The sequence below is a fragment of the Streptomyces sp. NPDC093261 genome (assembly GCF_044753645.1).
Lineage (GTDB): Bacteria > Actinomycetota > Actinomycetes > Streptomycetales > Streptomycetaceae > Streptomyces.
On sequence record NZ_JBIVNO010000003.1, the window covers coordinates 170,888 to 399,828 of the forward strand.

General features: G+C 71.9%; 193 protein-coding genes, 1 tRNA gene and 9 pseudogenes (2 of these 203 running past the window's edge). 87 read left to right on the forward strand and 116 right to left on the reverse strand.

What is annotated here, in order from left to right; all coding sequences use genetic code 11:
* Together ACIP94_RS09895 and ACIP94_RS09900 are read right to left on the reverse strand one after the other, a co-directional pair.
* Positions 1-32, reverse strand: partial view of an amidohydrolase family protein gene (locus tag ACIP94_RS09895; protein ID WP_402422123.1) — the 5' end (the start) only. 1,180 nt of this gene lie to the left of the window's left edge; 32 of the gene's 1,212 nt are visible here — the first part of the coding sequence; its start codon is at positions 30-32; the stop codon falls past the left edge of the window.
* A gap of 95 nt (positions 33-127) precedes the next feature.
* Positions 128-1,075 carry an MIP/aquaporin family protein gene (locus tag ACIP94_RS09900; RefSeq protein ID WP_402422125.1) on the reverse strand — a complete coding sequence of 316 codons (948 nt, stop codon included), beginning with the start codon at positions 1,073-1,075 and terminating at the stop codon, positions 128-130.
* Between the two features lie 513 nt (positions 1,076-1,588).
* On the opposite strand from ACIP94_RS09900, the gene ACIP94_RS09905 reads away from it, so the two are divergent.
* From ACIP94_RS09905 to ACIP94_RS09915, 3 genes are all read left to right on the forward strand, one after another.
* Positions 1,589-3,514, forward strand: a complete 1,926-nt coding sequence (locus ACIP94_RS09905; protein ID WP_402423040.1) for an NAD-binding protein — start codon at positions 1,589-1,591, stop codon at positions 3,512-3,514.
* A 353-nt stretch (positions 3,515-3,867) separates the two neighbouring features.
* Entirely contained in the window at positions 3,868-5,706 is a 1,839-nt protein-coding gene (locus ACIP94_RS09910; RefSeq protein ID WP_402422128.1) for a prolyl oligopeptidase family serine peptidase, read from the forward strand.
* Positions 5,707-5,798: 92 nt separating this feature from the next.
* Entirely contained in the window at positions 5,799-6,668 is an 870-nt protein-coding gene (locus ACIP94_RS09915) for an SURF1 family protein (RefSeq protein WP_402422131.1), read from the forward strand.
* A 94-nt stretch (positions 6,669-6,762) separates the two neighbouring features.
* On the opposite strand, the gene ACIP94_RS09920 is transcribed toward ACIP94_RS09915, so the two are convergent.
* The 7 genes from ACIP94_RS09920 to ACIP94_RS09950 form a co-directional block, all read right to left on the reverse strand.
* Complete coding sequence (locus tag ACIP94_RS09920; RefSeq protein WP_402422133.1) at positions 6,763-8,046, reverse strand: hypothetical protein; 1,284 nt, start codon at positions 8,044-8,046, stop codon at positions 6,763-6,765.
* The gene (locus ACIP94_RS09925) at positions 8,043-8,711 is read right to left on the reverse strand and encodes a SigE family RNA polymerase sigma factor (protein ID WP_402422136.1); all 669 of its coding nucleotides are present in this window, start codon (positions 8,709-8,711) and stop codon (positions 8,043-8,045) included. Before ACIP94_RS09925 ends, ACIP94_RS09920 begins: the two co-directional genes overlap by 4 nt.
* Before the next feature lie 411 nt (positions 8,712-9,122).
* Positions 9,123-10,190, reverse strand: coding sequence for an aspartate-semialdehyde dehydrogenase (locus tag ACIP94_RS09930; RefSeq protein ID WP_402422139.1), 1,068 nt, complete (start codon positions 10,188-10,190; stop codon positions 9,123-9,125).
* A 226-nt stretch (positions 10,191-10,416) separates the two neighbouring features.
* Positions 10,417-11,694 carry an aspartate kinase gene (locus tag ACIP94_RS09935; RefSeq protein WP_402422141.1) on the reverse strand — a complete coding sequence of 426 codons (1,278 nt, stop codon included), beginning with the start codon at positions 11,692-11,694 and terminating at the stop codon, positions 10,417-10,419.
* 302 nt (positions 11,695-11,996) lie between these two features.
* Entirely contained in the window at positions 11,997-12,656 is a 660-nt protein-coding gene (locus tag ACIP94_RS09940) for a DUF5063 domain-containing protein (RefSeq protein WP_402422144.1), read from the reverse strand.
* Entirely contained in the window at positions 12,649-13,248 is a 600-nt protein-coding gene (gene recR / locus ACIP94_RS09945; protein ID WP_071367631.1) for a recombination mediator RecR, read from the reverse strand. The genes ACIP94_RS09940 and recR overlap by 8 nt, the downstream gene beginning before the upstream one ends.
* 108 nt (positions 13,249-13,356) lie before the next feature.
* On the reverse strand, positions 13,357-13,695 hold the full coding sequence (locus ACIP94_RS09950; RefSeq protein WP_402422147.1) for a YbaB/EbfC family nucleoid-associated protein: 339 nt from the start codon (positions 13,693-13,695) through the stop codon (positions 13,357-13,359).
* A 370-nt stretch (positions 13,696-14,065) separates the two neighbouring features.
* Between ACIP94_RS09950 and ACIP94_RS09955 the strand changes: the two genes are divergently transcribed.
* Positions 14,066-14,806: an SLATT domain-containing protein gene (locus ACIP94_RS09955; RefSeq protein ID WP_402422150.1), complete on the forward strand. Its 741-nt coding sequence runs from the start codon at positions 14,066-14,068 to the stop codon at positions 14,804-14,806.
* Positions 14,807-14,858: 52 nt separating this feature from the next.
* On the opposite strand, the gene ACIP94_RS09960 is transcribed toward ACIP94_RS09955, so the two are convergent.
* Entirely contained in the window at positions 14,859-16,409 is a 1,551-nt protein-coding gene (locus tag ACIP94_RS09960) for a PstS family phosphate ABC transporter substrate-binding protein (protein WP_402422153.1), read from the reverse strand.
* 124 nt (positions 16,410-16,533) lie between these two features.
* Complete coding sequence (locus ACIP94_RS09965) at positions 16,534-18,660, reverse strand: protein kinase (RefSeq protein WP_402422155.1); 2,127 nt, start codon at positions 18,658-18,660, stop codon at positions 16,534-16,536.
* A gap of 307 nt (positions 18,661-18,967) precedes the next feature.
* Between ACIP94_RS09965 and ACIP94_RS09970 the strand changes: the two genes are divergently transcribed.
* From ACIP94_RS09970 to ACIP94_RS09985, 4 genes are all read left to right on the forward strand, one after another.
* On the forward strand, positions 18,968-20,323 hold the full coding sequence (locus ACIP94_RS09970) for an aspartate aminotransferase family protein (protein ID WP_402422158.1): 1,356 nt from the start codon (positions 18,968-18,970) through the stop codon (positions 20,321-20,323).
* Between the two features lie 93 nt (positions 20,324-20,416).
* Positions 20,417-21,115, forward strand: coding sequence for a GntR family transcriptional regulator (locus tag ACIP94_RS09975; RefSeq protein WP_402422160.1), 699 nt, complete (start codon positions 20,417-20,419; stop codon positions 21,113-21,115).
* Between the two features lie 32 nt (positions 21,116-21,147).
* Positions 21,148-23,616 (forward strand): dolichyl-phosphate beta-glucosyltransferase, encoded by a 2,469-nt coding sequence (locus ACIP94_RS09980; protein ID WP_402422163.1) that lies wholly within the window; start codon positions 21,148-21,150, stop codon positions 23,614-23,616.
* Positions 23,617-23,632: 16 nt separating this feature from the next.
* Entirely contained in the window at positions 23,633-24,283 is a 651-nt protein-coding gene (locus ACIP94_RS09985; RefSeq protein WP_402422166.1) for a hypothetical protein, read from the forward strand.
* Positions 24,284-24,638: 355 nt separating this feature from the next.
* On the opposite strand, the pseudogene ACIP94_RS09990 reads toward ACIP94_RS09985, so the two are convergent.
* Positions 24,639-25,033: pseudogene (locus tag ACIP94_RS09990) on the reverse strand (hypothetical protein).
* On the opposite strand from ACIP94_RS09990, the gene ACIP94_RS09995 reads away from it, so the two are divergent.
* The 3 genes from ACIP94_RS09995 to ACIP94_RS10005 all read left to right on the forward strand — a co-directional run bounded on the left by ACIP94_RS09995 (position 24,990) and on the right by ACIP94_RS10005 (position 26,681).
* On the forward strand, positions 24,990-25,754 hold the full coding sequence (locus ACIP94_RS09995; protein WP_402422169.1) for a DUF5753 domain-containing protein: 765 nt from the start codon (positions 24,990-24,992) through the stop codon (positions 25,752-25,754). The pseudogene ACIP94_RS09990 and the gene ACIP94_RS09995 overlap by 44 nt on opposite strands.
* Positions 25,751-25,975 (forward strand): DUF397 domain-containing protein, encoded by a 225-nt coding sequence (locus tag ACIP94_RS10000; protein ID WP_402422172.1) that lies wholly within the window; start codon positions 25,751-25,753, stop codon positions 25,973-25,975. The genes ACIP94_RS09995 and ACIP94_RS10000 overlap by 4 nt, the downstream gene beginning before the upstream one ends.
* 82 nt (positions 25,976-26,057) lie before the next feature.
* Entirely contained in the window at positions 26,058-26,681 is a 624-nt protein-coding gene (locus ACIP94_RS10005; RefSeq protein WP_402422175.1) for a TetR/AcrR family transcriptional regulator, read from the forward strand.
* Here ACIP94_RS10005 and ACIP94_RS10010 read toward each other — a convergent pair.
* Both ACIP94_RS10010 and ACIP94_RS10015 read right to left on the reverse strand, forming a co-directional pair.
* Complete coding sequence (locus ACIP94_RS10010) at positions 26,678-28,501, reverse strand: bifunctional metallophosphatase/5'-nucleotidase (protein WP_402422178.1); 1,824 nt, start codon at positions 28,499-28,501, stop codon at positions 26,678-26,680. The genes ACIP94_RS10005 and ACIP94_RS10010 overlap by 4 nt on opposite strands.
* A gap of 217 nt (positions 28,502-28,718) precedes the next feature.
* Positions 28,719-30,002 carry an adenylosuccinate synthase gene (locus ACIP94_RS10015; RefSeq protein ID WP_402422181.1) on the reverse strand — a complete coding sequence of 428 codons (1,284 nt, stop codon included), beginning with the start codon at positions 30,000-30,002 and terminating at the stop codon, positions 28,719-28,721.
* A gap of 195 nt (positions 30,003-30,197) precedes the next feature.
* Between ACIP94_RS10015 and ACIP94_RS10020 the strand changes: the two genes are divergently transcribed.
* Positions 30,198-31,094 carry a diacylglycerol kinase family protein gene (locus ACIP94_RS10020; protein ID WP_402422183.1) on the forward strand — a complete coding sequence of 299 codons (897 nt, stop codon included), beginning with the start codon at positions 30,198-30,200 and terminating at the stop codon, positions 31,092-31,094.
* 10 nt (positions 31,095-31,104) lie between these two features.
* Here ACIP94_RS10020 and ACIP94_RS10025 read toward each other — a convergent pair whose 3' ends face one another.
* Positions 31,105-31,602, reverse strand: a complete 498-nt coding sequence (locus ACIP94_RS10025; protein WP_402422186.1) for a GbsR/MarR family transcriptional regulator — start codon at positions 31,600-31,602, stop codon at positions 31,105-31,107.
* A 102-nt stretch (positions 31,603-31,704) separates the two neighbouring features.
* On the opposite strand from ACIP94_RS10025, the gene ACIP94_RS10030 reads away from it, so the two are divergent.
* Together ACIP94_RS10030 and ACIP94_RS10035 are read left to right on the forward strand one after the other, a co-directional pair.
* Positions 31,705-32,670 (forward strand): ATP-binding cassette domain-containing protein, encoded by a 966-nt coding sequence (locus tag ACIP94_RS10030; protein WP_402422189.1) that lies wholly within the window; start codon positions 31,705-31,707, stop codon positions 32,668-32,670.
* Positions 32,667-34,277, forward strand: coding sequence for an ABC transporter permease (locus tag ACIP94_RS10035; RefSeq protein WP_402422191.1), 1,611 nt, complete (start codon positions 32,667-32,669; stop codon positions 34,275-34,277). The genes ACIP94_RS10030 and ACIP94_RS10035 overlap by 4 nt, the downstream gene beginning before the upstream one ends.
* Positions 34,278-34,329: 52 nt before the next feature.
* Here ACIP94_RS10035 and ACIP94_RS10040 read toward each other — a convergent pair whose 3' ends face one another.
* The 15 genes from ACIP94_RS10040 to ACIP94_RS10110 form a co-directional block, all read right to left on the reverse strand.
* Complete coding sequence (locus ACIP94_RS10040) at positions 34,330-34,464, reverse strand: hypothetical protein (protein ID WP_402422194.1); 135 nt, start codon at positions 34,462-34,464, stop codon at positions 34,330-34,332.
* A gap of 87 nt (positions 34,465-34,551) precedes the next feature.
* On the reverse strand, positions 34,552-35,772 hold the full coding sequence (locus ACIP94_RS10045) for a cytochrome P450 (RefSeq protein ID WP_402422196.1): 1,221 nt from the start codon (positions 35,770-35,772) through the stop codon (positions 34,552-34,554).
* 68 nt (positions 35,773-35,840) lie between these two features.
* On the reverse strand, positions 35,841-36,515 hold the full coding sequence (locus ACIP94_RS10050; protein WP_402422199.1) for a response regulator: 675 nt from the start codon (positions 36,513-36,515) through the stop codon (positions 35,841-35,843).
* Complete coding sequence (locus ACIP94_RS10055) at positions 36,512-37,858, reverse strand: sensor histidine kinase (protein ID WP_402422202.1); 1,347 nt, start codon at positions 37,856-37,858, stop codon at positions 36,512-36,514. Before ACIP94_RS10055 ends, ACIP94_RS10050 begins: the two co-directional genes overlap by 4 nt.
* 225 nt (positions 37,859-38,083) lie before the next feature.
* On the reverse strand, positions 38,084-39,025 hold the full coding sequence (locus ACIP94_RS10060) for an alpha/beta hydrolase family protein (RefSeq protein WP_402422205.1): 942 nt from the start codon (positions 39,023-39,025) through the stop codon (positions 38,084-38,086).
* Between the two features lie 187 nt (positions 39,026-39,212).
* Positions 39,213-40,406 carry a kynureninase gene (kynU, locus tag ACIP94_RS10065; RefSeq protein WP_402422207.1) on the reverse strand — a complete coding sequence of 398 codons (1,194 nt, stop codon included), beginning with the start codon at positions 40,404-40,406 and terminating at the stop codon, positions 39,213-39,215.
* Entirely contained in the window at positions 40,399-41,247 is an 849-nt protein-coding gene (locus ACIP94_RS10070; protein WP_402422210.1) for a tryptophan 2,3-dioxygenase family protein, read from the reverse strand. The genes kynU and ACIP94_RS10070 overlap by 8 nt, the downstream gene beginning before the upstream one ends.
* A 190-nt stretch (positions 41,248-41,437) precedes the next feature.
* Entirely contained in the window at positions 41,438-41,851 is a 414-nt protein-coding gene (locus ACIP94_RS10075; RefSeq protein ID WP_402422213.1) for a DUF3151 domain-containing protein, read from the reverse strand.
* A gap of 285 nt (positions 41,852-42,136) precedes the next feature.
* Complete coding sequence (locus tag ACIP94_RS10080; protein ID WP_402422216.1) at positions 42,137-43,639, reverse strand: MFS transporter; 1,503 nt, start codon at positions 43,637-43,639, stop codon at positions 42,137-42,139.
* A 103-nt stretch (positions 43,640-43,742) separates the two neighbouring features.
* Positions 43,743-44,774 carry a class II fructose-bisphosphate aldolase gene (gene fbaA, locus ACIP94_RS10085; protein ID WP_402422218.1) on the reverse strand — a complete coding sequence of 344 codons (1,032 nt, stop codon included), beginning with the start codon at positions 44,772-44,774 and terminating at the stop codon, positions 43,743-43,745.
* 139 nt (positions 44,775-44,913) lie between these two features.
* Entirely contained in the window at positions 44,914-45,462 is a 549-nt protein-coding gene (pyrE, locus tag ACIP94_RS10090) for an orotate phosphoribosyltransferase (protein WP_402422221.1), read from the reverse strand.
* A gap of 10 nt (positions 45,463-45,472) precedes the next feature.
* On the reverse strand, positions 45,473-46,261 hold the full coding sequence (locus tag ACIP94_RS10095; RefSeq protein WP_402422224.1) for an aldose 1-epimerase: 789 nt from the start codon (positions 46,259-46,261) through the stop codon (positions 45,473-45,475).
* Between the two features lie 45 nt (positions 46,262-46,306).
* Positions 46,307-47,284: an SRPBCC family protein gene (locus tag ACIP94_RS10100; RefSeq protein ID WP_402422227.1), complete on the reverse strand. Its 978-nt coding sequence runs from the start codon at positions 47,282-47,284 to the stop codon at positions 46,307-46,309.
* Between the two features lie 78 nt (positions 47,285-47,362).
* A complete protein-coding gene (locus ACIP94_RS10105; RefSeq protein WP_402422230.1) occupies positions 47,363-49,024 on the reverse strand; it encodes a polyamine aminopropyltransferase in 1,662 nt (553 codons plus the stop codon).
* Positions 49,025-49,088: 64 nt separating this feature from the next.
* On the reverse strand, positions 49,089-49,646 hold the full coding sequence (locus ACIP94_RS10110) for a DUF2617 family protein (RefSeq protein WP_402422233.1): 558 nt from the start codon (positions 49,644-49,646) through the stop codon (positions 49,089-49,091).
* 1,009 nt (positions 49,647-50,655) lie between these two features.
* Here ACIP94_RS10110 and ACIP94_RS10115 point away from each other — a divergent pair.
* A complete protein-coding gene (locus tag ACIP94_RS10115) occupies positions 50,656-51,855 on the forward strand; it encodes a pyridoxal phosphate-dependent aminotransferase (RefSeq protein ID WP_402422236.1) in 1,200 nt (399 codons plus the stop codon).
* A gap of 183 nt (positions 51,856-52,038) precedes the next feature.
* Positions 52,039-53,241, forward strand: coding sequence for a mannosyltransferase family protein (locus ACIP94_RS10120; RefSeq protein WP_402422239.1), 1,203 nt, complete (start codon positions 52,039-52,041; stop codon positions 53,239-53,241).
* A gap of 6 nt (positions 53,242-53,247) precedes the next feature.
* On the opposite strand, the gene ACIP94_RS10125 is transcribed toward ACIP94_RS10120, so the two are convergent.
* The 3 genes from ACIP94_RS10125 to ACIP94_RS10135 all read right to left on the reverse strand — a co-directional run bounded on the left by ACIP94_RS10125 (position 53,248) and on the right by ACIP94_RS10135 (position 57,688).
* Positions 53,248-53,772 (reverse strand): YbjN domain-containing protein, encoded by a 525-nt coding sequence (locus ACIP94_RS10125; protein ID WP_402422242.1) that lies wholly within the window; start codon positions 53,770-53,772, stop codon positions 53,248-53,250.
* 386 nt (positions 53,773-54,158) lie between these two features.
* Positions 54,159-56,756 carry an ATP-dependent chaperone ClpB gene (gene clpB / locus ACIP94_RS10130; protein WP_402423043.1) on the reverse strand — a complete coding sequence of 866 codons (2,598 nt, stop codon included), beginning with the start codon at positions 56,754-56,756 and terminating at the stop codon, positions 54,159-54,161.
* Between the two features lie 596 nt (positions 56,757-57,352).
* Entirely contained in the window at positions 57,353-57,688 is a 336-nt protein-coding gene (locus ACIP94_RS10135) for a hypothetical protein (protein WP_402422245.1), read from the reverse strand.
* Positions 57,689-57,985: 297 nt separating this feature from the next.
* Here ACIP94_RS10135 and ACIP94_RS10140 point away from each other — a divergent pair, with 297 nt between their 5' ends.
* Positions 57,986-59,041 (forward strand): helix-turn-helix transcriptional regulator, encoded by a 1,056-nt coding sequence (locus ACIP94_RS10140; protein ID WP_402422248.1) that lies wholly within the window; start codon positions 57,986-57,988, stop codon positions 59,039-59,041.
* A 460-nt stretch (positions 59,042-59,501) separates the two neighbouring features.
* On the opposite strand, the gene ACIP94_RS10145 is transcribed toward ACIP94_RS10140, so the two are convergent.
* From ACIP94_RS10145 to ACIP94_RS10180, 8 genes are all read right to left on the reverse strand, one after another.
* Positions 59,502-60,539 (reverse strand): LuxR C-terminal-related transcriptional regulator, encoded by a 1,038-nt coding sequence (locus ACIP94_RS10145; RefSeq protein ID WP_402422251.1) that lies wholly within the window; start codon positions 60,537-60,539, stop codon positions 59,502-59,504.
* Between the two features lie 314 nt (positions 60,540-60,853).
* Positions 60,854-61,960, reverse strand: a complete 1,107-nt coding sequence (locus ACIP94_RS10150; RefSeq protein WP_402422254.1) for a sugar ABC transporter substrate-binding protein — start codon at positions 61,958-61,960, stop codon at positions 60,854-60,856.
* A gap of 788 nt (positions 61,961-62,748) precedes the next feature.
* Positions 62,749-63,201, reverse strand: coding sequence for a heat shock protein transcriptional repressor HspR (locus tag ACIP94_RS10155; RefSeq protein ID WP_402422257.1), 453 nt, complete (start codon positions 63,199-63,201; stop codon positions 62,749-62,751).
* A gap of 4 nt (positions 63,202-63,205) precedes the next feature.
* A complete protein-coding gene (gene dnaJ / locus ACIP94_RS10160) occupies positions 63,206-64,372 on the reverse strand; it encodes a molecular chaperone DnaJ (RefSeq protein ID WP_402422260.1) in 1,167 nt (388 codons plus the stop codon).
* Between the two features lie 39 nt (positions 64,373-64,411).
* On the reverse strand, positions 64,412-65,068 hold the full coding sequence (gene grpE, locus ACIP94_RS10165) for a nucleotide exchange factor GrpE (RefSeq protein WP_402422263.1): 657 nt from the start codon (positions 65,066-65,068) through the stop codon (positions 64,412-64,414).
* Positions 65,065-66,900: a molecular chaperone DnaK gene (gene dnaK, locus ACIP94_RS10170; RefSeq protein ID WP_402422266.1), complete on the reverse strand. Its 1,836-nt coding sequence runs from the start codon at positions 66,898-66,900 to the stop codon at positions 65,065-65,067. The genes grpE and dnaK overlap by 4 nt, the downstream gene beginning before the upstream one ends.
* 165 nt (positions 66,901-67,065) lie before the next feature.
* The gene (locus ACIP94_RS10175; RefSeq protein ID WP_402422269.1) at positions 67,066-67,623 is read right to left on the reverse strand and encodes a low molecular weight phosphatase family protein; all 558 of its coding nucleotides are present in this window, start codon (positions 67,621-67,623) and stop codon (positions 67,066-67,068) included.
* A gap of 16 nt (positions 67,624-67,639) precedes the next feature.
* A complete protein-coding gene (locus ACIP94_RS10180) occupies positions 67,640-69,106 on the reverse strand; it encodes a polysaccharide biosynthesis tyrosine autokinase (protein WP_402422272.1) in 1,467 nt (488 codons plus the stop codon).
* 331 nt (positions 69,107-69,437) lie between these two features.
* Between ACIP94_RS10180 and ACIP94_RS10185 the strand changes: the two genes are divergently transcribed.
* From ACIP94_RS10185 to ACIP94_RS10210, 6 genes are all read left to right on the forward strand, one after another.
* On the forward strand, positions 69,438-70,010 hold the full coding sequence (locus ACIP94_RS10185; protein ID WP_402422275.1) for a hypothetical protein: 573 nt from the start codon (positions 69,438-69,440) through the stop codon (positions 70,008-70,010).
* 110 nt (positions 70,011-70,120) lie between these two features.
* Positions 70,121-71,893, forward strand: coding sequence for a DUF4012 domain-containing protein (locus tag ACIP94_RS10190; protein ID WP_402422278.1), 1,773 nt, complete (start codon positions 70,121-70,123; stop codon positions 71,891-71,893).
* A complete protein-coding gene (locus ACIP94_RS10195) occupies positions 71,886-72,743 on the forward strand; it encodes a glutaminyl-peptide cyclotransferase (RefSeq protein ID WP_402422281.1) in 858 nt (285 codons plus the stop codon). The genes ACIP94_RS10190 and ACIP94_RS10195 overlap by 8 nt, the downstream gene beginning before the upstream one ends.
* A gap of 171 nt (positions 72,744-72,914) precedes the next feature.
* Entirely contained in the window at positions 72,915-75,197 is a 2,283-nt protein-coding gene (locus tag ACIP94_RS10200; protein WP_402422283.1) for a (Fe-S)-binding protein, read from the forward strand.
* Positions 75,198-75,439: 242 nt separating this feature from the next.
* The gene (locus tag ACIP94_RS10205; protein WP_402422286.1) at positions 75,440-76,912 is read left to right on the forward strand and encodes a sugar transferase; all 1,473 of its coding nucleotides are present in this window, start codon (positions 75,440-75,442) and stop codon (positions 76,910-76,912) included.
* A 57-nt stretch (positions 76,913-76,969) separates the two neighbouring features.
* Positions 76,970-78,220 carry a hypothetical protein gene (locus tag ACIP94_RS10210; protein ID WP_402422289.1) on the forward strand — a complete coding sequence of 417 codons (1,251 nt, stop codon included), beginning with the start codon at positions 76,970-76,972 and terminating at the stop codon, positions 78,218-78,220.
* 33 nt (positions 78,221-78,253) lie between these two features.
* Here ACIP94_RS10210 and ACIP94_RS10215 read toward each other — a convergent pair whose 3' ends face one another.
* Positions 78,254-80,161, reverse strand: coding sequence for an asparagine synthetase B family protein (locus ACIP94_RS10215; RefSeq protein ID WP_402422292.1), 1,908 nt, complete (start codon positions 80,159-80,161; stop codon positions 78,254-78,256).
* A complete protein-coding gene (locus tag ACIP94_RS10220; RefSeq protein ID WP_402422295.1) occupies positions 80,161-82,443 on the reverse strand; it encodes a bi-domain-containing oxidoreductase in 2,283 nt (760 codons plus the stop codon). Before ACIP94_RS10220 ends, ACIP94_RS10215 begins: the two co-directional genes overlap by 1 nt.
* 289 nt (positions 82,444-82,732) lie before the next feature.
* On the opposite strand from ACIP94_RS10220, the gene wecB reads away from it, so the two are divergent.
* Positions 82,733-84,118, forward strand: coding sequence for a non-hydrolyzing UDP-N-acetylglucosamine 2-epimerase (gene wecB / locus ACIP94_RS10225; protein ID WP_402422298.1), 1,386 nt, complete (start codon positions 82,733-82,735; stop codon positions 84,116-84,118).
* Here the strand turns inward: wecB and wecC are convergent.
* Positions 84,020-85,270, reverse strand: a pseudogene (gene wecC, locus ACIP94_RS10230) (UDP-N-acetyl-D-mannosamine dehydrogenase); the annotation flags it as partial. The gene wecB and the pseudogene wecC overlap by 99 nt on opposite strands.
* A gap of 185 nt (positions 85,271-85,455) precedes the next feature.
* Between wecC and ACIP94_RS10235 the strand changes: the two are divergent.
* On the forward strand, positions 85,456-86,229 hold the full coding sequence (locus ACIP94_RS10235) for a glycosyltransferase (RefSeq protein ID WP_402422301.1): 774 nt from the start codon (positions 85,456-85,458) through the stop codon (positions 86,227-86,229).
* A 41-nt stretch (positions 86,230-86,270) separates the two neighbouring features.
* On the opposite strand, the gene ACIP94_RS10240 is transcribed toward ACIP94_RS10235, so the two are convergent.
* The 5 genes from ACIP94_RS10240 to ACIP94_RS10260 all read right to left on the reverse strand — a co-directional run bounded on the left by ACIP94_RS10240 (position 86,271) and on the right by ACIP94_RS10260 (position 92,523).
* Complete coding sequence (locus tag ACIP94_RS10240; protein ID WP_402422303.1) at positions 86,271-87,218, reverse strand: GDP-L-fucose synthase family protein; 948 nt, start codon at positions 87,216-87,218, stop codon at positions 86,271-86,273.
* A gap of 8 nt (positions 87,219-87,226) precedes the next feature.
* Entirely contained in the window at positions 87,227-88,390 is a 1,164-nt protein-coding gene (locus ACIP94_RS10245) for a DegT/DnrJ/EryC1/StrS family aminotransferase (RefSeq protein WP_402422306.1), read from the reverse strand.
* Entirely contained in the window at positions 88,387-89,832 is a 1,446-nt protein-coding gene (locus ACIP94_RS10250) for a lipopolysaccharide biosynthesis protein (protein WP_402422308.1), read from the reverse strand. Before ACIP94_RS10250 ends, ACIP94_RS10245 begins: the two co-directional genes overlap by 4 nt.
* A gap of 11 nt (positions 89,833-89,843) precedes the next feature.
* On the reverse strand, positions 89,844-90,890 hold the full coding sequence (gene gmd / locus ACIP94_RS10255; protein ID WP_402422311.1) for a GDP-mannose 4,6-dehydratase: 1,047 nt from the start codon (positions 90,888-90,890) through the stop codon (positions 89,844-89,846).
* 208 nt (positions 90,891-91,098) lie between these two features.
* Complete coding sequence (locus ACIP94_RS10260; protein ID WP_402422314.1) at positions 91,099-92,523, reverse strand: O-antigen ligase family protein; 1,425 nt, start codon at positions 92,521-92,523, stop codon at positions 91,099-91,101.
* Between the two features lie 310 nt (positions 92,524-92,833).
* Between ACIP94_RS10260 and ACIP94_RS10265 the strand changes: the two genes are divergently transcribed.
* From ACIP94_RS10265 to ACIP94_RS10280, 4 genes are all read left to right on the forward strand, one after another.
* Positions 92,834-94,030 (forward strand): glycosyltransferase family 4 protein, encoded by a 1,197-nt coding sequence (locus tag ACIP94_RS10265; RefSeq protein ID WP_402422317.1) that lies wholly within the window; start codon positions 92,834-92,836, stop codon positions 94,028-94,030.
* Positions 94,031-94,047: 17 nt separating this feature from the next.
* Positions 94,048-94,863 carry a WecB/TagA/CpsF family glycosyltransferase gene (locus tag ACIP94_RS10270; RefSeq protein ID WP_402422319.1) on the forward strand — a complete coding sequence of 272 codons (816 nt, stop codon included), beginning with the start codon at positions 94,048-94,050 and terminating at the stop codon, positions 94,861-94,863.
* Between the two features lie 38 nt (positions 94,864-94,901).
* On the forward strand, positions 94,902-95,876 hold the full coding sequence (locus ACIP94_RS10275) for a YIP1 family protein (RefSeq protein WP_402422321.1): 975 nt from the start codon (positions 94,902-94,904) through the stop codon (positions 95,874-95,876).
* A 244-nt stretch (positions 95,877-96,120) separates the two neighbouring features.
* Complete coding sequence (locus ACIP94_RS10280) at positions 96,121-97,305, forward strand: PP2C family protein-serine/threonine phosphatase (protein ID WP_402422324.1); 1,185 nt, start codon at positions 96,121-96,123, stop codon at positions 97,303-97,305.
* 182 nt (positions 97,306-97,487) lie between these two features.
* Here the strand turns inward: ACIP94_RS10280 and ACIP94_RS10285 are convergent, their stop codons facing one another.
* Together ACIP94_RS10285 and dcd are read right to left on the reverse strand one after the other, a co-directional pair.
* Positions 97,488-97,997 (reverse strand): phosphoribosyltransferase, encoded by a 510-nt coding sequence (locus ACIP94_RS10285; protein ID WP_402422327.1) that lies wholly within the window; start codon positions 97,995-97,997, stop codon positions 97,488-97,490.
* Positions 97,998-98,004: 7 nt separating this feature from the next.
* Complete coding sequence (gene dcd, locus ACIP94_RS10290) at positions 98,005-98,580, reverse strand: dCTP deaminase (RefSeq protein ID WP_402422330.1); 576 nt, start codon at positions 98,578-98,580, stop codon at positions 98,005-98,007.
* Positions 98,581-99,083: 503 nt separating this feature from the next.
* Between dcd and ACIP94_RS10295 the strand changes: the two genes are divergently transcribed.
* Positions 99,084-99,157, forward strand: a tRNA-Gly gene (locus ACIP94_RS10295).
* A 280-nt stretch (positions 99,158-99,437) separates the two neighbouring features.
* On the opposite strand, the gene ACIP94_RS10300 is transcribed toward ACIP94_RS10295, so the two are convergent.
* Positions 99,438-99,572: a hypothetical protein gene (locus ACIP94_RS10300; protein ID WP_402422333.1), complete on the reverse strand. Its 135-nt coding sequence runs from the start codon at positions 99,570-99,572 to the stop codon at positions 99,438-99,440.
* 183 nt (positions 99,573-99,755) lie between these two features.
* Between ACIP94_RS10300 and ACIP94_RS10305 the strand changes: the two genes are divergently transcribed.
* The 5 genes from ACIP94_RS10305 to ACIP94_RS10325 all read left to right on the forward strand — a co-directional run bounded on the left by ACIP94_RS10305 (position 99,756) and on the right by ACIP94_RS10325 (position 103,549).
* Positions 99,756-100,676 carry an undecaprenyl-diphosphate phosphatase gene (locus tag ACIP94_RS10305; RefSeq protein WP_402422336.1) on the forward strand — a complete coding sequence of 307 codons (921 nt, stop codon included), beginning with the start codon at positions 99,756-99,758 and terminating at the stop codon, positions 100,674-100,676.
* A 119-nt stretch (positions 100,677-100,795) separates the two neighbouring features.
* Positions 100,796-101,209: a Chromate resistance protein ChrB gene (locus ACIP94_RS10310; protein ID WP_402422339.1), complete on the forward strand. Its 414-nt coding sequence runs from the start codon at positions 100,796-100,798 to the stop codon at positions 101,207-101,209.
* Positions 101,210-101,247: 38 nt separating this feature from the next.
* On the forward strand, positions 101,248-102,384 hold the full coding sequence (locus tag ACIP94_RS10315) for an MFS transporter (RefSeq protein WP_402423046.1): 1,137 nt from the start codon (positions 101,248-101,250) through the stop codon (positions 102,382-102,384).
* Between the two features lie 143 nt (positions 102,385-102,527).
* Entirely contained in the window at positions 102,528-102,695 is a 168-nt protein-coding gene (locus tag ACIP94_RS10320) for a hypothetical protein (protein ID WP_402422342.1), read from the forward strand.
* A gap of 200 nt (positions 102,696-102,895) precedes the next feature.
* Positions 102,896-103,549, forward strand: a complete 654-nt coding sequence (locus ACIP94_RS10325) for a phosphatase PAP2 family protein (protein ID WP_402422345.1) — start codon at positions 102,896-102,898, stop codon at positions 103,547-103,549.
* Between the two features lie 9 nt (positions 103,550-103,558).
* On the opposite strand, the gene ACIP94_RS10330 is transcribed toward ACIP94_RS10325, so the two are convergent.
* The 5 genes from ACIP94_RS10330 to ACIP94_RS10350 all read right to left on the reverse strand — a co-directional run bounded on the left by ACIP94_RS10330 (position 103,559) and on the right by ACIP94_RS10350 (position 107,346).
* On the reverse strand, positions 103,559-103,786 hold the full coding sequence (locus tag ACIP94_RS10330; RefSeq protein ID WP_402422348.1) for a hypothetical protein: 228 nt from the start codon (positions 103,784-103,786) through the stop codon (positions 103,559-103,561).
* A gap of 150 nt (positions 103,787-103,936) precedes the next feature.
* Positions 103,937-104,872: a M56 family metallopeptidase gene (locus tag ACIP94_RS10335; RefSeq protein WP_402422351.1), complete on the reverse strand. Its 936-nt coding sequence runs from the start codon at positions 104,870-104,872 to the stop codon at positions 103,937-103,939.
* A gap of 3 nt (positions 104,873-104,875) precedes the next feature.
* A complete protein-coding gene (locus tag ACIP94_RS10340) occupies positions 104,876-105,274 on the reverse strand; it encodes a BlaI/MecI/CopY family transcriptional regulator (protein ID WP_402422354.1) in 399 nt (132 codons plus the stop codon).
* A gap of 324 nt (positions 105,275-105,598) precedes the next feature.
* The gene (locus ACIP94_RS10345) at positions 105,599-105,877 is read right to left on the reverse strand and encodes an SHOCT domain-containing protein (RefSeq protein ID WP_402422357.1); all 279 of its coding nucleotides are present in this window, start codon (positions 105,875-105,877) and stop codon (positions 105,599-105,601) included.
* 560 nt (positions 105,878-106,437) lie between these two features.
* On the reverse strand, positions 106,438-107,346 hold the full coding sequence (locus ACIP94_RS10350) for a serine/threonine-protein kinase (protein ID WP_402422360.1): 909 nt from the start codon (positions 107,344-107,346) through the stop codon (positions 106,438-106,440).
* Between the two features lie 108 nt (positions 107,347-107,454).
* Here ACIP94_RS10350 and ACIP94_RS10355 point away from each other — a divergent pair, with 108 nt between their 5' ends.
* The 4 genes from ACIP94_RS10355 to ACIP94_RS10370 all read left to right on the forward strand — a co-directional run bounded on the left by ACIP94_RS10355 (position 107,455) and on the right by ACIP94_RS10370 (position 109,908).
* Positions 107,455-108,000, forward strand: coding sequence for an RNA polymerase sigma factor (locus ACIP94_RS10355; protein ID WP_402422363.1), 546 nt, complete (start codon positions 107,455-107,457; stop codon positions 107,998-108,000).
* Positions 108,001-108,230: 230 nt separating this feature from the next.
* Entirely contained in the window at positions 108,231-108,803 is a 573-nt protein-coding gene (locus ACIP94_RS10360; RefSeq protein ID WP_402422365.1) for a hypothetical protein, read from the forward strand.
* A gap of 137 nt (positions 108,804-108,940) precedes the next feature.
* Positions 108,941-109,636, forward strand: a complete 696-nt coding sequence (locus tag ACIP94_RS10365; RefSeq protein ID WP_402422368.1) for a hypothetical protein — start codon at positions 108,941-108,943, stop codon at positions 109,634-109,636.
* 149 nt (positions 109,637-109,785) lie between these two features.
* Complete coding sequence (locus ACIP94_RS10370) at positions 109,786-109,908, forward strand: hypothetical protein (protein WP_402423097.1); 123 nt, start codon at positions 109,786-109,788, stop codon at positions 109,906-109,908.
* 3 nt (positions 109,909-109,911) lie between these two features.
* On the opposite strand, the pseudogene ACIP94_RS10375 reads toward ACIP94_RS10370, so the two are convergent.
* Positions 109,912-110,124 (reverse strand): annotated as a pseudogene (locus tag ACIP94_RS10375) (site-specific integrase); the annotation flags it as partial.
* Between the two features lie 164 nt (positions 110,125-110,288).
* Here ACIP94_RS10375 and ACIP94_RS10380 point away from each other — a divergent pair.
* Positions 110,289-110,831 carry a DUF4142 domain-containing protein gene (locus tag ACIP94_RS10380; protein WP_402422371.1) on the forward strand — a complete coding sequence of 181 codons (543 nt, stop codon included), beginning with the start codon at positions 110,289-110,291 and terminating at the stop codon, positions 110,829-110,831.
* 605 nt (positions 110,832-111,436) lie between these two features.
* The gene (locus ACIP94_RS10385; RefSeq protein WP_402422374.1) at positions 111,437-112,411 is read left to right on the forward strand and encodes a TolB family protein; all 975 of its coding nucleotides are present in this window, start codon (positions 111,437-111,439) and stop codon (positions 112,409-112,411) included.
* Here ACIP94_RS10385 and ACIP94_RS10390 read toward each other — a convergent pair.
* Positions 112,399-112,986, reverse strand: a complete 588-nt coding sequence (locus ACIP94_RS10390) for a hypothetical protein (RefSeq protein ID WP_402422377.1) — start codon at positions 112,984-112,986, stop codon at positions 112,399-112,401. The genes ACIP94_RS10385 and ACIP94_RS10390 overlap by 13 nt on opposite strands.
* A 397-nt stretch (positions 112,987-113,383) precedes the next feature.
* Here ACIP94_RS10390 and ACIP94_RS10395 point away from each other — a divergent pair.
* The 10 genes and pseudogenes from ACIP94_RS10395 to ACIP94_RS10440 form a co-directional block, all read left to right on the forward strand.
* Positions 113,384-113,730 (forward strand): annotated as a pseudogene (locus ACIP94_RS10395) (MerR family transcriptional regulator); the annotation flags it as partial.
* 387 nt (positions 113,731-114,117) lie between these two features.
* Positions 114,118-114,378: a hypothetical protein gene (locus tag ACIP94_RS10400; RefSeq protein WP_402423049.1), complete on the forward strand. Its 261-nt coding sequence runs from the start codon at positions 114,118-114,120 to the stop codon at positions 114,376-114,378.
* Positions 114,379-114,457: 79 nt separating this feature from the next.
* Positions 114,458-114,784: a hypothetical protein gene (locus ACIP94_RS10405; protein ID WP_402422380.1), complete on the forward strand. Its 327-nt coding sequence runs from the start codon at positions 114,458-114,460 to the stop codon at positions 114,782-114,784.
* 133 nt (positions 114,785-114,917) lie between these two features.
* Positions 114,918-115,409, forward strand: a complete 492-nt coding sequence (locus ACIP94_RS10410; RefSeq protein WP_402422383.1) for a DUF5994 family protein — start codon at positions 114,918-114,920, stop codon at positions 115,407-115,409.
* Between the two features lie 59 nt (positions 115,410-115,468).
* Positions 115,469-115,870 (forward strand): STAS domain-containing protein, encoded by a 402-nt coding sequence (locus tag ACIP94_RS10415; RefSeq protein WP_402422386.1) that lies wholly within the window; start codon positions 115,469-115,471, stop codon positions 115,868-115,870.
* 448 nt (positions 115,871-116,318) lie between these two features.
* Positions 116,319-116,657 (forward strand): MerR family transcriptional regulator, encoded by a 339-nt coding sequence (locus ACIP94_RS10420; protein WP_402422389.1) that lies wholly within the window; start codon positions 116,319-116,321, stop codon positions 116,655-116,657.
* A gap of 230 nt (positions 116,658-116,887) precedes the next feature.
* Positions 116,888-117,091, forward strand: coding sequence for a cold-shock protein (locus ACIP94_RS10425; protein ID WP_399103981.1), 204 nt, complete (start codon positions 116,888-116,890; stop codon positions 117,089-117,091).
* A gap of 180 nt (positions 117,092-117,271) precedes the next feature.
* The gene (locus ACIP94_RS10430) at positions 117,272-118,780 is read left to right on the forward strand and encodes a DEAD/DEAH box helicase (protein ID WP_402422393.1); all 1,509 of its coding nucleotides are present in this window, start codon (positions 117,272-117,274) and stop codon (positions 118,778-118,780) included.
* A 79-nt stretch (positions 118,781-118,859) separates the two neighbouring features.
* A complete protein-coding gene (locus ACIP94_RS10435; protein ID WP_402422396.1) occupies positions 118,860-119,267 on the forward strand; it encodes a hypothetical protein in 408 nt (135 codons plus the stop codon).
* 73 nt (positions 119,268-119,340) lie between these two features.
* The gene (locus tag ACIP94_RS10440) at positions 119,341-119,628 is read left to right on the forward strand and encodes an SCO5918 family protein (protein WP_402422399.1); all 288 of its coding nucleotides are present in this window, start codon (positions 119,341-119,343) and stop codon (positions 119,626-119,628) included.
* A gap of 539 nt (positions 119,629-120,167) precedes the next feature.
* Here the strand turns inward: ACIP94_RS10440 and ACIP94_RS10445 are convergent.
* From ACIP94_RS10445 to ACIP94_RS10455, 3 genes are all read right to left on the reverse strand, one after another.
* Entirely contained in the window at positions 120,168-121,361 is a 1,194-nt protein-coding gene (locus ACIP94_RS10445; RefSeq protein WP_402422402.1) for an NAD(P)/FAD-dependent oxidoreductase, read from the reverse strand.
* A 92-nt stretch (positions 121,362-121,453) separates the two neighbouring features.
* Positions 121,454-122,398 carry an RNA polymerase sigma factor SigJ gene (gene sigJ, locus ACIP94_RS10450; RefSeq protein WP_402422407.1) on the reverse strand — a complete coding sequence of 315 codons (945 nt, stop codon included), beginning with the start codon at positions 122,396-122,398 and terminating at the stop codon, positions 121,454-121,456.
* 217 nt (positions 122,399-122,615) lie between these two features.
* Complete coding sequence (locus tag ACIP94_RS10455; protein ID WP_402422410.1) at positions 122,616-124,112, reverse strand: FAD-binding oxidoreductase; 1,497 nt, start codon at positions 124,110-124,112, stop codon at positions 122,616-122,618.
* Positions 124,113-124,816: 704 nt separating this feature from the next.
* Here ACIP94_RS10455 and ACIP94_RS10460 point away from each other — a divergent pair.
* Positions 124,817-125,689: a hypothetical protein gene (locus ACIP94_RS10460; RefSeq protein ID WP_402422413.1), complete on the forward strand. Its 873-nt coding sequence runs from the start codon at positions 124,817-124,819 to the stop codon at positions 125,687-125,689.
* 226 nt (positions 125,690-125,915) lie between these two features.
* On the opposite strand, the gene ACIP94_RS10465 is transcribed toward ACIP94_RS10460, so the two are convergent.
* The 3 genes from ACIP94_RS10465 to ACIP94_RS10475 form a co-directional block, all read right to left on the reverse strand.
* Complete coding sequence (locus ACIP94_RS10465; protein ID WP_402422416.1) at positions 125,916-128,477, reverse strand: hypothetical protein; 2,562 nt, start codon at positions 128,475-128,477, stop codon at positions 125,916-125,918.
* A 215-nt stretch (positions 128,478-128,692) separates the two neighbouring features.
* Positions 128,693-129,781: a sensor histidine kinase gene (locus ACIP94_RS10470; protein WP_402423052.1), complete on the reverse strand. Its 1,089-nt coding sequence runs from the start codon at positions 129,779-129,781 to the stop codon at positions 128,693-128,695.
* Between the two features lie 302 nt (positions 129,782-130,083).
* Entirely contained in the window at positions 130,084-130,749 is a 666-nt protein-coding gene (locus tag ACIP94_RS10475) for a response regulator (RefSeq protein WP_402422419.1), read from the reverse strand.
* Between the two features lie 265 nt (positions 130,750-131,014).
* On the opposite strand from ACIP94_RS10475, the gene ACIP94_RS10480 reads away from it, so the two are divergent.
* The 3 genes from ACIP94_RS10480 to ACIP94_RS10490 all read left to right on the forward strand — a co-directional run bounded on the left by ACIP94_RS10480 (position 131,015) and on the right by ACIP94_RS10490 (position 133,298).
* Positions 131,015-132,229, forward strand: a complete 1,215-nt coding sequence (locus ACIP94_RS10480) for a DUF418 domain-containing protein (RefSeq protein ID WP_402422422.1) — start codon at positions 131,015-131,017, stop codon at positions 132,227-132,229.
* A 334-nt stretch (positions 132,230-132,563) separates the two neighbouring features.
* Positions 132,564-133,112: a hypothetical protein gene (locus ACIP94_RS10485; RefSeq protein ID WP_402422425.1), complete on the forward strand. Its 549-nt coding sequence runs from the start codon at positions 132,564-132,566 to the stop codon at positions 133,110-133,112.
* Positions 133,113-133,175: 63 nt separating this feature from the next.
* Positions 133,176-133,298: a hypothetical protein gene (locus tag ACIP94_RS10490; protein WP_402422428.1), complete on the forward strand. Its 123-nt coding sequence runs from the start codon at positions 133,176-133,178 to the stop codon at positions 133,296-133,298.
* Positions 133,299-133,360: 62 nt separating this feature from the next.
* On the opposite strand, the gene ACIP94_RS10495 is transcribed toward ACIP94_RS10490, so the two are convergent.
* The 3 genes from ACIP94_RS10495 to ACIP94_RS10505 all read right to left on the reverse strand — a co-directional run bounded on the left by ACIP94_RS10495 (position 133,361) and on the right by ACIP94_RS10505 (position 135,789).
* Positions 133,361-134,179, reverse strand: a complete 819-nt coding sequence (locus ACIP94_RS10495) for a class I SAM-dependent methyltransferase (protein ID WP_402422431.1) — start codon at positions 134,177-134,179, stop codon at positions 133,361-133,363.
* A 123-nt stretch (positions 134,180-134,302) separates the two neighbouring features.
* Entirely contained in the window at positions 134,303-134,503 is a 201-nt protein-coding gene (locus ACIP94_RS10500; RefSeq protein ID WP_402422434.1) for a ferredoxin, read from the reverse strand.
* Positions 134,504-134,568: 65 nt separating this feature from the next.
* Positions 134,569-135,789 carry a cytochrome P450 gene (locus ACIP94_RS10505; protein ID WP_402422437.1) on the reverse strand — a complete coding sequence of 407 codons (1,221 nt, stop codon included), beginning with the start codon at positions 135,787-135,789 and terminating at the stop codon, positions 134,569-134,571.
* Positions 135,790-136,210: 421 nt separating this feature from the next.
* Here ACIP94_RS10505 and ACIP94_RS10510 point away from each other — a divergent pair, with 421 nt between their 5' ends.
* Both ACIP94_RS10510 and ACIP94_RS10515 read left to right on the forward strand, forming a co-directional pair.
* Positions 136,211-137,542 carry a protein kinase gene (locus ACIP94_RS10510; RefSeq protein WP_402422440.1) on the forward strand — a complete coding sequence of 444 codons (1,332 nt, stop codon included), beginning with the start codon at positions 136,211-136,213 and terminating at the stop codon, positions 137,540-137,542.
* 106 nt (positions 137,543-137,648) lie between these two features.
* Entirely contained in the window at positions 137,649-138,326 is a 678-nt protein-coding gene (locus ACIP94_RS10515) for a DUF6445 family protein (protein ID WP_402422443.1), read from the forward strand.
* Between the two features lie 189 nt (positions 138,327-138,515).
* Here ACIP94_RS10515 and ACIP94_RS10520 read toward each other — a convergent pair whose 3' ends face one another.
* Positions 138,516-139,469 carry a TIGR03943 family putative permease subunit gene (locus tag ACIP94_RS10520; protein ID WP_402422446.1) on the reverse strand — a complete coding sequence of 318 codons (954 nt, stop codon included), beginning with the start codon at positions 139,467-139,469 and terminating at the stop codon, positions 138,516-138,518.
* Positions 139,466-140,533, reverse strand: coding sequence for a permease (locus ACIP94_RS10525; protein ID WP_402422449.1), 1,068 nt, complete (start codon positions 140,531-140,533; stop codon positions 139,466-139,468). Before ACIP94_RS10525 ends, ACIP94_RS10520 begins: the two co-directional genes overlap by 4 nt.
* Before the next feature lie 269 nt (positions 140,534-140,802).
* Here ACIP94_RS10525 and ACIP94_RS10530 point away from each other — a divergent pair, with 269 nt between their 5' ends.
* A complete protein-coding gene (locus ACIP94_RS10530; protein ID WP_402422453.1) occupies positions 140,803-141,546 on the forward strand; it encodes a DUF4142 domain-containing protein in 744 nt (247 codons plus the stop codon).
* A 275-nt stretch (positions 141,547-141,821) separates the two neighbouring features.
* Here the strand turns inward: ACIP94_RS10530 and ACIP94_RS10535 are convergent, their stop codons facing one another.
* The 3 genes from ACIP94_RS10535 to ACIP94_RS10545 form a co-directional block, all read right to left on the reverse strand.
* Positions 141,822-142,001, reverse strand: coding sequence for a hypothetical protein (locus ACIP94_RS10535; RefSeq protein ID WP_402422456.1), 180 nt, complete (start codon positions 141,999-142,001; stop codon positions 141,822-141,824).
* 367 nt (positions 142,002-142,368) lie between these two features.
* A complete protein-coding gene (locus ACIP94_RS10540) occupies positions 142,369-143,478 on the reverse strand; it encodes a HoxN/HupN/NixA family nickel/cobalt transporter (protein WP_402422459.1) in 1,110 nt (369 codons plus the stop codon).
* 469 nt (positions 143,479-143,947) lie between these two features.
* Positions 143,948-144,721 (reverse strand): alpha/beta fold hydrolase, encoded by a 774-nt coding sequence (locus tag ACIP94_RS10545; protein WP_402422462.1) that lies wholly within the window; start codon positions 144,719-144,721, stop codon positions 143,948-143,950.
* A 62-nt stretch (positions 144,722-144,783) separates the two neighbouring features.
* On the opposite strand from ACIP94_RS10545, the gene ACIP94_RS10550 reads away from it, so the two are divergent.
* Entirely contained in the window at positions 144,784-145,209 is a 426-nt protein-coding gene (locus ACIP94_RS10550; RefSeq protein ID WP_402422465.1) for a MarR family winged helix-turn-helix transcriptional regulator, read from the forward strand.
* A 289-nt stretch (positions 145,210-145,498) separates the two neighbouring features.
* On the forward strand, positions 145,499-147,343 hold the full coding sequence (locus ACIP94_RS10555) for an alkyl/aryl-sulfatase (protein ID WP_402422468.1): 1,845 nt from the start codon (positions 145,499-145,501) through the stop codon (positions 147,341-147,343).
* A gap of 56 nt (positions 147,344-147,399) precedes the next feature.
* Here ACIP94_RS10555 and ACIP94_RS10560 read toward each other — a convergent pair.
* Positions 147,400-148,595: pseudogene (locus ACIP94_RS10560) on the reverse strand (helix-turn-helix domain-containing protein).
* Between the two features lie 436 nt (positions 148,596-149,031).
* On the opposite strand from ACIP94_RS10560, the gene ACIP94_RS10565 reads away from it, so the two are divergent.
* A complete protein-coding gene (locus ACIP94_RS10565; RefSeq protein ID WP_402422471.1) occupies positions 149,032-150,273 on the forward strand; it encodes an amidohydrolase in 1,242 nt (413 codons plus the stop codon).
* Between the two features lie 37 nt (positions 150,274-150,310).
* Here the strand turns inward: ACIP94_RS10565 and ACIP94_RS10570 are convergent, their stop codons facing one another.
* The 3 genes from ACIP94_RS10570 to ACIP94_RS10580 form a co-directional block, all read right to left on the reverse strand.
* Positions 150,311-151,984: a hypothetical protein gene (locus tag ACIP94_RS10570; RefSeq protein ID WP_402422474.1), complete on the reverse strand. Its 1,674-nt coding sequence runs from the start codon at positions 151,982-151,984 to the stop codon at positions 150,311-150,313.
* Positions 151,985-152,108: 124 nt separating this feature from the next.
* Positions 152,109-153,212: a PP2C family protein-serine/threonine phosphatase gene (locus ACIP94_RS10575; protein ID WP_402423055.1), complete on the reverse strand. Its 1,104-nt coding sequence runs from the start codon at positions 153,210-153,212 to the stop codon at positions 152,109-152,111.
* Positions 153,213-153,434: 222 nt separating this feature from the next.
* Entirely contained in the window at positions 153,435-153,650 is a 216-nt protein-coding gene (locus tag ACIP94_RS10580; RefSeq protein ID WP_402422477.1) for a hypothetical protein, read from the reverse strand.
* Between the two features lie 114 nt (positions 153,651-153,764).
* Here ACIP94_RS10580 and ACIP94_RS10585 point away from each other — a divergent pair, with 114 nt between their 5' ends.
* Positions 153,765-154,235, forward strand: coding sequence for a hypothetical protein (locus ACIP94_RS10585; protein WP_402422480.1), 471 nt, complete (start codon positions 153,765-153,767; stop codon positions 154,233-154,235).
* Positions 154,236-154,688: 453 nt separating this feature from the next.
* Positions 154,689-155,588, forward strand: a complete 900-nt coding sequence (locus ACIP94_RS10590; protein WP_402422483.1) for a hypothetical protein — start codon at positions 154,689-154,691, stop codon at positions 155,586-155,588.
* Positions 155,589-155,642: 54 nt separating this feature from the next.
* Here ACIP94_RS10590 and ACIP94_RS10595 read toward each other — a convergent pair.
* A pseudogene (locus ACIP94_RS10595) lies at positions 155,643-155,780 on the reverse strand (PLP-dependent aminotransferase family protein); the annotation flags it as partial.
* Positions 155,781-156,084: 304 nt separating this feature from the next.
* Between ACIP94_RS10595 and ACIP94_RS10600 the strand changes: the two are divergent.
* The 3 genes from ACIP94_RS10600 (at position 156,085) to ACIP94_RS10610 (ending at position 159,681) form a co-directional block, all read left to right on the forward strand.
* Positions 156,085-156,540, forward strand: coding sequence for a hypothetical protein (locus tag ACIP94_RS10600; protein ID WP_402422486.1), 456 nt, complete (start codon positions 156,085-156,087; stop codon positions 156,538-156,540).
* A gap of 102 nt (positions 156,541-156,642) precedes the next feature.
* The gene (locus tag ACIP94_RS10605) at positions 156,643-157,659 is read left to right on the forward strand and encodes an endonuclease/exonuclease/phosphatase family protein (RefSeq protein WP_402422489.1); all 1,017 of its coding nucleotides are present in this window, start codon (positions 156,643-156,645) and stop codon (positions 157,657-157,659) included.
* A 90-nt stretch (positions 157,660-157,749) separates the two neighbouring features.
* Positions 157,750-159,681, forward strand: a complete 1,932-nt coding sequence (locus tag ACIP94_RS10610; protein ID WP_402422492.1) for an FUSC family protein — start codon at positions 157,750-157,752, stop codon at positions 159,679-159,681.
* A 51-nt stretch (positions 159,682-159,732) separates the two neighbouring features.
* Here ACIP94_RS10610 and ACIP94_RS10615 read toward each other — a convergent pair.
* Positions 159,733-160,230: pseudogene (locus tag ACIP94_RS10615) on the reverse strand (alkaline phosphatase PhoX); the annotation flags it as partial.
* A 583-nt stretch (positions 160,231-160,813) separates the two neighbouring features.
* On the opposite strand from ACIP94_RS10615, the gene ACIP94_RS10620 reads away from it, so the two are divergent.
* Together ACIP94_RS10620 and metG are read left to right on the forward strand one after the other, a co-directional pair.
* Positions 160,814-162,679, forward strand: coding sequence for a VWA domain-containing protein (locus ACIP94_RS10620; protein WP_402422495.1), 1,866 nt, complete (start codon positions 160,814-160,816; stop codon positions 162,677-162,679).
* 181 nt (positions 162,680-162,860) lie between these two features.
* Complete coding sequence (gene metG, locus ACIP94_RS10625) at positions 162,861-164,576, forward strand: methionine--tRNA ligase (RefSeq protein ID WP_402422498.1); 1,716 nt, start codon at positions 162,861-162,863, stop codon at positions 164,574-164,576.
* A 356-nt stretch (positions 164,577-164,932) separates the two neighbouring features.
* Here the strand turns inward: metG and aspS are convergent, their stop codons facing one another.
* Positions 164,933-166,696: an aspartate--tRNA ligase gene (aspS, locus tag ACIP94_RS10630; RefSeq protein WP_402422501.1), complete on the reverse strand. Its 1,764-nt coding sequence runs from the start codon at positions 166,694-166,696 to the stop codon at positions 164,933-164,935.
* Between the two features lie 275 nt (positions 166,697-166,971).
* Here aspS and ACIP94_RS10635 point away from each other — a divergent pair, with 275 nt between their 5' ends.
* Positions 166,972-169,131, forward strand: a complete 2,160-nt coding sequence (locus ACIP94_RS10635; protein WP_402422504.1) for a SpoIIE family protein phosphatase — start codon at positions 166,972-166,974, stop codon at positions 169,129-169,131.
* A gap of 51 nt (positions 169,132-169,182) precedes the next feature.
* Here the strand turns inward: ACIP94_RS10635 and ACIP94_RS10640 are convergent, their stop codons facing one another.
* The 4 genes from ACIP94_RS10640 to ACIP94_RS10655 form a co-directional block, all read right to left on the reverse strand.
* A complete protein-coding gene (locus ACIP94_RS10640) occupies positions 169,183-170,289 on the reverse strand; it encodes an AI-2E family transporter (RefSeq protein WP_402422507.1) in 1,107 nt (368 codons plus the stop codon).
* Positions 170,290-170,386: 97 nt separating this feature from the next.
* Entirely contained in the window at positions 170,387-171,367 is a 981-nt protein-coding gene (locus ACIP94_RS10645) for a pirin family protein (protein ID WP_402422510.1), read from the reverse strand.
* Positions 171,368-171,523: 156 nt separating this feature from the next.
* Complete coding sequence (locus tag ACIP94_RS10650; RefSeq protein WP_402422513.1) at positions 171,524-173,464, reverse strand: YncE family protein; 1,941 nt, start codon at positions 173,462-173,464, stop codon at positions 171,524-171,526.
* A gap of 259 nt (positions 173,465-173,723) precedes the next feature.
* Positions 173,724-174,215 (reverse strand): SseB family protein, encoded by a 492-nt coding sequence (locus tag ACIP94_RS10655; protein ID WP_402422516.1) that lies wholly within the window; start codon positions 174,213-174,215, stop codon positions 173,724-173,726.
* A 143-nt stretch (positions 174,216-174,358) separates the two neighbouring features.
* On the opposite strand from ACIP94_RS10655, the gene ACIP94_RS10660 reads away from it, so the two are divergent.
* The 3 genes from ACIP94_RS10660 (at position 174,359) to ACIP94_RS10670 (ending at position 178,004) form a co-directional block, all read left to right on the forward strand.
* Complete coding sequence (locus tag ACIP94_RS10660; protein WP_402423058.1) at positions 174,359-176,185, forward strand: acyl-CoA dehydrogenase; 1,827 nt, start codon at positions 174,359-174,361, stop codon at positions 176,183-176,185.
* A 121-nt stretch (positions 176,186-176,306) separates the two neighbouring features.
* The gene (locus tag ACIP94_RS10665; RefSeq protein ID WP_402422519.1) at positions 176,307-177,605 is read left to right on the forward strand and encodes a M18 family aminopeptidase; all 1,299 of its coding nucleotides are present in this window, start codon (positions 176,307-176,309) and stop codon (positions 177,603-177,605) included.
* A gap of 156 nt (positions 177,606-177,761) precedes the next feature.
* Positions 177,762-178,004: a DUF6458 family protein gene (locus tag ACIP94_RS10670; RefSeq protein ID WP_402422522.1), complete on the forward strand. Its 243-nt coding sequence runs from the start codon at positions 177,762-177,764 to the stop codon at positions 178,002-178,004.
* A gap of 25 nt (positions 178,005-178,029) precedes the next feature.
* Here ACIP94_RS10670 and ACIP94_RS10675 read toward each other — a convergent pair whose 3' ends face one another.
* A complete protein-coding gene (locus ACIP94_RS10675; protein ID WP_402422525.1) occupies positions 178,030-179,856 on the reverse strand; it encodes an NHL domain-containing thioredoxin family protein in 1,827 nt (608 codons plus the stop codon).
* Between the two features lie 143 nt (positions 179,857-179,999).
* On the opposite strand from ACIP94_RS10675, the gene ACIP94_RS10680 reads away from it, so the two are divergent.
* On the forward strand, positions 180,000-180,242 hold the full coding sequence (locus ACIP94_RS10680) for a hypothetical protein (protein ID WP_402422528.1): 243 nt from the start codon (positions 180,000-180,002) through the stop codon (positions 180,240-180,242).
* A gap of 96 nt (positions 180,243-180,338) precedes the next feature.
* Here ACIP94_RS10680 and ACIP94_RS10685 read toward each other — a convergent pair.
* Positions 180,339-180,449: pseudogene (locus ACIP94_RS10685) on the reverse strand (cupin); the annotation flags it as partial.
* 24 nt (positions 180,450-180,473) lie between these two features.
* Between ACIP94_RS10685 and ACIP94_RS10690 the strand changes: the two are divergent.
* Together ACIP94_RS10690 and ACIP94_RS10695 are read left to right on the forward strand one after the other, a co-directional pair.
* Positions 180,474-180,668, forward strand: a pseudogene (locus ACIP94_RS10690) (AraC family transcriptional regulator); the annotation flags it as partial.
* A complete protein-coding gene (locus tag ACIP94_RS10695) occupies positions 180,665-181,159 on the forward strand; it encodes an LURP-one-related/scramblase family protein (RefSeq protein ID WP_402422531.1) in 495 nt (164 codons plus the stop codon). The pseudogene ACIP94_RS10690 and the gene ACIP94_RS10695, both read left to right, overlap by 4 nt.
* Before the next feature lie 427 nt (positions 181,160-181,586).
* On the opposite strand, the gene ACIP94_RS10700 is transcribed toward ACIP94_RS10695, so the two are convergent.
* Positions 181,587-182,411 (reverse strand): maleylpyruvate isomerase family mycothiol-dependent enzyme, encoded by an 825-nt coding sequence (locus ACIP94_RS10700; protein WP_402422534.1) that lies wholly within the window; start codon positions 182,409-182,411, stop codon positions 181,587-181,589.
* Positions 182,412-182,588: 177 nt separating this feature from the next.
* On the opposite strand from ACIP94_RS10700, the gene ACIP94_RS10705 reads away from it, so the two are divergent.
* The gene (locus ACIP94_RS10705) at positions 182,589-183,383 is read left to right on the forward strand and encodes a carbon-nitrogen family hydrolase (protein WP_402422537.1); all 795 of its coding nucleotides are present in this window, start codon (positions 182,589-182,591) and stop codon (positions 183,381-183,383) included.
* 74 nt (positions 183,384-183,457) lie between these two features.
* On the opposite strand, the gene ACIP94_RS10710 is transcribed toward ACIP94_RS10705, so the two are convergent.
* Both ACIP94_RS10710 and ACIP94_RS10715 read right to left on the reverse strand, forming a co-directional pair.
* Entirely contained in the window at positions 183,458-184,774 is a 1,317-nt protein-coding gene (locus ACIP94_RS10710; protein ID WP_402422540.1) for a nitrate/nitrite transporter, read from the reverse strand.
* Positions 184,771-185,454 carry a GntR family transcriptional regulator gene (locus tag ACIP94_RS10715; protein WP_402422542.1) on the reverse strand — a complete coding sequence of 228 codons (684 nt, stop codon included), beginning with the start codon at positions 185,452-185,454 and terminating at the stop codon, positions 184,771-184,773. Before ACIP94_RS10715 ends, ACIP94_RS10710 begins: the two co-directional genes overlap by 4 nt.
* 189 nt (positions 185,455-185,643) lie before the next feature.
* Here ACIP94_RS10715 and ACIP94_RS10720 point away from each other — a divergent pair, with 189 nt between their 5' ends.
* Positions 185,644-186,564, forward strand: coding sequence for a D-alanyl-D-alanine carboxypeptidase family protein (locus tag ACIP94_RS10720; protein ID WP_402422545.1), 921 nt, complete (start codon positions 185,644-185,646; stop codon positions 186,562-186,564).
* 75 nt (positions 186,565-186,639) lie between these two features.
* Here the strand turns inward: ACIP94_RS10720 and ACIP94_RS10725 are convergent, their stop codons facing one another.
* The 6 genes from ACIP94_RS10725 to ACIP94_RS10750 all read right to left on the reverse strand — a co-directional run bounded on the left by ACIP94_RS10725 (position 186,640) and on the right by ACIP94_RS10750 (position 194,565).
* A complete protein-coding gene (locus ACIP94_RS10725; RefSeq protein WP_402422548.1) occupies positions 186,640-188,055 on the reverse strand; it encodes a dihydrolipoamide acetyltransferase family protein in 1,416 nt (471 codons plus the stop codon).
* Between the two features lie 10 nt (positions 188,056-188,065).
* Positions 188,066-189,043, reverse strand: coding sequence for an alpha-ketoacid dehydrogenase subunit beta (locus ACIP94_RS10730; protein ID WP_402422551.1), 978 nt, complete (start codon positions 189,041-189,043; stop codon positions 188,066-188,068).
* Between the two features lies 1 nt (position 189,044).
* Complete coding sequence (gene pdhA, locus ACIP94_RS10735; RefSeq protein ID WP_402422554.1) at positions 189,045-190,226, reverse strand: pyruvate dehydrogenase (acetyl-transferring) E1 component subunit alpha; 1,182 nt, start codon at positions 190,224-190,226, stop codon at positions 189,045-189,047.
* Positions 190,227-190,937: 711 nt separating this feature from the next.
* Positions 190,938-192,512 (reverse strand): protein kinase, encoded by a 1,575-nt coding sequence (locus ACIP94_RS10740; protein WP_402422557.1) that lies wholly within the window; start codon positions 192,510-192,512, stop codon positions 190,938-190,940.
* A gap of 850 nt (positions 192,513-193,362) precedes the next feature.
* Entirely contained in the window at positions 193,363-193,908 is a 546-nt protein-coding gene (locus ACIP94_RS10745; RefSeq protein ID WP_402422560.1) for a bacterial proteasome activator family protein, read from the reverse strand.
* 30 nt (positions 193,909-193,938) lie between these two features.
* Positions 193,939-194,565, reverse strand: coding sequence for a PadR family transcriptional regulator (locus ACIP94_RS10750; protein WP_402422563.1), 627 nt, complete (start codon positions 194,563-194,565; stop codon positions 193,939-193,941).
* A 936-nt stretch (positions 194,566-195,501) separates the two neighbouring features.
* Here ACIP94_RS10750 and ACIP94_RS10755 point away from each other — a divergent pair.
* Positions 195,502-195,876, forward strand: coding sequence for a hypothetical protein (locus tag ACIP94_RS10755; RefSeq protein ID WP_402422566.1), 375 nt, complete (start codon positions 195,502-195,504; stop codon positions 195,874-195,876).
* 130 nt (positions 195,877-196,006) lie between these two features.
* Here ACIP94_RS10755 and ACIP94_RS10760 read toward each other — a convergent pair whose 3' ends face one another.
* From ACIP94_RS10760 to pdhA (ACIP94_RS10785), 6 genes are all read right to left on the reverse strand, one after another.
* On the reverse strand, positions 196,007-196,987 hold the full coding sequence (locus ACIP94_RS10760) for an NAD(P)H-quinone oxidoreductase (RefSeq protein ID WP_402422568.1): 981 nt from the start codon (positions 196,985-196,987) through the stop codon (positions 196,007-196,009).
* Between the two features lie 161 nt (positions 196,988-197,148).
* Positions 197,149-198,726: a molybdopterin molybdotransferase MoeA gene (locus tag ACIP94_RS10765; protein WP_402422571.1), complete on the reverse strand. Its 1,578-nt coding sequence runs from the start codon at positions 198,724-198,726 to the stop codon at positions 197,149-197,151.
* Positions 198,723-199,688: an NTP transferase domain-containing protein gene (locus ACIP94_RS10770; protein ID WP_402422574.1), complete on the reverse strand. Its 966-nt coding sequence runs from the start codon at positions 199,686-199,688 to the stop codon at positions 198,723-198,725. The genes ACIP94_RS10765 and ACIP94_RS10770 overlap by 4 nt, the downstream gene beginning before the upstream one ends.
* Positions 199,689-199,791: 103 nt before the next feature.
* Complete coding sequence (locus ACIP94_RS10775; protein ID WP_402422577.1) at positions 199,792-201,279, reverse strand: dihydrolipoamide acetyltransferase family protein; 1,488 nt, start codon at positions 201,277-201,279, stop codon at positions 199,792-199,794.
* Positions 201,279-202,283 (reverse strand): alpha-ketoacid dehydrogenase subunit beta, encoded by a 1,005-nt coding sequence (locus tag ACIP94_RS10780; RefSeq protein WP_402422580.1) that lies wholly within the window; start codon positions 202,281-202,283, stop codon positions 201,279-201,281. Before ACIP94_RS10780 ends, ACIP94_RS10775 begins: the two co-directional genes overlap by 1 nt.
* On the reverse strand, positions 202,280-203,425 hold the full coding sequence (gene pdhA / locus ACIP94_RS10785; protein WP_402422583.1) for a pyruvate dehydrogenase (acetyl-transferring) E1 component subunit alpha: 1,146 nt from the start codon (positions 203,423-203,425) through the stop codon (positions 202,280-202,282). Before pdhA (ACIP94_RS10785) ends, ACIP94_RS10780 begins: the two co-directional genes overlap by 4 nt.
* A 189-nt stretch (positions 203,426-203,614) precedes the next feature.
* On the opposite strand from pdhA (ACIP94_RS10785), the gene ACIP94_RS10790 reads away from it, so the two are divergent.
* Positions 203,615-204,100, forward strand: coding sequence for an Lrp/AsnC family transcriptional regulator (locus tag ACIP94_RS10790; protein ID WP_402423061.1), 486 nt, complete (start codon positions 203,615-203,617; stop codon positions 204,098-204,100).
* A 148-nt stretch (positions 204,101-204,248) separates the two neighbouring features.
* On the opposite strand, the gene ACIP94_RS10795 is transcribed toward ACIP94_RS10790, so the two are convergent.
* Positions 204,249-204,839 carry a TetR/AcrR family transcriptional regulator gene (locus ACIP94_RS10795; RefSeq protein WP_402422586.1) on the reverse strand — a complete coding sequence of 197 codons (591 nt, stop codon included), beginning with the start codon at positions 204,837-204,839 and terminating at the stop codon, positions 204,249-204,251.
* Positions 204,836-206,350: a 3-hydroxyacyl-CoA dehydrogenase gene (locus tag ACIP94_RS10800; protein WP_402422589.1), complete on the reverse strand. Its 1,515-nt coding sequence runs from the start codon at positions 206,348-206,350 to the stop codon at positions 204,836-204,838. The genes ACIP94_RS10795 and ACIP94_RS10800 overlap by 4 nt, the downstream gene beginning before the upstream one ends.
* 148 nt (positions 206,351-206,498) lie before the next feature.
* On the opposite strand from ACIP94_RS10800, the gene paaN reads away from it, so the two are divergent.
* A complete protein-coding gene (gene paaN / locus ACIP94_RS10805) occupies positions 206,499-208,190 on the forward strand; it encodes a phenylacetic acid degradation protein PaaN (RefSeq protein ID WP_402422592.1) in 1,692 nt (563 codons plus the stop codon).
* A gap of 7 nt (positions 208,191-208,197) precedes the next feature.
* Here the strand turns inward: paaN and ACIP94_RS10810 are convergent, their stop codons facing one another.
* From ACIP94_RS10810 to ACIP94_RS10820, 3 genes are all read right to left on the reverse strand, one after another.
* On the reverse strand, positions 208,198-208,968 hold the full coding sequence (locus tag ACIP94_RS10810; RefSeq protein WP_402422595.1) for a TrmH family RNA methyltransferase: 771 nt from the start codon (positions 208,966-208,968) through the stop codon (positions 208,198-208,200).
* Positions 208,969-209,076: 108 nt separating this feature from the next.
* Complete coding sequence (locus ACIP94_RS10815) at positions 209,077-210,300, reverse strand: HTTM domain-containing protein (RefSeq protein WP_402422598.1); 1,224 nt, start codon at positions 210,298-210,300, stop codon at positions 209,077-209,079.
* Complete coding sequence (locus ACIP94_RS10820) at positions 210,297-211,184, reverse strand: DUF5819 family protein (RefSeq protein WP_402422601.1); 888 nt, start codon at positions 211,182-211,184, stop codon at positions 210,297-210,299. Before ACIP94_RS10820 ends, ACIP94_RS10815 begins: the two co-directional genes overlap by 4 nt.
* A 294-nt stretch (positions 211,185-211,478) precedes the next feature.
* On the opposite strand from ACIP94_RS10820, the gene paaA reads away from it, so the two are divergent.
* From paaA to ACIP94_RS10850, 6 genes are all read left to right on the forward strand, one after another.
* Complete coding sequence (paaA, locus tag ACIP94_RS10825; RefSeq protein ID WP_402422604.1) at positions 211,479-212,531, forward strand: 1,2-phenylacetyl-CoA epoxidase subunit PaaA; 1,053 nt, start codon at positions 211,479-211,481, stop codon at positions 212,529-212,531.
* 2 nt (positions 212,532-212,533) lie between these two features.
* Positions 212,534-212,821 carry a 1,2-phenylacetyl-CoA epoxidase subunit PaaB gene (paaB, locus tag ACIP94_RS10830; protein ID WP_365158191.1) on the forward strand — a complete coding sequence of 96 codons (288 nt, stop codon included), beginning with the start codon at positions 212,534-212,536 and terminating at the stop codon, positions 212,819-212,821.
* A complete protein-coding gene (gene paaC, locus ACIP94_RS10835; RefSeq protein ID WP_402422608.1) occupies positions 212,818-213,537 on the forward strand; it encodes a 1,2-phenylacetyl-CoA epoxidase subunit PaaC in 720 nt (239 codons plus the stop codon). Before paaB ends, paaC begins: the two co-directional genes overlap by 4 nt.
* Positions 213,531-214,091 (forward strand): 1,2-phenylacetyl-CoA epoxidase subunit PaaD, encoded by a 561-nt coding sequence (gene paaD, locus ACIP94_RS10840; RefSeq protein ID WP_402422611.1) that lies wholly within the window; start codon positions 213,531-213,533, stop codon positions 214,089-214,091. The genes paaC and paaD overlap by 7 nt, the downstream gene beginning before the upstream one ends.
* Complete coding sequence (locus ACIP94_RS10845) at positions 214,091-215,155, forward strand: 2Fe-2S iron-sulfur cluster-binding protein (protein ID WP_402422614.1); 1,065 nt, start codon at positions 214,091-214,093, stop codon at positions 215,153-215,155. Before paaD ends, ACIP94_RS10845 begins: the two co-directional genes overlap by 1 nt.
* Before the next feature lie 125 nt (positions 215,156-215,280).
* Positions 215,281-216,420, forward strand: a complete 1,140-nt coding sequence (locus tag ACIP94_RS10850; protein WP_402422617.1) for an acyl-CoA dehydrogenase family protein — start codon at positions 215,281-215,283, stop codon at positions 216,418-216,420.
* A 38-nt stretch (positions 216,421-216,458) separates the two neighbouring features.
* On the opposite strand, the gene ACIP94_RS10855 is transcribed toward ACIP94_RS10850, so the two are convergent.
* The 3 genes from ACIP94_RS10855 to ACIP94_RS10865 form a co-directional block, all read right to left on the reverse strand.
* Entirely contained in the window at positions 216,459-216,788 is a 330-nt protein-coding gene (locus tag ACIP94_RS10855; protein WP_402423064.1) for a rhodanese-like domain-containing protein, read from the reverse strand.
* Positions 216,789-216,874: 86 nt separating this feature from the next.
* Positions 216,875-217,804 (reverse strand): J domain-containing protein, encoded by a 930-nt coding sequence (locus ACIP94_RS10860; RefSeq protein ID WP_402422620.1) that lies wholly within the window; start codon positions 217,802-217,804, stop codon positions 216,875-216,877.
* Positions 217,805-217,960: 156 nt separating this feature from the next.
* Positions 217,961-219,439 (reverse strand): DUF2252 domain-containing protein, encoded by a 1,479-nt coding sequence (locus ACIP94_RS10865; protein WP_402423067.1) that lies wholly within the window; start codon positions 219,437-219,439, stop codon positions 217,961-217,963.
* A 379-nt stretch (positions 219,440-219,818) separates the two neighbouring features.
* Here ACIP94_RS10865 and ACIP94_RS10870 point away from each other — a divergent pair, with 379 nt between their 5' ends.
* Complete coding sequence (locus tag ACIP94_RS10870) at positions 219,819-220,184, forward strand: MmcQ/YjbR family DNA-binding protein (RefSeq protein WP_402422623.1); 366 nt, start codon at positions 219,819-219,821, stop codon at positions 220,182-220,184.
* A gap of 318 nt (positions 220,185-220,502) precedes the next feature.
* On the opposite strand, the gene ACIP94_RS10875 is transcribed toward ACIP94_RS10870, so the two are convergent.
* From ACIP94_RS10875 to ACIP94_RS10905, 7 genes are all read right to left on the reverse strand, one after another.
* Positions 220,503-221,210 carry a hypothetical protein gene (locus tag ACIP94_RS10875; RefSeq protein WP_402422626.1) on the reverse strand — a complete coding sequence of 236 codons (708 nt, stop codon included), beginning with the start codon at positions 221,208-221,210 and terminating at the stop codon, positions 220,503-220,505.
* Between the two features lie 99 nt (positions 221,211-221,309).
* On the reverse strand, positions 221,310-221,732 hold the full coding sequence (locus tag ACIP94_RS10880) for an SsgA family sporulation/cell division regulator (RefSeq protein ID WP_402422628.1): 423 nt from the start codon (positions 221,730-221,732) through the stop codon (positions 221,310-221,312).
* Positions 221,733-221,997: 265 nt separating this feature from the next.
* Positions 221,998-222,408, reverse strand: coding sequence for a hypothetical protein (locus tag ACIP94_RS10885; RefSeq protein ID WP_402422630.1), 411 nt, complete (start codon positions 222,406-222,408; stop codon positions 221,998-222,000).
* Between the two features lie 1,017 nt (positions 222,409-223,425).
* Positions 223,426-225,444, reverse strand: a complete 2,019-nt coding sequence (locus tag ACIP94_RS10890; protein WP_402422633.1) for an acetoacetate--CoA ligase — start codon at positions 225,442-225,444, stop codon at positions 223,426-223,428.
* Positions 225,445-225,459: 15 nt separating this feature from the next.
* Entirely contained in the window at positions 225,460-227,085 is a 1,626-nt protein-coding gene (locus ACIP94_RS10895) for a bifunctional 3-(3-hydroxy-phenyl)propionate/3-hydroxycinnamic acid hydroxylase (RefSeq protein ID WP_402422636.1), read from the reverse strand.
* Positions 227,082-228,020 (reverse strand): fumarylacetoacetate hydrolase family protein, encoded by a 939-nt coding sequence (locus ACIP94_RS10900; protein ID WP_402422639.1) that lies wholly within the window; start codon positions 228,018-228,020, stop codon positions 227,082-227,084. Before ACIP94_RS10900 ends, ACIP94_RS10895 begins: the two co-directional genes overlap by 4 nt.
* Positions 228,017-228,941, reverse strand: partial view of a VOC family protein gene (locus ACIP94_RS10905; RefSeq protein WP_402422642.1) — the 3' portion only. Its footprint extends 221 nt past the window's final position; 925 of the gene's 1,146 nt are visible here — the last part of the coding sequence; its start codon lies beyond the right edge, outside the window; its stop codon occupies positions 228,017-228,019. Before ACIP94_RS10905 ends, ACIP94_RS10900 begins: the two co-directional genes overlap by 4 nt.

Consider the following 228,941-nt stretch of genomic DNA (forward strand, 5'->3'; position numbering starts at 1 on the left):
GGCAGGTCCTGGGTGCTGCCTTCCGTTCCCATCGCGTCTCCCCCTCACAATCTGACGAGGCGTCAGATTCAAGGTAGACGGCACCCACGGCGGGGGCAAGGGCCGCCGGGGCGCGGTCGGGCCCGGCTCATTCCTCGTCCGCGTCCGTCTCCGGGCCGCTCCGGCCGGGCTCCGGGAGTCGGGCCAGGTGCAGACGGGCGTGCAGGACGTCGCCGATGAACAGGTCGTAGACGAGCACCCCGACCACTGCGCCGACGAGGGGGCCGACGATGGGGATCCAGAAGTAGTCGCTGAACGATCCCGCGAGAGTCCCGGGCATCGCGAGGTCCTGCCAGCCCGCGAGCCAGGTGAACAGGCGGGGGCCGAAGTCACGGGCGGGGTTGATGGCATAGCCGGCGTTCGCACCGTAGGACATGCCGATGGCGGCGACCGCGAAGCCGATCACCAGGGGGCCGAGGTTGGCCTTCACCGCCGTGTTGCGCTGGTCGACGACCGCCACGATGAACATCACGAGAAAGGCCGTACCGACGATCTGATCCACGAGCGGGCCCCACGTGCCGCCTTGGTAGTAGGGCGCGGGGAACGTGCCGAAGATGGAGAAGGTGGCGAGGGTGTGCCCGTTCGTCTTCGGGCCCTTCATGGCCCGGTCCAAGGTGTTGATGGCGTCGTGGTAGACGCCGTACACGAGCGCGGCCCCGACGAATGCGCCGGCCAGCTGCGATGCCATGTACGGCACCACCTTGAGCCAGGAGAATCCACGGCGCAGCGCGAATGCCAGCGTCACCGCCGGATTGAGGTGTGCGCCGCTGACGCCGCCCGCCACGTAGACACCGAAGGTCACGGCGAGCGCCCAGCCCCAGGAGATCAGAAGCCAGTCACCGGCACTCAGGAAAAAGGTGGTGGGCCCGGCCGTACGGCCCGATCCCGGCAGCGCGGCGACCGCCGTGGCCACCACACCGCACCCGAAGGAGACGAGGACGCACGTCCCCAGGAATTCCGCCAGACATTCGCCGAAGAGGCCCCCTCGGCTCCTGAGCCGGGAGGGTTTCACCAGGGGTGGGATTTCCACGGCCATGACGGGCCCCCTCAGGGAATGGTCCGGCCCGTGGAGCCGATGCCACCCATCCGGGCCTGCCTATTCGGATGTGACGACCTCCGCATTCCTCGCACGGAGCACGGAAAGACGCTCAGCGGGAACATGCGCGGAGCGGAACGCGCACACCGCAGGAATGTGCACACAGCAGGAATGTGCACACAGCAGGAACACCATGAGTATGACGCACGGATTCACGGATCGCCGCCTCGTCCAGCACGATGACCCGTTCGGATGACACCGAATTGCGGACGGAGATCGGCGCCTTTCGGCGACCCCATTCGGAGTGAAAGGCCGCCGGGCGGTCCGAGGCTTCCGCGGGATTCCGGGTCAGGAACGCGCCGGGGCTCGTCCCGGCCGACGACCGTCCCCCGGATCACACGGCCCGCACCTCCGGCATCCCCGCCCCTGTGGAACCGGCCCGTCCCTAGGGCAGTCTTTCTCCTCGTGACAGGCGTTCCACAACAGAACGGGTCGAGCGACGCGGTCGCGCACATGGTGGTGTGCGGGGACGACGGACTCGCGCACCGGCTGGCCGCCGAGTTGCGGGGGGTGTACGACGAGCAGGTGACCCTTGTGGTGCCACCCGCCACACGGGTCGCCCGGCAGCCGGTGGTGGGCCGGGCCCGCGCCTCCGCCCTGCTCGACCGGGTCTCCGCCGCCGTCACGCGTGCGGCGGGCAACGGCAACGGCACGGACGGCCGTACCGCCGGTGCCCGTATCTCCCCGACGCCCGGCGCCGTACGGCTGCTGGAGGCACCGGAGGCCTCCGAGGCCGTGCTCGCCGAGGCGGGAGTCGAGCGGGCGACCGCCCTGGCGCTCGTCTATGACGACGACGAGACCAACATCCGCGCCGCACTCACCGCACGCCGCCTCAACCCGCGCCTCCGGCTCGTGCTGCGGCTCTACAACCGGCGGCTCGGGCAGCACATCGAGGCGCTCCTCGACCAGGCGGCGACGCTGGCCTCCGGCGGGACCGACGGGGAGGCCGAGCCCTTCGACGCGTCCACGACCGTCCTGTCCGACGCCGACACCGCCGCGCCCGCGCTGGCGGCGACGGCCGTGGCCGGCACCACCAAGGTGGTGCAGACCGACGGGCTGATGCTGCGGGCCGTGGAACGCCCGCCGTCGCGCCCCGGCGAGGTCGCCGACCCCGGACTGTGCACCCTGGCGCTGCTCTCGGCGACGGCGAGCGACCCCGCCGGCGCCGACGGCTCCGAGGGCAGCGGCGAGCAGGGGCCACAACTCCTGCCCGGTGAAGCGGCCGTCGCCGCGGCCACCGGACGCGGCACGGTCGTCCTGGAGACCGTCTCCTACGCGGGTCCCGCACTGCCCGCCGGACGCAGTGTCGTCCCCCTGGGCTCGCTGGTCTCAAGGCGGCTGCGCTGGTCGTTCGCGGGAATCGTGGGCTGTGTCGTCGCGCTGGCGATCGCGTCGATGGCGGTCACCGGGGAACCCCCGCTGCGCGCCACGTATCTGACGCTGCTCGATCTGTTCGCCATCAACAACCCGGCCATCGGGGAGCCCGCCGGGCGGCAGATCCTGCAACTGCTGTCCGGTCTCGTGGGGCTGTTGCTGCTGCCCGTGCTGGTGGCGGCCGTCCTCGAGGCGCTCGGCACCTTCCGCAGCGGGAGCGCGCTGCGCAGGCCGCCGCGCGGGCTGTCCGGCCATGTGGTGCTGCTCGGCGTCGGCAAGATCGGCACGCGGGTGCTCACCCGGCTGCGGGAACTGAAGATCCCCGTGGTGTGCGTGGAGGGCGATCCGGAGGCGCGCGGCCTCGCCACGGCCCGGCGGCTGCGGGTGCCGGTCGTGCTCGGCGACGTGACGCAGGAAGGCGTCCTGGAGGCCGCCAAGATCCACCGGGCGCACGCGCTGCTCGCGCTCACCAGCGCCGACACCACCAACCTCGAGGCGGTCCTCTACGCGCGTTCGCTGCGGCCCGACCTGCGGGTCGTCCTGCGTCTGTACGACGACGACTTCGCGACCGCCGTCTACCGCACCCTGCGCGCCGCCCATCCGCACGCCCTGACCCGCAGCCGCAGCGTGTCGCACCTGGCCGCGCCCGCGTTCGCCGGGGCCATGCTGGGCCGGCAGATCCTGGGGGCGATCCCCGTCGAACGGCGGGTGCTGCTGTTCGCCGCCGTGGACGTGGCCGGACATCCGCAGCTGGAGGGGCGGACGGTCGCGCAGGCCTTCCGGGCGGGGGCCTGGCGCGTGCTCGCCCTGGACACCGCGGCGCCCGGCGAACGGGACCTGGTGCCGGACCCCGAGACGGGCGGCCCGGGCCGCCCCTCGGGGCTGATCTGGGACCTGCCGCCCACTTATGTCCTGCGGCCGGAGGACCGGGTGGTCCTGGCCGCGACGCGCCGCGGCCTGGCGGACCTCCTGGGGCGCAGGCAGCGTCAGGGGGCGGGGGCGTAGGCGGACGGGCGCGTAGGCGGAGGGGCGCGCAGGCGGACGGGCGCGCAGGCGGGGGCTGGCGGGGACTGGGCGGCTGGGCGGCGGCACGCGGGGGCTGGGCGTCGGCAGGCGGGCGCTGGCGCGTAGGCCGAGCTTGTCCGGGGCGGTGGGCGGCACAGGGCGGGGACGCTCGGGTGCGGGGGCGGCGGCGGGCTGGTCTCGGCGGCCGGCTGGCTTCGGCAGCCGGCCGGCTTTCGGCGGCCGGCTGGCCTAGGAGGTGCGGTCGTGCCTGGTCAGGGCGTTTCCGCCAAGAGTTTTCCACAGGCTGAGGACCTCGTCGGCACGATGTCGCCCGCGCCAGGCACTATGGGGCCATGACTGAGAGCAACGGGTCCGCCTCGCCGGCGCGCGGCGAGGACATGCCGGACTGGGAGAAGCGCTTCCGGGCGCCGCGGGTGTCACTGCCGGACTGGGCGGAGGACGCACCGCACCGCGCGCTGTTCGTCTCCAACGCGACGGGGACGTACGAGTTGTACGCGTGGGACCGCACCACGGGCCAGCAGCGCCAGGTCACGGACCGGCCGAACGGCACGACGGACGGGGTGCTCTCACCGGACGGCGAGTGGATCTGGTGGTTCGACGACACGGACGGGGACGAGTTCGGCATCTGGAGACGTCAGCGGTTCACCCCCGGCGCCTCCGGCGCGGACTCCGGGCCCGACGAGCCGGCGGCACCCGGCCTGGAGCCGTCCTACCCGGCCGGGCTCACGATCGGGCGGGACGGGCGGACGGCGGTCGTGGGCCGCTCGACCGACGAGGACGGCTCGACGATCCATCTGGCACGGGCGGGCCAGGACCCGGTCGAGATCTACCGGCACCGCGAGTCGGCCGGGGTGGGCGGCCTCTCCCACGACGGTTCGCTGATCGCCATCGAGCACACCGAGCACGGCGACGCGATGCACTCGGCCCTGCGCGTGCTGCGGACGGACGGCTCTACGGTGGCGGAGCTGGACGACACCAAGGGCGGCAGGGTCGAGCTGGGCCTGGAGGCGCTGGGCTTCGCGCCCGTCGACGGGGACACCCGTCTGCTGGTCGGGCACCAGCGGCGCGGCCGGTGGGAGCCGCTGGTGTGGGACGTGGCCTCGGGCGAGGAGACGGACCTGGCGCTGGAGCTGCCGGGCGACGTGTCCGCGGAGTGGTATCCGGACGGCTCCGCTCTGCTGATCGTGCACAGCTTCGAGGCCCGCAGCGAACTCCTGCGGTACGACCTGGGAACCCGCGAGCTGGTGCGGGTGCCGACGCCGCCGGGCTCGGTGTCCGGCGCGACGGCGCGCCCCGACGGGACCGTGGAGTACCTGTGGTCGTCGGCGGCCGAACCGCCGGTGGTGCGGTCGACGTCGGGCAAGGTCGTGCTGGATCCGCCCGGAATGAAGTCCCCGGGGTCGGTACCCGTGGAGGACGTGTGGGTGGAGGGCCCGGGCGGCCGCATCCACGCGCTGGTGCAGAAGCCGGCCGGGGTGACCGGACCGCTGCCCACGGTGTTCGACATCCACGGCGGCCCCACCTGGCACGACAGCGACTCGTTCGCGGCGGGCCCGGCGGCCTGGGTGGACCACGGGTACGCGGTGGTGCGGGTCAACTACCGGGGTTCGACGGGGTACGGACGCGAGTGGACCGACGCCCTCAAGCACCGGGTCGGGCTGATCGAGCTGGAGGACATCGCGGCGGTACGGGAATGGGCGGTGTCGTCGGGGCTCGCGGACCCCGAGCGGCTGGTGCTGACCGGCGGCTCCTGGGGCGGGTATCTGACCCTGCTCGGGCTCGGCACCCAGCCGAACGCATGGACGATCGGAATCGCGGCGGTCCCGGTCGCGGACTATGTGACGGCGTACCACGACGAGATGGAGACACTGAAGGCGATGGACCGGACCCTGATGGGGGGTACGCCCGAGGAGGTGCCCGAGCGGTTCCAGGCGTCGTCGCCGATCACGTACGTCGACGCGGTGAAGGCGCCAGTGTACATCTCGGCGGGGGTGAACGACCCGCGCTGCCCGATCCGCCAGGTCGAGAACTACGTGGACCGGCTCGCCGCGCGGGACGCCGTGCACGAGGTGTACCGGTACGACGCGGGACACGGCTCCCTGGTGGTCGACGAGCGGATCAAGCAGGTGCGACTGGAGCTGGACTTCGCGGAGCGCCATCTGGGGAGATAAATCTGAAGAGCCGACGGCGTACGGGGGGCGCGCGCCTCGTGCGCCGGGCCCCACGGGCGGGTCCGTGAAGGCGGCACCGTACCGTGGAGGGCGTGTACCGGTTTCTGCTGACGCCCCGCTGGTGGGGGATCAACGTCTTCGTGCTGCTGGCCATCCCCTTCTGCATCTTCATGGGGTCATGGCAGCTGAGCCGGTTCGAGTCCCGGGTGCACGAGCAGCAGAGGGCCGGCGAGCAGGCCACGGCGGACCGCAAGGAGGCCGCCCGGCCGCTTCGGGAGCTGCTGCCCGTCGACCAGAACACGTCCGGGAAGCGGGCCACGGCCACCGGGCGGTACGGCAAGCAGTTGCTGGTGCCGGACCGGGAGCTGGACGGCAGGAACGGGTTCTATGTGCTGACCCTGCTGCGCACCGACGAGGGCAGGGCCCTGCCGGTCGTACGGGGCTGGCTGCCGGGTGACGCGAACGCCGCGAAGGCGCCGGCCGCGCCGACCGGCGAGGTCACCGTCACGGGTGCGCTGCAGGCGTCGGAGAGCCCGGGGGCGAACGGGGCGGGAGGGGGCGGGGGGCTCCCCCCCGACGAGACCGCGGCGATCAGCGCGGCGTCGCTGGTGAACCTCGTGCCGTACCAGCTCTACGATGCCTGGATCACCCTCGACAAGGCCGACAGCGGGATGCGGGCCGTACCGGCGACAGCGCCCCAGGGCACCGGGCTGGATCTCAAGGCGTTCCAGAACCTGGGCTACACGGGCGAGTGGTTCGTCTTCGCGGGCTTCACGGTCTTCATGTGGTTCCGTCTGCTGCGGCGCGAGGTTGAGTACGCCCGGGACGCGGAACTGGGCCTCGTCACGGAGGAGCCGGAGGCCGGGCGCCCGTCTGCCCCGGCCGAGGCAGAGGCAACGGCAGGGGCGGCCGGGGACGAGAAGGCCGCCGCCGCGAGCGAGCGCCGGGCCGCCGCCACCTGAGGCAGGGCGGCCGGCAGGACCAGCCGTTCCCGGGTGCGCCCGCTCCGGGAACGGGGACGAAAACGCACGGCAGCCGGACGCACAGCTCAGGGCGTCAGGACGCCGGCAGCATCCCCGTGCGGTAGACCGTGCCGGCGCAGGCGTTGGGGACGGTGGTCGTGGAGGTCCCGGAGCCGGTCTCCGGGGTGTGGGAGACGGCCACACTGCCGTCGGCCACGCCGTCCTCCGTCATCAGCTGCGGTGCCACGCCGCCGCTCTCCGGGGTCGTGCCGCCGCTCGTGCCGGTGGAGGCCGAGGGGCTCGGGTCCGGTGAGGGTCCGCCGGTGCCGCCGCCCGTGGTGGGGCAGGTCTCCGACGGGACCCAGGCGAACTTGACCTCATAGGCCGCGCCGGGCTTGAGCACCAGTGAGGTGACGGCCTGGGACGGGTCGGGCAGCGCGGTGGCAGCGTCGCCCGCGACATGGTTCACCACGCTGATCTTGGAGGGGTCCGCCGCGCCCTGGGGAGCCGTGGAGACACTGCCGCCGCCCGAGACCGTGCAGGGCGTGGTGGAGACGTTGGTGACGCGGAAGGTGCCGTAGACGGTGCCGCTGGAGTCCGGGGCGCCCGCGGTGGCGGTCGCGCCGCCGAGCTGGGCCGCCGTGCACACGGGTGCGCTCTGCGCCGAGGCCGTCGGGTCGGCCCCGCCGGCGGCTCCGCCGGGCACGCCCTTGCCCTTGTCCTCCTTGCCCTTCTGACCGCTCTGGCCCCTGTCCTTGGTCATGCCGCCGGAGCCGACCGAGCCGCTGGAGCCGCCGTCCGGGCCCTTGCCCTGCTCGGTGCCCTGCCGGGCCTGTGAGGCCTGGCCGGCGATGGAGGGATCGGCGTCGGAGCCCGTGGCGTTGGAGACATGGACGAGGGCAGGGATCGCCGTGCCGACGAACAGGGCGGCGGCCGCCATGCCGACCAGGGCCTGCCGCTTGCGCGCCCGCCGGGCGGGCACCGCGCGCCGCAGATGCTCCAGGGTGCCGTCGCGCGGCTCGATGTCGTCCACCGCCTGGTGGAGGATCCGCCGCAGCGCCTGTTCGTCCTGAGCGAGCCCCTCGGCCTCCAGGCCGTCCCACCCGTCACCGGATGCGTCCGTACGGCCCTCGGAGCCGCCGAGCCCCCGTGCGAAGCGATCGGCGGCAAACGCGCCGGGAGCGGCGCGGTCCGGCCGGGGTTCCTGCCGGCCCTGGTCGTCGGGGCGGTGGTTCACAGTTCCGTTCCCAGCATGCTGCTCGTGGTCGTCCTCGTGGGGCGCGGACCGGTCCGTCGGCTCGTGCCACACATCGGGCTCGTGTCGTTCGTGGGAGTCGCGTCCCGGGACGGCGGGGCGCCGCTCCTCGTGCTCGCTCATGCCGGCGCTCCCATGACGGTGCGCAGTGCCGCGATGCCGCGCGATCCGTACGCCTTCACCGACCCCAGGGATATCCCCAGCGTCTCGGCGACCTGGGCCTCTGTCATGTCCGCGAAGTAGCGCAGCACCAGCACCTCGCGCTGGCGGCGCTGGAGACCCTTCATGGCCCGGATCAGCGAGTCGCGCTCGAGCTGGTCATACGCACCCTCCTCCGCGCTCGCCATGTCCGGCATCGGCTTGGAGAGCAGTTTGAGACCGAGGATGCGGCGGCGCAGCGCCGAACGGGAGAGGTTGACGACCGTCTGGCGCAGATAGGCGAGCGTCTTCTCCGGGTCGCGGACGCGTTTGCGCGCCGAGTGGACGCGGATGAACGCCTCCTGGACGACGTCCTCGCAGGACGCGGTGTCGTCGAGCAGGAGCGCCGCGAGTCCGAGGAGGGAGCGGTAATGGGCACGGTAGGTCTCGGTGAGATGGTCCACCGTGGTGCCGGCGGCCGTCGTCTCCTCGGCGCTCTCGCGCTGGCCGGGTATGCGGGCGGGCCGCGCTGCGGGCACGGGCGCGATCACCGGCATGCCGCCGGGCGCGCCGGGCATCCGGGGGCGGCGGGGCGGGCGCAGGGCTGTGCCCCTCGCCCGTACCGCGGTGAATTCGAGTACCTCTGCCACGCCAGTTGGACACGTCTCACCCCGTGAGGGTTGTACGCGACCGACATCGCCTTCGCGTCAGGCAGCACGTCCGTCTGCACCTGTCCTCGTGCGCCCCCCAGCGCAGCGGACCGTGCGTCTCGTGACCTCATGCGTACCAGCTCTTCCCCTATGCCCCATGTGTGACGGTGCCCGCCCCCCCAGGGTGACCGCAAAGACGCTCCCCGCTCCGCAAGCGGTTGCGGGGCGGGGAGGGAAATCTTCGAACGCCCGAAGGCTTCGATACAAGTGGTCCGGACCACACGACCGGCCTGCCGAACCGTCACAGATCCTACAAACGATTCGGCCGACGACCGGGGGCCTTCCCGCCTGGTGGGACGGCGGCCGAAGAAGCTGCGGGCTACGGAACCACCCACTCCGCGGCCGAGCGGGCTACGGAACCACCCGCTCCGCCGCGACCAGTTCCGCGATCTGCGCCGCGTTCAGGGCCGAGCCCTTGCGCAGGTTGTCCCCGCACACGAACAGTTCCAGCGCGGTCGGGTCGTCGAGGGAGCGGCGTACCCGGCCCACCCAGGTCGGGTCCGTGCCGACCACGTCGGCGGGGGTGGGGAACTCACCCGCGGCCGGGTCGTCGAAAAGGACGACTCCGGGCGCGGTGGCGAGGATGTCCCGCGCGCGGTCGACCGTGACCTCGTCCTCGAAGCGGGCGTGGACGGTCAGGGAGTGCGCGGTGACCACGGGCACGCGGACGCAGGTGACCGCCACCCGCAGCCGGGGCAGCCCCAGAATCTTGCGGGACTCGTCGCGGATCTTCATCTCCTCCGAGGACCAGCCGTCCCCGGCCGGCGACCCGGTCCACGGGACGACGTTCAGCGCCACCGGCTCCGGGAAGGGTCCCGTGTTGTCGCCCACGGCGCGCCGTACGTCGCCGGGGCTCGTCCCCAGCTCCGTCCCCGCGACCAGCGACAACTGCTGGCGCAGGGTGTCGATGCCCGCGCGTCCCGCTTCGCTCACGGCCTGGTACGAGGACACGACCAGCTCGGTCAGCCCGAACTCGGCGTGCAGCGCCCCGAGCGGCACGATCATCGAGAGCGTCGTGCAGTGCGGGTTGGCGATGATGCCGCGCGGGCGCACCCGGGCGGCGTGCGGGTTGACCTCCGGCACGACCAGCGGGACCTCCGGGTCCATCCGGAACGCACCCGAGTCGTCCACCACGACCGCACCCCGCGCGGCGGCGACCGGCGCCCACTGCCGCGCCACCTCGTCCGGTACGTCGAACATCGCCACGTCGACGCCCGACAGTGCCTCCTCGTCGAGCGCGACCACCTCGACCTCCTCGCCGCGCACGGTCAGCTTGCGGCCGGCCGAGCGGGGTGAGGCGATCAGACGGATCTCTCCCCAGATGTCCGCGTGCTGGGACAGGATCTGGAGCATGACGGAGCCGACGGCCCCGGTCGCTCCCACGACCGCGAGCGTCGGCCGCCCGGTCCGCGCCGTCACCGGCGCTCACCACGGGGCACACCAGGGCCCGGCAGACCGGCCCACGGCACGGGGCGCACGGCCGGCCCGGATCCCGTACGGCCCGCACGCCCGGCTTCGGCACGGCCCGCGCGCCCGGATCCCGTACGGCCCGCACGCCCGGATCCCGTACGGCCCGCACGCCCGGGTCCCGTACGGCGCACGCACGCGGACCCCATACGGTCCTCGCCCCCGCGGGGGAGGCCGGTCATCGCCCGCTGCCTCCGTAGACCACGGCCTCGTCGCTCTCGGAGTCCAGGCCGAAGGCGCTGTGCACCGCGCGCACCGCCTCCGGGACGTCGTCCGCGCGCGTCACCACCGAGATGCGGATCTCGGAGGTCGAGATCAGCTCGATGTTCACGCCCGCGTCGCTGAGCGCCTCGAAGAAGCAGGCCGTGACGCCCGGGTTGGTCTTCATGCCCGCGCCGACGAGGGAGATCTTGCCGATCTGGTCGTCGTAGCGCAGCGAGTCGTAGCCGATCGCGGTCTTGCCCTTCTCCAGGGCGTCGATCGCCTTGCGCCCCTCGGTCTTCGGGAGCGTGAAGGAGATGTCCGTGAGGCCGGTCGCCGCGGCCGAGACGTTCTGCACGACCATGTCGATGTTGATCTCGGCGTCCGCGATGGCGCGGAAGATCGAGGCGGCCTCGCCCGGCTTGTCCGGCACGCCGACGACCGTGATCTTGGCCTCGGAGGTGTCGTGCGCGACACCGGAGATGATGGCCTGCTCCACCTGCTTGTCCCCTTGCTCGATCGGCTCGCTGCTGACCCACGTGCCCTGGAGCCCGCTGAAGGAGGAGCGGACGTGGATCGGGATGTTGTAGCGGCGCGCGTACTCCACGCAGCGGTGGAGCAGCACCTTGGACCCGGACGAGGCCAGCTCCAGCATGTCCCCGAAGGAGATCCAGTCGATCTTCCGGGCCTTCTTCACCACACGCGGGTCGGCGGTGAACACGCCGTCGACGTCGGTGTAGATCTCGCACACCTCGGCGTCGAGGGCGGCGGCCAGCGCCACGGCGGTGGTGTCGGAGCCGCCCCGGCCCAGGGTCGTGATGTCCTTCTTGTCCTGGCTCACACCCTGGAAACCGGCGACGATGGCGATGTTGCCCTCGTCCAGCGCGGTGCGAATACGACCGGGCGTGACGTCGATGATCCGGGCTTTGTTGTGGACGGAGTCGGTGATGACGCCTGCCTGGCTGCCGGTGAAGCTCTGGGCCTCGTGACCCAGGTTCTTGATCGCCATGGCCAGCAGGGCCATGGAGATCCGCTCTCCGGCGGTCAGCAGCATGTCGAACTCACGCCCGGCAGGTATCGGGGATACCTGCTCGGCGAGATCGATCAGCTCGTCCGTCGTGTCGCCCATCGCGGAAACGACGACAACCACCTGGTTGCCGTTCTTCTTCGCTTCCACGATCCGCTTGGCGACGCGCTTGATGCCCTCGGCATCGGCTACGGAGGAGCCTCCGTACTTCTGCACGACAAGGCCCACGTGCGCTCCTCGCTCAATCCGTCTCTTTCCGCACCCGCGCAGTGCCGGTGCGGTCGGCTCAGTCTATCGAGCGGCCGAATTTCCCTTCCGGGATACCGCATGGTGAGATGTCCCGCTCGGGTCGGGACCATCCCGTTTTTCTCCGGATCCAGGACGGGCGGACGACGGTTTTCACCGCCGCCCTCCACAGGGAAACCGGGCCGCTCCGCACGGCACCTGCCCCCGCCGCGCACGCCGTACTCGAAAACGTGCCGCGTGTCACAGGGGCCGCCCGCGGCCTACCGCACCGGCCGCGGTCCGAGTCACTGCACCGGCCGCAGTCCGAGCGGTCGCGCGATCTCCCGGGCCATGACCCGGCCCGCCTCCTCCGCGAGGATCTCGTCGCCGAGGTCCTGGTCGGTGTCGAGGCCGTCGAGCTCCGCGAGGGGCTGGTTCAGCCGCACATGCGCGACCACGGACTGCAGGGCTCGCAGGGTCGCGGAGGCGGTCGCGCCCCAGTTGGAGAAGTACGAGAACTGCCACCACCACAGCGCCTCCGTGGTGCGGCCCGCACGGTAGTGGGCCATGCCGTGGCGCAGATCCGTGATGATGTCCGCCAGATCGTCGGAGATCCGGGCCGGGACCGGGGCCCTGCGCGGCTCGTACGGGTCGAAGACCTCCGAGTAGACGTCGATCGGGTCCAGCATGGCGGCGAAACGCTCGCGCAGCCCGTCCACGTCCGCGTCCGGGCCCGTGTCCGGCTCGTAGCGCTCCTCGGGCACGATGTCCTCGTGCGCGCCCAGACGGCCGCCCGCGAGCAGCAGCTGGGAGACCTCCAGCAGGAGGAAGGGGACGGCCGAGTCCGGCTCGTCGCCCTTGGCGACCTCCGTGACGGCGACCAGGAAGCTCTCGACCTGATCCGCGATCTGAACGGCGAAGTCGTCCGGGTCCTGCGTCGTGGAGTGCAGCGTGGCGTCAGACATCTAGGAGTCGTCTCCCCTCGAAGGCGCGGCCGAGGGTGACCTCGTCCGCGTATTCCAGGTCGCCACCCACCGGGAGGCCGCTGGCCAGGCGGGTGACCTTGAGGCCCATGGGTTTGATCATGCGGGCGAGATAGGTGGCCGTGGCCTCGCCCTCCAGGTTGGGGTCCGTGGCCAGGATCAGCTCGGTGACCGTGCCGTCGGCCAGCCGGGCGAGCAGCTCCCTGATGCGCAGGTCGTCCGGGCCGACGCCCTCGATGGGACTGATCGCGCCGCCCAGGACGTGGTAGCGGCCGCGGAACTCGCGGGTGCGCTCGATCGCGACGACGTCCTTCGGCTCCTCCACCACGCAGATCACCGACGGGTCGCGGCGCGCGTCACGGCAGATGCCGCACAGTTCCTCCTGCGCCACGTTGCCGCAGGTCGCGCAGAAGCGGACCTTCGCCTTCACCTCGAGCAGCGCCTGGGCGAGCCGGCGGACGTCCGCCGGCTCCGCCTGCAGGATGTGGAAGGCGATCCGCTGGGCGCTCTTGGGACCGACGCCGGGCAGCCGTCCCAGCTCGTCGATGAGGTCCTGAACCACGCCTTCGTACAACGGACTGCCTTTCCTGAAGAGCTACGGTACGTACCGTAGCCGGGCTCGGTTTCTTGGTACGTACGGTAGTTGGCCCTCGCCTTGCGAAGAAGGGATGGGCCGGTGGACTCAGAACGGCAGGCCGGGGATGCCGCCGCCCAGTCCCTGCGCCAGCGGGCCGAGCTTCTGCTGCTGGAGCGCCTGCGCGTTCTCGTTGGCCGCCTGGACGGCCGCGACGACCAGATCGGCGAGTGTCTCCGTGTCCTCGGGGTCCACCGCCTTCGGGTCGATCACCAGGGAACGCAGCTCGCCGGCACCGGTGACGGTGGCCTTCACCAGGCCGCCGCCCGCCTGACCGTCGACCTCCATCCGGGCCAGCTCCTCCTGGGCCCGCGCGAGATCCTGCTGCATCTTCTGAGCCTGCTGGAGCAGCTGCTGCATGTTGGGCTGGCCACCACCGGGAATCACGATCAGCTCCTGGTCTCGTTCGGGTACGGCCGGCAGGTCGCGTACCGCTGTCAGGGCGGGATGTGCCGCCTGGCACGAGCCTACGTGGTCACCGGGACGACCGCTCCGGTAGTCCGTCCGGACCCAGGCAGCGCACGCGGCGGCACTCTTTCGGGTGGCATTGCGGGGCGGCCTCCCCCGGCCACGGCCCACTTCCGGGCGGAAAAGCCCCGAAACCCGGGTCCTCGTCGTCCGGGGGACGGTAGGAAGGGTCCGGCGCTTCAGCACCACGCGTCACGAGCACGTCGCGGAACGTGTGCCGCGTGGGCGGCGGGCGCACACCGCGAAGTGACCATCGCGGAACGTCGGAGCCGTACGTAGGGAGTGCCGGGTGAGTCAGCCGGAGATGCAGCCCGAGGGTCCCCTCCAGGACGGGCGGGGCGACGGCGCGGCAGGGCTTCGGCCGGGCGACCTCGGAGGGCGGCCCTTTCCGCACGGCGACTGGGGGGAGCCCGCGGAGCGGCTGGACGAGCTGTACCGGTGGGTGGAGCGGCGGGCGCTGGAGACGGCGGCCTGGTACCTCGCGAACCGGGTGTGGAAGCGCCGGGTCGCGCGGGCGCTGCGCGCGGGCACGGCGGTCGGGGTCGTGTGCGGGGCCGCGCTGCCCCTGCTCGATCTGACCGGGGTCGCGGAGGGCGCCGTGCCCTGGGCGTATCTGTCGCTGCTGCTGGGGATGGCGTGCGTCGCCGGGGACCGCTTCTTCGGGGTGACCTCCGGGTGGATGCGGGACGTGGCGACCGCCCAGGCCCTGCAACGGCGCTTGCAGACGCTTCAGTTCGACTGGGCGACCGAGAGCGTGCGGGAGGTTCTCGGGCCGGCGGAGGGGAGCGCGGGCGAGGCGGCGGAGCGGTGCCTTTCGGTGTTGCGGCGGTTCAGCGAGGACGTGACGGAACTGATGCGGGCGGAGACCGCGGACTGGATGGTGGAGTTCCGCAGGGGGTCCGCGCCGCTGGTGCTCCAGTCGGTGGGGGCGGCCGCGCCCCGGCCCGAAGGAGTGGCGCCGGGAAGGTTCACCCCGCCCACGGGAGCCCGGCCCAACATGCCGAGGCAACGGCCGCCGGACCCCCGGTGAGGCGGCCGGCTCGTCGTCCCGGCGGTCGCCGTCCGCGCTCAGCCGTCGTCGCTCAGCCGTCGTCGTCCGCGCAGAGCGGCAGCACCGCCGGCGCGGAGCACGGCAGATGACCGTGCGTCCGGATCTCGTTCTCGCCGGTGCTCTGGCTGACGTAGGCGAGGAATTGGGCGGCGAGGGAGCCGACGGGCGGGCGCCGGTAGGTGTAGGCGTACTCGACGCCACGGTAGGGGTAGTTGTTCCTGCGGTACTCGATGTCCTCGATGGAGGCGGCGGCTCCGTCCAGGGACACCCGTCGCAGGCCCTTGTGGCGGGCGAGGTTGAGTTCGCTGTAGCCGACGGCGCCGGGGATCCTGGCCACCGTGTCCAGCACCTTCTGTGTGGAGTCGAGTTCACAGCGCATGACGGGCGCGGAGCGGTCGTCCTGGTGGACGCAGTCCAGTGAGGTGCTGGGGGCCCGCTCCCAGGTGCCGAGCACCCGCCGCTGGAAGATCTGCCGGGTGCCGGAGTCGGCGTTGCGGCTGACGAGCACCACGGGCAGGTCGGGCAGGTCGGGATCGAGCTGCTTCCAGCGGGTGACCTGGCCGCGGTAGATGCGGCGTACGTCCGCCAGGGAGAGCCCGTGCGGCAGGTCGACGCCCTCGTTGACGACCAGGGTGAAGGCGGACACGGCGACCCGTGTCCCGTCGAGATCGAAGACCCCGCCGGCCCTGGGGGTGGGACCGTCGGAGAACGCGATCATGGCCGGGGCGCCTTTCGACTGGGAGCCCAGCGAGACGAGGTCCCCGACCCCCGCCTCGCTGCCGTGCGCGTCCACCGTGATGTCGGAGCCCTCGCACCTCTTCTCGTACTGCTTCGCCAGATCCCGCACCACGGGCGCGAAGGCCGTCGAGCCGGTGACCGTCAGGGAGCCGTGGGCGCAGCCGAGGGGGAGCGGGTGGTCGTCGCGGGCGATGACGATGCCGGCGAGCGTGAGGACGCTGAGCGTGAGCGTGATGCTGATCAGCCGGGCGGCCCGGCTGAACAGGGGCGGCTGGTCGTCCGGGGTGGCGCTGCGGTTGGGGTGCACCTCGCCGTCGCGGATGCCGCCTATGAGCCGTATCTCGCGGCCCACGTCGCCGCCGGACAGCAGCACCAGCAGCTTGAAGTGCTCGCCCCGGTTGAGCGGGACGCGCGGGATGCGCAGCCGGTTGCCCTCGTAGCCGAAGCCGCGCTCCGCGGTGAAGTGGTCCATCAGATGGTCGGTGTCGGTCGGCTGGGTGACCGACACACCGGCGATGGTGCGATCGGTGAACACCGCGGTCAGGCCGTGGCGTTCGGGGCCGGTGTAGTCGCCGCCGTCGATGCCCTGCGAGCCGTCGTTCTCGATGCGCAGCAGGACGAGTGTCGCGTCCACCATGCCCGGGGTCTCGTCGAAGAGGCCCAGACGTCTGTTGGCGCGGCCCGAGCGGACGTCGTCACCGATCGGGTTGTCCATCTGGACGCGGTAGCCGATGCGCTTGCGGCGCGGCACCCGGCGTTCGTACCAGACCATGGCGACGGACGCGACGATGCCGAGGACCGCGGTGCCCACGGCCACGACGTTCTCTGGACTCAACCACTGCACCGCGGGTCCCCCACAACTCCCCGGAGCCGATCGTGGGGTCACGGTACGGGCCGTCGGCGGCGGCGGGCAGGGGATGGCCGTCTAAGTTCGCGTGACGTTCAACTTGCCTGTCGGTGAAGGGTGTTCAGTTCTGCCTGGTGTAGGTGAGGGACTCGCCGCCGCTTGTGTTCACCCGGCGCAGGCGGCCGTCCGGCAGAAGCGTCAGCTCCGTCGCGGCGCCCGGGGTACAGGCCGACGCGGGACGGCCCGTCTCGACCGTGGAGGGGCCGATGTCCAAGGGGCCGTCCGCGCCGGGCGATCGGGCCAGGCCGGCCCGGAAGACACAGTGGTAGGCGCCGCCGCCGAGCGGGCCGTCCGCGGTCAGCGAGAGCACCGTGTCGCCCACCCCGCCCCGCTCGATGACCAGCCGGCGGGTGTTGTGGCCGCTCGCGTTGTCGATGGCGGCATTCCAGGTGCCGAGGAAGGCGTCGGGCACGGCGCCGGCGGCGGACGAGGGCGCGGTGGGACTCGCGATGGCCGGGGCGGAGCCCGCGGGGGTGTCCGGAGTGGGGGTGGCGGGCGCCGCGGAGCGGTGCGCGTGGCCGCGTCCGCCGCTCGTCGCCGTGGCGTCGCCGCGCATCAGCGCGTACACCGAGCCGCCCGCGCCGAGCGCGACCACCAGGGCGGCGACCAGCAGCGCGGCGGTGGAGCGCCCGCTTCTGCGCCGCGGCTCCTGCGAGCCGGGGCCGCCGTAGGAGTACGGGCCGTACGGCCGGGTCGGCCCGAGGGCGGGGCCGAAGCCGCCGTGGCCGTACCCGGGCTGGGGGTGCTGCTGGGGACAGCCGTACGCGGCGGGCGGCGGGGGCGGCCCGGCGGAAGCGGCCTGGGCGGGCGGGCCGCCGGGGGAGGCGGGCGGCGGCGGAGCGGCACCGCAGGGCAGTTCGGAGGCGGCCGCGTGCTCGGGCGCCACCTCGGGAACCGTGTGCGCCGCGGGAACCGCCGGGGGCCGCTTGGTGAGGTCCACCGGGACCCGGGGGGCGACCGGAGATCCCGGAACCCGCTGGTCCTCCGCGCCGGGCACCGGGGCGGTCCCGGCACCCGGGCCGGCGGCGGATCGGGCGGAATCCGTGGCAGGCCCCACGGGGCCTGCGGCGCCCCCGGCGGGGGCCCCGCCACGCCCCCCGCCGGGGGCGCCCGCGGGGTCCGCGGCATCCGCGCGCCCGGCGTCCACGGCGCCCGAAGGGCCCGTACCGCCCCCCGAGAGCGCCGATCCCGGCGCGTGCCCAGCGCCACCCTCCGGCGCCGCCCTCGTCGCGGTCACCTCCGGGTCCTCCGCGTCCAGCAACCGCACGGCATGACGGCCCAGTTGGGCGACCAGGGCGGCGGGCAGCCAGGGGTCCCGGCTGCGGCCGCCGGAGACCGTGTCCTCGGCGCCGGCCCGTTCCAGGATGTCCGCCGGGGTGGGCCGGGCCGCCGGGTCCTTGCGCAGACAGTCGCGGACGAGATCGCCGAGGCTCTCGGGCACGCCCGACAGGTCCGGTTCCTCCTGGGCGATACGGAACATCAGGGCGTGCACCCCGCTGCCCCCGCTGCCGAAGGGAAGGGCTCCCGTGGCGGCGTAGGCGAGGACGGACCCCAGGCAGAAGACGTCGCACGCGGGCGTGACGCGGTCGCCGCGCACCTGCTCGGGCGCCATGAACCCGGGCGACCCGACCAGCGCACCGGTACGGGTGAGCCCCGCGCCGCTGAGGGTCTCCAGGGCGCGGGCGATGCCGAAGTCGATGACCCGGGGCCCGTCGATGGTCACCAGCACGTTGGAGGGCTTGAGGTCGCGGTGGATGAGCCCGGCGGCGTGGATGTCCCGCAAGGCGTGGGCGAGCCCGGCGGCCAGCACGCGCACGGACCGCTCCGGCATGGCGCCGTGGTCGCGGGAGACGATGCTCTGAAGTGTGGGGCCCGCGACATAGCCGGTGGCGACCCAGGGGATGTCGGCCTCGGTGTCCGCGTCCAGGACGGGCGCGGTCCAGTACCCGCCGACCCGCCGCGCGGCCTGCACCTCCTGCCGGAAGCGCGCCCTGAACTCCTCCTGCTCCGCCAGCTCACGCCGGACGAGCTTCACGGCGACGGTACGTCCCCGGTCGGAGCGGGCCAGATACACGTTCCCCATGCCGCCGGCCCCGAGCCGGGCGAGCAGCCGGTAGGCCCCGGCGCTGCCCCGGAGCCGCAAGCCCGAGGGGATCCCCAGCGGATCCCCGCCCCCCGGCATCTCCATCGCCGCCTCACCTACCCCCTGCGTGCGCGACAGACAGCCTGAGAATAACCAGAGAACATCGCCGCGCCGCCAGGAGCCCGCCACGGCGGTGCCCCGGTTCCGTCACAGGCCGGGACGGGCGGCTTCCTCGCACTTCGCCGCGCCCCCGCCCCGCCGAGAAGGCCGACGGGCCGCGGAACGCCGGCGCCGGGCGCCGTCCTGCCACGGTCGCCGGGGCCATCCTGTCGACAGACTGTCGCGTTCCGGGCCCGTCCACAGACAGGACGCCGGTGTCGCGTCCGTGTGCCGGACTTCTACGCTCGGGCGCATGACGCCTCAGACCGACCCCCAGGCCGGCGCCGCCGTCAAGGCCGCGGACCGTGCGCATGTCTTCCACTCCTGGTCAGCGCAGGAGCTCATCGACCCGCTCGCCGTCGCCGGTGCGGAGGGGTCGTACTTCTGGGACTTCGAAGGCAACCGCTATCTCGATCTCACGAGCGGACTCGTCTTCACCAACATCGGCTACCAGCACCCGAAGGTCGTCGCCGCGATCCAGGAGCAGGCCGCCTCCCTGGCCACGTTCGCGCCCGCCTTCGCCGTCGAGGCGCGCTCGGAGGCCGCCCGGCTGATCGCCGAGCGCACCCCCGGCGACCTCGACAAGATCTTCTTCACCAACGGCGGCGCCGACGCGGTGGAGCACGCCGTGCGCATGGCACGGATCCACACCGGCCGCCCCAAGGTGCTGTCCGCCTACCGCTCGTACCACGGCGGCACCCAGCAGGCGATCAACCTCACCGGTGACCCGCGCCGCTGGGCCTCCGACAGCGGGGCCGCGGGCGTGGTGCACTTCTGGGCGCCGTTCCCGTACCGCTCCCGCTTCTACGCGCAGACCGAGCAGCAGGAGTGCGAGCGGGCGCTGGAGCACCTGGAGACGACCATCGCCTTCGAGGGGCCGGGGACGATCGCCGCGATCATCCTGGAGACCATCCCCGGCACCGCCGGGATCATGGTCCCGCCGCCCGGCTATCTCGCGGGCGTCCGTGAGCTGTGCGACACGTACGGGATCGTCTTCATCCTCGACGAGGTGATGGCCGGTTTCGGGCGCACCGGCCGGTGGTTCGCGGCGGACCTGTTCGACGTCGTCCCGGATCTGATGACCTTCGCCAAGGGCGTGAACTCCGGGTATGTGCCGCTCGGCGGCGTCGCCATCTCCGGGCGGATCGCGGAGACCTTCGGCAAGCGGGCCTACCCGGGCGGGCTGACGTACTCGGGGCATCCGCTGGCGTGCGCGGCGGCCGTCGCGACGATCAACGTGATGGCCGAGGAGGGCATCGTCGACAACGCGGCGGAGCTGGGCGCGTCCGTCGTGGAGCCGGGTCTGCGCCGGCTGGCCGAGCGCCACCCGAGCGTCGGCGAGGTGCGCGGGGTCGGCATGTTCTGGGCCCTGGACCTGGTCAGGAACAAGGAGACCCGGGAGCCGCTCGTGCCCTACAACGCGGCCGGGGAGGCGGCCGCGCCGATGGCCGCGTTCGCCGCCGCCGCGAAGGCGAACGGCGTGTGGCCGTTCGTGAACATGAACCGTACGCATGTGGTGCCGCCATGCAACGTGACGGAGGCGGAGCTGAAGGAGGGGCTCGCGGCGCTGGACGCGGCGCTCTCCGTGGCGGACGAGTACACCGAGTAGGCAGGGATTCCCCGGTTCCCGAACGCGTAAGGTGGCGAGCTCGTAGGCCTGTACGAGCACGCCACCCGTACGTGACGAGGGAGATACCGGACCATGCCCGGCAGCACCGGCAACGGCGCCGTGACCCGCAGCACCCTGCGGCAGCAGATCGCGGACGCGCTCCGCGACGAGGTGCTGGCGGGCCGGCTCCAGCCGGGGCAGGAGTTCACGGTGAAGGAGATCGCCGACCAGTACGGCGTCTCCGCGACCCCGGTCCGCGAGGCCCTGGTGGATCTGTCCGCCCAGGGTCTCCTGGACGCCGTGCAGCACCGCGGCTTCGAGGTCCACGCCTACTCCCTCGCCGACTACCGCGGCATGATCGAGGCCCGCGGCCTCGTCACGGACGGGCTCTTCCGGCGCCTCGTCGACAACGACGGCAAGGCCGCGCTGGAGGGCCCCGCTCTGACCGCCGCCCTGGCCGCGGTGCGCCGCCGCGGCGAGGAGGCCCAGCGCGCCGCCGCCGCCGGGGAGCTGAACATCCTCATCGGCTACGACCTGCGCTTCTGGCGGGAGCTGGCCGCCCTGTACAGCAACCCCTACCTCGCCGACTTCCTGCACCGGCTGCGGGTGCAGTCGTGGGTGTGCGCGGTCCAGCACCTGCGCAGGGTCACCCGGCTCGACGGCCACCTCTGGTCCGGGTACACCGAGGTCGTCGACGCGCTCGCCCACCGCGACCCGGCCGCGGCGCATGCGGTGGTCGCCGCGTACAACGCGCACTCCCTCGCCCTGGTCGAGCGGCTGGCCGCCGGATGAGCCGGCCGGGGGCCGCGGACGTCATAGAGAACATGCCGGCCATCTCCATCGATCTGTCCGTCGTCGTCCCCGCCTACAACGAGGAGGGGCGGCTCGGTCCCACCCTCGACGCGATCGCCGGGTTCCTGGGCGACAACGAGAACCGCTTCGGCGCGTGGGAGGTCCTCGTCGTCGACGACGGGTCCACCGACGGCACCCGGGACGTCGTCGCCGCCGCCTCGGCCCACGACCGGCGCGTCCGGCTCGTCACCAGCCCCCGCAACGGCGGCAAGGGCCACGCCCTGCGCCTCGGGGTGCTCGCCTCGTCGGGCCGCCGGGTCCTCGTCACGGACGCCGATCTGGCCGCCCCGATCGAGCAGCTGGAGGTGCTCGACAAGGCACTGGCCGAGGGCCACTCGGCGGCGGTCGGCTCCCGCTCGGCGCCGGGCGCGACCATCGAGCGGCACCAGAGCCCCGCCCGCGAGCTGCTCGGACGAGCCGGGAACCTGCTGATACGCCGGATCGCCGTCCCCGGCGTCCGCGACACCCAGTGCGGCTTCAAGCTCTTCGACGGCGACCGGGCCCGCGAGGCGTTCGGCGCGTCCCGGCTCACCGGCTGGGGCATCGACGTGGAGATACTCCAGCACTTCCGGCGCTCGGGCTGGCCCGTCACCGAGGTGCCCGTGCGCTGGGCGCACCAGCCGGGCTCCAAGGTCCGCCCGCTGGACTACCTCCGTGTCCTCGCCGAGCTGACCGCGCTCAAGCTCCGCTCGGTCCGCCCCGCCGACCTCCTCGCGGCCGCCGTGTTCCTGCTGATGGCGGTGGGCCTGTACGCGGGCCGCTGGGCGGACCCGAACCACCGCTACCTCCCGGACTCGTTGCAGGACCAGAACCAGTGGGAGTGGTTCTTCGCGGTGACGGCCGACAACGTGGCCCATCTACGCGACCCCTTCTTCACCACTCTCCAGGGGTTCCCCGACGGGGTGAACCTCATGGCCAACACGGTCATGCTGGGTCTGACCGTCCCCTTCGCACCGGTCACCCTCGCCCTCGGCCCCGCGATCTCCCTCGCCCTGGTGATGACGCTCGGGCTGGCCGCCACCGCCACGGCCTGGTACACGCTGATCGTCCGGCGCGTCGTACGGCACCGGGGCGCGGCCTTCACCGGCGCGGCGCTCGCCGCCTTCGCTCCGCCGATGGTCAGCCACGCCAACGCGCATCCGAACTTCGTCGTGCTGTTCATGATCCCGCTGATCATCGAGCGGGCGCTGCGGCTGAGCACGGGCACGCGGGTGGTGCGGGACGGGGTGGTCCTCGGGCTGATGGCGGTGTATCAGATCCTCCTGGGCGAGGAGCCGCTGCTGCTGGCGTCCCTCGGCATGGTGCTGTTCGCGGGCGCGTATGCGGCCGTACGCCCCCGGGTGGCGAGGGCGGCCGTACGGCCGCTGGCGAAGGGCCTGGCGATCGCCGCCGCGGTGTGCCTCCCGCTGGTCGCGCTGCCGCTGTACTGGCAGTTCCTCGGCCCGCAGAGCTACACACGGGTGCTGCACACCGACCACATGGGCAACAGCCCCCGGGCCCTGCTGTCCTTCGCCGAGCGCTCACTGGTCGCGGGCGACAAGGCGACGGCGGACGCGCTCTCCCCGAACCCCACCGAGCAGAACGCCTTCTACGGCTGGCCGCTGGCGCTGCTGGCGTTCGCGATCGTCGTACGGCTGTGGGAGCGCGCGCTGGTCAAGGCGCTGGCCTTCACGGCGGGGGCCGCCGCACTTCTCTCCCTGGGCCCGCGGTTCCAGATCCCGCTCACGAACATGACGGTCCCGGGACCCTGGGCGCTGCTCGCGGACAAGCCCCTGTTCGAGTCGGTCATCGAGGGCCGGGTGGCGATGGTGTGCGCGCCCGCACTCGGGATGCTGCTGGCCGTGGCGGTGGAGCGGCTGGTGCACACCCCGCGCGTCGGCCGCCAGTTCCTGGGCCTGACGGCGGTCGCCGCGGCGCTCATCCCGATCCTCCCGGCCCCGCTGAAGTCGGTGGAGCGGGCCCAGGTGCCGTCCTTCATCGTGGACGGGACATGGCAGGGGTACGTCGGCAAGGGCGAGACACTGGTGCCGATCCCGTTGCCCGACTCGGGCAACGCGGAGGCCCTGCACTGGCAGACGGCGGCGGGCCTGAGGTTCCGGCTGCCCGGCGGTTACTTCAACGGTCCCTACGGCCCTGAGCGCGTCGGCATCTACGGTGCCTCCCCCCGCTACACCTCCAGCATGCTGCGCGACATCAGCTTCACCGGGGTGGCGCCCGTGATCGGCAAGAACTGGAGGGCGCAGGCACGAGCCGACTTCGCGTACTGGCACGCGGGGGTTCTGGTGCTGGCTCCGCAGCAGTACCAGGACCGGTTGCGCCAGGCCGTGGACCAGCTCGTGGGGCGGCCCGGGAAGTGGGTCGGCGGGGTGTGGGTATGGGACCTGCACGACATCGGGCGCCCGGCCCCCGCGCGCACTACGCTTCCTGCACCACACCGATGACCCGAGGAGCTTACTGTTGGCCTGTGACCTGTGGCTGGTCCCGCTCGTCGACGTACTGTGCCATACGCCCGACAACCCGTTCGCCGAGGAACTCGCCCTCTACGACAAGGCGCTGGGCGAGGCCGCCCTGCCGCCGGTGCCGGTGTACCAGTACATGCCGGGGCTGACCGGTGAGGTGGCGCCGGTCGCGGGCTTCGACTACGACGCGCTGCACTTCCTGCGCCGCGCCTATCTGCTCCAGGTGTGCGGGCTCGCCGTGACCCCGGTCGACGAACTCGGCGGCGACTACGAGCAGCTCCTGGAGATGTTCGAGTCGACGGCCCAGCAGTCGCATCTGGTGTGGCACTACGACCATGCGGGCGCCTATGTCCCGGTGGACTTCCCGCATCCCCTGTCGAACGCCGAACTCCTCGCGGGTGGCGGCCCGTTGGGGTCCTCCCAGGCGCTGCTACGGGAACTGGAGTTCGTGGCTCCGTCGATCGGCATCGATCCGGCGAACCCGCCCTTGGCCCCGGAGGCGCCGCTCGCCCCCACGGCACTGGAGGAGCCGGCGCTTCCCGCCCCGTACGACCCGAGCCCCTTCGCCCGGGAACGGCACGTCTGGCTGGGCCTGCACGCGGCGGCGACCCGGAGCCTCGCCCAGGGCTCGATGATCGTCTTCAGCTGAGGCCGGGGCAGGGTTCCCTGGGCGGGTACCCTCCCGGCCCCCCGTCGGTTCTGCCCGACGTCGGCGCCGCCCGCACCTGGGCACTGGTCGCGCCCGCGTCCCACCACTCCTCCACCAGCGGCGCGAGCCGTAGGGCGTCGGTCGCGCCGAGGGTGAGCCCCGGGTGGGTGCGGCCGAGCGGCCGGGCGGCGAGAGCGGTGCGCTCGGTCGGCCCGGCGCCCGCGTCCGGGGGTGGGGAGGGAGGTTCGGTTCTTGTTCCCTTTGTTCCCTGGTCTTTTCCCCTGAAGGGGGAGCGCCCGAGAGCGCGGTGTGCGACTCGCCGGAGGCCGGGCTCACAGGCGGAACGTCGCACTTTTCACTGCGGGGAGTGAAGGGCGGTGCGCAGAAGAAGCGTGTGGACGCGGTCGTCGGCGGCCGTGGGGCGGTAGCGCCAGCTCAGCGGCCAGGTGAAGCCGCGGAGAGCCGGGACCGGGATGTACGAGACGTGGTGCGCACCGGCGGTGAGGCGCGTGACCCCGTCAGGCCAGGAGCGGTGGGACGTGCTGCCGACCGGGACGAGGAAGTAGACGGCGCGTCGGCCGTTGGCCTCCTCGACCACCGGGCCCGGCGCCCCGCCGGTCATGCGGGCGAGACGGTCGGCGAGGGCGCGACCACGGTCGCCGTCCACGCGCACGGCGTCGAACAGGACGCCCGCCCTGCGGGTTGGATGCCGGTCGCGGGGATCCAGTCCAGGTCATTGGGCAAGAAGATCGGTTACACCGGTTCGGCGGTCAGCGCGATGGAGACGTGTGCGCAGCCGGCGAGTGATCAGATGCTGGTGAAGCTGGAGGAGGCGATCGGGGGCGGGCTCGGGGTCTTCGAGAAGGCGCGCAGTTGGATGCTGCTGGAGAAGTACCCGGCACGCTTCCGGGGCTTCTCCGAACTGGAAGCCGAGGCGGTCACGATTTGCTCGTACGAGACGCTGGTGGTCGACGGGCTGTTCCAGACAGAGGAGTACGCGCGGGCGTTGATCGGGGGCGGCTATCCGCCCGTCCCTGAGCAGAAGCGTGACCAACTGGTCGAGGCGCGACTCGCGCGCCGGGCACTCTTCGAGCGGACACCGGCACCGATGATCGAGCTGATCCTCGAAGAGGGCGTCCTTCGGCGGCCGTTCGGATCATGGGAGGTGCTGCGCGGACAACTGCACTCCCTCGCCGCGGACGCCCGGAGGGACAACGTCTGCGTCCAGGTGCTTCCGATGGACCGTGGGCTGCGCGGCACGTATGCGGGTGACCGCGGTGCCATGAAGCTGGTGGAGACCAAGGATCACGAGCACGTCGTCTACATGGAGATCGAGGACCAAGGCATTCTGATCTGCGATCCCCCGGAGGCATCTCAACTCGGGCACCGCTATGCGAAGATCCGATCACAGGCTCTGAGCCCCGACGACTCACTGAGCTTCATCGAGCGGCTGGCAGGAGAAAACCGATGACCGGCACCGAACCCCTCCGGTGGCTCAAGTCCAGCTACAGCGACAGCGGCGGCGGCAACTGCGTCGAGGTCGCCCCCTGTCCGGAGCTGATCCACATCCGCGACTCCAAGAACCCCAGCGGACCGGTTCTCACCGTCTCCCACGGCGCGTGGGGCGCATTTCTCGAGAGTGCCCCCGTACCGTCGGCGGCCCTCCTCCCCGCCGCCCCCCTCACCCAATAGCCGGAAAAACTGCAACACTTCCTCCAGATCTGTCGCACTTTTCCAGTCTGGTACCACCCCCGCCCCTGCCATGCTGCCCGACGTGAGCCGATCCGCACCCTCCGTCTGGCAGCCCGGGACGGGCACGGTGTACCGCGCCACCCTGGACGCGCTGGCCCAGTACGGCCCCCGGCGGGTCGGCGTGACGCACATCGCCCGTGTGGCCCGCTGCAACCGCTCCTACCTCTACCGGAACTGGACCGGTCCCGAGGTGCTGATCCGGGACGCCACGCTGGCCGAGCTCAGGCGTCTGCTGCATGTGGCCGGCGAGGTCCCCGCCCCGCTGCCGCCGCCACGATGTCTCGCCGTCCATGTCGTGGTGCGTGCGGCACGTCTGCTGCGAGAGCACCCGGTGGTGAGAACCCTGGCGCTGACCGCCCCGGATCTGGTGCACGCCGCCGTACTGCGTCCGACGACCGTCTGGCATCGGACGGCCTGGGACTGGTTGCGCCGGGACGTGACCGGACACCTGCCCACGGGCGCCACGCAGGACACGGTCACGCTCGCCGTCCTCACCACCGCCCTGCCCTACGCGCTCACACCACCGCCGGACGTCCCGGATCCCGCCGCCGAGCGCGAGGCCGTCGACCGGAGGCTGAGTTCGGCCCTGCACTCCTGCCTCGGTCTCCCGCCCTGCTGCCCGGACGGCGCGGCGGATCCGGCCTAGAACACCGGTGTCCCGCCCTGGGTCAGCTTCCAGTTGGCGACCGCGAAGTCGGCCGGGTTCAGGGCGCCCTTCGCCGTCACATAGTCGATCATCAGCTGGCGGATCTCGTTGGTGGAGCTGTAGGCGATGTCGGCCGCGGCGATGTGCGGGTAGCCGCTGCCGCCGTTGGCGCGGTAGTTGTTGACGGCGACGACGAAGACCTGGTCGTCGGCGACCGGGGCGCCCTTGTAGCTGAGGTTCCTGATCCTCGACCCCTCGGGCTGGGCGATGTCGATGTCGTAGTCGACCCCGGCGGCGGTGTCGTACATGTAGTCCCAGAAGTTGTTGGCGTTGGTGAGGGTCGAGGTGTCGACCTTCGTGCCGGACGGGACCTGGTGGTAGTACTTCGCCGCGTACTCCAGGTAGTCCTTGAGCTGGGCGCCCGTGAGCTTCTTGCCGTACAGCGTGTTGTCGTAGATGTAGAGCCCGGCGATGTCCTTGATCGTCACATTGCCCGCGGGGATGTCCGCCGTCCGGCTGAACGGCGCGGCGACCGAGATGAGCGGGAGGGCGGCGTCGGCGGTGGACAGGCCGGTGGCGACCGTGGCCATCTGGACCTGGTGGATGAAGTCCATGATGGGGACGTCCTTCCAGCACGACTCGGCCGCCGAGAGGTCCTGGGTGCAGGTGCCGACCGGGGTGTTGACGTACTTCACCACGAGGTCGTGGTCGGCCTTCAGGAGCCGGGTGATCTCCGGGTCCTCCTCGACGTTGTTGGGGTTGAGGGTCTGGGCCGTCTTGCTCGTGACCCGCCACTGCCCGTGGTGCAGTTCGAGGTCGAAGTCGAAGACGGTCAGCCGCATGCCCCAGCAGTAGGGCTCGGACAGCAGGACGTCCTCGCCGGTCTGCTCGTTCTTGACGGTGTAGGAGGAGACCTCGACATGGGTGTGGCCGACGAGGATGGCGTCGATGCCGGGGACCTGCTCGGCGACGAGATTGGAGGCGTTCTCGACGTAGGGCAGCTCATTGCCGTACGAGGACGAGCCGTCGAGGCCGGAGTGGTCGGTCAGGAAGACGACGTCGCAGCCGAGGGCGCGGAGCCGGGGCACGTACTTCCTCGCCTGCTCGACGAGCCCGGGGAAGACCATCTTCCCACTGACGTTGTCCTTGTCCCACAGGGCGATACCGGGGTTGGTCAGACCGAGGATGCCGACCTTGATGTCGGGGGCGCCCGGGACACGGATCCGCTTCACCGTGTACGGCTGGAAGGCGGGCCGCAGGGTCTTGGCGTCCAGCGCGTTGGCGCCGAGCAGCGGGAAGCGGCACTGGCTCTCGAACTTGCGCAGCACGTCGATGCCGTAGTTGAACTCGTGGTTGCCGAGCGCGGCGGCGTCGTAGCGCATGTGGTTCATGGCCACGGCCATCGGGTGCCGGGGGCCGTGGTGGCCGTCGGTGCCGGTGATGGGGTCGACGCGCGCGTAGTAGTACGCCAGGGAGGTGCCCTGGATGATGTCACCGGCGTCGACGAGCAGAACGCGGTCCTCGCCCTTCGCCTCCCGCTGCTGCTTGATGAGGGTGGCGATGCGCGCGACACCGACGGAGTTGCCGGCCTTGTCCTTGTAGGCGGCGTCCGAGTAGTAGTCCCAGTCGAAGACGTGGCTGTGCAGGTCGGTGGTGCCCAGGATGGAGAACGACCAGGTGCGGGGGGCCTTTCCAGGTCGGTGGCCGGCCTCGGCGGCCTGGGCCGTGCCGGCGCCGGCGGCACCCGCGGCGGCGACGGCCGCACCGGTGACGGCCGACTTCTGCATGAACTCCCGGCGGTTCATGGGACTGACGGGCATTCGGGGCTCCTGGGACTGGGGTCAGGGGGTCAACTGTGCGTGTTGTGCGGGGATTTACGGGACTACACGCGTAGATGGTCGCGGCACCCCGGTGGCGCGCGAAACCCCCAAGTCCCCATGTGCAGGTCAAGGATGCCCCATGAAACGACCACGCCCCCGGTGCGGCCGAAGCCTCACCGGGGGCGTGCTGGAAGGACAAGCCCGGGACAACCGGGGATTACAGGAACGAGTTGATCTCGATCGTCTCGTCGCGGCCCGGGCCCACGCCGATCGCCGAGATCGGGGCGCCCGACATCTCCTCCAGGGCCTTGACGTAACCCTGGGCGTTCTTCGGCAGATCCGCGAAGGTCTTGGCCTTCGTGATGTCCTCCTGCCAGCCCGGGAGGTACTCGTAGACCGGCTTCGCGTGGTGGAAGTCGGTCTGGGAGTAGGGCAGTTCCTCGACCCGCCTGCCGTCGATCTCGTACGCGACGCAGACCGGGATCCGCTCCCAGCCGGTCAGCACGTCGAGCTTGGTGAGGAAGAAGTCCGTCAGCCCGTTGACCCGGGTCGCGTAGCGGGCGATCACCGCGTCGAACCAGCCGCAGCGGCGGTCACGGCCGGTGGTGACACCGCGCTCGCCGCCGATGCGGCGCAGGGCCTCGCCGTCCTCGTCGAACAGCTCGGTCGGGAAGGGGCCGGAGCCGACGCGGGTCGTGTACGCCTTCAGGATGCCGATGACCCGGCTGATCTTCGTCGGGCCGACGCCGGCGCCCGTGCAGGCGCCGCCCGCGGTCGGGTTCGACGAGGTGACGAAGGGGTACGTGCCGTGGTCGATGTCCAGCAGAGTGCCCTGGCCGCCCTCGAACAGGACCACCTTGTCGTCGTCGAGCGCCTGGTTGAGGATCAGGACCGTGTCGGCGACGTAGGGCCTGATCTTGTCGGCGTAGCCGAGCAGCTCCTCGACCACCTGGTCCACGGCGATCGCGCGCCGGTTGTAGAGCTTGGTGAGGATCTGGTTCTTGACGTCGAGGGCCGCCTCCACCTTCTGGGTGAGGATCGACTCGTCGTACAGGTCCTGGACCCGGATGCCGACGCGATTGATCTTGTCGGCGTAGGTCGGGCCGATGCCCCGGCCGGTGGTGCCGATCTTGCGCTTGCCGAGGAAGCGCTCCGTCACCTTGTCGACGGTGACGTTGTACGGCGTGATGACGTGCGCGTTGCCGCTGATCAGGAGCTTGGACGTGTCGACGCCACGCTCGTTCAGACCGCTCAGCTCGGAGAGCAGTACCGACGGGTCGACGACGACGCCGTTGCCGATGACAGGCGTACATCCGGGCGACAGGATTCCGGAGGGGAGGAGGTGCAGTGCATACTTCTGGTCGCCCACGACCACCGTGTGGCCGGCGTTGTTGCCGCCCTGGTAGCGCACTACATAATCCACCGAGCCGCCGAGCAGGTCGGTGGCCTTCCCCTTGCCCTCGTCACCCCACTGAGCACCGAGCAGCACAAGTGCGGGCACGCGCGTACACCCCTTCCGGGCGGGGCATGTCCAAGGTCAGGGGCGTACGCGGAGGGTCCACCGCCGTGTGCACCGCGGCCGTCGTTGGCCGCAAACCGTCGGACCGGATGCCCCGGAATAGACGAAGCCCCTGGCGCAATAGCGCAAGGGGCTCTTGCACAAAGATGCTACCCGAGGAAGCGAGGCAGGACCGAGGTGGCGACTTCCGACCAGCTCCTCGTGGTCATCGACCCGGTCGCCCGTCACTGCGACGGTGAGGCCGTACGGATCGCGAAAGACGTGCTCAGCGCGCGTGCGGCGACGAAGGTGTGCCTCCCGGACGGCCCGGAGGAATTCGCCCGGGCCCTGGATCGCCGGGGCTCGCGGCGGCCGGTGGTGGTGGGCGACGACCGGGCGCTGCTGCGGGCGGTGACCCTGCTGCACCGGCGGCGGGAGCTGGGCACCACGGCCCTGGCGCTGGTCCCGGTCGGGGCCGCGCTGTCGCTGGCGCGGACCCTCGGGGTGCCGACGGGACCGGTGGCGGCTGCCCGGGCGGTGCTGGACGGGGCGGAGCGGCGGCTGGACCTGCTGGCCGACGACAGCGACGGGGTGGTGCTCGGGGAGCTGCGGATACCCTCCCTGCCGTCGGTGCCGTCCCCGCGGAACGGGGAGCACCTCGGCGAGGAGGCCGCGTCCGCGCGGCCGTGGCTGCGCATGCGCCAGTCGCTGGTACGGACTCTGGCCCGCCCGCCCCGGCTCACCTCCCCGCACCCTCTCGGGCCCTCCCGGCTGCGGATCGAGGTCGACGGGGTGACGCTGGTGGATCTGAACCAGCCGGTGACGGGCGTGTCCGTGACCCCGGACTCCTCCGGGACGGCCGTGGTGGAGGTGCGGCCCCTGTCGGTGGGCGCTGAGGCGTCGCCGCTCGCGGCGCGGGGGCGGACGGTGACGGTGTCGGGGGCGGACTTCCGCTACCGGGCGGACGCGGTGGTGAGCGGTCCGGTGCGCCACAGGACGTGGACGGTGTGGGAGGGAGCCTGGGTGCTCACGGTGCCGGTTTCCGATTGCAGACCAGACGCCACTCGGAGCAGCGATCCGCTCACGGGATCGTGAGCGGATTCGCTCAGCCCCGGCCGAACGTCCTGTCCCGGTGGACACGCCAGCGTTCCATCATCGCCTCGACCTCTCCCTCGACGAACTCGAAGAACGCGAGGGTCTCCGCGAGCCGCATGCCCGCCGGGGTGTCCGCACCCAGGCTCGTGACCCCCTCGCGCAGGGCCTCCTCCCAGCGCTTGATGAGGGCCTCGCGGCTGGTGAGCGCCTCGTACCACTGGTTGCTGTGCACCCGGTACCGCTCGCGGCGCGAGCCCGGCTCCCGCTCCCGCGACACCAGATGCACCTGCGCCAGATAGCGCACCGCCCCGGACACCGCGGCCGGGCTGATCCGCAGCCGCTCCCCCAGCTCCGCGGAGGTGAGGGTGCCGGTGTCGGAGGCGAGCAGCGCGCCGAAGACGCGGGCGGGCATGCGCGGCACGCCCGCCTCGACGAGCTGCGCGGCGAAGTGCTCCACGAACCGCGAGACCGACTCCGGGTCCCGCTCCACCGCCTTCGGCTCCGCCATCCCTGGATCATCTCCCCTGTTCAGCACCGCCATCGAGTCTACCGAGGCTTTATACGTTTCCTTAACTTCACAAACTTCTGAAAGAAGCGTAGGTTCCGAAGCATGACCAAGAGCTCCGACCTCGCCATCGAGGTGTCCGGACTGCACAAGTCGTTCGGCAGGACCCAGGCGCTGGACGGCCTCGACCTGGCCGTCGATGCCGGTGAGGTCCACGGCTTCCTCGGCCCGAACGGCGCCGGGAAGTCCACCGCCATCCGGATCCTGCTGGGCCTGCTGCGCGCCGACTCGGGCGCCGCACGGGTCCTCGGCGGCGACCCGTGGGCGGACACCGTCGAACTCCACCGCCGGATCGCCTACGTCCCCGGGGATGTCACCCTGTGGCGCAACCTCTCCGGCGGCGAGGTCATCGACCTGTTCGGCCGGCTGCGCGGGGGTCTGAACCGGGGGCGCCGGGCGGAGCTGATCGAGCGGTTCGAACTGGACCCGACCAAGAAGGGGCGGACGTACTCCAAGGGCAACCGGCAGAAGGTCGCCCTGGTCGCCGCGTTCGCCTCGGACGTCGATCTGCTGATCCTGGACGAGCCGACATCGGGTCTCGATCCGCTGATGGAGGAGGTCTTCCGGCGCTGTGTCGAGGAGGAGCGGGAGCGCGGCCGGACGGTCCTGCTGTCCTCGCACATCCTCGGCGAGGTGGAGCAGCTCTGCGACCGGGTGAGCATCATCCGCAAGGGCCGGACGGTCGAGAGCGGCTCGCTCGCCGACCTGCGCCATCTGACCCGTACCAGCGTCAGCGCCGAACTCGCCGGGCCGCCGAACGGACTGGCCCGCCTGCCCGGCGTCCACGACCTCGATATGCGGGGCCGCCGGGTCAGACTCCAGGTCGACACGGACAAGCTGGACGCGGTACTGCGCTCGCTGAGCGAGTCGGGGGTGCGGTCGCTGACCTCGACGCCGCCGACGCTGGAGGAGCTGTTCCTGCGGCATTACCAGGAGGAACCGGCCGCCGGCGACGAGACGGTGGGAGCACCCGCCCGTACGAACGCCGCGCAGAGCCTGGGGGAGCGATGACCGCCGTGACGACGGCTTTCGCGGCACGGACCGGGGGCCCGCGTCAACTGGCGGGTGCCGGAGTGCTGTTGAGGTTCTCCCTGCGCCGGGACCGGGTGATGATCCCCCTCTGGATCGCGGCCAACGCCCTGATGGTGCTGTCGATGCCGGGCACCCTGAAGCGCCTGTACGGCACGGCGGCCGAACGCGCCGTCCTGGCGGACCAGATGGCCGCCGACAGCTCGCTGCGCGCGATGGTCGGACCGGTCTTCGGCGAGTCCCTCGGCGCGCTCACCGCCTGGCGCATCGGCGTCTACGCCGGACTGCTCGCCGCGGTGATGAGCCTGCTCGTCGTCGTACGGCACACCCGCGACGAGGAGGAGAGCGGACGCCAGGAGCTGATCTCGTCGGCGATGGTGGGGCGGCGCGCCCCGCTGACGGCGGCGCTGCTCGCGGCGGCGGTCGCGAACGCCGTCCTGGCCCTGGTGATCACCGTCGGACTCGCCGGGCAGGGCGCCGCGGGGGCCCTGGCGCTGGGGCTGGGCATCGCCGGAGCGGGGCTGGTGTTCGCCACGATGGCGGCGATCGTCGCGCAGCTGACGGAGAGCGCACGGCTCGCGCGCGGGCTGACGGGCGCGGTGCTGGGCGCGGCCTTTGTGCTGCGCGCCGCGGGCGACGCCGGAGCGGGCGACGGCTCGTCCGTGCCGACCTGGCTCTCGCCGCTCGGCTGGCTGGAGAACCTGCGGCCCTACGCCGCCGAACGCTGGTGGGTGCTCCTGCTGTTCGCCGCGGCGGTCCTCGTCCAGTGCGCGGTGGCGTACGCCCTCGCCGGACGCCGGGACATGGGCATGGGCTTCCTGACCGTTCGGCCCGGACCGGCCACGGCCCGCCTGGGCTCGGCCGCCGCCCTGGCCTGGCGGCTCCAGCGCGGCGGTGTGCTGGGCTGGAGCATCGGCTTCCTCCTCGCCGGGGTCGTCTACGGCGGGATGACGGACGGCGCGACCAAGCTGGTCGGCGACAACGACAAGGCACGCCAGATCTTCGAGCGGATGGGCGGCCAGTCCGGGCTGACGGACACGTTCCTCGCCGCGATGGTGGGGATCATGGGCCTGGTCGCGGCCCTGTACATCGTCGCCTCGGTGCTGCGGCTGAACGGCGAGGAGACCTCGGGGCGGGCGGAGGCGGTGCTGGCGAACGCGGTGGGACGGCCGCGGTGGGCCGCCGGCCATCTGGTGATCGCCTTCGGCGGCGCGGCGCTGCTCATGCTGCTGGCGGGGCTGGGCTTCGCGGCGGGCTACGGCAGGGAGGGCGGCCCGATCCTGGGCGCCTGTCTGGTGCAGCTCCCGGCGGTGTGGGTGATCGGGGGGCTCGCGGTCCTGCTCTACGGGGTGCTGCCGCGGGGCGCGGTCGGGGCGTGGGGCGTGGCGGGCGCGGCACTGCTGATCGGCTGGGTGGGCCCCGCGCTGGACCTTCCGCAGACGGTGCTGGACCTCTCCCCCTTCGGACATCTGCCGAAGCTGCCGGGCGGGGAGATGCACTGGCCGCCGGTGCTCGTACTGACGGCGCTCGCGGGGGTGCTGGTGGCGGGAGGGCTGGTGGGGCTGCGGAGGCGGGATGTGAGCGGCTGAGGGGGCCGTCAGTCGGCGTAAGCCTTCAGTTCCCCGGTGTCGATGTCGATGCCTACGGGATCGGGGAGCGTGACCGTCCGTCGATGAACTCCCACCTGACGGTGTCGAGCTCCTTGGCCACGACTGCGGCAAGCTCCTCGAACTCCTCCACGGACATCTGGGCCGTGCGCTCTGCCACAACCGTCATGGTGCCCCCCTTCCCAGGCGCGGACCGGCTTGCCGAGCTGCCGATGACCACGGCCCCGGATCACCACATGATCGGCCGAACGGGTGATCAGCCGATCTCGACGCTCAGCCCCTCCAGCCCCCGGATCACGAAGTTCGGCTTCCGCCGCGGCTCCGCGGCCAGTCGCAGCGTCGGGGCCTTCTCCAGCAGGGCCGTCATCGACGCCGCCAGTTCGATACGGGCGAGCGGTGCGCCGATGCAGTAGTGGATGCCCGCGCTGAAGGAGATGTGCGGGTTGTCCCGGCGGGTCAGGTCCAGCTTCCCGGGGGCGTCGAACACCGCCGGGTCGTGGTTCGCCGAGCCGAACAGCATCGCGATCTCCGCGCCCCGGGGGACGGTCGTGCCGTCGATCTCGATCTCGTCCAGCACCCAGCGCTCGAAGAGCTGGAGCGGGGTGTCGTACCGCATCAGCTCCTCCACCGCCGACGGGACGAGCGAGTGGTCGGCGCGCAGGGCCGCGAGCTGGTCCGGATTCCGGAACAGCGCCCACCAGCCGTTCACCGTCGCGTTGACCGTCGCCTCGTGCCCCGCGTTCAGCAGCAGCACACAGGTCGAGATCATCTCCTGCTCGGTGAGCCGGTCCCCCTCGTCGTGGGCCGCGATCAGACCCGAGATCAGGTCCTCGCCGGGGTCCCTCCGGCGCTCCGCGATCAGCCCGCGGAGATAGTCGGAGAACTCGACCGACGCCCGCACCGCCCTGCGCGCCGTCTCCTGCGGCGGATTCAGCTCGTACATTCCGCAGATGTCCGCCGACCAGGGCCGCAGCAGCGCGCGGTCCGCCCCCGGGATGCCCAGCATCTCGGCGATCACCGCGACCGGCAGCGGCTCGGCGACATCCCTCAGCAGATCGCCGCCGCCCGCCTCCACCAGCCCGGACACCAGCTCGCCGGCCAGCTCCCGTACGTACGGTGCCAGGCGCTCCACCGTCCGTGGGGTGAACGCCTTCGACACCAGCCGCCGGATGCGGGTGTGGTCCGGCGGCTCCAGGTCGAGCATGCCGTGGTCGTTGAGGGTGTGGAACGGCTCGTGCTCGGGCGGCGGCGCCGTCCGGCCGAACTCCTCGTGGGTGAAGCGGTGCTGGTAGGTCCGGCCCAGGCGCCGGTCGCGCAGCAGCGCGGACACATCCGGGTGGTGCGGGACCAGCCACTGGTCGGTGGGCTCGTAGTGGAGCACCCGGCCGAGCGCGCGCAGCTCGGCGTAGGCGGGGTACGGGTCGGCGAGGAACGCCGGGTCCCACGGGTCGAACGCGAGGTCGGATGGGGCTGCCATGCCCGGACGCTAGCCCGGCCGGGCCCTCCGTGACCAGAGGTGTCCCACCCGCCGCGGCCCCGGCTCGGTCATCCCGGGGTCACCAGCCGCGCCTCGTACGCGAACACCGCCGCCTGGGTGCGGTCCCGCAGGCCCAGCTTCACGAGGATGCGGCTCACATGGGTCTTGATCGTCGACTCGGCGACCACCAGGCACTGGGCGATCTCGGCGTTCGACAGGCCCTGCGCGATCAGCACCAGCACCTCCGTCTCCCGGTCGGTCAGATCCCCGTAGGCCCCCCGCGCGGCGGGGACCAGGCGCGGCGTCCCGGACAGCTTCGCGAACTCCGCGATCAGCCGCTTGGTCACCGAGGGCGCCAGCAGGGCCTCGCCGGAGGCCACCACGCGAACGCCCTCGGCGAGCCGGCGGGCCGACGCGTCCTTGAGCAGAAAGCCGGAGGCCCCCGCCCGCAGCGCCTGGTACACATACTCGTCCAGGTCGAACGTCGTCAGCACCAGCACCTTCGCCGTGCCGTCCGCGGCGACGATCTGCCGGGTCGCCTCGATGCCGTTCAGCTCCGGCATCCGGATGTCCATCAGCACGACGTCCGGGGACAGTTCACGGACCCGCTCGACCGCCTCCCTGCCGTTGACCGCCTCCCCGACGACCTCGATGTCCGGCATCGCCCCGAGCAGCACCGAGAAGCCCTCCCGGACCATCATCTGGTCGTCCGCGATCAGCACGCGGATACCGCCACCGGTCACGCGGCCTCCTCCGCCGCGGGCACCGGCAGGAACACCGTCACCTCGTACCCACCGTCGTCCGTCTCCCCCGCCGTCATCTCCCCGTTCAGCATCGCGACCCGCTCGCGCATGCCCGTGATGCCGTGCCCCGCACCGTGCGTCGGCTTCCTCAGCGGCACGTGCGCCCCCGGGCCGTTGACCACGCGCAGACCCAGCCCGCCGAGCACATAGCCCAGCTCCACACGGGCCGTGGCCCCCGGCGCGTGCCGCAGGGTGTTGCTGAGGGCCTCCTGGACGATGCGGTACGCCGACAGCTCGACGCCCTGCGGAAGCTCTCGCTCCGCGCCCGTGACCACCTTGTCCACGGTCAGGCCGGCCTCCCGCACATTCGCCAGCAGGGCGTCCAGGTCGGCCAGGGTGGGCTGCGGGGCGTCCGGTGCCTCGTAGTCCTCGGCCCGTACGACGCCCAGCACCCGGCGCAGCTCCGTGAGGGCCGCCACCGCGTTCTCCCGGATGGTGGCGAAGGCCTTCTCCAGCTCCGGCGGCGGGTTCTCCACCCGGTAGGGCGCGGCCTCGGCCTGGATGGCGACCACCGACATGTGGTGGGCGACCACATCGTGCAGCTCGCGGGCGATCGTGGTGCGCTCCTCCAGCAGGGTGCGCCGGGAGCGCTCGTGCGCGGTCTCGGTCAGCCGGGCTGTCACCTCCTGCTCCGCGTCCCGGCGGGTGTGCCAGACGGTGACGGCCAGCAGGGCGAGGGCGGAGACCACCAGCATGGCGGCGGTGTCGCCGCCATAGTGGTTCCAGCCGAACCCGGTCTGGGCGACGAACGCGTAGGCCGCGGTGACCAGCCACATCCATGCCGCCGTGCGCGGCCGGGTGCGTATCGCCACCACCGTCAGCACCGTCAGATGGGAGAGAAAGCTGCCGGGCGCCCAGGGCCAGGCGCTCCAGTAGGAGCCCACGACAGCCGCGGCCGTGGTCGCCACGAAGGACAGCCAGAACGCCGCGACCGGGCGGACCAGCGTCACCAGCACGGGGACCAGGGCGAACAGACCGCACAGCGGCCAGGCCGCGCCCCCGTCGTTGTTCGCCAGGGCGGCCAGCATCGCCACCACTCCGGCACCCGCCACCACGATGTGCCGGCTCCAGGCCGCGTATCCCCGCATACGGCCGGACAGCCGCCCGCTCCGCGACCCCTCGACGCTCTTCGGGGGCAGCGGACGGTAGGCGAACGCGTCGTGGAACAGGTCCTGCCGCAGCCCGCGGAGGGCCTCCACGGCCGCCCGGTACTCCGGGCTGCGCGGCGTGTACGGGCGGAACGCGTCGTCCGGCGTCGTCTGCGTCTGGGTCGTCTCGGTCACGTGAAGAAGGTAGGCCCGGGAACGGTGCGCGGTCGTCACCAGTGAGAGGGTCCCCGGGGATCCGTCTCAAGTACTACGGGCAGGGCCCCGCTTCCCGCCGGGGGGCGGAGTCAGTACCCCGACGGCCGGACCAGCCCCGACTCGTGGGCGAACACCGCTGCCTGTGTCCGGTCCCGGGAACTGGCTCTCAGGCATGACGGGTATGACCCCGGCGGACTCCTGTGCCTACCACGCCAGTTGGGCGATCTCCTCCGCCACCACCGCGCACGCGTCCGCCACCGGGTCGATCAGCGGGAAGTGGCCGACGTCCTCCAGCAGCGTGAGGCCCACCACCTCGCCCGCCCTCGCCGCCGCCTCCGCGTACGACTCGGCGACCGCCTGTGGGACCACGAGGTCCCGGCGGCCCTGGACAAGGGTCGTGGCGATGCCGGTGGGCAGCAGGAGAGCCGGGTCCGCATACGGCCGCCGCTCGGCGAACGAGCCTGCCCCGCCGAGGAGTTGGATCGCCGCCCCGCCACACACATCCAGCTTCTCGGCGACGTGGAAGTCCGCGATCGGGGCGAGGGCCACGACGCCTCGCAGCGGAGCCGGGCGGTCCGTGCGCCAGGGGGCGTCCGCCGGCAGCACATGGCGGGCCGCCGCCCACAGGGCGAGGTGGCCGCCCGCCGAGTGCCCGGTGATCACCGTGCGGCGCTGGTCGGCCTGCGGCAACGCCTGGCGTACGAGGGCCGGAAGGGCGTCGAACGCCGCCGCGATGTCGTCGAAGGTGTCCGGCCAGCGGCCCGCCACCGGGCCCGCCGCGCCGCCCGGGCCCTCCGAGCCGTCGGCCTGCGACGGGATGAGCGCGCCCCTGCGGTACTCGACATTGGCCACGGCGAAGCCCCGGCGGGCCAGGAAGTCCGCGAACGGGGTGATGTGGAGGCGGTCGTACGGCGCCCGCCACGCGCCGCCGTGCAGAACGACCACCAGCGGGACGAGACCCGTGGCGTCCTCCTCGACCGGTCCCGCCTCCCGGGGGGCGTAGAAGTCGATCACCTGGTCGGGGTTGTCGCCGTAGGTGGCGGTGGCGTCGGGTTCCACCGGCGGGTGCGAGAAGGCGGACGCCTCCTCCGCAGCGGACGCGTCGTCCGGCTCTGCGGGATCGCGGGGGGCGGCGTCGTCCGGCATGCTCCAACCTCTCAGCGGCGAAACGGGATGCGTACGCGGTGGCCGGAGGGAATGTCGGCCGTTGGCGGGGACGGTATCAGGCAGGTGCCCTGCGTCCGCACGGAGTGGTGACGCTCGGTGAGGACGGAGGGATCACCGTCCGGGGCCGCCGTACGACCCCGGACGTGCCGCCGTGGTCACCCGCGGCTCAGGACAGCACCTCCGCCAGCACCCGAGCCGCCCGCTCCACGTCCGTGAAGCCCACGTACAGCGGGGTGAACCCGAAGCGCAGGACGTCCGGGGGGCGGAAGTCGCCGACCACGCCGCTCGCGATCAGCCGCTTCATGACATCGCCGGCGCCCTCGCAACGCAGCGCGACCTGGCTGCCGCGCTCCGCGTGGGCCAGCGGGGTCAGCGCCTCCACCCGGCCCTCCGGGACATACGCCGCCACGCACTCCAGGAAGAAGTCCGTGAGCGCGAGGGACTTGGCGCGCACCGCGTCGATCGACACCCCGTCCCACACCTCGAGCGCCGCCTCCAGGGCCAGCATGGACAGGATGTCCGGGGTGCCGACGCGGCCGCGCGGCGCGCCCGCCGCCGGTTCATAGGCGCCGTGCATGCCGAACGGCTCCACATGCGAGTTCCAGCCCGGCAGCGGGGAGTCGAAGCGGTCCTGCGCCTCCCGCCGCACATACAGATAGGCGGGTGCGCCCGGGCCGCCGTTCAGATACTTGTAGGTGCAGCCGACCGCCAGGTCGACGCCGTGCGCGTCCAGGCCGACGGGCAGGGCGCCCGCGCTGTGGCACAGGTCCCAGACCGAGACCGCGCCCGCCGCGTGCACCGCGGCCGTCAGGCCGGGCAGGTCGTGCAGCCTGCCCGTGCGGTAGTCGACATGGTTCAGCAGCACCGCCGCCGTACGGCCGCTCAGGGCGCCCGGCACCTCGGGCGGGGCCACCGGGCGCAGGGTGCAGCCGGTCATCCTCGCCGCCGACGCGGCGATGTAACCGTCCGTCGGGAACGTCGTCGCGTCGACCAGGATCTCGTCCCGGCCACTCCCGTCCGTCGCGGCCATGCGCACGGCCGCCACCAACGCCTTGAAGACGTTGACGCTGGTCGAGTCGCCCACCACGATCTGTCCGGGTGCCGCCCCCACCAGCGGGGCGATCCGGTCGCCGATCCGCTCCGGCGCGGTCCACCAGCCGCTCTCGTCCCAGGAGCGGATCCGCAGCCGGCCCCACTGCCTGCGGACGACGTCCTCCATCCGGCCGGGCACGGCCGCCGGCAGCGCGCCCAGCGAGTTGCCGTCCAGGTAGACGGCCTCGTCGAGGACGAACTGTTCGCGCAGCGCGGCCAGATCGTCCGCCGCGTCCAGATCCCTCGCCTTCTCGGTCAGGTCAGACATGGGAGCGCGCCGTCCACAGCTCGGGGAACACGTTCTTCTGCGCCCGCTTCTCCAGCCAGGCCACCCCGGCGGAACCGCCGGTGCCGGGCTTGGCGCCCATCGCGCGCCGGGTGGCCACCAGATGGTCGTTGCGCCAGCGCCACACCAGTTCCGCCACATCGGTCAGCACCTCGCCCAGACGGGCGAGTTCGTCCGCCGGATCCCCGGAGTACAGGGCGGTCCACACCGCCTCCACCCGCTCCGAGGGCTCGTAGCGCAGGGAGACGTCGCGGTGCAGCACGGCGTCGGGGACCGGGTGCCCGCGGCGGGCGAGAAGCCGCAGCACCTCGTCGTACAGGCTCGGCTCGTGCAGCGCCTTCTCCAGTTCGGCGTGCGCGCGCGGCGCGCCCCGGTGCGGCACCAGCATGGACGAGGACTTCTCACCGAGCAGGAACTCCATACGGCGGTACATCGCCGACTGGAAGCCGGAGCCCTCGCCGAGGGCGGAGCGGTAGGAGTTGAACTGTGCGGGCGTCAGATGCGCGAGGGGCCGCCAGGACTCGTTCAGCGCGTGCAGTTCCCGTACGGACCTCTTCAGCGCGTCGATCGCCGCCGGCACCCGGTCCTCGCGCAGGGCGCGCGACGCGGTCTCCCACTCGTGGACGATCACCGTGAACCACAGCTCCATCACCTGGGTGGTGACCAGGAAGACCATTTCCCCGGGGTCGTCGGAGAGGGTCTGCTGAAGGTGGGTGAGCACGTCCGCCCTGACGTAGTCCTCGTACGGCGTCGTGCCCTGGAAATCGAGATGCGGGGTCTCGGGCTCCTGAGTCTCTTCGGACCGATGAGCCTGGTGGGACATCGCTGTCTCCTGTTGTGTGCTTCGGGTAGCGGTCCGCCCCTGCCGATGCCGGCACGGGGGCCCCGGTCCCCACCCGCATCCTGCGTGAGGCACCCGGGCCCCGCAAGGCCCGCCCGGTCACAGGCGGGCCTCGACCACTCTTTCGCCACCGGCCCGGTACCTCGTGCCCTCGGCCAGGGCGTCCTCGCCGCTAGCCGAGCGTCTGGGCCGCGGTCGGCGAGGAGTCCTTCAGGAACTGCGTGCAGCGCTCGTACTCCTCCTGCTCGCCGATGGCGTGCGCGGCGCGCGCAAGGGCGTGCAGGGCGCGCAGGAAGCCGCGGTTCGGCTCGTGCTCCCAGGGCACGGGCCCGTGGCCCTTCCAGCCGTTGCGGCGCAGGGCATCCAGGCCGCGGTGATAGCCCGTACGGGCGTAGGCGTACGACTCGACGACCGAGTCCCGCTCGAACGCGTCGTCGGCCAGCTGTGCCCAGGCGAGCAAGGCCGCCGGGTAGCGGGCCGCTACCTCGGCGGGGGCCACGCCGTTCGCGAGGAGTTCGCGCGGCTCCGGGTCGTCGGGCAGATGGGTCGGGGGCGGGCCCCCGAGGAGGTTCTCGTGAAGGGTCATGGCTCCCAGTGTGCGCCATGGCCCTTGACCGGCAACGCCTGCCCGCGCACCACCGAAGGGCAGTGGAGTCAGGGCCACCCCGCCCGGCCGACCAGCGACGGGACGCCCCCCACCCCGCCCGGCCGACCAACGACCGACGCCCCCCACCCCGCCCGGCCGACCAACGACCGACGCCCCCCCCACCCCGCCCGGCCGACCAACGACCGACGACCCCCCACCCCGCCCGACCGGCCGAGGGCGCGGCGCGCCGTCGCCACGCCCCGGCGATCGGTGGCGGGCACACCGTCACGCCGTCCCGCCAGTGCCGGAGGCGCCGGTCTCGCGCGGTGGTTCCAGGGGTGGGGACGTCACATTGCCGTGGGTGCGGCATTCGGGGTGCCGGCAGCCCGGGCGCGGGCGGCGTACGGTCGCGAAGGCGAGCACCGCGCCGGCCACCAGGACGGCCGCGCACAGGGGCATCGCGCGGCGGAAGGCGGCGTCGAACGCGTCCGCCGAGCGGTACGCGTCCGGGCCCATCCCGGTCAGCAGCGGCAGCGCGGCCACCGCGAACAGTCCTGCCGCGCGGGCCGCCGCGTTGTTGATGCCGCTGGCGAGGCCCGCCCGTGCGGTGTCGACCGAGGCGAGCACGGTCGCCGTCAGCGGGGCGACCAGGGTGACCATGCCCGCACCCATCACCAGCAGGGCGGGCAGGACATCGGCCGCGTACGAGGCGTTCTTGCCGACGCGCAGCATCAGCAGCATGCCCGCCGCGCACAGCAACGGGCCGACGGTGAGCGGGATGCGCGGCCCGATGCGCTCGGCCAGGGCTCCGGAGCGGGCCGAGAACAGGAGCATGAGGACGGTGGTGGGCAGCAGTGCCGTACCGGCCCGGAGCGGTGAGTAGCCCGCCACCACCTGGAGCTGGAGGGCGGTGAGGAAGAAGAAGCCGCCGAAGGCGGCGTAGACGCAGAGGGTCACCAGGTTGACCGCCGTGAACTGCCGGGAGGCGAAGATGCCGGGCGGCATCATCGGGTCGGTGCGATGCTTCTCGACATAGACGAAGGCGATGCCCGCGGCCACGCCCAGGCCCCCCAGGACGGGCACGGCCGGGGAACCGGAGCGGGCCTCGATGAGGGCGTACGTCGTCAGGGCGAGGGCCAGGGCGCCGAGAGCGGCACCGAGGGCGTCGAAGCGGCGGTGACCGCCTCCGGCGGCGGACTCGGGGACGTGCCGCAGGGCGATGGGCGCACAGAGCAGCGCCAGTGGGACGTTGAGGAGGAAGACCCAGCGCCAGCCCGGGCCGTCCACCAGCCAGCCGCCGACGAACGGGCCGATGGCGGCGCCGATTCCACCGCAGCCGGACCACAGGCCGACCGCCCGAGCCCGGTCGTCCGGGTGGAACGACGCCTGGATGAGCGCGAGCGAGCCGGGGGTCAGCAGGGCGCCGCCGATCCCCTGGAGGGCGCGGGCGGCGATGAGGACGCCGGGGTTGGGAGCGAGGCCGCACAGCAGGGAGGCGGTCGCGAACCACACCACCCCGAGGACAAAGATCCTGCGTCGGCCGAAGTGGTCGCCGAGGGCACCGCCGAGGAGGATCAGACCGGCCAGCGTGACCATGTACGCGTTGACGGTCCACTGAAGGGCGGCGAGGCTCGCGCCGAAGTCGCGGCCGATACGTGGGAGGGCGACGTTGACGACGGTGGAGTCCAGCAGCGCCATGCTGGACCCGAGCACGGTCGTCACAAGGATCCATGTGCCCTGCGGGGTTCCCACCCGAGTGGCGGGGGCCTGCCGTGCGGTGACAGCCATGGAGCGATCATCCCGCCTCGACGGCGCTGGGACCAGACGGGCGACGGGCCCGGTGACTGACCGGGCCCGTCGGGAATCCGTGTGAACCTGCGGAGAGTGCCGGTTACTTGATCTTGTTGCCGGCGGAGCGGAGGTTGCCGCAGGCCTCCACCACACGCTTGGCCATCGACGCCTCGGCCACCTTGCCCCAGGTGCGCGGGTCGTAGGTCTTCTTGGAGCCGACCTCGCCGTCGACCTTCAGAACGCCGTCGTAGTTCTTGAACATGTGGTCGGCGACCGGACGCGTGAAGGCGTACTGCGTGTCGGTGTCGATGTTCATCTTGACCACGCCGTTCTCCAGCGCCGTCAGGATCTCCTGCTCGGAGGAGCCGGAGCCGCCGTGGAAGACGAAGTCGAACGGCTGGCTCCCGGCCGGGCGGCCGAACTTGGCGGCGACGCCCTCGTTCAGCTCCTTCAGCAGCTCGGGACGCAGGACGACATTGCCCGGCTTGTACACACCGTGCACATTGCCGAAGGACGCGGCCAGCAGGTAGCGGCCCTTCTCGCCGAGGCCGAGCGCCTCGGCCGTGCGGATCGCGTCGTCGACCGTCGTGTAGAGCGAGTCGTTGATCTCGTGGGAGACGCCGTCCTCCTCACCGCCGGTGGGGGTGATCTCCACCTCGAGGATGATCTTCGCGGCGCGGGCGCGCTCCAGCAGCTCCTGGGCGATCTTCAGGTTGTCGGAGAGGGTCTCCGCCGAGCCGTCCCACATGTGGGACTGGAACAGCGGGTTCCGGCCGGCCTTGACCCGCTCCTCGGAGATCGCCAGGAGCGGACGCACATACCCGTCGAGCTTGTCCTTCGGGCAGTGGTCGGTGTGCAGCGCGACGTTGACCGGGTACTTCTCGGCGACGATGTGAGCGAACTCGGCCAGGGCCACGGCACCGGTGACCATGTCCTTGCTGTACTGGCCGCCCAGGAACTCGGCGCCACCCGTCGAGATCTGGACGATGCCGTCGCTCTCCGCCTCCGCGAAACCGCGCAGGGCCGCATGCAGGGTCTGGGAAGACGTCACGTTGATGGCCGGGTAGGCGAACTTGCCTGCCTTCGCCCGGTCGAGCATCTCGTTGTAGACCTCGGGGGTTGCGATGGGCATCTGTCCGCTCCTTGTTGTGCGGGTTGCGTTCTGCGTGCTGAGGGCCCTGACCTAGGGGGTGACGTCATCGTCGGCCCCATCTTTGCAGACGGAGCCGGATGCATCGGACACCCTGTCCAGCCTGTGGAAGACCCCTGCCTCAGTCCAGCCCGAGTTCGTCCTTGGAGTACGCGAACAGGTACGGCACGCCCGCCTTCTCGGCGACCGCCTCGGCCGCGCCCGTCGCCCGGTCCACGATGGTGGCGACCGCGACGACCTCGGCACCGGCTTCCCGCAGCGCCTCGACGGCGGTCAGCACCGAGCCGCCGGTGGTGGACGTGTCCTCGACGGCCAGCACCCGCCGGCCCGCGACCTCGGTGCCCTCGATACGCCGCTGGAGACCGTGCGCCTTGCCCGCCTTGCGGACGACGAACGCGTCGAGCGTCCTCCCGCGCGCGGCGGAGGCGTGCAGCATCGCGGTGGCCACCGGGTCGGCGCCCAGGGTCAGACCGCCGACCGCCTCGTAGTCCAGGTCGGCGGTCAGGTCGAGCATGACCTGACCGACCAGCGGGGCGGCCACCCCGTCGAGGGTGATGCGGCGCAGGTCGACGTAGTAGTCGGCTTCCTTGCCCGACGACAGGGTCACCTTGCCGTGCACCACGGCCTTGTCCTTGATCTGCTGCAACAGCTCACCACGCACGTCAGTCATGCCAGCCAGCTTAAGGGCGTCGCCACGTCCAGGTCGTCGTGGCCTCCAGCGGCTCGATGGGGGTGACCAGGCGCGGAAGGGTGTTGAGGCCGTTCGGCGGGCCGGTCTGCGGTTCCACGCACACCGCCTCCGGCTGCTCGTCGTAGACCACGACCCACTCCTCGCGGCTGGTGACCCGCAGTTCAAGCCGTCCCGGCCAGGTGAGGGTGACATCGATGCCGCCGGGCATGCCGAAGCAGTCGTCCCAGGGACCGGGCTTCGGGTCGACGCGGTTGCCGGTGGGCAGATGGTCCTCGCCGCGCTCCTCCTGCCAGGCGGGCGCGAAGTCGAGGCGCACGTCCTCGCCGCCGAGGGTGCGGTTGAACCACGGGTGCCAGCCGACCTGGGCCGGGAACGAGGAGTCGTACGTCTCGACGGACATGGTCAGCGTGAGCGCGTCGGCGGTGAGCGAGGCGAGCTGGGTGACCCGGCCGGGGTAGGGCCAGGGGGCGACCAGGTCGTAGGTGAGGACGGCCTCGGCCGGCTCTGCGCGGGCCACCCGCCAGGCGCCGTTCCGTGCGGTGCCGTGGATGGCGTGCGGCGGGGCGTTGAGGGGCATCCGGTGGACGGTGCCGCCGTCGCGGAACATGCCGTCCCGGATGCGTCCGCACCAGGGGACCATCGGGAAGCACCCGTAGCGCTCGCCCTGCCGCAGCAGCTCCGCACCGCCGACGCGCAGGCTCCGGACCCGCCCGCCGTTCGCCGGCGCCAGCACGACTTCCGCGTCTCCCGCGGCCAACGTGATCTCGTCGTTACTCACGAGGCCGACCCTACTTCCCCGATCAAGAGGACATGCCGCCACCGGTCAGCGGCGGCGGCGCAGCAGGCGGCCCGCCACGATGGCCGAGGCCACGAGCAGGGCCGCCGCCGGGGCGGCCCAGCGGAGGGTGGCGGTGGCCGTCACGGTCTCCGGGGCCGGAACGGGCGCGTAGCGGCCGCGCGGGGGCGCGTGATCGACTTCCTCGGCGCTGCGGCCGATCATCGTGCGCCGGGCGTGCGCCGCCTCGGCCGGAGGCTCGTCGTCGCCCTCGAACCCGGCCTCGTCGTCGTCCACGAAACCCGCCTCGTCGTCGTCCGCGAACCGGTCGAGGGACGACGGGGGGACGCCGGCGTCGAAGAAGGAGGGGGATGACGGGGCCTCGGGAGCCGAGGGAGACGACGAGGACTCCGGAGGCGTGGGAGACGACGAGGACTCCGGAGGCGTGGGAGACGACGGGGACTCGGGAGCCGAGGGAGCCGAGGGAGCCGCGGGCTCCGCCGCCTCCGGAGACGTTCCCTCGGCCTTCTCCTCGACCCTCTCCTCGGCCTTCTCCTCGACCCTCTCCTCGGCCTTCTCCTCGACCCTCTCCTCGTCGTCCGGCCGGGTGGTCTCCCCCAGGCTCTCCGCGCATCTGCCCAGCAGCCGGGTCCCCGCCGACGCCACCGCGTCCGGGGGCAGTTCCGCGATCCGGCCGTCCCCGGTGGCCGTTCCGGTGAACACGACCGTGGTGCCGCCCTCGGCCGGGCGCAGCCGCACGGACAGGGACAGCTTGACCGCACCGGTGCCGCGGGCCTCCGTGGCCTCGCCCTCCACCAGGTACGAGCCGTCGTCCTGCCCCGCGATCCGCAGCGAGCCACGGTAGGTGATCGTGTGGCCGCCGACCCGCACCTTCAGCCGGCCGGCCACGGGATCCGCGCCGGCGTCCTGCTGAAGGCCGGGGATCGCGCGGGCCACCCGTGCGGGGTCCGCCAACGCCCGGCCGAGCCCCTCGGCAGGAACCGGTACGAACACCTCATGCTCCATGTCTGCCGAGCCTACCCAGCAGATCCCGAACCGCACCCGTACATCACGGGATTCACACCACAGGGGAGGTCCGGGCCCTCAGCGCGTGTACCCGGGGTGCAGCAGCGTCGAGGGCGGCAGGTCCGGCAGCCGGGTGCGGGCCGCGTCCCGCGCGTCCGCCAGCAGGGACGCCTGGTTCAGCACCGGCAGCCGCGGCACGCGCGGGTCCAGGGTCAGCACCGGGCGGGTCAGGGCCGCGAGCACGAAACCCCAGTCGCGCGGGGCCCGGGACAGGCCCGTGGAACGCCCGGTGCCGTCCGGGCCTCCCGCGGGATCCCCGGCGCCGGCGGCGACGCGGTAGACGACCGTGCGCAGGCCCGCCGCCCGAACCGTCGCCTCGACCGTCCAGAAGACGCGCGGGCGGGAGGTCGCCGGGCCCGCGTGCACCACGAGACGGCCGCCCGGCGCCAGCACACGGCGGACCAGGCCGTAGAACTCCTGCGAGTACAGCTTCGTGCTCGCCGCGATGCCGGGGTCCGGGAGGTCCGCGATCACCACGTCGTACGTGCCCCGGGTGTGCCTGAGCCAGCAGAACGGGTCCGCCGTCCGCACCCGGACCCGCCGGTCCGCGAAGGCGTGGCCGTTCAGCGCGGACAGGGCGCGGTCGCGGCGGGCGAGCAGGACCACCGCCGCGTCCGGTTCGACCACGTCGACCCGGAGCACGCGCGGCCCGCGCAGCACCTCGCGCACCGCGAGGCCGTCACCGCCGCCCAGGACGAGCACGCGCGCGTGCGGCCCACCGCTCATCGCGGGGTGCACGAGCGCCTGGTGGTAGAGGCGCTCGTCGCTGCCGTCCATCCGCAGCCGGCCGTCGAGGAAGAGGTCCAGGGGGTGGTCCCGGGTGCCGCCGGTGAGCACCGCCTCCTGGACACCGCTGCGCACCGCCACCCGGACGTGGCCTCCGTAGACCGCCTGGCGTGCGGCCCGCTCGAAGTCGCTCACCAGGGCGGCCGCCGTACCGAGCAGCACGAGCACGACGACGTTGGCGGCCAGCAGCAGCCAGCGGCCGCGGCGGCTCAGGTCCCGCCGGAACAGCCCGAGGACCAGGGCGCCGCCCGCGACCGCGTTGACCGCGCCGGTGAGCAGGGCGCCCGTGAGCTGACCGAGCTGCGGGAGCAGCAGGAAGGGGAAGGCGAGGCCGCCGACCAGCGCGCCCACGTAGTCCGCCGCGAAGAGGTCCGCGACCGCGCCGCCCGCGTCCTGGCGGCGGATGCGCTGGATCAGCTCCATCAGCAGGGGCACCTCGGCACCGATGAGCAGGCCGATGGCGAGCGAGAAGCCGACCAGCAGACAGCGCGGACCGCCGGACCAGACGCCGCCCCAGTCACCGGTCCAGGCGAAGACCGCGTACAGGGCCATGGCGCTCGAACCGCCGACCAGCGCGAGCGCCGCCTCCACCGCGCCGAAACCGGCGGCGGCGCGGAAGCGGAGCCGCTTCGCGGCGAGCGAGCCGATGCCCATCGCGAAGACCATCACCGAGAGCACGACGGAGGCCTGGGTGACGGAGTCGCCGGTCAGGTACGAGGCCAGGGCGACGAGTTCGAGCTCGTACACAAGTCCGCAGGCCGCGCAGACGAACACGCCGGCGAGGACGAGAAACCGTCCGGTGCCGGGGCGTACGGGCAGCCGCGCCTGGGCCGTGCCGGCCTCGCCCCAGGGGCGCGGCACGGCGGGTGGTGCGGGCGCGTGCGGTTCGATCACGTGGGAACGCTACGTCAGGGTCGCGGCGGGCTTTGTCACCCACACGTGTGGAACTGCCGCCTCCTCATACCCCGGAGGGGCTGAGCCGGGAGTGGCCGGCGTCGGTCCGCGCGGCCGGCGTCCTCACGCCGACCCGGGTCCGGGTCGCCACCAACTGGCCGTCCTGCGGGTAGGCGTGCCAGGTGCGCCAGTGGACCTGGCCCTCGTGGTGGCGGGCCAGCAACGCCGTGAACGCGTGCGGGCTGCCGGGGAAGACGCCGGCCAGGCCATGGGGATGGTCGGAGACCAGTGCCAGCAACTCCTGGGCGCGGCCGGCGAAGGAACGGGGGGAGAGGACCTCGACCCGGGCCGCGAACTCGTACTCCCAGTCGCCGATCCGTTTGGCCACGCCCAGCGGCAGCGGCGCGCTGGAGCCCGCGATACACGCCACCGTCTCCGAACAGATGCCCCGCTCCTCCTCGAGAAGTACCTGGTGGGACGCGCCGAGCAGTCTCAACTGGAGGCGTGTGCCGGACAGTTCGAGATCCAGCGTGGCGAGCGCGGGCAGCGGCTCGCGGCCCATGGTCCAGGCCAGGTCGGCCGCACGCGTGTCGGTGTAGGCGGTGTTCAGGGTCGTGAGCATGGATCGGCTCCGCTAGCACGCAAAGTGAGGAGTGGGGTCCGGCGCACCCCGGTCGTGGCGCCGGCGGACGAGGCCGGCCCGGCCAGTCGGGTGGTACGTCCGGTCGGCCCGGTGGGGAGGACGCTTGCGGGACAGGTGTCCGAGGGACGTCCGCGGGCTGCTTCGGTGGTTGAGAGGGAATCATGAACTGTGGCGTCGTCACAGCGTTTTTACCCAAGACCGCCCGGTTTCCATCCCCCCGAGGGCTCCACAGCGCATCTGTTCAACTACGGCGTACGCCAGGGGCATTGGCGCGGCTGACATATGCGCCTCCGCACCCCCCGGTCGGGCGCGCGGCCGCACACGATACGGACGCCACGCATCCGCGCGCTCCCTCGATCGAGTGACTCTCCCTCGCGTCGCCCACGCCCCTCCGGTCGCTCCCGTCGGCACGCCCCATGCCGCGTGCCCGCCGGGAGACGATCCCGGCGGGCACGTACGACCCGGATGTCCTCCCCCTCGAAGACCTCCCGCCGGTCAGCTCCCTCCGCCGCACCCGCCCCCGCCGCACGACGACCCGCAGGACGAGTGGCCGCCGCAGGAGTGGCCCCCGCCGCAGGAGTGATGCCCCCCGGAGTCGTGCCCTCCGGAGTGATGCCCCCCGGAGTGGTGCCCTCCGGAGTGGTGGCCGCCCGACGAGGAGTCACCGGCGATCCCGGCGGCCCACCAACTGCCGTCCCCACTGTCGCTGCCACTGCGGCCCCACGAGGACCCCCGCGTCCGCGCGCCTCGGGCCGCCGACCGCGACGCCGCCTTCGGGCCGCGCCTACGGGCGTTCACCACGAGGCTCACCACGAGACCGATGCAGACGATCACCACGGCGATGCCGAACAACATGACCTCGTCCCCCTTTCCTCTCACTCCCCCGGGCGGCCCCCGCGGGCTCCTCCGTGTACCCGGGTGCACGGGGGATGCCCTCGCCTTCCACCGGCCAAAGCAGAGTTGAGGAACTACAGAGCTTCGGCGCAGGATGGCGGCCATGACCTCCAGCGCGCGCCCCTTCCTCAACCGTCGGCTCGCCGAGTTCGGGACGACGATCTTCGCCGAGATGTCGGCCCTCGCCCTGAGCACCGGATCCATCAACCTGGGTCAGGGCTTCCCGGACACCGACGGCCCCGAGCAGGTCCGCGAGGCCGCCGTGCGGGCGCTGCGCGACGGGCGCGGCAACCAGTACCCGCCGGGCCCCGGCGTCCCCGAGCTGCGCACCGCCATCGCCGCGCACCAGCGGCGGCGCTACGGCCTCGCGTACGACCCGGACACCGAGGTGCTGGTCACCGCGGGGGCGACCGAGGCGATCGCCGCGGCTCTGCTGGCCCTGCTGGAGCCCGGTGACGAGGTGATCGCGCTGGAGCCGTACTACGACTCGTACGCCGCCTGCATCGCCATGGCGGGCGGCCGGCGCGTGCCGGTCACGCTGCGGCCGCACCACGAGGGGGGCGCGAGCTTCCGCCTCGACCTGGACGAACTGCGCGACGCCGTCACCGACCGCACCCGGCTGCTGCTGATCAACACCCCGCACAACCCCACCGGCACCGTGCTCACCCGCGAGGAGCTGTCCACGATCGCCGAGCTGGCCGTCGAGCGGGATCTGCTCGTCGTCACGGACGAGGTGTACGAGCACCTGGTGTTCGACGACGCCGAGCATGTGCCGCTCGCGACCTTCCCGGGCATGCGCGAGCGGACCGTCACCATCTCGTCGGCGGGCAAGACGTACTCCTTCACGGGGTGGAAGGTCGGCTGGGTGACGGCGCCGGCCGGGCTCGTCGCCGCGGTGCGCTCGGCCAAGCAGTTCCTGACGTATGTGTCGTCCGGGCCCTTCCAGTACGCCGTCGCCGAGGCGCTCGCCCTTCCCGAGACGTACTTCGAGGGGTTCCGGGCGGATCTGCGGGCCAAGCGGGACCTGCTCGCGAGCGGGCTCGCGGAGGCGGGCTTCGCGGTGTTCCGGCCGGCCGGAACCTACTTCGTCACCACCGACATCCGCCCCCTCGGCGAGAGCGACGGACTCGCCTTCTGCCGCGCGCTGCCCGAGCGCGCCGGAGTCGTCGCCATTCCGAACACGGTCTTCTACGACCACCGGGAGGCCGGTGCCCCGTTCGTCCGCTTCGCCTTCTGCAAGCGCATCGAGGTCCTGGAGGAGGCGGTCCGGCGGCTGAAGGCCCTGGTGGACTGACACCGCCGACCGGCCGGGCACACCACGCACGTCACCGGAGACGACCCGAGCGGGTCGACCGCCGCCCCGGCCCGTCAACCGGCGTCCCCGCGCGTCAACCGGCAGCGCGCCGTACGCGGGAATTCGCACCCGCACGGCCGCGCAAGGTTCGCAAATCGGGTGTGATGGACGCATGGTTCCGGTGTGACCGACGCCAGGACCATCTCGGCCCCCACCGCGCGGGCCCCGAGGAACAGCGACCGTGTCCGTCCGGCCGGGGACGGCCGGCGGCCGCCGACGACGGCCGCCGCGGCCCTCGGGCTGTTCTTCGTCGCCCGGCTGTGCGGCGGTCTGGTGCTCGCCCTCGTCGCCCGGTCCGCGGGCAAACACCCCCTGCTTCTGCTCGGGCACTCCTGGGACTCCGTCTGGTACCTGAGGATCGCCGCCCACGGCTACGGATACACCCTGCGCAACAGCACCGGTGTCCACAGCGACCTGGCGTTCTTCCCGCTCTACCCCGGCCTGGTCCGGGCGGTCGCCACCCTCACCCCGCTCGACGGCGTCAAGGCGGGGCTGCTGGTGTCCTGGACGGCCGCCGCGGTCGCCGCGTACGGCATCTACCGGATCGGCGTACGGCTGCACGGCCCCGCCGCGGCCACCGTCCTCGTCGCGCTCTGGGGGCTGCTGCCGCACTCCGTCGTGCTCTCGATGGCCTATACCGAGCCCGTGCTGACGGCGTGCGCCGCCTGGTCGCTGTACGCGGTCCTGACAGGGCGCTGGGTGTGGGCGGGGGCGCTGGCGGCGCTCGCCGGCCTGTCCCGACCGAACGGCTGTTCGGTAGCCGTCGCGGTGCTCGCGTCGGCGTCCCACGAGGTGTGGCGGGCGCGTGGTCGCGGAGTTTCCCACAGGCTGTGGACGGGCGCGGCCCTCGCCCCCCTCGGCTGGAGCGGCTATGTGCTGTGGGTCGGCCACCGCAAGGGCGATCCGCTCGGCGGCTACTTCACCGTGCAGCGGCTGTGGGGCTCGCGGTTCGACTTCGGGCACGGCGCGCTGCGCTTCACCGAGCACATGGCGTTGCACGGCACCCGGCTGCTGTTCCCGATGGCCCTGGTGGTCCTCGGGGTGGGCAGCGTGCTCTTCGCGCTGCTGATCGCGGACCGTGCCCCGCTGCCGCTCGTCGTCTACAGCGGCGTGCTGCTGGTGATCGCGCTCGGCGGCTCCGGGTTCTTCGAGTCCAAGCCGCGCTTTCTGCTGCCGGCGTTCCCGCTGCTGATCGTGGTGGCGCGGGCGCTGGTACGGACGGCGAGAGCCCGGCCATGGCATGCCACCATCGTGGCGAGCGCCCTGGCCGGGCTCTCCTTTGCCTATGGGGCGTATCTGGTGGTACTGGCCCGGTCGCCCCTCTAGCCGGGTCTACTCTCCGTCGTCCTCGGGCTTGTCCGCGTCGTCGACTTCCTCCGTGAGGCCGAGCTGCTCGACGAGCCACCGGTCGAACTCGATGGCGGCGCGCACCCAGCTCACGGTCGACGAGACGAAGTGCTCCAGGCTCACGCCGGTGCCGATCAGCATCTGCGCCTCACCGATGAGGCGGACGGTGCCGTCGTCGTGCGTGTGGGTGTAGACCTTGGGCCACAGGGTGCGCCGGTTCCAGTCGTCGATGGACTCCAGCAGCTGCGGCTTCTCGTCGATCTGGTGGGGACGGTCGTAGAACGTCCGCACGGAGAAGACGGCCTGGTCGCCCTCGCCGCGGAACATGAAGTACGTACGGAACTGCTCCCACGGTGCGACGAGGTCTCCCTCTTCGTCAACGAGGTGCTTGAGCTCCATCTGGTCCAGGAGCTGCTTCACGAGGTCCTGATCCGGAACCACGGGGCCCGCCGGCGGCTGCGGCTCGGGCTGGCCCCCGAAATTCGGAATCGAGGACGGGTCGATGCTCACCGTGTTCTTCCCTTCGTACGGATTCCGCCATCCTCCCTCATCCGGGGAGGGGGCTGGCAACCCTGAGCGGGTCGTGTCCGCCGGGGGCTGACATGATCCGGCCGGTGTCCGCCGGGCGGGCGGGCCAGGCAGGTGGACCGGGCGGGCGGGGGCCGGGCGGGCGGGGGCCGGGCAGGCGCAGGATCATGTGGGGACTCCGGTGGCTTTCCCTGCCCTCGCGGCGCCGCGCCGCCCGACCGCATGGGCGACGCGCACGGCACGCGAGAACCCGCCGGCCGGCGTCGACGAGGTCGAGCCGACCGTGGAGTACGAGGACGGGGACACCGCCCTCGTGCACCTCTCCCCCCACGCGGGCCGACCGGGCGGCCCCGCCGGGGGACCGCCGGTCAGAGGGTCTTGCCGGACGCGGGGCCCACCAGCAGCCCGTCGCCGAAGGTGTGCACCCGGACCGTGTCGCCGTCCTTGACCTCACCGGCCAGGATCTCCTTGGCGAGGCGGTCGCCGATGGCGGTCTGGACGAGTCGGCGCAGGGGACGGGCGCCGTACGCCGGGTCGTTGCCCTCGTCGGCGAGCCAGGCCAGGGCCTCCGGGGTGACCTCCAGGGTCAGCCGCCGTTCGGCCAGCCGCTTGGCCAGGCGGTCGATCTGGAGCCGGGCGATACGGCTCAGCTCGTCCTTCGACAGCGCCGAGAAGACCACCAGGTCGTCGAGCCGGTTCAGGAACTCCGGCTTGAAGGAGGCGCGGACCACCTCCAGCACCTGCTCCTTCTTCTCCTCCTCCGTCGAGATCGGATCGACCAGGTACTGGCTGCCCAGGTTCGAGGTCAGCACGAGGATCACATTGCGGAAGTCGACCGTGCGTCCCTGACCGTCCGTCAGTCGGCCGTCGTCCAGCACCTGAAGGAGGATGTCGAAGACCTCCGGGTGCGCCTTCTCCACCTCGTCGAGGAGCACCACGCTGTACGGGCGGCGGCGCACCGCCTCCGTCAGCTGGCCGCCCTCCTCGTAGCCGACGTATCCGGGCGGGGCGCCGACCAGCCGGGCGACGCTGTGCTTCTCGCCGTACTCCGACATGTCGATGCGGACCATCGCCCGCTCGTCGTCGAAGAGGAAGTCGGCGAGCGCCTTGGCCAGCTCGGTCTTGCCGACACCCGTCGGGCCGAGGAAGAGGAACGAGCCGGTCGGGCGGTCCGGGTCGGCGATGCCTGCCCGGCTGCGGCGCACGGCGTCGGAGACGGCCTGTACGGCCTCGGTCTGGCCGATGAGCCGCCGGCCCAGCTCCTCCTCCATCCGCAGCAGCTTCTGCGTCTCACCCTCCAGAAGGCGTCCGGCGGGGATGCCCGTCCAGGAGGCGACGACGTCCGCGATGTCGTCGGGGCCGACCTCGTCCTTGACCATGGTGCCCTTGGACGCCTCCTCCTCGGCCTCGGAGGCGGCCTCCAGTTCCTTCTCCACGCCCGGGATCTCGCCGTACAGCAGCTTGGAGGCGGTGTCGAAGTCCCCGTCACGCTGGGCGCGTTCGGCCTGGCCGCGCAGGTCGTCGAGCTTCTCCTTCAGCTCACCGACACGGTTGAGGGACTGCTTCTCCTTCTCCCAGCGGGCGGTCAGGCCCCGCAGCTCCTCCTCCTTGTCGGCGAGGTCGCGGCGCAGCTTCTCCAGCCGCTCCTTGGAGGCCTGGTCGGTCTCCTTGCCGAGCGCCAGCTCCTCCATGCGCAGCCGGTCCACGACCCGCTGGAGCTCGTCGATCTCCACGGGGGAGGAGTCGATCTCCATGCGCAGCCGCGAGGCGGACTCGTCGACCAGGTCGATGGCCTTGTCGGGCAGGAAGCGCGAGGTGATGTACCGGTCGGAGAGGGTGGCCGCGGCCACCAGCGCGCTGTCCGCGATCTGCACCTTGTGGTGGGCCTCGTAGCGGCCCTTGAGGCCACGCAGGATCGCGATGGTGTCCTCGACGGTCGGCTCGGTGACCAGCACCTGCTGGAAGCGGCGCTCCAGCGCGGGGTCCTTCTCGATCCGCTCGCGGTACTCGTCGAGGGTCGTCGCACCGACCATGCGCAGTTCACCGCGCGCCAGCATCGGCTTGAGCATGTTGCCGGCGTCCATGGCGGAGTCGCCGCCGGCGCCGGCGCCCACGACGGTGTGCAGCTCGTCGATGAACGTGATGATCTGGCCGTCGGAGTCCTTGATCTCGGCGAGAACGGTCTTCAGGCGCTCCTCGAACTCGCCGCGGTACTTGGCACCCGCGACCATGGCGCCGAGGTCCAGCGCGACCAGCCGCTTGTCCTTGAGGGACTCGGGCACGTCGCCCTTCACGATCCGCTGGGCGAGCCCCTCCACGACGGCCGTCTTGCCGACGCCGGGCTCACCGATGAGGACCGGGTTGTTCTTCGTGCGGCGGGACAGCACCTGCACCACGCGGCGGATCTCCTGGTCCCGGCCGATGACCGGGTCGAGCTTGCCGTCGCGCGCGGCGGCGGTGAAGTCGGTGCCGAACTTCTCGAGAGCCTTGTACTGGCCCTCCGGGTCCGGGGTCGTCACCCGGCGTCCTCCCCTTGTCTTCTGGAACGCGTCCAGCAGCTTCCTGGCGTCCGCGCCCTGGCGAGTCAGGACCTCCCCCGCGCCGCCTCCCTTGGCCGCGATGCCGATGAGCAGATGCTCGGTGGAGAGGTACTCGTCGCCGAGGTCCTTGGCCCTCTGGCTCGCGTCCGCGATCACGGCCAGCAGTTCGCGGTTGGGCTGGGGCGGTGCGACGGTCGACCCGGTCACGCTGGGCAGCCCTCCGAGCACGCGCTCGGCGCCGGCCCGCACGGAGGCCTGGTCCGCGTCCACGGCGGCCAGCAGGTCGATGATGTTCTCGTTGTCCTGCCCCTCCAGCAGCGCGAGGAGCAGATGGGCGGGGGTCAGGTCCGGGTGGCCCTCGGCAACGGCCCGGCTGCCGGCCGCGTTGATCGCGTCCCGGCTCCTGTTGGTCAGCTCGGCGTCCACGTTCCCGTTCTCCTCCTTGCGTCGGCCGCGCTCAGCTGTCGTCAATCCTTCACGCTGACGAGAGCAGCGTACACAAAGTTGAGTCTATTCCACTCAAGGCGCCGAGCGGGAGAGAGAACGGCGATGTTCCGGGGAGCGAGGGCCGTCCGCTCACCCACAGGGCGCGTCCGGCATCCAGTACCCCGGAGGGGGGCGGCCACTGCAGTGCGCCGGCCTCCCCCGCCCGTACGGCAGCACGAAGGGCCCGCTCCGGCCGTAGGGAATACGGGCCGGACGCGGGCCTGGCTCGGTGATCACAGAGCGCGGGAGCGGGAACGCCGGAGCGGACAGGCGCAAGCGGGTGCGCGAAGGGGCCACGGGCGGCCGCAGGCAGACCGAGGGCACACCACCCGACCGGCGCCCGCGGCGAAGCCGTCACGGTCGGTGAGGAGCGCGCATCCGGCCGAACTCCGGGTAAGGACTGATTTCAGCCACCGTGGCGTTGGGGCATACCCGGAGTTTCCGCAGAAACTGCAGCGGCGTCACCGTGTTCAGGTCACGGTGACGCCGCTGCGGGGGGAAGCACCTGAGCGATCTGTTACGACGGGGGAATCGCGTCAGGCACTGCGGGGGGTGGCTGTAATGGTCCGCATGACCGGGGTGTCCGGTTCGACCAGCCGGTGGTCGCGCTGGTCAAGATTCACAAAGATCATTCCGTACCGTATGGCGCACCGGACAGGCTGCGGCGCCCCCCGAGGCCGCCGCAGGAGCCGGTAGGCCCGCACATCATCGTCATCGTCCCGGGCGACGACCACGGGCTCCCCGAACACGGTCACCATCAACGAGTCACCGCTGTGGGGGATGGCGGTGACCAGGTCGATGAAGTGCCAGCCGGAGCGGTAGGCCGTGGCCATCTCGCGACGGAAGGTGCGGTCGTCCGGAGGAGTGGTCACATCAGCTCCACACGCTGTCATCTGTGCCGACGGGCGCATTGCCATCGCCGGCCGCAGAAGAAGCGGGCACCAACGACCAGACGCTGTCCGCTCGCACGTCCTCCTTCGTGCCGGAGAGGCCACTCAGTGTTCCGAAGGCCACAACGGCGGAGAAGGTGGCGACAAGCACCGAGCGAAGCATTCTCTTACCCATAGTCGGCTTCGTCCTCACTTGAAGGTCCCCTCTTCCCCCGTCGACTTAGACGATGGCTCATTCGGGCACGTCATGGCCACACAATCGGTGCATCATGTTCCTGCATGTTCAGGACCCTGGGGGGTGGAGGTTTGACAACCAATCGGGCTAAAGAGACACATCCCCATGCCTTGACCGAACTGTGCGAGGAGGGTGGCCGCCTGTATGCGAACGCCCTGCGCACAGGGCGTATCGCCCGCGCCGACGCGGAAGAGGCTCCTTGCCTGATGGAGTTCGCCCTCCTCCATCCCGATCCGGACGACGCCACCTGGCTGCGTCCCGTGCCCCCCTCGGTCGCCCTGGCCCAGCGGCTGAACCCGATAGAACGTGAGATATCCGAGCGCAGGCGGCTGTCGACCAACCTGGCCGAAACCTTCGAGCCGTTCATGGCGCTCAGCGCGCAGGTGACCGCGCCCACGCACTCGATCACGGTGCTGGAGGGGCTCGACCGGATCAACGCGGCGCTCGACCTGGCCACGGCCCAGTGCCAGAACGAGATGCTGACGGTCCAGCCGAGCGGCCACCGCCCCGAACGCCGGCTCATCGAGGGTCTGGAGCGCGACCGGCCGCTGATCGAGCGTGGGGTGCGCATCCGGACCCTCTATCAGCACACGGCCCGCTACAGCCCGGAGCGACTGGCGTACGTGGACCAGTTCGCCGACGGCAAGGCCGAGTACCGCACCATCGACGAACTCGTCGAGCGGCTCATCATCTGCGACGAGGCGGTCGCGTTCATCCCCATCAGCGACGACCGCCAGGTCGCCCTGGAGCTGCGTCACCCGGGCCTCGTCCGCTATCTGGTGAAGGTCTTCGAGTTCATGTGGGGCCGGGCGGTGCCGCTGAGGGCGGGCACCCCCTACGAAACCGATCCGGACGGCATCACGGACATCCAGCACTCCATCGCCAAGCTCCTGGTGGAGGGCCATGTCGACGAGGCCATCGCCCGCCGCCTGGGCATGAACGTGCGCACCTGCCGCGCCCACATAGCCAAGCTGGCCACAGCCCTCGGCAGCGGCAGCCGTGCCCAACTCGGCTATCTCATAGCGCAGTCGGGGATCCTGAGTCAGAACCACCCGCCGGGGGAGGGCGGCCCGGGCCCTCGCGGTGACGGGGGCTCATAGGCCGGTGAAGGGCTCATAAGCCGGTGAAGGGGACTCTTGGGCCGGTAAGGGCTCGTAGGCCGGCGGGGGCCTCATCAGCCGGTTGGGGAGCCGTAGGCCGGTTGGGGAGCCGTAGGCGGGCCGCGGGGGCCGGAGGCCTTGAAGGAGCCTCATCAGCCGGTTGGGAAGCCGCAGGCCGGTTGGAGAGCCGCAGGCCGGTTGGAGAGCCGCAGGCCGGTTGGAGAGCCGCAGGCCGGTTGGGAAGCCGCAGGCCGGTTGGGAAGCCGCAGGCCGGTTGGGAAGCCGCAGGCCGGTTGGGAAGCCGCAGGCCGGTTGGGAAGCCGCAGGCCGGTTGGGAAGCCGCAGGCCGGTTGGAGAGCCGCAGGCCGGTTGGAGAGCCGTGGGCGGGCCGCGGGGGCCGGAGGCCTTGAAGAGGACTCCCAGGCGGGCGGGGGCGCCTCACAAGCCGGTTGCGGGGGCTTCACAGACCGGTGGGGGACTCCGGGGCGCCGGGAGTGGTGAGGGGGAGCAGTTCGGGGGCGTGCGCGGGCCCGTCCAGGCCCGCCTGTGCGATGCGGACGCCCAGTTGGGTACGGCTCGCGGCGCCCAGGGTCTCGGAAAGCCGGGCGATGTGCGCCCGGCAGGTGCGCACACTGATGCCGAGGCGCTCGGCGACCACGGCGTCCTGGTGGCCCTCCGCCAGCAGCGCCGCGATCGAGCGTTCCCGGTGGGTGATGCCGTCGATGCCGGTCTCCGGCAGCGGGGACGTCAGCGGGATCGCCAGGCGCCACAGCCGCTCGAAGATGGTGACCAGATAGTCGATCAGGGCCGGGTGGCGCAGCTCCAGCGCGATGGTGCGGTCGGGGTTCGCCGGGATGAAGGCGACCGTGCGGTCGAACAGGATCAGGCGCTCGGGCACCTCGTCCAGGGTGCGGGCCTCGGCCGCCTCGCCCATCAGCTCCATGTAGGTGTGCAGCCCCTGGCCGTGGCGGGCGACGTGCGTGTACAGATCGCGCATCCGGACGCCCCTGCGGCGCATCTCCAGCGCCCGGTGCAGGCCCTCGGAGAGCTCGTCCTCGCGGCGGATGCCGCCCGGCTGCACCGTCAGCACCTCGCGCGTGCACTGTTCCGTCGCCTCGTCCATGGCGGCACGGATCCGCGGCAGCCCGTCCAGGACACGGATCGCCACGCCCTCCGCGGGACCCTGCTCCCGGCCGCCGAGCCCGGCGTACCACTCGACCGCGGCCACCGCCGCCCCGACCCGTGCCTGGCTCGCGCTGACCTCCTCGTGGACGCCGCGCAGCAGCCGGGTCATGACCTCCTGCGGGGAGGTCGGCACCAGCCAGTCCATGTCGTCGGGATCCGGGTGCAGCAGCGCGAGTTCCAGCAGGCAGGGCACCGACGCGGCGTCGGCACGGGGCACCCGGCCCCGGCGTACGGCCCGGGAGTACACCCGGTTCCCGGACTCACAGAGCCGGTCAGCGCCGTGCGGATGCGCGTCCGTCCCGTGCCCGGCCATCTTCCACCCCTGGCTCCAACTCCCGGCTCCAGCGTCCTGCAGCGTGTTCGCAGCGCAACTATGCGCGGAGCCGCCCGCCTCCGCAACAAGGCTCCGCCGCCCCGACGCCCGCTCTCGCCGGGAACATCCCGGATTCTCCCTCCCTCCGGAAGTTCCGTTTGCAGCCAGGTGAGCGGGGGGCCGGGAGGGGCCCCACGGAAAACGGCCGTGGGGGGGGGGGGGGGGGGGGCCCCCCCCCCCACCGGGGGGGGGGGGCCGGGGCGCCCCCCCCCCCCCCCCACGGCCGTTGCTCTGTGCCCGCCGCGGGACGCCCGTTACTTCAGGCCGATAGCCGTGCAGGCGGCCTTGTACTTGGGGGTGCAGATGTCCTGGACCGTGTAGATGTTGTCCTGGATCACGGTGTCCTTGATGTTGGCCTTCGTGAGCGCGACCACCGGCACCAGCATCGACGGGATCTTCTTCTCCGTCGGGCTGTCCACCTTGTCCCGGGTCAGCGCGTCGAACTCGATCGAGCGGCCCTGGACCTTCGCCACCGCCATCTCCGCGGCGTTGTTGGCCTCCTCCGGGTACGACTTGTACACGCTCATGTACTGCTCGCCCGTGACGATCCGCTGCACGGCGTCCAGCGAGGCGTCCTGCCCCGTCACCGGCGGGAGCTTGCTGACGCCCGCCTCCTTCAGGGCCTCGATGACGGCGCCGGCCATGCCGTCGTTGGCCGAGTAGACGCCCGCGATGTTGCTCAGGCCGACGGCCTGGATCGCCTCGGTCATGTTCGCCTTGGCGTTCTCCGGCTTCCAGTCCTTCGTGTCGTAGGACTTGACGATGTTGACCTTGCCCTGGAGTTCGCTGAGCGCGCCCTCCTTGAACTGCGCGGCGTTCGGGTCGGTGACCGAGCCGTTCATCATGACGATCTTGCTGGTCTCCGCCTTGCTGCCGAGCGCCTCGACGAGGGCGCGGCCCTGCACCTGGCCGACCAGTTCGTTGTCGAAGGAGATGTACGCGTCGATCGGCCCCTGGGCGAGCCGGTCGTAGGCGATGACCGGAATGCCCGCCTTCTTGGCCTTCTCCACGCCCGATGCGAGGGCCTTGGCGTCCACCGGGTCCACCAGCAGCACATCCACCTTGTCGGCGACCATCTGGTCGAGCTGCTCGCTCTGCTTGGCCGCGTCGGCGTCGGCGTTGGCGTAGAGGACCTTGCCCTTGTCGTGGGTGAGGGAGCGCACCTGGTCCCGGATGATCGGGAAGTCGAACTTGTCGTACCTCGGGTTCTCCTTCTCCGGCAGAAGGAGACCCACTGTGATGTCGTCGCCCTTCTTGGGAGACGCGGAGCTGCTGCCCCCGCCGACCCCGTCGATGACGCCGCACGCGGCGAGAGACACGGCCGCCGCGGACGCGGCCAGGGCTATGGCGGTTCGACGCACAGCGGTCCTGCGGGTGGTACGAGCGTTCACATCAGGTGCCTTCCGGGCGGGGGAGCAGCATTGCGACTCAGGTGGCTGAAAGCCAACGCGGCGACGGTATGCAACGTCAAGAAGTACGGGTTAACGAGATGGCAACAGCATCCGAGTGGAAGTCAAGTGAAGACCAAGGAAGCACACCGCGAGGGCCGTTGCCGAACCTTCGCGTGATGGAGGTTTCTGCCGCCACCTGCAAAGATCGCGAAACCGACGGATCGTCAACTTCCTTGACGTTCCGCAACGTTCACCTCCGACGCCAAACGTGATCTACATCACATAGCGAGGCCACCCCTCACCCGCCTTGCGCCGGGCCTGCCCTTGCCGCACCCGCACCCCTCCGCCCCGGGACCTCGTCGAGCTCCGCCGCCCCGCCACCGGCGCTCCGGCCGCGTCGGACGCCGCACACAAAGGGAAGGTCGTCGAGTCGTAAAGATCTGTATAACCTCTTCCCCGCCTCGCATGTCGTGATCATGAACACCCTTCCGCGTCTCGGTCCGATCACAGGACCGAATGAACTCGGCCAGACGACGCACCGCCGTGGCGGCCGCCACCGCCGTCGTGCTCGCCGCCGCGGGCGGCCTGCTCACCGCCGCTCCCCCCTCCGCCGTGACTCCTGCGCCTCGGCGGCGGTCAGGGAGCGCAGAAGGCCGTGAGGACCAAGGCCTACGGCATCCTGGACTCCTGGCTCCGAGCGCACGCGGAAGGGGCGGCACCGGAACACCTCCGGTGCCGCCCCTTCCGCGCGAGACGGATCAGTCCGCCTGCTGCTGCCGCTTGGGCCGCCACACCACCAGCGCGCTGGTCTGCTGCACGTCCTGGTACGGCACCAGGTCGCGGCGGTACGAGGCGTGCACCGCCGCCTCGCGCTGACGCATCGTCGCCGCCGCACCGTCCAGGGCGGCCTGAAGCTCCGCCACGCGGGACTGGAGCGCGACCACCTGGTTCTCCAGCTCGATGATGCGCTTGATGCCGGCCAGGTTGATGCCCTCGTCCTGTGACAACTGCTGTACCTGGCGGAGCAGTTCGATGTCGCGGGCCGAGTAGCGCCGGCCCCGGCCCGCGGTGCGGTCCGGGGACACCAGGCCCAGGCGGTCGTACTGGCGCAGCGTCTGCGGGTGCAGTCCGGAGAGCTGGGCCGCCACCGAGATGACGTAGACCGGGGTGTCCTCGGTCAGTTCGTACGGGTTACGCCGACGGCCGTCCATCTCCTCATGCTCCCTTCGCGGCCTGGAACAGCTCCGCCCGCGGGTCCTCCCCCGCGGTCGCCTCGCGATACGCCTCCAGCGCGTCTCGAGCCTTCCCCGAGACGTCCTTGGGGACACTCACCTCGACGGTGACCAGCAGGTCCCCGCGCGTGCCGTCCTTGCGGACCGCGCCCTTGCCACGGGCGCGCAGTGTGCGCCCGTTGGGCGTGCCCGGAGGCAGCTTCAGCGTCACCGGGGGCCCGCCGAGGGTGGGCACCCGGATCTCGGCGCCGAGGGCCGCCTCCGCGAACGTCACCGGCACGCTCACCGTCAGGTTGTCGTCCTTGCGGCCGAAGACCGGGTGCGGGTTCACATGCACGACGACATACAGATCGCCGGCCGGGCCGCCCCGCTCGCCGGGCGCGCCCTTGCCGCGCAGCCGGATGCGCTGCCCGTCGGAGACTCCCGCGGGGATGCGCACCTGCATCGTCCGGGACGACTTCGCCCGGCCGCTGCCGTGGCAGACCTCGCAGGGGTTCTCCGCGATCAGACCGCGGCCCTTGCAGTCCGGGCAGGGGTCGGTCAACGAGAAGCCGCCGCCCGAGCCCCGCGTGACCTGCCCGGTGCCGACACAGGTCGGGCACACCCGCGGTGTGCCGTTCTTGTCGCCGGTGCCCGAGCAGGCCTTGCAGGGCGCCTGCGAGGACATGCGCAGCGGCACGGTCGCGCCGTCCACCGCCTCCATGAAGCTGAGGGTGACCTCGGACTCGATGTCCTGGCCGCGCCTCGGCTGCGTGCGCGTTCCCGCGCCGCCGCCACGGTTGAACAGGCCCCCGAAGACGTCACCGAGACCCCCGCCGAAGCTCCCCCCGGCGCCGCCCTGGCCGCCGAAGAGATCGCCGAGGTCGAAGTTGAACGAGCCGCCCGCCCCGGGGCCGGGACGGAAGCCGCCGTTGCCGAAGAGGGCGCGGGCCTCGTCGTACTCCTTGCGCTTCTTGGGGTCGCCGAGGATGTCGTTCGCCTCGGAGATCTCCTTGAAACGTTCCTCCGCCTTGGCGTTGCCCTTGTTGGCGTCCGGGTGGAACTCGCGGGCGAGCTTCCGGTACGCCTTCTTGATCTCGGCCTCGGTGGCGTCCTTGGGGACGCCGAGGACCTTGTAGTAGTCCTTCTCGATGAAGTCCTTGGTGCTCATCCCCGACGCCCCTCCTTCCCTACGCGTTCGTGGTGTACGTCAGCCCTCGTCCGGGCCACCGTTCTCCTTGTCGTCGCCCGCCTCGGTGCTCTCCTCGGCCTTGACCGTCTGCGCTCCCGGCTGCGGCTCGGCGACGGCCACCCGCGCGGGGCGGATGGTGCGCTCGCCGAAGCGATACCCTGGCTGCAGAATTGCCACGCACGTCGTCTCGGTGACGTCCGGCGCGTAGCTGTGCATCAGAGCCTCGTGGATCGTCGGGTCGAAGGGCTCGCCCTCCTTGCCGAACTGCTGCAGACCCATCTTCGCCGCGACGGTCTCCAGCGACTCGGCGACGGACTTGAACCCGCCGACCAGCTCGCCGTGTTCCCGTGCGCGGCCGATGTCGTCGAGCACGGGCAGGAGCTCGGTCAGGAGGTTCGCGATGGCGATCTCCTTGACCGAGATCCGGTCGCGCTCGACGCGGCGACGGTAGTTCTGGTACTCGGCCTGGAGGCGCTGAAGGTCCGCCGTGCGCTCACCGAGCGCCGTGCGCACCTGGTCCAGCTGGGCCACCAGACCGGCGTTCTGTGCGCTTGCGTCCCCCGCCGGGGCCGCCGCCTCCTCCGGAGAGGGGGAGGCGGCCTTCGGCTCGGCGTCCTCAGGGGCGCCGGAGGGGACGTCGGGCTTCTCCTCGAAGCCCGGGGTCTCCTCCGTCACGCGGCACCGTCCTTGCGCTCGTCGTCCACGATCTCGGCGTCGACCACGTCGTCGTCGGCCTTGGCCTCGGAGGCACCCGCGCCGGCGGCCTGGGCGGCCTGGGCGTCGGCGTACATGGCCTGGCCGAGCTTCTGCGAGACGGCCGCGACCTTCTCCGTGGCGCTGCGGATCTCGGCGGTGTCCTCGCCCTTGAGCGTCTCCTTCAGCTCGGCGACGGCGGACTCGACCTCGGTCTTGATCTCGCCCGGGACCTTGTCCTCGTTGTCCTTGAGGAACTTCTCGGTCTGGTAGACGAGCTGCTCGCCCTGGTTGCGGGTCTCGGCGGCCTCGCGGCGGCGGTGGTCCTCCTCCGCGTACTGCTCGGCCTCCTGGCGCATCCGGTCGACCTCGTCCTTCGGCAGCGAGGAGCCGCCGGTGACGGTCATCTTCTGCTCCTTGCCGGTGCCGAGGTCCTTCGCCGTGACGTGCATGATGCCGTTGGCGTCGATGTCGAAGGACACCTCGATCTGCGGGACACCGCGCGGCGCCGGCGGCAGACCGGTCAGCTCGAACATGCCGAGCTTCTTGTTGTACGCCGCGATCTCACGCTCGCCCTGGTAGACCTGGATCTGCACGGACGGCTGGTTGTCCTCGGCCGTGGTGAAGATCTCGGACCGCTTGGTCGGGATCGTGGTGTTGCGCTCGATCAGCTTGGTCATGATGCCGCCCTTGGTCTCGATACCGAGGGACAGCGGGGTCACGTCGAGGAGCAGGACGTCCTTGACCTCGCCCTTGAGGACACCGGCCTGGAGCGAGGCGCCGATGGCGACGACCTCGTCCGGGTTCACGCCCTTGTTGGCCTCCTTGCCGCCGGTCAGTTCCTTGACCAGTTCGGCGACGGCGGGCATACGGGTCGAGCCACCCACGAGGACGACGTGGTCGATCTCGTTGATGGAGATGCCGGCGTCCTTGATGACGTTGTGGAACGGCGTCTTGCAGCGCTCGAGCAGGTCGGCCGTCAGCTGCTGGAACTGCGCCCGGGTGAGCTTCTCGTCCAGGTGCAGCGGGCCCTCGGCGGACGCGGTGATGTACGGCAGGTTGATCGAGGTCTCGGTGGAGGAGGACAGCTCGATCTTGGCCTTCTCGGCGGCCTCGCGGAGGCGCTGGAGGGCCATCTTGTCCTTGCTCAGGTCCACGCCGTGGCCGGACTGGAACTGCTTGACCAGGTAGTCGACGACGCGCTGGTCCCAGTCGTCACCACCGAGGTGGTTGTCACCGTTGGTGGCCTTCACCTCGACGACGCCGTCGCCGATCTCCAGCAGGGACACGTCGAAGGTGCCGCCACCGAGGTCGAAGACGAGGATGGTCTGGTCGTCCTTGTCGAGGCCGTAGGCCAGCGCGGCGGCGGTCGGCTCGTTGACGATGCGCAGGACGTTCAGGCCCGCGATCTCGCCGGCCTCCTTGGTGGCCTGACGCTCGGAGTCGTTGAAGTACGCCGGGACGGTGATGACCGCGTCGGTCACCTTCTCGCCCAGGTATGCCTCGGCGTCCCGCTTCAGCTTCTGCAGGATGAACGCGGAGATCTGCTGCGGGTTGAAGTCCTTCCCGTCGAGCGCGATCTTCCAGTCGGTGCCCATGTGACGCTTCACGGACCGGATGGTCCGGTCGACGTTGGTGACCGCCTGACGCTTGGCCACCTCACCGACCAGCACCTCGCCGTTCTTGGCGAAGGCGACGACGGACGGCGTGGTCCTGGCACCCTCGGCGTTGGTGATGACGGTGGGCTCGCCGCCCTCCAGAACGCTGACGACGGAGTTAGTCGTGCCCAGGTCGATGCCGACCGCACGTGCCATTTCGATTCCTCCAGTGACTTGAGTGGAACAGGCTCAAGGATGCATGAGGGATCGTGCGGCGTCAACAGACCTGAGTCAGCTCGACTCAACTTTCATCCGGCACCGAACGACAATGACGGAAAGCCCCAGGTCAGGGGCGCGCCGGCGAGTGGGGCAGGGCCCCGCTCAGGCGTTCGCCTCGCCGCCCTCCAGCAGCCGGGCGAGTCTGGTCACCTGCCCGTCGATCTCCCGGGCACACCCCTGCAACTCATGGTGCGGCCTTCCCCAGGGGTCCGCGATGTCGTCCTCGTGCGGCGCGACCGTGGCCACGCGGCCCCGCCGGGCGGCCACCGCCGCCACCACGGCGTCGGCCCGGCCGCGGTCCGACGGCACCGCCGCCCCGGCCGCCAGCCGCACGAACTCCTTCAGGGTGAAGCAGCGCCGCAGCGCCACCGGGGTGAGCCGCACGGCCGCCTCCCGGTGCTCACGGGCGAGCCCGAGCACCAACGCCGCGCCCGCGACCAGCTCCGCGCTGAGCGGCCGGGCCTCGAAGTGCGAACCGTCACCGCCCAGCTCCTCCAGCACGGCCCGGGTGGAGCGCTCCATGCCGCGCCGGTGCCAGGCCTGGGTGCCCGCGCTCTCGGGCCGTACCGCCGAGCCGGGCCCCAGTCGCGCGGCCAGCAGCCGCTCGGCCAGCACCGAGCGGTGCACATTGCCCGTACAGACGAACAGAACCCGTGTCATGTTCCGCCGTCCGGCATCACGGTCCGCCCACGCCCCGCGCCAGCGGCGGCACACCGGCCCCGCCCCGGGGGTCCGACCCACGGGGAGCGGGCAGCTCGCCGTACCGCCCGTAGGCGCTGTAGCTGTCACCCTTGGGAGCCGGGTCCATGTTGAAGACGGTGCCGAGGACGCGGACCCCCACCCGATCCAGCGACTCGGCGGCGGAGCGGACCTGGTCCCGGCTGGTCCGCGCCGCGCGGACGACCAGCAGCGCGCCCTGGGTGAGCGAGGCCAGTCCGACGGTGTCGGCGACCGGCAGCAGGGGTGCGGTGTCCACGATCACGACCTCGTAGCTGTCCGCCAGCTCGTGCAGCACCTCCTTCATGCGCGCCGAGGCGAGCAGCTCGGTCGGGTTCGGCGGTACGGCGCCACTGGTGAGCACCGCGAGCCGGCCGCCGCCCTCCTGGAGCACGTCCTCGATCCGTGCCTGCCCGATGAGAACCGTGGTGAGACCGGCGTCCTGGACCAGGCCGAAGGTCCCGGCCACACAGGGGCGGCGCAGGTCGGCGTCGACCAGGCAGGTGGAGACCCCCGCCTCGGCGAGCGAGAGGGCGAGGTTCACCGCGGTGTTGGTCTTGCCCTCGCCGGGGACCGAACTCGTCACCGCGATGATCCGCGGGCGGTCGTCGACCTGCGCGAACTGCAGATTGGTGCGCAGCTTGCGGAAGGCCTCGGCACGCTTGGAGTGCACATCGGCGCTGACCAGCGGCTGCCTGGGCGCGTTCTTGTCGTAGGGAATGCTGCCGAGGCCCGGCAGCGCGGTGAACTCGCCCAGCGCCTCGCTGGACTTGAGGGTGGTATCGAGGTTCTCGCGCACGGCGACAAGCCCGGCACCGAGCAGCAGACCGGCCAGCGCCCCCGCGGCCAGATTGAGCAGCGGGCGGGGCGATACCGGGGCGAGCGGCGGGACGGCCTCCTGGGTGACGCCCAGCGAGACGGGGGAGACGGCCACACCGCCGCCGCGCGAGGAGTACCTCGCGGACCCCTCGGATCCGGCCGCACGTCGGGGCGTCTCCAGTCGCTCGACGACATCGCCGAACCGGTCGGCGACCGCGTTGGCGATGCGTGCCGCGCGCCGGGGCACGGTGTCCCGCACGGTGATGTCGATGAGCACGGTGTTGAGCGGGGCGTCGGCGGTGATCCGGGACGCCAGCTCCTCGGGCGTGGTGCGCAGACGCAGCTTCTTCACCACGGGTCCGGTCACCTGACGCGTCGTCACGATCGCGGCGTACGACTGCACACGCGCCTGCGAGAAGCTCTGACCCTGGTTCAGCTGGGCGGTGTCGTCACCGGTGCGGGTGGCGACGAAGAGCTGGGTCCGGGCCTCGTAGACGGGTGTGCTCAGAGCCGTCGCGGCGAACGCCGCCCCGATCGCGAGCACCAGACAGACCAGGACGGTCGGCCAGCGTCTGGCAAGAGCCTTCAGGAAACCGTGGAGATCCAAGCTGCACCCCTCATAGAACCAAGGGAATCGCCCCAATTGGGCTGTTCTGTTCCCTGTGCGCACAGCCGAAGATAGGGACTCGCGCACGCCAACCGGGGGAGGCACCCCATGTCGGCCCGGTGAACGACCCTGGCGACGCACACCACCTCGTCACTCCATCGGCACGATCGCGTGGGCCATCGAGGAAACAAGCGCTCCCCCATCCGGTGCCTTCTGGGCAGTACCGGGTCCGTCGAGCATAAATGTCCCATTTATTCGATGTATCTAGATCTTGATTACGGCCGACGCAGCCGCCGCCTGGCCCGGACCGAAGTCGAGGAGAGTGAAGAAGATGACGTCATCGCCCAGATGGCGGTACGCACTGGCATCCGCAGCATCGGCTGCCGTGCTCGTGGCCGCACCGCTGATGGGGGCGCAGACCGCCTACGCCCAGTACCCGCCTCCACCCCCGACCCTGACCCTCGACAAAACGACGGTCCGGGTCGGGGAGACAGTGACCCACCACGCCACGGGTTTCGCCCCCCGGCAGATCGTCACGGTGCTGCTGGAGTCGCGCGAGATCGTCCTCGGCCGCTTCCAGGCCCACGACGACGGAACGGTCGACGGCACCGTGACCATCCCGAGCAGGGTCCGCCCCGGCTTGCACGTCTTCCGGCTCACCGCGCGCAACCCCCACCGCAGCGCCTCCACCCGCATCCGGGTGCTGCCGGCGCTCGGCCGGCCCGGCGACGACCATCCCGGCGGCGGCCACGGCCGCCACGCCGCCTGGGAACGCCCCGAGCACCGTGCGGGCCTCGCGGCCACCGGAAGCGAGAAGGCCCTGGCCGTCGGCGGCACCGCGGCCGGCCTGATCGCGGCGGGCGGCGGCACGATGCTGGCCGTACGGCGTCGCCGCAGTTCATGACGGAGCCGGACACCCCTGCCGCGGTACCACGGCGTCCCGGCCCCGGCCGGGACGCCGTCCGCGTGCCCGGGGCCGCCCCTGCCGGCAAGGGGACCCGGATCCGCCGGCGCGTGCTCAGAACCGCGCTGCTGACCGTCGCCGCGCTCCCGGTGGCCGCCGCCGTCTGGATCGGGGTCACCGGAGCGTTCGCCCGCTCCGAGCTGGCCGCGGCCCAGCGGGACCTGGAGTCACTACGGCGCTCGGCGACATCCCCGCAGGCCCCCGGCTCCGCGCCCGGTTCCGCCCGGGAGCGGCTGGCGGCGGTGCGTTCCGCGGCCGTGCACGCCGCCCGGGCGCATCGCCTGACCAGTGGCCCCGCCTGGTACGCGGCGACGCTGCTGCCGGTGGCCGGGGAACCGGTCAGCACCGTGCGCGGGGCCGCCTACGCGGCCGACCGGCTGGCCGGCGAGGTACTGACCCCGCTCGCGGGCGTCCTCCCGGCGGCCGCCCCGGACGGGCACGGCGGCGGGATGGCCGAGGCCCTCACGGCACTGCGGCAGTCCGCGCCGCGGCTGGTGCGGGCCGCCGACGTCACGGCCGAGGTGCGGGCGGATGTGCACCGGCTGCCGGAGACGACCTGGCTGCCCGCCGCCGACCGGGCCCGCGCCGGGCTCGCCCGGCAGCTCGACCGCCTCGCGCCGGTGATGACCGATGTCTCCGTGGCGGCCCGGGTCCTGCCGCCCATGCTCGGCGCGCAAGGGGAACGGCGCTATTTCCTCGCCTTCCAGAACATCGCCGAGGCACGCGGCACCGGAGGAGTGCCCGGGGCCTTCGCCGTGCTGCGGGCCGACCGGGGCCGGCTGTCCTTCGAGCGGTTCGGCAACAACACCGAGATGGCCACGGCCAAGGCGGACCTCGACCTCGGGCCCGAGTTCACGGCCCGCTACCAGGGCGACGCACCCACCCGGGTCTGGGCCAACTCCAACATGAGCCCGCACTTCCCCTACGCGGCCCGCATCTGGGCGGCGGCATGGCGCCGGCACACCGGGGAGCGGGTGGACGGGGTGATCGCCGTGGACCCGGTCACCCTGAGCCGATTCCTCCAGGTCACCGGGCCCGCCCGGACGGCCGACGGCACCGAGCTGACCGCCGGCAACGTCGTGGAGCTCACCGAGCGGACCAGCTACGCGCGCTACGGCGACCTCACCCGGCGCAAGGCGTTCTTCGTGGAGGCGGCCCGTGCCGCCGCCGGGCGGCTGATGGCCGCGGCCGAGAACGCCCGGATGCTGCCGGGACTGCTGCTCGCCGCGCACGACGCCGAGCGGGACGGACGGCTGAAGGTGTGGAGCGCCCGCGCGCAGGAGCAGCGGCTCCTCGAGTCACTGCCGTACGCCGGCACGCTCCCCGACGCGCCGGGCCCCTTCGCGGGCCTGGTCGTGAACAACGCGGCGGGCTCCAAGCTGGACTACTACCTCGACCGGAGCCTGGTGTGGAAGGCGGAAGGGGACGGCTGCCCCGCCGGCGATCGCCCGGTCACCGCCACCGTGACCCTGGCCAACCGGGCCCCGGCGAGCGGCCTGCCCGGCTATGTCACGCTGCGGGAGGACTCCCCGCCCTACCGCACCAGGCCGGGCGACAACCGCCTCCTGGTCTCCTACTACGCGGGGGTCGGCGCCTCCCTCACCGGCGCCGAGCTGGACGGCCGCCCGGCGCTGGTCTCGCCCGGCGTCGAACGCGGCCACGCGGTGTTCACCCTGGACCTGGAACTGCCCGCCCGGTCCCGGCGCACCCTGGTCCTGCATCTGCTGGAACCCCACGCCGACCGCGTCCCCACGCTGCTGCGCCAGCCCCTGGTGACACCCCTGCGGGCGGTCCTGAAGACGGGCGGTGCCTGCCGTGCGTGACCGCGCGAGACCGGTCCTGTCGGGGATGGCCCTGCTGGTCGGGGCGCTGCTGCTGGTGTCGTGCGCCGCGGGGGACCGGGCCTTCGGCCGCCCTCCGCGGCCGGCCGGGGGCGCGCCCGCCGCCCACCGGGTCGAGCGGCTGCGGGTCAAGGTGCTGGAGGTCCTTGCCCACGACCCGGCGGCGTTCACCGAGGGCCTCGAACTGGCCGGCCGCACGCTCTACGAGGGCACCGGCATCTCCGGCGGCTCCTGGGTGCAGGCCGGGCCCCCGGGCCGGAAGCCCACGGTGCGCGCGACCCTGCCCGGGCCCCTGTTCGGCGAGGGGATCACCGTGCTCGGCCCGACCCTGTGGCAGCTCACCTGGCGGGACCGGGTCGCCGTGGAGCGCGACACCACCACCCTGAAGGAGCTGCGCCGCGTCCGGTATCCGGACGAGGGCTGGGGGATCTGCTACCAGAAGGACCGGCACAGGCTGGTGACGAGCGACGGCTCGGCCCGGCTGACGTTCCGGGACCCGCGCACCCTCGCGGCCACCGGCGGGGTCACGGTCACCGAGAACGGCGCCCCGCTGACCCGGCTGAACGAGCTGGAGTGCGCCGGTGCCGCCGTGTACGCCAATGTGTACTCCACCGACCGGATCGTGCGGATCGACCCGGCCACCGGCGCGGTGACCGCGGACATCGACGCCTCGGGGCTGGTGCGGGCGGACACACTCCCCGCCGGGGCCGTGCTCAACGGCATCGCGGCCGTACCCGGAACGGACCAGTTTTTCGTCACGGGGAAGTACTGGCCCAGAATGTTCCGTGTGGTGTTCGCTCCGGCCGGCGGCACGGGCGGCTCCGGCGGCTGAGTCCGGCGGCGGGGCACAGCGACGCAGATCACCGCTTGCGCCACTACAGTGCGGCGGCATAAGTGGGTAGTCTCAGACGGACTGCATAAGTTACCGCTTAGTAATCGCACCTTCGGAGTACACCGGACGTACATCGGAGGAAACCCCCTCGCAGGCCCGAGGAGCCCCCAAATGCAACTCGCCGCGATCATCGTGTCGCTGGTCCTGGCCGTGGTCGGCGTGGCGCTGTTCGCCCGAGCCATCGGCCAGATCTACCGCTTCGTGCGGCTCGGACAGAACGTGCCCGCCGGCACCCGTACCAACGACCCCAAGCAGCGCACCGTCACCGTGGTCAAGGAGTTCCTCGGCCACACCCGCATGAACCGCTGGGGCATCGTCGGCGTCGCGCACTGGTTCGTGGCGGTGGGCTTCTTCACCCTGGTCCTGACCCTGGTCAACGCCTTCGGGCAGCTCTTCAGGGCCGACTGGTACATCCCGGTCATCGGTGACTGGGCACCGTACGAGGTCTTCACCGAGCTGGTCGGCGTGCTCACCACGCTGGGCATCCTCACGCTCATCGTGATCCGCCAGCTGTCCCGGCCGGGGCGCCCGGGCCGCAAGTCCCGCTTCGCGGGCTCCAACATCGGCCAGGCCTACTTCGTCGAGGCCGTCATCCTCATCATCGGCCTGGCGATCCTGACGCTCCGCGGCCTGGAGGGTGCCCTGCACCACGTGGACGGCTACGAGGCGTCGTACCTGATCTCGTACCCGCTGGTCGCTGCCTTCAAGGGCCTGGGCCTGACCACGCTCCAGAATCTCGTCTACCTGGTCGCGACGATCAAGATCGCGACGTCCTTCATCTGGATGATCACCGTCTCGCTGAAGACGGACATGGGTGTGGCCTGGCACCGGTTCCTGGCCTTCCCGAACATCTGGTTCAAGCGGGAGAGCGACGGCGGTACGGCGCTCGGCGCGCTCCAGCCGATGACGTCCGGCGGCAAGCCGATCAACTTCGAGGACCCCGGCGAGGACGACGTCTTCGGTGTCTCCCAGGTCGAGCAGTTCTCCTGGAAGGGCCTGCTGGACTTCTCCACCTGCACCGAGTGCGGCCGCTGCCAGTCGCAGTGCCCGGCCTGGAACACCGGCAAGCCGCTCTCGCCGAAGCTGCTGATCATGTCGCTGCGCGACCACGCGCACGCCAAGGCGCCCTATCTGCTGGCCGGCGGCGGCAAGACCATGGAGGGCGAGGAGAAGGCGTCCGCCGAGCAGCTCCAGGATGTGCCCGCCGCGGCTCTCGCCGAGGCGGAGCGCCCCCTGATCGGCACCGTCGAGGAAAACGGCGTCATCGACCCGGACGTGCTGTGGTCCTGCACCACCTGCGGCGCCTGCGTCGAGCAGTGCCCCGTCGACATCGAGCACGTCGACCACATCGTCGACATGCGCCGCTACCAGGTGATGATCGAGTCCGCGTTCCCGTCCGAGGCGGGCACGATGCTCAAGAACCTGGAGAAGAAGGGCAACCCCTGGGGCCTGGCCAAGAAGCAGCGCCTGGAGTGGACCAAGGAGGTCGACTTCGAGATCCCGGTCGTCGGCAGGGACATCGAGGACCTCACCGAGGTCGAGTACCTCTACTGGGTCGGCTGCGCCGGCGCCCTGGAGGACCGCGCCAAGAAGACCACCAAGGCCTTCGCCGAGCTGCTGCACATCGCGGGCGTCAAGTTCGCGATCATGGGCGGCGACGAGAAGTGCACCGGCGACTCCGCCCGCCGTCTGGGCAACGAGCCCCTCTTCCAGGAGCTCGGCATGGAGAACGTGGCCGCGCTGAACATGGCCTTCGGCGAGTCGCTCGACGAGGACGGCAACGTGGACCCGGCGACCAGGAAGCCGAAGTCGGCCAAGAAGATCGTCGCGACCTGCCCGCACTGCCTCAACACCATCGGCAACGAGTACCCGCAGCTCGGCGGCGACTACGAGGTCATCCACCACACCCAACTGCTCCAGCACCTCGTCGACGAGGGCAAGCTGGTCCCGGTCACCCCGGTCGAGGGCATCATCACCTACCACGACCCGTGCTACCTGGGCCGCCACAACAAGATCTACACGCCGCCGCGCGAGATCATCGGCAGGGTCCCGGGCCTGCGCAACGAGGAGATGCACCGCCACAAGGAGCGCGGCTTCTGCTGCGGCGCCGGCGGCGCCCGGATGTGGATGGAGGAGCGGATCGGCAAGCGCATCAACAACGAGCGCGTCGACGAGGCCCTCTCCCTCAACCCCGACATCGTCTCCACGGCCTGTCCGTTCTGCCTCGTCATGCTGACCGACTCGGTCAACGGCAAGAAGAACGAGGGCAAGGCCAAGGAGTCCGTCCAGGTCGTCGACGTGGCCCAGCTGCTGCTCGACTCCGTCAGGACGCCGGCCGACCCGGCGGGCACGGCGCAGACGGAGAGCGAGCCGGAGCCGGAGCCCGTGAAGTAGACCGCCTGCGTGCCGCCACGAGGGGCCGGGGTCGCGAGTGAGGCGACCCCGGCCCCTCGTGCGTGCACCGCACCCGAGGCAGACCTGCCCGGTGCACGGATGCGCCGGGCGGGAAGCTCTGCTCATCGGGTGAGAGTTCCCCGTCTCCCGCGTCGTGCCCCACTCCCCCACAGACCGCCGTACACACTCGATTCGTCCTTTCCGATCCTCCTGGAGGGCGCATGTGGCTGTTCGGGGAGACAATGCCCCACGCACCGACGACGAGACCCGCGCGGACGCAGGTCATCCGAGAGCAGCCACCCGCCGGGCGCCGCACCGGCAAGCCCGCCTGGTACGCGCCCGCGGCCGTCCTCGGCGACGCGGCGGCCGCCGGGGCACCGGTGTGGGCGGCCTTCGCCCCGGCCGACGGCAGAAACGCGGTGGCGTACGCGACGGTGGCGGCCCTGGCCTGGCTGCTCGTGCGTGCCGGACGCGACCGCTACGCCGAACGCCGGCTGGGTGAGCGCGACAACGTCGGCCCCACGTCGCAGGACTGGCTGGTACTGGTCGGACTGCTCGCGGTGGTACGGGCGGCGACGGGCGAGGAGTCCCCCTTCCTCCTCGCCCTGGCCGCCCTCGTGCCGTGTGCCCCGGCGAGCGCCGTCGTGCACACACTGATCCACCGTCATCTGCTCGCCCGGCGCCGCACGGGCCGGGCCGTCCGCCGGGCCCTGGTGATCGGGGAGGCGGAGGCCGTCGACGGTCTGGTGAGCCACCTCGCGAAACGCACCGACCACGAGTTCGTCGTGGTCGGGGTGTGCCCCATCGGCGACGAGGACCCGCACGATCTGGCGCCGGTCGCCGCCCGCCTGCGCCGACAGGCTCCGCCGCGCATGTCGGCCGACTCCGCGCCGGTGCTCGAGGCGGCCCGGCGGCTCGGCGTGGACGTGGTCGTCGTCGTACCGGGACCGCATCTGAGCGGAGCCCGGCTGCGGCGGCTGTCGTGGGCCCTGCACGGCGCCCAGTGCCCGCTCGTGGTCGTGCCGGGCCTGACGGAGGTCGCCGGGCGCCGGGTCGGTGTCTCCTCCGTGGCCGGGCTCACCCTGCTGAACGTGGCCCCGCCGGTGCGCCGGGGGCTGCGCGCCGTGCTGAAGGCGGTGACGGACCGGGTGGGCGCGGCACTGCTGATCCTGCTGCTCTCCCCGGTGCTCGCGGCGGTGGCCCTCGCCGTACGGCTGGACTCGCCGGGCCCCGTCGTGCACCGGCAGACCCGCATCGGCCGCGGCCGGGTGCCCTTCACCATGGCCAAGTTCCGCACCATGGTCGCCGACGCCGAGCGGCTCAGGCCCCAGCTCGCCGGGACCAACGAGAAGGACGGCCGCCTGTTCAAGATGCGGCGCGACCCCCGGGTGACCCGGGTCGGCCGGGTGCTGCGCCGCTACTCCCTGGACGAGCTGCCCCAGCTCTTCAACGTCCTGCGCGGGGACATGTCCCTGGTCGGCCCCCGGCCGCCGCTGCCCGACGAGGTCGCCGGCTACGACGAGGTGGAACTGCGGCGGCTGGCCGTCAAACCCGGGCTCACCGGCCTGTGGCAGGTCAGCGGGCGCTCCGATCTCTCCTGGGACGAGACCGTCGCCCTGGACCTCAGATACGTGGACAACTGGTCCCTGTCCGTGGATGTCGGGGTGCTCGTACGGACGGTGCGCGCCGTGCTGGCGGGCACCGGCGCCTACTGAGCCGCGGCAGCGGCATCACACACCCACCACAGCACGGCGATCCACCCGGGAGGGCCCATGCCGTCGACCACCGCCACCACCGGCTCCCCGAGGCGGGGCCTGCCCGCCGCGCGTGCCGGCCTGCGGACGCCGTACGACGGCGCGGAGGTGTACGCCCTCGCGGAGCGGCTCCACGCATGGGCCGAGGACCGGGACTGGGCGGGCCCCGACCCGTACGACGGGCTGACCGGGCCACTGGGGCGGGTGGCCGTGCACCGGGTGCTGCGGCAGAGCCTGCTCCAGGCCGTCAAGCGCAGCCCGCTCGATCTGCGCCCCCTCCTCGGCATCCGCCCCCTGCGCACCGCGACGGCCACCGGCACCGCCGCGAGCGCCTGCGCCCGGCTCGCAGCCCGGCCCGAATGGCGCGAGCGCGCCCTGCGGCTGGGCCGGCGGACGGCCGCCGAGCAGCTGTCCGGGCGCTACGCCGGGCTGTGGCGCTACGAGTTCGACGTGCAGACCCGCTGGGCCCACTACCCCGCCTCCGTCCCGAACCTGGTCGCCACCACCTTCTGCGCGGACGGCTGCCTGGACACCGGGACACTCGACGACGGTGCCGTGCTCTCCCTCGCCCACGGGCTGCTCGGGCACCTGCACAACGGGGAGTTCTTCACCTACACCCCCACGAGCGGCGTCCTGGTCCACAACGCCAACCTCATGGGCGCCGCGCTCGCCGCCCGGCTGTCCCGCACCGGCACCCTGCCGGGCGCGCTCGCGGACCGCCTGGCCGCCGCGGCCTGCGACGCGGTCGAGGTGAGCCTCGCCGGTCAGCGCGCCGACGGCTCATGGCCGTACGGCGACCGCCCCGACCTGGACTGGGTGGACGGCTTCCACACCGGATATGTGCTGCTGCGTCTGCACCAGGCGGGGACACGGCTCGGTATGGACGTCCGGACTCCTCTCGAACGAGGGGCGCGCCACTATCTGCGGGACCTGTTCGACGGGCCCCTGCCCCGCTACTTCGCGGACGGCCGGCCCCGCCGCGACCCGAACAACGACGCGACGGCGGTACGGATGGCGGCCTGGGCGGCCGAACACGGCCTCGCCGCCCCCGGCTTCGCCTGCGCCGTGCTGGCGGCCGTCGTGGACCGCTACCCCGGCCTCGGCGCCGGCCGGCGGGCCGGGCACCCCCGGGGCAACCGGGCCCTGTGGGAGTCGCCCCGCTGGAGCGCCGCGCCCCTGCTGGACGCGCTGACCGCCCTGCATCGCGTCCTGCCGGCTGGCCCGCGACCCTACGCCCCCGGGGATCAGCCGACGGCGGCCGCCTCGTAGCCCCGCGGGGCCGCCACCCGCCACCCCCGGGGATCAGCCGACGGCGGCCGCCTCGTAGCCCGACAGGACGTCCGCGGTGCGTCCCGCGCCCGCCACCGCGTTCCGCTCCCACCACACGGCCGCGCACAGCAGTCCGAACACCGCCAGCCCCCGGTCGCGCCGGCCCTGGACATGCTCGGCGACGAGCCGGTCCGCGGTCCGCCGGTCGAGGACGTCGTCGAACAGCGGGGAGCGCCGGACCTCCCGCCACAGCCGACTCCCGTGCTCCCGCAGCAGCGACCGCACCGGCGCCCCGAAGCCGGTCTTGGGGCGCCGGGCGACGAACTGCGGCACCCCGGCCGCCACCGCGGCCGCGCGGAACCGCGCCTTGCCGTCGCCCAGCCGCAGCTGGTCCTCGGCGACGGCGCCGAACGCGGCGGCCACCACCGGCTCGCCCAGAAAGGGCACCCGCAGCTCCACGCTCGCCCGCATCGACGCCCGGTCCGCGTACAGCAGGTTCAGCCCCGGCAGGAACAGCCGCCGGTCGCACTCCGCCAGCGCGGCGAGCGGTGTGCCGCCCGCGTCCAGGACGCCGCCCGCCACCTCGCGGTGCCGTTCGGTGACCGCGTCGAGGCCGACGTGCGGCGACAGCGCCGCCCACTCCCGCCCGGAGTAGTACGCCTGCGTCGCCCAGGACCAGTCGCGGGCGCCGAGCGGGAGCAGCCGCCCGAACTTGTCGGCGCGGCTGCGGTAGCGCCGTGGCGCGGGGACCGCGCTGGTGGCGCCGAGGGCGGGGCGCGCCCACGCGGGAAAGCGCTGCAGCAGCCAGACGGCCTGGTAGCGCTCGTACCCGAGGAACAACTCCTCCACCCCGAGCCCCGACAGCAGCACGGTGGCCTCGCCGCGGGCGGCCTGCGAGAGCTGCATGAGGACGACGGCGGCGGGATCCCCGAAGGGCACCTCGGTGGTGGCGACCAGCTCCGGGATCCGGCGCAGCACATCGACATCGAGGTCCACCCAGGTCAGCGGCAGACCCAGCCGGCGGGCGACCCGGGCCGCGTAGGGGGCGTCGTCCTCGAAGGGCTCCGCGCCGGCCGCCGTGGTGCGGGGCCGCGCGGCGAAGGAGGGCCCCGCGAAGCCGTGCCGGGCCATCTCCACACCCAGCCAGGTGCTGTCCAGGCCCCCGCTCAGCAGCAGACCCACCGTCACATCGGCGCGCAACTGCCGGGCCACCGAGGTGCGCACCGCGGCGCCGATGTCCGCGGCGGGCGCCGCGGCACCCGCCCGCCAGTGCACCGACACCTCGTCATATCCGGGTGCGCGCGCGGCGAGCACCGTCCCGGCCGGTACGGCCCGCACCCGCTGCCAACCGGTCCTCGGCGGCGGTGTCCACAGGAACATGGCGCCCTGGGCCACGGCGACCGGGTCGGCGTCACCGGCCAGACCGGCGGCCCGCAGCGGTTCGATCTCACTGGCGAGCGCGGCCAGCCGGCCCCCCGCGTCCGACGCCGCGTACAGCGGTTTGACGCCCAGCCGGTCGCGCCCGTAGCGGACCTCGCCGTCGGGCAGGACGAGGGCGAAGGCGAACATCCCGTCCACCTGGTCGAGCAGCCCCGGGGCGTCCGGTTGCAGCAGAAGCTCGTAGAGGACCTCGGTGTCGCCCTCGGTGGTGAACACCGCTCCCCGCCCGCGCAGCAGCTCGCGCAGTCGCGGCGCGTTGTAGATCTCGCCGTTGTAGACCAGCGCCCCCCGCTCGGGGGTGCCGAAGGGCTGGTCGCTGCGCGGGTCGAGGTCCACCACGGCCAGCCGGCGGAAGTGCAGTTCCGCCCGCCAGTCGCCGCCGTCGAGGTCGAGATGGCCGTCGGCGTCGGGCCCGCGGTGCGCGAGCACCGCGCACGGGTCCGGGTCCGACGGCGTCCGATGGCGCGCGGCCTGGTTCAGCAGCAGGACGAAGCCGCACATCAGGACGCCGCCGTGGCCGCGGCGGCACCGCCGGCCGGCCCGCCCGGTTTCGGTACCGCGGCCGCCGCGCCGGGCCCGGGCACCGGAGCGCCCAGCGCGCGGGCCAGAGCGGGTGTGCCGGGGGCCGTGTCCACGACGCGGTCCTCGGTGAGCGAGCGCACCGCGCGACAGGCCACCAGGGAACTCCACAGCGCCGAGGGGAAGTCGGCGGCGTCCGCCGCCTCGCCCAGCGACTCGCCCCGCACCAGCCGGACGAGGCCCCGCATCTCGGCCGCGTGCCCCTTGGGCCCGCCTCGATAGGCCGTCGTGGCCGCCCTGCCGCCCTTCCACACGGTCAGCGAGCGGAAGTCGTCGATCCTGGCCGCCACCCCGTCGCAGGCGACCTCCAGGAGTTCCTTGGGGGCGCCCGGCGGGGTCAGGCCCCCGTAGACGACACAGGCGGCCGAGCCGTCGTCGTACGTCAGCTGGAGGGTGACGCTCTGCGCGGTGGCCGGGTCCCGCCCGTCCACGCCGACGGCCCGCACCCCGACCGGCCTGCCCGGCACCAGGAAACCCGCCGTGTCGATGAAGTGGCAGACCTCGCCGAGCAGCCGGCCGCCCTGACGGGGGTCGAAGTACCAGTGGTCGGCGGGGAGCCGGCCCGCGAACACCCGGTAGACCACCTGGAGGGGCGCCCCGGCGGGGAGCGCGGCGCGCAGGTCCCGCACCGCGGGCGCGAACCGCCGGTTGAACCCGGCCATCGCCGGCGCGCCCGAGGCCAGCCAGGCGTCGGCCACCTCCTCCAGTTCCGTCTCGGTCAGGCCGAGGGGCTTCTCGCAGTACAGGGCGGTGCCGCCGCGCAGTACCCGGGCCGCGTACCGGCCGTGGCCGTCGTGGCGGCTGAGCACCATCACGCAGTCGGCGTCACCGGAGGCGAGACCGCTGTCGACGCTCTCGGCGACGGTCCCGAAACCCCATCGCCGCCCCTGGTGCGCGGCGGAGAGGCCCCGTCCGCCGGCGACCCACGAGAAGGCGACGCCGGCCTCCCGCCTCAGCTCGGGAAACAGCGTCCGGGTGGCGAAGTTGCCCGCGCCGATCGCCGCGAGGCGCACGATGCCCCGGGGGGCGGTCCAGGTGCCGGAGCCGGCCGGGGCGGCGGGCCGCGACGGCAGCTCGGCGGTCCCGGAATAACGCAGCAGCAGGGCGACACCGCGTCCGCCGGGCGACGGCTTCAGCGCCTCGTAGGCGTCGGCCGCGTCCTCGACGGCGAACACCCGCGGCTTCAGCAGGGAGAGGTCCAGCGCACCCGTCGCCGTCAGCCGCAGCACCTCGGCGAGATTGCGGCGCTCCGTCCACGGGACATAGCCCTCGGGGTAGGGGTGGCCCCCCTCCTCGAAGCGGGGGTCGTAGCGGCCGGGGCCGTAGGAACGGGCGTAACGGATCGTCAGTTCCTTGTGGTAGTACGACGACCGCGGCGGGGCGACGCCCACGTCACCGACCACGACCACCGTGGCCCGGTCCCGGGCGAGCCGGCCGGCGAACTCCACCGGGTCGGAGCTGGACGTGGCGGCGGTGATGAGCACCGCGTCCGCGCCGGCGCCCGCCCAGTGCCGCAGGACGGCACCGGACAGACCGTCCGCGCCACGCGGGAAGGCCACGTGCCCCGCCGACTCGGCGAGTGCCACCATGGCGGGGTCGGGGTCGATGCCGACCGCGTCGTAGCCGTAGGCGCGCAGCAGCTGAAGGGTGATCTGGCCGACCAGCCCGAGGCCGATGACGGCGATCCGGGACCCCGGCACCGCCTCCGCCTGATGGATGCCCTGGAGGGCGATCGCGCCGACGGTGGCGAAGGAGGCCCATCGGGTGTCCACCGCGTCCGGCACCGGCACCACGAGGTTGCCCGGCACGGCGACGATCTCCGCATGGGAGGCGTAGCGGGCCCCGGCCGCGGCCACCCGCATCCCGGGACGGATGTCCTCGACGCCCTCGCCCGCCCGCAGGACCGTGCCCGCGCAGGAGTAGCCGAGCTGCACCGGGCGGTCCAGGCGTTCCCTGACGATCCGGTAGGTCTCGGCGAGGCCGGTGCGCCGCACGCTGTCGATCACCTGCGCCACCTGGTCCGGCCGCTGCCGCGCCTTGCCGATGAGGCTCTGCGCGCCGGTCGAGACCGTGGCCCGCTCCGTACCCGCGCTGATGAGCGACCACTCGTTGCGGATCACCACCCTCCCGGGGGTCGCCTCGGGGGCGGGAATGTCTCCCACCGTGATGGCACCGGTGCGCGGGGACAGGAGGACAGTTTTCATTTCCTGCCTTTACGGGAGGGAAAACGCCCGCCTCGGGAGCGGTACGTGGGCCACGGCGCACTGTAGGGACGGCGATGTGACGGTGCGTGTTCCCTGTCCCGTCGAGCGGACCAGACGGCCGAACATCTCCATTCGGCCGGGTGAACACGCATCCAGCCTGGCGGGCGCGGTCGCGGAAGGGCGATTCGCTGGTGCCCGAAGAGCGCTTCTTCCGCTCCGGGACGGTACGGCCGCCCGTGCAGTGCCGCCCCGGCAGCGGTCCGGCGGCGCCGTGCGGAAGGAGACTCGGGTGAAACGACTGATGGTCGTCTACGGCACCAGACCGGAGGCCATCAAGATGGCCCCCGTCATCGAGGCCCTCGAACGGTCGCCGCTCTTCCGGCCGACGGTGACGGTGACCGCCCAGCACCGCGGCCTGCTCGACCAGGTGCACGCGTTGTTCGGCATCCGCGCCGACCACGACCTCGACATCCTCAGCGAGCGGCAGACCCTCGCCGACATCACCGTGCGGGTCCTGGCCGGGCTGTGCCCCGTGCTGGAGCGGGAGCGACCGGAGGCGGTGCTGGTCCAGGGGGACACCACGACCGCGTTCGCCGGGGCGCTCGCCGCCTTCTACCACCGTGTTCCCGTGGTGCACCTGGAGGCGGGGCTGCGCACCGACGACCGGTACGCGCCCTTTCCCGAGGAGATCAACCGCCGGCTCGCGACCCAGCTGGCGTCCTTGCATCTGGCGCCCACCGCGCACGCGCGGGACAACCTGCTGCGCGACGGCGTCCCCCCCTCGTCGGTCGTGGTCACCGGGAACACGGTCGTCGACGCTCTGCGCTGGGCGGCCGGGCGCGCGGCGCACTACGGCGACCCGGCTCTCGCCGACCTCGACGACACCCCCCGCCGGGTCCTGCTGGTGACGGCCCATCGCCGGGAGTCGTGGGGCGGCGGTATGGAGTCCATCGGCGGTGCCCTGGCCGATCTCGCCCGGGAGGAGCCCGGGCTGCTCATCGTGCTGCCGCTGCACCCCAATCCGGTGGTGCGGGCCGCGATCCTGCCGCGGCTCGCGGGCCTGGAGTCCGTCCGCCTCACCGAGCCGCTGCCCTACGGCGCCTTCGCCCGGCTGATGAACCGCGCCCACCTCATCCTGACCGACAGCGGCGGCATCCAGGAGGAGGGGCCGGGGCTGGGCAAGCCGGTGCTGGTCATGCGGGACACCACGGAACGTCCCGAGGCCCTGCGGGCGGGCACCTCCCGGCTGGTGGGCACCGACCGCGAGCGGATCGTGAAGGAGGTGCGCCGGCTCCTGCACGACCGGGCGGCCCACGCCGCGATGGCGAACGCCGTCAACCCCTACGGCGACGGACGCGCCGCGGACCGTACCGTACGGGCCGTCGGGCACTGGCTGGGGCTGTGCCCGCCTCCCGAGGAGTTCCGCCCTGTGCCGGATTCCGCGGGGTCCCCGCCCGCGCCGCCGGACGCCGCTTCGTGCGGTCCCGCGGAGTGCGGCGCGGGCGGCCGGGCGTCAGCGCCAGAAGCCGCGGGTGTCGAACACGGCCTTGCCGCGCAGCGCGGTGCGCCGGACACCGCGGAACGCGTCGTGGTCCACGAGCAGCACCACGAGGTCCGCGTCCCGCACGGCCGTGGTGACGTCGACGAGCTCGACGGCGCCCGTACGCGCCAGTGAGTCCGGCAGCTCCCTGATGTGCGGCTCGGCGACGAGCAGCCGGCCGACCTGGCGTTCGGCGAGCTGGGTGACGATATGCAGGGCGGGGCTCTCCCTCAGGTCGTCGATGTTCGCCTTGAAGGCCAGGCCCAGGCAGGCGATCACGGGGTCCTTGAACCGGCCGGCCGTCCGGACGACCTCGCCGAGCACATAGTCGGGCCGGCCGTCGTTGACCTCGCGGGCCAGCCGGATGAGCCGGGACTGCCGGGGCGCGGTGCCGACGATGAACCAGGGGTCCACGGCGATGCAGTGCCCGCCCACCCCCGGCCCCGGGCGCAGGATGTCGACCCGGGGGTGGCGGTTGGCCAGGGCGATGACGTCCCCGGCGTCGATGCCGAGGTGGTCGCAGACCATGGACAGCTCGTTGGCGAAGGCGATGTTGACGTCCCGGAAGGCGTTCTCGCTGAGCTTGGCCATCTCCGCCGTCGTCGCGTCGGTGAGCAGGCACTCCCCCTTGGTGAACACCTCGTAGAGCGCCCGCGCCCGCTCGGCACAGCCCTCCCCGACCCCGCCGACGACCCGGTCGTTGGTGATGATCTCGATCATCGTGCGGCCCGGCAGCACCCGCTCGGGGCAGTGGGCGACCCGCACATCGGGTGCGTCACCCGACTCGTGCGGGAACGACAGATCGGGCCGGTGCTTGCCGAGCCACCGGGACAGCTCCACCGTCGTGCCGGGCGGCGAGGTGGACTCGAGGATCACCAGGTCGCCCGCCTTGAGCACGGGCGCCACCGAGGCCGCGGCCGCCCTGACGTACGACAGGTCCGCCGTACGGTCGTCCTGGAGCGGGGTGGGTACGGCGATGATGAAGGCGTCCGCGGACTCGGGCGCCCCCGTCGCACGCAGCCGCCCCATGGCCACGGCGCCGCTGACGGCCACGGCGAGGTCCGGTTCGACGAAGGGGGCACGGCCGGCGTTGATGAGGTCGACGGTCGCCGGGTTCACGTCGACGCCGACGACGTCGATCCCGTTCGTGGCGAGCGCGGCGGCGGTGGGCAGTCCGATGTAGCCGAGGCCGACCACGCACACAGTGGAGAACACCAGGGGAATTCCTTTCCGAAAATGTGCCGCGGGTGAATGGGCTGACGGTCTTTCACGAAAACGAAAAGGCATCGGACAGGATGGCCCGGCCCATCGCCCTATCCTGCGCAAACGCGCCGCGCATGTTCCGGCCGAATCCTTTTTTCCACGGCCACAGGCCGTGTCGGCGGCGCGGGCCGTCCGATCCGGTGTAGCTCTACGTATGCACAGCGGCAGCTGGTCGAGCAGAAAAGTCGAACAGAAAAGGCGCACAGGCGATGAATTCCCGAACCGCTCCGCGAGTCCGGCTGGTGGTGCCGTCCACCGGGGAGCGCCCCGAGTACCTGGAACAGTGCCTGGCGTCCGTCGGAGGGCAGCGCGAGGCCGTGGAAGTCGTCCTCGTCGGACCCGCCCGGGCGGAGGGCAGCCTGCGCGCGGCGGCGGAACGCCACGGGTGCCGCTTCCTCGTGGAGGAGGAACGGGGGCTCAGCAACGCGGTCAACCAGGGCTGGCGGGACGCCACCACGGAGTACCTGGCCTGGCTCGGCGACGACGACCTGCTCACCGGGGACAGCCTGACCGCGGCCTGCGGCGCGCTCGACCGTGCTCCCCGGGCCGCCATGGCCTACGGGCGGCTGAGGGTCATCGACGCCGACGACCGGACCCTGTACACGCTGCGCCCGGGCGCCTTCGCCTCCTGGCTCTCCCGGTACGGCCAGAACTTCGTCGGCCAGCCCGGCTCCCTCTACCGCCGCAGCGCCGTGCTGCGGGCGGGCATGCTCGATCCGGGACTGCGCTACGCCATGGACTTCGATCTGCATCTGCGGCTGCGGCAGGGCGGAGGCATGGTGTATCTGCCGCGGGTCCTCGGGTGCTTCCGGGTCCACTCCACCTCCCTCACGGTGACCAACCCCTGCCCGGACGACGAGGGACGCCGCGTCATGCGCCGCTATCTGGGGCCCACCGCGCTGCGCCTGGAGTCGTGCTGGTGGCCCCTCGCACAGGGGGTCAGCAAGGCGTGGGGCGCGACGACGAGGTCCGGTCTGATCTGACGTGACCTGACCCGACCTGATCGAGCAAGGGCCCTGCCCGCCTACACCGGCATCCCGGCGCGGGCGACATGGGCGAGGTACCAGTCGTACGTACGGCGCAGGCCCTCCTCGAAGCCGATCCGGTGGTGCCAGCCGGCCGCGTGCAGCGCGGACACGTCCAGCGCCTTCCTCGGCATGCCGTCCGGCTTGGTCGCGTCGAAGACCAGCGCTCCCTCGTACCCGACGAGGCTGCGGATCCGCTCCGCCAGCTCCCGCACGGAGATGTCCTGGCCGGTTCCCACGTTCAAGAACCGCTTGGCGCGGTGGTGGGCCAGCAGCCAGAGCACCGCGTCGGCCAGATCCTCGACGTGCAGAAACTCCCTGCGGCTGTCCCCGGTCCCCCAGATCACGACCTCCGGCGCCCCCGCCTCACGGGCCTCGTGCATACGGCGCAGCAGCGCCGGGATCACATGGGAGGTCTCCGGGTCGAAGTTGTCCCCCTCGCCGTAGATGTTGGTCGGCATGCACGACACGAAGTTCCTGCCGGACTCCTCGTGGAGGTACTCGCACAGCTTCATCCCGGCGATCTTGGCGTAGGCGTACGCCTCGTTGGTCGGCTCGGGACGGCCCGTCATGAAGTAGTCCTCCCGCATCGGCTGCGGGCATCCCCGGGGGTAGATGCACGAGCTGCCGAGGAAGAGGAACGTCTCCACCCCCGCGTCCCGGGCCGACCAGATCAGGTTGTTCTGGATCTGGAGGTTCTCGTAGAGGAACTCCGCGGGGTGGGTCATGTTGGCCTTGATGCCGCCGACCCTGGCCGCGCAGTCCACGACGTACGCGGGCCGGTGCGCCGCCATGAAGTCCCGTACGGCCGCCTGGTCGGTGAGGTCGAGTTCGGCGCGGGTCCGCAGCACCAGGTCGTCGTACCCCGCCGCGCGCAGCCGCCGGACGACGGCCGCGCCCACCATGCCGGTGTGACCGGCCACGTAGATCCGTGCTCGCCGGTCCATCACGTCCCTCACCCGCCCAGCAGCTCGCACAGCGTGTCCACCTCGTCCTCGGTGAGGTCGGGGTTGTTGCCGAAGTAGAAGCCGTTGCTGTGGACGAGACCGGCCACCGGGCACTCGGCCGTGCCGGGGACGTGACGGCGGTAGAACGGCTGCCGGGTGATGTCACCGGCGATGACCGGACGGATCTCCACTCCGGCCGCCTCGAACTCGGCCCGGTACTTCCCGGCCAGCTCCGGCGACCGGCACACCACCGGCATCGCGAAGTCGGACACGAGATCCATGTGGGACAGGTCGTACGGGTGGACGTCCCCGTTGCCCGCCATGGCCTGCCGGAAGCGCGCGAAGTGGGCCGCGCGGGCGTCCACGATCTCGTCCCAGTAGCGGATCTGCCGGTTGCCGATGAACCCGTTGATCTCGGTGGGCCGGAAGTTCGACGCCAGATCGTGGAAGGTGTACCTGGCGTGGAAGTCGTCGACACCGGCGTCGTCCCGCAGCCTCGCCTGCCGCTCCGGCGGCAGATTGCGGTCCCAGCCGTGCGCCCGGGAGATCACCAGCCGCTCGTGCAGGTCGTCGTCGTCGGTGCAGACCATCCCGCCCTCGACGGTGGACAGATGATGGCCGACGAAGAAGGAGAACGTCGAGGCGAGCGAGAAGTTGCCGAGCAACGTGCCCGCCGTACGCGACCCGAGGGCCTCGCAGTTGTCCTCCAGCAGCAGGACGCCGTGGTCGTCGCACATCACCCGCAGCGCGGGCAGATCGTCGCAGAACCCGAGGACATTGGTCAGGAACAGCGCCCGCAGACCGGCGAGATGCGGCTCCAGGGTGCCCGGCGAGACATTGAGCGTGTCCAGCTCGCAGTCCACCGCCACCGGTTCCAGGCCGAGCTGGATGAGCGGCATGACATTGGTCGGCCAGGTCAGGGCCGAGAAACCGACCCGGTCGCCGGGGCGGAGCCGGCCCTCGTTCAGCAGCGCCTGGATCAACAGGAGGTTGGCCACGCTGCCGTTGGCGACGAATACGGCGTGGTGGCGCCCCTGCCGGGCGGCGAAAGCCTGCTCGAACGCCCGGCACTGCTCGTTCATGCTCAGCACGTCCTCGCGGAGCACGAACTCGGCGAGGGCGCGCCGGGTCTCGGCCTCGCGGTGGAAGGTGGACTTGATCAGCTTGATCACGGTGAGGACCTCTGCGGCGACACGCGGTGGTGCCCTCGCGCCGACGGCGGCGCCGTCCAGGGGCGGAAGGCTCGGAACAGGGTGGGTACGAGCACGAAAAGGGCGTAGGAGACGACCGAGCCGATGACGGGGCCCTCCGCTCCCAGACGCGCCAGGGGGATGGACACGGCGAGGTTCACCACGGCCATCAGGCTGCAGGCGACCGCCTGGAAGCGGAGCCCCGCCTCGTCCGTCGCCCACATGGTGGCCGGGTAGGCGGCCGCCTGCACGAACAGCAGCGCGGCGAACGCGGCCATGAGACCGGTCCCCACCCGGATGCGCTCGTGCATCATCCAGGTGCCCGCGAACGGCCCGAGCACGGTGATCCCGGCGCCCACGACCAGGCTGCCCGCCGCGAAGCAGACGGTGAAGGCGGCCAGTTGCCGCCGGGGGGCGCCCGGCGAGCGTCTGCGGCGGGCGAACAGGGCCCACAGCGGCAGCCCGGCCGCGCCCAGCAGGCTGCTGGCCGGCGCGAAGAACTGGGCACCGGCCGAGTAGCCGGCCACCGCCGCCGCGTCGGCCGTGTGGCTGAGGACGAGCCGGTCGGTGGCGTAGGCGACGGCCGTGGCCGCGGTGATGACGGTCATGGGAAGGGCGAGCCGCGCGATGGGCGCCCGGTCCCGCACCGCCGACGCGCGGACGCTGCCCACGGTCATACCGAGCAGCGGCATGCCGAGGTACCGGCCCGCGAGCACCCCTCCGGCGGCGCTGACCAGGCACTGCGAGAGGAAGGCCGCCGCGACGAACACGCCCGTGGGAGCGCCCAGTCGTGCGGCCGGCAGCACAAGCGCGAGCAGCAGGGCGCTGCCGGCGCCCTGGAGCAGGAACGCGACGTCGTTGCGGTTCACCGCCAGCAGCACGGACCTGCTCAGCCCGAGCGGCATGCTGCAGCCGAACAGCACGGAGGCGATGGCCACCGTGAGGTCCGACCCCGGCTGTGCCCCCTCGCCCAGCAGCGGGTCCCACATCCCGAGCAGGGCCAGCCCCACGCCCAGAACGGCGATGACGGCTCCCGCGCACATCAGATTGCGTGCCGAGGTGAGGACCGCGCCGCGCACCAGCCGCCGTTCGCGCGAGGTGTCGCGGGCCACGGCCTCCGTGATGGCGGCTCCCGCGCCCAGGTCCGTCAGGGGCAGCACGGCGGGCAGGGTGGTGACCAGGGCGAACTGCGCGTAGCCGGGCACCCCGACCGCGCCGACCACGGTGTGGGCGAGGGCCAGGTTGGTCACCGCGGTGACGGGGAGCGTCACGGCTCGCGCGCCGATGGACCGGACGAGGGCACCGGCGAAACGCGGCCTCGGCGCGCCGTCCTCGGGTGCGCGGGCCGCGGGAACCGCCGCGGCCGCGGCCGCGGACCGCCGCCCGGCCCGGCTCAGGTCGCGCGACGGGCGCGGGACTGCCATGCCGCTCCCGCCTAGCGCCCGTGGACGGCCGGCACCTGGGCCGGCGCGGGGATCGTCGCCGCGAGGGACCGCTCGCCGCCCCGCAGGACGTCGAGTTCCGCGTCGGTCATCAGCCGCGCCAGCTCCGGTGCCCGGACCGCGGGCCGCCAGCCGAGGACGCGGGCGGCCTTCGACGCGTCGCCGACGAGGTCGTCGACCTCGGCGGGGCGCAGGTACCGCTCGTCGAAGCGCACATGCTGGCGCCAGTCCAGGCCGACGTGGGCGAAGCAGTACGCGACGAAGTCGCGCACGCTGGAGCTGCTGCCCGTGGCGACGACATAGTCGTCGGGTTCGTCCTGTTGCAGCATCAGCCACATCGCCTCGACGTACTCGGCGGCGTAGCCCCAGTCCCGCCGCGCGTCGAGGTTGCCCAGGTACAGGGTGTCCTGAAGGCCGGCCTTGATGCGGGCCGCGGCGGTGGCGATCTTGCGGGTGACGAACGTGGGTCCCCGGCGCGGCGACTCGTGGTTGAAGAGGATGCCGTTGACCGCGTAGAGGCCGTACGCCTCGCGGTAGTTACGGGTGATCCAGTACGCGTAGACCTTCGCGACCCCGTACGGGGAGCGCGGGTGGAACGGGGTTCCCTCGTGCTGCGGCGGGGGCGACGCGCCGAACATCTCGGAGCTGGACGCCTGGTAGAAGCGGCAGGGCAGGCCGGTGGTGCGGATGGCCTCCAGCAGCCGCGTGGTGCCGAGCGCCGTGGTGTCGCCGGTGAAGAGGGGCTCGTCGAAGGAGACGCGCACATGCGACTGGGCGGCCAGGTGGTACACCTCGTCGGGCTGGACGCGTTCGAGGAGGCCCGCGACCCTGCTGCCGTCCGTCAGATCGCCGTAGTGCAGAAACAGCCGGGCCTTCGGGTCGTGCGGATCCTGATAGAGGTGCTCGATACGGCTGGTGGTGAACGTGGAGGCACGCCGGACGATCCCGTGAACGATGTAACCCTTTTCCAGGAGCAGCTCGGCGAGATAGGAGCCGTCCTGGCCGGTGATTCCGGTGATGAGTGCCTTTCTGGCTGTCACACACACTCCCTGTGGTAAGGCGGGGCGATTCGGCGGCCGACCGTTTTCGTTTCCCTTTTCCGATCGGCTGGTTCGCACCCACGGCCCAGCCTAGGAAATATTTCCGGAATCCCCCACGGTCAGGGCCGCACATCCCTCGTGCGGCCGTATTCACCGGGTTCGAGAGCGTGTCCGTTCACGGCCCTCCGTGGCGGTGCGGCGCACGGGGTCAGGAGGAGACGGGCATCGCCGGGGTCGCGGACCCGGCGGGGACCGCCGGGGGCGCGGGCCGCAGGGATCCGGTGCCGGAGCGGAAGTGCCCGGCGGGGGCCCCGCGGCCTGCCGGGACCGCGGCCAGGGGAACGCCGCCGGCCTCCTCGTCCCCGCGCGGGACGCCGACCAGCGCGTAGGCGCAGGCGAGCACCAGCCACGAGGGCAGACCGATGTACGTCGTCTCGAAGGCGACATTGGTGAACGCGGTGAGCGCGACCCCCACCGTCGCCCCGAACCAGGACGCGGCCGCGGGATGGTGCCGGGCCCGCCACGTCCGGCGCAGGGTCGCGGCGACGAGCAGCACCATGGCGATGCCAGCGGGCCAGCCCAGGTAGTAGACGTATCCGACGAACGAGTTGTGCGGGCCTGCCCTGGGGGCGTTCAGGCGTCTGCCGTGTCCGACCACCTCGATGGGATGTCCGGCCCCCGCGCCCAGCAGCGGATCCTCCCGGACCTCCCGGAAGGCCTCCTGCCACATCTGCAGCCGCAGTTCGACGTTCGCACCCGCCTCGGTGCTCGTGTCATGGGACCGCGACACCCGGGTCACGAGACCGCCGACCACCGGCATATGGGAGACGTCCTGCCCGGAGAGGGTGAACCCGAGCACGCCGAACACCGCCACCGAGGCGATGCCCCACGACAGCACCGGCAGACGGACCGCCCGACGGTGGTACGTCCGCCCGGCCACCGTGGTGGCCGCGATGGCCGCCACCACCGCCAGGAGGGGGCCCCGCTTGCTCGCGATGGCGGTCATCAGGGCCGCCCCGGCCAGCGTCCACAGCAGCAGCCGGCTGTTTCCCCGCAGCCTGAGCTGCGTACCGAACGCGCCGGCGATCGCCAGATAGAGGCCCCAGGCCGCGGCGGGCAGCGGGGCGTCGAGGACTCGCATCAGCAGCACCCCGGCGGCCGGCACGTACAGCACCCACCGCCATCGCACGGCCTCTTCCGCGGGCCGGGCGAGGAACCAGGTCGCGGCGCACCAGCCGAGGACCGGATAAAGGCCCAGGATCACGCCCTTGAGGGCCTCGGGGTACCCCGCGCCCATCCCCCGGTACACCGCCTGGCAGGTCATGACCGCCAGGCCCAGGGCGGCCGCGCGGAACCAGCGCAGCCGTTTCTCCGAGAACACCCTGGGCCCCCAGGTGTGCAGGGTCGAGAGCAGCGCGAAGGCGGCCAGGACGTCCATGGCGTAGAACGGGGGGGCGCCCACCGTCGCGTACATCCTGCCCAGCAGGAAGAGCGGCACGAGACAGGCCGCCCAGAGCAGCCAGCCCGCCCCGCGCAGGCACACGGCCAGCACCAGAGCGGAGACGACGCATACGGCGGCACACACTACGGCGAAGTCTGAATAGATCTGAGGAGCGGAGTTGAAAAAGCTCACAGCCCTCCCTTTCGCCGACTCCGTCGATTCATATCACGTCGTCCCGGAATACCGGATCTGCCGCTCTGTACGGCGGCGCACCTCGGATCCATTGCTGCATACCGTATGAAGAAAGCGCGTCGACGTGTTGCGCTGGACTTCTCCACGAGCCAGGTGCTTCGGTTGATTCCACTACCCTTTCCCCCGAGTTGCGCAAAATCCCGCACCCCATGGCTGGAGACAGGGAATGTTTCCCGTCCGTCCACGTTTTCCGCGGCAATCCGCCGGGCCGACCGTCCTTGTTTTCCGACACAGTCCGCGTCTCGGTGGAATGGGCCGGGCGGCCGAGTTCTTCACACCCGCTCTCTCCAGCCGCTGCCGGGTGCGGGCGGTCATCGAGCTCTCCGCGAGCCGCGCCGGCTCCGACCGGCTGGCGGCCTCCTGGCCCGCCAAGGCCTCGGCCACCGTGGCGGCCCTCGGCAAGGCCGCCCGCATGCTGATCGGGACGGCACCAAGAGCCGTCTACCTGCCGGTCTCCCAGTGGGGCCTGCCCCTGCTGCGCGATGTGCTCCTGGTCCTGCTCGCCAAGTCGGCCGGCTCGACCACGGTCCTGCACCTCCATGGCGCGCAACTGCCCACCCGGCTCGCCGCGAGCCGCGCGCTGCGCGCGTCGCTGGGCGGATGCCACTGGATCGTCCTCAGCGAGGCGGTGGCGGAGCAGTTGCGGGCCGCCGGCTGCCGTACCGCGTCGGTCACCGTGCTGCGCAACCCCGCGCCCCCGCCGGCTCCGCCCGCGCGGGACTTGCGGGATCCGCGGGACTTGCGGGACTTGCGGGACTCGCGGGACTCGCGGGACTCGCGGGACTCGCGGGACTCGCGGGACTCGCGGGATCCAAAAGGCTTTCAGATCACGTGGGAAACAGGGGACTTGCGGGGCAAGCGTGATCCGCGGGACCCACGGGACCGGCGGGACGCACGGGAGTCCACCCCGTCCCGGACGCTGCGCGTCGGCTGGATCGGCACGATGAGCCGGGTCAAGGGGTTCGACCTCGTCTGCGGTGCGGTCGAGGCGCTGAAGCGGCAGGGAGTCGGGGTCGAGTTCCGGGTCGCCGGGATGCGGCACGACGTACCGCTCAGCCGCATGGCGTGCGTCGACGAGGACCTCGGGGTCCTCGACCTCGCCGAGGCCCTGTCGTTCTGGACGACGGTCGACGTGTTCGTCCTGCCGGCACGCTGGGTCGAGGGCCTCCCCTTCGTCCTGCTCGAAGGACTCCAGGCCGGCTGCGCCGTGGCGGCGACCCCGTCGCCGGGCAGTGCCGAGCTGTTCGCCCAGGGCTGTGTGGAGCCGGTCCAGGCGACCGCGGAGTCCGTGGCCGGCTTCCTCAAGGCGTGCGCCGACGACCTCGACGACATCCGGCGGCGCCAGCAGAAGGCGTGGGAGGAGCTGCGGCCGCGGTACGAACCCGACCGTGTCATCGAGGAGTTCGTGCGGTTCTGGCAGAACCTGGGCCTTGTCCCGCATCGTTGACGGAACGGAGAGGCGGCATGCCGACCACCCCGCTGGTGAACGAGAACGCGCCCGCCGGGCCGAGCGGTCCGGGCCGGCCGGTGACGGTGTGCGGGCTGCCCGTCCACCCGCTCACCCTCGAGGAGTCGGTGGCGGCCGCCGAGGCCCTGATCGCGGACGGCGGCCCCCACCAGCATGTCGTGCTGAATGCCGCCAAGATCGTGCAGGCGCACGACGACGCGGAACTCGCGGGCATCATCCGCTCGTGCTCGCTCGTCAACGCCGACGGGCAGTCGGTCGTGTGGGCGGGCCGCCTCCTCGGCAGCCCGCTGCCCGAGCGGGTCGCGGGCATCGACTTCATGCTGGCGATGTGGCGCAGCGCCGCGCGCTGCGGATACCGGGTGTACCTCCTGGGCGCGGAGCCGGAGGTGGTCCGGGAGACCGCCCGTATCGCCGCCCGGCAGGGCGTCGACGTCGTCGGGCACCGGGACGGCTACTGGACCGAGGCCGAGGAGCCCGGGGTGGTGGCGGCCGTCCGGGAGGCTCATCCCGACCTGCTGTTCCTCGCCGTGCCGAGCCCACGCAAGGAGTACTTCCTCGCCCGCCGGCAGCGGGAGCTGGGCTGCGCCCTGGTCGTCGGCGTGGGCGGCTCCTTCGACGTGGTCGCGGGCGTGCGCAGCAGGGCACCGCGCTGGATGCAGCGGACCGGCCTCGAATGGTTCCACCGTCTGGCCCAGGAGCCGCGCCGCATGTTCCTGCGCTACGCGGTGGGCAACACCCGGTTCATCGCCCTCACGGCCGCGCACTGGGCGCGGGGGCGGGGCCGGGGGCGCGCCCGGCGCGGGGCCCCCTGATTCCCCGTCCGAGGGCCCCTTAGGGGCCCCCTTAGGGGATGTCACAGCTCGGCAGCAAAGCCGGCCCCGTTGGCCCGGGCCCCGCATGTCACCCTCCGGGAGCAGGTACGTTCGAAGACGTGGCTGGATTCAGGATCGGACGCGGCCGGGACAACGGCGCTCCTCAAGCGCGACCGCAACAACCCCCGTACGGACAGCAGGCGCCGCAGGGCCCGTCGTACGGCTACCCCGCCGCGCCGCGGCAGCAGTACGGCGGCGCGGGGCCCTACGGGGGTCAGCCGCAGTGGCGCGCGCCGCAGGGCCGGGGCGAGCCGGAGTACTTCGGGGACGCCGGCGGCCAGGGCCACCCCCTGACCCCGGACCCGTACGCGGCCGACAACCCGGGCCACACCCAGGCGTTCTCCGTCGGCGAGGACCCGTACAGCCAGGGCGAGACCTATCGCGCGGGCCAGGCCCCGGCGCCGCCCATCGGCCCGCGACTGCGCTGGAAGGACCTGCTGCGGGGCATCGTCTTCTCGCCGACCCGGACCTTCCTCCAGATGCGGGACTACACGATGTGGGCCCCGGCCCTCATCGTGACCTTCCTCTACGGCCTGCTGGCGGTCTTCGGCTTCGACGGCGCCCGCCAGGACGCGATCAACGCCACGCTGTCGAACGCCATCCCGATCGTCCTGACGACGGCCGTGGCGTTCGTCGTCAGCTCCTTCGTCCTCGGCGTGGTCACCCACACCCTGGCCCGCCAGCTCGGCGGCGACGGTGCCTGGCAGCCCACGGTGGGCCTCTCCATGCTGATCATGTCCATCACGGACGCGCCGCGCCTGGTCGTCGCGATGTTCTTCGGCGGCAACGCGCCCTTCGTGCAGTTCCTGGGCTGGGCCACCTGGGTGGCGGCGGGCGCGCTGCTGACCCTGATGGTCTCCAAGTCCCACGACCTGCCGTGGCCGAAGGCGCTGGGCGCGTCGGCGATCCAGCTGATCGCGATCCTGTCGATCGTGAAGCTCGGCACGTTCTAGCCCCGCGCCCGGCACGGGACGACCCGCCACGCCCGAGCCACGCTCCCCCAGGCCCGCGGAAGGAGGCCCCGTCGCCCACGGACGACGGGGCTTCCTCGCGTTCCGTACCGCCTGTCAACCGAGCGTCTGCGACCGGACACGAGGCGTGCGCATGCCCAGGTGAGGCCCACGACGGTGCGAGAGCCCGACCGGATCACCACGGCACAGGTGGAACATCCCGGGGCCGGAGAGGGACGCTGTTCTCATGCGGTGGCTCATGCGATGGCTCTTCCGCACCTCTGCCGGGTCAGGAACGGTCGATCATGACCGGGTCCGCCTCAGGCTGGGGCAGTGCCTGCCCTTCGCGGTCCTGCTCATCGGGCTGGGCATCGAACTCTCACCGATGCACATCGTGTACACCGGTCCGCTCCTCACCGCGATGCCCGCGGTCGCCGCACTGACCATGGGTCCCGTGGGCACCCTCTCGGCGGCGCTGGGCTCCCTGGCCGTCACCAGCGTGTCCGCCACCCTTCATCGCTCCTGGGGTGAGCAGGTCTACGGCAACCTGGCCGGCCTCATCGTGGTGTCCGTCGCCTGCGTCACGATCAGCAACGTCATGCGGAAGCGACGGCAGTACGAGCTGGACAAGATCCGCCGGGTCTCCGAAGCGGCTCAGGACGTCCTGCTGCGGCCCGTGGGCCCCCGCCTGGGACGGCTCCGCGCCGCCAGCCTCTACCTGGCGGCCGAGTCCGGGGCGCAGATCGGCGGTGACCTGTATGAAGCCCTCCAGACCCCGTACGGGGTCCGGTTGATCGTGGGCGATGTCCGGGGCAAGGGCCTGCCCGCCGTACGTGCGGCCGCGGCTGTGCTGGGCGCGTTCAGGGAAACCGTCCACTACGAGCGCGATCTGGCCGAGGTCGTCCGTCACTGCGCGGCGGCCATGCGGAGGGAACGCGCCGCCGCCGACCACGACGAGGACTACCGGATGGAGTGTTTCGTCTCCGCGCTCGTCGGCCAGGTGACCGACGAGTCCGTGATCGAGCTGGTCAACTGCGGCCATCCGGCTCCGCTGGTGCTGCACAAGGGCAAAGTCCGCGCCCTCAGGCCCAGCGCGGCCATGCCACCCCTCGGCCTGGAGGACCTGACGACCTGCCCTCGGCCCGCCACGGAGAGCTACACCTTCGCGCCGGGTGACCGACTGCTCCTCTACACGGACGGCGTGCTGGAGGCCCGCAACGGCTGCGGCGACTTCTTCCCCCTGCCCGAGGCCATGGAAGGGGTGAACGCGGACACCCCGAAGCAGTTCCTGAAGGAACTCCACCGGCGATTGATCCACCACACCGCCGACTCCCTGATGGACGACGTGGCCATGGTCCTCATCGACCGGCTCCCGGAGGGCGCCGACGAGCGAGGCCCCGCTGCGATCAGAAAACCCCTTCGGACGGCGTGACGGGCTCCCCGGCCTTACGCACCGGCGGCAGGACATCCCCCATCGATGCAGGGGATACAACAGCCCAGCGGCGGCCCGTTTCCTTCAATGACTCAGGATCCGAACCGCCGTCAGGACGCTGATGCCTCCGCTTCACCCAGCCGAGCGCAAGACGCCCGGATTTCGCTCAACGTCCGAGAGGCTTACAGAGCGTCTTTCGAGGGCGTGACCGGCGTGCCTGACTTACGGCATGGAGGCAGGACAGACCACGGGAAGTTGATCCAGTCGTCCGTGCGCTTCCACACGTACTCGCACTTCACGAGCGACTGGGACTTCTCATAGATCACCGCGGAGCGGACCTCGGCGACGGTGTCGAGGCAGAAGTCGTGGACCAGCTTCAGGGTCTTGCCCGTGTCCGCCACGTCGTCGGCGATCAGGACCTTCTTGTCGGTGAAGTCGATCGCGTTGGGGACCGGGGCCAGCATGACCGGCATCTCGAGCGTCGTACCCACACCGGTGTAGAACTCGACGTTCACCAGGTGGATGTTCTTGCAGTCGAGGGCGTAGGCGAGACCACCGGCCACGAACACCCCGCCGCGCGCGATGCTGAGCACGATGTCCGGCTCGTAGCCGTCGTCGGCGATGGTCTGGGCGAGCTCGCGGACGGCACGTCCGAAGTCCTCGTAGGTCAGGTTCTCCCGTACGTTGGTCATGTCCGGCTCACACCTGGGTCCGATGGAAGTTGACGAAGGAGCGGGAGGCCGTGGGCCCGCGCTGGCCCTGGTAGCGCGATCCGTAGCGCTCGCTGCCGTACGGGTACTCGGCCGGCGAGCTGAGCCGGAACATGCACAGCTGCCCGATCTTCATGCCCGGCCACAGCTTGATCGGCAGGGTGGCGAGGTTGGACAGCTCGAGCGTGACATGGCCGGAGAAACCGGGGTCGATGAACCCGGCGGTGGAGTGGGTCACAAGCCCCAGCCGCCCGAGGGAGCTCTTCCCCTCGAGCCTCGACGCAAGATCGTCGGGCAGCGAGATGACCTCGTACGTCGAGGCGAGCACGAACTCCCCAGGGTGCAGGATGAACGGCTCGTCGCCCTCCGGCTCGACGAGCCGGGTCAGGTCGACCTGCTCGATCGAGGGGTCGATATGCGGGTACTTGTGGTTCTCGAACACCCGGAAGTAGCGGTCGAGCCGCACATCGATGCTCGAGGGCTGCACCATGGTCGGATCGAACGGGTCGATCACGACCCGGCCCTTGTCGATCTCGGTCCGGATGTCCTTGTCAGAGAGAAGCACGCCCCGAGAATACGCAAGGCGCGTGGAGTCGCCACAATCGTGATGACTCCACGCGCCCTCAGCGCTTGCCGCTACTGCTTCTCCAAAGCCACCGGCACCGCACTGCGGAGCCGGGCACAGCGTGGACACCGGACGAGCCGGCCGGGCCCAAGGCGCTCGGCCTGCTGCATCGGGAACGAAGCGGTGCTGAACACGTGCCCTTCGGCACATCGGACGACGGTGCGCTCCATCAAGTCCTCTGAGTCCCTTCCCCAAGAGCCTTCGTCGCACGTCTGCGACGGACGACGAAAGCCACATTACGGGATCAAAGGGACGGCTCTCCAGGCGGCACTCCGACCGCACAGGACCCCTCTCCACTACCCCCACCGTACGCCCCAACTCCCGCACTCCACAGCCGCATCCACACCCCGGAACGGCATCGGACCCCACGGCTGCGACACCGGAGGTCCGACATGAGGTAGAGTGAGCGAGCATTCGGACACCGGGCTGAACCGGCGTCTTACGCGGGTGTAGTTTAATGGTAGAACATCAGCTTCCCAAGCTGAGAGCGCGAGTTCGATTCTCGTCACCCGCTCCACGAAGAAACCCCAGGTCAACGGCCTGGGGTTTGTTGTTGTCCAGTCCAATGTGGGGGTGGCGTGACCTCCGCGCGCCCTAGGTTGAGAATGACGAGACGCACTTCATGTGACCTGCGTCACCGAATCGAGCAACGCCTGCGAAATCGCGTACGCAAAAGGGCAGTTGCCGGCCCACGCACCGGCGGCTACTCGACGGCCGCGCCGCGTTCGACGAGGACGACGCCGCGCCAGTGGCCATGTGCAGCCGCCAGAGCCGAGCCGCCTCGGTCCCGCGCCGGTTCAACGAACGACGGACAGCTGCGGCCGGTTGTCCTCGCCGCCGTACCGCCGCCCCTCGCCCTCCTGCGCGGTGACGACCAGCCCGAAGATGAGGTCGTTGCGGTCAGCGGGCCGCAGATGCACCTCGCGGGCCACGTCCGTGAGCCGCGTGGAGCTGGGCGTCGAGGTGGCACTGCCGAACCTTGCGGGACTTCCAGATGAACACCACTCACCCCAGGCGCCAAGTTTTACAAGATGTAGTAGTTTCCGAACGGGTCGGAACCGCCACGAGCGTCGTCCGAAGCCTCACCTTCCCGTATTCCGAGTCGAAGGCCCTCCATGTCCGTCCTGACCTACCCCGAAGCCGTGGGCGTCGGCCTGCTGCAAGGCGTCACCGAGCTGTTTCCCGTCTCCAGCCTCGGGCACAGCATCCTGATACCCGCCCTCCTGGGCGGGCACTGGAAGCACGACCTGGACGTCTCCGCCGACGGATCCCTCTACCTCAACGAGCTGGTCGGCCTCCACCTGGCCACCGCGCTCGCGCTCGTCGTCTACTTCTGGCGCGACTGGGTCCGTGTGATCAAGGGCCTCACGACCTCGATCACCCAGCGCCGCATCCAGACCGTGGACCAGAAACTCGCCTGGCTGATCATCACGGCCTGCATCCCGGTGGGCGTCGCCGGAGTCGCGCTCGACAAGGTCTTCCGCACGACGCTCGGGCGCCCGATCCCCACCGCGATCTTCCTGGCCCTCAACGGCATCGTCCTCTTCGTCACCGAGCAGCTGCGGCGCGGCGGGACCGGCCACAGGCGGGCCGGGGCCACCGTCGCCCCCGGGGAGGAGCATCTGTCAGCGGAGGAGCAGTCCGACCTGCGGATCACCCGGATGACCATCCGCCAGGCCATGACGATCGGCGCGGCCCAGATCCTCGCCCTGCTACCCGGAATCAGCCGCTCCGGCTCCACGATCAGCGCGGGCATCTTCAAGGGACTCAACCACGAGGATTCCGCCCGCTTCGCGTTCCTCCTCGCCACCCCCGTCATCGGCGGCGCCGCGCTGCTCAAGCTCCCGCCCCTGCTGGGCGCCCAGGGCAACGGCCTGCGCGGCCCCCTTCTGGCCGGCAGCGTGGCCGCCTTCATCGCGGCCTACCTCGCCACCCGCTTCCTGGTCCGCTACTTCGAGAACCGCACCCTCATCCCCTTCGCCATCTACTGCACACTGGCCGGGCTGGGCAGCCTGGCCTACTTCACCCTCGGCTGACCAGCCCCCGCGTCCCCATACCCCGGCGGCGACGCACGACAGGAAGGGACCCTGAGTGTCCCACCTGCGCTCCCGCCGCCGGGCCACGGCGTGACCAAGTCGGACCGGAGGCCCGCCGCATGAAGACCGCGTTTCTGATCCCCGACGTCTACGTGACCGAGCAGGCAAAGGGCCGGGGCGTGACGTTGAACGCCTCGGGGCGCGGCCCTCGGGACGCCGTCCGTCTCCAGGAGATGTTCGGTGCTGCCCGGTCGGCGGACTGGGTGGAGTCCCTGGCCGACTGCGGCACGTTCGAGGGGGAGATCGTCAAGGAGATCCGCGTCGCCGAGTTCACGTCGGCCGAGCCGGAGGAAGAGGAGCAGTCGCCGGAGCGGCTGCGGCGCCGGCACCGGGACCTGACGGCACGCGAGGTGTTCGGAACCCCGGAGGCGGCCGAGGCAGGCCGGCGGCTCAAGCAGTGCGTGGCCGCCTGCGAGGACTACGCCGAGCGCGTCTTCGCCACCCCGCACCAGGTCCCGGAGGCGGAGCAGTGAGCACGCGGACGACCGTCAAGGCCGCCCCGGCCCGGCAGATGTGGCCGCTGTACGCTGCGGGGTTCACCACTGCCTTCGGCGCGCACGGCATCGCCGCCAGCCTCGGCGCGCACGCCGAGGGCGCGGTCACTTCGCTGCTGGTGCTGGGCGGTCTGCTCGCCCTGTACGACGGTGCCGAGGTGCTCCTCAAGCCGGTCTTCGGCACCCTCGCCGACCGCGTCGGCGCCCGGCCCGTGCTGCTCGGCGGCCTGGTCGCCTTCGCTGCCGCATCCGCCGTGTACGCCATCGCGGACGGCCCCGGTTGGCTGTGGGCCGCCCGGCTCGGGCAGGGTGCCGCGGCCTCCGCCTTCTCGCCGTCGGCCTCCGCGCTGGTCGCCCGCCTCAACCCGGCGGCCGAGCACGGGCGGGCGTTCGGGAGTTACGGCTTCTACAAGTCGATCGGCTACACCCTCGGTCCACTGCTGGGCGGGGTGGTGGTGTGGGCCGGCGGGCTGCGGCTGCTGTTCGTGGTCCTGGCCGTACTCGGTGCCGCGGTGGCTGCCTGGGCCGCGCTCACCGTCCCGGTCGTACCCCCGCTGCCCAAGGCCCGGCAGACGGTGCTGGATCTGGCCCGGGGGCTCACCGGCCCGGCCTTTCTCGTCCCGACGTCCGCGCTGGCGGCCGCGACCGCCGCCCTGTCCGTCGGGGTGGGGTTCCTGCCGGTCTCGGGCCGGGTGGCCGGACTGGGCACGGTGGCCACAGGAGCGGCCGTGTCACTGCTGGCCGCGTGTGCGGCGGTCGTCCAGCCGCGGGCCGGGCGGGCGCTGGACGACGGACGCCTGACGACCCGTTCCGGTGTCGCGGCCGGGCTGCTGCTTGCCGCCGCCGGGCTGGGCTGCGCGATGCTGCCCGGCCTGACCGGCATCCTCGTCGGCGCCGCCCTGATCGGCGCCGGAACCGGGCTGATCACTCCTCTGGGGTTCGCCGCCCTGGCCGCGAGCACTCCCACGGAACGTCTGGGGCAGACCATGGGCGCCGCGGAGCTCGGACGCGAACTCGGCGACGCGGGCGGTCCGTTGCTGGTTGCCGTGGTCGCCTCCCTCACCACCCTCACCCACGGGTACGCCGTTCTCGCCATCCTCCTCGCCCTCGGGCCGGCCCTCACCGTCGTACGGCGCCGTCCCGCCGAAGGGTGAAACCCGCACAGCGGACGGCGCCGGGCACGACGGTGGGTGTCAGTGGCCGCTGACGGCGAGTTCGTAGTCGCCGATCAGGTCGCCGAGGAGGGTTCCGGCGGTGAGGTCGCTGGTGACGTGGCCGGCCATGTAGAGGCGGGAGTATGGGACTCGCCTTCGTCCACGCCGTCGCCACCGCCCACGGCGGCACCGCCCATGTCGACGACGCGGGTCAGGGAACGTCCGTCACTCTGCGCATGCCGACGGCGCGGGAGTCGGAACCCGCATACCGGGATGCACAAGACCACGTGGCCGCGCCGGCCCCGGACTGACCGCGGACTGACGGCCAGGCACGACCCTGGCGATCCGGCCTGCTGGACGACAGGCAGAGTTTCTACAACACGTAGTAGATTGGTTGGACGGCCACCACTCGTTCACCGCGACGTCACCAGCCTGCCATCGCGAGCGTGGGGATCACCGGCGACGCCCGGCCGTTCCGCGTCGCCTCGTGCTGACATGGAAGGACGTGCCCATGACCGCGGCCGCCACCGCGCAACTGGCCTTCGACGGCTCCGGCATCGACGGTTCGCTGTTCACCACCGTCACCGACTTCGCCCGCGACACCAAGTGGCTGAACACCCCCATGGAGCTGTGGACCAACCTCGGCCTGGGCGTCTTCGCGCTACTCATGGTGATGGGCTGGTGGAACGCACGCCGCCGCGGCACGCAGGCCATGACCGTCGCGCTGGCCGCACCGGCCGCCGTCGTGGTCGCCTTCGCCGCCGCCGAAGTGGTCAAGAAGATCGTCGGCGAGGTACGTCCCTGCCGGTCGATGCCCCATGCCTACATCGTCGACGCCTGTCCCGCGCCCTCCGACTACGCGTTCCCCAGCGGCCACTCCACCGTCGCCGCCGCGACCGTGGCCGCGCTCTTCCTGCTGGACCGCCGCCTGAGCGCCATCGCCGCCGTGTTCGCGGTGGTGGAGGGCTTCACCCGCGTCTACGTCGGCGCCCACTACCCCCACGACGTCCTCGGCTCCGCCCTCCTGGCCCTGCCCGTCGCCTACCTCACCAGCCTGGCGCTGCGCCGCTGGGCCACCCCGCTGGTCGCGTCCCTGAGCGGCGGCGCACTGCGCCCGCTGCTGACCGCCGAACCCGTGGTGGCCGCTCCGCAGCACGCCCGGTAGAACTCTGTCTCAGGGCGCCACCAGACCACCGGCCTCAGTCGTCCACAGCCAGGTCCCGAGCAAGGGATGAACTACCGGCCGGCGCCCCTCCACCACGGCCCTGCCGGCCCTACCGGCGGGGCCGTGCACCAGCGCCGACAGCCGCAGGCCACCAGGCACGACGGCGAACACCGCGAACACCGCGAACGCGGCGAACGCGGCGAACGCGGCGACCCTAGGACCGTGCTGGAACGGCACGCCCGGCCACGGAAGACAGCTCCCGCTCACACCCATCACGATCCCCGACGTCACGGCACCCGTGCCGGCTCGGCTCCTCGGCTGCCGCGGCGGATACATCGGAGCCAGCACCCCCAGGACCGAGACGGATGCCACTCCGCACCGAACCGATCACCGCGCGGGCAGGTGCGCTCCGGCGGCATGGGCATGCATCGCGGCCTCGAACAGCCGCTCCGTGTCATGCGCGGTCAGAGCCAGGCTCGCGCAGCACGCCGCCATCAGCACCGCGAACGCAGCCGTCGCGCCGGTGTGACGCGAAACCGGCGGAGCCATCAGCGCCTGGACACGCTGCGGCACCGGCCCGCCGGTGGCGGCCAGAGCCGCCTGCCGGGCCCGGCTCGCCGCCAGCGCCGCCCGCGCGATGGCCCGCGCCACCAGGCGTCGGTCCGCCACCTCGGCTCCCGCCACCTCGTCCGCCCACCGCTCCACCGCGAACGCCCCGGCTCGCTCCAGCGGCCGCAGCAACGGATCGATCGTGGCCGCCAGATGGAGTACCAGCGAGAAGACATGGTGCCGATGGCGCAGGTGCGCGCGCTCATGGGCGAGCAGGGCCCGCCGTTCCGGCGCGTCCAGCAGCCGCAACATCCCGGAGGAGACCACCACACGCCCCGGCACGCCGAGCACGGCGAAGGCCACCGGAACGGGATCGTCGACCACGGCAAGCTCCCCGCCCCCCGCGATGTGCCGGCACTCCCGCCAGGCATCGACCAGCGCCCGCCCCCGGCGCCAGGACGCCACCGTCACACTGACCACCACGACCAGCACCACCCCGGCGCACACCGCGGCCACCTCCCGGTTCACCGGGTCCTCCGCCGCGAGCACGCTCACCGACCACGGCCCCTGCGCCGCCACCACCGGCACCTGCCCTATCGCGGTGAACGCCAGGATCGCCAGCTCAGTCGCCCATGTACCGGCCGCCACGACGGCCGCGCACGCCATCGCCCACGTCCCTGCCCGGGGAGGCATCCGGCGCCCCGCCCATGGCGCCACCAGCGCCAGCGCCGCGCTCACCAGCAGCGGCAGATACATCGGTATGGGCCAGAACACGCCTCACCCCCGCAGGTGGCCGTCACCGTGCAGCAGCTGCTCCAGCAGCCGCTCGTCCTCCGCCGACAGATCCGACACGAACCGGGCCAGCACCTCCGCGCGGTCCCCGCCCTCGTCCAGCAGCGAGTGCATCCCGGCCGCGGCCATCCCCGACCGGTCGTCCACGGGCGTGTACACGTAACTACGCCCCTCACGCCGCCGGGTCACCAGACCCTTGTCGCACAGCCGCGTCAGGATGGTCAGCACGGTGGTGTGGGCCGTGTCGTCGTCCCCCAGGTTCCCGTGCACCGCCACAGCCGTCGCCGGACCGCCGGCCGCCCACAGGGCCGCCAGCACCTGCCCCTCCAGCTCTCCCCGCGCACGGCGCCGGGACTCCTTCCGGCCGTCAGTACCGCCGGCCATCCGGCACCTCCCTCTGCCTGCCCCAGCAAACCCTGTCTTCGCCCCGTTCAAGCTACTACGAGATGTAGAGAAACAGCCAAGGTGTGTACCCGGGTCGACTTCGGTCAGGGTTTGTCCACACCGCCGGGCTGCCGCCCGCGGGCTGACAAGAGCCCTCAACCGGCACAGGCACGAGTAGTTGCGCCGCTGAGCGCTCCGCCGGCCGTTCCAGGCCCGCACTGCCCTGATGTCGATCGGACCGGGGCTGCGGCATGCCGCTGAATCCGGCGACGATCGGGAACCCGATGGCGATCGCCGTCCACACCTCTCGGCGGCTGTGCGGAGTCATCGGTGCTCACGAAGCACCGCCAGCCGACGTTTGTACTCGTCCTCGTCGATCTCCCCGCGTGCGAACCGCTCGGCGAGCAGGTTCTCGGCTCCCCGGTCCTGCCACCCGCCCTCCCCAGGCGGTGGAGGCGAGCCTGGCTGCTGATGATGACGGGCACCGGCGAGGTAGCGCACGAGTGCGATGAGCCCGACGATCAGGACGGCCCAGAACAGGACCATGAACACGATCATGACGATCCAGCCGCCCCAGCCCCATCCGCCGTCGTACCACATCATGCCGATCACTTCCCTCGGCTGACCGCCCCAGCGCTACCAGGATGGAGCAGCGAGACCTCAACCGGTCCGGGCCAGAGTTCCCAGGCACAGGGCCGAAGGACCCAATGCCCCGTACGGACCACACTGTCACTGACGTGTGCTTCTGCAAGCCGACATGTCAACGGCACACCGCAACCGGAGATGCGGCATCGCTGCAGATCATTTGCGTATCCGCGGAGAAACCCCTCGCAGACTCGTGCCCCAAGCGTGCCCATAAGACCGGACAACCACGGTGAACAACGGTGCGGCAGTGAGCCGGGGCTCCCTTCGCCCCGGCTTCCGGCCCGTCGGCGGAGTCCAAGGAGATCCGCAAGCGGGCGGACTCGTCACCGGTACGCCGCCCTGCGGGCGCGGCCGGTGCAGTGCGCCCGCTCGCCCGGCAGTGCACCGCGGACAGCAATGTCTCCCCAGCGGGCCGAAGGCACCGAGGCGAACCATGAGCTGCGGCGAGTCGTGCCGGAACCTGCTGCGGCGCTCGTGTACAGGCGGCACCTCCCGCATGGGAGGTGGTACCCGCACGTTCAGCGGGACAACCAGGTCAGCACCGCTGTCATCAGGAACACGACGACCGCCGCAAGCCAGACCATCAGGCGCGTCGGCGCCGAAGACCTGACCGACGCCGACTCCTCTCCCTGCCGTGACAGCAGCGCGTCCGCGAACGCCTGCGCGGTCTGCGGTCGTTCGTCAGGTTCAACGGACAGCGCAGCGCGAAGCAGTGTTTCGATGCCGTCCGGAACCCCCAGCTCCCTGGGGAGGGACGGCAACGACGTCGTCGACGCCTGCTGCGTCACAAGGACTGTGCGACCGCCCGACCCGAACGGCTTGCGTCCGGTCAACAACTCGAACGCGACGACACCGAGGGCGTACACATCGGCTCGGCCGTCGAACCCGCCCGTCTGGAAGGCCTGTTCGGGCGCCATGTACGCGGGAGTGCCGGTGGTGACTGTCAGCCCCGACGCGTCGGCCAGTTGCTTCGCGCTGCCGAGGTCCGCGACGAGTACGGCGGGGGGCGTGCGGCCGGCGTCGAGCAGGAGGTTCGACGGCTTGATGTCGCGGTGGATGACGCCCGCGTCATGGAGCACCTGAACTGCGTATCCGGCCTCGGCCGCGAGCCGGAGCGCCTCCGCAGGCCGGCAGTGCCCTGTCTTCTCGGCCAGCGTGCCGCCTCGGACGTAGTCCATGACGAAGTACGGCCTGTCGTCCTGGACGCCGACGTCGTGAACGCGCACGACACGTGGGCTGGAAATCCTTCGGAGCAGCCTCGCCTCCGCCAGGAAGCGCTGGCGTACATCGGCGTTCGACGCCCAGTTGTCGGCCAGCACCTTGACCGCGACATCGGTGTCGAGCTCGGGGTCGTACGCCTTCCAGACGGTGGCGAACGAACCGGCTCCCAGCCTGTCCTCAAGGAGATAACGACCTAGCTTCTGCATGTGGCAACATTTTTCCCGGGGCGATGTGGCGGATGTTGCCGGCTGTAGTCGGGAACGTCCGTGCGACCCAGTGGGGTCCAGGTCGGACGATAGCGGGGGGACAGCAGGGTGCTCGAGGAGGATGAACTGACGCACCTCGTGGCGTCTGCCCAGGCAGGTGACGGGGCGTCCCTGGACCGCCTCCTCGTCAGGCTTCGGCCCACCGTGATGCGCCGCTGCTCCCGGTTTCTTCCGCACCACGCCGACGCCGAAGAGGCCGCACAGGACGCCCTGTTGTCCATCAGCACACATCTGCACGAGTACACCGGGCGAGGGTCGTTCCTCGGCTGGGTGACAGTGATCGCCTCGAACGCCGCCAGGTCCACGTATCGCTCGATGCGCCGACGCGCGGAGGACAGTCATGCCATCGTTCCCGACGGTGTCGATCCACGGACGACGAGTGTCATCGCGGGAACCCGCCTGGACCTGATGGAGTCGCTGGCCGCGCTGGAGGAGCGGCACCCGGCCCTGGTGGAGTCCTTCGTGCTCCGCGATCTCGGAGACCTGACCTATCTTCAGGTCGCCGAGATCACCGACGCTCCTTTGGGCACGGTCAAGGACCGCATCCATCAGGCCCGCCGCTTCATGCGGGACCGCCTCGGCGGTGGCCTCTGAGACGCCCCGGCTTCCCGCTCTCACCTGGCATCAGCTCGACCGCGGGCCGGGAGACCGTGCGTCCTCGGACGATCGTCGTCATCCTGGCGGTAGCCATCGGACTCGGCCTGTTGACAGGCCGGTTCGTCCTGCCCGCGCCCTCTGCTCCGGCCACCCCGACGGTGACGCCAGGCGCTGCGGCGTCCTCGCGGGGCAACGGCTCTCCGACGCCGAGGCCCGCGAGCGGGCCCATGACGAACGGGCACCTGTTGACAGCGGCCGACTTCAGGAAGGTCGGTCTCTCCAAGCGCATCTACGTGCGGGATCGGGTCGGAGACGGCAACTACGCCAACGCGGCCTGCACCGGCGAGAAGACCCTCGGCGAGACGCTGGGATCGTCCGACGCGCACTTCCGCGGGTTGGTGACGAGCAAGGACACAGGCCAGGGCGACCCCACCGAGGCGGGGAACATCGACGATCAGGTCGCACGCGAAGTCGCCGACGACGCCGGAAGCCGCGCACTGGCTCAGAACTACGCGGAACGCCTGCTGTTGGAGGAAGTGCCGTGCCAGAGCGAGCCCGCCACCCACTGGATCTATGGGCCGACGCACACGATTGACGTCGCTGCGGACATCACCGCGAGTTGGATGGGTGTCTACGGCGGCGACCTGAACACCACAGGGACCGCACCACGAGGCAAGGAGCCGTGTGGAGGCGTCGCCATACTCCGCAACGGCTCGCACTACGGGGTCCTGGAGATTGATGCCTGCCTGGACACGGCAGCGATGACGCGGATCGTCCGTGCGGCCGTGACACGGCTCTGAGACCACCACCGCCCCACCAGTGGACGTGACACACGTCACAAGGATCACGGCAGATCGCCATCCAACATCTCCCGTACCTCCGGCATCTCCCAGATGTGTGACGACGCCAACCGCGTCGCGACCAGACAGGAGATGAGATGTTCGACAACCAGGCAGCCCGCAGGAAGTTCGCGCGTCGCGGTCGTACCGCAGGAATAGCCGCCTCCGTCGGTGCCGCCCTGATAGCGGTCGGCATCGGCGCGCTTCCCGCCGCCGGCGCGGACACGAGCTCCGCGAGCCGGTCGGCGCCCGCCCTTGCCGCCGCTCCTGCCGAACCCGGCCTCGGCTCCGCCGCCCTGATGCAGAGTGACGACTTCTTCCAGCAGGGCCTGGCCCCGGTCCGCGCCACGGTGGACCTGACCGGGAAGCAGGCTCTCTCGGCATGCTCCGGCCAGGAGACGATGCGAGAGCTGACCAAGGGGAAGGCCGCCGCCTATGCCGACGTGACCTGGTCCTTCGACACCAAGGGCACCTCGCTGACCGAATCCGTCGCCGACGGTTCCACCGACACATCGGCGGCCTCGTACGAGAAGCAGCTCGACAAGCTGGTGCGCGGCTGCCAGGACGAGCCGCGTGGTCACTGGTACTACGGCAAGGGGCGCACGATCACCGTCAAGGCCGGCGAGGGCAGTTGGTACCCGGCCTTCAGCGGCGACGGCAAGGTTACCGGCGGAGTCGCGGTGATCCGCAGCGGCCACAGGTTCGGCATCGTCGAACTCACCGGTCAGCCCAGTGACGACCCCGGCTACATGGAGGGCATCACCGCCGGTGCCGTCACCCGGCTGGCCGACTGATCCGGTCCGGGCGGTTCCGGGAGCGTTCGCGTGGGCGCTGCCCCCGGCCCTGGGACCGCCCAGGCCAGCCGGTGAACGTCTGGCCGGGGTTCAGGAACCGGTGGCGTCGGACGGCGGTCGGGGGCCGGTTCATGATCCATCGTTTGGCAATGCGCCGGCTCAGCGCGGCCGCCGTCACGACCGCTGCCGTGCTGCTGTCCGCATGCTCCGTGCCGGCCACTGACCAGCACCGCCAGGTCAGCTACGGCGTCAGTGCCCCACAGCATCCGTGAACGCGCGGCTTTCTCGGGGGGACTGGACAGCCCGGCCCATCGGGTCATTGAGGTGGCGCCCGAACGAGTCGAGAGCGTGTGTCCGGTGGGACGAAGGTCGTGGAAGCAGAAGCCGTCCGGGAGACCGACCGCGGCGTGGGCATGCCGCCACTTCCGGCCGAAGGGGGAACGCCGGAAGGGAGCCCCCTTCTCGCCGCCGAAGAGCAGGCCGTCAGGCAGTTCGCATCGCCCGACCACCCGCCCAAGCTGATATGGGGGCGCCCGGGCTCTCGGTTGCCGAGGGACTCGGCTGGGTGAACCATGACATAGGTGCGTTTCCTCACCCATCGAGCAATGAGGGGGGTTCGTCGAGGCTTGCACGTGCGACCTGTGGAGGACTCATGTACACGACTCGATCCCGTGCCCGGTTCGCCGCCGTCTGCGCCACCACCCTGTGCGTCCTGGGTGCCACGTCGCTCCCGGCCCTCGCTTCGCCGTCGCCGTCGACGGTCTCCACCCTGGACAGGCAGCTCCTGACCGCGGCCCACCAGGGAAACCTGTGGGAGATCACGACCGGTCAGCAAGCCCAGAGCGCGGCGACCACCGCCTGCGTCAAGCGGGTCGGCACCCACCTCATCCACGACCACAGCGCCCTTGATGCCGGTGTCGTCAGCACCGCGGCGAAACTCGGCGTGGCACTGCCGTCCGGGCAAACGGCCGAGCAGCTGAGGCAAACCGCCGGCCTCAAGTCCCTCGCCGGGACGCCCGCGTACGATGCCGCGTGGCTCAAGGCCCAGTACCCCGCCCACGTGGAGACCCTCGCGCTCATCGACAAGGAGATCGGCTCGGGCACCAACCGGCTCGTGAAGTCCCTGGCCAAGAGCGCGCGCCCGGTGGTCGCACGGCACATCCAGATGGTCAACCACGGCGTGTGCCACGCGTAGGCGCCCGCCGGTTCACGGACGTGATCCCGGCTCACCGATGTGCGCCTTCGGGAGGATCACGGGCAGTGCCATGTCGCTTCCCAAGCTGAGAGCGCGAGTTCGATTCTCGTTACCCCGCTCTTCCCGAAGCCCCAGGCCAGCGGCCTGGGGCTTCTTGTTATCCAGGCCTATTTCCCCGTCCCTCGCACCCCCGACCCACCTCGAGAAGGGCACACAGAGGCCACGGGGTCCCCCTCGGCGCCGATGCCCCTCGGCCTCGATGCCGCCCGTGACGACCACCGCGCCCGCCAGGAGGAGCTGCAGGCATGGAAGGACCAGAAGCCGACGAAGCCGGAACCGGAAGCGTGGACCGGCCTCGTGCCCCCAACTCGACTCGCTGCGCACGTCCGTTCAGACCGCGGCGCCCGTTCTTGACATCTTCTCACCTCATGTGCCCGCTATTGCACAGCTGTGACAGCGGGCGCACAGCTCCGTCACCCTCCGTTGGAAGACTCCTCTCATCGCAAGGGGCGGCAAGCCGAGCGGACCGGTTCAGGTCCTGGGGACGGCGGGCGGTTCCCGCGCACTCTCATCGCAGCGTCATTCACATCCCTGGGGGAACCTCGATGTCCGCTCGTAAGCGTCGCAGCACCGCAGCCGTCATCACCGCAGGTGCCACCGCACTGCTCACCCTGTGCGGCACGGCCGCCACCGCGACGGCCGCTCCCTCCAGAGGCGATGCCAAGGCCGGCGCCGCGATGGTCGCCGCGGCCGCGTCCGCCCGGACGGTCACCGTGTCCAGGGGACTGACCATCAGCGACGGCACCCGCCACGTCCTCGTCAACGGAAAGTCGATCGACTTCGGCACCATCGTCCGCGACCTGGCCTGGAACCCCAGCGGCAGCAAGGCCGCCTTCATCGACGGCCACGGCAACCTCGTCGTCTCCGACCCCGACGGCAGCCACCGCGTCACCGTCGCCGCCAACCCGGGCGGGCAGACCTGGTCGCACCCCACCTGGCAGGTGACCGCGGCCGACAGGGCGAACCAGATCCCGGCGAAGAACAACCTCATCTTCGCCGCCAAGATCCACGGCGGCACCGTTCTGGAAGGCATCAAGGCCACCAGCAACCACGGCAAGCCCGCCAAGATCAGCCTGAACGGAGACCCGGGAGACGGCGGCGTCCCGCAGACCGACAACGCCTGGCCCAACGCCGGCGGGGCCTACGGCACGGCCGTCTACGAGAACACTCACACCGGCGAGGTCTACATCCGCGACGACTACCTGCGTCAGCAGGGCGGTGCGCTGACCAAGGGTTCCGAGCCCGCGCTTTCCTCCGACAACGAGGAGGTCGTTTTCGTTCGGTCCGTCCACGGACACGACCACCTCTTCGTCGACGACCTCAACAGCGGCACCAGCGCCGTCAAGGACATCACCCCCAACGCCACCACCGACTACACCGAGCCCACCTGGTCGCCCAACGGCAAGACCATCGCCTTCCGCGCTCCCGCCGGCACGTACACCATCACCAAGACCGCTCACGGCTTCGGCCGGCCCGTCAGGGTCTCCGAGCACACCGGCCTGCCCGCCTATCGTGGCTGACCGCCGTCCAACCGGCCGCCGGAGCGGGCGAGTTCCGCCCGTAGCTCCGCCAGGTGCTGGTCGGCCGTGTCATGCGGCAGGTACTCGACCACATCGAGAAAACGGAACAGGACCTGGGTCGAGGTGACGGCGAACTCGTAGTCGCCGAACCCCACCACGGCACCCAGTTCACCCCGGACGGCACCCCGGACGACATGCGCGGTCATGTCGTCCGGGCTTTCCGCTGTCAGCCCCCGCCGCGCGTTGGGGCGAGCCAGATAGGGGCAGACCATCGAGGCGTAGAGCATGCACGCGCGGTGCCCCGGAGCTTCCAGTGTCGCCGCCATGTTGCGGTACGGCCGCCCGGCGGCAAGCGCCTCGCGGATCGCGGAACTCTCCGCGGCGCCGACCACCCGCCACACCGGGCCCCTGGGTATCAGGGTGTTACAGACGGAACACAGACGCTGTCGCGCGCACTCGGCGCTGCGCCCGTAATCGGTGATCGCGAACTGGGGCTCGTCGCCCTCCCACGGAGTGATGGCGGGTACGGGATATCCACGACTGTCACGAGGTCTGGCCTCGACGGTCGCCGGCATGGGAACGGAATCGAATCGCACACCTCATGTTGACCCACTGGCCCGCGCCACCGCGACGGCTGCAGGCCCTGTACCGGCCCGCTGTCCACCTCGCACCGCTGCCGCCCCTCACGATGCCGTGAGGGGCCACCCCACCGCGCCGTCGCGCGCCGGGAATCCACTCTTGCTTCCGGACCGCGACGTTTCGTCGGCGCGTTCCGCCACGGTCGCAACGGCCCTGCGGACGGCGGGCGGCCGCGTACGGGGCGACCGCGTACAGCCCAGCGTGGGCCATCACAGCCAAGGCGGCAGGGGCACCGGTACGGGACGGCGGGCGCGGTCGGTCGTCCGGGACAGCGGGTCCGCGGCCGGTGCCTCGACCACCGTCGGAGGCCCGGCGAGGGGCGGCGTCTCGGCCGTGGCCGGGCCGCACTCCCAGGCGCGCCCCGCCGGTTACCGGGTCTACAGCGACGCCGACCTGGCCAGGCTCCGGCAGATCCTCTTCTGCCGCGAGCCCGGCTTCTCCCTCGATGAGATCGCCGCGATTCTCAAGGACCGCAGGTGAACGCCGTGGAGCAGGTGCGGGCCCGGCAGCGGCAGCCGAGTGAGGAGATCACCAGACTGCAGCGGCTGGCGGAGGTGGCGGAACGAGCCATCGAGGTACAGCAGACCGGCGTGTCCCTGACTCCTCAGGAACGCTTCGAGGTCTTCGGGGAGATCACGTTCGACCTGAGCCACGCCACCGAGGCGGAGCTGAAACGGGCGCGAGGGCGAGCCGTGATCGGCTACGCGTGCTCACGCCCCCGCAGCCAGCACCAGAACGCGGAACGGGCCCGGCGGCACGGCCGTGAGGGTGTCGTCCCCGGCGCTCCGCCACCCCCAGGACCGCAACGTCTGGACGGTCCCGTCGTCCCGCGCGTCCACAGGATCGGCTCGCCACCTGGGTCGGGCGACCGGCAGGTGGCCGGGAAACCGCGTAAGGGTGGCCGCGCGGCCACCCTTACGCGGCATACCCTTCACAAGAGGGCCGCTGTGGAAGCATGCGGCAAGCGGGCCGCCGTGGGCACACGCCACAGCCCCGCACCGTCGCCCGGCGTCCCGGGCAGGGACCGCATGGCGTGGTTCCTGCCCGTCGCCTGCCAGGAGGTCCGTATGGAGCACGAGCCTTTGCCCTCCGAGGGCCACGCCGAGGTCCGTATCGTCGCCGCGACCCCGGAGGTCGCCCGGCGCGTCGCCGAGGTCCTGCGCCGCTGCTTCGCCTCGACCGAGCAGCGCAGCTATCCCGCCGGCAGCGAAGGAGGGACCCGGCTCCATCTCACCCTCGACACCGCGCACCCCGCGGAACCCGCACGGTCCTGGCTCTCGACCAGTGGGCCGACAGAGCAGGCGCAGGCACACGCCGATGAGGTGTGAACCGGGGCCCTGAGGCCGCCAGGATCCGCCGTCGCGTCCGTCTCCGCGCGGCCGTCAAACACCTCGGAGAACGACAGCCATGACGAAACTCCGCGAACGCAAGAACAACCGGAAGGCGGTCCTGCGATCCCTCTACGGGGCCGTCGAGCAGAACCGTCCCGAGGTCAGCGGATCGGCGCTCCGCGCCGAGCTGGACCTGCCCGACGAGGACCTCTCCGCCGCCTGCGTCTACCTGGCCGACGAGGGGCTGATCAATGTGGACTGGACCTCGCACCGGACCCCCGCCGCCGTCTCGCTGACCCACGAGGGCATCCGCCTCATGGAGGAGCAGGAGGAGCAGGAGGAGCAAGGGGAGCAAGGGGAGGAGGACCGTGCGCAGGCACGGAAGACGCAGCCGCACGACTGACCCGCCCGCTTCTCCTCGACCGGGAGTAGCCTGACCGTACCGAGAGCTTTTCGCGCAGCGCGACCGGCGGTGCCGTTCCCGGCGAGTGACGAAACGGGCAGTCGCGCCACGGCTCCCGGGACGGGACCGCACGATGGAACCCAGCGGAACACCGGCCGAAGGCGCGTCCGCCGACGCGCACACGTACCGCATGCCGTTGCCCCGCCTGACCCTCACCCCGGATGTCAGCCACGGCCCGCTGGACGGGGCCTGGTGGCCGCGCTGCGACGCGCTGGAACTCGAACTTCCCTCGCTCGTGAGCTCTTTGGATCCGGACCCGGACACCACGGTACGGGTCACCGTGAACCCCGCCGAATGGCCCGACGCCCCGCCCACGGTCATGGCGCCCGGCCGGGTGATCGCCGTGGAGCCGGCCGAGCCCGGAAGTGAGGCGCACGTCATCACTCTGGACTGCGGCACCGTGGGACGCTGGGCGCTCCTGGTCGTCCCGCCCGAGGAGCCCTCCGGATCGGCCGTCCGGCTGCTGGCCACCGCGGCCGACCCCGAGAACCGGCTGACCGCCGCGCGGATGCTGGCGCTCGCCGAGACCGGTCGCTTCGAAGGCACGACAGGGAAGACGGAGTGAGGCACGCTGCTCGGTGGGCGTTTGCGGCCGGGACTGCCAACCGGCCTCAACTACCCTCCGTGTGCGAGCCGTTGACCGCTCAGGGCGAGGCGCCCGGGCTTCTCGAGGAGTGCCGCATCGTCCACGCACATGGCGAGCTGGACGCGCAGACCGTGGAGCCACTGACGCGCGCCCTGGCCGAGGCCCGCGCGGCCCGGCCCGGACGGCTCCTGCTCATCGTGGACCTGAGCGAGGTGACCTTCGCCGACTGCAGCATCCTGACGCCGCTGTGCCAGGCGTGGTCGGACTGCCACGCCCGGGGCGGCTGGGTCCGCGTCGTCCGCGACAACCACACGGCCGACGTGGTCTTCCGCTGCACGGGCCTCCTCCACCGCTTCCCCGCCTACGCGAACGCACAGGACGCCTGGGAGGGACGAACGGCCCACACCGGCGCGCCGGAGCCACCCGGACGGCGCAGCTGACGGCAACGAGCCGAGCCGACGCGCCCCCGGCCGCCGAGGGACGCCGTCCGGCCCGGGGGACGTATGCCGTCCCCCCCGGGACGACGTATGCCATCCGGCCCGGGGCGACGTATGCCATCCGGCCCGGGACGACGTATGCCGTCCCCCCGGGACGACGTATGCCGTCCGCCCGGGACACGTATGCCATCCGACCCAGGACGACGTACCGCGCCCGACCACTCGACAGGCCACCTCGTGACGAGCGACCGCCTACGGCCCGCGCCGCCCGCCCTGCCCCTCCTCCGCTCGCGGGCTGAGCGAGGGGGAAGGGGAAGTCTGTCACGGCGAGCCCACATCTCCATCTCTGCCGGAGATAGGGTTGGCGCACGACGCGGATGGTGCCGAATCCTTCGGAGACCGGCGCCAGGCGCGCCCGGGTCCCTCGCCGCGTCCCCAAAACGAAGGTGCCATGCCCGCTGAGAACGCCCCTGTCGCCGACAACCTCGACGATGACGACTATCCCGCCTACACCATGGGGCGCGCCGCCGACGTTCTCGGCACCACCCCCGCCTTCCTCCGGGCGGTCGGCGAAGCCGGTCTGATCACTCCCCTGCGTTCGGACGGCGGGCACCGCCGGTACTCCCGCCGCCAGTTGCGCATCGCCGCCCGCGCCCGGGAACTGGTCGACCAGGGCACCCCCGTCGAGGCCGCGTGCCGCATCATTTCCCTCGAGAACCAGCTAGCGGACGCTGTCCGCCTGAACCGCGAAATGCGCAGGAAGCTGGACGAGCACGGCGCGAATATCTAGTCCCGCCAGTATAGAAATACAGACTCCAGCGGGATGAGAACTACCGGACACGCCCGAAAACACATGGCCGCTTACACCCCACCTGTGTTAGCGTGATACCAGTTGCAGTTTTGGTTGCCAGAGATTTTTTCTTTGCATAGCTTTCCGGATCCTTCCGGAGGGGTGATCATCGCGGCGACTCGGCTCCGTAAAGTGCGGAGTCCGGCACTGCCCCCCAAGGGAGATTCAATATGGCATCTGGCACCGTGAAGTGGTTCAACGCGGAAAAGGGCTTCGGCTTCATCGAGCAGGAGGGTGGCGGTCCTGACGTGTTCGCCCACTACTCGAACATCGCCACGCAGGGCTTCCGCGAGCTTCAGGAAGGCCAGAAGGTGAACTTCGACGTCACGCAGGGCCAGAAGGGCCCGCAGGCCGAGAACATCGTTCCCGCCTGACGCTGACGCGAACCGTCGCGAGCCACCGGCTCGCGCATCATGTGGCTGGGGCCCGCGCTCTTGGGGTGCGGGCCCCAGCTTTTCTCTTTTTTCCTTCGGCTCATTCTTGTGATTCCTCGCGCGGCCGCCCGCCGCGCCGGCCGGAATTCCTCGATACGCCGCATCGAGGAAGGTTCCTCCATGAACCGCACCCGCCGCACCGGCGGCAGTTCCGGTCGCTACCGCGCGGACAGAAGTTCCGCGCGCTCGGCAGGCTCCGCCCCCGGCAGCCGCTTCCGTACACAGGAAGCGGGCCACCCGGGTCCCCGTCCGGGCACCGGACGCAAGAGCAGCCAGGGCGCACGCTCCGCCCCGCGCCGGCAGGAGTTCGCCCTGCCGGTCACCCTCACCGAGCCGCTGCCGGCGGTCGAGACGTTCGACGAACTGGACATGCCCGAACGGCTGCTGGCCGCGCTCCGCGCCGAGGGCGTGACCGTGCCGTTTCCGATCCAGGCGGCCACACTGCCCAACACCCTGGCCGGCCGGGACGTCCTGGGCCGGGGCCGTACGGGCTCGGGCAAGACGCTCGCCTTCGGCCTGCCGCTGCTGGCCCGCCTGGACGGGCAGCGAGCCCAGCCCCGGCAGCCGCTCGCCCTCGTCCTCGTACCGACCCGGGAGCTGGCCCAGCAGGTCACCGACGCGCTCACCCCCTACGCCCGCGCCCTGCGGCTGCGGATCGCCACCGTGGTGGGCGGCATGTCGATCGGCCGCCAGGCAAGTGCCCTGCGCGGCGGCGCCGAAGTCGTCGTCGCCACGCCCGGCCGTCTCAAGGACCTCATCGAGCGGCGAGACTGCCGGCTCGACGAGGTCGCCGTAACCGTCCTGGACGAGGCCGACCAGATGGCCGACATGGGCTTCATGCCGCAGGTGACCGCACTGCTCGGCCAAGTCCCCTCCCGCGGCCAGCGGTTGCTGTTCTCGGCCACCCTGGACCGGAACATCGACCTCCTGGTGCGCCGCTACCTCCACGACCCCGTCGTGCACTCGGTCGACCCGTCCGCCGGAGCGGTCACCACCATGGAGCACCATCTGCTGCACGTGCGCGATGCCGACAAGGACACCGCCGCGACCGAGATCGCCGCCCGTGACGGACGTGTGCTCATGTTCCTGGACACCAAGCACGCGGTGGACCGGCTCGCCGAGCAACTGCTGTCCGTCGGTGTGCGTGCCTCGGCCCTGCACGGCGGCAAGTCCCAGGCGCAGCGCAACCGGACACTCGCCCAGTTCAAGGACGGCCATGTCACGGTCCTGGTGGCCACCAACGTCGCCGCTCGCGGCATCCACGTCGCGGGCCTGGACCTCGTCGTGAACGTCGACCCTCCCGGCGACCACAAGGACTACCTGCACCGCGGCGGCCGTACCGCCCGCGCCGGCGAGTCCGGCACCGTCGTCACCCTCGTCCTGCCGCACCAGCGGCGCGCCGTGGACCGCCTGATGACCGATGCCGGAATCACCCCGCGTGCCGTCCGGATCCGCCCCGGTGAGGACGAGCTGCATCGCATCACCGGCGCCCGGACCCCCTCCGGCGTACCCGTCACCCTGGCCGCACCGGCCGACGGACGACACGAGGGCACCGGATCCGCCGGCCGGAATCGCAGGGCCCGGTCCGCCGCCCGAGCACGTCGCACGGCCTCGAGGAACAACTCATAGCAGAAGCACGGGGATGCGTTCCCGGAGAGCAGGCCGAGACGTCGTCCGTCCTGGCCGCCCCGACGAAGAGGAGAAGCCCTTGACCCCGTTTCCGCCCCCGACACCGCAGGCCGACCGCGCCGGCGGCACCGGTCTGACGGCCCGCGACGCCATGCACGCTCCCGGACCGCAGGTCGAGGACCACATGGCGGTCGACGTGGCGCTGTCCGTGCTCATCGGTGCCCGCGTCCCGCATCTGCTCCTCCGGGACGAGGACGGGCGGTGCGCGGGTCTGGTCACCCACGCCCAGCTCGCCGCGCACCGCGGCGGCTCCTGGTACAGCGACCTGACCCGGCTGCGGGACATCCCGCTCGACCGCGGACCGTTCACCTCGTCCGTCGCCGCACTCGGCGAGGCGGAAGCCGCCATGCGGGACCGGACCCAGGACGTGTCCCCGGTGATCGACGAACACGGCTTCGCCCTGGGCGTCCTCGCCCTCACCCCCTGACGGCCGTCCTGACCGCCGTAGCGCGGTCGAGCGACCTTCCCGGTGTTTCTCCCCCGTCCCTGTGGAGGCATCCATGCGCTGTGTCATCGCCCGTTTCCCCTTCGACCTGATCAAGAGCGAGGTCGAACAGTCGATGGGCGGCATCACGCCCGAACCCGTCACCGGCGTGTCCGTGACCATCAACCGCCGTGTCTACCCGGTGATGCAGGTCGGGGAAGTGATCACCAGGCAGAACCGCCGCGACTTCACCACGGGTGAGATGCGCCGGGCACTGACCCGGCTCGGCTTCACCTGCCACGACGCGCGCCCGGTCATGCCGGCCTCGGACGCGGGAGCCGACAAGGGCCCCCTCGGCTGGTGACACGCCTTCGAGGTTGACGGCAGATACTGGGCGGTCTGCGGTTGGAAAGCCGAGGATGTGGCACCCGGCCGACGAGTGGGCCGGACGCGCGAACCGCGTCCCGTGGGGGCCAATGGTTCGGCAAGGAGCCGCAAGCCGCACGAGACCGGGCAGGCCCGCTCCGCCGGTTGTCGTCGCGGGGCTGCCCGGCGGCAACCGGTGCGGCGTGTCCGAGCCGCACGCATGGCGTGGCCGGACGCCAGGGCTACGCATGTGTGAACGCAATCGCCCATTGGCCGGAGGGAGTCGGAAGGGCCGGCCACACCTGGGCAAGGCCCGCGGGCCCCTCGCACCACCGACACCGGCCTCACGGTCCACGCGAGGACCCGCTCCGGCATCCGACCGGCGCCCCGCGACTGCTTCTTCACCGTGAAGTCGTGAAGAGCGGGCGGGGCCGCGGCGCCCCCGGTCGCTCGGCCGGGAGGGCAATGGCCGTCGCCGCGTAGGCCGACAGTGAGGCGGGCGTCCTCGCGTCGAGGGCGCCCGTTTCGTCGGGTGTGTCAGGCCGGCGCCTTGACCGTCGAGTCCGCCCGGGCCGGCTCCCCTACGACGCGGCGGCGCCGCGCCGGGACGAGCACCGGGTTGGCGACGCCCCAGGCCGCGCCTGCGCAGACCAGTTCCTTGTAGAGGGCGGCGATCCGGCCGGTCAGGGCCGCCCGGACGGCGCGGTCGTCGGCGGTGACGTACTGGATCAGGCCTTCCCTGCGGCCCAGCGAGATGCACTGGTTGAAGTAGCGGAGCGGTACGTTCGGAAGCTTTCCGCCGGTCAGCCGCGCCGCGATGGCATCGGCGGCCTGCCAGGCGGTGGGAACGCCCGAGGCGCACGACATCCGCAGCGGCTTGTCACCGGGGCCGGTCAGCATGGCCGCGTCGCCGATGGCGTAGACGTCCGGGTGCGAGAGAGAGCGCATGGTGCGGTCGACCACGATCCGGCCCCGGTCGGTGGTCTCCAGGGTGGTGGCCTTCGCGATCGGGTGAACGGCGAAGCCGGTGGTCCACACGGTGGCCGCGGACGGGATGGTCGTGTGGTCGGCGGTGGTGACGTGGTCGGCCTCCACCGTGGTGACGGTGGCGTGTTCGTGCACGGTGACGCCGAGCTTGTCGAAGACCTTCCGCAGGTGGCGGCGGCCCTTGGGGGAGAGCCAGTCGCCGAGTGCGCCTCGGGCGGCGAGGGCGACATCGAGGTCCGGGCGGGCCTCGGCGATCTCGGTCGCGGCCTCCACGCCGGTGAGGCCGCCGCCGACCACGACCACGGGCCGGCCGGCGTCCAGGCCGGCCAGGCGCTCGCGCAGCCGCAGCGCTCCCGGGCGACCGGCGATCTCGTAGGCGTGCTCGGCTGCGCCGGGGACGCCCTGGTCGGTCCAGCCGCTGCCGAGGGCGTACACGAGGGTGTCGTACTCCAGTTCCTCGGTGCGGTTCGCGTCGAGGACGGCGACGGTCCCGCGGTCGACGTCGACGCCGATGACCTTCGCGAGCTTCAGTACGACGCCGGTGCCCGCGAACATCTCGCCGAGCGGCCGGGGCTTGAGGGACTGGCCGACCGCGAGCTGGTGCATCCGCACACGCTCGACGAAGTCGGGTTCGGCGTTGACGAGGGTGATCGCGACGTCTTCACGGCGCAGCCGCCTGGCGAGGCGCCCCGCGGCGATGGCTCCGGTGTAGCCGGCTCCGAGGACGACGATGCGGTGCTGCATGTCCTGCTCCTGTCTTCAGCGGGTTCGCCCCTTGAACCGGGCGGCCCGCCGTTTCCTGACAGGAACGGGATGTGAGGCAGCTCACAGCGGTGTCAGAAGGCCTTGAGCAGGGGTTCGCCGTGGTCGGCGGCCGCCCACCGCCGGGTCGCACGCTCGAGCTTGTCGGGGTTGACCTGGCTGCGGAACCCGGCGATGCCCTCGGCGGTGATCTCCAGGCACATGACGCCGATGACCCGGCCGCCGAGTACCGCCACGAGGGCGGGGTCGCCGTTGGCGGACGTGGCGTAGGCCTCGGGTGAGCCGCCGACCAGGGCGCGCTTGGCCTTGCTGGGTTTGAACAGGCCCCGCAGGAACGTCGCGACCGCGACGGCGCCCTCGAACGCCTTGGCGCGGGCCGGGACCTTGCCGCCGCCGTCGCCGATCGCGATGGCGTCCTGGGTGAGCAGCCGCACCAGCGGCTCGGTCCGGCCGCTGGTGGCGGCCGCGAGGAACTCGTCGATGATCCGCCGGGCGGCCACCTCGTCGATCTCGGTGCGGGCCTTGCCGTCCGCGACGTGTTTCTTGGCGCGGTGGAAGATCTGCTGGCTGGCGGCCTCGGTGAGGTCGAGGATCGCGGCGATCTCCCGGTGCGGGTAGTCGAAGGCCTCCCGCAGCACGTACACCGCCCGCTCGTTGGGAGAGAGGCGCTCCAGCAGCGCGAGGACCGCGTATGACACCGATTCTCGCTGTTCGGCGGTGTCGGCCGGGCCGAGCATCGGGTCCCCGGCGAGCAGCGGCTCGGGGAGCCATTGGCCCACATAGGTCTCGCGCCGTGCGCGAGCCGAGGTGAGCTGGTTGAGGCACAGGTTGGTGAGCACCTTCGTCAACCAGGCCTCGGGGACCTCGATATGGCCGACGTCGGCGGCCTGCCAGCGCAGGAACGTCTCCTGAACGGCGTCCTCGGCCTCGCTCGCGGAGCCGAGGAGGCGGTAGGCGATGGCCTCCAGGCGGGACCTGGAGGCCTCGAACCGGTCCACGTCGTTCATGGTCAGGGCCATGGCCCGGATCCTAGCTCGCACGGCGCGCGACGGCCGCCGCATTACGGCGCTGCGCTGCGGGACGGGGTGACCCCCATGGGCGTGCGTCGGGCGCAGATGCTCCCCGCTGCCCACACGGCCGACGAGCATCAGGTGCCCGCCGGGCGCCAGGGTACGAGGGACTTGGCGAACGCGACCGGTGGCAGGCCACGCCGAGCGGAGGTGGGGCCGCCGTCGGTCAGCAGGACGCGGGCGGGATGCTCTGCTCGTACTGGAAGACGTTGTGGGGGTCGTACTTCGCCTTGATCCGGCGGAGCCGGTCGAAGTTGGATCCCCAGTAGGCGGTTTCCCAGTCCTGCATTCCGACGTTCGGCACGTTGACGTAGGCGCCGTTCACATAGGGCCGCAGGGCATGGCTGAACTCGGCGATCCAGGCCTGGGCCTGCGGGGTGAGCGGGTCGCAGACGCCGGGCTGTGTTCCACGAGTCCCCCAGCCGGCGCCGGGCTCGGAGTAGAAAAGCGCGCTGCGGTGCGGGAAGGCGCTACCACCGCGCGGGCTTCTCCTGACCGCCCCGCCGAAGGCCTGGGTGAAGAAGTTGCTGTCGTCCGTGGGGGCGTTCTCCATGAATGAGGCGATCACGCTGATCGCCTTCTTCGGGAACGGCCTGGTGGTGAACTGGGAGAAGAATTTCCAGTTCGCGGGTTCCTTCTGGGTCGGAATCTGGAATCCCGTGTAAATGTCGCCCCAGTTGCCGACCTGTGACGAGACCTGGGGGCTTCCGACCGACAGGATCGAAGCCAGCATCTGCTGCGCCTGTGCCGGCGTTCCCTCCGCCAGAACCGCGAACAGCAGGATCTGGTTTCTGTGGATCTCGAGCTGGGTTCCTAGCCGGTCGTCGGCGACCGGTGCCGTACGCTGCCATGCCTCGAACACCCCCTGGAGGTCCCCGATACCGCTCCACGTCGCCTGCACATAAGCGACGCTCCTCAGCGGAGCCACTTCGTAGGTGAGGGACGTGACGATCCCGAAATTGCCGTTCCCCGCCCCGCGGAGCGCCCAGAGCAGGTCCGGGTTGTCCTCCGGATCCGCGTGGACCACCTTGGCGCACTCGGTACCCGACGGGACGACGACTTCGGCCCCCACCAGGCTGTCGCAGGCCATGCCCAGCCAGCGGGTGAGGAAGCCGAAGCCGCCGCCGAGCGTCGCACCGGACAGGCCGACGGTGCCTTCGGTTCCGGTCGTCACCGCGAGATGGTGCTGCGCGAGCGTGGTCACCGCCTCCGACTGGCTGAGCCCGGCGCCGACTCTCGCGATCCGCGAGTGGGTGTCGATGTGGACCGACTTCAGCTCACTGATGTCGATCACCAGGCCGTTGTCCACGTTCGACCAGCCCTCGAGGCTGTGGCGGCCGCTCCGCACCCGCAGCGCGACGTCATGCTGCCGCGCCCAGGTGAGGGCGTTGACCACGTCCTGGGTGTTCCGGGCGAAGACGACGACCAGCGGATAGTGAGAGAAGAGCTGGTCCCAGCCGAGGCGCGCATCCGTGTAGGTGGGGTCCTCGGGGCGGACGATCCGGCCTGTCAGCTGCGCCGGCCCGCATTTCTCACCTCCGGGTCCTTCACCCGCGGCGCTCGCGCCCGGGGCGCCTGCGGCCGTCACTCCCGAGATGACGGCCGCGCCCGCGCCGGCCGCGGCCGTCGCCTTGAGCACGCCGCGACGAGAAAAATCGTTCATGGTCCGTGTCCTCTCGACCGGGCTGTGCTTTCGGCATTCGGCTCGCGCACATCCGGTCCGCCGGTCGGCGCCTCGAATTCCTAGTGGACATTCCCGCGACCGGAAGAGTAACCAGGGTGACCAGGACGACGTTGCCCGACACGCTAATTGAGGACGATGAGAGGGAGACGCTCCATTTCCTTTTGTGGAGCGAGAGGAATACTCCCCAATAAGAACTCGGGACGTGTTTCCATCTTCTTGGTCCGGATGCGTCGGCCTGCGGACGGCGATGCCCCGCCGCTCGTCGTGGTGACGGGCGGCGGGGCGGGTGTGTCGGAGGGCTGATGTCGGCGGTCTTGATGTACGCACGGCGGTTTCGGACCCCCGGAACGGAAAGAGCCCCTGCGGATGTGGGGAAGGCACCGGAGCTTGGGTCACACCGGTGACGGCAGACACAAGGACCGGTCAAGGATGATCACGGAAGTGGCTGCTCACGGCCGTGCGTGAGGCGAGGCGGTACGGGCCCGGCCCATACCGCACCGCGCCGCACCACGCCGCACCACATCACGCCCACGAACGCGCAGAGAATCCCCCCACAAGTGCCACACAGGCCGCACACGGTCTTACGAAAGCCCCGTTAGCGTTGCTGGCCGCTGGAACCCGCGTGCGAACGCGGCCAGGCCGCGGCCGAGGCCGCCGGCGCAGTCGACTCAGGAAGACCGCAAATGGACTACTGCTCCTCGTGCCGTCGGCATCTCAACGGCGCCCTGGTGTGCCCGGGGTGCGGTGCCTACGCCCCGGACATCGCTCCCCCCACGGGCGCTCGCGCCTACGCACCGGCGACGGGCGCGGCGATGACCGGGGCCCCGGCGCGGGAGTTCGCCCTGGCCGGTACGTGGCACGACAGCGCTCCGTCCGACGAGGCGCCGGCCCCGGCCGGGACGGAGGAGGCCTCGCCCTTCGACCCGTCCGGCGACGTGGAGGGGCCTCCTTCCGCGCCGCGGGGCCGCGCGGCCAGGCGCCGTCAGCTGGCCCGCTGGAAGAAGAACAAGCGGCGCGCCGCGGTCGCGACCGCCGTGGCGCTCGTCGGTGGCGGTCTGACCATGACCGCGCTGGGCCGGCAGTCCCCCGAGCGGGCCCAGGCGGCCGCGGCACCGGACCACCGGAGCATGGGCGTCGCGGGGGAACAGACCGCCGAGGACAGCCTTTCGGAACAGGCATCGCCGAGCACCCGTCGGTCCTCGCCGTCGCCGCGGCCCTCGCACACCACCTCCGCCGCCCGGCCGTCCGCCACCGGCGCCCCCTACGGGCAGGACCCCGTCACCACGCCCCGTACCGCCCGGCCGGACACCCATCCCGACTCCACGGCCGCTCCCCTGCCCGCGGAGACCTCGGCCGCGCGGCCGCAGGCCGCCGCGCCCGTCACCGGGGGTACGACGACCACCGGCGGCACCGGTACGACCGCGCAGCAGCCGTCCACACCCCCGCCCGCGCCCGCCACCGGCAACGGGGCGGACCCGGGGACCCCGCAGACCAACCCGTCCACGGAACCGACCTCGCCGTCGCACCTGTGCCTGCTCGTGGTGTGCCTCGGCTGACCCGTGCCGGGAGTGGCCGGCCCAGGAATTCCTGAGGTCAGTCCTCCAGGGCCGCGCCGAGGTACGGGCGGGCGGGTCCCGGAGCCGCGGATGTGGCGACGAGGAGACCCTCGGCAAAGCGCAAGGGTCGCAGGTGAGTTCGGTGAATTTTCGGGATTCCTGTGACCGCGCCGACGGCCGGCCACCCGCCAGGGCGGGTGGCCGGCCGTGCCGTCGTCGAGGTTTCTCAGGTCCTGACGGTGAGGTAGAGCCAGCCGCTCCACGTGCTCAGGTTGGTGTTGTCCTTCGCGCTGTGCACGTACTCGGAGCGCACCCGGAACCGCTGGTTGACCGCGTGGGTCAGGCTCAGCTGGGTCACCGCGGCGCTGTTCGCGTCGAGGGAGAAGCAGCCCGACGTGGAGAGCGTGTGCCAGGCACCGCTGTAGTACTCCTGGGCCTGGAACTGCGCGCACTGACCGGACTTGTCCGGCGTCACGGTGGCGGTCACCCGCGGCTTCGCCGTGTGGTGGTAGACGCGGTAGGTGGTGCCGCCGTAGGTCGTGCTCGTGTAGTAGCCGCCCAGCGTCTCCACCACCTTCGCCTGGTCGGACGCGGTGCGGCTCGCCGTGGCCGGGGCGTACTGGTAGTCGCCCGCGAAGGACGCCGAGAACGTCGTGGTGCGGGTTAGCTTGTAGGTGGCCGACAGATTGCCCTTGCTGTCCACGGCGGCGGTCTTGACCAGCGTCTTCTTGCCGCCGTAGGGCTGGGCGTAGATCGAGACCGTACGGCTGTTGTTCGTCGTGCCCAGGTGTGCGGTGACGGTGGCCGTGGCGCCGTACGTGTACGAGGAGGCGTTGGTGGCGACGGACAGGGCCGTCGCGGTGCGGGACACCTGGACGATCGCGGACGCGGTGGCCGCCTGGTGGGAGGCGTCGCCCGGATAGCTGACCGTGTAGGTGTTGGCGCCGCCGACGGACGGGGTGTCCTTGACGGTGACGGTGCCGTCGGCCGCCACGGGCACCGTCCATGTCACGGGCGTCGCGGTGTGGGCGGCGTCCGTGCGGGACACGGTGGCCTTCTCGCCGCTGCCGTACGGTGCGTCGCTCAGCGTGCCGCCGAAGGTCAGGGCGGCGCCGCGGGTGGCGGCCGTCGGGGCCTTCAGGGTCAGGGCCGGGGCGTACGGGGAAATCTGCACGCTCGCGTCGGAGGACGTCGGCTGGTGCGTGGCGTCCCCCGCGTACGACAGGTGGTAGGTGTACCGCCCGGCGCTGTGCGGGGCGTCGTCGACGGTGAACTCGGTGGTGGCCGGGTCGACCGGGACCGACGGGAGCTGCGTCGTCTCCAGGGTGTCCTCGTCCGTCCGGGACACCTGGACGCTGGTGCCCTGGGGCAGGCTGCCGAGGTTCAGCCCGGTCATGAGCGAGCCGGTGAAGGACACCGAACCGGGCGTCACCGAGGTGAAGTCCGGGAACGGGATGATGGTCGACAGCCTCGTCAGATGCAGCGTCATGGAGGTCTTCGCCGCCTCGTGGGCGGCGTCACCGGCGTATGACACCTGGTAGACGTAGTCGCCTTCGACCGGCTGGGTGTCGCTGAAGGAGAACGAACCGTCGTTGCCGACCGTGGCGTCGGGCAGCGCGGTGCCGTCGCGGGTGACCTGGAGCGACGCTCCGGCCGGGATGACGCCCTTGGTGCTCAGCGATCCGGTGATCGTGTACTGCTGCGTGGGGAACGCGTGCTGCGGGTAGTTCAGGGACAGCTGGGTGGCGGTGAGCTTGGGGGCACCCAGCACATTGAGGGTGTATTGCCCTGAGGAGTCCTTGGTGACGGCATAGAGCGTCCGGCCGTCGGCTCCCCATGTGAGGCCGTCCGGGGCCACGGTCCCGGACGGGAAGGCGACGTGGTTCTCGGCGACGTTGTTCGCGCCGGCGTAGAGGTACAGGCCGGCCGCCGACCCGGAGGTGCTGCCCACGGCGATCGTCCCGTCGGTGTCCACCGCGAGCGCGTCCGGGCCGGAGTTCACACCGCCGGTCCAGTACACGGAGGGACTGGCGGGGGCCAGGTCCGAGGTGCGGTAGGCATCCAGGGCGGGCGACTGGGGGGCGACGAGCAGCACCTTCGTGCCGTCGCCGGTGACCTGGAGTCCGGTCGCCGTGCCGCCGCCGGCCTGGGTGTCGGCCATGACCGACGCCGTCCCGGAGGAGACGTCGAAGGTGGCCACGTGGCCGGCGTACTGCGCCGGTTCCGCGGCCGCGAGAACGCCGCCGCCCGTGGCGAGCAGGGGTGCGACCGACCAGTGCGACATCGAGGGCTGAGGTGTCGCCGCCGGGTCGGCGGCGGTCGGGTCCACCGATCCGATGGCGCCCTTGCCGTCGGCCGTGTATCCGTACCAGACCCTGCCGCCCGCCACGGCGACGGAGGCCGGGGCGCTGCCGGTGCCGGTCGGGAAGCGGCCGGACTCGGTGAGCGTCGCCGTGTCGATGGCGGCGATCGCGTCACCGTCCTGAAGGGCCGCGTAGAGCGTGCCGCCATCGGCGGACAGCGCCAGACCAGCGGCACCCGGCTCGTCCGCGAGAGTGGTGACGGGGCTGCCGGACAGATCGGTCACCAGGATGCCGGCCGAGCCGGCGCCCTGACTGAAGAAGAGGTGCTGGTGAGCGGTGTCGGCCAGCATGTGCGAGTAGTGGGACAGCGGCAGCGCCGCCGTGCTGTCGGCCCAGGCGGCGGAGCCGGTGAGGCCGACGGTGGCGGTGGTCAGCCCGGCGACGACCGATATCGCCGCCGTGAGCGAGACCTGCTTGAGGCGCATGAAGCTCCTGGGGAAAGGGTGAACGATCAGGTCGGACCATAGCTCCCGCCGCTGACAGGGATTTCATCGCCGGGTACCTCTCCCGCCCACCCGGCAGGCGCTTTTGCCCGGTTTCGCCGTCAGGGCGGCCCCGTCCCCGGCGCTGCGCCGCAGGTCGGCACCTTCCGTCATGACCTGGTAAAAGGTCGGCGCTCGCGGTGCGCGGGTGTTCCGGGTCAGTCCGCGTGGGCCGGGATCCGCATCCGCACCCGGAAGCCTCCGTCCTCCGTCGGGCCGGACTCGAAGGTGCCGTGCAGGATGTCGGCGCGTTCCTTCAGGCCCAACAGGCCCTGGTGCGCGCTCGGGAGGGGCAGGGACGGGCGGGACGGCGCGGTGTTGCTGATGGTCACGCCGACGTCGTGGCCGTCGTGCCACAGCTCGACGGTGGCCCTGGCGCCGGGGGCGTGCTTGCGGACGTTCGTCAGTGCCTCCTGCACCGTGCGGTAGAGCGCCCGCTGGGCGGGGGTGCCCACGGTGGGCGAGAGTTCGCCCTGCAGCTCCGCCTCGATCCCGCTGGACGCCACCAGCCTGTGCAGGTCGGCCAGGGTGGGCTGCGGGGTCAGTTCGGTGACGTCGCCGCCGGAGGCGCGCAGCAGCGTGACCATGGTGCGCAGTTCGTCGAGCGTGCCGACGCTCAGCGAGCGGATGGAGCGCGCGGCCTCCCGGGTCTGCGGGTCCTTGGCGGCGACCTGGACGGCCCCGGCCTGCACGGCGATCAGGCTGACCTGGTGGGAGACGACGTCATGCATCTCGCGGGCGAGCTGGGCGCGTTCACGGGCGAGGACGGCCTGCGCGTGCAGAGCGCGCTCATGCTCCCTCGCCTCCTCGATCTCCACCAGGCGCTGCGACAAGTCGTGCCGGGCCTGCACCAGTTGGCCGAGCAGTACGGGGGCGGCGGCGGTCGCCAGGGTGTAGACGAAGTCGACCAGGGTCCAGGTCCGGCCGAGCCATGTGCTTGGACCCGGCGGCCAGGGGACGGCGGTGGCGATCGCCGACAGGATGGCGCACACCGCGAGCAGCCGGCGGTCCCGGTATCGCACCGCCAGGGTGAACAGGGCCGCGAGCGGGGCGACGAGGGTGTCCTGTATCAGGGTGGCGGGCAGGGTGAGCAGAAAGACGATCAGCGGAAAGCGCCGGCGGAGGGCGAGGGCGGCGCAGGCGACGGCGGCGAGGGTCAGACCGAACGGCGTGTCGTCCGAGAGGTTGAGCCCCGCGTCGATCGCGGCGAGGGCGACCAGAGCGCCGTCGACCACCGGCGCGGGGATGCGGTCCCAGAGCTGTTTTCCGTCCAACCGCGTGGGGGTCCTGGTGGCCGTGGTGATCGCGGTGATGGCGGTGGCACCGGTGGAGCCGTTGGTCATCGCCGCACTGGCGGCAGTGGCGGCACCGGCCGTACTGGCACCACCGGCCCCAGGGGATTGCCCCGGCCCGGAGGTTCCGGCGGCCCCATTGACCCGGCCGGTCCCAGAAGACCCAAAAGCTCCTGTGGCCCTCCCAACCCCAGCGGCCTCGTGTGCCTTTCCTGCCCCACCGGCCCCAGAACCCCCGCTCGTACCGGTCATCTTGGTCACCGCCCTTCCCGGTCGGTGTCCAGCAGCCCGGCCCGCTGGGCGAGCAGGGCGGCCTGTACCCGGCCGGCCACGCGCAGCTTGGTGAGGATGGCGCTGACGTGATCCTTGACCGTGCCGGTGCCCAGGTGCAAGCGGGCTCCGATCTCGGCGTTGGACAGGCCCTCCGCCAGCAGGACCAGCACGTTCCGCTCCCGGTCGGTCAGCAGGTCGACACGGGCCGCCTCCTCGTCGACGGGGGAGGGCTCGGTGCCGGGGTGCGTGCGCAGCAGGGTCCGGGACGCCTGCGGGGACATCACCACCCCGCCGGCGGCCAGGGTCCGTACCAGCTGGGCCAGCTGGTCGGGTTCGGTGTCCTTGAGCAGGAAGCCGGCCGCGCCGGAGTTCAGGGCCGTCAGGACGTACTCGTCGGCGTCGAAGGTCGTGAGCATCGCCACCACGGGCGGATCCGGCAGCGCGCGCAGCTCCCGCAGAACGGTGAGGCCGTCCACGTCCGGCATGCGGATGTCGAGCAGGACGATGTCCGGCCGGTGCTCCCGGACCGCGTCAAGGGCGTCCGCGCCGGTCGCGGTGGCGACCACCTCGATGTCGTCCGCCGCGTTGAGGATGAGGCTGAAGCCGGACCGGACCAGTGCCTCGTCGTCCACCACCGCCACCCGGATCACGTGCGCTCCGCCCTCCGGTTCATCGCCCCTCCCAGCCGACCCGAAAGCCCCCACCGATCCAAGGATCCGCCTCCCCGGCGGCCCAGGCATCCGCCTCCCGGCGGTCCAGGCATCCGCCTCCTCGCCGGCCGGGGTCCGCCGCCGGCCGCCGCGGTGCCCGCAGGCCCGTTCCAGCCGGTCGGCGGGCCGGTTGCCGCCGGTCGGCGGGGTTGGCCGGGACTCCTGCCGGGTACCTCGCTGACCTGTACTTTTCCAGTCTGGATGCATGACACACGACGCACTCCTCGTTGCGCCCCCGGCCCGAGTGCCGGAAAGCGCGACCGGAATACGGGAGAACGGAACACGCGAGAACGGGCGGCCCTCGACGGGCCGCCTGGTCGGCGTGGACCTGGCCCGCGGTCTGGCTGTCTTCGGCATGTTCGCGGCCCATGTCGGCCCCGACCCGAGCCGGGGCGGCGTCACCGGCTTCCTGATGGAGCTGGCGCACGGCAGGTCCTCCGCCCTGTTCGCCCTCCTGGCCGGCTTCGCCGTCGTTCTCATCACCGGGCGCCGTGCGCCGAAGACCGGGCAGGCCGGCCGTCAGGCCGTCGCCAAGGTGGTCATCCGGGCGGTCATCCTGCTGGCCCTGGGCAGCGCCCTGACCATGTGGGGCACCCCGGTCGATGTGATCCTCGCCTTCTACGGGCTGTACTTCCTGCTCGTGCTGCCGCTGTACCGGCTCAGCGCGGGGCCGCTCGCGACGCTGGCCGTCGGTACGGCCCTGGTGCTCCCGCAGCTGGACTATGTGCTGACGCCGCTGGTCAGCACCGGGCCCACCCCGGACGGCCGGCCCGACGGCCTGGTCTCCCTGCTGGTCACCGGCAGCTACCCGGCCCTGACCTGGCTTCCGTTCGTCCTGGCCGGTATGGCCGTCGCGCGCCTCGACCTGGCCTCGGCGGCCGTCCGCGCGCGGGTCGCCCTGACCGGCGTCGCCCTCGCGGTCGTCGGCTACGGAGGCTCGTGGCTGGCGCTGCATCTCGTGCCCGGTGCCCTCGACGCGATCTCGGCCTCCGGGTCGGGCGGGACGGCGACGGCGGCCTGGTGGTCCGACACCGCGGGCTACCCGACCGGCACCACCCCGGCCTGGCTGCTGGCCGCCTCCCCACACAGCGAGGCGACCCTGTCGATCCTCGCCAACACGGGCGTGGCGATCGCCGTCCTGGCCCTCTGCCTCACCGCCATGGACACCCTTCCCCGGCTGCGCCGCCTGGCCCGGCCCGTCATCGCGGTCGGCTCCATGTCGCTGACGGCGTATGTCTCCCACATCGTCGCCATCCAGGCCCTGGGCCTCGACGATCTGCCGGGCCCTGCGCTGCACGTGCTGCTCGGCTTCATCGTGGCCGTCGCCGCCTTCGCCACCCCGTGGTCGCGCTCCTTCCAGCGCGGGCCCCTCGAATGGCTGATGGGCAAGGCGACCGGGATCGCCCGGCACATCCCCTGACGGGAGGGGTGAGGCCGGTCGCCCCCTGTGACCGTACAGACACCCATACCGCTGTCACCTTTCGGCACCCGGCCATCGCCGGGTGCCGAACGGGTTCCGAACGGGTTCCGGGCTCCTGCGTGCCGGGGCGTGCGCCGCCCCGGCACGGTCGTTCCTCGGGGGTCGGTCGGCCCCCGGGACTCCACGGACGGCGCCGCCAACCGGGCGGGCTTGTGTGCCGTCCGGCCCCGTCCGGCGACGAGGGCGCGCTCGGTGCGCACACTGGTGCCCTCGTGAGCAGGCGGGAGAGACGGTGGACCACCTCGGCCTTAAAAGAGCCCGGAAAGACGTCGGCATGGACGGCCGTGGCGCCGACCCTCAGCCGGGCGTCATCGGCATCGCGCTGGCCGCCGTGCTGACGGCCGCACTCGCCCAGGGCTCCTGGCAGTGGTTCGCGACCTACCTCGGCATGACGCTTCTCGCGCTGGTCTTCTGCTTCTACCGCCTGCCGGCCTGGGCGCCCGGCCTGCGCTCCGCGTACGCCGTGAACCTGTTGGCGTACTCGGTGGTCGTGGGCCTGTGCGTCGCGATCGTGCTGGCGCCGATGATGCAGCGCTGGGCGTGGCTGTTCCCCATGCCGGGCACCCGCGGCCAGTGTCGTGAGCTGGGCAGATACGAGCGCCTCCGCGTGGAGGCCGCGCTGGCGAACCTGGCCGGACGCGACCCCGTGGCGCTGGCCCGCGCACAGCAGGGCCAGAGCCACACGGTCGTGGCCGACTGCCTGGCGGCCACCACGACCCGGTGGCTGCCGGTATACGGGGCCGGGGCGGCCGGACTGGTGGCTCTGGCCGCCTGGTCCTTCGGCCGGGCCCGGGCGACGCGAAGGGGAGCGGGGATCACATAGACCGGACGGACGGCGCAGTGCTCGTCGCGTCCACTGTCGTACCTCGCAGTTACGTTGAGGCGTATGAACCGCACCGATCGTCTCTCCGCCCTGGTCGAGGAGTCGCGGGCCGTCGCACCCCGTCCGCGCAGCGCACGCCGGCTGGCCGGTCGTTTGGGCAAGTACCTCCTGGACGTCCGGGCCTGACCGTTCCGGTGGGACCGGGTCCGCGTCGCCGGCCCGGTCGGTCCCGGGCGCGAGACCCGCGGTCAGCCGGCGTGGCGGTCGCGGGCGAAGAGGCCGAAGGTGGTGGCGGGGCCGAAGCGTTCCCCGAGAGACTGGAGCACACCCGACTGCGTCGACCAGTAACATTGCAGCTCCACCTGGTGGAAGGCGGGTCGCAGCAGCGCCTGGAGTGCCACCTCGTCCACTCCCTGCCGTACGACGTGGTACTCCGCCATGTCGGCCTCGTTCGTCTCGTCGTAGTGACCGCGCAGCCGGCGCGCCCGGGTGGCCAGACCGCGCCGCAGATTTCCCTGGCCGAGCCGCCACAGCAGATACGCACCGCGGTCCAGCCGCATCGAGACGCCCGACCGGCGCGGGTACCACAAGGGGTCCTGGACGCTGAAGAAGGCACCGCCGGGGGCGATACGGCCGACGAGGTGTTCGACGGCACCCAGATAGTCGGGGATGTGGTGCAGTACGGAGATGCACACCACCGCGTCGAGCGGCTCCGAACGGAGGATCTCCCTTCCCTCCGGATCGTGCGTGACGGTGACGCGCGGGTTGTTGCGGAAGCGGTGACGCAGAACCGCCGCGCTGGGGGCGCTCATCTCCGTCACCTCCACCCTCGCCCCGGCCGCCACCAGGTGGTCGGTGAAGGTCCCATGCCCGGCACCGACCTCCAGGACCCGGCACCGGCCGTTGCGCTCGGTGACCTCGCCGACCAGGGTGTGCAGACCCGAGATCACCCGCTCGCGGATGCGGTGGTGCCGGATGTGCGGAGAGCCCTCGGCGTAGTCGTGCCCCTCACTGTGGGCACGTTCCTGAAGCTCCCCGATGGTGGGCCCGCTGAGCATTTCCGTCATGCCGGGGACACTATTGCGGCGGTCGTCATGGCGGCCCTGCCCTCCGGCGGCCGGGCCCCGCAATTCACGCGTCCGGCCGCAGGCCACTCGGCTCGGCGGGGGCAGCCGCCGGGGCGGGAGCGGTCAGTCCCTCCCGGTCAGGGTGATCGCGGCGGTCGGGCACATGCTCGCCGCCTCCCGCACCGCGGGGTGCTGCCCGGGCGGGGGTTCCGCGTCGCGGAGGAGGACGATCCCGTCCTCCTCGTGCTGGTCGAACACCTCCGGCGCCAGCAGCACGCACTGACCGGCACCGCAGCACTTCGCCTCGTCAACCGTGATCTTCATGTCCGTGTCTCCTCTCGGCGGGGCGGCGGTGCGGGAAGGGGGGAGCCGATGGGGCCGCCGCCCGTTCACCAGCGCACCGGAAGCTCGTGCAGCCTGCCGACGACAAGGCCCTCCACCCGGCGCAGTTCGCCGGGCTCGACGGCCAGCTCCAGGCCCGGCAGACGGCGCAGCAGTACGTCGAGCACGGTCTGCAGCTCCGTGCGGGCCAGCGGCTGGCCCAGACAGGAGTGCGCTCCGGCGCCGAACGCGATGTGCGGGTTGGGGCTGCGGCCCAGGTCCAGTGCGTCGGCGCCCTCGAACGCGCTCTCGTCACGGTTGGCGGCGGACATGCTGCAGATCACGGTGGTCCCGGAGGGCACCACCTCACCCGCGACCACGACGTCCTCGGAGAGATAGCGCGGCAGGCCGAAGCCGCCGTTGGGGTCGAAGCGAAGCACCTCCTCCACAGCCGTACGCACCAGCGACCGGTCGGCGAGCAGCCGCTCCCAGTGCCGGCGGTCGGCGAGCAGCAGGGCCACCATCTTCGCGATCATTCCGGCCGTGGTCTCGTGCCCGGCGACCAGCAGCGCCTGGGCGGTGGCGACGAGCGCCGCCCCGGACATCGGCCGCCCCTCGGCGTCGGTCGCGTCGATGAGCCGGCTCAGCAGATCGTCGCCGGGGTGTACGCGTTTGCCCTCGATCAGCTCGCTGAGATAGGCGGTGAACTCGGCCTGGGCGGCGTCGATCTCGGCCTCGCCGAACCGCGTCAGGCTGAGGCTGACGTCGGACCAGTGCGCGAACGCCTCCCGGTCGCTCGCCGGGACCCCGAGCATGTCGCAGATCACCCACACCGGCAGCGGGAAGGCCACCCGGGTGACGAGGTCGGCCGGGTGGCCGTGCTCCAGCATCTCGTCGACGAGCTGCTCCGTCCGTGCCTCGATCCCGGGCCGCAGCGCGGACATGCGCCCCGCCGTGAACCACTTGCCGACCATCCGGCGCCATCGCTCGTGCCCCTCGGCGGCGAGCGTCCTCGACACCGGGCTGTTGAACGGTCCCCCGGACTCGGTGTCGGTGATCCGGGCGGCTCCGGGCGCGCTCAGCTCGCGGGTGAAGCGCGGGTCGGCGAGCACGCTCCTGACGTCCTCGTACCGGGTGAGCAGCGACGCCTCGTCCCCGCTGGGCAGGGTCACCCGCGCCACCGGGCACGTCTGCCGCAGCTCGGCCCACTCCGGCGGCACCTGAAGCGCCGCCGGGGTGGCGAAGGGGTAGGGCAGCGGCTCCGGCCGCTCGATGCGTCCGTCACTCACGATGGCCTCCTGCTCCTGCTGATACGGCTTCTGCTGACAGGCCATCCCTTCCCATGAATCAAGTCAATCGACTGACTTACCAGCCTGGCCGATGTCGGACCGTCCTCCACCCGGTCAGCGGCACGGGGGCCCTCCGCCGATTGGCCCGTTCCCATCGGCCCTCCCCCCGAGGGGAGTTGTGGATCCGGGACCGGCCAAGCCGGGCACCGCCGCGCCAGGAGTGCCCGACAGGCGGGGATTGTGCGACAGGTTCGTCACCCCTCGGTCACCACAAGGGGGAGACGTGATCGAATCGGCGAGCGTGCCGTTAGGCTGTGATCCGCTCCGGCTCCCCACCATCACCCGTTCCGGCGGAGTCATGGCCGGCGGCGGTCGAGCGGTCTGACGGCATTCGTCTCACGGCATGAGGATGTAACAACAGGTGCTGATCGCCGGCCGGTACGAGCTGAACACCACCATCGGACGTGGCGCGATGGGGGAGGTCTGGCGGGCGTACGACCAGATGCTCGGCCGGCCGGTCGCGGTCAAGGTCCTGCTGACCCAGAACGCCGACCCCACCGCCGACTCCCGTTTCCGGCTGGAGGCCCAGACGGCGGGGCGGCTGCACCACCCCCATGTGGTCGGCGTCCTGGACTTCGGCGAGCACGAGGGCCGGCTGTTCCTGGTGATGGAACTCGTGGACGGCGACAGCCTCGCCCGGGTGCTCGCCGACGACGGTCCACTGCCCGCGGAGCGCGTCGCGCACATCGCCGCGCAGGCTGCGGCCGGACTCGCCGTGGCGCACGGACAGGGCATCGTGCACCGGGACATCAAGCCCGGCAATCTGCTTCTCGACGCGGACGGCACGGTCAAGATCGGCGACTTCGGCATCGCCCGCTTCATGGACGACCCCTCGGCCGCGCTCACCGCGACCGGGCAGATCGTCGGCACCAGCCTGTACATCGCGCCGGAGCGCGCCCTCGGCAAGCCCGCGGGAGCGCCCAGCGACGTCTACTCGCTGGGCTGTGTGCTGTATCAACTCCTCACCGGCAGGCCGCCGTTCCGGGCCGACACCCCGATCGCGATCCTCCACCACCATCTCGACACCGCCCCCGTGCCGCCCCGTGAACTGGGCGTCCCGCTGCCGCCCGCGTTCGAGAACTATCTGCTGAGCCTGCTCGCCAAGCGGCCCGAGGAGCGGCCCACCGCACAGCAGGCCGCCGACTGGTTCGGCATCGGCGCCTGGCAGGGCCGCCCCGAGCCACTCCCGGCCATCGCCCCACAGCCGCGGCACGCCCCGGTGCCCGCGATGGAACCTCCGGCGCTCCCCCGTTCGGACAGGGGCCCGGCGACGACGTACAAACTCCCCTCCGCCGCCCCGGCCTCGAGCCACCGGGCGGCCCACCGTCAGCGCGCGCAGCCGGGAGGTCACCGGGAACGCCCCGCCACCGCCGCACACAGGGAGCGCCCCACCCCGGGAGGCCACCGCGACCGTCCGTCGACGGCGGGTCGCCGTGACCGTCCGTCGACGGCGGGTCGCCGTGACCGTCCGTCGACGGCGGGTCGCCGTGACCGCCAGTCGGCCGGCGGCCGGCGGGCGTGGCCCTCGCTGCGTACGTTCGTCGTGCAGCGGCCGGGCGCCGTGGGCCTGATCGCCGCGGCGGCGCTGTTCCTCACGGCGATGTTCGCGAGCATGGCGGTCTTCTCGCCGGACAGCAGTTCCGCGGAGACCCCGGGGCAGAACCGGTCGAGCCCGGCGTCGCCGACGCCCTGACCGCACGCCGAACCGCAACCCCCTTGTGCGCGAACGAGGTTGAGTTGACGGAAGGTTGACCATCCGGAAGGAGACGGCGGCGAGCACGGACTGTAGGTTCACCCGCATGCCCCCACAGCCCCCACGCCCGCCCGTGCTGCCGTATCGCAAGCCCACCCGCGGCCGGGACTACTGGATACTCGACGACGTCCTGCCGAACGTGGACGAGGTACGGGCCCGGTGCCTCGCCAAGGGTGAGGACGACTGGACCAAGGGACACCCGTACACCCAGGAGAGCTGGCCGGGGCTGCGGACGATGCCCGGGCTCGCGCCGGACGAACTCGCGCACGTCGAACGGCTCGTGCGCAAGGAGACCGGCGCGCGGAAGCTGTGGCTGGAGACCGCGCCCGGCGGGGGCACCCTCAATCACAACTGCATCCAGGTCGTCGGCAAGGACGAGGGCGAACCGCGTCCGCACACCGACTCACGGGCGCTGTGCCGCTATGCCGCGGTGCTCTATCTCAGCCCGAACATCCCCAAGGACTGCGGCACGAGCTTCTACCGCCAGAATCTGCCGGGCGGGGTCCTGGGCGGCAACATGGTGCAGGCACCGCACACCAACCTGGTCGAGGCGCTGGGCACGCGCTATGTCTCACCGAACGCGTTCACCGAGGACGTACGCGTGCCGCAGCGCTACAACCGGCTGCTTCTCTACAAGGCCAACATCATGCACAGCGCCACGGGTTACTGGGGGAGCGACCTGGAGGACAAGCGCATGACGGCCGTCTTCTTCTGGATGGCCTGAACCGCCGGAGGACGGGCTCGGCCGCGGCCGAGACCGGAGAGCGCGGTCGTCCGGTCCGTGGTGATCGCGGCCTTTGGGGGGAGCGACCTTGGTTGGAGGTTCGTCCGCGTCTGACCGCCGGATGTGAAGCCATGGATGGGGCCTCAGCGCTGATTCACCCTCCCGTACGGCCGCGCGCGAGGAGAGCGGTCAGCGGGAGGGGGTGAGCGGAAGGTCGTCCGTGTACCCGTTCACCGGCCGGGTGATCCGCTCGACGGTATGGGCGTCGAGCGCGACGGGCGCGGAACTCGTACCCAGGGTGCCGCCGGGGTGCCAGGTGCCCGTGACGGCCACCCAGGTGTTGGCGGCCAGGGCCGGCTTCCCGTACACCCGCACCTTCACGGACTGGGCGTCCGCGGCACAGCAGGAGATGATGATCCGGGTCAGGTACCAGCTGCCGCTGCGCTTGTCGGGCGTGACGAAACCGGTCATCCGGATGCTGCGCCCCTTGATGGCCTGCCCACGGTCCTGCTGCACACGGGTGGTGAAGTCCGTGAGGGTCATCGGGACCGGAGAGGTCCTGGGCAGCGGATCGAAGTGCTGCTGCTCCTTGACGGTCTTGGGCGCCTCGCGGGCGGCGGTGTACGCACCGAGAGCCGGAGGCGCGAAGAAGAGCAGGCTAAGCGCGGGCAGGAACAACAGCCAGGCGACTCGGGGGGCGCCGGAGTGGTCGTGACCGTGGCCGTGGCCGCTGTCGGCGGTGTCCCCGTTGTCACCGTGCCCGCTGCCGTCGTGACCGCGGTGCCGTCGGGCCTCGTGAGGGTGGCCCGCGTGACGGTGGCCGTCGTGCCCCTGGCCCGGTCCGCCGGCGTCCAGGCCGTTGCGTCCGTCGCCGTCCACGCCGTAGCGTCCGTCGCCGTCCACTCCGTAGTCGTCACGGCTGTCGCCTTCCGGCCGACCGGAGGGTTCGCCGTGGGCCGGCCGGCTCCGGCTGCCCGACGCGGCGTCCACCAGTCCCAGCACCAGCAGCAGTACGCCCGACGCGATCAGCATCGGCCGCAGCCCCTCCTTGACGTACCTGAGGCACAGGTCGGTGAAGAGCGAGGCGTGCAGCAGGCCGAGGCCGCTGAGGACGAGCAGGGTCACCTGAACGGGGCGTTTCACAGCAGGGCCGCTCCGATCAGCGAGCTGCTCAGGATCGCGACGAGGGTCGTCGCGGTGGAGAAGCGGACCGCGAAGGCCCGTCCGAACGTGCCGGCCTGAAGGGCGATCAGCTTCAGATCGACCATCGGCCCGACCACCATGAACGCCAGCCGCGCGGTCGGCGAGAAGCCGCTCAGCGACGCTGCCACGAACGCGTCGGCCTCGGAGCACACCGCGAGGACGACAGCGAGCCCGGCCAGGAAGAGCACCGACAGCCAGGGGGAACCGGTGAAGGCGTCGAGCACGGAGCGCGGGACGGCCACGTTGAAGGTGGCCGCCGCCATCGCGCCGACCACCAGGAACCCGCCCGCGTGCAGGAAGTCGTGCTGGAAGCCGAGCCGGAACTCCGTCCAGCGGCTGTGCCCCGGCTGGTGCCCGGTGTGCCGCACGGCGGGCCGCAGCCACTCCTCGCGGCCCAGCAGGAGCCAGAGCCAGCCCATCACGGCGGCGGTGGCCAGCGAGGCGAGCAGCCGGGCCAGCACCATGGCGGGGTTGCCGGGAAAGGCGACCGCGGTCGCCGTCAGCACGACGGGGTTGATGGCGGGGGCCGAGAGCAGGAACGCGAAGGCCGCGGCCGGAGTCACCCCCCGGTGGATCAGGCTGTTCGCGACCGGCACCGAGGCACACTCACAGCCGGGCAGTACGACACCGGCCACACCGGCGACCGGGACGGCGAGCACGGGCCGGCGCGGCAGCACCCTGCTGAACACCCGGGCCGGCACGAACGCGTTGATCGCACCGGACAGGGCGGTACCGAGCAGCAGGAAGGGCAGCGCCTGGACGACGATGGCCAGACACACGGTCCGCCACGCCTGCATGGCCGGCACATCCAGCCACCGGCTGAGGAGAAGCAGCGCGGGACCGGCGAGGACGGCCGGACCGAACAGAAGCGGCCAGGGCAACGACCGTCGGTCGCGCGCGGGGGCGGGAGCGGACGCGGGCACGTCGGCGGTCACCGCGGAGACCGCGGCAGCCGCCTCCGCCTCCGTCCGCGCCTGCGCGGCCAGGGCATCCGTCTTCTGCATTCCAACCCCGAATGTCCGATGTTCAGATCGAACATAGCGGGTGCCGGGCCACGCACCCCGGCACCGCCACGCATGCTCTTCCCCAACAGGAGCCCCGCGAGTAAGGCCCATGACCACGGGCTGCTCGGCCCGAGGGCCGGTCCGGGGCGGTGCGGGCCCCGCCCGGGTGTGACGACCCCCACAGCGCGGACCGCGGATTTTGCCAGCGGAAAACGTTCCGGTCCCCGCCGCGCGCGTACCTCTGGACGTCCGAACAACCAGGAGGTGCGATGCGCATTTCGCGGAACGCGGCGGGAACCCTCTTCGTGGCGGGCGCCCTCACCCTGACACTCACGGCGCTCGTCTATCCGTCGATGCTGGGAGTGCAGACCGTGTCGAGCGCTCCGTCGCGTGTCATCGCCAACACGTCGTCGGGACCGCTGACCGAGGCGGACCGCGATTTCGTCGTCAAGGTGCGGGCCGCCGGCCTGTGGGAGTTCCCCTCGGGCGAACTGGCCCTGAAGAAGGGCACCACGCCGGCCGTGCGCACCGCCGGTGCGCATCTGGTCAACGGGCACGCCAACCTGGACGCGACCTGCCGGAAGGTCGCCACGCAGCTCGGCATCACACTGCCCAACCAGCCGAGCCCGCAACAGCAGGGATTCGTCGCGACGCTGACGTCGGACCAGGGCAAGCAGTTCGACAGCGATCTCGCCAACATCCTGCGTGTGACGCACGGCCAGATCTTCCCGGTCATCGCCAACATCCGTGCCACCACGCAGAACACACTGGTGCGCCAGCTGGCCGACCAGGCGAACGACACGGTGCTCGACCACATCACCGTGATGGAGCAGACGGGGCTGGTGAACTTCGACAACGTCCTGTTCCAGGAGACGACCCCGCCGAAGCTCCCGAAGAGCAGCATGACCCCGCCGGCCCCCGCGCCCGGCGAGCCCACGGTGATCCTCTCCCCGCCCGCGGGCTTCACCCCGCCGCCGTCGACCACCCCGTCCCCGGTCCCCACGACGGGCTGACCCTCCGGACCTGACGGGCCACGACCGTCGCCGGACGCGCGAACAGCGCGCCGGGCGGCGGTCGTCGGCGTATCCCGTCCGGGCCGGCCCGGCGCTCCCCGGGCGAAAGGCCGGACGGCCCGGCGCCCGGGGAAGGCCGGCCGGCCCGGCGCCCGCCGGGGCGAGAAGGTGGGCCCGGCGCTCTCCGGGGGATAAGAGCGCCGGGCCCGTGGAGGATGGTCAGAAGGACGCCGGGGGCGTCATGCGCGGGTGCGCGAGGTGCGGCGCCGGGGGCGTCATGCGCGGCCGCGGCGCCCACCCTCGCCGGACGTGCAGCCGTGGCCGGCCTTGTCCCAGCCGTCACCGCCGGGCGTGTCCGAGGCCCAGGCGGCGCCGCCCGTGCCGGCGGTGAGAGTGAGCGCCACGGCGCCCGTCCCGAGCAGGGGGCCTACGGCGACACGGCGCGCGGCGGACATGCGTTCCTCCCAGCTTCGTGGGCTGTGCCCCGGGCCAGGGCAGCGGACAGCGTGAGGCCGCCGGAACCGTGGCCGGGAAAGAGCGGTCGAAGAGAAACACTGGGCTCACTGGTCACATGAACCACAGTTCGAGCACATAGTCGATCACGACCGATCACCTGTCAACCTCGTTGAAACCGCGACGAGTTCGGGAGCCCATCACGTTTCGGCCACATCAGGAACGAGACTCTCCGGTCGCCTGAGTGCCCGCATGCTCGTTCGCGTGGTGGCCGCCGATCCCGCCCCCTCCAACGGTGGCTCGAGCGGGGCGATCACCGCCGGCCGACCCGCGTCCGGTCCCGAAGGTCCGCGCGGTGCGGGGCGGGCCCTACTCGGCGGTCTGTTCCGCCGGCTGCGCCAGTCCGGACGTCCACTTCTCCTCGATGCGGCCGACCTTCCACACCACCAGCGCGACCGCCCATGTGGCGAAGAACAGGCCCACGATCACAAAGCCGACCATGTTGAGGTCGATGCCGGCGATCCAGTCCCAGAAGGCCCCGTGCAGCCCGAGCCGCTCGGAGAACAGGCCGAGCAGCTCGACCGTGCCGATGATCAGGGCGACGGCGACCGACAGACCGGTGATGGTGAGGTTGTAGTAGACCTTCCTGACCGGTTTGGAGAACGCCCACTCGTACGCGAAGTTCATGAACGATCCGTCGATCGTGTCGAGCAGCGACATCCCCGCCGCGAACAGGACGGGCAGGCAGAGGATCGCGTACCAGGGCAGCCCCGATGCCGCACCCGAACCGGCCAGGACGAGGAGCGCGATCTCCGTCGCGGTGTCGAAGCCCAGCCCGAAGAGCAGGCCCAGCGGGTACATCTGCCACGGCTTGCTGATCGACTTCATCACACGGCCGAGGAGGCGGTTCATGAGGCCGCGGCTGTTGAGCTGCTCCTCCAGGGCCGCCTCGTCGAACCGGCCCGACCGCATCTGCCGGAAGACCTTCCAGATGCCCGCCAGGATGACGAGGTTGATCGCGGCGATGAGGTAGAGGAAGGCCCCGGAGACCGTCGTACCGATGATTCCCGTGATGTCGTGCAGCTCGGAGCCGTCGTCGCGGACCGGACCGGCGAGCGCCTTCACCCCGAGCGAGAGCAGCAGGGCCAGCACGAAGACGACACTGGAGTGGCCGAGCGAGAACCAGAAGCCGACCGACAGCGGACGCCGCCCCTCGCCCATCAGCTTCCGGGTGGTGTTGTCGATCGCCGCGATGTGGTCCGCGTCGAAGGCGTGCCGCATGCCCAGCGTGTACGCGGTCACCCCGATTCCGACGCCGAAGTAGCCGGTGCCGACCTTGTAGTGCTCCGGCGCCACGATGCCGACGAGCGTGAACCACCCGATGACGTGCAGCGCCAGCACGAACGCGGCCATCCCGCCGAGCCGGCCCCACTCCTGCCGTGTGATGGGCATCCGCATCCGGGAGGAGGACGGGGGCATGGAGTGGGGCCTTTCTTCGCGGGTTTCGCAATCCCCTGCTTCTCCGGGTACTGCGGTCTCCACCTTGCTGCCTAAGTCTACTACTTGCAAGAAAGTCGCAGTAAAGGCTTCGGCTCGCGAGAACGAGCCGCACGCGCCCCGCGTGACCCGCAACTCATCCCCCATACGGGTGACTTCCCGGCTTCACCTGCGGGCTTGGGAACTTCTTTACCTTCACGGCCGGTTCAACGGGCAGCGGGTCGGCGCACGGCGCGAGCGGGCGCCGGGTACCACGGCGACCCTCACGGGAACCACTACGGCGACCACCACGGCGGGCACCGTTCGGGATCCGGCATCGGGACGGCGGTTGCCGCGGGCGCGGTGGGGCCGGCCGTCGGAGTCGCCGGCGGGCTGGTCGCGGCCGAGGTGGTGGACGAGAACGGGGACTTCTTCGGGGGTGAGGAGGACGAGAACGGGGACGACCAACCGATCACTCGTCGAGGAAGGCGTCGATCAGGGCGAACGTGGCCTCCGGCCGTTCGATGTGGGGCAGATGGCCCGCCTCGGGGACGACCTCGAGGCGGCCGTCGCCGAACGCGGCGGCGTAGGCCGCCCCATAGGCGGGCGTGACGATGCGGTCGCTCTCGCCCCACAGCACGAGGGCGGGGATCCGGACGCGTCCCAGGCGGCGCAGCAGCTTCGGGTCGTGCATGGACGGGCCGCCCGCGATGGTGCGCAGAGCGGCCATATTGCCCTGGCGGAGGGCGAGTTGGGCGGCGGGGACCTCGGCCGGGTCGACGTGGAAGCGCTCGGAGTCGTGGTAGGCGTACTCGGCGACACCGCGGGCGTCGAGGGAGAAGAAGTCCGTGATCGGTTCGCCCTCGACCGCGACGCCGACGGCATTCACCAGCACCAGCCCGGTGAGGATCCCGGCCTGGTCGCGGACGGCCATCTCGGCCGCGATCCAGCCGCCGAGCGACGAGCCGACGACGAGCACATCACGCAGCCCCCGGTCGTGCAGAAGGTGCAGATAGGCCAGGGCGAGGTCGTCGACGCCGGTGAACCAGTCGGGACGCGGGGTGCCGTTCCAGCCGGGGTGGGTGGGGGTGAGGACATGCGCGGTGCGGGCCAGGTGGGCGGCGAGTCCGCTGACGGTTTCCGGGCCTCCACCGCCGTGCAGAACCAGCACCGGGCGCCCGGTTCCGGATTCGGCGAGGGTGAGGCTCACTTCGGGCTGCTCGACGTACGGGTGAGATGTGGTCATGCCCCGACAGTAACTAAGTATCTTTATATAAGCAACCTTAGTCAGCGTGTTAGCCTGGCTCCATGGCCCCTGAACCGCAGATCCTCGGAAGAGCCGTCAAGCAGGCCCAGTACCGTCAGCACCGGGCCCTCGACAGCCGGCTCGCCGGCATCGGGACGACGCTCGCACAGTGGGACGCGCTGCGTGCCGTCGGCCGCTCCCCGGGCGCGACCGCGCGGTCGCTGGCGGCAGCGACGTTCCAGAGCGAGCAGGCGTTCGGCTCGCTCGCCGGGCGGCTGGCGGCCCAGGGCCTCATCGACCGGCGGCCGGGACACGGCCGGCGTATCGAGCACCACCTCACACCGGCCGGGGAGGAGACCCTGAAGGCCGGACACCGGGTCGCCGACGAGGTCCTGTCCGAGTGCTTCGCCCCACTGTCCGAGGCCGAGCGGACGACCCTGCTCGGGCTGCTGCACCGGCTTGTGGAGGGGGAGCGGACGGACGGCTAGCCGGTGCCGCCTCTCCCCGATCCGCCACGCGCGGGCGGCACGATTGAGGTGCCGGACCCCGCGGACGCCCGGCCGGTCGGCGAGGGCGTCCCGCCGGCCGCGGACCTCCGTGCAGGCACCGGCGTGCCCCGGCCGTCCTCGACGACGCCCCGTCCCCACGCGCAACCGCTCGTACGGCCACTTCCTCCCCTGACGGCGGTCCGGCGTACGGCGGCGCCCGGGCCCCGGGGCCGCCCCGAACGGTCCCCCACCGCTGGCCCCCGGCATCCGGCGCGCCGAAGCTGGCCCCATGGACGCCGCGCCCCGTGACGGACTGCCGCCCTTCGAGGACCGGACCGACTTCGAGAACGCCGACCGCGGCTTCATCGCCGCCCTGGTGCCCGCGGTGGTGACGGACGGGGAGGGGCGGGTGGTGTGGGACGGGGACGCGTACGGGTTCCTCGACGGGGACTGTCCCGCCACCGCGCATCCCGGCCTGTGGCGGCAGTCGCAGCTGTGCGCGCGTCAGGGGCTGTACGAGGTGACCGAGGGCGTGTACCAGGTGCGCGGGCTCGACCTGGCCCATATGACCCTGATCGAGGGCAGGGACGGCGTGCTCGTCGTCGATCCGCTGATCTCCGCCGAGTGCGCGGCGGCCGCCCTCGGGCTGTACCGGTGCCACCGCGGGCAGCGGCCCGTCACCGGGCTCGTCTACACCCACTGCCATGTCGATCACTTCGGGGGCGCCCGGGGGGTGCTGCCGCGTGAGGAGGAGGCGGGGGTGCCGGTGCTCGCACCCGCCGGGTTCCTGGAACACGCGGTCAGCGAGAACGTGTTCGTGGGGCCCGCGATGGCCCGCCGTGCCGCCTTCATGCACGGCACCCGGCTGCCGAAGGCGCCCGACGGGCACATCGGCACGGGTCTCGGCATCACGCTGTCCACCGGCACGGTCACCCTCGTCCCGCCGACCCTCGACATCACGCACACCGGGCAGCGGGAGACCGTGGACGGGGTGCCGATCGTGTTCCAGCTGACCCCGGACACCGAGGCGCCCGCCGAGATGAACTTCCTCTTCCCCGAGCGGCGCGCGCTGTGCCTGGCCGAGAACGTCACGCACACCCTGCACAACATCCTGACCCTGCGGGGCGCCCCCGTCCGCGACGCCCGCGCGTGGTCCCGCCATCTCGACGAGGCGATCGACTTCTTCGGCGACGCCTACGACGTGGCCTTCGCCTCGCACCACTGGCCGACCTGGGGGCACGAGAACGTGGTGCGGCTGCTGGCCGAGCAGCGGGACCTGTACGCGTATCTGCACGACCAGACGCTGCGGCTGCTGAACAACGGTCTGACGGCCGCGGAGATCGCGGAGGAGCTGCGGCTGCCGCCCGCGCTGGAGGGCGCCTGGCACGCACGTGGCTACTACGGGTCCCTGAGCCACAACGTCAAGGCCGTCAGCCAGCGGTATCTGGGCTGGTACGACGGCAACCCCGCGCATCTGTGGGAGCATCCGCCGGCCGGCCTCGCCCGACGGTACGTGGAGGTGGCGGGCGGCCCGGAGGCGATGCGCGCGGCGGCCCGCCGCTACGTCGACGCCGGCGACCTGCGCTTCGCCGCGACCCTCCTCAACCACCTCGTCTTCGCCGACCCGGACGACGAGGAGGCGAGGGAACTGCTGGCGGGGGTGTACGAACGGCTCGGGCACGGGGCCGAGAACGGGCCCTGGCGCAACATCTATCTGACCGGCGCGCTGGAACTGCGCGAGGGATCGGGCAGCGCGGGCACCGTCGGCGACACGGCCGGGATGGCGTCGGCGCTCACCGTGAGCATGCTGCTCGACGCCATCGCGGTCCGCATCGACGGGCCGCGCGCGGCGAAGGAGCCGCGCCTGATCATCGACCTGGTCGTGATCGACGAGCAGCGCCGGCACCGGCTCAATCTGGAGCACGGCGCCCTCACCCACCGCAGCCTGCCCCTGCACCGCACACCGAAACCGCACGCGGGCCTGACCCTCACCCTGACACGCCCCGAACTGCTGGGCCTGCTCACGGGCAGCGGTCTCGCGGGCATCGAGACGGACGGGGACCGGGGGCTGCTGAAGCGGCTGTTCTCGTATGTGACACGACCGGATCAGGGGTTCGCGATCGTGACGCCGTGAGACGCGGTCAGGGCGAGGCGGGATCAGAGCGGTGGCCGTGTCACGCCGTGGCCGGATCAGAGCGGTGGCTGGGCCGGGGCCGGGCCCAGGGTTGTGGTGCCCGGGGCGGTGCGGTGGCCGAGGCCCGTGCGGTAGGCGTCCAGGGCCGCCTCCACCCGGCCGGTGCGGCGCAGCAGATCACCCAGCAGCCGGCACAGATCCGCCAGGTCGCCCGCCGCGCCCGCCCGCTCCAGGAGGCTCAGCGCCCGCACATAGTGCTCCTCCGCGGTCTCCGTGTCGCGGGCGTCCTCCGCGATGATGCCGAGGAGGCGGTGCGCGGCGGCCGAGTGCACCGCGCCCCGCTCGGGTCCCATGTCGCCGAGCACACCGTGCAGCAGCTCCGCGGCCTCCTCGGACTTCCCACGCCGGTGCAGCACATCCGCCAGCTCCACCGCGACCTGGCTGCTGTAGAGGGCGGCGCGCTGCTCGGCGAGCATGGCGAGCGCCTCGCGCAACTCCCCCTCCGCACGCCGAAGTTCGCCGTTCTGGGCGTAGAGATAGCCGCGCATCCAGTGGCAGTTGGCCAGCTCGGTGCGGATCTGAAGCCGCCGGTACAGCTCGGCCGCCTTGGCGAGGCCGGCGTCCGCCTCGGCGACGCGTCCCTCCGCGAGGAGCGTGCGGGCGACCGACCGGTGCATCCGGGCCACCAGCGCGGGGTCCCGCACCTGCGGGGCGAGCGCCAGCGCGAACTCGGCCGCCTGGGCCGCCCGCGCCTGCGCGCCCATGTCCATGTACGGGCCGATGGCACTCGCGTAGAGCAGCAGCAGGGCGTCCGGGTCGTGCAGTCGGGAGCGGTTCTGCCCGTCGCGAGATCGCCCAGCTCCAGCGCGCACTCGCCGAGCCCGAGCAGCGCGGCGGCCTGCTCGGCGTCCAGCGCGTGCGCCTCGGCCTCGGCCGGCAGTGCGTCGTACTGCTCGACGGCGGCCTCAGCCTCCCCGGTGGCCAGGGTGCGCTGGGCGTCGGTCAGCCTGAGCCGCAGCGCGGTGGCGAGATGGGCCGGGCGGCCGGTCACCAGCTCCTCGTAGGCGACACCGAGCCGCTCGGCGATGTGCCCCAGCGCCTCGTCGGAGGGGCGGACCCGGCCGGCCTCCAGAGTGGAGATGTACGCGGCGGTGTACGCGGGCTCGGCCAACTGTCGCTGTGTCCTGCCCTGTTCCCGCCCGAGCCGCTGGACTCTGCGACCGATGGTCTCCGGGTCGTCCCGCTTCACCATGCGATCAATCATGCCGGTTGGGGCAGTTGACAAGTCCGTTTTCTGACTTTTCGTCAACAGGCGGCCACTTCCGTCGGGCAACCCGAACCCCTAGTTTGGGAGTCACGTCGAACGTGCTTGATCCATCGCTGTCATTGCGAGGTCGGTTGCCGTGCCCGGACATCCTTCCGTGCTCCGCGGACGCCCTTCCCTGCTCCACGGACGCATACGCGCACGCCACGTCAGAGGATTCGGTGCGGCCGTCGTCGCCGTGGCCGCCCTGGTCACCGCGGCGAACGCGGGCCCGGCACGGGCCGCCCAGCCGCAACCAGCGCCGCACATACGGCACATGGCCCCGCAGGATGGCCTCACCCGCTAGCCGAACCGCGCTCCGGCGCCCCACCCGCCGACCGGACCGCCCGCCGACGCGCCGCCCGCCGACGCATACCCTGGTTTCGTGACCTCTCCCACCGCACGCACCGCGCTGGACCTCACCGCCGATCTCCCCGTGCCGGACCTGGAGGACTGGTACCGGGACCTGCACCGCCACCCCGAATTGTCCCTGCGCGAGCACCGGACCGCGGGACGGCTCGCGCAGCGGCTGCGCACGGCCGGGTACGAGACCACCGAGGGCGTCGGCGGCACCGGGGTGGTCGGGGTGCTGCGCAACGGCGACGGGCCCACCGTGCTGCTGCGCGCCGACATGGACGCGCTGCCGGTCGCCGAGGAGACGGGCCTGCCCTACGCCTCCGAGGTACCGGGCGTGATGCACGCCTGCGGGCACGATCTGCATGTCACCTGGCTGGCGGGCGCGGCGGGGGCGCTGGCCGCCGGGCGGGACGCGTGGTCGGGGACGCTGCTGGTGGTGGGCCAGCCCGCCGAGGAGACGGGCGAGGGCGCGCGGGCGATGGTCGCCGACGGGCTGTACGAGCGCTTCCCGCGCCCCGGTGTGCTGCTCGCCCAGCACGCGGCGCCGGGCCCGGCCGGGCTCTACGCGCACCGCCCGGGTCTGATCCTGTCCGCCTCGACGGACGTGGACATCGTGGTGCACGGCCGGGGCGGCCACGGCTCACGCCCGGAGTCGACCGTGGACCCCGTGGTGACGGCCGCGTACCTCGTCACCCGGCTCCAGACCGTCGTCAGCCGGGAGATCGCGGCGCGCGACTCGGCGGTGCTGACGGTGGGCCGGATCGAGGCGGGCACCCGGCACAACATCATTCCCTCCGAGGCGCGCATCGCCCTGAACCTGCGCACGCAGTCGGTCGAGGTGCGGGACCGCATGATCGCCGCGATCCGGCGCATCGCGGCGGGCGAGTGCCTGGCCGCGGGCTGCCCGCGCGAGCCGGAGGTGAGCGTCGGCGCCGACTTCCCGGTCACCGTCAACGACACGGCCACCCACGGCCGGGTGGCCGCCGCGCACCGGGAGGTGTTCGGCGCGGCCACGGTCTTCGACCCGGGCCCGGCGATGGGCAGCGAGGACTTCCCGCACCTCGCGGCGGACGGGATGCCGTACGCGTACTGGTTCGTGACGAGCACCCCGGCGGACGTCTGGGAGGCGGCACCGGGCGCGGACCTCATGGAGAGGTTCGCGGCCGTCCCGAGCAATCACAGCCCCCGCTTCGCACCCGATCCGTCCACCCTCGTCCCCGGCGTCCGCGCGCTGGTGTCGGGGGCCCTGGCGCACCTGTCAGTGGCCTGACCGACTCAGTGCGCGGCCGCCGCGCGCCCGGTTCCCCTCACGGCTGGGTCCGCAGCCCGGGCCCCAGACGGCGAAGGCGCCTGTGGACATGGTTCAGGGCACCTTCACGGCGTCCGGGGACCCGTTCCCTCAACGCGGCCAGGCCCGGCCCCAGTTGGCGGGCCCTGGCGGTGTCCCGCATACGGCCCCACTGGTGGTGGGCGCGGTCGACGGCCGCCTCCACCGCCGGGTCCTCGGGCGCCTGGCCGGCGGCGAGGCGGGCGGCGGCGACCGCGAGCCATGTCTCACAGCTCAGACCGGGGTCGCCCGCGAGCATCGCGAGGTCGGCGCGCACCTCCATCCAGTGCAGCACCTCCTCGGAGCCGGTCCCGTGCTCTCGCAGCGCGGCCTGCTCCCACCGCGCGGCGAGCGCCGCCGCCTCCGCGTGTCTGCCGTCCTGCACGGCGGCCGCGAGCGCGGTGTGGGGGTCCGGGTCCGGTGCCGGCGGGGCGGGGACCCGGAGCGGCCGGACGGCGGCGCCGTGCGCCCCGGTACCGGTGCCCTGAACGGGGACGGTGGCCTGGGGCGCACCGGCGGGCGGGGGCGGCACGGTGGCCTGGAGCGGAACGGGGGGCGGGGGCGGCACGGTGGCCTGGAGCGGAACGGGGGGCGGGGGCGGCACGGTGGCCTGGAGCGGAACGGGGGGCGGGGATGTCCGGGGGGAGGACGGGAGCCCGGCGCTCCGGAGAGCGTCGGCGGTCCGCCCGGGGGACGGGTACTGCCCCGGGGACGGGTACTGCTCGGGGGACGGGTACTGCTCGGGGGGCGGGTACTGCTCGGGGGACGGGTGCTGCTCGGGGTGTGCATGGTGCGTCGGCTGCTCAGGGGGCGTCGGCCGCGCGGAATGCGTCGGATACTCGCGATGCGTCGGCTGCTCGAGGTGCTCGGAGAGCGTCGGCTGCTCGAGGTGCTCGGGATGCGTCAGGTGCGCGGAGAGCGTCCGATACTCCGGATGCGCGGAGGGCCCGGAGTGCGGGATGTACCCCGCGGGCGGGGTGTGCCACGGCTGGTGCGGGACCGGGGAGTTCACGACCGGGGCCAGGATGACGTCCCCCTCCGCGCCCGCCGGTGCGCCCTTCTCCGCGAGCGCCCGGGTCAGAGCCTCGTGGTGCAGGGTCCCCGGGTCCGGGCGGTGGCCGCTGCGCAGGATCGTCGCCACGGCCTTCATGTACGCCGGCGCGGCCAGCGCACGGCGCGGGGGCGGCGGGGCGACCCGGCCGTGGAGGAGTACGGTCCGGCCGCAGTCCAGGGGCCGGGTGCGCAGATACCGCCAGGTCTCCGCGTCCGCGTGCAGATCCGCGAACACCGTCGTCGCCCCGGCCGGGCGCAGCCGCAGCTCCTCGCGGATCCAGTGCCAGGGGAAGGCCGTGTAGCGCACGGTCGCCGGGGTGGTCCGGGCCAGCGCCAGATGGGGCAGGTGCTCGCGGCGGTCGAGCTGGAGCTGGCCGACGAGGAACACCGTCAGCGGGCCGGGCGCGGCCGCGGCGGCCCGCAGCCGGGTGAGGACCGCCTGCGGGTCCGGCGGGTCGGCGAGTTCGATCACGTTCGCCGTGTCCGTGCCGGACAGCACCGGCGGGGCGACGGCCGCGAGCACCGGGAGCACGGAGGCCGCGTCCACCAGGCACCCCTTGCCCGCCGGTGAGGCCGCGAGCAGCAGCACGGTTCCGGGCATCGTTCCCTCCCCGATCGATCACGTACGGCAGCACGGTAACGGCTGCGCCTGCAAAGCTGCGACGGACGAACGACAAACGCCCGTCTATGGCCCGGGTTGTGCGGCAGGGGGGTGAGGCGGGGGCTCAGGCACCGCAGGGCGGGTGCGGGCGTCGTAGCGCGAAGATCGTCGTGTCGTCGTCGAGGCGGCCGCCGCAGTGCCGCAGCGTGCCGTCGCGGATCAGGCGCACCAGGCGGCCGGGCTCGGCGGCGCGCGGGTCCTCGGCCACCGCGCGGGCCACCCGGTCGTACATCGGGAAGAAACATCCGCTGGTGTCCCGGGCCTCGGACACCCCGTCCGTGACCAGCAGCAGCGTCTCGCCGGGGGCGAACGGGACACACAGCGGGCAGGGCGGCCGGCCGCCGAGGTCGCCCAGGCCGAGCGGCAGCCGCCCGCCGGGCGGCAGGGACCGTATCCCGCCCGGCGTGACCACCAGCGCCGGCTCGTGCCCGAAGTTGATGAACTCCACATGCGCGGGGTCGTCCGGGGGGAAGCCGAAGAGCACGGCGGTCGCGAAGCGGTCGGCCTCGTCCCGGCCGATCGCCGCGCCGTAGCGGATGTGCCGTAGCATCCGGGCCTCCAGCCGGTCGGCGACCGTGACGAGGAGCGGCTCGTGGTAGGCGGCCTCGCGGAAGGTGCCGAGCAGCGCCGACGCGGCCGCGACCGCGCCGAGGCCCTTGCCCTGGACATCACCGAGCAGGACGCGGGTGCCCTGGGGGCCGGGCTGGATGTCGTAGAAGTCTCCGCCGACGCGGGCGACGCTGTCGGCGGCGAGATAGACCGCCGCGTGGTCGAGGCCGCCCCAGCCGGGCGGCAGCGGGCGCAGCACCGCGCGCCGGGTGGTCTCCGCGATGTCCTGCATGCGCAGCATCCGCCGCTCGCCGCGCAGCCGCACCGCGCAGGCCAGTACGGCCAGCAGTCCACCGAGGACGACGAGGATGAAGTCGGGCAGACCGCTCCGGAACTGGTGCGGCCAGGCGTGGTCCTCCAGCTCGTAGATGACGACGGCGAGGACCGCCACGGTGGCCGTGCCCCACAGCCCGCAGATCGCGGCCGCGATGCCGGGCACCAGCACGACCCAGGAAATGGTCCTGAAGTCGCCGGAGGTGAACCAGTCGAGCGCGGCGATGGCGAGGAGCAGACCGAGCGGCGCCACCCAGGCGACACTGCGTCCGCGCACGCGCAGCAGCTCCGACCCACCTCGCACCAGGGCATCGGCCCCCGAGGGCCGGGGAAAACGCGCACGGAGGAGCCCGGCGGGGGCGGCGGCTTCGGAGACGGAGGCGTCCGCGCCGGGGCCGGCGGGGAGCGAGCCCTCGGGCCGCCGGCGGGGCGGCGGCCCGTCCCCGGAGGCCGGCGTACCGTCGTGAGGTGGTCGCCTGGGGGGCACCGGCTCCGCCCTTCCGCCGTGTCAGTACGCGACCGATATGCGGGCGCGCGGGTGCGCGCCCTGCTCCGGTTCGTCGACGAACGCGACCGCGTAGTCCTCGGCGCTGATCCGGCTCACCCCGTCCGCGTCGGCGAGCAGCTGGTCACCGACGGCCATGACCCGGTGCCCGCGCTGCGTCGCCTCCGCGGCGATCCGGCGGCCCACCATGCCCGTGGCGCCGAACAGCACGATCCTCATGAGCCCCAGCGAAACACGGCCCGCGGGCCCGCGCATCCCGACTTGCCCGGCGCGCCGGCCAGGTGTGCCCTGGTGTACGGGGGCGAGGAGACGCCTGGAGAGAGGAGTGCTCCCATGACTCACGCGACACCCGCGTCAGGGGCCTCGCGCACACCTGTCACCGCACCCCGGGGGCCGGTCACGCGATACCGCCCGCCGGACATCTTCGACCACCGCGCGCACATGACGGGAAGGGTGGCGGTGCCCGTCGTCCTCGGGCTCCTCTACGGCTACTGGGCCGCCGCCAACCGCCGTGCCGCCGGTCCCATCACCGGCTGGAACATCCTGTTCGGCTTCGTGTGCGCGATCGTGTTCGCTGCGGTGTGCATGGGGCTGCTCAGGGTGGGACCCCGGCTGCGTCGCGAACTGCACGCGGTGCTGTGGGCGGCGTTCGCGGGCATCGCGTTCGGCTTCCTGTACAGCCAGACCGGTGAGACCGTGCTGCTCTCGACGGGCCTCTCGCTCGCGGTCGCCGTGGCCTTCTTCGCGTTCAACTTCTACCGCTACTACACGCACGAGGACGCGGCGGGCCACAGAATCTCCTGAGCACTGACGGGCCGGCCGGCGGTCGGCCCCCGCGCGCGTCGGCCGGCCCGAACCGGGTGTGCGCCCGTCCACGGACCGGCGCACACCCGTAGGGCCGCCGTCCCCCGGCTTGGCGCACGAGACCCCGTTGTGTGGTGGCCCAGCGGGCGCCGGGGCCTCATGCGTCTCCCTCACTCACCCGTCACCCGGGGCGGAATCCGCTCCCCGGGCGCCGGTCGAGGAGCCCTGGAAACAGGAGAGGCCGCGGCGGGCCGATCCACGGACTTCTCCCGATCGGTTGCCGTCCGTTCCTCTCCCCACCCACCAGATAACACCCGTTCGGGCGAACCCTCCACCCGAGCGCGCGGCCCGGGCGGGCCACCGCCGTCCGCCGGTCACCCATCAGATTGTCATATCCACCCGTTTGCAGGCATATCGCTCGCAGGGTGGACGCGGACACGGTTGGCTGGTGACGTGTCCCGACGTGTCCGGAGCCCTCTCTCCGTCGTGCTGGTCAGCCTCGCGTGCCTGCTCGTGCCGCTCGGCGTCCTCGCCATGTGGGCGAAGTACGGCATCGAGGACAGCGCCCGCTACGCCGCCACCACCGCCCCGCTCGCCTCCGACGCCGAGGTGCAGGACGCCATCGCCAGCGCCGTCACCGACGGCATCATGCGCGAGGTGCACGTCGGCGCGCCCCTTCAGGGATCCGTGCACGCCTTCGTCCACGACGCGGTCCGCTCGTTCACCGCCACCGAGGCCTTCCGCTCCGCCTGGGACACCGCGAACCTGAGCGCCCACGACGCCGTGATGCGCGCGCTGCGCGAGGACGACGACAGCCCCGTCACCCTCGACCTGGCCCCCGCCACCGAGCGGATGAAACGGCAACTCGCCGACGAGCACATCCCGTTCGCGGGCCGCATCCCGGTCTCCCACACGGAGATCACCCTGCTCCAGTCGAAGGACCTGACGAAGCTCCGGAAGGGGTTCCACGTGCTCGAAGTCGCCGGTTTCTGGCTTCCCGTCGCCTCGGCCGCCTTCGCCCTGACCGGCATCCTCGTCTCCGTCTCGCGCCGCCGGGCCGTGCTCGCGACCGGACTCGGCACGGCCCTGGGCGCCGCGCTGCTCGCGGTGGCGATCGCGGTGGGCCGCCGGATGACGCTGGCAGACCTCCCGCCGGGCGTCTCGCACCCGGCGGCCGGCGCGGTCTACGACGCGCTCACCGAAACGCTCCGCCTGGTCTCCTGGGTGCTGATGGGCGTCGGCCTCGCGGTCGCCCTGGGCGCCTGGCTCACGGGCCTTTACGTGCGACGTCGGCGAGCGTCGGCAGCGCCCCCGCCGGTTCCGGCGGAGGAGCCGACGCAAGTCCGAGCCTGACGCACTCCTCCGCGGCGCCCTCCGCCCCGCGCGCGGCGGCCGTGAAGAGCGCGCCCGCCCCGCCGTGGACGCGGCGATACCGCGTCGGCGCGCGAACCGCCCTTGCCGCGGGAGCCGTTGGCCCGGCCTCAGCCGTCCCGCGGTGATGTCCGCGGCTGTTCGGTCGGCGATGCTCCGGTAGTCCCCCGCCATCCCCCTACGATGACGCCGAGAGCAATGATCCCATTGCGCCGAGGAGTTGACGGCCCGCGGCTGTGGAGCACGCGCGTGACCGTCCGCCTCGCCTGCGCCCGTCAAGGCGCCGCGGCGACGGCGGCGGCGACGTCCGTGACATCGCGCGCCCCGCAGTTCGCCGGGTTCCCCGGAGCCGCCTGGTCATCGCCCCCGATCCGCCCGGATCCGCCCGGCCACCCGTTCGGCCTACATCACCCTGCGCTCCACCGCCGCACGGGCGAACCTGCGGGTGAAGGTCCCGAGGTCCCGAGGAGGCGGCCCCATGGTCCAGCACACCGCACGCACCACCACCCCGCATCCGAAAGAGACGGCCTGGGCCACCGGCGGCACGGCGTTCGCCGGTGTCCTGATGATGGTCAGCGGCATCCTGGGCGTGCTCAACGGCATCGCGGGCATCGCCGCGAACGACGTCTACGCCCGCGTCGGCAACTATGTGTACGGGTTCAGCCTCACCGCCTGGGGGTGGATCCACGTGGTCATCGGCGCCCTCGTCGCGGTCACGGGCTGGGGCGTGCTCCAGGGCCGGGACTGGGCGCGGGCGATCGGCGTGGGCCTGGCGGCCCTGTACATGGTCGAGTACTTCATGTTCCTGCCGTACGCCCCGGTCTGGTCGGTCATCGCCATCGCCATCGGGGCCTTCGTGATCTGGTCCCTGGTCACGGCGGGCCACGCCGAGCGACCACCGCAGCCCCCCGGGAGCGCCGGCGGCACCCTGTGACGACCGTGCGAACGCCCTTTCCCCGGGCTCCCTCTATGACGGAGCTCCCTCCGTGAGGGAGGATTCGGGCATCCAGCCCATCGAGGGGAAGGCGGCCGGCCCGTGGAGACTGCGACCGTGGAGCCGATCGGTCCGCCCCGCGCCCGGCCACGGTCCCGAAGGCGTACCGCGGCCGCCTGGATCGCGTGGCTGCTGCTCGCCGGGACCGGCGTCGTCGTCGGCTGCCGCGCCGCCGGCACCGACGCCGTCACACCGGTGCCCCAGCTGCTCGCCTTCCTGCCCTGGCTGTCCGTCCCCGCCGCGCTCGCCCTCCTGCTCGCCCTGCTCGCCCGCCGGCGCACCGGCCTTGCCGGGGCGATCCTGGTGCTCGCCGCCCTCGCCTGGTTCACCGAGCCGTACGGCGGGGCCGGTGCGCCCGCCGGCCCCGCGCTCACCGGGTTCCGGGTGCTGACCTCCAACGTGGAGTTCGGCCGCGGCACCGCCTCCCTGGTGCCCGCCATCCGCCGCGAGCGCCCCGACGTCGTGTTCGTCGAGGAGTGCGAGTACCACTGCTCCGCCACCCTGGAGCGCGCCTTCGGCGGCACGCACGGCGCCTACCCCTACCGGCGGGCCGTCGACGGCGCGGGCTCCGACGGATCGGTCATCCTCAGCCGGTTCCCGCTGACGGCCGCGCCCGGTGTGCCCGGCACCATGGGCATGCCCGGCGCCGTCGCCGACGTCCACGGCCACCCCGTCCGCCTCCAGCTGGCCCACCCCATGCCCCCACTGCCGGGACAGCTGTCCGTCTGGCGCCGTGAACTGGGGGAGCTGCGCGCCTACGCGGCCTCCGGCGACGGCGCGCCCACGATCCTCGCCGGGGACTTCAACGCCTCCCAGGACCACGCCGCCTTCCGCCGCATCCTCGACGCCGGTCTGCGCGACGGCGCACGCCTGTCCGACGACGCCCGTACGCCCTCCTGGCCCGCGCGGACCGCCCCGCTGTTCGGCGTCCAGATCGACCATGTCCTGGTCTCCCGGGACTTCTCGGCGCGCTCCGCGCACTTCCTCACCCTGTCGGACACCGACCACCACGCCCTGGTCGTCGACGTCACCCTCCACCGGCACACCGAGGCGCACTGACCCCCGGCTCGGAGGGCCTGGGCTCTCCGCCCGGCTGGGCCACCGTTCGAACGATCGGAAACCATTCGAACGAATGGCCATAATGAGGGCATGTCCCGAGAGTTCCCCATCAGCCTCGCCCCTCCCGACTGGCTCGTAAGGAACCTCCGGCCGCAGCAGGCCCGCGTCAACCGGCCCGCCGTCGTCCGCGCCGCGATCGCGATGGCCCTGCCGCTGGCGCTGGGATTCGCCGCGGACCGCCCCGGCTACGGCGCGCTCGCCTCCATGGGCGCCGTGTCCGGTGTCATCGGGGACACCGCGGACGCGTACCGCATGCGCATCCTCAACATCGCGGTCCCCCAGCTCTTCGGCGCCGCCGGTGTCACCGTCGGTGCACTGGTGTTCGGGCAGAGCTGGCTCGCCGTCACCGCCGTGACCGGGGTCGCGCTGATCTCCGGGATGATCTCCACGATCGGCGCGGTCGCCTCCGTCTCCGGACTGCTGCTGCTTCTCAACGCCGTGATCGGCGCCGGACTCCCGCTGCCCGGCGACTGGTGGCTCGCGCCCCTGCTCATGTCCGGCGGCGGACTGCTGGTCCTCGCCCTCGCCCTGCTCTCCTGGCCGCTGCGCTCGGGCGTGCCGGAGCGGACCTCGGTCGCGGCCGCCTACCGGGCGGTCGCCCAACTGCTCGCCGCCTGCGGGACACAGGAGTACGACGCCACCCGGTACGCCGTCACCCGGGCCCTCAACGACGCGTACGACCTCGTTCTCGCCCGGCGCGCCGGCCAGCACGGCCGCAGCCCGGAACTGGTGCGCCTGCTGGCCCGGTTGAACGCGCTCACCCCGGTCGTGGAGGCCGCCCCGGCCGCCCACCGCCACGGCAGGCCGCTGCCCGAGGGGGCACCCGACACCGTACGCCGCCTCGCCGACGCCATCGACGCCGACCGGGGCGCCCTCCCCCTCGATCTGCCCGATCCGGTCGGGGAGGCGGGACGCGCCGTCGACCACGCGCTGCGGCATGCCGCCGAGGTCGTCACGGCCCCCGACGTCGCCCCGCGCGCCCTCGTCGACCGCCTCGGCCGGCCCGCCTCCCTCAGCGTCCGCGCCTACACCGCGAGCCGCGACGTCCTCCTCTCCGGCACCTCCTGGCGCTACGGTCTGCGCCTCGCCCTGTGCGTCGGCATCGCCCAGACCCTGGTGTCCCTGGTGCCGGTCCAGCGCTCGTACTGGGTCGCCCTCACCGTCACCTTCGTCCTGAAACCCGACTTCGGCTCGGTCTTCTCGCGGGCGCTGCACCGCGCGGTGGGCACCGTGGCGGGCCTGGTGGTGGCGGCCGTGGTGCTGGCCGCGGTGCCGCTCGGCTGGTGGGACGTGGCGGCGCTGGCGGCCCTCGGCCCGCTCATCCCGGCGCTGACCCCGCGCGGGTACGGCTACCAGACCACCGCGATCACACCGGTGATCCTGCTGCTGTCGGACCTCCTGAACCATCTGGGCACGGCGCTGCTGGTGCCCCGGCTGGTCGACTCCCTCATCGGCTGCGCGATCGCGCTCGTCGCCGGCTATCTGCTGTGGCCGGAGAGCTGGCACACCCGGGTCGGAGCCCGGCTCGCGGACGCGGTCGCCGACACCGCGCAGTACGTGGAGAGCGCGTTCGGCGACACCGCTGACCCGGCGGCGCGCGCCCGGATGCGGCGCCGTCTGTACCGCGATCTGTCCACCGTCCGTACGGAGTTCCAGCGGGCCCTGACCGAGCCGCCGCCGACCGGGCGCCGGGCCGCCGCCTGGTGGCCGCTGGTCGTCGCCGTGGAACGGATCGTGGACGCGACGACGGCGGCACGGGTGCGGGTGAAGCAGGGTGCGCCGCCGCCCTCCCCGGCGGAGGTCGGGCAGGTCGCCCTGCAACTGCGGGAGTTGTCGGAGAGTCTGCGGGAGACGGAGGTCCTGGTCGCGGTCCGCACCGACCTCACCGGCCCGGCGGACGGCATCCTGGAACCGCTGCGGCAGGAGGTGGCGGCGGCCCGGGCGATCGCGTCGCCACACTGAGGGGGGCGAGCGGCTCTTGCCCGCACCCACTCTGTCGCCCGCCGGCCGGGTGAAAACGAAGACCTCCTCGGCGGCCATGCCCTCGACGTGCGAGACGGCCCCGTGCGCGGTCGCGGTGGCCGGCGCGGTCCAGACCCCGGAACCGTCGAACTCTCCGTCACCGGGGGCCTGCCGCTGCCGTCGATGTCGGAGGCCGGGGAGTCGCCCGTGAGCTTGGCGACGTGCAGCGTCCCCTCGTCGAGGAGCGAGAGGTTGTGTTCGCGCACGGCACGGGAGCTCCCGTGCCGCATGCGCTTGCCGCCGACGAACCTGGTAGTGGAACCGCTCGTCGTGCCCGGAGCAGACGACCGGCCGCCCGTCCCCGGTCAGCCGCACGGTGGGGGCCTCGTGCTCGAAACGGCCGAGAGCGGTGTGCTTGCGGGCATGGAGGACGGGCCGTACGGGCCGGACTCGACGACGTAGCCGAAGCGGTGGACCTCGTTGGACTCCTGGGCGAGGTCGAAGCGGCGGTCGAACCGCTCGGGGGGACCCGTGGGAAGCGGAGGCCACGGGTGGCGGGGGTCGCGATGGGGGTGGCGGCCTGGGCCTGCGGGGCGGTGGCCGTGACGGCGGCCGTACAGGTGTCGGCGGCCACGGTCACGACGGCGGCGGCGCGGAGCGCGGAACGGCGGCTGAGGCCACCGGCGATGACATCGCCGACGTACTCGTCGGAGCTGGTGTGGGGAACCTCGTGGAAACAGGCGTCACCGCAGCGGTGGCGGCAGGTCAGGGTGGACCGGCCGCCGGGATGCGAGCCGGGCGGCGTTCCGATCAGCGGCAGCGGTTTGCGCACTTTGCTCTCCCCATACGACCCCTTGGCGTGGGCGTGACCTCAGGGGCAGGGAGGTGCGGGAGCGGGGCGGCCGGGTGAACGGTCGGCGAACCACGGGGATCCGTAAGGGGTTTGGAGTACGGGGAGGGGTACGCGGAGAAGGCGGGGTCCTTCGAGGCCGGTAACGGCGAGATAGCGGTATTGACAACGGCGCTTCCGATGGCCGGACCCTGCTCAAGATCGGCGCCTTCGACGGCTAACCTTACGTGTCCGTCCTGGCCAGGGATTGACGGGCATCAACTCACGCGAAGGGTTGCGCACATGGGCATTCTCACTCTCCTGCGGAACGCGTTCGGCCGCTCACGCAAGGGTCGCACCGCCGAGGGGGAGCCCTCGCGGGAGACGACGGCGGCCACGGAAACGGCAACGGCCGCCGCGGTGATCACCGAGGCTCCGTCGGCGGAGGTCCCGGCCCAGTCGACGGGCCGGGACGACGAACACGAGCTGGTGTCGGCGGCGTTCGACAACGTGACGGTACCGAGGCAGGCGTCTCCGCAGGGAGAGTCCGTCCATCCGACGACGACCACGGAACCGGAACCGAAGGCCACGGCGAAGGCCGAGCAGGAGCCGGCGGCGGCGGAGGAGGAGAGGCCGGAACCGGAGGCTACGGTCGAGCCCGTGGCCGAGGGGGCGGTGGCGGAGCCCGAGCCCGTGGCCGAAGAGGCCGTGGCGGAGCCCGAGCACGTGGCCGAGGAGAAGCCGGAACCGGAGGCTACGGCGGAGCCCGTAGCCGAGGAGGCCGTGGCGGAGACCGAGCCGGTGGCCGAGGAGACCCCCGAACCGGAGGCTACGGCAGAGACCGAACCGGAGGCCGTGGCGGAGCCCGAGCACGTGGCCGAGGAGACGCCCGAAGCGGAAGCCACCGAGGCCGAGCCGGAGCCGATGGCGGAGGAGAAGCCCGAGCCGGTGGCCGAGCCCGGGGGCGAGACTGCCGCCGAGGCCACCGCCGAGACCGCCGAGACCCCTGAGCCGGGAGCTGCCGTCGAGTCCGCGCCGGCCGTGGAGGCGGAACCGGAGGTCACCCCGGAGCCGGAGGCTGCGAAGCCCGAGACCGAGGCCCCCGCCGAGGCCGCGACGGAACCCGAGACCGAGGCCCCCGCCGAGGCCGCGCCGGAGGCGGAGCCGGCGGCCACGGCCCCCCAGCCCGAGTCCGCGGAGGAATCGGAGCCCAAGCCGGAAGCGGTCGCCGAGACCACCCCTGAACCCGCCTCCGAACCCGTCGCCGAAACCACCCCGGAGCCCGAGGCCAAGGACCCGGAGGCCGAGCCGGAGGCCCCCGCCCCGGAGCCGGTCGCCGCCGGCGAAGAGGCCCCGAACACCTCGTCCGCCCCCACCGACGCCGAACCCCAGACCCCGGCGGACACCCACGACGAAAACGAAACCGAAGCAGACGCCGAAGTCGAAACCGAGGCCGAAACCGAAGCCAAGGCAGAAACCGAGGCAGAAACCGAGGCCGAAGCGCAGCCCGCCCTGAGCCTCGCCGGCGTCAAGTCCCGCGCTCCCGGTCTCACCACCGCCTACAAGGCCGCCGCGACCGTCCTCGACAAGCACGGCCTCACCGGCACCCGGGCCAAGGTCTACCTCGTGCTGGACCGCTCCGCCTCCATGCGCCCGTACTACAAGGACGGCTCCGCCCAGGCCCTGGGCGAGCAGGCCCTCGCCCTCGCCGCCCACCTCGACCCCGAGGCCACGGTGCACGTCGTCTTCTTCTCCACCGAACTGGACGGCACCGGAGAGCTGACCCTCGCCGAGCACGAGAACAGGATCGACGACCTGCACGCGGGCCTCGGCCGCATGGGCCGTACGAGCTACCACGCGGCGGTGGAGGCCGTCCTCGGTCACCACGACAAGTCCGCGGACCCCGCTCTGCCCGCCCTGGTGATCTTCCAGACGGACGGCGCCCCGGACGCGAAGACCCCCGCCACCCAGTCCCTCACGGACGCCGCGAAGAGCCACCCCGCCCTCTTCTTCTCCTTCATCGCCTTCGGCGACCCCGAGAACAAGGCCTTCGACTACCTCCGCAAGCTGAAGTCGGACAACACGGCCCACTTCCTGGCCGGCGAGACCCCGCGCGAGCTGACGGACGCGGAGGTCTACGAGGGCGTACTGGCGAACTGGCGCCCGTAGGATTCACGGCCCGCAGGAGCCACAGAAGACCGCTCGAACGCGCCGTCCGTTTCTCACCCCCTAAAACGGGAAGCGGGCGGCGCACCCATGTCGGCTACGATTTCAAGGTTCGTAGACGATGACAGACGGGTCCGGAAACCGACGATCGTCACCGCATGTAGCGACTTGGGAGCAGCCCGCGATGGCTCGACACCTCATCACCAGCGCCCTTCCGTACATCAACGGGATCAAGCACCTGGGCAACATGGTGGGGTCCATGCTCCCGGCGGACGTGTACTCCCGGTACCTCCGCCGGCGCGGCCACGACGTCCTCTTCATCTGCGCGACGGACGAGCACGGCACCCCCGCCGAGCTGGCGGCCAAGGAGCTGGGCCTGCCGGTCGACGAGTTCTGCGCCCAGGCGCACGACGCGCAGAAGGCGGTGTACGACGGCTTCAACCTGGCGTTCGACTACTTCGGCCGCAGCTCGTCCCCGCAGAACCGCGAGATCACGCAGGAGATCGCCCGCGAGCTCAAGGCGAACGGGTTCATCGAGGAGCGGGCCATCCGCCAGGTGTACTCGAACGCCGACGGCCGCTTCCTGCCCGACCGGTACATCATCGGCACCTGCCCGCACTGCGGCTACGACAAGGCCCGCGGCGACCAGTGCGAGAACTGCACCCGCGTCCTCGACCCCACGGACCTGATCAACCCGCGTTCCGCCATCAGCGGCAGCAGCGACCTGGAGGTCCGCGAGACCAAGCACCTCTTCCTCCTCCAGTCGGCGCTGGCCGGCGAGGTCGAGGCCTGGGTCGACGAGCGCGCCGACAACTGGCCGGTGCTGGCCTCCTCGATCGCCCGCAAGTGGCTCACCGAGGGCCTGCACGACCGTGCGATCACCCGTGACCTGGACTGGGGCGTCCCGGTTCCGGCCGACACCTGGCCCGACCTGGCCGCCGAGGGCAAGGTCTTCTACGTCTGGTTCGACGCCCCGATCGAGTACATCGGCGCCACGAAGGAATGGGCGGACCAGGACCCGGAGAACCGGGACTGGCGTTCGTGGTGGTGGGAGTCGGACGCCGACGTCCACTACACCCAGTTCATGGGCAAGGACAACGTGCCCTTCCACAGCGTGATGTTCCCGGCGACCCTGCTGGGCACCCGCGCGCCGTGGAAGAAGGTCGACGTCATCAAGGCCTTCAACTGGCTCAACTACTACGGCGGAAAGTTCTCCACCTCGCAGAAGCGCGGTGTCTTCACGCATGACGCGCTGGAGATCCTGCCCGCCGACTACTGGCGCTACTTCATGATGGCGAACGCCCCGGAGTCGGACGACACGTCCTTCACCTGGGAGCACTTCACGGCCACGGTGAACAAGGACCTCGCGGACACTCTGGGCAACTTCGTCAACCGGGTGCTGTCCTTCTCCCGCAAGCGCTTCGGCGACGCGGTCCCGGAGGGCGGCGAGCCGGGCGAGGCCGAGGCGCGGCTCGGTGAGGAGATCGCGCGTCTCCTCGCGGAGTACGAGGAGCACATGGAGGCCATCCAGTTCCGCAAGGCGGCGGCCTCGCTGCGCGCCCTGTGGTCGGCCGGCAACTCCTACCTGGAGGAGAAGGCCCCCTGGCTGGAGATCAAGACCAACAAGGAGGGCGCGGCCCTCACCCTGCGGACGGCGATGAACCTGATCCACCTCTACGCGGTGGTCTCCGAGCCGTTCATCCCGACGTCCTCCGCGGCCATGCGCGCGGCCTTCGACCTGAAGGACGACACGGCCGTGTGGGTGACGCGGGAGGAGGCGAAGTCCCTCACCACGGTCCCGGTCGGCACGCCCTTCACGGTTCCTCCGGTGCTGTTCGCGAAGCTGACGGACGAGGACCTGGCCGCGTACAAGGAGCGCTTCGGCGGCGAGACCGAGTAGCACCGCCGGTACGCCGCGGGGCCCGGGAAGCGTTCGGCTTCCCGGGCCCCGGCTTTTCACGAGCCTCGCCGCCGGACCATGTGCCCGCCCCTCACGCGCGCCTCCCCATGTGCTCCGGGCCCATGTGCTCCAGGCCCATGCGTTCCGGGCCCATGTGTTCCGGGCCCCTTGGAGAGCCCGGAACCGAGCGCTCGGTTCCGGGCCCCGCGTAGAAAGGGCTGTGGTTTCGGGGGATCCATGCGACAGCGGCTCGGAACCGACCATCGGTTCCGAGCCACCTCTTCGGCACGCCGCTCAGCGCACCGCCTCGCTCAGCTGCCCCTCCGGGCTGTCCTCGGGGCTGCCCCTCGGGGCTGCTACTTCGGCTGCGGCTTGCGCACCGACAGGTGCAGCTCCCTCAGCCGCTCCTCCGTCAGCTCCGTCGGGGCGCCCATCATCAGGTCCTGCGCGTTGCCGTTGAGCGGGAACGCGATGGTCTCGCGGATGTTCGGCTCGTCGGCCAGCAGCATCACGATGCGGTCGACGCCCGGCGCGATACCGCCGTGCGGCGGGGCGCCGAAGCGGAAGGCGCGGAGCATGCCGGCGAACTGCTCCTCGACGGTCTCACGGTCGTAGCCCGCGATCTCGAAGGCCTTGAGCATGATCTCCGGTTCGTGGTTCCGGATGGCGCCGGAGGACAGCTCGACGCCGTTGCAGACGATGTCGTACTGCCAGCCCAGGATGTCCAGCGGGTCCTGGGTCTCAAGCGCCTCCAGGCCGCCCTGCGGCATCGAGAACGGGTTGTGCGAGAAGTCGATCTTCCCGGTCTCCTCGTCCTTCTCGTACATCGGGAAGTCGACGATCCAGCAGAAGCGGAAGACGCCCTCCTCGAAGTGGCCGGCACGCTTGGCGGCCTCCACCCGCACCGCGCCCATGATCTTCGAGACCTCGTCGAACTCGCCCGCGCCGAAGAAGACCGCGTGGCCGGGGGCGAGCTGGAGCCGCTTCGTCAGCTCAGCGACGTTCTCCTCCGTCAGGAACTTCGCGATCGGGCCCGTCAGCGAGCCGTCCTCGCCGACCCGCACCCAGGCCAGGCCCTTCGCACCCTGCTCCACCGCGTACTCGCCGAGCTGGTCGAAGAACTTGCGGGGCTGCGAGGAGACGTCCGGCACCGGCAGTGCGCGCACGTGCTTGCCCGCGAAGGCCTTGAACTCCGAGCCCTCGAAGATGTCGGAGATGTCCACAAGCTCCAGCTTGGCGCGCAGGTCCGGCTTGTCGGAGCCGTACCTCAGCATCGCCTCGCGGAACGGGATCCGCGGGAAGGGGGAGGTGACATGACGGCCACCGCCGAACTCCTCGAAGATCTCCGTCATGAGCTTCTCGATCGGCTGGAAGACGTCCTCCTGCTCGACGAAGCTCATCTCGACGTCGAGCTGGTAGAACTCGCCCGGCGAACGGTCCGCGCGGGCGTCCTCGTCACGGAAGCAGGGCGCGATCTGGAAGTACCGGTCGAAGCCGGAGATCATCAGCAGCTGCTTGAACTGCTGCGGGGCCTGCGGCAACGCGTAGAACCTGCCCGGGTGCAGACGGGAGGGGACGACGAAGTCGCGGGCGCCCTCAGGGGAGGTGGCGCTGAGGATCGGGGTCGCCATCTCGTTGAAGCCCATCGCCGCCATCTTGTGGCGGATGGACGAGATCACGGCCGTACGCAGCATGATGTTGCGGTGCATGCGCTCGCGGCGCAGGTCCAGGAAGCGGTACTCCAGGCGCCGCTCCTCGTTCACCCCGTCCTCGGTGTTGATCGTGAAGGGGAGCGGGGCGGCCGCGCCGAGCAGTTCGACCTCGCTCACCTCGATCTCGATCTCACCCGTCGGCAGGTCCGGGTTCACGTTCTCGGCGCCGCGGGAGACGACCTTGCCGTCGACGCGGACGGTCGACTCCTTGGCGACCTTGTCCAGAGCCTCGTAGGCGGGCGTGCCGGGGCGGGCGACGAGCTGCGTGATGCCGTAGTGGTCGCGCAGATCGATGAAGAGGATGCCGCCCAGGTCGCGCCGATTGTGCAGCCAGCCGCTGAGCCGGACGTCGCTGCCGACGTCAGAGGCGCGGAGCTCGCCGCAGGTGTGGGACCTGTACCGATGCATCGTCGTTCATCCAGTCTTCGCGGGTCGGGTCTTCCCGGGGTCGCTCGCCCCCGGCGCCTCCGGGCGGCCACGGCCCGGACCTACCAAGGGTACCGGCCGCCCCGACATCGCCTCCCCCTGATCAGGAGGCGACGCTCCGCCGATCGACGGCCGCCTTTCCGCGAAGCCCTCCGCGGGCGCGCAGTAACCGGACGGCTACGCACCACATACGTACCAAGTAGCCGCTTTCATACGCTCGGTGGCACATTCGGATCGCTTCTTCATAAAGTAGGGCAATGCGCACTGGTGAGCCCCTGCCCGCCGTGGGGGACCTCCTGGCCGCTCTCGCGACCGGCCTGTGGCGCTACGACGCCGCGGCGGGAGTGGTCGCCCTCGACGCGGAGGCCGCGCGGCTCGTAGGACTGCCCGCACAGCCGGCGACGCTCACCGAGGCGGGCATCCGGGCCCGTTTCCATCCGGTGGACTGGAACGAGGTCGACGGGATCGTCCGGCTCGCCCTCGCCGAGGGCACCATCGCCGAGGTCCGGATGCGGATCATGGACGAGCACCAGCGGGTGATCCGTATCGTCCGCAGCCGCTCCAAGCCGTCGGTGGATCCGAGGTCCGGGGAGTACCGCCTGGTCGGGACCCTCCAGGAGGTCACCGAGCCCCCGGGCGGAGCCGCGCGCTCCCCCGTCACCGGTGACTGGCGGCGCTCACGCGAGGCGTTTCTGCTGGACGCGGGGCGCGCGCTGGCCGAGGCGCGGTCCACGGAGGAGGTGCTGCGGGTCGCGGCCGGGCTGTCGATGCCCGGCTTCTCGCCGGACGGGCTCGCGGTGTTCGGGATCGAGGCGGACCGGCTGACCGTCGTCGGCCACTACGGCCACAAGCCGGGTGACGAGGAACCCTTCGCCCGGATGGCGCTGGACACGGACTACCCGGCCGCCGAGGTCGCCCGCACCGGCCGCGCCGTCTATCTGTCCTCGCCCGAGGAGTACCGGTCCCGCTATCCGGTGGCCTGGCCGCTCGTCGAGCGCTTCAAGCGCCGCTCCTGGGCCTTCCTGCCGCTCACCGTGGCGGGGCGCACGATGGGCGCGTGGATGGCGGCGTTCAAGCACCCCGTCACCTTCACGCCCGACGAGCGCTCGGTACTCACCACGGTCGCCCGTATGCTCGCCCAGGCCCTCTCCCGCGCGGGTGCCGCCGAGACGGAACGGGAGCTGACGGACGGGCTCCAGCGCTCGATGCTGCCCACACTGGGCCCGCGGATACCGGGCATGACCATGGCCGCACGCTACATACCGACCGGCGGCGGGCTCCAGGTCGGCGGCGACTGGTACGACATGATCCAGCTCCCCGCGGACACCTCCCGGACGAGGGCCGGTGGCGAGCGCTTCGCGCTGACCATCGGCGACGTCCAAGGCCACGACGTGCGCGCGGCCGGGCTCATGGGCCAGCTCCGGATCGCCCTGCGCGCGTACGCCGCCGAGGGGCACCCTCCGGACGCGGTCCTCTCCCGCGCCTCGCGCTTTCTGCACGGGATGACCCACGGTGACGAGGGCGCCGACCTGCGCTTCGCGACCTGCCTCTACGTCGAGGTGGACCCGGCGGCCGGCACGCTGGAGATCGCCCGCGCCGGCCACCCGGACCCCGCCGTCCGCATGGCCGACGGGACCGTGCTGACGCGGCCGACCGCGGGCGGGATACCGCTCGGCATCGACCCCGACGCGGACTACCCGACCACCCGGCTCGTCCTGGAGCCCGGCGAGACCATGCTGCTCTGCACGGACGGGCTGATCGAGACCGGCGGGCACGACCTGGACACCGGCTGGCGGCGCATCCGGCGGATCCTGGAGGAGCACGAGGGGGACGTGGAGACGCTGGCCGACACCCTGGTGCAGGCCGTCCACGGGCCCTCCTCGCACCACGCCACCGGACCGCTCACCGATCGCCGCGAGGACGACATAGCCGTGGTATTGCTGTGCCGGGCGGGCGGCGGCTACCGCTGCGCCGCCGCCGACCGCCCGCCGGCCGTGCGCCGCACGATGCTGACGGTGGCGCAGGCCGAGCCCGAGCGGGTCGCGGGCGCCCGGCAGCAACTGCGCGAGCTGCTGCACGACTGGTCCTCGCAGGACCAGGTCCACTCGGCCGTGCTGGTGGCCTCGGAGATGCTGGCGAACGTCCTCGTGCACACCGACACCGACGCCCTGCTCCTCGCGGAGGTCTCCGGGGACGCGCCCCGCTCCGGCGGCATGGGCCGCCGGCTGCGGGTGGAGGTCACGGACGCCGCCGACGATCTGCCGCACAAGCGCCGGCCCGGCGAACTCGCCTCCTCCGGGCGCGGTCTGGTCCTCACCGAACTGCTCGCGGACGCCTGGGGGGTGGAGCCGCGGGGCCGGGGCAAGAGCACCTGGTTCGAACTGTTCGAGGACCCCGCGACGGACGGTGGGGGATGAGCCCGCCCGGCACCCGCCGGCCCACCGCACCGGGAGGACCGCCATGGCCCCTCACGCGCCCGGGGGTCTCCCCTGCGCACCCGGCGGATCCCCGCGGGCGTCCGGCCCCGGGCGCGCCGGTTCCGGCCCGTCCCGTCCGTACCGTGTCCGCAGCTCATGGCCGACGCCGAACGCCGCCGCCGTCAGCGGCACCGCCAGCAGCATCCCGAGGATCCCGGCGACCGACGCGCCCGCGGTGAGGGCCAGCAGCACCGCGGCCGGGTGCATCCGCACGGTCCGGCTCTGCACCACCGGCTGGAGCACATGCCCGTCCAGCACCTGCACGGCGACGACGACGCCGAGCGCCCACAGCGCGATGACCAGCCCGCGGTCCGCGAGGGCGACCAGGATCGCGACGGCGCCGGAGAGAAAGGCGCCGAGATAGGGGATGTAGGCGCCCACGAAGACGAGCGCACCCAGCCCGATCGCCCCCGGGACGCTCAGGACCAGCAGCCCCACCGTGGTCAGCGTCGCGTCGATGAGCGCGATGACCGTGGTGCCGCGCATGAAGCCCTCGACGGCCTCGTAGGCGCGCCGCGCCACCGCCTCGACGGTGTCGGCGGTGCCGGGCGGGGCGAGCGAGCGCAGCAGGTCCGCCACGCGGTGGGAGTCGCGCAGAAAGAAGAAGACGAGCAGCAGGGCCAGCACGGCCATCGCGACGTACTCGGCCACGACGCTGACCCCGCTGATCACGTTGGAGGCGGCGGTGCCCGCGAACTTGGAGATCAGGCCCTTGGAGTTGGTGGCCAGGTCGTCCAGCGAGGTGCCGGCCGCCCCGAAGTACCCCGCGACCGACTTCGCGGCCCGCTTGAGCGAGGACAGGATCTGGTCGCCGGTGTCGACGAGCGCGCCGACGACGATGTACACGGCCCCGCCCACCACGGTCACCACGGCGACACAGGTGATCCCGGCCGCGAGCGAGCGATGGACACCGGCCCGCACCAGCCACCGGTGCAGCGGCCCGAGGAGCGCGCTGCCGAGCAGCGCGAGCAGCACCGGCACGACGGCCGTACGGAACTGCCCGCACAGCCGGATCACGATCCAGACGACCCCGGCGACGAGCAGGACGGCGGCGCACCAGGCGGCGAGCCGGCGTACGGGGTCGGGAAGGAGCTGCACCCTCCCAGCCGATCACGCGAAGGGCGGGCTGTCCTGTGCGGACAGCCCGCCCGGGTGACGCCGTATCAGGACCGCGCCGGCACCACCCAGCCGCTGATCAGGCGCCCTGCGGACCGCTGTCGGTCATCCCGTGCACGGCGGGGATGGTGCCGAGGCGCCCCTTCTGGAAGTCCTCGAAGGCCTGCTGGAGTTCCTCGCGGGTGTTCATGACGAACGGGCCGTAGTGCGCCATGGGCTCACGGATCGGCTGTCCGCCCAGCAGGACGACCTCGAGGTCGGGCGTGTGGGAGTCCTGCTTCTCGTCCGCGCGGACGGTGATCGAGGAGCCCGCGCCGAACACGGCGGTCTGGCCGAGGCGGATCGGACGGCGCTCCGCACCGACGCTGCCGCGGCCGGCCAGGACGTACGCGAGACCGTTGAAGTCCTCGCGCCAGGGCAGGGTGATCTCCGCGCCCGGCGCCACGGTGGCGTGGATCAGGGTGATCGGCGTGTGCGTGATGCCGGGGCCCTGGTGGCCGTCCAGCTCACCGGCGATGACGCGGATCAGCGCGCCGCCGTCGGGGGTCGTCAGCAGCTGGACCTGGCCACCGCGGATGTCCTGGTAGCGCGGGGCCATCATCTTGTCCCTGGCGGGCAGGTTGACCCAGAGCTGGATGCCGTGGAACAGGCCGCCGGACACGACGAGCGACTCCGGCGGGGCCTCGATGTGCAGAAGCCCCGCGCCCGCGGTCATCCACTGGGTGTCACCGTTGGTGATGGTGCCGCCACCGCCGTGGGAGTCCTGGTGGTCGAAGACGCCGTCGATGATGTAGGTGACGGTTTCGAAGCCGCGGTGGGGGTGCCAGGGGGTGCCCTTCGGCTCGCCCGGCGCGTACTCCACCTCGCCCATCTGATCCATCATGATGAACGGGTCGAGGTGGCGGTAATGGATCCCGGCGAACGCCCGGCGGACCGGGAATCCCTCGCCCTCGTAGCCGCTGGGCGCGGTCGTGACACCGAGCACGGGACGGGACACCGCGTCGGCCGGCGCGACCACGCGGGGCAGGGTCAGCGGGTTTTCTACGGTCACTGCAGGCATGTCTGGTACCTCCTTGTGCTCTCACTTTAGTTGACGATTGAACTTTCTGCCACCCCAACGCGAAGAGCCCGGAGGACATTCCCTCCGGGCTCCCGTCGCCGCGTCCACGCGCCGGCCGCTTGGGCTGTGTCAGCGCTGCCGGCCGCCCGAGCCGCGTCAGTTGCTGAAGTACAGGTACTTCCAGGCCCCGTACGTCGTGGAGTTCACGGTGTCACCGGACGAGCCGTTGACGTACACGGACCGCATCCGCGCCCTGATCCCCGACTCGCCGGGCGCCTCGAGGCTCACGGCCGACTTCCCGCTCGTGCCGAGCGGGAAGTACTCGGAGTCGGCCGAGTACCACTGGCCGTTGTAGTAGACCTGCAGGTCGAAACGCTGCTTGCGCCCCGGGTAGTAGGTCATGGTCGTGGTGAGCAGCGGGTCGGTGTTCTTGTGGAACCAGTAGTACGACGTCGAGCCGATCTCGGCCGTCTTGTAGTGCCTGGAGACGGCCGTGGAGACCTTGACCCGGGCGTACGCATTGATCTTGACCGTCTTCGGCTGGTAGCGGGAGTCGCCCGCGAAGACCGCGCTGACGGCCGTGTCACGGCTCATGTCCAGCGTCACGGTCAGGTTGCCGCCGGAGTTCACCGTGCCGGACTTCACCAGCTTCCTCGGCTTGTCCGAGCCGAAGGGGTCGGCGTAGATCTCGACCTTGCGGTTCTTGTACGTCGTGCCGAGGTGGGCGGTGAACTTCACATCGGCGCCGTAGTCGTACAGCTTGCCGTTGTTGTTCAGGCTCAGCGTCGTCGCGGCGCGGGAGACCGCGACCTTGTCGGAGGCGGTGGCCGACGTGTGCTCGGCGTCGCCCGCGTAGGTGACCTTGTAGGTGACGGTGCCGCCGGCCGGCGGGGTGTCCGTGAAGGAGTAGCTGCCGTCCGCCTTCACCGTGACGGCCGGGAGCGCCTTGCCGGCGGGGCTGTCCAGGTCGGTGCGGGTGACCGCGAGCTTCGCCCCGGCCGGGAGCGGCACGTTCGCCGTGATCCGTCCCTTGACCGTGAGCTGCTTGGCGCGGGTCGCGGAGGCGGGCGCGTCGACCGTGAGGCTCGGCACGCTGAGCGCCGGGCCGGTGTACGCCTTCAGGGTGAAGGTGCTGCCCGTACCGGCGAGGGCGAACAGCCGCGAGGAGTCGGGGGCCCACGCCACCTCGCCGATGCTGGACGACGTCCCCGTGTCGAAGCGGCGCACCGGAGTGGTGGCGCCCGCCTTGTAGACGGACACATGACGGTCGTAGGCCTGGGCGATCAGACCGCTCGGCGAGACATCGCCGGACCAGCCCGTCTCCGCGAGCCCCCCGGCCTCCGTGAAGGTCCCGTCGGCGTAGGAGAGCTTCCGGGAGCCGTTCCACAGCACCTGGGAGGTGCCGGGCACGAGGTCGATGTCGCCGAAGTACTGCCCGCCGTCGCTCTTGGCGACCAGCTTCGGGGTGGCTCCTGAGACGTCGAGCACGTTCAGCGCGCCCGGGCTGTCGCCGCTGTCGGCGACGGACAGCAGACCGGGTACGGAGGGGTCGGCGTCGAGGACCGCCGCGTTGTAGTACGGGGCGACCGTGTCCGGGAGCTGCCCGAGGGCCACCGCGGCGGCCGCGTCGGTGGCGGCGGGGTCGATGGACCCGAGGTTGCCGTGGAAGCCGTCGTCACCGGTGATCCGGTACGAGAACCACAGCCGCCCGCCCGCGAAGGCGACCTTGCGCGGGTCGGTGCCGGCGCCGAGGTCGTAGCGGGTCCTGACCTCCAGGGTGGCCGCGTCCAGGGCCACGATCTCGTGGCTGGTGGGCAGGGACGCGTACAGGGTGAGGCCGTCGGCGGAGAGCGCGAGGTCGCTGGGGCGGCCGAAGCCGACGTTCAGGTCGACCAGGGTGCCCTTGTAGTCGGTGGCCAGGATCCGTCCGTTGTCCTGGTCGGCGACGAAGACACGCTGGAGCGCGCCGTCCGCGACCAGGCCGACGGGCTGGGTGAGAACGGCCGGCTCGGCCGAGGCGGAGCCCGCCCCGGCCACGCTCAGCGCGACCGAGCCGAAGAGGACCGCGAGCGCCGTCGCGGCCGAAGTGCTGCGCATGCGCACAGTGATGAACCCCCACGAGAGATCCCGGGATGGCCGGGAGATGAGAGCGCCGCGCGACACCCGGACGCGACCGCCCGAGGGCGGTGGCACGCAGGGCGCGGCTGCCCGGGGAACTCTATGGCATGGCCGTGACAAATGAAGAGTAAATTACGGCAGCGCCGGGCCCCTCGCCCGGCACGGTCAGCGGTCCTCACCGCACCGGCGTCCAGCCGTCTCGCGGCACCGGCGTCCAGCCGTCTCGCGGCAACGGCGTCTAGCCATACATGCGCCGCATCGCGAACTCCACCATCTGCTCGACCGCCTTGGCGTCGAACACCATCCGGTGCTCCCCCTCCATGTCGAGCACGAATCCATAGCCCGTCGGCAGCAGGTCGATCACCTCCGCGCCGGTGATCACGAAGTACTTCGACTCCTTGCCGGCGTATCTCCGCAGCTCCTTCAGCGAGGTGAACATGGGGATCACCGGCTGCTGGGTGTTGTGCAGCGCCAGAAACCCGGGGTTGTCGCCGCGCGGGCAGTACACCTTGGACGTGGCGAAGATCTGCTGGAAGTCCTCGGCGGACATCGACCCCGTGGTGAACGCGCGGACCGCGTCGGCGAGCGACGGCGGCGACGGCTCGGGGTACAGCGGAGGCTGCTGGCCGTATCCGCCGGGCATCTGCCCGCCCGGCATCTGCTGCCCGGGCATCTGCTGCTGCGACGAGGCGTACTGCTGCTGCGCACCCGCGTTCTGATAGCCGTACATGCCCCAAAGAGTAGTGGGCCACATATGGACCGTGAGGGCTTGATTCTTATTACCGGCGGGTAGCATCATCGGTGCTACCTGTCAGTACGTGAACCGGATGCGAGGAGTCAGTGCCTCGCCGATCTCTCTACGGAGCCGTCGCCATGGGGCACTACAAGTCGAATCTCCGCGACATCGAGTTCAACCTCTTCGAGGTGCTCGGCCGCGACAAGCTGTACGGCACCGGCCCGTTCGCGGAGATGGACACGGACACCGCCAAGAGCGTCCTCGAGGAGCTGACCCGCCTCTCGGAGAACGAGCTGGCGGAGTCCTTCGCGGACGCCGACCGCAACCCGCCGGTCTTCGACCCCGAGACGAACACCGCACCCGTCCCCGCGTCCTTCAAGAAGAGCTACAAGGCCTTCATGGACTCCGAGTACTGGCGCCTCGGCATCCCCGAGGAGGTCGGCGGCACCACCGCCCCGCCGTCCCTGATCTGGGCGTACGCGGAACTGATCCTCGGCTCGAACCCCGCCATCTGGATGTACTCCTCCGGCCCGGCGTTCGCCCGCATCCTCTTCGAGGAGGGCAACGAGGTCCAGAAGAAGATCGCGCAGATAGCCGTCGACAAGACCTGGGGCTCCACCATGGTGCTCACCGAGCCGGACGCCGGCTCGGACGTCGGCGCCGGCCGCACCAAGGCGATCCGGCAGGAGGACGGCTCCTGGCACATCGAGGGTGTGAAGCGCTTCATCACCTCCGGTGAGCACGACATGGAGGAGAACATCCTCCACTACGTCCTCGCCCGTCCCGAGGGCGCCGGACCGGGCACCAAGGGCCTGTCCCTCTTCCTCGTCCCGAAGTACCTCTTCGACTTCGAGACCGGCGAGCTGGGCGAGCGCAACGGCGTCTACGCCACCAACGTCGAGCACAAGATGGGCCTGAAGGCGTCCAACACCTGCGAGATGACCTTCGGCGACCGCCACCCCGCCAAGGGCTGGCTGATCGGCGACAAGCACGACGGCATCCGCCAGATGTTCCGGATCATCGAGTTCGCCCGCATGATGGTCGGCACGAAGGCGATCTCCACGCTGTCCACCGGCTACCTGAACGCCCTGGAGTACGCCAAGGAGCGCGTCCAGGGTCCGGACCTGGCCAACTTCATGGACAAGACCGCGCCCAAGGTCACCATCACGCACCACCCCGACGTGCGCCGCTCGCTGATGACGCAGAAGGCGTACGCGGAGGGCATGCGCGCGCTCGTCCTCCACACCGCCTCCGTCCAGGACACGATCGCGGTCAAGGAGGCGAACGGTGAGGACGCCTCCGCCGAGCACGCCCTCAACGACCTGCTCCTGCCGATCGTGAAGGGCTACGGCTCCGAGAAGGGCTACGAGCAGCTCGCCCAGTCGCTCCAGACCTTCGGCGGCTCCGGCTTCCTGCAGGAGTACCCGATCGAGCAGTACATCCGCGACGCCAAGATCGACACCCTCTACGAGGGCACCACCGCGATCCAGGGCCAGGACTTCTTCTTCCGGAAGATCGTCCGCAACCAGGGCGCCGCGCTGAACTCGCTCGCCGAGGACATCAAGAAGTTCCTGGCGATCGAGACCGGCGGCGAGGAGCTGGCGGGCGCCCGCGAGCACCTGGCCAAGGCGGCCGTGGAGCTGGAGGCGATCGTCGGCCTGATGCTGACGGACCTCGGCGCCACCCAGGAGGACGTCAGGAACATCTACAAGGTGGGCCTGAACACCACCCGTCTGCTGCTGGCCTCCGGTGACGTGATCGTCGGCTATCTGCTGCTGAGGGGCGCCGCGGTCGCCGCCGAGAAGCTCGGGACGGCCTCCGCCAAGGACAAGGCGTTCTACGCCGGCAAGATCGCGGCGGCGAAGTTCTTCGCGGCCAACGTCCTGCCGGGCGTGACCCTGGCCCGCAAGCTGTCCGAGGGCGTGGACCTGGACCTCATGGACCTGGACGAGGCCGCGTTCTAGGACCGGAGCCGCACGCCCGGCCGGCCGGGCCGGCCCGGCGCTCTCCAACCTCCACATCCTCCTTACGAGGGCCCGCTCCCATCACCGGGAGCGGGCCCTCGCCCGTCGTTAAGGTGAACCCATGAGCACAAGCCCTCGCTTCGATCGCGGCCACACCGACGACCTCATGTCCTTCCTGGCGGCGAGCCCCTCGCCGTACCACGCCGTGGCACACGCCGCCGAGCGCCTGGAGAAGGCAGGCTTCCGGCAGGTCGCGGAGACGGACGCGTGGGACGGGTCGAGCGGCGGGAAGTACGTGCTCCGCGGGGGCGCGATCATCGCCTGGTACGTCCCCGAGGGCGCCGAGGCGCACACCCCCTTCCGGATCGTGGGCGCGCACACCGACTCCCCGAACCTGCGGGTCAAGCCGCGTCCGGACAGCGGTGCCCACGGCTGGCGGCAGATCGCGGTCGAGATCTACGGCGGACCGCTGCTCAACTCCTGGCTGGACCGCGACCTCGGCCTGTCCGGCCGGCTCTCCCTGCGCGACGGCTCCACCCGCCTCGTGAACATCGACAGACCGCTGCTGCGCGTGCCCCAGCTCGCCGTGCACCTGGACCGCTCGGTCTCCACGGAGGGGCTGAAGCTGGACAAGCAGCGTCATCTGCAGCCCGTCTGGGGCCTGGGCGACGAGGTGCGCGACGGTGACCTCATCGCGTTCCTGGAACAGGAGCTGGGCCTTCCCGCGGGTGAGGTGACGGGCTGGGACCTGATGACCCACTCCGTCGAGCCGCCCGCCTACCTCGGCCGGGACAAGGAGCTGGTGGCGGGCCCGCGGATGGACAACCTGCTGTCCGTGCACGCCGCCACCGCGGCGCTCGCGGCCGTGGCCGGCTCCGGCACCGCCGGAGCCTTCATCCCGGTGCTCGCGGCCTTCGACCACGAGGAGAACGGCTCCCAGTCCGACACCGGCGCCGACGGCCCGCTGCTCGGATCCGTGCTGGAACGCTCGGTGTTCGCCCGGGGCGGTTCCTACGAGGACCGGGCGCGCGCCTTCGCCGGTTCGGTCTGTCTGTCCTCCGACACCGGGCACGCCGTCCACCCCAACTACCCGGAGCGGCACGACCCGACCCACCACCCGCGCGCGGGCGGCGGCCCCATCCTCAAGGTGAACGTCAACAACCGCTACGCCACGGACGGTTCGGGCCGTGCGATCTTCGCCGCGGCCTGCGAGAAGGCGAACGTCCCCTTCCAGTCCTTCGTCTCGAACAACGCGATGCCCTGCGGCACGACCATCGGCCCCATCACCGCGGCCCGCCACGGCATCAAGACGGTCGACATCGGCGCGGCGATCCTCTCGATGCACAGCGCCCGCGAACTGTGCGCCGCGGACGACCCGCACCTGCTGGCGAACGCGCTGGTGGCGTTCCTGGAGGGCTGACGCTCCCCCGCCCCACCGCGGCCCGGCCCTCCAGGCCCTGCGGGCTCTCCAGTCCCGTCACTCGGGCACCCGTGCGATCAACCGGCATGCCCACCGCCCTGCCGGGTACCCGGGTTCGGGGCCGGAAGGACCGGACCCACAGGGAGGGCAGGACTCATGGGCCTGGGCGGATGCATCATCCTGATCGCCGTGGGGGCCATCCTCGCGTTTGCGACCGACTGGCACATGCAGGGCGTCAACCTCCATCTGGTCGGCGTCATCTTCATGATCGTCGGGCTGATCGGAGTCGCCACCTTCAGCAGCATCTACCGGCGGAGGCGGGTGATGGTGCCGCCGACCCCCGTCATCGAGGAGGAACGGCACCGTCCCGGCGACGGATACGGCGGGTACGGGGTCTGACCCCGCGCCCGGCCGCCCCGCCGGCCTACTCCGCGTCCATCCCCGCCAGCACCAGCGGCAGCCGGGTCGCCCCGCCCTGGACGACACGGACCGGGACGCCCCAGTCCTGCTGGTGGACATGGCACGCCGGATACTCGTTCGCCGGATCGTCGTCGCAGGACGCGGCCATCGCCGAGACATGCAGGACGCCTTCGGGCACGGACGGGTTCAGCTCCAGCTCGCGGGCGAGATCCGTGTCGGCTCCCTCGCCCTGGAGCAGCAGTTCCGGTGGGGTCGAGGAGACCAGCAGTCGGGTGGAGGGGCCATAGCGCGTGTCCAGCTTCTGTCCGGCCGGGGCCTGGAAGACGACCTCCAACCGGAGCCCGCCGGGCGCCACTTCGGTCGCGGCGCGCTGGGTGCGGTGGGCGACCGACGCGACCTGCACCGCCTCCTCGGGCAGCCGCAGCCGGGTCAGCCGGTGGCGGGCGGACTCCACCACCACGATGTCCCCACCGACGAGCACCGCGTCCGACGGCTCCCGCAGATCCGTCGCCAGCGTCGTCACCTCGCCCGTCGCCGGGTCGTAGCGCCGCAGCGCGTGGTTGTAGGTGTCGCTGACCGCCACCGAGCCGTCAGGCAGTGCGGTCACGCCCAACGGGTGCTGGAGCAGCGCCTGTTCGGCCGCGCCGTCCCGGTGCCCGAAGTCGAACAGTCCCGTGCCGACCGCCGTGTGGACCGCGCCGTCCCGGTCCACCCAGCGCAGGGCGCTCGTCTCGGAGTCCGCGAGCCACAGGCGCTCGCCGTCGGCCGAGACCGCGAGACCCGAAGGCTGCGCGAACCACGCCTCGGCTCCCGGGCCGTCCACCAGCCCCTCGTTGGTGGTGCCTGCCGCCACCGCGACCGTGCCCGTCTCCGGGTCGTACGTCCACAGCTGGTGCACGCCCGCCATGGCGACCCACACCCGGCCGCCGAAGACCGCCACGTCCCACGGCGAGGAGAGGTCCACCTCCCGGGCGGGGCCGGAGGTGGGCGACCCCTGCCACCACTGAGTGCCGGTGCCCGCGAGCGTGGTGACCTCCCCGGTCGCCAGGTCCAGACGGCGCAGCGCGTGGTTCACCGTGTCGGCGACGACCACCGCGCCGTCGTCCACCAGCGCCAGGCCCTGCGGCTCGCTGAAGGCCGCGGCCTCGGCCGGGCCGTCCGAGAAGCCCCGCACGCCCGAACCGATGCGCCGGACCACCGTCTCGCCGTCCGCCGCCAGCTCCACCAGCTGGTGCCGGGTGGTGTCGCTGACCAGGAAGGTGCCGGACGGCAGCAGCAGCGCCTTGCCCGGGAAACGGAGGGTGGTGGGCTCCGGCTCCGGCGGCACGTAGGGGCCGTCGCCGCGGCGCAGGGTGCCCTTCGCCGCGTGCTCCTGCTCCAGCTCCTCGACGAGCCGCGCTATCGCGTGGGCATGGCCCTCGCCCGCGTGCTGCGCGACCACGTACCCCTCGGGGTCGATGACGACGAGCGTCGGCCAGGCACGGACGGCGTACTGCTTCCAGGTGGCGAGCTCCGGGTCGTCCAGCACCGGGTGCTCCACCTCGTACCGCTCGACGGCGTCCACCACCGCCTGGTGCTCCGCCTCATGGACGAACTTCGGCGAGTGCACGCCGATGATCACCACGGTGTCGCGGTGCTTCTCCTCCAGCTCGCGCAGCTCGTCCAGGACATGCAGACAGTTGATGCAGCAGAACGTCCAGAAATCGAGGATGACGATACGTCCTCGCAGGTCGGCGAGGGTGTACTGCCGTCCGCCCGTGTTCAGCCAGCCACCCTTGCCGATCAGCTCGGGGGCACGGACACGGACGCGGCGCGGTGGGGAGTCGTTCATGGGTCAAGAGTGCCATCTGCGCTCGGTGGCCCGGGAAGCCTGTGGACAACGCGGTGACCGTCCGTACCCGTACGGGATGCGCACAGGCCCTCACGGAGAGATGCTCGTCGCAGACAGGGGGGCCATCGCAAGGGAGCAGTTCCATGCCACGAGACATCGACGACCAGATCCGCCGCCGGGACCGTGAGCGCGAGCACGGGGAGATCACAGGCGAGGACAGGCGCGACCGGAACCGACGCGACCCCGACATGAGCGGGTCCGGCAGGGCGGACGGCGATGTGGAGGGCGCCGGCCTGCGCCGGGAGCGCGACGAGCACCGTTCGTCGTGGGACGAGGACGACGAGGACCTGCGCGACCGACGGGACATGCGGGACGGCTACCGGTAAGCCGACCGCCCGCGCCCACCGAACGGTTCGCCCCCGAGTCCCCCGCCGACGGCGGGGGACTCGTCCACGTCCGGCGCGGCGTCCGGTGCCGCCCGCTCAGGCGAGCGTGTGCCCCGTCGCCGCGTCCACGTGCTCCGGCACCTCCTCGTGACGGTCGCCGACCGTCATCGTGCCGGTGGGTTCGAACAGCAGGATCGACGCTCCCGCCAGGCACCACGCCGGCTTGCCTGACTGACCGGGGAGCGGGGCGCCCGCGCGTGCCGGCTGATCGAGCGCGGGGAGGAGCGGCTGGACGTGGTGGCCGCGCGCAGCGGCCTCGGCACCGCCGCCAATCCGCGGGAGCGGCTGCGGCGCGAGACCGGACTCAGTCCGTCGGCGTACCGGCGGCGTTTCGGACCGGCCACCGGGGAAGCCCTCATCGTATGAGATTCCTCGTACGCGACCGGCTCCTCGGCATCGGTGACGACTACTGGATCGAGGACCAGCACGGCAACAAGGTGTTCCTGGTCGACGGCAAGGCGATGCGCCTACGGGACACGTTCGAGCTGAAGGACACGCAGGGGCGCGTCCTGATCGACATCCACCAGAAGATGTTCGCCCTGCGCGACACGATGATCATCGAGCGCGACGGCGAACCGCTGGCCAGGATCAGGCGCAAGCGGCTGTCCCTGCTGCGCAACCACTACCGCGTCTCGCTGGCGGACGGCACGGAACTCGACGTCAGCGGCAAGATCCTCGACCGCGAGTTCGCCATCGAGTACGAGGAGGAGCTGCTGGCGCAGATCTCCCGCCGCTGGCTGACCCTCCGGGAGACATACGGCGTCGACATCGTGCGCGAGGACGCGGATCCGGCGCTGCTGATCGCGGTGGCGGTATGCGTGATCCACCTGGCGGACAAGGAACGAGAGGAGCACTGAGCGCCACGGTGACGGCCCCTGCCCACGGCGCTTCGCGGTCCGGGGCCCCCATGGCCACCGCCCCGCGAGCCGCATGCTCTGCGCGGGCGGCTCGGTTCGGAGAACGGAGGCGGGAGGGCGAGCCTGGGGCCGGGAGCCCTTGAGCCAAAGCCGAAGCCCGGAAGCCGGGCCTGGGCCGCTAGCCGAAGCGCGGGCCTGGGCCCGTAGGCCGAAGCGCGGGGCCGGAGCATGCACGCCGAGCCCGGCGCCCGTAGACCAAGCCCGGAGCCGGCGCCCGAATGCCGAGCCCGAAACCCGAGCCCGAAGCCGGAAGCGCGCCCGGCGGCCTGCCCGTCGGGCGCAAGGACCGGCGGCCCGCCCCCGGGCGCAAGGCCCGCCGGGCGCGAAACCCGCCGGAGGCGCTGCGCGCCCGTCCGGGACCCGTCCGCTACTTGGTGACCGCGAACGCCAGCAGGATCGCTGCCGTGAGTTCCGGGTCGCCCTCCGCCTTGATGCGGTCCGCCACCACGTCCGCGGTGACGCGGCCACAGGCGAGGCGGACGTAGGTCTCCCAGTCCAGCGTGAGCGACACCGCCGGGCCCAGCGAGGGCGTGCCGTCGATCGTGCCGCGCCCCTCCGCGTCGACCCGCACCGTGCGCAGGAAGTCGACGGGGCCGTGGACGTCGAAGACGACCGCCGTGCCGGGAGGCGCCCCGGCGCCCTCGGCCACCACCTTCGGCAGCGCGGCCAGCAGCTCGTCCCGGGTGATGAGCGCGCCAGGCGAGTCCAGGTTCCCCGGGCGCCCCAGCGCCGTCCGCAGGTCCTGCTCATGCACCCACACGTCGAACGCGCGGTACCGCATGGCCTCCTCGAGGGTCTGCTCGCTGCCGAACGGGCCCCGCACCTTGGTGCCCGGGTCCCGCGACTCGTTCCGCAGCTGGCGGTTGCGGCGGATGACGGTGTACTCGAGCTCGGACGTCATCTCCGGCGCCGTGTGGTGACGGCGGACGTCGACCTGCATCTCCGTGTACCGCTGCTGCTCGTTCGTGACGTGGAAGAGGTCGCGCGGGAGCGTGTGGATCGGGCGGGGGTCGCCGAGCATCTCGCAGTCCATGCCGATGACATGGGAGACCACGTCCCGCACCGACCAGCCGGGGCAGGGCGTCCGCCGGTTCCACTCGCCTTCCACGAGCGGCTGCACCAGCTCGGATATCGCTTCGATCGAGTGGGTCCAGGCGTCGGCGTAGGGCTGGAGGGTGGGATGCAGACTCACGGAACGGGACCCCTCGGGCGGTCGGTGCACGGGCGGTTGACAGCTATGTCGACGGGAGGCGACTGTCGGCGGGTGTCTCGGAACGTTAAGTTACGCTGCTCTGAGGCACCCCGGCAGTGCTTTCGTGTGACGATCGTAGGCCTGAAAAGAACGCTCGAATGCCAGGACGGTGGTAGTGTGCGCGCCTCTCTGATCCAGATCCGGGTAGACGAGGACGAATCGGTCGAGTCGCGGCGGCGGCGAGCCGCCTCGCTGGTCCGGGAACAAGCCGGAGTCGATCTCGTGGTGCTGCCCGAGCTCTGGACCACCGGCGCGTTCGCCTACGAGGACTTCGGGACCGAGGCCGAACCGCTCGACGGGCCCACCCACGAGGCGATGGCGAAGGCGGCGAGCGACGCGGGCGTCTGGCTGCACGCCGGCTCGATCCCCGAACGCGACCCCGAGGGCCCCCTCTACAACACGTCTCTCATCTTCTCCCCCTCCGGTGAACTGGCCGCCGCCTACCGCAAGATCCACCGCTTCGGCTTCGACCAGGGCGAGGCCGTGCTGATGGGTGCGGGAAGCGAGCTGGTGACCGTGCGCCTGCCGGAGACGACCGTCGGCGTGGCCACCTGCTACGACCTCCGCTTCCCCGAGCTGTTCCGCTCACTCGTGGCCGCGGGGGCCGAGACGCTCGTGATCCCGGCGGGCTGGCCGGAGCGCCGCCGGTCCCACTGGACGCTGCTGGCCCAGGCGCGGGCGGTCGAGAACCAGGCGTACGTCCTTGCCTGTGGAACGGCCGGAACCCACGCGGGAGTTCCGCAGGCGGGTCACTCGATCGTGGTGGATCCGTGGGGCGAGGTCCTCGCCCAGGCCGGGGTCGAGGAGGAGATCCTCACGGTGGAGTTCGACCCGGGCAAGGTCGCGTCCACCCGGGAGCAGTTCCCGGCGCTGAAGGACCGGGTGCTGGGCCTGGACCGCCCACGGCACTGACGGCTCGGCCGTGCACCGACGGCTCGGCCGTGCGCGACGACCCGCCGTGCGCCGACGACTCCGCCCTGCCGGCCCTAGGCCGGCACGTGCACCGTCTCCACCCGGCTGGCCACCAGCCGCTCCTGCTCCCTGCGCACCGCCTTGCCGCGCAGCCGGAGGATCTGGCTCAGCCCCAGCGCCTGGAGCACGAACACGGCGGAGAACGCCACGGTGTAGTCGTCGCCGGTCGCGTCCAGCAGCACGCCGATCGCCAGCAGCGTCGTCATGGAGGCGATGAAACCGCCCATGTTGGTGATGCCGGAGCCAGTGCCCTGACGCTCCGGCGGGTTCGCCGGACGCGCGAAGTCGAAGCCGATCATCGACGCCGGGCCGCAGGCTCCGAGCACCACGCAGAGCGCGACCAGCAGCCACATCGGTGCGTGCGGGCCCGGGTAGAACAGCGTGGCCGCCCACAGCACCGCCGTCGCCCCGACCGTCCCGAGCGCCAGCGGCAGCCGGGCCGTGTGGTGCCGGGCCACGATCTGCCCGTAGACCAGGCCGACGACCATGTTCGACAGCACCACGAGCGTGAGCATCTCCCCGGCCGTCGCCCGCGACAGCCCCTGCGCCTGGACCAGGAACGGCAGGCCCCACAGCAGCAGGAACACCATCGCCGGGAACTGACTCGTGAAGTGGACCCACATACCGAGGCGGGTGCCGGGTTCCCGCCAGGACGCTGCGATCTGCCGTCGTATGTACGCCGCCCCGTGGTGCGGGAACGGCTCCGGCTCGTACCCCTCGGGGTGGTCCTCCAGGAAGAGCAGGAGCAGCACGAGGACGACGACACCGGCGAGCGCGCTGCCCCCGAACGCGGCCGTCCAGCCGATCCCGTGCAGCAGCCGGGCCAGCACGAGCGTCGAGACCAGGTTGCCCGCCATGCCCACCAGACCGGCGAGCTGTGCGACCAGCGGACCACGGCGGGCCGGGAACCAGCGGGTGCCGAGGCGCAGCACACTGATGAATGTCAGGGCGTCACCACAGCCGAGGAGCGCACGGGAGGCGAGCGCCGTGCCGTACGACGGGGAGAACGCGAACCCGACCTGGCCGGCCGTGAAGAGCACCACCCCCATGGTCAGCACCTTCTTGGTGCCGAGCCGGTCCACCAGCAGGCCGACGGGTATCTGCATGCCCGCGTACACGAGGAGCTGGAGGATCGAGAAGGTGGACAGGGCGGAGGCGTTCACATGGAAGCGGTCCGCGGCGTCGAGCCCGGCCACCCCCAGGGATGTGCGGAAGATCACAGCGACGAAGTAGACCGCGACGCCGATGGTCCACACCGCGACGGCGCGACGGCCACCCGGCGGGTCTCCGGGCAGGGAGACCGAACGGGGGTTCAGGGAACGGGAACTCATCGCACCTCACCCCGCGCCAGGTGGGAGAACCAGCTGACGTGCCGGTGGACGACGTCGACGGCCGCCTCGGCGTCGCCGGACCGCAGGGCCTCGAGGATCTCCTCGTGCTCGGTGAGCGTCTTGGCGATCCGGTCGGGGTGCGAGTGCATGACCGCGACGCCCATCCGCAACTGGCGGTCGCGGAGCTGGTCGTAGAGGCGGGAGAGGATCTCGTTGCCGCCGCTGCGCACGATCTCGGCGTGGAAGGTGCGGTCGGTGACCGCCGCACCGGCCAGGTCCCCGGCGGCGGCCTGCTCCTTCTGGCGTGCGAGCAGTTCCTCCAGGCGGCGGATCAGCCCGGGCGGGGCGGGCACGGCCTTGCGGGCCGCGTGCTCCTCGACGAGCTGACGCGTCTCCACCACATCCGCGATCTCCTGCGCGGAGACGGGCAGGACCAAGGCCCCCTTCTTCGGGTAGAGCCTGATCAGCCCCTCGACCTCCAGCCGGAGCAGCGCCTCACGCACCGGCGTTCGCGAGACTCCCACCTCCTCGGCCAGCTCTCCCTCGGTGAGCAGCGTCCCGCCCTCGTAACGGCGCTCCAGGACACCCCGTTTGACGTGGGCGTACACGCGGTCGGCGGCGGGCGGCTGCCTGGCGGGCGGCTTCTCGGGAGCGGGGGCGGCGGACGGCGCTGAAGGCATGCGCACATCATAGATACAACAGGTACGCAAGCCGATGCGCGTCCACGATATGGACCGTCCAGGCCGCTCCCGACCTCTCTCCATATTCGTCTCGGCAACCGCACATCCTTTTGTGCTAGTTACGAGTCTCACCAGAAAGCGGCCGTGCCATCTGGCCGCTCTCCAGGGGCATTTGGATGCACACCGTGCATGAGAGACGCAATCGGAGCGTTCAACTTGATTACCGGCATTAAGGGCGCGCGAGTTCGCAGAGCAGCCGCGGCCGTGTTCACCACCGGCGCCGTTCTCACCGCTGCCGCCCTCACCGCGGCACCCGCGCAGGCCGTCACAACGCCCACGATCACCGCCAAGGGCGGGTTCGTGATGAACAACGGCACCGGCAAGAGCCTGTTCACCAAGGCCGCCGACACGAAGCTGTCCACCGGCTCCACGACCAAGATCATGACCGCCAAGGTGGTGCTGTCCCAGTCGAACCTGAATCTGGACTCCAAGGTCACGATCCAGAAGGCCTACAGCGACTACGTTGTCGCCAACAACGCCTCGCAGGCCCATCTGATCGTCGGCGACAAGGTCACCGTCCGTCAGCTGCTGTACGGGCTGATGCTGCCCTCCGGCTGTGACGCGGCCTACGCGCTGGCGGACAAGTACGGTTCCGGCTCGACGCGCGCCGCGCGCGTGAAGTCGTTCATCGGCAAGATGAACACCACCGCCCGGAGCCTCGGTCTGACGAACACTCACTTCGACTCGTTCGACGGCATCGGCAACGGCGACAACTACTCGACGCCGCGCGACCTGACGAAGCTCGCGAGCAACGCGATGAAGAACTCCACCTTCCGCTCGGTCGTCGACACCAAGTCGACGAAGCAGAAGGTCACCACCCAGAGCGGCGGCTACCGCTACTACAACTGGGCCAACACCAACCCGCTGCTCGGCACCTACAGCGGCGCCATCGGCGTGAAGACGGGCTCGGGCCCGGAGGCCAAGTACTGCCTGGTCTTCGCCGCGACCCGCAGTGGCAAGACGATCATCGGTACGGTCCTGGCGTCGACGTCCGTCGACAACCGTACGGCCGACGCGAAGAAGCTGCTGAACTACGGCTTCGCCGTCTGATCCTCGCGCACCACGGCAGAAGGGGCCGACCGCGGAGATGCGGTCGGCCCCTTCGTCGTGATCTGCCCCCGGGCGCTAGCCCCAGGTGATCAGCCGCTTCGGCTGCTCCAGGATGGCCGCCACGTCCGCGAGGACCTTCGAGCCCAGCTCGCCGTCCACCAGGCGGTGGTCGAAGCTGAGCGCGAGGGTCGTGACCTGGCGGGGCTTGACCTTGCCCTTGTGGACCCAGGGCTGGAGCCTGATCGCGCCGACCGCGAGGATCGCCGACTCGCCGGGGTTGAGGATCGGCGTGCCCGTGTCGACACCGAACACCCCGACGTTCGTGATGGTGACCGTGCCGCCCTGCATCGCCGCCGGCGACGTCTTGCCCTCGCGGGCCGTGGCCACCAGCTCGCCCAGCGCCTCCGCGAGCCGCGGAAGTGTCTTGTCCTGCGCGTCCTTGATGTTCGGCACGATCAGACCGCGCGGGGTGGCCGCCGCGATCCCGAGGTTCACATAGTGCTTGCGGACGATCTCCTGGTTGGCCTCGTCCCAGGAAGCGTTGATGTCGGGGTTCCGCTTGATCGCGACCAGGAGGGCCTTGGCGATCAGCAGCAGCGGGTTGACGCGCAGGCCCTGGAGGTCCTTGTCCTGCTTCAGCTCCTCGACCAGCTTCATCGTGCGCGTCACGTCCACCGTGACGAACTCCGTGACGTGCGGCGCGGTGAACGCGGAGCCGACCATCGCCTGCGCGGTGGCCTTGCGGACGCCCTTGACGGGGATACGGGTCTCCCGCGCCACGTCGTAGGTCACCACGGACGCCGGAGCGGCCGGACGCTCCACCGCCGGAGCGGGGACCGCCTCGGCGGGCGCCGCAGGCGCGGGGGCCGCGGCCGCGTGCACGTCCTCGCGGGTGATGATCCCGTCCGGACCGGAGGGGACGACCGTCGCGAGGTCGACGCCCAGGTCCTTGGCGAGCTTGCGCACCGGCGGCTTCGCCAGCGGGCGGGCGCTCCCGCCGTGTCCGTTCAGCTCGCCCTGGAGTGCCGTGGCCGCCTGACGGGTGTCCTCGGCGGCGGCCACGGCCGCCTTGCGGGGGCGGCGCCTGGTGGAGGACTCGGCGACGCCGTAGCCGACGAGGACCGGCTTGCGGCCCTCCTGCTTGGGCTCCTCCGCCGCGGGCACGGGCTCCTCGGCCGCGGGCTTCGGTACCGACGCCTGCTCGGCCGGCGCCGGTGCGGCGGGGGCGCCCCCGGCCGTCTCGACCGTGATGATCGGCGTGCCGACGTCCACCGTGGTGCCCTCGGGGAAGCGCAGTTCCCGGACCACCCCGTCGTACGGGATGGGCAGCTCCACGGCGGCCTTGGCGGTCTCCACCTCGCAGACGACCTGCCCGTCGGTGACCGTGTCCCCGGGCTGGACGTACCACTTGAGGATCTCTGCCTCGGTGAGGCCCTCGCCCACGTCGGGCATCTTGAACTCGCGCACGGACGCGTCAGTCATCGTCGTCACGACCCTCTCCTCAGTACGCCAGGACGCGGTCGACGGCATCCAGCACCCGGTCCAGGCCCGGCAGGTACTCCTCCTCCACCCGCGCCGGCGGATACGGGGCGTGATAGCCACCGACCCGCAGCACGGGCGCCTCCAGGTGGTAGAAGCACCGCTCCGTGATCCGGGCGGCGATCTCCGCGCCCGAACCGAAGAACACGGGTGCCTCGTGCACCACCACCAGGCGGCGGGTCCTCTCCACCGACGCCTGCAGGGAGTCGAAGTCCAGCGGCGAGACCGAGCGCAGGTCCAGCACCTCCAGTGACCGGCCCTCCTCCTGGGCGGCCACGGCGGCCTCCTGGCACACCTTCACCATCGGGCCGTAGGCGGCCAGCGTGACATCCGTGCCCTCACGCACCACCCGCGCCTTGTGCAGGGGGTAGGGGATCGCCTCGGGGTCCACCTCGGACTTGTCCCAGTAGCGCCGCTTCGGCTCGAAGAAGATCACCGGGTCGTCGCTCTGGATGGCCTGCTGCATCATCCAGTACGCGTCCGACGCGTTCGACGGAGAGACGATCTTCAGGCCGGCCACGTGCGCGAACAGCGCCTCGGGGGACTCGCTGTGGTGCTCGACCGCACCGATGCCGCCGCCGTAGGGGATGCGGACGACGACCGGAAGCTTGACCTTGCCCAGCGAGCGGGCGTGCATCTTCGCCAGTTGGGTGACGATCTGGTCGTACGCCGGGAAGACGAAGCCGTCGAACTGGATCTCCACCACCGGGCGGTATCCGCGCAGGGCCAGGCCGATCGCCGTGCCGACGATGCCCGACTCGGCGAGCGGGGTGTCGATCACCCGCTCCTCACCGAAGTCCTTCTGCAGACCGTCGGTGACACGGAAGACACCGCCGAGCTTGCCGACGTCCTCGCCCATCACCAGGACCTTGGGGTCCGACTCCAGAGCCTTGCGCAGCGACTCGTTGATCGCCTTGGCGAGTGCCATCTTCTCGGCCATGTCACTTGCCCCCTTCAGCGTCCGCGAACGACGCCTGGTAGGCGGCGAACTGGGCCCGCTCCTCGTCGACGAGCGCATGCCCGTCCGCGTACACGTTCTCGAAGATGGCGAAGTGGTCCGGGTCCGGCATGGCACGGACCGCTTCGCGTACCCGCCTTCCCAACGCTTCGCTCTCCGCCTCGAGTTCCGCGAAGAATCCCTCGTCCGCGTGGTTTGAGGCGAGGAGGTAGGCGCGCAGGCGGGCGATCGGGTCCTTCGCCTCCCAGGCGGCCCGCTCGTCGTCGTGGCGGTAGCGGGTCGGGTCGTCGGAGGTCGTGTGCGCGCCCATGCGGTACGTGAACGCCTCGACCAGGGTCGGGCCCTCGCCGTTGCGCGCCCGCTCCAGCGCCCACTTCGTGACCGCGAGGCAGGCCAGCACGTCGTTGCCGTCCACGCGCACGCCCGGGAAGCCGAAGCCCTGCGCCCGCTGGTAGAGCGGCACACGGGTCTGCTTCTCGGTCGGCTCGGAGATCGCCCACTGGTTGTTCTGGCAGAAGAACACCACCGGCGCGTTGTAGACCGCCGCGAACGTGAACGACTCCGCGACATCGCCCTGGCTGGAGGCACCGTCACCGAAGTACGCGATCACGGCCGAGTCCGCCCCGTCCTTGGCGACGCCCATGGCGTAGCCCGTGGCGTGCAGCGTCTGCGAGCCGATGACGATCGTGTAGAGGTGGAAGTTGTTGCTGTTGGGGTCCCAGCCGCCGTTGTTCACACCGCGGAACATGCCGAGCAGGTTGGTGGGGTCGACCCCGCGGCACCAGGCCACGCCGTGCTCACGGTAGGTCGGGAAGACGTAGTCGTCCTCGCGGGTGGCCCGTCCCGAACCGATCTGGGCGGCCTCCTGGCCGAGCAGCGAGGCCCACAGGCCCAGCTCACCCTGGCGCTGCAGGGAGGTGGCCTCCGCGTCGAAGCGCCGGGTCAGCACCATGTCCCGGTAGAGGCCGCGCAACTGCTCGGGCGTGATGCCCTCGACGTACCGGTCGTACTCCGGGTTCTCGACGCGCTCGCCCTCGGGCGTCAGCAACTGGACGAGATCCGCCTCGGTGCCCTTCCTGGGCGTGGTGCGCTTGGTGCCGGTGGCGCCGGCCTTGCTTCCGGCGCTGCGTCGCGGCTTGCGCGCGGCAGTGCTCTCCACGGTCACGTGTGCTCCTCCGTCGATCCGGCCCCCGGGTTCGCCGGGTGCCTGGGGGTCCCGCCGGCCCGCTTGGGGCCGGTGAGAGCGGCTCGCCTGCAGCGCACGGACGCACGGGGTGGGTGCGACTCGTTCGAAACAGACGTGACAGGTGCCCCGGCGAGCGCCCTGCAAAGGGCACGTTACCCAGTGCGCCACATTTCTGTGAAACCCCTCCTGACCTGGGATTTTGCTTGGATATCCAAGTAAATCGAGTAAGTCGGGCACAGATGCTGGTCACAGCCTTGCAGGGGGCCGGAACAACGGCACGTTATCCCGCTCACCTGGAGCACGGGAAGACATCTTCTGGGGGTGGTGCCAGTGTCACCGGACGGAGACGCCCGCTCGCGGGGCTCGCGTCCCGGTCCTGACCGGGCTGGGCGCTCTTCTCCGGGGGTACGCCGCCGGGGAGCATGCCCGACCGGGCCCCGCCCGGCCGGGGCCGCCGCCCCCTCCGTCGCGGTCACGGTCCGGGCATGCGCACACGCGCGTGAAGCCCGTTACGGGCACACGCGCGCCTGAAGCCCATTACGAGCACACGCGCGCGTGGAGCCCGTTTCCGGGTCCCACGCGCGCGTGGCTGCCGTTTTCGCGGGACGGCCCCCGATGCGTCGTCCCGCCGGGCCCCGTCAGGCCCTGGAGGGAGGCCCCGTCAGGCCCTGTAAGGCGCTGAGGGCTCCGTCAGGGCAACTGCGGATCGCCGGCGCCCGTGGTGTCCCCGCCGCCGCCCGACGCCGTCGGGTTCGAGGTGTCGCTGCCGCCGTCCGTGGGCGTGCCCGTCTGGCCGTCCGAGGGCGCCGACTCGGTGGGCTGGCCGCTCGGCTGGTCCGGCGTCGTCGACGGCTGCGCCGGCGGCTGCTCGCTGTAGCTCCGCGACGGCGTGTACGAGGGGGTGTAGTCCGAGCCGCTGCCCGTGCCCGAGCTGTCGTTGGTGGACTGGTCGGTCGCCTCGTCCGTCGGCGTCTGCTGGGACCGCTTGTCGTCCTTGCTCGTCGTCACGGCCGGCGACCGCGTGTTGCTCGTCCCGGCACCGCCGCCGCCCGTGTTGTTCAGCGCCAGCGCGACGCCCGCGGCGATGGCGACGATCGCGAGGACCGCGAGGATCCACAGTTTGCCGCGTCCGCTGCCCCGGTTGCCGTGCCCCTCGAAGCCGCCGTCGTCCCCGGAGCCGTAGCCCGCGGGAAGGACGGGCTGCGGAATCTGCGTGGTGCCGGACTCACCCGGGTGCGGCATCACGGTCGTGCCGGCGAAGCCTCCCGCGGGGGTGTGCCGGCCCTCGTGCATCTCGACCGGGCCGGTGTTCCAGGTGCCGGTGTGGCCGCCCTGGTCATACAGCATCTGCAGGGCGTACTGGGCCAGACCGCGCATCTCCTCCGCGGTCTGGAAGCGGTCGTCCGGCTCCTTCGCCAGGGAGCGCATCACGAGCCCGTCCAGCTCCGGCGGCGCGGCGCCCTGCGAGACCTGGGACGGAGGCACCGGGATGTCCTGAACGTGCTGGTACACCACGGACAGCGGGGTCTCGCCGACGAACGGGGGCCGCAGCGCGAGCAGTTCGTACAGCAGACAGCCTGTCGCGTACAGGTCCGAGCGATGGTCGACGGCCTTGCCGAGCGCCTGCTCCGGGGAGAGGTACTGCGGCGTGCCCATGACCATGCCGGTCTGCGTCATCGTCGTGGACGCCCCGTGCAGGGCGCGCGCGATGCCGAAGTCCATCACCTTCACGGCGCCGTTGTTCGTGATGATGACGTTCGCCGGCTTGATGTCGCGGTGCACGATGCCGTGCTGGTGCGAGTAGGCGAGCGCCTCCAGCACACCCGAGACGATGATCAGGGCCTGCTCCGGCCCGGGCGCCTCCGCGTTGAGCAGCAGCTCGCGGATCGTACGGCCCTCGACCAGCTCCATCACGATGTACGGCACCGCCTGGCCGCCCACCTGGTCCTCGCCCGAGTCGTACACGGCGACGATCGCGTGGTGGTTGAGGCCGGCCACCGACTGGGCCTCGCGCGTGAAGCGGGCCTTGGAGACCGGGTCCTCGGCCAGGTCGGAACGGAGCAGCTTGACCGCGACCGTCCGCCCGAGGCGTACGTCCTCGGCCGCGAACACCTCGGCCATGCCGCCCCGGCCGAGTCTGCGGGTCAGCCGGTACCGGCCGTCCCCGACAAGCCCGCCGTTGCCCCAGTTCTCCGGCGCGTCTGACATCCCGCCGCCAGTCGCCTCGGGGTCGGACGGGCCCTGGGCGCGCTGCGTCTGTGCCATCAGTCCTCGCCGTCGTTTCTGCCCGCGGTCTGCGCGGTGGTTGTTACGGTCTCCGACGGGCCACGCTACAGGCTCCGCGCAAGACGCCGGTCCGAGATGCCTTCGAGACGGACCGGTCATCAAACCCTGTGGCCCGTCCCATGTGCAAATTCCGTCCACAGGCCGTACGACCCCGGTCACGCTTCCGCAATGCTCCTTGAGCGTACGGTCACGAACGGGCACCGCACCGGGCATGTCCGCGACCTGGGACAGAACATGGCCGGAAGAGGCCCGTCGATCACGGAGCAACCGCTTGCCAGCAGCGAGCGTCCGCAGGTCGATCACGGACGGCGGGGGCATCGCGAGCCGTTGCCGGGGCGGCCAATGCGGGACGCGGAACGTGAGCCGAGCAGGAGGCGCGCGTGGCGTTCCCTCGTCGGCGGCCGGCGACAGCCACGGGTCCCGCCCGACGGAGGCGGCAGGGCTTGGGTACGTCTCCTACCGGACGCGCCGCTGGACTGCCAGGTCGCGATCAGGACACTTCACACCGAGCCGAGTCGCGAACGGGCCGGCCGGGCGCGGTTCCGCCGCGAGGCGCCGTCCGTGGCGAAACTCACCCGCGCGAACACCGTCTCCGCCCTCGGCGCGGATGAGCGCGATCTCGGCGGGAGTCCCGACAACGCGGACCCGCATACCGGCCGGGTGTTCGGCGCTGACCGGCCGGGTGTTCGGCGCTGACCGGCCGGTCGCGGTGTTACGCCGCCGCTCCCCCGCACAGCGGAAGGGCCCGGCACCGTCGGGGTGCCGGGCCCTTGTCATGACCGGGGCCACAGGATCGCGGGGCCGGGCTCAGCCGGCTCGCACGGCCGGATCACAGATACGGGCCGCCCGCGCGACCGCCCGCGCGGCGTTCCTCCTCGCCCTCGGGGGAGCCGACGCCCGGCGGGAGGGCGCGACGCATCTGCTCCAGTTGGGCCCGCGCCGCCATCTGCTGGGCGAACAGCGTGGTCTGGATCCCGTGGAACAGGCCCTCCAGCCAGCCCACCAACTGCGCCTGCGCGATCCGCAGTTCCGCGTCGCTGGGGAGCACCTCGTCCGTGAAGGGCAGGGAGAGCCGCTCGAGCTCCTCGACGAGTTCCGGAGCAAGGCCGTCCTCCAGCTCCTTCACCGAGCTGGCGTGGATCTCCTTCAGGCGCTGCCGGCTCGCCTCGTCCAGAGGAGCGGCGCGCACCTCCTCCAGCAACTGCTTGATCATGCTGCCGATGCGCATGACCTTCGCCGGCTGCTCCACCTGTTCCGTCACCGGGATCTCGCGGGAGTCTTCGTCTGCGGTGCCGCCGAGAGCCATTCCGTCCTGGCCCACGACCAGGATCTTCTGGGGGTTCTCCGACGACCTGTCGTTCCTCGGCATCTCCATGCGGCCATTCTCTCGCACCCGTACACGACATCAGCCATGTGCCCTCCGTGAAGGGTGATCCACCCTGCCGACGCCCCCCGGAGATGCGTCAGCCGGATCCGTCGGGGGGCCCGCGGCCGCCGCCCCGGCCAGGCGCTGCAGCCTGACCTCACAGTGTTCGAGCCAGAGGAGCTGGGCCTCGGTGTGCAGGACCATCTGGTCCAGGACCAGTAGCCGGGTGACCTCGTCCCGGTGGGAGGGCAGCTCGGAGAGGGCCGCGGAGCGCTGCCGAGCACACTCCCGCAGAAACTCCCTCAGATGCCGGCGCTGGGCCTCGATGACGGCCCGTACATCGACGTCGGGCACGCCCACGGCCATCACCAGCTTGATCGTCAGCTCGTCGCGCGTCCCCTCCCCGTGCTCCACCGGGCGGGCGTACCAGTCGCGCAGCTCGGCGCGGCCCGCTTCGGTGAGCGTGTAGCGCACGCGCGGCTCCTCGTCCCGTCGTCGCTCCCGCACCACCAGCCCGTCCCCCTCCAGGCCTGCCAGGACCGTGCGGACCTGCGCGGGGTCCGGCGCCCACAGCGCCCCGGTCCGTGCCTCGAGCTCGGCGCGCAGCCGGGCACCGCTCCGGGGGCCTCGTGCCAGCAGCGCCAGCAGGCCGTGGCGTATCGACATGCCGTATCTGTAGCCCCTGGGACGGGGGAGTGCCAGCCGGGGCGATCGCCGGACGGCGGGGCGGGCGGTCGAGATGCCGGACCCGAGGGTCCGTGTGACGCTGAATCCGTTGATCTTGCCCTCCGAGCACGGGAGGGGGTCACGCGCGTGACTCCATGGCTGCGTACGCCGTCCACGTTCCGCACGCTCAGCGCCGCCGTTCTGCCGCCGGTCCTGACCACGACCGCCGTCCTCGGCGCGTACGGGATAGCCGCCGCGTACGGCATACCGCCCAGGCCCGGGATACGACCCGCATCCGACGGCCGTACCGCCTCGTACTCCTTTCAGTCCACAGCGCGGCCACTTGTCGGACCCGGTGTCCGGTCCATGGCGCGGCCACTTGCCGAGCCCGGTGTCCGGCCCATAGCGCGGCCCCTTGCCGAGCCCGGCGTCCGGCCGCTGCCGGGGCCCCTCGCCGAGCACGTGGCGCGGCCCTCGGCCGAGTCCACCCTCCGGCCCCCATCGTCCCCCATATCCGGCGGCCCGCCCGCACTCGCCCTCCGCGTCCCGACCACAGCCGCCTGGCAGCCGGGCCTCCCCCCGACCGCCCTCCGCTCCGCCCGTCCCTCCCTGACGCCGCCCGCCACGCCCTCGCACGGCCCCGGGCACCCGACGTCCATGACCCCCGGCCACCTGACCACGCCGGGCGCAAGGACGACCACGGCCTCCCCCGGAACCGCCGCAGTGGGCCCCAGGCCGTCGGTCGCGCCCGCCCGGACAGCCGCGCCGGCCCGCCCGATGTCCGCGGCGCCCGCTCACCCGGCCGGCCCAGGGACCAACCGCCCCTTCCGCCCCGGTCGAGCGCCCGCTGCCGGGCACCCCGCCGCCCCCCTCTCGCTCTCGGTCCCCTCGTCCTCTCCCTCGCGACCCTCGACCGGGCCCTCCCGGGCCGGCAGCTTGGCCGGTGAGGGGCGGATACGGCCCGGGAGGCCTGACACGGCCGAGCCGGAGGAGGACGAAAGCGAGGGCGAGGACCCCGCGTACACGGACCCCGCCGAGAGGGAATCGGCGGAGGAGGACGCCACGACATCGACGGAGTCCGACACCGAGGACCCGAGCGCCGACGCGGAAGCGTCCCTCGGCGCCGCCGTCGACCCCCCGGGAACCTTGCCCGTCCCCTCCGAGGCCTCGGCTCGGGCCTCCGCTGTGCCCCCCGGGCAGGCCGGCGCCTCCCGACCGGTGGTCGAGGTCCTGCCCCTCGGCAGCGGCCTGATGCTCATCGGCCTCGGCCTGGCACTCGCGCTCCTCGGCCTGCGCCTGCGCCGGGAGTGACCCGGCCGAACCCCGCCTGTGCCGGGGTGACCCGGCCGTACCCCGCCTGTGCCGGGGTGACCCGGCCGTACCCCGCCTGTGTCGGGAGGCCCTCCCCTTCGCGTCTCGCCCGCGCCGGACCTGCAGCCGCTCAGGGCTTGACCAGCAGCACCTTTCCGATGTGGCCGCTCTCGTCCAGCAACCGGTGAGCCGTGGCCGCGTCGCTCATCGGGACCTCGCGGTCGATGACCGGGCGCACACGGCCGGAGGAGATCAGCGGCCAGACGTGTTCCCGTACCGCTGCCACGATCGCCGCCTTCTCTTCGAGCGGGCGCGCCCGGAGCGACGTCGCGGTGATCGCCGCCTGCTTCCGCAGCAGCGCGTTGATGTTCAGTTCGCCCTGCACACCGCCCTGCATACCGATGATCGCCAGCCTGCCGTTCAGCGCGAGCGCCTGGACATTGCGGTTCAGGTACTTCGCGCCCATGTTGTCAAGGATGACGTCCGCACCCGCCCCGGCCGTGGCCTGCCGGACCTCCTCCACGAAGTCCTGCACGCGGTAGTTGATCAGCACGTCCGCGCCCAGTTCGGCGCAGTAGTCCAGCTTCTTCTTGGTGCCCGCCGTGACCGCCACCTTCGCGCCCACCGCCTTGGCCAGCTGGATCGCCATCGTGCCGATCCCGCTGGAGCCGCCGTGCACAAGCAGCGTCTCGCCCGGACGGAGATGGGCGACCATGAACACATTGGACCAAACCGTGCAGGTCACCTCCGGCAGCGCGGCCGCCTGGCGCAGATCGAGCCCGTCCGGCACGGGCAGCAGCTGTCCGGCCGGGACCGCGACCTTCTCGGCATAGCCGCCACCCGCGAGCAGCGCGCACACCTCGTCGCCGACGGCCCACCCGGAGACACCGGGACCAAGGGCGGCGACCCGGCCGGAACACTCGAGTCCGGGGTACGGGGACGCACCGGGCGGCGGGTTGTAGAGACCCTGGCGCTGGAGGAGGTCGGCGCGGTTGACGGCGCTGGCCGTCACCTCGACCAGCACTTCACCCTCGGCAGGTACAGGGTCGGGGACCTCGGCCCACACCAGCGCCTCGGGCCCACCGGGTTCAGGAATCGTGATCGCGTACATGAGAGGGACGCTACTCCTGGCGGTGGGCCGTTCCGCCCCGCGGTTCCCGGTGGCGGATCAGAGATGCCTCAGGGGGGCAGAGGTGCGCCCCGTCCGGGCCGGACGATGACGCCAGGCCCCGACGTTTCACGTGAAACACTCCCCGTATCCCCCGTTTCGGCTCACTGCGCCCATACCCAGGGCAGGTCCAGCAGTTCCAGTTCCTGACCGGACTGGGCACCCCCGGGCGGTACGACGGCCAGGGCGTCCGCAGCGGCGATACCCCGCAGCATGGCGGGACCGTTGTAGTGCAACGGAACCGCGTGGTCGGCGCGTACGGCGACGGGGACGAGCCGGGTGTCGTACGGGTGACCGTGGCTGGAACCCCTCAGGGGCAGCGTGCAGGGCTCGGGGGCCACACGCCCCGTAAGGCCGCGCAGCAGGGGCTCGGCGAGCGTGAGCAAGCCGGAGACGGCCGCGAGGGGATTGCCGGGCAACCCGACGAGGTGCTGGTCGTCCCGGGTGCGCGCCAGGAGCATGGGGTGCCCCGGGCGCACCTTCACGCCGTCCACGAGGAGTTCGGCGCCGATGCGGCACAGGATGGGGTGGACATGGTCGACGGGTCCCCCGGCCGTGCCGCCGGTGGTGACGACCAAGTCGGCCGTCGAGGAGGTGACCGCCCGGTGCAGGGCTTCGGCGTCGTCACCGAGCCTGCGGAGGGCCACCACGTCCGCGCCGAGCGCGCGCAGCCAGGGTGGCAGCATCGGCCCGAGCGCATCCCGGATCAGGCCGTCCCTGGGCGGCCCCTCGGTGAGCAACTCGTCTCCCAGCACAAGGACTTCGACCCGGGGCCGGGGCCGTACGGACAACGTGTCGTACCCGGCGGCCGCGGCGAGCCCGAGCACGGCCGGGGTGACCAGGGCCCCCGGGGGAAGCAACTGGTCACCGGCGTGGCACTCCTGGCCCCGCGGCCGGATGTCCTGTCCATGGGCGACCGTGGGGGTACTCCCCGTGCGCGCGGAGCCGAGAGCCGGCGGAAGGGCGGCGTACAGCCGGCCCTTGTCGTCCATGTGCCCATGTTCGCTGCGCAGGACCGCGGTGGTGTCCGGGGGGATGCGGGCACCGGTGGCGATCCGGACGGCCTCCCCGTCCTCGAGCGGAGCAGGCTCCGTGTGCCCGGCGAGGACTCCTTCCTCGCGCACGTCCCAGGGGCCGGGGCCCGCGACCGCCCAGCCGTCCATGGCGGAGGTGTTGAAGGAGGGGAGGTCGGTCAGCGCGGTGAGGGGGCCGGCGAGAACCAGGCCGAGGGCGGCGTCGAGGGGCACGTCGACGGGTTCGCGGCACGGCACGGAACGGGCCGCGCGCGCGGCGGCGGCGCGGGCCTCGGGCCAGGGCGTGGCGTGGTGGCCCGGGCGGTGCCCGGAGGGGGCCGGTGAGGAGGGGGCGGCCTCCGCCGGGCCGTCCCGGCCCATGTCCCGGGCGCCGGGATGCCGGGGGGTGCCGGGTCCGTGTCCGGACCCTGTACCGGGCGTACGCGGCTCGGAGCGGCGGCCGTCACTCGGGCCCAGGTCCCGTACCAGGGCGAGCGCCTCTTCGAGATCCCGGTCGTGCCGCTCCGGGTCGTGCCGCTGCTCGGCCGGGCGGGCGGAGCGGGCCTCGCCCGGACGGCCGCGCCCGCCGCTGTCCTCGACCACGGCCAGCGCCTCCTCCCCATACCGTTCATCGGTGTCCGGGCCTTTCCGGACGCCCCTCTTCGTCATCCGGCGTCCGGCTTGGCCTCGGCGGCCTCCTCGTCCGCCCAGCGCAGGGCCAGGGCAGCGGCCTTGCGGGCGGCCTCGGCGACCGCTTCGGGGCCGCCCTGCGCCTGCGCGGCGGCGTAGCCGACGAGGAACGTCGTCAGCGGGGCCGCAGGACGGGCCACTCCGTGCGCGGCGTCGCGAGCGAGGTCGAGGAGAACGCCGGTGTCGACGTCGAGGTCGATGCCCAGCTCGTCCTTGACTGCGGAAATCCATTCGTTCAACACGTGCCCATGCTCCCTGATTCGTGATCGGGCGGCGGCGATGGCGTCCCAGGTGTCGCAGTCGAAGGACGCGACGGGATCGGAGATACGGGTGAGGCCGAGCCGGGCGACGAGCCGCCGCAGCGGAAGGCCGGCAAGACCGGGGCGCAGAGGGCGCGCGGGGAGGTCCGAGGGATCGCGGGGTTCTGGAGCATGGGGGAGTTCCGATGTGCCGGAAGAACCCTGCCCTGCGGCCAGGCGGGCGAGTTCGCGGCGCAGTGTCGCGCTCCGGTAGGCGGCGACCAGGGGCTGGTCGCGCCCCTCGGGGTCGGTGAGCACCGCCCCGTCGGCGCCGCTCGCCCGCAGTGCGGCCAGCAGCCGCCGTACCGTCCCCGCCTCCAGGAACGGCAGATCGGCGGAGAGCACGACGACATACCCGGCCGTGGTGTGCCGCAGCCCCGCGTCGAGCGCGGCGACCGGGCCGCCGCCCGGCGGCTCCTCGCGAGCCCAGAGCACGGGGCGGGCGATGGGCCTGGGGTCGGCGACGACCACCGTGGTGGCCGCGCCGGCGCAGGCCGCGAGAACGCGGTCGAGCAGCGCCCGTCCGCCGACGCGCACACCCGGTTTGTCGGCCCCGCCGAGCCGCCGGGCGGTACCGCCGGCCAGTACGACGGCGTCGTACACCTCGGCGTCCGGGTCGCCCGGGGGCTCGTACTCGGTCATGTTCCCGAGTATGGGCGCCGCGTCGATCAGTGCCACCCCCGCGCCCCGGCCGGGCGCGGGAGCTTGCTCACAGTTTCGGCGGCCGGCCGGTCGCGGATGCGGCTCAGAGGGTGCGCAGCAGCACCGCCGGCTGTTCCACGCAGTCCGCCACGTACCGCAGGAATCCGCCCGCCGTGCCGCCGTCGCACACCCGGTGGTCGAAGGTGAGCGAGAGCTGCACGACCTGTCGCACCGCCAGCTCCCCCTCGTGCACCCATGGCCTGGGGACGATCCGGCCGACGCCGAGCATGGCCGCCTCCGGGTGGTTGATGATCGGTGTCGAGCCGTCGACGCCGAACACCCCGTAGTTGTTCAATGTGAAGGTCCCGCCGGTGAGTTCCGCGGGGGTGAGCGTGCCGGCACGGGCCGCCTCGGTCAGCCGGGCGAATTCCGCGGTGAGCGACTCGGCGTCCCGCGTATGCGCGTCCCGCACGACGGGGACGACGAGCCCCCGTTCGGTCTGTGCGGCGAAACCGAGGTGCACCTGGTCGAGCCGGACGATCTCCCGGGCCTCCAGGTCGACGGTGGAGTTCAGCTCGGGGAACCGGGCGAGCGCTGCGGTGCAGATACGGGCCAGCAGCGCGAGCAGGGAGACCTTGGAATCTCCCGCCGCATTCATGGCCGCCCGCGCGCGCATCAGTTCCGTGGCGTCGGCGTCCACCCAGCAGGTCGCGTCGGGAATTTCCCGCCGGCTCCGGGACAGCTTGTCGGCGACGGCCCCGCGGACGCCCTTGAGGGGGATCCGGATGCCGGAGGTGGCCGCCGCGCCTGCCGGTGCGCCCGCTCCGGATACGGCGGGCGGAGCCGGGTGTGCCGGGGCGGCCGCGACCGCCGTGGCCCTCGTCGCGCCGCCGCCGGCCGCGGCGGCCCTCAGGGCGTCCTCCACGTCCGCGCGCAGGATCAGTCCGTCGGGTCCGGAACCCGTCAACTGCCGCAGATCCAGCCCGTTGTCGCGGGCGAGCCTGCGGACGAGCGGGGAGATCACCGGAACCGGTCCGTCGACGTGCTCGTGGGCGTCGGCCCGGTGGCCGGGGGCCGAAACGGCCTGGGTCGCGACGGCGGAGGCCGGGACACCCGGGGCGAGCGCCGCCGCCCGGGCGGCGGGCGCGGATCCGGTGGCAGCGGGCGCGGATCCGGTGGCAGCCGGGACCGGGTCCGGTGCGGCGACGGAATCGACCCGCGCGGCGCCATCGGCGGAACGGGAGCCGGGCTGGGGCGGCCTGACCCGGCGGCGCCGGGCGGGAGCCGCCGATGTGCCGTATCCGACCAGCACGTTCCCGGACGATTCCACGTCCCCGCCCGCGGGGGCACCCACGGCGACCGTCAGCAGCGGGGCACCGACCGGGAGCTCCGTGCCCTCCTCGCCGAAGCGGGCCGTGACCACGCCACCGTAGGGGCAGGGCACCTCGACCATCGCCTTGGCCGTCTCGACCTCGACGACCGGCTGGTCGACCGTGACGACGTCCCCGACCTTCACCAGCCAGCGGACGATCTCGGCCTCGGTCAGCCCCTCCCCGAGGTCCGGCAGCCTGAACTCGAGCACCTGGGCCATCAGCTCTCCGCCTCCCACTGCAGGCGCCCCACGGCGTCCAGGATCCGGTCGACGCCGGGCAGATGGTGCCGCTCCAGCATCGGCGGCGGGTAGGGGATGTCGAATCCGGCCACCCGCAGCACGGGCGCCTCGAGGTAGTGGAAGCAGCGCTCGGTCACCCGCGCGGCGATCTCCCCGCCCGGTCCGCCGAAGCCGGTCGACTCATGCACCACCACGGCACGGCCCGTGCGGCGCACGGACGCGGTCACCGTCTCGTCGTCGAACGGCACCAGGGAGCGCAGATCGACGACTTCGAGGTCCCAGCCCTCGGCGCGTGCCGCCTCGGCCGCCTCCAGGCAGACGGGGAGCGACGGCCCGTAGGTGATGAGCGTCGCGCTACGGCCCGAACGCCGCACCGCCGCACGGCCTATCGGTTCCACGGTCGCGGGCTCGTCGGGGTTCCAGGAGTCCTTCGACCAGTACAGCCGCTTGGGCTCGAGGAAGACGACCGGGTCGTCGGAGGCGATGGCGGCGCGCAGCAGCCCATAGGCGTCCGCGACCGTCGCGGGCGTGACGACATGGAGGCCCGGGGTCGCCATGTAGTAGGCCTCGGAGGAGTCGCTGTGGTGCTCGACGCCGCCGATGCCTCCCCCGTAGGGGACCCGGATCGTCAGGGGCAGCGGCATCGCGCCGCGAGTGCGGTTGCGCATGCGCGAGACATGGCTGACCAGCTGCTCGAAGGCGGGGTAGGCGAAGGCGTCGAACTGCATCTCCACGACCGGCCTGAGGCCGTACATCGCCATGCCGACGGCTGTGCCGAGGATGCCCGCCTCGGCGAGCGGAGTGTCCGTGCAGCGGTCGTCGCCGAACTCCTTGGCGAGCCCGTCCGTGACCCGGAAGACACCGCCGAGCGTCCCGACGTCCTCGCCCATGACGTGCACGGACGGGTCGGCCGCCATGGCGTCGCGCATCGCGCGCGTCAGGGCCTGTGCCATGGTGGCCGGCTTGAGGGCAACGGTCGTCATCGCCCGGCTCCTTCCGGTCCGGCCGCCTCGGCGTCCAGCTCCGCCCGCAACTGTTCCCGCTGTTCGAGAAGTTGGGGGGTGGGCTGGGCATACACGTGGCCGAAGAGGTCCATGGGGTCGAGCACCGGGTCCTGGTTCATGCGCGCCCGCAGGTCGGCCGCCAGCGCCTCGGCGTCCTCACGCGCGGCCCGTATCCCGTCCTCATCGAGCAGACCGCGCCGGGTCAACTCGCGCTCCAGCAGCATGATCGGGTCGTGCGCCTGCCAGGCCTCTACCTCGGCGTCGCCGCGGTAGCGGGTCGCGTCGTCGGCGTTCGTGTGAGCGTCGATGCGGTACGTCACCGCCTCGACGAGGGTGGGGCCGCCGCCCGCGCGTGCGTGCCGTACGGCCTCACCGAGGACCTCGTGCACCGCGGCCGCGTCGTTTCCGTCGACCAGCCGGCCCGGCATGCCGTAGCCGACCGCCTTGTGCGCCAGGGAGGGCGCCGCGGTCTGCTTGGCGAGCGGGACGGAGATCGCGAAGCCGTTGTTCTGGACCAGGAAGACGACCGGCGCCTGCCATACGGCGGCGAAGTTCATGGCCTCGTGGAAGTCGCCCTCGCTGGTGCCGCCGTCGCCGACCAGGGCGAGCGCGACCACGTCGTCGCCCTTCAGGCGGGCGGCGTGGGCGAGTCCCACGGCGTGCGGCAGCTGGGTGGCGAGCGGGGTGCTCAGGGGGGCCACCCGGTGCTCGTAGGGGTCGTAGCCGGTGTGCCAGTCGCCGCGCAGCAGGGTCAGGGCCTCGACGGGATCGACGCCGCGGGCGACGGCCGCGAGCGTGTCGCGGTAGCTCGGGAAGAGCCAGTCGCGCTCCTCCAGGACGAGCGCCGCGGCGACCTGGCAGGCCTCCTGCCCGGTGCTGGAGGGGTAGACGGCCAGGCGGCCCTGCTTGGTGAGCGCCGTCGCCTGCGCGTTGTACCGGCGGCCGCGCACGAGCTGGGTGTACAGCCGGCGCAGCAGCTCCGGGTCGGCCTTGGCGGCCGCCTCCGTGCCGAGGAGGCGATACGGCAGGGGATCGGGCAGCAGCGGAGCGGGATCGGTACGGGGCTGCCAGGCGGGCGGCGGGGTCGGCCGGTAGGCATCCCGCTGCTCCATGACCGTCATGACGGCACCTCCTCGTGGGAGCGGCTTCGGACGCGCCACGGGAGTGATGCGCCTCACCTACCGATTGTTCGGTCGTCGGCACATTTTGGCTACAGGCACCTCAAGGCTGTGGACAAACGGTTCTCCACAACCTGAGATGGACGCAGTACGTCCATGGTAGAGAGGCGGGGGCACATGGCACCTGAACAAATGGCCGAGCCACCGGAGCACGGCCCTGTACTGCCGCCCCCACGCCCCCTGGACGCCATCGACCGGGACATCCTCCAGATACTCCAATCGGACGGCCGCGCCTCGATACGGTCGGTCGCCGAGCATGTGCACGTCTCCCGCGCCAACGCCTACGCACGCATCAACCGGCTCATCGAGGACGGCGTGATCCGCGGCTTCGGCGCCCGGGTGAACCACGAACGCGCCGGTCAGGGCACGTCGGCCTACATCACCCTGAAAATCGTCCAGAATTCCTGGCGCACGGTCCGCGAGCGGTTGCGCCTGCTTCCCGGCGCCTCCCACATCGCCCTGGTCGGAGGCGATTTCGACGTCCTGCTCCTGGTCCACACACCCGACAACAGGGCGCTGCGCGAACTGGTCCTCACCCGGCTCCAGGCCATCCCCGAAGTGCTCAGCACGCGCACCCTGCTGGTGTTCGAGGAGGAGGACCTCGAGCCGGAAGGCTGACCGGACGACCCAGGCCGACCGGAAGGCCCAGGCCGACCGGACGCGCCAGATGGACCGGACGGACCAGATGGGCCGGACGGACCAGATAAACCCGATGGACCGGGCCGACCGGGAGTCGAACGGGTGAACGGAAGTCCGGGCCGGCTCCTCAGTGCTCGGTGCGCAGCCCCGCGAAGGCCAACCGCACGACGGCGTCGGCGACTTCGCGCTCGCCCATGCCCCGCCCGTCGGGCCGGTACCACTCCACGATCGAGTTGATCATCCCGAAGACGAGCCGCGTCGCGAGCCGCACCTCCACATCACCGCGCACATCCCCGTCGGCGGCGGCGGCCTTGAGCAGCTCGGCGACCTGGTGGTCGAACTCGCGGCGCCGCTCCAGCGCCCACCGCTCGGTGCCGGTGTTGCCGCGCACCCGCAGCAGCAGCGTCACATACGGCAGCTCGGCGGTGAGCACCTCGACCATGCGCCGCACGACGTACTCCAGCCGTTCCACGGCGCGGCCCACGCGCGCGTGCTCCTCCTCGAGGATCCCGAAGAGGCCCTCCAGCGCCCGGCTGACGGCCCGGCGCAGCAGCTCCTCCTTGCCCGAGACATGGTGGTAGATCGACGACTTGGAAATGCCGGCGGCCTTGGAGAGGTGCTCCATGGAGGTGCCGTCGTAGCCGCGCTCGTTGAACACCTGCACGGCGACGGAGAGCAGGCTCTCCGGGGTGTATGTGTCGCGCTTGGCCGTGGTCATGAGGTGCTCTCCCGCTTCTCGGAGGCGTACGCGTGGCGGTAGAGCGCGAGGGACGGGGCGTACCGTCCGCAGGGGTCGCGCATGTGCAGGTCGTCCAGGAGGTCGTAGGCCCAGCCGCGGCCGAGCCGGCGGCCCCACTCGAAGGGGCCGAGAGGGTAGTTGACGCCGAGCCGCATCGCGGTGTCGATGTCCTCCTCGGTGGCCACACCCTTGGCGACGGCATCGTGCGCCAGGTCGACGATCCGGGCCACCGTCCGGGCGACGATCATGCCGGGCACGTCCCCGATGACGCTGACGTCCTTGCCGAGCGCCTGGAAGAGGCCGACGGCCTCGGAGAGGGTCCTCGACGAGGTGTCCTGGGAGGCGGACAGGGCGATCCGGGTCGCCCTGCGGTAGTCGAGCGCCAGGTCGAAGTAGACGACGTCCCGGAACTCCACGGAGGTCTGTCCGTCCGCGAGAGCCAGCTGCCCGCCGCCGGGCAGCACCAGACGGGTGCCGTGGTCCTCTTCGTCCTCACGGACGCCGATGCCCGCCTCGCGGATCAGCGCGAGCAGTTCCGAGGCGGGGCCCAGATCGCCCTCGGCGACGACGTATGCCGGTGGCTGCGCCCGCTCCGCGGTGTGCGGCTCGGGCCGCTCGGCACCGTCCCCGTAGCCGTACCAGCCCTGCCCGGTCTTGCGGCCGAGCCGGCCGGACTCCACCAGCCGCCGCTGGGCGAGGGAGGGCGTGAAGCGCACGTCCTGGAAGAAGGAGTCCCACACGGAGCGGGTGACGGATTCGTTGACGTCCTGCCCGATGAGGTCGGTCAGCTCGAACGCGCCCATCCGAAAGCCGCCCGACTCGCGCAGGACCGCGTCGATGGTGGCGGGGTCGGCGGCCTGCGCCTCGTACACCGCGAACGCCTCGGCGTAGAAGGGCCGGGCGATGCGGTTGACGATGAAACCGGGGGTGTCCGCACACGCGACCGGTGTCTTGCCCCAGGCGCGGGCCGTCTCGTACGCGCGTGTGGCGGACGTGACGTCGGTGGCGAACCCGGAGACGACCTCCACCAGCGGCATCAGCGGCGCGGGATTGAAGAAGTGCAGGCCGACGAAGCGGCCCGGGTTGCGCAGGGCGCCGCCGACGGCGGTCACGGACAGGGACGAGGTGTTGGTGGCGAGCAGGCAGTCGTCGCCGACGACGTCCTCCAGCTCACGGAACAGCTGCTGCTTGACGTCGAGACGCTCAAGGACCGCCTCCACGACGAGCGAGCAGTCGGCCAGCTCGGCCAGGTTCTCGACCGGCAGGAGGCGGGCGCGGGCCGTGTCCCGCTCGGCCGCGGTGAGCCGGTCCTTCTCCACGAGCCGGTCCAGGCGGGCGCCGATCGCGGCGGCCGCCTCGCGGGCGCGGCCCACAGCGGCGTCGTACAGCCGCACGGGGTGTCCCGCCACCAGCGCGACCTGGGCGATGCCCTGGCCCATGGTGCCGGTGCCCACGACGGCCACAGGGCTGCTGAGGTCGAGTGCTGTCATGAGCGCGATCCTCCCGCACCAGGTTTTCCACGGATACGGCAGGCCCCCTTGTCCCGACCGATCGTTCGGTTACTCTAACCCTGTCCGCCTGTTCCTGCCCAGGTCATGAACTCAACGAAGAGCTCTTGAGACGAGGAGTTGGTCCCGCATGGCCGCCGAACTCACCGCGCACCAGCTGATCGCCCAGCACCGCCCCACGCTCGACCAGGCGCTGGAAGCCATCCGCACACGCGCGTACTGGTCGCCGCACCCCGAGCACCCAAAGGCCTACGGGGAGCACGGCAGCCTGGACGCCGCGGCCGGCAAGGCCGCCTTCGACGCCCTCCTCGGCACCCGCCTGGACCTCGGCCAGCCCGGCACGGACGACTGGACGGGCGACGAGGTCTCGCCGTACGGGATCGAGCTGGGGATCACCTACCCCCACGCCGACATCGACGTTCTGCTGCCCGCCATGCGCGCCGGCCTGCGGGCCTGGCGCGACGCGGGCGCGGAGATGCGGGCGGTCGTCTGCCTGGAGATCCTCAAGCGCATCAGCGACCGGACGCACGAGTTCGCGCACGCGGTCATGCACACCAGCGGCCAGGCGTTCATGATGGCGTTCCAGGCGGGCGGCCCGCACGCACAGGACCGCGGCCTTGAGGCGGTGGCGTACGCGTACGTGGAGCAGGTCCGTACGCCCGACACCGCCGAGTGGACCAAGCCCCAGGGCAAGCGCGACCCACTGGTCCTCACCAAGACGTATCAGGCCGTCCCGCGGGGCATCGCGCTGGTCATCGGCTGCAACACCTTCCCGACGTGGAACGGCTACCCGGGCCTGTTCGCATCCCTGGCCACCGGCAACGCTGTCCTCGTGAAGCCGCACCCGCGCGCGGTGCTTCCGCTCGCGCTCACCGTGCAGGTCGCCCGCGAGGTACTCGCCGAGGCGGGCTTCGACCCGAACCTGGTGGCGCTGGCCGCCGAACGCCCGGGCGAGGGCATCGCAAAGACGCTCGCGGTGCGCCCGGAGGTCCGGATCATCGACTACACGGGCTCCACGGCGTTCGGCGACTGGCTGGAGACCAACGCCCGCCAGGCGCAGGTCTACACGGAGAAGGCCGGCGTCAACACGGTGATCGTGGAGTCGACGGACAACTACAAGGGGATGCTGTCCAACCTGGCGTTCTCCCTGTCGCTGTACAGCGGGCAGATGTGCACCACCCCGCAGAACCTGCTGATCCCGCGCGAGGGCATCACCACCGACGAGGGGCCGAAGTCGTACGACGAGGTGGTCGCGGACCTCGCGCGCTCGGTCGACGGCCTCCTGGGCGACGACGCGCGCGCGAACGCGCTGCTCGGCGCCATCGTGAACCCCGACGTCAAGGCCCGCCTCGAGGCGGCGGCCGGGCTCGGCGAGGTCGCCCTGGCCTCCCGGGAGATCACCAACCCGGAGTTCCCGCAGGCCATCGTGCGCACCCCGGTGATCGTGAAGCTCGACGGCGCCAAGCCGGACGCGGAGGCTTCCTACATGAGCGAGTGCTTCGGCCCGGTCTCCTTCGCCGTCGCGGTCGACTCGGCGGCGGACGCGGTGGAGCTGCTGCGCCGTGCCATCCGGGACAAGGGCGCGATGACCGTCGGCGCCTACACCACCTCCCAGGAGGTCGAGCAGGCCGTCGAGGAGGCCTGCCTGGAGGAGTGCGCCCAGCTCTCGCTCAACCTGACCGGCGGGGTGTACGTCAACCAGACGGCCGCCTTCTCCGACTTCCACGGCTCGGGCGGCAACCCGGCGGCCAACGCGTCCCTGTGCGACGGAGCGTTCGTGGCGAACCGCTTCCGGGTGGTGGAGATCCGCCGGGAGGCATAGCGGAGGCTCAGGCGGGTGCGCCCCCGGTGGCGCTCCAGTGGTACAGCGTCATGGCCACGCTGGTGGCGAGGTTGTAGCTGGAGACCTGGGGGCGCATCGGCAGGGACACCAGGTGATCGGCGCGGGCACGGACTCCGGCCGACAGGCCGGTGCGCTCGGAGCCGAACGCGAGCACGGCGTCGTCCGGCAGCTTCAGAGCGCGGATGTCGTCGCCCTCCGGGTCCAGCGCGAAAACCGGGCCCGGCGGCAGCTCGTCCGCGGACAGCCGCTCCACGGCGGTCGCGAAGTGGAGTCCGGCCCCGCCCCGCACCACCGTGGGATGCCAGGGGTCGAGCGTGCCGGTGGTCACCACACCCGTCGCGCCGAACCCGGCCGCCAGCCGGATGACCGCCCCCGCGTTGCCCAGGTTCCGCGGGTTGTCGAGGACGACCACGGGGGCGGTGCGGGGCGTGCGCCACAGCGCTTCCAGATGGGCCTCGCGCGCGGGGCGCACAGCGAGGGCGGCGACCGCGGTGGGATGCGGGCGCGGCACAAGAGCCCGGTAGGTCTCCTCGGGCACCTCCGTCAGCAGGGCTTCCAGCACGTCGCGCACATCGGGCGCCAGCTCGTCGGCCAGGGCGAGCGCCGCCCGCCGGTCGGTGGTGACGGCGACCGGCACGCGCGCGTGGAAGCGCACCGCGTGCTTGAGCGCGTGAAAGCCGTCGAGCAGGACCAGGTCGCCGGCGAGCCGGTGCCAGGTGCCCAACGGATCGGCGGTGCTGCGGTACGGGGCCGTCATGCCGTGCAGCCTACGTGCGCCGCGGACCGCCGGCTTCCGGGCGGCCGGGCGGTGGCGCGCCGGCGCGGCCCGTACGGCAGGCGCCGCCGGGCCGGACCGCCGGGCGGCTCACACCGCCGGGCTCGCCTGGGGCTGATCGGCCGGCTCCTCGGCGGGCGGGCGGGGCCCGCGCGGGCCGGGCAGCGGGAGCCGGGCGCCGGACCTCGCGAGCCGTCCCCGCGCGCGTGCCGCCCAGCCGCCCAGCCTTCGCAGCAAGGGCGTCGGCAGGAACACGGCGTCGGCGGCGATCATCGCGAGCGAGAAGAAGGGCAGCCCGAGCACCACGGCGATCACCGCGTGCTCGGTCATCATGATCGCCAGCAGGACGTTCTTCACCCGCCGGTTGAACAGCGTGAAGGGGAACGCGACCTGCGCGGCGACCGTGCCGTACGTCACCAGCAGCACGATCACGCCGTGCGCGGACAACAGGTCGGACAGGGCGGGCCAGGGAGAGAAGTAGTCGATGTGGAGCGGGTAGTAGACCGCGGTGCCGTCCTGCCAGCGCGACCCCTGGATCTTGTACCAGCCGGCGGTCGAGTAGATCAGACACGCCTCCGCCATGATCACGAGCAGGGCGGCGCTGTGGACCAGGTTGGCGACGACGTCCAGCAGGATGCGTGGTTCCCCGTGCGGGGCACGCCGGCCGACGTACCACCACAGGCCCTGCACGGCCCACAGCCCCCAGAACACGGCGAGCCAGGCACCGGCGATCCAGCCCGCGCCCGTCGCCGGGGCCAGCACCAGAGCGATCACGATCCACAGGACGGGGCCCACCCGGTCGGGCCGCGGCACCTCACCCCGCGCGCGGGCCGCAGCGGCCCGCCGGGCGCGCCGCTCGTCCAGCGACCACACCTGCCCGCAGCGTGTGAACACCAGGTAGATCGCCATCAGGTGGATGACGTTGTCACCGCCGTCACCCATGAAGACGCTGCGGTTCTGCAGCGACAGCACCCCCACCATGAACAGCACCGACATCGTGCGGGTGCGCCAGCCCACCAGCAGCAGGGCGCTCGAGAGCATGGCGAGGGCGTACACCGTCTCGAACCACACCTGGCTGTCGGACCACATCAGGACCGTGAAGGCGTGGTTGTTCGCGATCAGTTGTTGGGCCAGGTCCCAGCTCCAGGGGCCGGCGGGACCGTACAGCTCCTGGCGGTGCGGCAGCTCGCGCAGCAGGAACAGCAGCCAGGTGGCGGCGAAGCCGATGCGGACGATCGCGGTCTGGTACGGGCCGAGGACGGCGTCGGTGACGCGGGCGATACCGCGCGAGACGCGCACGGTGAACCGGTTCATCGGGCGCTCGCCTCCGCCCGCTCGCCGTCCGGCAGCGGCCACCAGGGCAACAGCCGGTACACAGGCGCCGTGCCGACCTGCTCGCCGCTCCACTTCGGGGGCGCCACATTGGTGGTGCGGGAGCGGACCTGGACGCTTTCGACACGCTCGCCGTGCCCGGCCGCGTGCTCACGGCCGAGGCGCAGCGCGACGACCCGGCGCAGATAGTCCTCGGACAGGGCCCCGCGCAGGCCTACGGGACGGTTGCGGCCGTCGTGCGAGCCGACGTAGAAGTCCCAGGCGCGGCGCAGCTCGTTCTGCTGGGTGTGGCTCGGCAGCAGATTGCCGTCGATGGCGGCGCCGTCGAGCGCGGACAGGTCATACCAGCCGGTCGTCCGCCGGCCGCCGTCCCCGGTGCGCAGTTCGGCCCGTACCTGCACGTCGATGTTCTGCTGCAGCGGGTCGGGCGCGAACAGTTTCCAGTTCTGCTCGAACTCGGGGTACACCCAGTCGTCGATCGCTTCGCCGTGCTCCTTGGTGACGACGTTCGCGGGCGCGACATGCAGGAACACCATGCCCAGGTGCACACCGGCGGTGAGGGCGACGACCGCGAGCGCCAGCGCGGCGGCTGTCTGGTAGCGGAGGGAGAGGGCGGCGACGCCGGTGAGCGCGGCCACGGGGTCCGGCGCGGACCCCACCGTCTCCCGCGTGCCCGCGGCCTCCGCCGGGCGTTCCCCCGCGTCCGTGGCCTCCGCCGGGCGTTCCCCCGCGTCCGTGGCCTCCTCGGCGCGCGGCTCCCGGGGCCCGTCGTGGGCGGCGCCCGCGGGCAGGGGGGACGCCGGATCGTCCGGGCCCGGCTGTTCCCGCCCGGCTTCGACGACCGGCTCCTCGTCGTACGCGTCCATCCCGCCCCGTCTCCCGAGCTTCCGTGCCCTCGGTGCCGTCCCGTGCCGCGGGCCTTCGTCCGGCGACCGTCTCCGACGCGGGCCGGGCCGGCCGCATCACCCGTACGCAGCACCCCATGGTGTGCGCACGGGTACGGTACTCAGCCCCGCCTGCCCCGCACAGCGCATCGGCCACAGCGACGGACCGCTGCCCGGAGGTTGTCCACAGCGGTTGACACCCTACGGCGCCACGTCCCACCATTGAATCGACACGACCGAACGATCGGTCGGGCGAGAGTGGTCGAGGGGGATCGCATGGCGACAGCAGCAGCGCACCGGACGCCCCGCGCGGACGGCACGGCACCGGCGGACACGACGGCCTACGAGGCCGGGTTCGACGCCGCCGTCGCCGCCGAGGAGCGCATCGAGCCGCGCGACTGGATGCCCGACGCCTACCGCGCCACCCTGGTCCGGCAGATCGCCCAGCACGCGCACTCCGAGATCATCGGCATGCAGCCGGAAGCCAACTGGATCACCCGCGCGCCCTCCCTGCGCCGCAAGGCGATCCTGATGGCCAAGGTCCAGGACGAAGCGGGCCACGGCCTGTATCTGTACAGCGCGGCGGAAACGCTCGGCACCAGCCGCGACGAGCTGCTCGACAAGCTCCACACAGGCCGCCAGAAGTACTCCTCGATCTTCAACTACCCCACGCTGACCTGGGCGGACGTCGGCGCCATCGGCTGGCTGGTGGACGGCGCCGCCATCATCAACCAGGTGCCCCTCTGCCGCTGCTCCTACGGCCCCTACGCACGCGCGATGGTCCGTATCTGCAAGGAGGAGTCCTTCCACCAGCGCCAGGGATACGAGCTGCTGCTGACCCTCAGCCAGGGCACACCGGAGCAGCACGCCATGGCGCAGGACGCGGTGGACCGCTGGTGGTGGCCGTCCCTGATGATGTTCGGCCCGCCCGACGACGAGTCGGCGCACTCCGCCCAGTCGATGGCCTGGAAGATCAAGCGGCACTCGAACGACGAGCTGCGCCAGCGCTTCGTGGACATCTGCGTCCCCCAGGCCCAGTCGCTGGGCCTCACCCTCCCCGACCCGGACCTCGCGTGGAACGAGGAGCGCGGGCACTACGACTTCGGGCCCATCGACTGGACCGAGTTCCGAGACGTCCTTTCGGGCAACGGCCCCTGCAACGAGCAGCGGCTGGCCCAGCGCAGGCAGGCCCACGACGAGGGCGCCTGGGTACGGGACGCGGCCGCGGCCTACGCGGCGAAGCACAACGGGACGGGCGCGGCCGGCGAGGCCGCCCGGACAGCCGGCGCACCGTCGGCGAACAAGGCCGACGAGAACGGAAAGGCGTGACCATGACGACCGAAGAGTGGCCGCTGTGGGAGGTCTTCGTGCGCTCCCGCCGAGGGCTCTCGCACACCCACGCCGGCAGCCTGCACGCCCCCGACGCCGAGCTGGCCCTGCGCAACGCACGCGACCTGTACACCCGGCGCGGCGAGGGCGTCTCGATCTGGGTCGTGCCGTCCGCCGCGATCACCGCCTCCTCGCCGGACGAGAAGGACCCCTTCTTCGAGCCCTCCGCCGACAAGCCCTACCGGCACCCCACGTTCTACGAGATCCCGGAAGGGGTGAAGCACCTGTGACCGTCACCCGGAACACCACGGCCGCCCTGGCGCTCGGCGACGACGCCCTGGTGCTCTCACACCGCCTGGGAGAGTGGGCGGGCCACGCGCCCGCACTCGAAGAGGAGGTCGCGCTCGCCAACATCGCCCTGGACCTGCTGGGCCAAGCCCGGGTGCTGCTGTCCATGGCCGGCGACGAGGACCAGCTCGCCTACCTCCGCGAGGAGCGCGCCTTCCGCAACCTCCAGCTGGTGGAACAGCCCAACGGCGACTTCGCTCACACCATCACCCGCCAGCTCTACTTCTCCACCTACCAGCGGCTGCTGTACACCCACCTGGCCGCCACGGAGAACGAGTTCACCGGCCTCGCCGCCAAGGCGGTCAAGGAGGTCGCCTACCACCAGGACCACGCCGAACAGTGGGTCCTGCGTCTCGGCGACGGCACGGACGTCAGCCATGAGCGGATGCAGCTCGCGTGCCAGGCCCTGTGGCGGTTCACCGGCGAGATGTTCCAGCCCGTCGAAGGCCTGGACATCGACTGGCCGGGGATCAGGACGGCCTGGCTCGACTCGATCGGTGACGTCCTGCGCCGCGCCACCCTGAACATGCCCGAAGGACCCCAGTCCGGGGCATGGACCGCGGGCGCCGGCCGGCAGGGCCTGCACACCGAACCCTTCGGACGGATGCTCGCCGAAATGCAGCATCTGCACCGCAGCCACCCGGGGGCGTCATGGTGACGGCCACAGCCCTCGAAGAGGAACTGCGCCGGCTCGCCGGCTCGGTCCCCGACCCCGAGCTGCCCGTGCTCACGCTGGAGGAGCTGGGCGTCCTGCGAGCCGTCCACGTGCACGGCCCCGACGCGGTGGAGGTCCAACTCACCCCGACCTACACGGGATGCCCCGCGATCGAGGCGATGGCCCTGGACATAGAGCGCGTCCTCCATGAGCACGGCGTACCCCACGTCGTGGTGCGCACGGTGCTCACCCCCGCCTGGTCCACGGACGACATCTCCGACGAAGGCCGCCGCAAGCTACGGGAGTTCGGGATAGCGCCGCCCCGCCCCCTGCCGGCGTCCGGGCCCGTGCCCCTGGAGCTCGGCCCCACCCGCACGGCCACAGGCTCCCGGGAAGCCGACTCCGCGAGCGCCCCCGGACCCGGAGAACCCGTGCGCTGCCCGTTCTGCGGATCCGCCGAGACCGAGCTGCTCAGCCGCTTCTCGTCCACCGCGTGCAAGGCGCTGCGCCGCTGTCTCGCCTGCCGTGAGCCCTTCGACCACTTCAAGGAGCTGTGATGGCCCGGTTCCACCCGCTCCCCGTGGCCGCCGTCGACCGGCTCACCGACGACTCCGTGGCCCTGACCTTCGCGGTGCCCCCCGCACTGCGCGAGGAGTACCGGCACGCACCCGGCCAGCACCTCGCCCTGCGCCGCACCGTCGACGGCACGGAAGTCCGGCGCACGTACTCGATCTGCTCCCCCGCACCGGCACCGGACGACGAGGGCCCGCGCACTGTGCGGGTCGGGGTCCGGCTGGTCGACGGAGGCGCCTTCTCCACCTACGCGCTCAAGGAGATCGCCGTAGGCGACGAGCTGGAGGTGATGACCCCGGCAGGACGGTTCACCCTGGAGCCCGCGCCCGGACTGTACGCGGCGATCGTCGGCGGCAGCGGAATCACCCCCCTGCTGTCCATCGTGTCCACCCTGCTGGCACGGGAGCCCCGCGCCCGGTTCTGCCTCATACGCAGCGACCGGACATCCTCCTCCACGATGTTCCTGGAGGAGGTCGCCGACCTGAAGGACCGCTTCCCAGAGCGGTTCCAGCTGGTCACGGTGCTCTCCCGGGAGGAACAGCAGGCGGGACTGCCGACCGGCCGGCTCGACGAGGACCGGCTGTCCGGGCTGCTGCCGGCGCTGCTCCCGGTGGACGAGGTCGCGGGCTGGTTCCTGTGCGGACCGTTCGGACTGGTGCAGTCGGCGGAGCGGGCGCTGCGTGGGCTCCGGGTGCCGCGGACACGTATCCACGAGGAGATCTTCCATGTGGACGCGGGCGCCGCGGTCAGCCCTTCCGCACCGGCTCCCGCACACAGCATGGTGACCGCCCGGCTCGACGGGCGCGGCGGCACCTGGCCGGTCCTCGACGGCGAATCACTGCTGGAGACGGTCCTGCGCAACCGGCCCGACGCCCCCTACGCCTGCAAGGGCGGAGTGTGCGGAACCTGCCGGGCCTTCCTGGTATCGGGCGAAGTGCGCATGGACCGCAACTTCGCGCTGGAGCCGGAGGAGACGGACGCGGGATATGTGCTGGCGTGCCAGTCGCACCCGGTCACGGAGAAGGTGGAGCTGGACTTCGACCGGTGAGCGGCCCCGGCACCGGTGCACCACCGGGACCCGTGCCGCTCGGCGCTCCCGGGCGTTCCCTTCTCATAGAACCTGTTCTATCTTGACGCTCCGTCAGATCAGCGGAGCCGCCAGGAGGACAGGCCGTGGACTTCACCTTCAGCGAGGAGCAGCAGGCGGCACTCGAGGCAGCGAAGGCCCAATTCGCCGGGGTCGCACCCGACGCAGTACCCAGCCCCGCACTGACCCCGGGCACCGTCGCCGACGACTTCGACCGAACGCTGTGGGCACGGCTCGCGGACGCGGATCTGCTCAGCCTGCTGCTCGACCCGCAGTACGACGGCGCCGGACTCGACCCCATCGCGCTCTGCCTGGTGCTCCGGGAGTCCGCCAAGGCACTGGCACGCATACCCCTGCTGGAACACACGGCCGCGGCCACCGCCGTCCAGGCCCACGCCGGCACCGAGACCAAGGAGGAACTGCTCACACGCGCAGGCCGCGGGGAACTGACGCTGACGGTCGCCGCCCACGGCCGCACCGGCCACGACCCGGCCGAACTCGCGGTGGCCGCCCGCCGGACGGCAGACGGCACCTGGGTGCTGGACGGAATCCACACGGCCGTGCCCTGGGCTCACACCGCCGACTTCATCCTCCTACCGGCACACACCCACGACTCGGGCCGCACCGTCCTCGCCCTCGTCCCCCGGGCACACGACGGCGTCGTACTCGCCGAACAGTTCTCCACGACCGGAGAACGCCTCGCCGAACTCCGCCTGGACTCGGTACACATCGCCGCCGGGCATCTACTCGCCGCCGACGGGGCCTGGGAGGAACTCCGGCTGCTCCTCACCATCGGGACCTGCGCACTCGCCCTCGGCCTCGGCGAGAAAGTACTGCAGATGACCAGCGGGTACACCGGCAAGCGAGAGCAGTTCGGCCACCCCATCGCCACCTTCCAGGCCGTCGCCGTACAGGCCGCCGACCGGTACATCGACCTGCGCGCCATGGAGGCCACACTCTGGCAGGCCGCGTGGCGGATCAGCTCCGGCGCACCGGGCGCCCTGCCCGCCGCCGGCGACGTGGCGACGGCCAAGATCTGGGCGTCCGAGGGCATCCGACGAGTCGTGCAGACCGCGCAGCATCTGCACGGAGGATTCGGCGCCGACACCGACTACCCCCTGCACCGGTACCACGCCTGGGCCAAGCACCTGGAACTCTCACTCGGCCCCGCGGCTGCACACGAGGAAACCCTGGGCGACCTGCTGGCCGCGCACCCCCTGGGATGACCGGCGCAGAAAACCCGCTCCGCAGCCGGCTACCGGAACTACAGCACGAAGCCCGGCTCGCCCTTGGCATCCATGACGGGACGGCCCGAGGCGGCCCAGACCTGCATGCCGCCCTCGACGTTCACCGCGTCGACACCCTGCTGAGCCAGGTACATCGCGACCTGCGCCGAACGCCCACCGGAGCGGCAGATCACATGGACCCGGCCGTCCTGCGGCGCGGCCTCGGTGAACTCACCGTATCGGGCGACGAACTCGCTGAGCGGGATGTGCAGCGCCCCCTCAGCGTGACCCACCTGCCACTCGTCGTCCTCACGGACGTCCAGCAGGAAGTCGCCGTCCTTGAGATCCGCGACCTGGACCGTGGGCACACCAGCTCCGAAATGCATACCCCCGACGCTACCCGACGGGAGCGCCCGCCTGCCCCGGCCCCGCTCCACCGGGCCGTACCCGCGGATCAGCCGCGCAGGGCCGCCAGCTCGGCTTCCTTCTCCGCGACCTGGGCCAGCAACTGCTCGGCGATCTCATTCAGCAGACCGTCCGGGTCCTCGGGAGACAGCCGCAGCATCGAGCCGATCGCGCTCTCCTCCAGCTCTTGGGCCACCAGCGTGAGCAGGTCCTTACGCTGGGCGAGCCACTCCAGACGGGCGTACAGCTCCTCACTCGGGCTAGGCCTGCGCTCCTCGGGGACCGGGCCGGCCGCCCACTCCTCGGAGAGTTCCCGAAGCTGCGCCTCGTCACCGCGCGCGTACGCGGCGTTGACCCGGGAAATGAACTCGTCGCGCCGCTTGCGCTCGGCCTCGTCCTGAGCCAGGTCAGGGTGCGCCCTGCGGGCCAGCTCGCGGTACAGCCTGCGGGCCTCCTCACTGGGGCGCACCCGCTGCGGAGGCCGCACGGGCTGGTCCGTGAGCATGGCCTGGGCCTCTGGGAACAGCCCGTCGGAGTCCATCCAGCCGTGGAACAGCTCCTCCACATCCGGCATCGGCATGACCCGGGCCCGAGCCTCGTGAGCGCGCCGTATGTCCTCCGGATCCCCGCTTCGGGCAGCCCGCGCCTCGGCGATCTCGGCCTCCAGCTCATCGAGGCGCGCGTACATCGGGCCCAGCTTCTGGTGATGCAGCCGCGAGAAGTTCTCCACCTCGACGCGGAAGGTCTCCACGGCGATCTCGTACTCGATCAACGCCTGCTCGGCGGCCCGTACGGCCTGCTCCAGCCGCTCCTCCGGCCGCGGACCGGACCCGCCGGCGTCCTCGCCGGTCGCCGCGGCTTCACCGGAAGCGGCACCCACCGCCTCGGGCCCCACGGCTGACCCGGAACCGGCGCCCTCGGCGAGCGGTTCCTCGACAGCGGACACAGACTCGCTCTGCTCGGCTTCGGGCGTCGTCACCGGACCAGCGTATGACACGGGGGAGGGCGGCTGCGGGGTCCGCCGGGTTCTGGGCCTTCGAGCAGGTCGCCGCAGTCTTCGGGGGTCCCCCGCCCCCTCCCCCCTCCCTCCCCCTCCCCTTCTGAACCTGTGGAAGCTGCAAAGCCCCCAGAACCCTCAGACCCCCATCTCCGCCGCCACGCGCCCACTCCGCACCGCCGCCACCAGCTTCGCGTGGTCCGCCTCCGTGCGGTCCGCGTAGGCCACGGCGAACGCGGCGATCGCCTCGTCCAGCTCCTCGTTCTTGCCGCAGTACCCCGTGATCAGGCGGGGGTCGGCGCTGTGGCTGTGGGCGCGGGCCAGCAGCGCTCCGGTCATGCGGGCGTAGTCGTCGATCTGGTCGGCGGCCAGCGCGGTGGGGTCGACGCTGCCCTTGCGGTTGCGGAACTGCCGCACCTGGTAGGGGAGTCCGTCGACCGACGTCCAGCCCAGCAGGATGTCACTGACGACCTGCATCCGCTTCTGGCCGAGGACGACCCGGCGGCCCTCGTGCTCCGTCTCCGGTACCGGGTGGCCGGCCGTCGCCAGATGCGGGAGCAGGGCGGACGGGCGGGCCTCCTTGACCTGGAGGACCAACGGTTCGCCGCGGTGGTCGAGGAGCAGTACCACATAGGAGCGGGTACCGACGCTGCCCGTGCCTACCACGCGGAACGCCACGTCGTGCACCGCGTACCGCCCGAGCAGCGGGAGCCGGTCCTCGGACAGGGTCGTCAGATAGTGCTCCAGGGACGCGGCGACCGCCGCGGCCTCCGCGTCCGGTATGCGGCGCAGCACCGGTGGTGCGTCCACGAAGCGGCGGCCGCCGCCGTCGGCCGGCTCGGTCGATTTGGCCGCGAACCGTCCGCTGGTGTTGGCGCGTGCCTTCTCGGAGACTCTCTCCAGGGTGCCGAGCAGGTCGTGGGCGTCCGTGTGGGAGACCAGTTCCTCGTCCGCGATCGCGTTCCACGCGTCCAGGACGGGGAGTCTGGCCAGCAGGCGCATCGTGCGCCGGTAGGCCCCTGCCGCGTCCCGGGCCGCCGCCCGGCAGGTGTCCTCGTCGGCTCCGGCTTCGCGGCCGGCGAGGACCAGCGATGCGGCGAGGCGCTTGAGGTCCCATTCCCAGGGGCCGTGGACGGTCTCGTCGAAGTCGTTCAGGTCGATGACGAGGCCGCCGCGGGCGTCTCCGTAGAGTCCGAAGTTGGCCGCGTGGGCGTCGCCGCAGATCTGGGCGCGTATGCCTGTGGTCGGGGTGCGGGCGAGGTCGTAGGCCATGAGGCCGGCGGAGCCGCGCAGGAACGCGAAGGGGGTGGCGGCCATCCTGCCGACGCGTATGGGGGTGAGTTCGGGGAGGCGGCCGTGGTTGGACTCCTCGACGGCGGTGACCGCGTCGGGGCGGTCGGTGTCCATCGCGAGTTCGGCGTGGGCCCGGCGCAGTACCCGTGCGCGCAGTGCCTTGCCCTCGTCCTTGGGTGATTTCGGTGCGGGCCATCGTGCGAAGCCCCGCACCGCGGCGATCCTGCTGGTCTGCAGCGGCAGCGCCGCCCCGGTCACCGCGCCGTTCTCGGTCACACCGACCGCCTCCCCCGTTGTCCGCTGTCCTTGCAGCTGTATGAACATCAACTGCGAATGACCGTACAGGTGGCGGGCGGGGAGCGTCAGAGGCTGTGGACAAGTGGGCAGTTGTGGACAACCTGGTCGGAGCCCGTTCCGGCCCGCGGGGGCCGCTCTGGGCCGGGTCGATACCGCGGGCGTGCCGCCGCCGGACAGGTTCTGGTCGCCGGCGCCGCCGGGATGACATCGTTGCCCTTGCCCGCGTCGACGATGTCGCCGGTGGAGTGGACCGTGTCGTTGCCGCCGCCCAGGGAGATGTCGTTGAAGTGGTAGGTCTGGCCGGTGTTGTCGTGGACGGTACGTGACGCCCCGCCAGGCGCTCACACTCCGGCTCGGCCCCGGCCGACCCCGCGGGCCCCGACGTCGAGGACGAGGAGATTCCGGATTGACCCCCGAGCAGTTGCGGTCCTTCTGCCTTTCCTTCAGCGCGGCTGTGGAGGAGTTCCCCTTCCCCTCCGCCCAGGAGCTGTCCGTCTTCAAGGTGGAGGGCAAGGCCTTCGCCCTGACGAGCCTGGACGCCCGTCCGCTCACCGTGAACCTGAAGTGCGACCCGGAGAACGCGCTGCGGCTGCGCGCCGCGCACCCGGCACTGATCGTCCCGGGATGGCATATGAACAAGCGCCACTGGAACACGGTGACGGTGGACGGCGAACTGCCGGACCGACTGGTCCGGGAACTCGTCGAAGACTCCTACGACCTGGTCGTCGCGGGCCTGCCACGGGCCGTGCGCCTGCGCCTCGACCGTCCCTGAGCGAACGGGTCCGCCATCACGTGCCGTAGCGGCCCGGTGGGAGCGAACAGGGGGTGCCGCACGACGCCGGAGGCGCGCGCGAGCTCCTCCGGCGTCACGTCCGGGTCCTGCCCCGGATCCTGGCGGGCCATGGCCGGGATGCGTGCCCGGTGGGGCCGGGGGTCGCGTCGCTGCGGCACGCGGGCCATGGGTCTGGTCTCGGGAGACTCGGTGAGGCGGTGCGGAGAGTGATGGAAGGTGACCGACGGGGAGTCCCCGCGATCGATGGCTGAGTCCACCTGGGACAGTGCAGGGGTCGCGCTCGGACCGGGTTCCCGTCTACCGCTCCCGACCGGCGTCACCCTCGTCGTTCGAAGACTCTCGCTGCCGGCCCTTGTTCCGGGCAGATGCGTCCGTGTCCTGTCCGTCCAGCAGCTCCAGGAGCGCGGCTTCGGCCTTCTGCCGTCCCTCTTTCGTCAGTTCCAGGGGTGCGTTGCTGTAGACGGTGTACCGGTCGGGATCGATGATGTTGGCGGCCCTCAAGGTGAACGTCAGAAGCGGGCGCCATCCCCTGCGGTGGCCGACCCTCGCCTCAATCCGGACCGTGTAGTCCCGGGCTTCCGCAACGAATCCCGAAAACGGTGCCTCGAACTCGATGAAGAGTTGTTTCGCCTCTCTGCCGGCCACGGCGAATCCAGCGGGCAACTTCAATTCCTCGCCCGGCCCGGGTTCGAGACGAGACGGTGAGGACTTCCACAAGAGCGGTAGATGAGAGGCGGGTTCGTGGGGGAACGTGAGCACCAGATCCTGCACGACTATCGGCTTGGCGCCGGTGTTGTGAAGGACGAGCGGGAGCCGCAGGCAAGCCAGGGAAGGGTGAACAATGGCGGCAAACGAATGAGGCTCCCACGACTTCAGGTGCCCTTGCCTGGCATTGATCCACCAGAAGGAGGCGACGGTGAAGACCAATGCACAGACCGATACAACGCTGGCGCCGGAAAACGGTGAGGACGCATTCTGGGCAGCGGCGACCATCAGCGGAAGCACGATTTCAGTGTGCCAGCCTCGGGGTGGGCACGCTAACAGGACTCGGTGACGCGGCGCCTGGAGCGCCCCTGCCTCGCGGTGAGTGCGGCCGGGACTCGTTCACCCTTCGGCGAGGAGGTGCCCCAGCAGGGCGTCCACGTCGACGTGTGCGGGTTCGGTACCTCTGGGCACCACCGACTCCGTTTCCCGCAGGAACGTCTTGATTTCCTGCGCCGGGGCCTTGATCAGGGCCGTACCACCCGGCGGCGTGAGAAGGATGTACAAGTCGCAGCGGTCAGACTCGACGGCGGGCCATACACGTATGTCCCCTTCGCCGACGGGGCCTTTCAGGCCATCGAACAGAAGATCCCGTCCGATGATCCACTCCACCGTCTCGTCGCTGCCGACAGCGTTGAACACGGCACGGACAGCATAGGGATCACTGGGCTCGTACCGCAGCCTCAAACTCATGGGCAAGGACATTTCATCCGAGACGACGAGCTGCACAGACAGCCCCCGGAACACGGTTCTCAATGACTTCATCGGTGTTACTCCTGGTGCCTCGACCTGCACGGGAAGGGCCGCCGGAAGGGCCGCCGCCGGTTCAGCGAGGCGCGAGCAGAGAGACAGGTACCACAGGCAGGTACTACGGGAGCGGTGGCGGACGGCACGAGAGCGCCCGGAGAGGCTGTATCTCGTGCCGTCGCGGGGGTGCCCGGCCGGCAGAGGCGGGCGATGGCATCACTGACGGCCGGGGCATCACCGGGATGCGGCCGAGCTCGGTTGCCGGGCGAATGCGGCCTTCGGGTCAGCGATCGGTGCCGTGCCGTTCATGGTTGTAGTGGCTCACCCTGTAGTGGCTCGTCCCGTCGTGACGCCAGCCGTGGCGGCCGTCCCACAGGTAGCTGATGCCGTGGTCACAGCGGCAGTCGTTGCGTCGATCCCAGCGGCAGTCGTGACGGCCGCCCCAGCCGTAGTCGTCGTCGCGACCCCAACGATGGTCGCGGTCACGCCCGCAGCGGTGGTCGTCACGGTTCCAGCCGTAGTCGTGATGGCCGCCCCAGCGGTCGCGGTTGGCCTCCACACCGGCGGCGACGCGCTGGACGTGCCCGGGCGTCGACGGCGCGGCCGACGCGGTACCGCCGGCGCCGAGAACGGCTCCGCCGGCCAGCGCCAGGGAGGCGATGGCGACACTCATGCGCTTCGTGGGGTTCCTCATGTTCTCTCCTTCGACTCAGAGCAACCCGCCCGCGCAACGGGTACTCAGTTCACTGATGCGATTTGCGTAACGCTGTTCGGGCGCGGCGGCGTGGGCCGCTCTCCTTGGGAGCACCGGTCGGCCCTGCACCGCACCGGTCGGGCACGAGAGAGGCACGAGAGAGGCTTCCGGCGCGATGACGCCCCAAAGTTCCATACGTCGTACGGAACTGCCCTTCCAGTAGTACCATACGTTGTATGGAACGTCGAGCGGTCGTGTCAGCGCTGGATACGCCCGCTTGTCACTCGTGATGATGGTGATGCGGAGCCGGAGCACAGACGTGGCACCGAAAGCCCGATCTCCGCCCTGCGAACCGGGTCGCGCGGCCAAGACCCGCGCGCTGCCCGAAGCGGCCGCCACCGGACACCGAGGCGCGTCACAGGGTCGACGGACATCACTTCTTGGCGAATGCGAAGAATGTTCGGCTGCGATACAGGCGGCCCCCTCCGCGGCTCGCGGGAGGGCGCACAGCCTGACGGGGGGAGGCGGACATCTCTGTATCCAAGGACGGCCCGGCGTTCCGGGCGGTGGCGGTTCGGGCGTAAGCGAAGACCCCGCCTGCTCGCATCAATCGCGGGCAGGCGGGGCCCTGGGCGCAGAGCGGCCGCCGACAACGCTCGGGACGGATCAGGACCTGCCGTCCGCCAGAAATACGAGATGGCAGGCGATCAGAGCGTGCACACCACCACGGAGACGGACCGGGGCAGCGCGTCGCGCCGGCCCACGTGCACGACCACGACACCTGCACCTGCACCCGGCACCTGCACCGGCACCCGGCACCCGGCATCCGCACCGACATCCGCACCCGCACCCGCACCCGCACCCGCACCCGCACCCGCAAGCAGCGCATCTACGGACCGGTGCGGCCGGCCGTGACGCAGGGGCCGACTCGACCCGGCCCCTGCGTCCCGGCGTGTCATACGTGGCGTGTTGACCGCGTGCGCCGCCCCGCTGGGCCTGTGGATCCTTGGGTGACGGTCATGCGTGGCGTGTTGAGCGCGTGCGCCGCTCCGCGCCCAACCGGGCGAAATAGGGGACCAGTTCGGGGGCGTCGACCGCTGCGGGGTTGAGGACCTGCTCGGCAGGGGCGCCCTGGAGCAGGCGCTTGACGGGGACCTCGAGTTTCTTGCCGGTCTTCGTATGCGGGATGGCCGGCACGGCGAGGATCTCGTCGGGGACGTGGCGGGGCGAGGCGCCGACGCGGATGGCGTCGCGGATCCGGTCACGCAGGGCATCGTCCAGACCGGCCCCGTCGGCGAGGACGACGAAGAGCGGCATCCAGTAGCCGCCGTCGGGTTCCTCCGCGCCGATGACGAGGGCCTCGGTGATCTCGGGGAGGCGTTCGACGATGTCGTGGATGTCGGCGCTGCCCAGGCGCACGCCGTTGCGGTTGAGGGTGGCGTCGGAGCGGCCGTGGACGATCACCGAGCCGTGGGAGGTGAGGGTGATCCAGTCGCCGTGCCGCCACACGCCGGGGTAGGCGGCGAAGTAGGCGTCGCGGTAGCGGCTGCCGTCGGGGTCGTTCCAGAAGTACAGCGGCATGGACGGCATGGGCCGGGTGACGACCAGCTCGCCGACCTGGTCGACGACCGGCCGTCCCGCGCCGTCGTAGGCGGCCAGCGCCACGCCGAGGTTGGGGGCGGACAGCTCCCCCGCCCACACCGGCGTCGTGGGGGCGCTGCCGGCGAAGCCGGAGACGACGTCCGTGCCGCCGCTGGTGGAGGCCAGTTGGATACCTGCGGCCACGTGGTCGCGGACCCATGGGTAGGCGGAGGCGGGCAGAGCGGAGCCGGTGGAGCCGATGACGCGGATGGCCGACAGGTCATGCACGGTGGGTTCGACGCCGAGCTTGGCCATGGCCAGCAGGTACTGGGGGCTGGTGCCGAAGACGGTGACCTTGTGGCGGGCCGCCAGCTCCCACAGGATGTCCGGGCGCGCACGCGGCGCGGGGCTGCCGTCGTAGGTGCAGGTGGTGGCACCGGTCAGCAGGGTGGAGACGACCAGGTTCCACATCATCCAGTGGGTGGTGGTGTACCACAGCAGGCGGTCCCCGGCGCCCAGGTCGCAGTGCAGGCCCAGGATCTTGAGATGCTCCAGCAGGACGCCGCCGTGCCCGTGGACGATGCCTTTGGGCACGCCGGTGGTGCCGGAGGAGAAGACGATCCACAGCGGGTGGCCGAAGGGCACCGGGGTGACGGTGAGGTACTCGGTACGGGTGGCCGCGTCCTCCCAGGGAATCCTCAGTCCCGCGTGCCGGGTCTCGGGCCACGCGAGGCCGAGGTGATCCACGAGCACCGTGGCCTTCAACGTGGGCAGGGCGTCGGCCAGTTCGAGCGAGGCGGCGCGGCGGTCGTGGGTGGTGCCGTTGAAGAGGTAGCCGTCCGCGGTGATGAGGACCGTGGGTTCGAGCTGGGCGAAGCGGTCGGCGGCGGCCTTGGGCGCGTAGTCCTGGCCGCACACCGACCACACCGCGCCCAGGCTGGCGGTGGCGAGGAAGGCGATGACGGCGTGGGGGGTGTTGGGCAGGTAGCCCACCACCCGGTCGCCCTGTCCGACGCCCAGGTCGCGCAGGGAGGCCGCGACGGAGGCGACCTGGGCGCGCAGTTGCCGGCCCGTGATCTCGTAGCCGGCTCCGGTCTCGTCCAGCGCGGTGATCGCGGGAGCGTCCGGGGGCACGTGACGCAGCGCGTGGTGGACGTAGTTGAGGGTGGCGCCGGGGAACCAGCGGGCGCCGGGCATGGTCTCCTCGGCCAGCACGCGCTCGTACTCGGTCGTCGCGTCGATGGCGAAGTATGCCCACACCGCCTCCCAGAACCCTTCCAGATCGGTGGCGGACCAGCGGTACAGAGCCTGGTAGTCGGTGGGGTCGTGGGCGCCTTCGACGCCGTGGTGCCGGGCGGCCCACCCGGCGAAGTCCGCCATGCGGCTGCGAGCGGCCACGTGGGGGTCGGGGGTGAAGAAGGGTTCCGGGTACGGCGCGGCGTGCGGGTCGGTCATGGTGGGTGCTCCTCGTCAGGGGCCGGGGCGGGCATCGGCGGTGCGGCGGGCCGTGTGCACCAGGGGAGCCCAGGCGGCGGTGTCCGTGAAGTCGCCCGTGCCGACGGGGACGGTGTCCATCACGACGCGGTCGGGGCGCAGCAGGACGGCCTCGGCCCGGCCGCTCGCCAGCCAGGCGGCCAGGCGGCCGTCGTCGCCGAGGTCGTCGACCTGGACCATGGGCGCGCCCAGTGCCGTGGCCACGGCCGTCATCGGCGGGGTGGGCGGCACAGCGGTCAGGACGGCGAACGAGTTTCCGAGGACGTCATCGAGGCGCACTCGCCTGCCGTCGCGCTGAACCCAGGGCTGCGGGCAGAAGGTGCCGGCCAGCACGCGGCCGGTCAGCCGGGGGCGGCACCGTACCAGTGGGCCGGCGGTCAGTGCGGGGCTCAGGTCACGGCTCACCGCCGCGGTCACGCCGGGGATGCGACAGGCCGCCCCCACGACGGCCCGGCGCAACGCCGCACCGCGGTCCTGTCCACCGGTCATGGCCCAGCCGACGGCGACCGCCACGCGGATCACATGGCGGGCGTGCGGCTTGCGCTCGAGTTCGTAGGTGTCCAGAAGCCGGTCGTGTGCACCCTGTCGAAGGACGCGGGCGAGTTTCCAGGTGAGGTTGCGGGCATCCCGCAACCCCGTGCACAGGCCCTGCCCGATGAAGGGCGGGGTGAGGTGGGCGGCGTCGCCCAGCAGGAAGACGCGCCCTCGGCGCCACCGGTCGGCGACGCGGGCCCGGAAGGTGTACTGCGCCTGCCGGATGACCTCGAAGTCGCCGCCCGGCGGGACATCCGGCGGCAGGTCCACCCAGGGGGCGACCAGCTCGCGCAGGCGCGCCCACCCGTCAGGGCCGTCCAGGGGCTCGTCGTGGGCCAGCCGGAACTCCCAGCGGTAGCGGTCCTCGCCGACGCGCATGAAGGTGGCCGGCCGGGTGGGGCAGCAGATCTGCTCGGCGCCTTCCCAGGTGCGCACCCGGCGGCTGGTGCGCACGTCGATGACCCGCCAGCTCTCCTCGAAGTGCAGGTCCTCCCATACGGCGCCGATGGCGTCGCGGGTGACGCTGCCCGCGCCGTCGCAGCCGAGGACGGCGTCGGCCCACACGTGCTCCTCCTCGCCACCGCCGTCGCGGCGGAAGGTCACCCGGACCGGACCCGTCGGACCGTCCGGTGCGCCGGTGTCCCGGGGGACGGACCGGGTGACGGACACGACCTCCACCCCGCCCCGCAGCTCGCACTCCGGTCGGCGCGCCAAGGCCTCGCGCAGCAGGCGTTCCAGCTCGGGCTGGTCGAACATGCTGGTCTGCGGGAAGCCGTGGTGTCCGTGCGGGGAGCGCGGGAACTCGGTGATCACGCGGTGGCGGGCGTCCAGCAGGCGCAGCCCGCGCGCCGGGCGGGCGATGGCGGCGAACTCCTCGTGGACGTCGACGCTCTGCAGGATCCGGCGGACCTCGTCGTCCACGACGACGGCGCGCGGCAGCGGGTAGATGTCACGGTGGCGTTCGAGGAGCAGACTGCGCACTCCGTGCCGGGCGAGCAGGAGGGCGGCGGTGACTCCGACGGGCCCCGCACCGACGATCACCACCGGTATCCGGAAGGCGGTCTTCATGGCGCGTCCGTCACGGCGGTCCGCTGCTCGCCCAGGTCGATCCGCCCGTCCGGGGTGGCGATCGTGGCGGTGATCAGATCGCCGTCGCGCAGGTAACGAGGGTTCTTGGCCTGGCCCTTGAAGAACGCCTTCCACTTCACCGCGGGCGGCAGCAGTGCACTGATCTTCTCGACCGGCTTGGGCGGGGCCTTGAGAGCCGTGCCGCCGGGCGTGCCGGTCAACAGCAGGTCGCCCGGGTCGAGCGTCTGGAAGCGCGCGAGCAGGGTGAGCGCCTGCGCGGGCCGTACGATCATGTCGGCGAGCGTGCGGTCCTGGCGCGTCACGCCGTTGACCGAGAGCCGCAGCCGCAGGTCGAGCAGATGGGCGAAGTCCTCGGGATCCAGCAGGGCCAGGTGGGGCCCCGCCGGCGTGAAGGTCGGGTAGGACTTGCTCTCGTAGAACTGGGTCTTGGTCAACTGGACGTCGCGGGCGCTGACGTCGTTGGTGAGGACCAGCCCGGCGACGTAACGCGGCAGGTCCCGCTCCTCCACGACGGTGCCCACCGGCAGGGGGGCGCCCATGACGAGGCCGAGTTCCACCTCGTAGTCGAGGAACTTCACATGCGCGGGGCGGACGATCTCCTCGTTCGGGCCGCTGATCGAGCCGGACGCCTTACGGAAGAAGGTGGGCGGGATCTCGCCACGGAAACCCGAATCGCGGGCGTGGCTGTGGTAGTTGACCATCTGGGCGACCACCCGGCAGGGGGTGGTGACCGGCGGCAGGGCAACCAGGTCGGCGACGGGCGTGCCGCTCTCGGCGGAGGCGGCGGCCTCGCGGACCGCGTCCCGGTCGGCGAGCAGCTCGGCGGTGGTGACGGCTTTGGTCTCGACACGGACGGCGCGCTCGCCGCGTACGACCCACCAGCCGTCCGCAGTGCGCAGAACATTGGTGCTCATGAGCTCATCGCTTTCATCAGGCCCAGCAGGCGTGCGGGGTCGAGTTCGTTGTCGCCGCGCAGGGCCGTCATGACCTCGCGGAGCTTGGCAGGGGACGGGTGGGTGCCCAGGAAGTCGCGGGTGACCGGAGGGCCCCACTGGGCCAGGCCGCTCGCCGACATGGGCGCCCAGCCGGGCTCGACGTCGCAGGAGAACAGGTCGCCGTCGGCGAAGTGCTCCAGCATGAAGCGGTCGGGGTCGCGCCAGTAGTCGAAGAGCTGGCTGCCCTGGATGTGCCGGCCGATCCCCCAGCTGCGCTGGTAGCCGCGTTCGGCCAGGTACTCCCCGCCGACGGCGATCGCGTCGAGGTCGGTGACCTGGTAGGCGGAGTGGACATAACCGGTTCCGGGCCCCAGGTGCAGGGCCAGTGTGTGGTGGTCCACGGCCGTGGGGCCCTGGTCGCAGCGGATGAACGCCATCGTCGGCCCGCGGCCGCGCTGCCCGTCCAGGAACAGGAAGTCGCTGACGATCATCCCAAGGGTGTCCAGGTACCAGTTCAGGGCACGCAGGAACACACGGGTCTCCAGCACCACGTGCCCGAGCCGCTGGATACGCGACGGCTCGCGAGGCGGTCGCTGGGCGGCGTTCGTGCGGCGGGGTTCGGTGCCGGTGTTGAGGATCAGCGGCCGCTGCTCGGACAGCGGGGGCAGCTCTTCGGCGCAGTGCACGACCCGGACGGGGAAGCCCGAGGGATCGAGCAGGGCGACCGACCGTCCGCCACCGGGTACGTCGATGTCCCGGACGGCACTCCCGGTGGCGCGGGCGAGCCGGTCGAGATCGGCCCGTTCGGCCGCGCGGAACGCCGGCCCGGTGAAGCGGGACGCCTGCCCCCTTCGGATGACCATGCAGGGTGAGCCGGCGAACGTGCCGCGCAGCCACAGT

Bases quoted from the DNA above. Each gene is read 5' to 3' on its own strand.
- pyrE (WP_402422221.1), bottom strand. From the start codon at position 45,462: ATGACTGACGTGCGTGGTGAGCTGTTGCAGCAGATCAAGGACAAGGCC.
- ACIP94_RS10480 (WP_402422422.1), top strand. From the start codon at position 131,015: ATGACACACGACGCACTCCTCGTTGCGCCCCCGGCCCGAGTGCCGGAA.
- ACIP94_RS10540 (WP_402422459.1), bottom strand. From the start codon at position 143,478: ATGCCCCCGTCCTCCTCCCGGATGCGGATGCCCATCACACGGCAGGAG.
- ACIP94_RS10675 (WP_402422525.1), bottom strand. From the start codon at position 179,856: ATGAACGACTCCCCACCGCGCCGCGTCCGTGTCCGTGCCCCCGAGCTG.
- ACIP94_RS10720 (WP_402422545.1), top strand. From the start codon at position 185,644: ATGAGAGACGCAATCGGAGCGTTCAACTTGATTACCGGCATTAAGGGC.
- ACIP94_RS10775 (WP_402422577.1), bottom strand. From the start codon at position 201,279: ATGGCCCAGGTGCTCGAGTTCAGGCTGCCGGACCTCGGGGAGGGGCTG.
- fbaA (WP_402422218.1), bottom strand. From the start codon at position 44,774: ATGCCCATCGCAACCCCCGAGGTCTACAACGAGATGCTCGACCGGGCG.
- ACIP94_RS10500 (WP_402422434.1), bottom strand. From the start codon at position 134,503: ATGAAGATCACGGTTGACGAGGCGAAGTGCTGCGGTGCCGGTCAGTGC.
- metG (WP_402422498.1), top strand. From the start codon at position 162,861: ATGGCTCGACACCTCATCACCAGCGCCCTTCCGTACATCAACGGGATC.
- ACIP94_RS10790 (WP_402423061.1), top strand. From the start codon at position 203,615: ATGGCCGAGCCACCGGAGCACGGCCCTGTACTGCCGCCCCCACGCCCC.
- ACIP94_RS10845 (WP_402422614.1), top strand. From the start codon at position 214,091: ATGGCCCGGTTCCACCCGCTCCCCGTGGCCGCCGTCGACCGGCTCACC.
- ACIP94_RS09970 (WP_402422158.1), top strand. From the start codon at position 18,968: ATGACGCCTCAGACCGACCCCCAGGCCGGCGCCGCCGTCAAGGCCGCG.
- paaB (WP_365158191.1), top strand. From the start codon at position 212,534: ATGACGACCGAAGAGTGGCCGCTGTGGGAGGTCTTCGTGCGCTCCCGC.
- ACIP94_RS10745 (WP_402422560.1), bottom strand. From the start codon at position 193,908: ATGGAGATGCCGAGGAACGACAGGTCGTCGGAGAACCCCCAGAAGATC.
- ACIP94_RS10175 (WP_402422269.1), bottom strand. From the start codon at position 67,623: ATGACACGGGTTCTGTTCGTCTGTACGGGCAATGTGCACCGCTCGGTG.
- ACIP94_RS10035 (WP_402422191.1), top strand. From the start codon at position 32,667: ATGACCGCCGTGACGACGGCTTTCGCGGCACGGACCGGGGGCCCGCGT.
- paaD (WP_402422611.1), top strand. From the start codon at position 213,531: ATGGTGACGGCCACAGCCCTCGAAGAGGAACTGCGCCGGCTCGCCGGC.
- ACIP94_RS10710 (WP_402422540.1), bottom strand. From the start codon at position 184,774: ATGAGTTCCCGTTCCCTGAACCCCCGTTCGGTCTCCCTGCCCGGAGAC.
- ACIP94_RS10810 (WP_402422595.1), bottom strand. From the start codon at position 208,968: ATGACGGCCCCGTACCGCAGCACCGCCGATCCGTTGGGCACCTGGCAC.
- ACIP94_RS10635 (WP_402422504.1), top strand. From the start codon at position 166,972: ATGCGCACTGGTGAGCCCCTGCCCGCCGTGGGGGACCTCCTGGCCGCT.
- ACIP94_RS10425 (WP_399103981.1), top strand. From the start codon at position 116,888: ATGGCATCTGGCACCGTGAAGTGGTTCAACGCGGAAAAGGGCTTCGGC.
- ACIP94_RS10060 (WP_402422205.1), bottom strand. From the start codon at position 39,025: ATGCCGGACGACGCCGCCCCCCGCGATCCCGCAGAGCCGGACGACGCG.
- ACIP94_RS10220 (WP_402422295.1), bottom strand. From the start codon at position 82,443: ATGAAAACTGTCCTCCTGTCCCCGCGCACCGGTGCCATCACGGTGGGA.
- ACIP94_RS10215 (WP_402422292.1), bottom strand. From the start codon at position 80,161: ATGTGCGGCTTCGTCCTGCTGCTGAACCAGGCCGCGCGCCATCGGACG.
- ACIP94_RS10410 (WP_402422383.1), top strand. From the start codon at position 114,918: ATGGAACCCAGCGGAACACCGGCCGAAGGCGCGTCCGCCGACGCGCAC.
- ACIP94_RS10655 (WP_402422516.1), bottom strand. From the start codon at position 174,215: ATGTACGGCTATCAGAACGCGGGTGCGCAGCAGCAGTACGCCTCGTCG.
- ACIP94_RS10315 (WP_402423046.1), top strand. From the start codon at position 101,248: ATGTGGCCGCTGTACGCTGCGGGGTTCACCACTGCCTTCGGCGCGCAC.
- sigJ (WP_402422407.1), bottom strand. From the start codon at position 122,398: ATGGCCCTGACCATGAACGACGTGGACCGGTTCGAGGCCTCCAGGTCC.
- ACIP94_RS10680 (WP_402422528.1), top strand. From the start codon at position 180,000: ATGCCACGAGACATCGACGACCAGATCCGCCGCCGGGACCGTGAGCGC.
- ACIP94_RS10430 (WP_402422393.1), top strand. From the start codon at position 117,272: ATGAACCGCACCCGCCGCACCGGCGGCAGTTCCGGTCGCTACCGCGCG.
- ACIP94_RS10800 (WP_402422589.1), bottom strand. From the start codon at position 206,350: ATGACAGCACTCGACCTCAGCAGCCCTGTGGCCGTCGTGGGCACCGGC.
- ACIP94_RS10730 (WP_402422551.1), bottom strand. From the start codon at position 189,043: ATGGCCGAGAAGATGGCACTCGCCAAGGCGATCAACGAGTCGCTGCGC.
- ACIP94_RS10645 (WP_402422510.1), bottom strand. From the start codon at position 171,367: ATGCCTGCAGTGACCGTAGAAAACCCGCTGACCCTGCCCCGCGTGGTC.
- ACIP94_RS10390 (WP_402422377.1), bottom strand. From the start codon at position 112,986: ATGCCGGCGACCGTCGAGGCCAGACCTCGTGACAGTCGTGGATATCCC.
- ACIP94_RS10145 (WP_402422251.1), bottom strand. From the start codon at position 60,539: ATGGCCGGGCACGGGACGGACGCGCATCCGCACGGCGCTGACCGGCTC.
- ACIP94_RS10610 (WP_402422492.1), top strand. From the start codon at position 157,750: ATGTCCCGAGAGTTCCCCATCAGCCTCGCCCCTCCCGACTGGCTCGTA.
- ACIP94_RS10070 (WP_402422210.1), bottom strand. From the start codon at position 41,247: ATGTCCCACCAGGCTCATCGGTCCGAAGAGACTCAGGAGCCCGAGACC.
- ACIP94_RS10155 (WP_402422257.1), bottom strand. From the start codon at position 63,201: ATGGACGGCCGTCGGCGTAACCCGTACGAACTGACCGAGGACACCCCG.
- ACIP94_RS10285 (WP_402422327.1), bottom strand. From the start codon at position 97,997: ATGACCAACGTACGGGAGAACCTGACCTACGAGGACTTCGGACGTGCC.
- ACIP94_RS09965 (WP_402422155.1), bottom strand. From the start codon at position 18,660: ATGGAGATGCCGGGGGGCGGGGATCCGCTGGGGATCCCCTCGGGCTTG.
- ACIP94_RS10585 (WP_402422480.1), top strand. From the start codon at position 153,765: ATGACTCACGCGACACCCGCGTCAGGGGCCTCGCGCACACCTGTCACC.
- ACIP94_RS10535 (WP_402422456.1), bottom strand. From the start codon at position 142,001: ATGTCCGCCGCGCGCCGTGTCGCCGTAGGCCCCCTGCTCGGGACGGGC.
- ACIP94_RS10205 (WP_402422286.1), top strand. From the start codon at position 75,440: ATGCCCCACGCACCGACGACGAGACCCGCGCGGACGCAGGTCATCCGA.
- ACIP94_RS10240 (WP_402422303.1), bottom strand. From the start codon at position 87,218: ATGGACCGGCGAGCACGGATCTACGTGGCCGGTCACACCGGCATGGTG.
- ACIP94_RS10420 (WP_402422389.1), top strand. From the start codon at position 116,319: ATGCCCGCTGAGAACGCCCCTGTCGCCGACAACCTCGACGATGACGAC.
- ACIP94_RS10495 (WP_402422431.1), bottom strand. From the start codon at position 134,179: ATGACGGAAATGCTCAGCGGGCCCACCATCGGGGAGCTTCAGGAACGT.
- ACIP94_RS10460 (WP_402422413.1), top strand. From the start codon at position 124,817: ATGGACTACTGCTCCTCGTGCCGTCGGCATCTCAACGGCGCCCTGGTG.
- ACIP94_RS10580 (WP_402422477.1), bottom strand. From the start codon at position 153,650: ATGAGGATCGTGCTGTTCGGCGCCACGGGCATGGTGGGCCGCCGGATC.
- ACIP94_RS10770 (WP_402422574.1), bottom strand. From the start codon at position 199,688: ATGACCGAGTACGAGCCCCCGGGCGACCCGGACGCCGAGGTGTACGAC.
- ACIP94_RS10885 (WP_402422630.1), bottom strand. From the start codon at position 222,408: ATGAGGAACCCCACGAAGCGCATGAGTGTCGCCATCGCCTCCCTGGCG.
- ACIP94_RS10045 (WP_402422196.1), bottom strand. From the start codon at position 35,772: ATGGCAGCCCCATCCGACCTCGCGTTCGACCCGTGGGACCCGGCGTTC.
- paaA (WP_402422604.1), top strand. From the start codon at position 211,479: ATGGCGACAGCAGCAGCGCACCGGACGCCCCGCGCGGACGGCACGGCA.
- ACIP94_RS10310 (WP_402422339.1), top strand. From the start codon at position 100,796: ATGAAGACCGCGTTTCTGATCCCCGACGTCTACGTGACCGAGCAGGCA.
- aspS (WP_402422501.1), bottom strand. From the start codon at position 166,696: ATGCATCGGTACAGGTCCCACACCTGCGGCGAGCTCCGCGCCTCTGAC.
- ACIP94_RS10345 (WP_402422357.1), bottom strand. From the start codon at position 105,877: ATGATGTGGTACGACGGCGGATGGGGCTGGGGCGGCTGGATCGTCATG.
- ACIP94_RS10890 (WP_402422633.1), bottom strand. From the start codon at position 225,444: ATGACCGACCCGCACGCCGCGCCGTACCCGGAACCCTTCTTCACCCCC.
- ACIP94_RS10210 (WP_402422289.1), top strand. From the start codon at position 76,970: ATGCCGTCGACCACCGCCACCACCGGCTCCCCGAGGCGGGGCCTGCCC.
- paaN (WP_402422592.1), top strand. From the start codon at position 206,499: ATGGCCGCCGAACTCACCGCGCACCAGCTGATCGCCCAGCACCGCCCC.
- ACIP94_RS10030 (WP_402422189.1), top strand. From the start codon at position 31,705: ATGACCAAGAGCTCCGACCTCGCCATCGAGGTGTCCGGACTGCACAAG.
- ACIP94_RS10530 (WP_402422453.1), top strand. From the start codon at position 140,803: ATGCGCATTTCGCGGAACGCGGCGGGAACCCTCTTCGTGGCGGGCGCC.
- ACIP94_RS10760 (WP_402422568.1), bottom strand. From the start codon at position 196,987: ATGTACGCGATCACGATTCCTGAACCCGGTGGGCCCGAGGCGCTGGTG.
- ACIP94_RS09910 (WP_402422128.1), top strand. From the start codon at position 3,868: ATGACTGAGAGCAACGGGTCCGCCTCGCCGGCGCGCGGCGAGGACATG.
- ACIP94_RS10250 (WP_402422308.1), bottom strand. From the start codon at position 89,832: ATGGCAGTCCCGCGCCCGTCGCGCGACCTGAGCCGGGCCGGGCGGCGG.
- ACIP94_RS10360 (WP_402422365.1), top strand. From the start codon at position 108,231: ATGACGAACGGGCACCTGTTGACAGCGGCCGACTTCAGGAAGGTCGGT.
- ACIP94_RS10465 (WP_402422416.1), bottom strand. From the start codon at position 128,477: ATGCGCCTCAAGCAGGTCTCGCTCACGGCGGCGATATCGGTCGTCGCC.
- ACIP94_RS10620 (WP_402422495.1), top strand. From the start codon at position 160,814: ATGGGCATTCTCACTCTCCTGCGGAACGCGTTCGGCCGCTCACGCAAG.
- ACIP94_RS10185 (WP_402422275.1), top strand. From the start codon at position 69,438: ATGACGTCATCGCCCAGATGGCGGTACGCACTGGCATCCGCAGCATCG.
- pdhA (WP_402422583.1), bottom strand. From the start codon at position 203,425: ATGACGGTCATGGAGCAGCGGGATGCCTACCGGCCGACCCCGCCGCCC.
- ACIP94_RS10750 (WP_402422563.1), bottom strand. From the start codon at position 194,565: ATGTCGATACGCCACGGCCTGCTGGCGCTGCTGGCACGAGGCCCCCGG.
- ACIP94_RS10275 (WP_402422321.1), top strand. From the start codon at position 94,902: ATGTCACAGCTCGGCAGCAAAGCCGGCCCCGTTGGCCCGGGCCCCGCA.
- ACIP94_RS10765 (WP_402422571.1), bottom strand. From the start codon at position 198,726: ATGACGAAGAGGGGCGTCCGGAAAGGCCCGGACACCGATGAACGGTAT.
- ACIP94_RS09920 (WP_402422133.1), bottom strand. From the start codon at position 8,046: ATGAGCGAGCACGAGGAGCGGCGCCCCGCCGTCCCGGGACGCGACTCC.
- ACIP94_RS10340 (WP_402422354.1), bottom strand. From the start codon at position 105,274: ATGGCCGGCGGTACTGACGGCCGGAAGGAGTCCCGGCGCCGTGCGCGG.
- ACIP94_RS10000 (WP_402422172.1), top strand. From the start codon at position 25,751: ATGACCGGCACCGAACCCCTCCGGTGGCTCAAGTCCAGCTACAGCGAC.
- ACIP94_RS10485 (WP_402422425.1), top strand. From the start codon at position 132,564: ATGGACGGCCGTGGCGCCGACCCTCAGCCGGGCGTCATCGGCATCGCG.
- ACIP94_RS10270 (WP_402422319.1), top strand. From the start codon at position 94,048: ATGCCGACCACCCCGCTGGTGAACGAGAACGCGCCCGCCGGGCCGAGC.
- ACIP94_RS10880 (WP_402422628.1), bottom strand. From the start codon at position 221,732: ATGAAGTCATTGAGAACCGTGTTCCGGGGGCTGTCTGTGCAGCTCGTC.
- ACIP94_RS10385 (WP_402422374.1), top strand. From the start codon at position 111,437: ATGTCCGCTCGTAAGCGTCGCAGCACCGCAGCCGTCATCACCGCAGGT.
- ACIP94_RS09905 (WP_402423040.1), top strand. From the start codon at position 1,589: ATGGTGGTGTGCGGGGACGACGGACTCGCGCACCGGCTGGCCGCCGAG.
- ACIP94_RS09995 (WP_402422169.1), top strand. From the start codon at position 24,990: ATGCCGGTCGCGGGGATCCAGTCCAGGTCATTGGGCAAGAAGATCGGT.
- dnaJ (WP_402422260.1), bottom strand. From the start codon at position 64,372: ATGAGCACCAAGGACTTCATCGAGAAGGACTACTACAAGGTCCTCGGC.
- ACIP94_RS10780 (WP_402422580.1), bottom strand. From the start codon at position 202,283: ATGACGACCGTTGCCCTCAAGCCGGCCACCATGGCACAGGCCCTGACG.
- ACIP94_RS09900 (WP_402422125.1), bottom strand. From the start codon at position 1,075: ATGGCCGTGGAAATCCCACCCCTGGTGAAACCCTCCCGGCTCAGGAGC.
- ACIP94_RS10695 (WP_402422531.1), top strand. From the start codon at position 180,665: ATGAGATTCCTCGTACGCGACCGGCTCCTCGGCATCGGTGACGACTAC.
- ACIP94_RS09940 (WP_402422144.1), bottom strand. From the start codon at position 12,656: ATGTCTGACGCCACGCTGCACTCCACGACGCAGGACCCGGACGACTTC.
- ACIP94_RS09980 (WP_402422163.1), top strand. From the start codon at position 21,148: ATGCCGGCCATCTCCATCGATCTGTCCGTCGTCGTCCCCGCCTACAAC.
- ACIP94_RS10405 (WP_402422380.1), top strand. From the start codon at position 114,458: ATGACGAAACTCCGCGAACGCAAGAACAACCGGAAGGCGGTCCTGCGA.
- ACIP94_RS10515 (WP_402422443.1), top strand. From the start codon at position 137,649: ATGCCCCCACAGCCCCCACGCCCGCCCGTGCTGCCGTATCGCAAGCCC.
- ACIP94_RS10650 (WP_402422513.1), bottom strand. From the start codon at position 173,464: ATGCGCAGCACTTCGGCCGCGACGGCGCTCGCGGTCCTCTTCGGCTCG.
- ACIP94_RS10325 (WP_402422345.1), top strand. From the start codon at position 102,896: ATGACCGCGGCCGCCACCGCGCAACTGGCCTTCGACGGCTCCGGCATC.
- ACIP94_RS10040 (WP_402422194.1), bottom strand. From the start codon at position 34,464: ATGACGGTTGTGGCAGAGCGCACGGCCCAGATGTCCGTGGAGGAGTTC.
- ACIP94_RS10305 (WP_402422336.1), top strand. From the start codon at position 99,756: ATGTCCGTCCTGACCTACCCCGAAGCCGTGGGCGTCGGCCTGCTGCAA.
- ACIP94_RS10115 (WP_402422236.1), top strand. From the start codon at position 50,656: ATGGCGGCCATGACCTCCAGCGCGCGCCCCTTCCTCAACCGTCGGCTC.
- ACIP94_RS10100 (WP_402422227.1), bottom strand. From the start codon at position 47,284: ATGGAGCATGAGGTGTTCGTACCGGTTCCTGCCGAGGGGCTCGGCCGG.
- ACIP94_RS10025 (WP_402422186.1), bottom strand. From the start codon at position 31,602: ATGGCGGAGCCGAAGGCGGTGGAGCGGGACCCGGAGTCGGTCTCGCGG.
- ACIP94_RS10010 (WP_402422178.1), bottom strand. From the start codon at position 28,501: ATGCCCGTCAGTCCCATGAACCGCCGGGAGTTCATGCAGAAGTCGGCC.
- ACIP94_RS10075 (WP_402422213.1), bottom strand. From the start codon at position 41,851: ATGACCCTTCACGAGAACCTCCTCGGGGGCCCGCCCCCGACCCATCTG.
- ACIP94_RS09975 (WP_402422160.1), top strand. From the start codon at position 20,417: ATGCCCGGCAGCACCGGCAACGGCGCCGTGACCCGCAGCACCCTGCGG.
- ACIP94_RS10525 (WP_402422449.1), bottom strand. From the start codon at position 140,533: ATGCAGAAGACGGATGCCCTGGCCGCGCAGGCGCGGACGGAGGCGGAG.
- ACIP94_RS10400 (WP_402423049.1), top strand. From the start codon at position 114,118: ATGGAGCACGAGCCTTTGCCCTCCGAGGGCCACGCCGAGGTCCGTATC.
- ACIP94_RS10440 (WP_402422399.1), top strand. From the start codon at position 119,341: ATGCGCTGTGTCATCGCCCGTTTCCCCTTCGACCTGATCAAGAGCGAG.
- ACIP94_RS10795 (WP_402422586.1), bottom strand. From the start codon at position 204,839: ATGACCACGGCCAAGCGCGACACATACACCCCGGAGAGCCTGCTCTCC.
- ACIP94_RS10110 (WP_402422233.1), bottom strand. From the start codon at position 49,646: ATGCTCACGACCCTGAACACCGCCTACACCGACACGCGTGCGGCCGAC.
- dnaK (WP_402422266.1), bottom strand. From the start codon at position 66,900: ATGGCACGTGCGGTCGGCATCGACCTGGGCACGACTAACTCCGTCGTC.
- ACIP94_RS10570 (WP_402422474.1), bottom strand. From the start codon at position 151,984: ATGCCCGGAACCGTGCTGCTGCTCGCGGCCTCACCGGCGGGCAAGGGG.
- ACIP94_RS10555 (WP_402422468.1), top strand. From the start codon at position 145,499: ATGGACGCCGCGCCCCGTGACGGACTGCCGCCCTTCGAGGACCGGACC.
- ACIP94_RS10670 (WP_402422522.1), top strand. From the start codon at position 177,762: ATGGGCCTGGGCGGATGCATCATCCTGATCGCCGTGGGGGCCATCCTC.
- ACIP94_RS10600 (WP_402422486.1), top strand. From the start codon at position 156,085: ATGGTCCAGCACACCGCACGCACCACCACCCCGCATCCGAAAGAGACG.
- ACIP94_RS10715 (WP_402422542.1), bottom strand. From the start codon at position 185,454: ATGCCTTCAGCGCCGTCCGCCGCCCCCGCTCCCGAGAAGCCGCCCGCC.
- ACIP94_RS10900 (WP_402422639.1), bottom strand. From the start codon at position 228,020: ATGAGCACCAATGTTCTGCGCACTGCGGACGGCTGGTGGGTCGTACGC.
- ACIP94_RS10080 (WP_402422216.1), bottom strand. From the start codon at position 43,639: ATGGCTGTCACCGCACGGCAGGCCCCCGCCACTCGGGTGGGAACCCCG.
- ACIP94_RS10740 (WP_402422557.1), bottom strand. From the start codon at position 192,512: ATGGCACAGACGCAGCGCGCCCAGGGCCCGTCCGACCCCGAGGCGACT.
- ACIP94_RS10445 (WP_402422402.1), bottom strand. From the start codon at position 121,361: ATGCAGCACCGCATCGTCGTCCTCGGAGCCGGCTACACCGGAGCCATC.
- ACIP94_RS10455 (WP_402422410.1), bottom strand. From the start codon at position 124,112: ATGAACGATTTTTCTCGTCGCGGCGTGCTCAAGGCGACGGCCGCGGCC.
- ACIP94_RS10895 (WP_402422636.1), bottom strand. From the start codon at position 227,085: ATGAAGACCGCCTTCCGGATACCGGTGGTGATCGTCGGTGCGGGGCCC.
- ACIP94_RS10380 (WP_402422371.1), top strand. From the start codon at position 110,289: ATGTACACGACTCGATCCCGTGCCCGGTTCGCCGCCGTCTGCGCCACC.
- ACIP94_RS10235 (WP_402422301.1), top strand. From the start codon at position 85,456: ATGAATTCCCGAACCGCTCCGCGAGTCCGGCTGGTGGTGCCGTCCACC.
- kynU (WP_402422207.1), bottom strand. From the start codon at position 40,406: ATGTCTGACCTGACCGAGAAGGCGAGGGATCTGGACGCGGCGGACGAT.
- ACIP94_RS10820 (WP_402422601.1), bottom strand. From the start codon at position 211,184: ATGGACGCGTACGACGAGGAGCCGGTCGTCGAAGCCGGGCGGGAACAG.
- ACIP94_RS10550 (WP_402422465.1), top strand. From the start codon at position 144,784: ATGGCCCCTGAACCGCAGATCCTCGGAAGAGCCGTCAAGCAGGCCCAG.
- ACIP94_RS10865 (WP_402423067.1), bottom strand. From the start codon at position 219,439: ATGTTCATACAGCTGCAAGGACAGCGGACAACGGGGGAGGCGGTCGGT.
- ACIP94_RS10660 (WP_402423058.1), top strand. From the start codon at position 174,359: ATGGGGCACTACAAGTCGAATCTCCGCGACATCGAGTTCAACCTCTTC.
- ACIP94_RS10665 (WP_402422519.1), top strand. From the start codon at position 176,307: ATGAGCACAAGCCCTCGCTTCGATCGCGGCCACACCGACGACCTCATG.
- ACIP94_RS10370 (WP_402423097.1), top strand. From the start codon at position 109,786: ATGCGCCGGCTCAGCGCGGCCGCCGTCACGACCGCTGCCGTGCTGCTG.
- ACIP94_RS10320 (WP_402422342.1), top strand. From the start codon at position 102,528: ATGGGACTCGCCTTCGTCCACGCCGTCGCCACCGCCCACGGCGGCACC.
- ACIP94_RS10490 (WP_402422428.1), top strand. From the start codon at position 133,176: ATGAACCGCACCGATCGTCTCTCCGCCCTGGTCGAGGAGTCGCGGGCC.
- ACIP94_RS10265 (WP_402422317.1), top strand. From the start codon at position 92,834: ATGGGCCGGGCGGCCGAGTTCTTCACACCCGCTCTCTCCAGCCGCTGC.
- ACIP94_RS10280 (WP_402422324.1), top strand. From the start codon at position 96,121: ATGCGGTGGCTCATGCGATGGCTCTTCCGCACCTCTGCCGGGTCAGGA.
- ACIP94_RS10140 (WP_402422248.1), top strand. From the start codon at position 57,986: ATGTTCAGGACCCTGGGGGGTGGAGGTTTGACAACCAATCGGGCTAAA.
- ACIP94_RS10815 (WP_402422598.1), bottom strand. From the start codon at position 210,300: ATGAACCGGTTCACCGTGCGCGTCTCGCGCGGTATCGCCCGCGTCACC.
- ACIP94_RS10545 (WP_402422462.1), bottom strand. From the start codon at position 144,721: ATGACCACATCTCACCCGTACGTCGAGCAGCCCGAAGTGAGCCTCACC.
- ACIP94_RS10350 (WP_402422360.1), bottom strand. From the start codon at position 107,346: ATGCAGAAGCTAGGTCGTTATCTCCTTGAGGACAGGCTGGGAGCCGGT.
- ACIP94_RS10365 (WP_402422368.1), top strand. From the start codon at position 108,941: ATGTTCGACAACCAGGCAGCCCGCAGGAAGTTCGCGCGTCGCGGTCGT.
- ACIP94_RS10200 (WP_402422283.1), top strand. From the start codon at position 72,915: ATGCAACTCGCCGCGATCATCGTGTCGCTGGTCCTGGCCGTGGTCGGC.